At 57.3% G+C, this 230,686-nt stretch carries 223 protein-coding genes and 10 pseudogenes (2 of these 233 only partly in view); 139 read left to right on the top strand and 94 right to left on the bottom strand.

Annotation, left to right across the window (positions count from 1 at the left end; all coding sequences use genetic code 11):
- The 5 genes and pseudogenes from NVV72_09875 to NVV72_09895 form a co-directional block, all read left to right on the top strand.
- Nucleotides 1–1,957, top strand: partial view of a TonB-dependent receptor gene (locus tag NVV72_09875; protein MCR6659627.1) — the 3' portion only. 413 nt of this gene lie to the left of the window's left edge; 1,957 of the gene's 2,370 nt are visible here — the last part of the coding sequence; its start codon lies beyond the left edge, outside the window; its stop codon occupies nt 1,955–1,957.
- A 289-nt stretch (nt 1,958–2,246) separates the two neighbouring features.
- Nucleotides 2,247–3,279: pseudogene (locus NVV72_09880) on the top strand (agmatine deiminase family protein).
- A 133-nt stretch (nt 3,280–3,412) separates the two neighbouring features.
- Nucleotides 3,413–4,294 carry an N-carbamoylputrescine amidase gene (aguB, locus tag NVV72_09885; GenBank protein MCR6659628.1) on the top strand — a complete coding sequence of 294 codons (882 nt, stop codon included), beginning with the start codon at nt 3,413–3,415 and terminating at the stop codon, nt 4,292–4,294.
- A gap of 24 nt (nt 4,295–4,318) precedes the next feature.
- Nucleotides 4,319–4,771, top strand: coding sequence for a hypothetical protein (locus NVV72_09890; GenBank protein MCR6659629.1), 453 nt, complete (start codon nt 4,319–4,321; stop codon nt 4,769–4,771).
- Nucleotides 4,772–4,868: 97 nt separating this feature from the next.
- A complete protein-coding gene (locus NVV72_09895; protein MCR6659630.1) occupies nt 4,869–5,480 on the top strand; it encodes a TetR/AcrR family transcriptional regulator in 612 nt (203 codons plus the stop codon).
- Between the two features lie 44 nt (nt 5,481–5,524).
- Here NVV72_09895 and moaB read toward each other — a convergent pair whose 3' ends face one another.
- A complete protein-coding gene (gene moaB / locus NVV72_09900) occupies nt 5,525–6,061 on the bottom strand; it encodes a molybdenum cofactor biosynthesis protein B (GenBank protein MCR6659631.1) in 537 nt (178 codons plus the stop codon).
- A gap of 9 nt (nt 6,062–6,070) precedes the next feature.
- Nucleotides 6,071–6,742, bottom strand: coding sequence for a DUF542 domain-containing protein (locus NVV72_09905; GenBank protein MCR6659632.1), 672 nt, complete (start codon nt 6,740–6,742; stop codon nt 6,071–6,073).
- A gap of 200 nt (nt 6,743–6,942) precedes the next feature.
- Here NVV72_09905 and NVV72_09910 point away from each other — a divergent pair, with 200 nt between their 5' ends.
- The 8 genes and pseudogenes from NVV72_09910 (at nt 6,943) to moaA (ending at nt 11,805) form a co-directional block, all read left to right on the top strand.
- The gene (locus NVV72_09910; GenBank protein MCR6659633.1) at nt 6,943–7,476 is read left to right on the top strand and encodes an SCP2 sterol-binding domain-containing protein; all 534 of its coding nucleotides are present in this window, start codon (nt 6,943–6,945) and stop codon (nt 7,474–7,476) included.
- A complete protein-coding gene (locus tag NVV72_09915; protein ID MCR6659634.1) occupies nt 7,463–8,467 on the top strand; it encodes a U32 family peptidase in 1,005 nt (334 codons plus the stop codon). The genes NVV72_09910 and NVV72_09915 overlap by 14 nt, the downstream gene beginning before the upstream one ends.
- Before the next feature lie 380 nt (nt 8,468–8,847).
- Nucleotides 8,848–8,979: pseudogene (locus NVV72_09920) on the top strand (U32 family peptidase).
- 52 nt (nt 8,980–9,031) lie between these two features.
- A complete protein-coding gene (locus NVV72_09925; protein MCR6659635.1) occupies nt 9,032–9,355 on the top strand; it encodes a hypothetical protein in 324 nt (107 codons plus the stop codon).
- A 166-nt stretch (nt 9,356–9,521) separates the two neighbouring features.
- A pseudogene (locus NVV72_09930) lies at nt 9,522–10,079 on the top strand (NnrS family protein).
- Between the two features lie 53 nt (nt 10,080–10,132).
- Complete coding sequence (locus tag NVV72_09935) at nt 10,133–10,618, top strand: NnrS family protein (GenBank protein MCR6659636.1); 486 nt, start codon at nt 10,133–10,135, stop codon at nt 10,616–10,618.
- Nucleotides 10,619–10,813: 195 nt separating this feature from the next.
- Entirely contained in the window at nt 10,814–11,110 is a 297-nt protein-coding gene (locus tag NVV72_09940) for a hypothetical protein (GenBank protein ID MCR6659637.1), read from the top strand.
- Nucleotides 11,083–11,805, top strand: a complete 723-nt coding sequence (gene moaA / locus NVV72_09945) for a GTP 3',8-cyclase MoaA (protein ID MCR6659638.1) — start codon at nt 11,083–11,085, stop codon at nt 11,803–11,805. The genes NVV72_09940 and moaA overlap by 28 nt, the downstream gene beginning before the upstream one ends.
- Here moaA and NVV72_09950 read toward each other — a convergent pair.
- Nucleotides 11,702–12,577, bottom strand: a complete 876-nt coding sequence (locus tag NVV72_09950; GenBank protein MCR6659639.1) for a cyclic nucleotide-binding domain-containing protein — start codon at nt 12,575–12,577, stop codon at nt 11,702–11,704. The genes moaA and NVV72_09950 overlap by 104 nt on opposite strands.
- A gap of 334 nt (nt 12,578–12,911) precedes the next feature.
- On the opposite strand from NVV72_09950, the gene NVV72_09955 reads away from it, so the two are divergent.
- The 10 genes and pseudogenes from NVV72_09955 (at nt 12,912) to NVV72_10000 (ending at nt 24,765) form a co-directional block, all read left to right on the top strand.
- Nucleotides 12,912–14,237 carry a NarK/NasA family nitrate transporter gene (locus NVV72_09955; protein MCR6659640.1) on the top strand — a complete coding sequence of 442 codons (1,326 nt, stop codon included), beginning with the start codon at nt 12,912–12,914 and terminating at the stop codon, nt 14,235–14,237.
- 12 nt (nt 14,238–14,249) lie between these two features.
- A complete protein-coding gene (locus NVV72_09960) occupies nt 14,250–15,659 on the top strand; it encodes a nitrate/nitrite transporter (GenBank protein MCR6659641.1) in 1,410 nt (469 codons plus the stop codon).
- Nucleotides 15,660–15,662: 3 nt separating this feature from the next.
- Nucleotides 15,663–19,394: pseudogene (locus NVV72_09965) on the top strand (nitrate reductase subunit alpha).
- Complete coding sequence (gene narH, locus NVV72_09970; GenBank protein MCR6659642.1) at nt 19,391–20,914, top strand: nitrate reductase subunit beta; 1,524 nt, start codon at nt 19,391–19,393, stop codon at nt 20,912–20,914. The pseudogene NVV72_09965 and the gene narH overlap by 4 nt, the downstream one beginning before the upstream one ends.
- 3 nt (nt 20,915–20,917) lie before the next feature.
- Nucleotides 20,918–21,361, top strand: coding sequence for a nitrate reductase molybdenum cofactor assembly chaperone (gene narJ / locus NVV72_09975; GenBank protein ID MCR6659643.1), 444 nt, complete (start codon nt 20,918–20,920; stop codon nt 21,359–21,361).
- Nucleotides 21,328–21,519: a hypothetical protein gene (locus tag NVV72_09980; GenBank protein ID MCR6659644.1), complete on the top strand. Its 192-nt coding sequence runs from the start codon at nt 21,328–21,330 to the stop codon at nt 21,517–21,519. The genes narJ and NVV72_09980 overlap by 34 nt, the downstream gene beginning before the upstream one ends.
- Before the next feature lie 97 nt (nt 21,520–21,616).
- Nucleotides 21,617–22,324, top strand: coding sequence for a respiratory nitrate reductase subunit gamma (gene narI / locus NVV72_09985; protein MCR6659645.1), 708 nt, complete (start codon nt 21,617–21,619; stop codon nt 22,322–22,324).
- Between the two features lie 4 nt (nt 22,325–22,328).
- Nucleotides 22,329–23,408, top strand: a complete 1,080-nt coding sequence (locus tag NVV72_09990) for a peptidylprolyl isomerase (GenBank protein MCR6659646.1) — start codon at nt 22,329–22,331, stop codon at nt 23,406–23,408.
- A 164-nt stretch (nt 23,409–23,572) separates the two neighbouring features.
- Nucleotides 23,573–24,124, top strand: coding sequence for a hemerythrin domain-containing protein (locus NVV72_09995; GenBank protein MCR6659647.1), 552 nt, complete (start codon nt 23,573–23,575; stop codon nt 24,122–24,124).
- The gene (locus NVV72_10000; GenBank protein MCR6659648.1) at nt 24,121–24,765 is read left to right on the top strand and encodes a hypothetical protein; all 645 of its coding nucleotides are present in this window, start codon (nt 24,121–24,123) and stop codon (nt 24,763–24,765) included. The genes NVV72_09995 and NVV72_10000 overlap by 4 nt, the downstream gene beginning before the upstream one ends.
- Nucleotides 24,766–24,773: 8 nt before the next feature.
- On the opposite strand, the gene NVV72_10005 is transcribed toward NVV72_10000, so the two are convergent.
- Entirely contained in the window at nt 24,774–25,022 is a 249-nt protein-coding gene (locus NVV72_10005; GenBank protein MCR6659649.1) for a MoaD/ThiS family protein, read from the bottom strand.
- A 159-nt stretch (nt 25,023–25,181) separates the two neighbouring features.
- The gene (locus NVV72_10010; GenBank protein MCR6659650.1) at nt 25,182–25,337 is read right to left on the bottom strand and encodes a hypothetical protein; all 156 of its coding nucleotides are present in this window, start codon (nt 25,335–25,337) and stop codon (nt 25,182–25,184) included.
- Nucleotides 25,338–25,444: 107 nt separating this feature from the next.
- Between NVV72_10010 and NVV72_10015 the strand changes: the two genes are divergently transcribed.
- The 3 genes from NVV72_10015 (at nt 25,445) to NVV72_10025 (ending at nt 29,050) form a co-directional block, all read left to right on the top strand.
- On the top strand, nt 25,445–26,149 hold the full coding sequence (locus NVV72_10015; protein ID MCR6659651.1) for an alternative oxidase: 705 nt from the start codon (nt 25,445–25,447) through the stop codon (nt 26,147–26,149).
- 218 nt (nt 26,150–26,367) lie between these two features.
- The gene (locus NVV72_10020) at nt 26,368–28,359 is read left to right on the top strand and encodes a ribonucleoside triphosphate reductase (protein ID MCR6659652.1); all 1,992 of its coding nucleotides are present in this window, start codon (nt 26,368–26,370) and stop codon (nt 28,357–28,359) included.
- Between the two features lie 4 nt (nt 28,360–28,363).
- Nucleotides 28,364–29,050 carry an anaerobic ribonucleoside-triphosphate reductase activating protein gene (locus NVV72_10025; GenBank protein ID MCR6659653.1) on the top strand — a complete coding sequence of 229 codons (687 nt, stop codon included), beginning with the start codon at nt 28,364–28,366 and terminating at the stop codon, nt 29,048–29,050.
- 68 nt (nt 29,051–29,118) lie between these two features.
- On the opposite strand, the gene NVV72_10030 is transcribed toward NVV72_10025, so the two are convergent.
- From NVV72_10030 to NVV72_10055, 6 genes are read right to left on the bottom strand one after another with little or no spacing between them, the layout of a single operon-like run.
- On the bottom strand, nt 29,119–31,911 hold the full coding sequence (locus tag NVV72_10030; protein ID MCR6659654.1) for a DEAD/DEAH box helicase family protein: 2,793 nt from the start codon (nt 31,909–31,911) through the stop codon (nt 29,119–29,121).
- Complete coding sequence (locus NVV72_10035) at nt 31,817–32,449, bottom strand: DUF4145 domain-containing protein (GenBank protein MCR6659655.1); 633 nt, start codon at nt 32,447–32,449, stop codon at nt 31,817–31,819. Before NVV72_10035 ends, NVV72_10030 begins: the two co-directional genes overlap by 95 nt.
- The gene (locus NVV72_10040; GenBank protein ID MCR6659656.1) at nt 32,450–33,070 is read right to left on the bottom strand and encodes a hypothetical protein; all 621 of its coding nucleotides are present in this window, start codon (nt 33,068–33,070) and stop codon (nt 32,450–32,452) included.
- 59 nt (nt 33,071–33,129) lie between these two features.
- Nucleotides 33,130–34,143: a restriction endonuclease subunit S gene (locus NVV72_10045; protein ID MCR6659657.1), complete on the bottom strand. Its 1,014-nt coding sequence runs from the start codon at nt 34,141–34,143 to the stop codon at nt 33,130–33,132.
- Nucleotides 34,140–35,672 (bottom strand): type I restriction-modification system subunit M, encoded by a 1,533-nt coding sequence (locus tag NVV72_10050; GenBank protein MCR6659658.1) that lies wholly within the window; start codon nt 35,670–35,672, stop codon nt 34,140–34,142. Before NVV72_10050 ends, NVV72_10045 begins: the two co-directional genes overlap by 4 nt.
- Before the next feature lie 31 nt (nt 35,673–35,703).
- On the bottom strand, nt 35,704–36,534 hold the full coding sequence (locus NVV72_10055) for a WYL domain-containing protein (protein MCR6659659.1): 831 nt from the start codon (nt 36,532–36,534) through the stop codon (nt 35,704–35,706).
- 203 nt (nt 36,535–36,737) lie between these two features.
- On the opposite strand from NVV72_10055, the pseudogene NVV72_10060 reads away from it, so the two are divergent.
- From NVV72_10060 to NVV72_10070, 3 genes and pseudogenes are all read left to right on the top strand, one after another.
- A pseudogene (locus NVV72_10060) lies at nt 36,738–38,636 on the top strand (STY4851/ECs_5259 family protein).
- Between the two features lie 142 nt (nt 38,637–38,778).
- Nucleotides 38,779–40,116 carry an STY4851/ECs_5259 family protein gene (locus tag NVV72_10065; GenBank protein ID MCR6659660.1) on the top strand — a complete coding sequence of 446 codons (1,338 nt, stop codon included), beginning with the start codon at nt 38,779–38,781 and terminating at the stop codon, nt 40,114–40,116.
- A 5-nt stretch (nt 40,117–40,121) separates the two neighbouring features.
- Nucleotides 40,122–46,214 (top strand): DEAD/DEAH box helicase, encoded by a 6,093-nt coding sequence (locus NVV72_10070; protein MCR6659661.1) that lies wholly within the window; start codon nt 40,122–40,124, stop codon nt 46,212–46,214.
- A 611-nt stretch (nt 46,215–46,825) separates the two neighbouring features.
- Here the strand turns inward: NVV72_10070 and NVV72_10075 are convergent.
- From NVV72_10075 to NVV72_10090, 4 genes are read right to left on the bottom strand one after another with little or no spacing between them, the layout of a single operon-like run.
- On the bottom strand, nt 46,826–47,635 hold the full coding sequence (locus NVV72_10075) for an oxidoreductase (GenBank protein MCR6659662.1): 810 nt from the start codon (nt 47,633–47,635) through the stop codon (nt 46,826–46,828).
- Nucleotides 47,636–47,668: 33 nt separating this feature from the next.
- A complete protein-coding gene (locus NVV72_10080) occupies nt 47,669–49,042 on the bottom strand; it encodes a TolC family protein (GenBank protein MCR6659663.1) in 1,374 nt (457 codons plus the stop codon).
- The gene (locus NVV72_10085) at nt 49,035–52,103 is read right to left on the bottom strand and encodes an efflux RND transporter permease subunit (GenBank protein MCR6659664.1); all 3,069 of its coding nucleotides are present in this window, start codon (nt 52,101–52,103) and stop codon (nt 49,035–49,037) included. Before NVV72_10085 ends, NVV72_10080 begins: the two co-directional genes overlap by 8 nt.
- The gene (locus tag NVV72_10090) at nt 52,100–53,134 is read right to left on the bottom strand and encodes an efflux RND transporter periplasmic adaptor subunit (GenBank protein ID MCR6659665.1); all 1,035 of its coding nucleotides are present in this window, start codon (nt 53,132–53,134) and stop codon (nt 52,100–52,102) included. Before NVV72_10090 ends, NVV72_10085 begins: the two co-directional genes overlap by 4 nt.
- A 146-nt stretch (nt 53,135–53,280) precedes the next feature.
- On the opposite strand from NVV72_10090, the gene NVV72_10095 reads away from it, so the two are divergent.
- Nucleotides 53,281–53,910 (top strand): TetR/AcrR family transcriptional regulator, encoded by a 630-nt coding sequence (locus NVV72_10095; protein ID MCR6659666.1) that lies wholly within the window; start codon nt 53,281–53,283, stop codon nt 53,908–53,910.
- A 108-nt stretch (nt 53,911–54,018) separates the two neighbouring features.
- On the opposite strand, the gene NVV72_10100 is transcribed toward NVV72_10095, so the two are convergent.
- From NVV72_10100 to NVV72_10110, 3 genes are all read right to left on the bottom strand, one after another.
- Nucleotides 54,019–54,885: a nucleotidyl transferase AbiEii/AbiGii toxin family protein gene (locus NVV72_10100; protein ID MCR6659667.1), complete on the bottom strand. Its 867-nt coding sequence runs from the start codon at nt 54,883–54,885 to the stop codon at nt 54,019–54,021.
- Nucleotides 54,878–55,498: a type IV toxin-antitoxin system AbiEi family antitoxin domain-containing protein gene (locus NVV72_10105; GenBank protein MCR6659668.1), complete on the bottom strand. Its 621-nt coding sequence runs from the start codon at nt 55,496–55,498 to the stop codon at nt 54,878–54,880. Before NVV72_10105 ends, NVV72_10100 begins: the two co-directional genes overlap by 8 nt.
- Nucleotides 55,499–56,283: 785 nt before the next feature.
- The gene (locus tag NVV72_10110; protein MCR6659669.1) at nt 56,284–56,832 is read right to left on the bottom strand and encodes a YqcI/YcgG family protein; all 549 of its coding nucleotides are present in this window, start codon (nt 56,830–56,832) and stop codon (nt 56,284–56,286) included.
- Here NVV72_10110 and NVV72_10115 point away from each other — a divergent pair.
- From NVV72_10115 to NVV72_10130, 4 genes are all read left to right on the top strand, one after another.
- Complete coding sequence (locus NVV72_10115) at nt 56,816–57,136, top strand: hypothetical protein (protein ID MCR6659670.1); 321 nt, start codon at nt 56,816–56,818, stop codon at nt 57,134–57,136. The genes NVV72_10110 and NVV72_10115 overlap by 17 nt on opposite strands.
- A gap of 132 nt (nt 57,137–57,268) precedes the next feature.
- Nucleotides 57,269–57,583 (top strand): hypothetical protein, encoded by a 315-nt coding sequence (locus tag NVV72_10120; GenBank protein ID MCR6659671.1) that lies wholly within the window; start codon nt 57,269–57,271, stop codon nt 57,581–57,583.
- 2 nt (nt 57,584–57,585) lie between these two features.
- Complete coding sequence (locus NVV72_10125; protein ID MCR6659672.1) at nt 57,586–58,071, top strand: hypothetical protein; 486 nt, start codon at nt 57,586–57,588, stop codon at nt 58,069–58,071.
- A gap of 47 nt (nt 58,072–58,118) precedes the next feature.
- Entirely contained in the window at nt 58,119–58,589 is a 471-nt protein-coding gene (locus NVV72_10130) for a hypothetical protein (protein MCR6659673.1), read from the top strand.
- 31 nt (nt 58,590–58,620) lie between these two features.
- Here the strand turns inward: NVV72_10130 and NVV72_10135 are convergent, their stop codons facing one another.
- Nucleotides 58,621–59,874, bottom strand: a complete 1,254-nt coding sequence (locus NVV72_10135; protein ID MCR6659674.1) for an alpha/beta hydrolase — start codon at nt 59,872–59,874, stop codon at nt 58,621–58,623.
- 232 nt (nt 59,875–60,106) lie between these two features.
- Between NVV72_10135 and NVV72_10140 the strand changes: the two genes are divergently transcribed.
- Nucleotides 60,107–60,589, top strand: coding sequence for a hemerythrin domain-containing protein (locus NVV72_10140; protein ID MCR6659675.1), 483 nt, complete (start codon nt 60,107–60,109; stop codon nt 60,587–60,589).
- 70 nt (nt 60,590–60,659) lie between these two features.
- Here the strand turns inward: NVV72_10140 and NVV72_10145 are convergent, their stop codons facing one another.
- Genes NVV72_10145 through NVV72_10160 form a run of 4 tightly spaced genes read right to left on the bottom strand, consistent with a single transcriptional unit; the run spans nt 60,660 to nt 62,757 of the window.
- Entirely contained in the window at nt 60,660–61,520 is an 861-nt protein-coding gene (locus NVV72_10145) for a DMT family transporter (protein MCR6659676.1), read from the bottom strand.
- On the bottom strand, nt 61,520–61,957 hold the full coding sequence (locus tag NVV72_10150) for a hypothetical protein (GenBank protein MCR6659677.1): 438 nt from the start codon (nt 61,955–61,957) through the stop codon (nt 61,520–61,522). The genes NVV72_10145 and NVV72_10150 overlap by 1 nt, the downstream gene beginning before the upstream one ends.
- Complete coding sequence (locus NVV72_10155) at nt 61,951–62,493, bottom strand: SDR family NAD(P)-dependent oxidoreductase (protein MCR6659678.1); 543 nt, start codon at nt 62,491–62,493, stop codon at nt 61,951–61,953. Before NVV72_10155 ends, NVV72_10150 begins: the two co-directional genes overlap by 7 nt.
- Before the next feature lie 9 nt (nt 62,494–62,502).
- Nucleotides 62,503–62,757, bottom strand: coding sequence for a hypothetical protein (locus NVV72_10160; GenBank protein ID MCR6659679.1), 255 nt, complete (start codon nt 62,755–62,757; stop codon nt 62,503–62,505).
- 192 nt (nt 62,758–62,949) lie between these two features.
- On the opposite strand from NVV72_10160, the gene NVV72_10165 reads away from it, so the two are divergent.
- Together NVV72_10165 and NVV72_10170 are read left to right on the top strand one after the other, a co-directional pair.
- On the top strand, nt 62,950–63,246 hold the full coding sequence (locus NVV72_10165; protein MCR6659680.1) for a hypothetical protein: 297 nt from the start codon (nt 62,950–62,952) through the stop codon (nt 63,244–63,246).
- A gap of 810 nt (nt 63,247–64,056) precedes the next feature.
- Complete coding sequence (locus NVV72_10170) at nt 64,057–66,108, top strand: hypothetical protein (protein ID MCR6659681.1); 2,052 nt, start codon at nt 64,057–64,059, stop codon at nt 66,106–66,108.
- A 145-nt stretch (nt 66,109–66,253) separates the two neighbouring features.
- Here NVV72_10170 and NVV72_10175 read toward each other — a convergent pair whose 3' ends face one another.
- Nucleotides 66,254–66,562: a hypothetical protein gene (locus NVV72_10175; GenBank protein ID MCR6659682.1), complete on the bottom strand. Its 309-nt coding sequence runs from the start codon at nt 66,560–66,562 to the stop codon at nt 66,254–66,256.
- A 23-nt stretch (nt 66,563–66,585) separates the two neighbouring features.
- Here NVV72_10175 and NVV72_10180 point away from each other — a divergent pair, with 23 nt between their 5' ends.
- From NVV72_10180 to NVV72_10190, 3 genes are all read left to right on the top strand, one after another.
- Nucleotides 66,586–66,897, top strand: coding sequence for a VTT domain-containing protein (locus tag NVV72_10180; protein MCR6659683.1), 312 nt, complete (start codon nt 66,586–66,588; stop codon nt 66,895–66,897).
- Nucleotides 66,898–66,948: 51 nt separating this feature from the next.
- Nucleotides 66,949–67,182 (top strand): hypothetical protein, encoded by a 234-nt coding sequence (locus NVV72_10185; GenBank protein MCR6659684.1) that lies wholly within the window; start codon nt 66,949–66,951, stop codon nt 67,180–67,182.
- Between the two features lie 283 nt (nt 67,183–67,465).
- Nucleotides 67,466–68,977, top strand: coding sequence for an ATP-grasp domain-containing protein (locus NVV72_10190; GenBank protein ID MCR6659685.1), 1,512 nt, complete (start codon nt 67,466–67,468; stop codon nt 68,975–68,977).
- Between the two features lie 101 nt (nt 68,978–69,078).
- Here NVV72_10190 and NVV72_10195 read toward each other — a convergent pair whose 3' ends face one another.
- The 9 genes from NVV72_10195 to NVV72_10235 all read right to left on the bottom strand — a co-directional run bounded on the left by NVV72_10195 (nt 69,079) and on the right by NVV72_10235 (nt 73,373).
- Nucleotides 69,079–69,276, bottom strand: a complete 198-nt coding sequence (locus NVV72_10195; protein ID MCR6659686.1) for a hypothetical protein — start codon at nt 69,274–69,276, stop codon at nt 69,079–69,081.
- 95 nt (nt 69,277–69,371) lie between these two features.
- Complete coding sequence (locus NVV72_10200; protein ID MCR6659687.1) at nt 69,372–69,578, bottom strand: hypothetical protein; 207 nt, start codon at nt 69,576–69,578, stop codon at nt 69,372–69,374.
- Complete coding sequence (locus tag NVV72_10205; protein ID MCR6659688.1) at nt 69,539–70,003, bottom strand: MarC family protein; 465 nt, start codon at nt 70,001–70,003, stop codon at nt 69,539–69,541. Before NVV72_10205 ends, NVV72_10200 begins: the two co-directional genes overlap by 40 nt.
- A gap of 118 nt (nt 70,004–70,121) precedes the next feature.
- Nucleotides 70,122–70,490 carry an Hsp20/alpha crystallin family protein gene (locus tag NVV72_10210; protein ID MCR6659689.1) on the bottom strand — a complete coding sequence of 123 codons (369 nt, stop codon included), beginning with the start codon at nt 70,488–70,490 and terminating at the stop codon, nt 70,122–70,124.
- 138 nt (nt 70,491–70,628) lie between these two features.
- Entirely contained in the window at nt 70,629–71,111 is a 483-nt protein-coding gene (locus NVV72_10215; protein ID MCR6659690.1) for an Hsp20 family protein, read from the bottom strand.
- 158 nt (nt 71,112–71,269) lie between these two features.
- Entirely contained in the window at nt 71,270–71,734 is a 465-nt protein-coding gene (locus NVV72_10220; GenBank protein MCR6659691.1) for a BLUF domain-containing protein, read from the bottom strand.
- 99 nt (nt 71,735–71,833) lie between these two features.
- A complete protein-coding gene (locus NVV72_10225) occupies nt 71,834–72,892 on the bottom strand; it encodes a lactonase family protein (GenBank protein ID MCR6659692.1) in 1,059 nt (352 codons plus the stop codon).
- A 35-nt stretch (nt 72,893–72,927) separates the two neighbouring features.
- Nucleotides 72,928–73,152: a hypothetical protein gene (locus NVV72_10230; GenBank protein MCR6659693.1), complete on the bottom strand. Its 225-nt coding sequence runs from the start codon at nt 73,150–73,152 to the stop codon at nt 72,928–72,930.
- A gap of 41 nt (nt 73,153–73,193) precedes the next feature.
- Complete coding sequence (locus tag NVV72_10235; protein MCR6659694.1) at nt 73,194–73,373, bottom strand: hypothetical protein; 180 nt, start codon at nt 73,371–73,373, stop codon at nt 73,194–73,196.
- Nucleotides 73,374–73,500: 127 nt separating this feature from the next.
- Between NVV72_10235 and mutM the strand changes: the two genes are divergently transcribed.
- From mutM to NVV72_10255, 4 genes are all read left to right on the top strand, one after another.
- Nucleotides 73,501–74,343 (top strand): bifunctional DNA-formamidopyrimidine glycosylase/DNA-(apurinic or apyrimidinic site) lyase, encoded by an 843-nt coding sequence (gene mutM, locus NVV72_10240; protein ID MCR6659695.1) that lies wholly within the window; start codon nt 73,501–73,503, stop codon nt 74,341–74,343.
- A gap of 128 nt (nt 74,344–74,471) precedes the next feature.
- A complete protein-coding gene (locus tag NVV72_10245; protein MCR6659696.1) occupies nt 74,472–75,215 on the top strand; it encodes an SDR family oxidoreductase in 744 nt (247 codons plus the stop codon).
- Nucleotides 75,216–75,226: 11 nt separating this feature from the next.
- The gene (locus NVV72_10250; protein ID MCR6659697.1) at nt 75,227–75,517 is read left to right on the top strand and encodes a hypothetical protein; all 291 of its coding nucleotides are present in this window, start codon (nt 75,227–75,229) and stop codon (nt 75,515–75,517) included.
- A gap of 157 nt (nt 75,518–75,674) precedes the next feature.
- Nucleotides 75,675–77,579: a PAS domain S-box protein gene (locus tag NVV72_10255; protein MCR6659698.1), complete on the top strand. Its 1,905-nt coding sequence runs from the start codon at nt 75,675–75,677 to the stop codon at nt 77,577–77,579.
- Here NVV72_10255 and NVV72_10260 read toward each other — a convergent pair.
- From NVV72_10260 to NVV72_10270, 3 genes are read right to left on the bottom strand one after another with little or no spacing between them, the layout of a single operon-like run.
- Nucleotides 77,576–77,869, bottom strand: coding sequence for a hypothetical protein (locus NVV72_10260; GenBank protein MCR6659699.1), 294 nt, complete (start codon nt 77,867–77,869; stop codon nt 77,576–77,578). The genes NVV72_10255 and NVV72_10260 overlap by 4 nt on opposite strands.
- Nucleotides 77,866–78,057, bottom strand: a complete 192-nt coding sequence (locus tag NVV72_10265) for a hypothetical protein (GenBank protein MCR6659700.1) — start codon at nt 78,055–78,057, stop codon at nt 77,866–77,868. The genes NVV72_10260 and NVV72_10265 overlap by 4 nt, the downstream gene beginning before the upstream one ends.
- Nucleotides 78,058–78,105: 48 nt before the next feature.
- Nucleotides 78,106–78,516: a hypothetical protein gene (locus NVV72_10270; protein ID MCR6659701.1), complete on the bottom strand. Its 411-nt coding sequence runs from the start codon at nt 78,514–78,516 to the stop codon at nt 78,106–78,108.
- Nucleotides 78,517–79,025: 509 nt separating this feature from the next.
- Between NVV72_10270 and NVV72_10275 the strand changes: the two genes are divergently transcribed.
- The 4 genes from NVV72_10275 (at nt 79,026) to NVV72_10290 (ending at nt 82,376) form a co-directional block, all read left to right on the top strand.
- Nucleotides 79,026–79,658, top strand: a complete 633-nt coding sequence (locus NVV72_10275; protein MCR6659702.1) for a hypothetical protein — start codon at nt 79,026–79,028, stop codon at nt 79,656–79,658.
- 45 nt (nt 79,659–79,703) lie between these two features.
- On the top strand, nt 79,704–81,479 hold the full coding sequence (locus NVV72_10280) for a catalase (protein ID MCR6659703.1): 1,776 nt from the start codon (nt 79,704–79,706) through the stop codon (nt 81,477–81,479).
- A complete protein-coding gene (locus NVV72_10285) occupies nt 81,460–81,837 on the top strand; it encodes a hypothetical protein (protein ID MCR6659704.1) in 378 nt (125 codons plus the stop codon). Before NVV72_10280 ends, NVV72_10285 begins: the two co-directional genes overlap by 20 nt.
- 125 nt (nt 81,838–81,962) lie before the next feature.
- Entirely contained in the window at nt 81,963–82,376 is a 414-nt protein-coding gene (locus tag NVV72_10290; protein ID MCR6659705.1) for a hypothetical protein, read from the top strand.
- A gap of 393 nt (nt 82,377–82,769) precedes the next feature.
- Here NVV72_10290 and NVV72_10295 read toward each other — a convergent pair whose 3' ends face one another.
- Nucleotides 82,770–82,907, bottom strand: a complete 138-nt coding sequence (locus NVV72_10295) for a metal-dependent hydrolase (protein ID MCR6659706.1) — start codon at nt 82,905–82,907, stop codon at nt 82,770–82,772.
- 172 nt (nt 82,908–83,079) lie between these two features.
- Here NVV72_10295 and NVV72_10300 point away from each other — a divergent pair, with 172 nt between their 5' ends.
- Complete coding sequence (locus NVV72_10300) at nt 83,080–83,748, top strand: hypothetical protein (GenBank protein MCR6659707.1); 669 nt, start codon at nt 83,080–83,082, stop codon at nt 83,746–83,748.
- 259 nt (nt 83,749–84,007) lie between these two features.
- Here the strand turns inward: NVV72_10300 and NVV72_10305 are convergent, their stop codons facing one another.
- The gene (locus NVV72_10305) at nt 84,008–84,439 is read right to left on the bottom strand and encodes a response regulator (GenBank protein MCR6659708.1); all 432 of its coding nucleotides are present in this window, start codon (nt 84,437–84,439) and stop codon (nt 84,008–84,010) included.
- A 197-nt stretch (nt 84,440–84,636) separates the two neighbouring features.
- Between NVV72_10305 and NVV72_10310 the strand changes: the two genes are divergently transcribed.
- The 4 genes from NVV72_10310 to NVV72_10325 all read left to right on the top strand — a co-directional run bounded on the left by NVV72_10310 (nt 84,637) and on the right by NVV72_10325 (nt 87,779).
- The gene (locus NVV72_10310; GenBank protein ID MCR6659709.1) at nt 84,637–84,930 is read left to right on the top strand and encodes a hypothetical protein; all 294 of its coding nucleotides are present in this window, start codon (nt 84,637–84,639) and stop codon (nt 84,928–84,930) included.
- Between the two features lie 177 nt (nt 84,931–85,107).
- Nucleotides 85,108–85,665: a DUF4142 domain-containing protein gene (locus NVV72_10315; protein MCR6659710.1), complete on the top strand. Its 558-nt coding sequence runs from the start codon at nt 85,108–85,110 to the stop codon at nt 85,663–85,665.
- A 462-nt stretch (nt 85,666–86,127) separates the two neighbouring features.
- A complete protein-coding gene (locus NVV72_10320; GenBank protein MCR6659711.1) occupies nt 86,128–86,595 on the top strand; it encodes a CopG family transcriptional regulator in 468 nt (155 codons plus the stop codon).
- Between the two features lie 32 nt (nt 86,596–86,627).
- The gene (locus NVV72_10325) at nt 86,628–87,779 is read left to right on the top strand and encodes a PHB depolymerase family esterase (GenBank protein ID MCR6659712.1); all 1,152 of its coding nucleotides are present in this window, start codon (nt 86,628–86,630) and stop codon (nt 87,777–87,779) included.
- A gap of 60 nt (nt 87,780–87,839) precedes the next feature.
- Here the strand turns inward: NVV72_10325 and NVV72_10330 are convergent, their stop codons facing one another.
- A complete protein-coding gene (locus NVV72_10330; protein ID MCR6659713.1) occupies nt 87,840–88,700 on the bottom strand; it encodes a hypothetical protein in 861 nt (286 codons plus the stop codon).
- 333 nt (nt 88,701–89,033) lie between these two features.
- Between NVV72_10330 and NVV72_10335 the strand changes: the two genes are divergently transcribed.
- From NVV72_10335 to NVV72_10345, 3 genes are all read left to right on the top strand, one after another.
- Complete coding sequence (locus tag NVV72_10335) at nt 89,034–89,297, top strand: hypothetical protein (protein MCR6659714.1); 264 nt, start codon at nt 89,034–89,036, stop codon at nt 89,295–89,297.
- 176 nt (nt 89,298–89,473) lie between these two features.
- Nucleotides 89,474–90,382, top strand: a complete 909-nt coding sequence (locus NVV72_10340) for an NAD(P)/FAD-dependent oxidoreductase (GenBank protein MCR6659715.1) — start codon at nt 89,474–89,476, stop codon at nt 90,380–90,382.
- A gap of 417 nt (nt 90,383–90,799) precedes the next feature.
- Entirely contained in the window at nt 90,800–91,075 is a 276-nt protein-coding gene (locus NVV72_10345) for a hypothetical protein (GenBank protein ID MCR6659716.1), read from the top strand.
- A gap of 24 nt (nt 91,076–91,099) precedes the next feature.
- Here NVV72_10345 and NVV72_10350 read toward each other — a convergent pair whose 3' ends face one another.
- From NVV72_10350 to NVV72_10360, 3 genes are all read right to left on the bottom strand, one after another.
- Nucleotides 91,100–91,750, bottom strand: coding sequence for a hemolysin III family protein (locus NVV72_10350; GenBank protein ID MCR6659717.1), 651 nt, complete (start codon nt 91,748–91,750; stop codon nt 91,100–91,102).
- Nucleotides 91,751–92,311: 561 nt separating this feature from the next.
- A complete protein-coding gene (locus tag NVV72_10355; GenBank protein ID MCR6659718.1) occupies nt 92,312–93,313 on the bottom strand; it encodes a YihY/virulence factor BrkB family protein in 1,002 nt (333 codons plus the stop codon).
- Between the two features lie 109 nt (nt 93,314–93,422).
- Complete coding sequence (locus NVV72_10360) at nt 93,423–93,863, bottom strand: GNAT family N-acetyltransferase (protein MCR6659719.1); 441 nt, start codon at nt 93,861–93,863, stop codon at nt 93,423–93,425.
- A gap of 244 nt (nt 93,864–94,107) precedes the next feature.
- Here NVV72_10360 and NVV72_10365 point away from each other — a divergent pair, with 244 nt between their 5' ends.
- Together NVV72_10365 and NVV72_10370 are read left to right on the top strand one after the other, a co-directional pair.
- Complete coding sequence (locus tag NVV72_10365; GenBank protein MCR6659720.1) at nt 94,108–94,452, top strand: hypothetical protein; 345 nt, start codon at nt 94,108–94,110, stop codon at nt 94,450–94,452.
- Between the two features lie 78 nt (nt 94,453–94,530).
- A complete protein-coding gene (locus NVV72_10370) occupies nt 94,531–95,478 on the top strand; it encodes a CorA family divalent cation transporter (protein MCR6659721.1) in 948 nt (315 codons plus the stop codon).
- Between the two features lie 11 nt (nt 95,479–95,489).
- Here NVV72_10370 and NVV72_10375 read toward each other — a convergent pair whose 3' ends face one another.
- Nucleotides 95,490–96,215, bottom strand: coding sequence for an SOS response-associated peptidase family protein (locus NVV72_10375; protein MCR6659722.1), 726 nt, complete (start codon nt 96,213–96,215; stop codon nt 95,490–95,492).
- A gap of 175 nt (nt 96,216–96,390) precedes the next feature.
- Here NVV72_10375 and NVV72_10380 point away from each other — a divergent pair, with 175 nt between their 5' ends.
- From NVV72_10380 to NVV72_10435, 12 genes are all read left to right on the top strand, one after another.
- Entirely contained in the window at nt 96,391–96,951 is a 561-nt protein-coding gene (locus NVV72_10380; protein MCR6659723.1) for an SOS response-associated peptidase, read from the top strand.
- Nucleotides 96,952–97,181: 230 nt separating this feature from the next.
- A complete protein-coding gene (locus tag NVV72_10385; protein ID MCR6659724.1) occupies nt 97,182–97,511 on the top strand; it encodes a hypothetical protein in 330 nt (109 codons plus the stop codon).
- Between the two features lie 86 nt (nt 97,512–97,597).
- Nucleotides 97,598–97,801, top strand: coding sequence for a hypothetical protein (locus NVV72_10390; GenBank protein MCR6659725.1), 204 nt, complete (start codon nt 97,598–97,600; stop codon nt 97,799–97,801).
- 309 nt (nt 97,802–98,110) lie between these two features.
- The gene (locus tag NVV72_10395) at nt 98,111–98,620 is read left to right on the top strand and encodes a DUF4142 domain-containing protein (GenBank protein ID MCR6659726.1); all 510 of its coding nucleotides are present in this window, start codon (nt 98,111–98,113) and stop codon (nt 98,618–98,620) included.
- Nucleotides 98,621–99,320: 700 nt separating this feature from the next.
- A complete protein-coding gene (locus tag NVV72_10400) occupies nt 99,321–100,121 on the top strand; it encodes a hypothetical protein (GenBank protein MCR6659727.1) in 801 nt (266 codons plus the stop codon).
- 370 nt (nt 100,122–100,491) lie between these two features.
- Nucleotides 100,492–100,935: a DNA cytosine methyltransferase gene (locus tag NVV72_10405; GenBank protein ID MCR6659728.1), complete on the top strand. Its 444-nt coding sequence runs from the start codon at nt 100,492–100,494 to the stop codon at nt 100,933–100,935.
- Entirely contained in the window at nt 100,898–101,650 is a 753-nt protein-coding gene (locus NVV72_10410; GenBank protein ID MCR6659729.1) for a DNA cytosine methyltransferase, read from the top strand. The genes NVV72_10405 and NVV72_10410 overlap by 38 nt, the downstream gene beginning before the upstream one ends.
- Nucleotides 101,650–103,230 carry an ATP-binding protein gene (locus NVV72_10415; protein MCR6659730.1) on the top strand — a complete coding sequence of 527 codons (1,581 nt, stop codon included), beginning with the start codon at nt 101,650–101,652 and terminating at the stop codon, nt 103,228–103,230. Before NVV72_10410 ends, NVV72_10415 begins: the two co-directional genes overlap by 1 nt.
- Before the next feature lie 17 nt (nt 103,231–103,247).
- A complete protein-coding gene (locus NVV72_10420) occupies nt 103,248–104,552 on the top strand; it encodes an ATP-binding protein (GenBank protein ID MCR6659731.1) in 1,305 nt (434 codons plus the stop codon).
- Nucleotides 104,552–106,474: a response regulator receiver domain gene (locus NVV72_10425; GenBank protein ID MCR6659732.1), complete on the top strand. Its 1,923-nt coding sequence runs from the start codon at nt 104,552–104,554 to the stop codon at nt 106,472–106,474. The genes NVV72_10420 and NVV72_10425 overlap by 1 nt, the downstream gene beginning before the upstream one ends.
- 444 nt (nt 106,475–106,918) lie before the next feature.
- Nucleotides 106,919–107,782, top strand: a complete 864-nt coding sequence (locus tag NVV72_10430) for a hypothetical protein (GenBank protein ID MCR6659733.1) — start codon at nt 106,919–106,921, stop codon at nt 107,780–107,782.
- Between the two features lie 66 nt (nt 107,783–107,848).
- A complete protein-coding gene (locus tag NVV72_10435) occupies nt 107,849–111,451 on the top strand; it encodes a hypothetical protein (GenBank protein MCR6659734.1) in 3,603 nt (1,200 codons plus the stop codon).
- A gap of 161 nt (nt 111,452–111,612) precedes the next feature.
- Here the strand turns inward: NVV72_10435 and NVV72_10440 are convergent, their stop codons facing one another.
- From NVV72_10440 to NVV72_10455, 4 genes and pseudogenes are all read right to left on the bottom strand, one after another.
- Entirely contained in the window at nt 111,613–112,935 is a 1,323-nt protein-coding gene (locus NVV72_10440; protein ID MCR6659735.1) for an MvaI/BcnI restriction endonuclease family protein, read from the bottom strand.
- Complete coding sequence (locus NVV72_10445; GenBank protein MCR6659736.1) at nt 112,928–113,389, bottom strand: very short patch repair endonuclease; 462 nt, start codon at nt 113,387–113,389, stop codon at nt 112,928–112,930. Before NVV72_10445 ends, NVV72_10440 begins: the two co-directional genes overlap by 8 nt.
- Nucleotides 113,390–113,391: 2 nt before the next feature.
- A pseudogene (dcm, locus tag NVV72_10450) lies at nt 113,392–114,432 on the bottom strand (DNA (cytosine-5-)-methyltransferase).
- Between the two features lie 66 nt (nt 114,433–114,498).
- A pseudogene (locus tag NVV72_10455) lies at nt 114,499–114,627 on the bottom strand (helix-turn-helix domain-containing protein).
- A 244-nt stretch (nt 114,628–114,871) separates the two neighbouring features.
- Here NVV72_10455 and NVV72_10460 point away from each other — a divergent pair.
- Complete coding sequence (locus NVV72_10460; GenBank protein ID MCR6659737.1) at nt 114,872–115,243, top strand: hypothetical protein; 372 nt, start codon at nt 114,872–114,874, stop codon at nt 115,241–115,243.
- A gap of 249 nt (nt 115,244–115,492) precedes the next feature.
- Here the strand turns inward: NVV72_10460 and NVV72_10465 are convergent, their stop codons facing one another.
- On the bottom strand, nt 115,493–115,873 hold the full coding sequence (locus NVV72_10465) for a hypothetical protein (protein ID MCR6659738.1): 381 nt from the start codon (nt 115,871–115,873) through the stop codon (nt 115,493–115,495).
- A gap of 134 nt (nt 115,874–116,007) precedes the next feature.
- Between NVV72_10465 and NVV72_10470 the strand changes: the two genes are divergently transcribed.
- From NVV72_10470 to NVV72_10510, 9 genes are all read left to right on the top strand, one after another.
- Entirely contained in the window at nt 116,008–117,513 is a 1,506-nt protein-coding gene (locus NVV72_10470; GenBank protein MCR6659739.1) for a recombinase family protein, read from the top strand.
- On the top strand, nt 117,510–118,427 hold the full coding sequence (locus NVV72_10475) for a ParB N-terminal domain-containing protein (protein ID MCR6659740.1): 918 nt from the start codon (nt 117,510–117,512) through the stop codon (nt 118,425–118,427). Before NVV72_10470 ends, NVV72_10475 begins: the two co-directional genes overlap by 4 nt.
- Nucleotides 118,428–118,630: 203 nt before the next feature.
- Nucleotides 118,631–119,353, top strand: coding sequence for a chromosome partitioning protein ParB (locus NVV72_10480; GenBank protein ID MCR6659741.1), 723 nt, complete (start codon nt 118,631–118,633; stop codon nt 119,351–119,353).
- 187 nt (nt 119,354–119,540) lie between these two features.
- On the top strand, nt 119,541–120,287 hold the full coding sequence (locus NVV72_10485) for a LuxR family transcriptional regulator (protein MCR6659742.1): 747 nt from the start codon (nt 119,541–119,543) through the stop codon (nt 120,285–120,287).
- Between the two features lie 74 nt (nt 120,288–120,361).
- Complete coding sequence (locus NVV72_10490) at nt 120,362–120,994, top strand: GNAT family N-acetyltransferase (protein MCR6659743.1); 633 nt, start codon at nt 120,362–120,364, stop codon at nt 120,992–120,994.
- Nucleotides 120,984–121,229, top strand: coding sequence for a hypothetical protein (locus NVV72_10495; GenBank protein ID MCR6659744.1), 246 nt, complete (start codon nt 120,984–120,986; stop codon nt 121,227–121,229). Before NVV72_10490 ends, NVV72_10495 begins: the two co-directional genes overlap by 11 nt.
- A gap of 367 nt (nt 121,230–121,596) precedes the next feature.
- Nucleotides 121,597–122,166 carry a DUF2285 domain-containing protein gene (locus NVV72_10500; protein ID MCR6659745.1) on the top strand — a complete coding sequence of 190 codons (570 nt, stop codon included), beginning with the start codon at nt 121,597–121,599 and terminating at the stop codon, nt 122,164–122,166.
- 40 nt (nt 122,167–122,206) lie between these two features.
- Nucleotides 122,207–123,907: an ABC transporter ATP-binding protein/permease gene (locus NVV72_10505; GenBank protein MCR6659746.1), complete on the top strand. Its 1,701-nt coding sequence runs from the start codon at nt 122,207–122,209 to the stop codon at nt 123,905–123,907.
- Nucleotides 123,908–123,978: 71 nt separating this feature from the next.
- Nucleotides 123,979–124,650 carry a hypothetical protein gene (locus tag NVV72_10510; protein ID MCR6659747.1) on the top strand — a complete coding sequence of 224 codons (672 nt, stop codon included), beginning with the start codon at nt 123,979–123,981 and terminating at the stop codon, nt 124,648–124,650.
- Nucleotides 124,651–124,659: 9 nt separating this feature from the next.
- Here the strand turns inward: NVV72_10510 and NVV72_10515 are convergent, their stop codons facing one another.
- Entirely contained in the window at nt 124,660–124,941 is a 282-nt protein-coding gene (locus NVV72_10515; GenBank protein MCR6659748.1) for a helix-turn-helix domain-containing protein, read from the bottom strand.
- A gap of 126 nt (nt 124,942–125,067) precedes the next feature.
- Entirely contained in the window at nt 125,068–125,349 is a 282-nt protein-coding gene (locus NVV72_10520) for a helix-turn-helix transcriptional regulator (protein ID MCR6659749.1), read from the bottom strand.
- A 147-nt stretch (nt 125,350–125,496) separates the two neighbouring features.
- Between NVV72_10520 and NVV72_10525 the strand changes: the two genes are divergently transcribed.
- Both NVV72_10525 and NVV72_10530 read left to right on the top strand, forming a co-directional pair.
- Nucleotides 125,497–126,342: a sigma-70 family RNA polymerase sigma factor gene (locus NVV72_10525; GenBank protein MCR6659750.1), complete on the top strand. Its 846-nt coding sequence runs from the start codon at nt 125,497–125,499 to the stop codon at nt 126,340–126,342.
- A gap of 76 nt (nt 126,343–126,418) precedes the next feature.
- Nucleotides 126,419–127,390, top strand: coding sequence for a DUF4880 domain-containing protein (locus NVV72_10530; protein MCR6659751.1), 972 nt, complete (start codon nt 126,419–126,421; stop codon nt 127,388–127,390).
- A 40-nt stretch (nt 127,391–127,430) separates the two neighbouring features.
- Here the strand turns inward: NVV72_10530 and NVV72_10535 are convergent, their stop codons facing one another.
- Nucleotides 127,431–127,892 (bottom strand): hypothetical protein, encoded by a 462-nt coding sequence (locus NVV72_10535; protein ID MCR6659752.1) that lies wholly within the window; start codon nt 127,890–127,892, stop codon nt 127,431–127,433.
- A gap of 265 nt (nt 127,893–128,157) precedes the next feature.
- On the opposite strand from NVV72_10535, the gene NVV72_10540 reads away from it, so the two are divergent.
- From NVV72_10540 to NVV72_10565, 6 genes are all read left to right on the top strand, one after another.
- On the top strand, nt 128,158–130,227 hold the full coding sequence (locus tag NVV72_10540; GenBank protein ID MCR6659753.1) for a TonB-dependent receptor: 2,070 nt from the start codon (nt 128,158–128,160) through the stop codon (nt 130,225–130,227).
- Complete coding sequence (locus NVV72_10545) at nt 130,187–130,708, top strand: TonB-dependent receptor (protein ID MCR6659754.1); 522 nt, start codon at nt 130,187–130,189, stop codon at nt 130,706–130,708. Before NVV72_10540 ends, NVV72_10545 begins: the two co-directional genes overlap by 41 nt.
- A gap of 3 nt (nt 130,709–130,711) precedes the next feature.
- Entirely contained in the window at nt 130,712–131,356 is a 645-nt protein-coding gene (locus NVV72_10550) for a hypothetical protein (GenBank protein MCR6659755.1), read from the top strand.
- Between the two features lie 34 nt (nt 131,357–131,390).
- Nucleotides 131,391–131,915: a hypothetical protein gene (locus tag NVV72_10555; protein MCR6659756.1), complete on the top strand. Its 525-nt coding sequence runs from the start codon at nt 131,391–131,393 to the stop codon at nt 131,913–131,915.
- A 22-nt stretch (nt 131,916–131,937) separates the two neighbouring features.
- On the top strand, nt 131,938–132,834 hold the full coding sequence (locus NVV72_10560) for an Atxe2 family lasso peptide isopeptidase (protein MCR6659757.1): 897 nt from the start codon (nt 131,938–131,940) through the stop codon (nt 132,832–132,834).
- Between the two features lie 311 nt (nt 132,835–133,145).
- Nucleotides 133,146–134,663 carry a hypothetical protein gene (locus tag NVV72_10565; GenBank protein ID MCR6659758.1) on the top strand — a complete coding sequence of 506 codons (1,518 nt, stop codon included), beginning with the start codon at nt 133,146–133,148 and terminating at the stop codon, nt 134,661–134,663.
- Between the two features lie 190 nt (nt 134,664–134,853).
- On the opposite strand, the gene NVV72_10570 is transcribed toward NVV72_10565, so the two are convergent.
- From NVV72_10570 to NVV72_10580, 3 genes are all read right to left on the bottom strand, one after another.
- On the bottom strand, nt 134,854–136,632 hold the full coding sequence (locus NVV72_10570; protein ID MCR6659759.1) for an asparagine synthase-related protein: 1,779 nt from the start codon (nt 136,630–136,632) through the stop codon (nt 134,854–134,856).
- A gap of 2 nt (nt 136,633–136,634) precedes the next feature.
- Nucleotides 136,635–137,309, bottom strand: coding sequence for a lasso peptide biosynthesis B2 protein (locus NVV72_10575; GenBank protein ID MCR6659760.1), 675 nt, complete (start codon nt 137,307–137,309; stop codon nt 136,635–136,637).
- A gap of 62 nt (nt 137,310–137,371) precedes the next feature.
- Nucleotides 137,372–137,518 (bottom strand): benenodin family lasso peptide, encoded by a 147-nt coding sequence (locus NVV72_10580; protein ID MCR6659761.1) that lies wholly within the window; start codon nt 137,516–137,518, stop codon nt 137,372–137,374.
- A 471-nt stretch (nt 137,519–137,989) separates the two neighbouring features.
- On the opposite strand from NVV72_10580, the gene NVV72_10585 reads away from it, so the two are divergent.
- From NVV72_10585 to NVV72_10605, 5 genes are read left to right on the top strand one after another with little or no spacing between them, the layout of a single operon-like run.
- Nucleotides 137,990–139,405, top strand: coding sequence for a hypothetical protein (locus NVV72_10585; GenBank protein ID MCR6659762.1), 1,416 nt, complete (start codon nt 137,990–137,992; stop codon nt 139,403–139,405).
- Complete coding sequence (locus tag NVV72_10590) at nt 139,398–140,216, top strand: hypothetical protein (protein MCR6659763.1); 819 nt, start codon at nt 139,398–139,400, stop codon at nt 140,214–140,216. Before NVV72_10585 ends, NVV72_10590 begins: the two co-directional genes overlap by 8 nt.
- On the top strand, nt 140,216–141,460 hold the full coding sequence (locus NVV72_10595) for a hypothetical protein (protein ID MCR6659764.1): 1,245 nt from the start codon (nt 140,216–140,218) through the stop codon (nt 141,458–141,460). Before NVV72_10590 ends, NVV72_10595 begins: the two co-directional genes overlap by 1 nt.
- Nucleotides 141,460–142,374 carry a hypothetical protein gene (locus tag NVV72_10600; GenBank protein ID MCR6659765.1) on the top strand — a complete coding sequence of 305 codons (915 nt, stop codon included), beginning with the start codon at nt 141,460–141,462 and terminating at the stop codon, nt 142,372–142,374. Before NVV72_10595 ends, NVV72_10600 begins: the two co-directional genes overlap by 1 nt.
- Nucleotides 142,374–142,727, top strand: coding sequence for a hypothetical protein (locus NVV72_10605; protein ID MCR6659766.1), 354 nt, complete (start codon nt 142,374–142,376; stop codon nt 142,725–142,727). Before NVV72_10600 ends, NVV72_10605 begins: the two co-directional genes overlap by 1 nt.
- Nucleotides 142,728–143,759: 1,032 nt before the next feature.
- Here the strand turns inward: NVV72_10605 and NVV72_10610 are convergent.
- The 6 genes from NVV72_10610 to NVV72_10635 all read right to left on the bottom strand — a co-directional run bounded on the left by NVV72_10610 (nt 143,760) and on the right by NVV72_10635 (nt 150,847).
- Nucleotides 143,760–145,898 (bottom strand): peptidase domain-containing ABC transporter, encoded by a 2,139-nt coding sequence (locus NVV72_10610; protein ID MCR6659767.1) that lies wholly within the window; start codon nt 145,896–145,898, stop codon nt 143,760–143,762.
- On the bottom strand, nt 145,898–147,139 hold the full coding sequence (locus tag NVV72_10615; GenBank protein MCR6659768.1) for an HlyD family secretion protein: 1,242 nt from the start codon (nt 147,137–147,139) through the stop codon (nt 145,898–145,900). Before NVV72_10615 ends, NVV72_10610 begins: the two co-directional genes overlap by 1 nt.
- Nucleotides 147,140–147,146: 7 nt before the next feature.
- Nucleotides 147,147–147,521 (bottom strand): hypothetical protein, encoded by a 375-nt coding sequence (locus tag NVV72_10620; GenBank protein MCR6659769.1) that lies wholly within the window; start codon nt 147,519–147,521, stop codon nt 147,147–147,149.
- 618 nt (nt 147,522–148,139) lie between these two features.
- A complete protein-coding gene (locus NVV72_10625) occupies nt 148,140–148,898 on the bottom strand; it encodes a hypothetical protein (GenBank protein ID MCR6659770.1) in 759 nt (252 codons plus the stop codon).
- A 567-nt stretch (nt 148,899–149,465) separates the two neighbouring features.
- Nucleotides 149,466–149,864, bottom strand: a complete 399-nt coding sequence (locus NVV72_10630; protein ID MCR6659771.1) for a hypothetical protein — start codon at nt 149,862–149,864, stop codon at nt 149,466–149,468.
- Between the two features lie 500 nt (nt 149,865–150,364).
- Nucleotides 150,365–150,847, bottom strand: coding sequence for a hypothetical protein (locus NVV72_10635; GenBank protein MCR6659772.1), 483 nt, complete (start codon nt 150,845–150,847; stop codon nt 150,365–150,367).
- Nucleotides 150,848–151,177: 330 nt separating this feature from the next.
- On the opposite strand from NVV72_10635, the gene NVV72_10640 reads away from it, so the two are divergent.
- From NVV72_10640 to NVV72_10680, 9 genes are all read left to right on the top strand, one after another.
- A complete protein-coding gene (locus tag NVV72_10640; protein MCR6659773.1) occupies nt 151,178–152,155 on the top strand; it encodes a zincin-like metallopeptidase domain-containing protein in 978 nt (325 codons plus the stop codon).
- On the top strand, nt 152,152–152,559 hold the full coding sequence (locus NVV72_10645; protein MCR6659774.1) for a DUF2958 domain-containing protein: 408 nt from the start codon (nt 152,152–152,154) through the stop codon (nt 152,557–152,559). The genes NVV72_10640 and NVV72_10645 overlap by 4 nt, the downstream gene beginning before the upstream one ends.
- A 105-nt stretch (nt 152,560–152,664) precedes the next feature.
- Entirely contained in the window at nt 152,665–154,476 is a 1,812-nt protein-coding gene (locus NVV72_10650) for a ParB/RepB/Spo0J family partition protein (GenBank protein ID MCR6659775.1), read from the top strand.
- Between the two features lie 631 nt (nt 154,477–155,107).
- Nucleotides 155,108–155,434 carry a DUF736 domain-containing protein gene (locus NVV72_10655; GenBank protein MCR6659776.1) on the top strand — a complete coding sequence of 109 codons (327 nt, stop codon included), beginning with the start codon at nt 155,108–155,110 and terminating at the stop codon, nt 155,432–155,434.
- A 175-nt stretch (nt 155,435–155,609) separates the two neighbouring features.
- Nucleotides 155,610–155,858, top strand: a complete 249-nt coding sequence (locus NVV72_10660; protein ID MCR6659777.1) for a helix-turn-helix domain-containing protein — start codon at nt 155,610–155,612, stop codon at nt 155,856–155,858.
- Entirely contained in the window at nt 155,855–156,397 is a 543-nt protein-coding gene (locus NVV72_10665) for a S26 family signal peptidase (protein ID MCR6659778.1), read from the top strand. Before NVV72_10660 ends, NVV72_10665 begins: the two co-directional genes overlap by 4 nt.
- 20 nt (nt 156,398–156,417) lie before the next feature.
- Nucleotides 156,418–157,026 (top strand): lytic transglycosylase domain-containing protein, encoded by a 609-nt coding sequence (locus NVV72_10670; GenBank protein MCR6659779.1) that lies wholly within the window; start codon nt 156,418–156,420, stop codon nt 157,024–157,026.
- Between the two features lie 310 nt (nt 157,027–157,336).
- A complete protein-coding gene (locus tag NVV72_10675; protein MCR6659780.1) occupies nt 157,337–159,355 on the top strand; it encodes a DUF3363 domain-containing protein in 2,019 nt (672 codons plus the stop codon).
- Between the two features lie 350 nt (nt 159,356–159,705).
- A complete protein-coding gene (locus tag NVV72_10680) occupies nt 159,706–162,627 on the top strand; it encodes a hypothetical protein (protein MCR6659781.1) in 2,922 nt (973 codons plus the stop codon).
- A 32-nt stretch (nt 162,628–162,659) separates the two neighbouring features.
- Here NVV72_10680 and NVV72_10685 read toward each other — a convergent pair.
- The 3 genes and pseudogenes from NVV72_10685 to NVV72_10695 all read right to left on the bottom strand — a co-directional run bounded on the left by NVV72_10685 (nt 162,660) and on the right by NVV72_10695 (nt 168,126).
- Nucleotides 162,660–165,933 (bottom strand): annotated as a pseudogene (locus NVV72_10685) (error-prone DNA polymerase).
- On the bottom strand, nt 165,930–167,453 hold the full coding sequence (locus NVV72_10690; GenBank protein MCR6659782.1) for a DNA polymerase Y family protein: 1,524 nt from the start codon (nt 167,451–167,453) through the stop codon (nt 165,930–165,932). Before NVV72_10690 ends, NVV72_10685 begins: the two are co-directional and overlap by 4 nt.
- A complete protein-coding gene (locus NVV72_10695; GenBank protein ID MCR6659783.1) occupies nt 167,368–168,126 on the bottom strand; it encodes an ImuA family protein in 759 nt (252 codons plus the stop codon). Before NVV72_10695 ends, NVV72_10690 begins: the two co-directional genes overlap by 86 nt.
- Before the next feature lie 401 nt (nt 168,127–168,527).
- Here NVV72_10695 and NVV72_10700 point away from each other — a divergent pair, with 401 nt between their 5' ends.
- The 18 genes and pseudogenes from NVV72_10700 (at nt 168,528) to NVV72_10785 (ending at nt 189,061) form a co-directional block, all read left to right on the top strand.
- Nucleotides 168,528–170,552: a conjugal transfer protein TraG gene (locus NVV72_10700; protein ID MCR6659784.1), complete on the top strand. Its 2,025-nt coding sequence runs from the start codon at nt 168,528–168,530 to the stop codon at nt 170,550–170,552.
- A gap of 23 nt (nt 170,553–170,575) precedes the next feature.
- Nucleotides 170,576–171,013: a ribbon-helix-helix domain-containing protein gene (locus NVV72_10705; GenBank protein ID MCR6659785.1), complete on the top strand. Its 438-nt coding sequence runs from the start codon at nt 170,576–170,578 to the stop codon at nt 171,011–171,013.
- A complete protein-coding gene (gene trbB / locus NVV72_10710; GenBank protein ID MCR6659786.1) occupies nt 171,010–171,987 on the top strand; it encodes a P-type conjugative transfer ATPase TrbB in 978 nt (325 codons plus the stop codon). The genes NVV72_10705 and trbB overlap by 4 nt, the downstream gene beginning before the upstream one ends.
- Nucleotides 171,988–172,033: 46 nt before the next feature.
- Nucleotides 172,034–172,405: a TrbC/VirB2 family protein gene (locus NVV72_10715; protein MCR6659787.1), complete on the top strand. Its 372-nt coding sequence runs from the start codon at nt 172,034–172,036 to the stop codon at nt 172,403–172,405.
- Nucleotides 172,405–172,668 (top strand): VirB3 family type IV secretion system protein, encoded by a 264-nt coding sequence (locus NVV72_10720; protein ID MCR6659788.1) that lies wholly within the window; start codon nt 172,405–172,407, stop codon nt 172,666–172,668. The genes NVV72_10715 and NVV72_10720 overlap by 1 nt, the downstream gene beginning before the upstream one ends.
- Nucleotides 172,662–175,123 (top strand): annotated as a pseudogene (gene trbE / locus NVV72_10725) (conjugal transfer protein TrbE). Before NVV72_10720 ends, trbE begins: the two are co-directional and overlap by 7 nt.
- A 94-nt stretch (nt 175,124–175,217) precedes the next feature.
- Nucleotides 175,218–175,943, top strand: coding sequence for a P-type conjugative transfer protein TrbJ (trbJ, locus tag NVV72_10730; GenBank protein ID MCR6659789.1), 726 nt, complete (start codon nt 175,218–175,220; stop codon nt 175,941–175,943).
- 46 nt (nt 175,944–175,989) lie between these two features.
- Entirely contained in the window at nt 175,990–177,243 is a 1,254-nt protein-coding gene (gene trbL, locus NVV72_10735) for a P-type conjugative transfer protein TrbL (GenBank protein MCR6659790.1), read from the top strand.
- A 5-nt stretch (nt 177,244–177,248) separates the two neighbouring features.
- Nucleotides 177,249–178,016, top strand: a complete 768-nt coding sequence (trbF, locus tag NVV72_10740) for a conjugal transfer protein TrbF (protein MCR6659791.1) — start codon at nt 177,249–177,251, stop codon at nt 178,014–178,016.
- A 12-nt stretch (nt 178,017–178,028) separates the two neighbouring features.
- A complete protein-coding gene (gene trbG / locus NVV72_10745) occupies nt 178,029–179,039 on the top strand; it encodes a P-type conjugative transfer protein TrbG (protein MCR6659792.1) in 1,011 nt (336 codons plus the stop codon).
- Entirely contained in the window at nt 179,032–180,231 is a 1,200-nt protein-coding gene (locus NVV72_10750; GenBank protein ID MCR6659793.1) for a TrbI/VirB10 family protein, read from the top strand. The genes trbG and NVV72_10750 overlap by 8 nt, the downstream gene beginning before the upstream one ends.
- Nucleotides 180,232–180,238: 7 nt before the next feature.
- Entirely contained in the window at nt 180,239–180,451 is a 213-nt protein-coding gene (locus NVV72_10755; GenBank protein ID MCR6659794.1) for a DUF2274 domain-containing protein, read from the top strand.
- Nucleotides 180,452–181,403: 952 nt separating this feature from the next.
- Nucleotides 181,404–184,013 carry a hypothetical protein gene (locus NVV72_10760; protein MCR6659795.1) on the top strand — a complete coding sequence of 870 codons (2,610 nt, stop codon included), beginning with the start codon at nt 181,404–181,406 and terminating at the stop codon, nt 184,011–184,013.
- A complete protein-coding gene (locus tag NVV72_10765) occupies nt 184,006–185,004 on the top strand; it encodes a PD-(D/E)XK motif protein (GenBank protein ID MCR6659796.1) in 999 nt (332 codons plus the stop codon). Before NVV72_10760 ends, NVV72_10765 begins: the two co-directional genes overlap by 8 nt.
- A 375-nt stretch (nt 185,005–185,379) precedes the next feature.
- Nucleotides 185,380–186,837 carry a hypothetical protein gene (locus NVV72_10770; GenBank protein MCR6659797.1) on the top strand — a complete coding sequence of 486 codons (1,458 nt, stop codon included), beginning with the start codon at nt 185,380–185,382 and terminating at the stop codon, nt 186,835–186,837.
- On the top strand, nt 186,834–187,745 hold the full coding sequence (locus tag NVV72_10775; protein MCR6659798.1) for a hypothetical protein: 912 nt from the start codon (nt 186,834–186,836) through the stop codon (nt 187,743–187,745). The genes NVV72_10770 and NVV72_10775 overlap by 4 nt, the downstream gene beginning before the upstream one ends.
- Complete coding sequence (locus tag NVV72_10780; GenBank protein MCR6659799.1) at nt 187,742–188,497, top strand: DUF6339 family protein; 756 nt, start codon at nt 187,742–187,744, stop codon at nt 188,495–188,497. The genes NVV72_10775 and NVV72_10780 overlap by 4 nt, the downstream gene beginning before the upstream one ends.
- A gap of 117 nt (nt 188,498–188,614) precedes the next feature.
- The gene (locus NVV72_10785; protein ID MCR6659800.1) at nt 188,615–189,061 is read left to right on the top strand and encodes a hypothetical protein; all 447 of its coding nucleotides are present in this window, start codon (nt 188,615–188,617) and stop codon (nt 189,059–189,061) included.
- Between the two features lie 14 nt (nt 189,062–189,075).
- On the opposite strand, the gene NVV72_10790 is transcribed toward NVV72_10785, so the two are convergent.
- The 6 genes from NVV72_10790 to NVV72_10815 all read right to left on the bottom strand — a co-directional run bounded on the left by NVV72_10790 (nt 189,076) and on the right by NVV72_10815 (nt 191,956).
- Nucleotides 189,076–189,420 (bottom strand): hypothetical protein, encoded by a 345-nt coding sequence (locus NVV72_10790; GenBank protein ID MCR6659801.1) that lies wholly within the window; start codon nt 189,418–189,420, stop codon nt 189,076–189,078.
- A gap of 266 nt (nt 189,421–189,686) precedes the next feature.
- Nucleotides 189,687–190,130, bottom strand: coding sequence for a hypothetical protein (locus NVV72_10795; protein MCR6659802.1), 444 nt, complete (start codon nt 190,128–190,130; stop codon nt 189,687–189,689).
- A gap of 13 nt (nt 190,131–190,143) precedes the next feature.
- Nucleotides 190,144–190,494, bottom strand: a complete 351-nt coding sequence (locus NVV72_10800; GenBank protein MCR6659803.1) for a hypothetical protein — start codon at nt 190,492–190,494, stop codon at nt 190,144–190,146.
- Nucleotides 190,495–190,502: 8 nt separating this feature from the next.
- Entirely contained in the window at nt 190,503–191,174 is a 672-nt protein-coding gene (locus NVV72_10805) for a helix-turn-helix transcriptional regulator (protein ID MCR6659804.1), read from the bottom strand.
- Between the two features lie 83 nt (nt 191,175–191,257).
- Complete coding sequence (locus NVV72_10810) at nt 191,258–191,665, bottom strand: helix-turn-helix domain-containing protein (protein ID MCR6659805.1); 408 nt, start codon at nt 191,663–191,665, stop codon at nt 191,258–191,260.
- 60 nt (nt 191,666–191,725) lie between these two features.
- Nucleotides 191,726–191,956, bottom strand: a complete 231-nt coding sequence (locus tag NVV72_10815; GenBank protein MCR6659806.1) for a hypothetical protein — start codon at nt 191,954–191,956, stop codon at nt 191,726–191,728.
- 216 nt (nt 191,957–192,172) lie between these two features.
- On the opposite strand from NVV72_10815, the gene NVV72_10820 reads away from it, so the two are divergent.
- The 6 genes from NVV72_10820 to NVV72_10845 all read left to right on the top strand — a co-directional run bounded on the left by NVV72_10820 (nt 192,173) and on the right by NVV72_10845 (nt 197,708).
- Complete coding sequence (locus NVV72_10820) at nt 192,173–192,715, top strand: SLATT domain-containing protein (protein ID MCR6659807.1); 543 nt, start codon at nt 192,173–192,175, stop codon at nt 192,713–192,715.
- A gap of 265 nt (nt 192,716–192,980) precedes the next feature.
- The gene (locus tag NVV72_10825; protein MCR6659808.1) at nt 192,981–193,868 is read left to right on the top strand and encodes a hypothetical protein; all 888 of its coding nucleotides are present in this window, start codon (nt 192,981–192,983) and stop codon (nt 193,866–193,868) included.
- The gene (locus NVV72_10830; GenBank protein ID MCR6659809.1) at nt 193,865–194,785 is read left to right on the top strand and encodes a hypothetical protein; all 921 of its coding nucleotides are present in this window, start codon (nt 193,865–193,867) and stop codon (nt 194,783–194,785) included. The genes NVV72_10825 and NVV72_10830 overlap by 4 nt, the downstream gene beginning before the upstream one ends.
- Nucleotides 194,786–195,053: 268 nt before the next feature.
- On the top strand, nt 195,054–197,069 hold the full coding sequence (locus tag NVV72_10835) for a hypothetical protein (protein ID MCR6659810.1): 2,016 nt from the start codon (nt 195,054–195,056) through the stop codon (nt 197,067–197,069).
- Nucleotides 197,056–197,199 (top strand): hypothetical protein, encoded by a 144-nt coding sequence (locus tag NVV72_10840; protein MCR6659811.1) that lies wholly within the window; start codon nt 197,056–197,058, stop codon nt 197,197–197,199. Before NVV72_10835 ends, NVV72_10840 begins: the two co-directional genes overlap by 14 nt.
- Nucleotides 197,196–197,708 (top strand): asparaginase domain-containing protein, encoded by a 513-nt coding sequence (locus tag NVV72_10845; GenBank protein MCR6659812.1) that lies wholly within the window; start codon nt 197,196–197,198, stop codon nt 197,706–197,708. Before NVV72_10840 ends, NVV72_10845 begins: the two co-directional genes overlap by 4 nt.
- Nucleotides 197,709–198,213: 505 nt before the next feature.
- On the opposite strand, the gene NVV72_10850 is transcribed toward NVV72_10845, so the two are convergent.
- Together NVV72_10850 and NVV72_10855 are read right to left on the bottom strand one after the other, a co-directional pair.
- Nucleotides 198,214–198,795 (bottom strand): hypothetical protein, encoded by a 582-nt coding sequence (locus NVV72_10850; GenBank protein ID MCR6659813.1) that lies wholly within the window; start codon nt 198,793–198,795, stop codon nt 198,214–198,216.
- A 195-nt stretch (nt 198,796–198,990) separates the two neighbouring features.
- Nucleotides 198,991–200,064, bottom strand: coding sequence for a site-specific integrase (locus tag NVV72_10855; protein ID MCR6659814.1), 1,074 nt, complete (start codon nt 200,062–200,064; stop codon nt 198,991–198,993).
- A gap of 224 nt (nt 200,065–200,288) precedes the next feature.
- Here NVV72_10855 and dusA point away from each other — a divergent pair.
- Nucleotides 200,289–201,282: pseudogene (dusA, locus tag NVV72_10860) on the top strand (tRNA dihydrouridine(20/20a) synthase DusA).
- Here dusA and NVV72_10865 read toward each other — a convergent pair.
- The gene (locus NVV72_10865; GenBank protein MCR6659815.1) at nt 201,266–201,784 is read right to left on the bottom strand and encodes a TIGR02281 family clan AA aspartic protease; all 519 of its coding nucleotides are present in this window, start codon (nt 201,782–201,784) and stop codon (nt 201,266–201,268) included. The pseudogene dusA and the gene NVV72_10865 sit on opposite strands and share 17 nt — an antisense overlap.
- Nucleotides 201,785–202,129: 345 nt before the next feature.
- Here NVV72_10865 and NVV72_10870 point away from each other — a divergent pair, with 345 nt between their 5' ends.
- A complete protein-coding gene (locus NVV72_10870; GenBank protein MCR6659816.1) occupies nt 202,130–202,264 on the top strand; it encodes a hypothetical protein in 135 nt (44 codons plus the stop codon).
- Nucleotides 202,265–202,372: 108 nt separating this feature from the next.
- Here the strand turns inward: NVV72_10870 and NVV72_10875 are convergent, their stop codons facing one another.
- The 5 genes from NVV72_10875 to NVV72_10895 all read right to left on the bottom strand — a co-directional run bounded on the left by NVV72_10875 (nt 202,373) and on the right by NVV72_10895 (nt 206,683).
- Nucleotides 202,373–202,606, bottom strand: a complete 234-nt coding sequence (locus NVV72_10875) for a hypothetical protein (GenBank protein ID MCR6659817.1) — start codon at nt 202,604–202,606, stop codon at nt 202,373–202,375.
- Nucleotides 202,521–202,748 (bottom strand): hypothetical protein, encoded by a 228-nt coding sequence (locus NVV72_10880; protein ID MCR6659818.1) that lies wholly within the window; start codon nt 202,746–202,748, stop codon nt 202,521–202,523. Before NVV72_10880 ends, NVV72_10875 begins: the two co-directional genes overlap by 86 nt.
- A 248-nt stretch (nt 202,749–202,996) precedes the next feature.
- Nucleotides 202,997–203,380, bottom strand: coding sequence for a hypothetical protein (locus tag NVV72_10885; protein MCR6659819.1), 384 nt, complete (start codon nt 203,378–203,380; stop codon nt 202,997–202,999).
- Between the two features lie 224 nt (nt 203,381–203,604).
- Nucleotides 203,605–205,329 (bottom strand): methyl-accepting chemotaxis protein, encoded by a 1,725-nt coding sequence (locus NVV72_10890; GenBank protein MCR6659820.1) that lies wholly within the window; start codon nt 205,327–205,329, stop codon nt 203,605–203,607.
- A gap of 244 nt (nt 205,330–205,573) precedes the next feature.
- On the bottom strand, nt 205,574–206,683 hold the full coding sequence (locus NVV72_10895) for a cell wall hydrolase (protein MCR6659821.1): 1,110 nt from the start codon (nt 206,681–206,683) through the stop codon (nt 205,574–205,576).
- Nucleotides 206,684–207,329: 646 nt separating this feature from the next.
- Between NVV72_10895 and uvrB the strand changes: the two genes are divergently transcribed.
- From uvrB to NVV72_10910, 3 genes are all read left to right on the top strand, one after another.
- Entirely contained in the window at nt 207,330–209,480 is a 2,151-nt protein-coding gene (gene uvrB, locus NVV72_10900; GenBank protein MCR6659822.1) for an excinuclease ABC subunit UvrB, read from the top strand.
- Nucleotides 209,481–209,771: 291 nt separating this feature from the next.
- Nucleotides 209,772–210,176 (top strand): hypothetical protein, encoded by a 405-nt coding sequence (locus NVV72_10905; GenBank protein ID MCR6659823.1) that lies wholly within the window; start codon nt 209,772–209,774, stop codon nt 210,174–210,176.
- A gap of 143 nt (nt 210,177–210,319) precedes the next feature.
- Nucleotides 210,320–210,985, top strand: a complete 666-nt coding sequence (locus NVV72_10910; GenBank protein ID MCR6659824.1) for a hypothetical protein — start codon at nt 210,320–210,322, stop codon at nt 210,983–210,985.
- A 4-nt stretch (nt 210,986–210,989) separates the two neighbouring features.
- Here NVV72_10910 and NVV72_10915 read toward each other — a convergent pair whose 3' ends face one another.
- From NVV72_10915 to NVV72_10925, 3 genes are all read right to left on the bottom strand, one after another.
- Nucleotides 210,990–211,409 (bottom strand): hypothetical protein, encoded by a 420-nt coding sequence (locus NVV72_10915; protein MCR6659825.1) that lies wholly within the window; start codon nt 211,407–211,409, stop codon nt 210,990–210,992.
- A gap of 65 nt (nt 211,410–211,474) precedes the next feature.
- Entirely contained in the window at nt 211,475–212,011 is a 537-nt protein-coding gene (locus tag NVV72_10920; GenBank protein ID MCR6659826.1) for a DinB family protein, read from the bottom strand.
- Nucleotides 212,012–212,051: 40 nt separating this feature from the next.
- Nucleotides 212,052–212,603, bottom strand: a complete 552-nt coding sequence (locus NVV72_10925; GenBank protein MCR6659827.1) for a hypothetical protein — start codon at nt 212,601–212,603, stop codon at nt 212,052–212,054.
- A gap of 135 nt (nt 212,604–212,738) precedes the next feature.
- Here NVV72_10925 and NVV72_10930 point away from each other — a divergent pair, with 135 nt between their 5' ends.
- Nucleotides 212,739–213,083, top strand: coding sequence for a hypothetical protein (locus NVV72_10930; protein ID MCR6659828.1), 345 nt, complete (start codon nt 212,739–212,741; stop codon nt 213,081–213,083).
- Here NVV72_10930 and folB read toward each other — a convergent pair.
- The 5 genes from folB to NVV72_10955 form a co-directional block, all read right to left on the bottom strand.
- Nucleotides 213,080–213,433 (bottom strand): dihydroneopterin aldolase, encoded by a 354-nt coding sequence (gene folB, locus NVV72_10935; GenBank protein MCR6659829.1) that lies wholly within the window; start codon nt 213,431–213,433, stop codon nt 213,080–213,082. The two genes, NVV72_10930 and folB, sit on opposite strands and share 4 nt — an antisense overlap.
- Complete coding sequence (locus NVV72_10940; protein ID MCR6659830.1) at nt 213,430–213,978, bottom strand: 6-carboxytetrahydropterin synthase; 549 nt, start codon at nt 213,976–213,978, stop codon at nt 213,430–213,432. The genes folB and NVV72_10940 overlap by 4 nt, the downstream gene beginning before the upstream one ends.
- A 65-nt stretch (nt 213,979–214,043) precedes the next feature.
- A complete protein-coding gene (locus NVV72_10945) occupies nt 214,044–214,370 on the bottom strand; it encodes a hypothetical protein (GenBank protein ID MCR6659831.1) in 327 nt (108 codons plus the stop codon).
- Nucleotides 214,371–214,434: 64 nt separating this feature from the next.
- Nucleotides 214,435–215,106 (bottom strand): class I SAM-dependent methyltransferase, encoded by a 672-nt coding sequence (locus NVV72_10950; protein ID MCR6659832.1) that lies wholly within the window; start codon nt 215,104–215,106, stop codon nt 214,435–214,437.
- Nucleotides 215,107–215,224: 118 nt separating this feature from the next.
- A complete protein-coding gene (locus NVV72_10955) occupies nt 215,225–215,776 on the bottom strand; it encodes a hypothetical protein (GenBank protein ID MCR6659833.1) in 552 nt (183 codons plus the stop codon).
- Nucleotides 215,777–216,284: 508 nt separating this feature from the next.
- On the opposite strand from NVV72_10955, the gene NVV72_10960 reads away from it, so the two are divergent.
- From NVV72_10960 to NVV72_10970, 3 genes are read left to right on the top strand one after another with little or no spacing between them, the layout of a single operon-like run.
- Nucleotides 216,285–216,854: a TIGR04255 family protein gene (locus tag NVV72_10960; GenBank protein MCR6659834.1), complete on the top strand. Its 570-nt coding sequence runs from the start codon at nt 216,285–216,287 to the stop codon at nt 216,852–216,854.
- A gap of 10 nt (nt 216,855–216,864) precedes the next feature.
- A complete protein-coding gene (locus tag NVV72_10965; protein MCR6659835.1) occupies nt 216,865–217,377 on the top strand; it encodes a hypothetical protein in 513 nt (170 codons plus the stop codon).
- Nucleotides 217,378–217,385: 8 nt separating this feature from the next.
- Entirely contained in the window at nt 217,386–218,030 is a 645-nt protein-coding gene (locus NVV72_10970; GenBank protein MCR6659836.1) for a hypothetical protein, read from the top strand.
- Between the two features lie 250 nt (nt 218,031–218,280).
- Here NVV72_10970 and fba read toward each other — a convergent pair whose 3' ends face one another.
- From fba to NVV72_10995, 5 genes are all read right to left on the bottom strand, one after another.
- Nucleotides 218,281–219,318, bottom strand: a complete 1,038-nt coding sequence (gene fba, locus NVV72_10975) for a fructose-bisphosphate aldolase class II (protein ID MCR6659837.1) — start codon at nt 219,316–219,318, stop codon at nt 218,281–218,283.
- Nucleotides 219,319–219,455: 137 nt separating this feature from the next.
- A complete protein-coding gene (locus NVV72_10980) occupies nt 219,456–220,655 on the bottom strand; it encodes a phosphoglycerate kinase (GenBank protein ID MCR6659838.1) in 1,200 nt (399 codons plus the stop codon).
- Nucleotides 220,656–220,905: 250 nt separating this feature from the next.
- Nucleotides 220,906–221,928, bottom strand: a complete 1,023-nt coding sequence (gene gap, locus NVV72_10985) for a type I glyceraldehyde-3-phosphate dehydrogenase (protein ID MCR6659839.1) — start codon at nt 221,926–221,928, stop codon at nt 220,906–220,908.
- 189 nt (nt 221,929–222,117) lie between these two features.
- Nucleotides 222,118–223,728 carry an ATP-binding protein gene (locus tag NVV72_10990; GenBank protein MCR6659840.1) on the bottom strand — a complete coding sequence of 537 codons (1,611 nt, stop codon included), beginning with the start codon at nt 223,726–223,728 and terminating at the stop codon, nt 222,118–222,120.
- Nucleotides 223,729–223,805: 77 nt separating this feature from the next.
- Complete coding sequence (locus tag NVV72_10995) at nt 223,806–224,522, bottom strand: response regulator (GenBank protein MCR6659841.1); 717 nt, start codon at nt 224,520–224,522, stop codon at nt 223,806–223,808.
- A 247-nt stretch (nt 224,523–224,769) separates the two neighbouring features.
- Between NVV72_10995 and NVV72_11000 the strand changes: the two genes are divergently transcribed.
- Together NVV72_11000 and NVV72_11005 are read left to right on the top strand one after the other, a co-directional pair.
- Complete coding sequence (locus NVV72_11000) at nt 224,770–225,228, top strand: EF-hand domain-containing protein (GenBank protein ID MCR6659842.1); 459 nt, start codon at nt 224,770–224,772, stop codon at nt 225,226–225,228.
- 249 nt (nt 225,229–225,477) lie between these two features.
- Nucleotides 225,478–225,966, top strand: a complete 489-nt coding sequence (locus NVV72_11005; protein MCR6659843.1) for an EF-hand domain-containing protein — start codon at nt 225,478–225,480, stop codon at nt 225,964–225,966.
- 255 nt (nt 225,967–226,221) lie between these two features.
- Here NVV72_11005 and tkt read toward each other — a convergent pair whose 3' ends face one another.
- A complete protein-coding gene (tkt, locus tag NVV72_11010) occupies nt 226,222–228,162 on the bottom strand; it encodes a transketolase (protein MCR6659844.1) in 1,941 nt (646 codons plus the stop codon).
- 221 nt (nt 228,163–228,383) lie between these two features.
- Here tkt and NVV72_11015 point away from each other — a divergent pair, with 221 nt between their 5' ends.
- Both NVV72_11015 and NVV72_11020 read left to right on the top strand, forming a co-directional pair.
- Complete coding sequence (locus tag NVV72_11015; protein MCR6659845.1) at nt 228,384–228,686, top strand: hypothetical protein; 303 nt, start codon at nt 228,384–228,386, stop codon at nt 228,684–228,686.
- The gene (locus tag NVV72_11020; GenBank protein MCR6659846.1) at nt 228,686–229,012 is read left to right on the top strand and encodes a cell division protein ZapA; all 327 of its coding nucleotides are present in this window, start codon (nt 228,686–228,688) and stop codon (nt 229,010–229,012) included. Before NVV72_11015 ends, NVV72_11020 begins: the two co-directional genes overlap by 1 nt.
- A 47-nt stretch (nt 229,013–229,059) precedes the next feature.
- On the opposite strand, the gene NVV72_11025 is transcribed toward NVV72_11020, so the two are convergent.
- The 3 genes in view from NVV72_11025 to NVV72_11035 are tightly spaced (each overlapping or abutting the next) and all read right to left on the bottom strand, a layout consistent with a single transcriptional unit that may run on beyond the window.
- A complete protein-coding gene (locus tag NVV72_11025) occupies nt 229,060–230,112 on the bottom strand; it encodes an aminotransferase class V-fold PLP-dependent enzyme (protein ID MCR6659847.1) in 1,053 nt (350 codons plus the stop codon).
- Nucleotides 230,109–230,459: a hypothetical protein gene (locus tag NVV72_11030; GenBank protein MCR6659848.1), complete on the bottom strand. Its 351-nt coding sequence runs from the start codon at nt 230,457–230,459 to the stop codon at nt 230,109–230,111. The genes NVV72_11025 and NVV72_11030 overlap by 4 nt, the downstream gene beginning before the upstream one ends.
- Nucleotides 230,431–230,686 carry the 3' portion of a tryptophan 2,3-dioxygenase family protein gene (locus NVV72_11035; GenBank protein ID MCR6659849.1) on the bottom strand. 161 nt of this gene lie beyond the right edge of the window, so 256 of the gene's 417 nt are visible here — the last part of the coding sequence; its start codon lies beyond the right edge, outside the window; the stop codon is at nt 230,431–230,433. The genes NVV72_11030 and NVV72_11035 overlap by 29 nt, the downstream gene beginning before the upstream one ends.

Consider the following 230,686-nt stretch of genomic DNA (forward strand, 5'->3'; position numbering starts at 1 on the left):
GTCGGCCACCGTCATCACCGGCGCGACCGATGTGGACTCCATGACCGCCTCGGCTTCCGGTGGTACGGTCAGCTACACCACCCGCAAGCCATCGGATGACTTTGGCGTTGAGGCCACGATCTCGACCGGCAGCTTCAACTATAACCGTCAATTCGTGATGGTGAACACCGGTGCTTTCGGTCCCTTCGGCACTAGAGCCCTTTTTGCGGCGTCTAACCAGAACTACGACACCTTCACGATCGAAAGTCCGGACAACGGCAAGCTGAAGAAGCAGCAATACAACTTCAACATCTACCAGCCTCTGGCCAATGGCAGCTATTTTGGGGTGCGCGGTAACTATAACGAAAACCGCAACCGCTTCATCTTTGGGCAATCGCTGTCGAACTTCGCCAAGAATGGCAAGTATTACAACAGCGCTGGTGCCAATAACGTCAACCCTTCGAATACCGGCAATATCCGCGGCTATTCGAAATGGGTGATCAACGACCACTTCTTCTTCACGGTTGACCCGACCTATCAATACGTCATGGCCAATGGCGGTGGCACGGGCGGTATCAGCGAAGTCGATGGCAAGATGTCGGTTTCCGGGCACACCTACTATTATTCGGAACTGGCCGGCGTCGATATCAACGGCGATGGCGATGCCACTGACACCAGCGTGAGCATCTATAACCCGAATACGACCGTCACCAACCGTTATTCGCTGACCTCGACTGGCGTCTATACTTTCGATCGCGGCGATGTGCTCCGCTTTGGTGCCTCGTTCGACCGCGGCCGTACCCGCCAGTCCGGCGAAAGCACTCTGCTGAATGCAGACGGCCGTTATATCGATCCGTTCGGTGGCCGCGAAGACGAAAGCCTGCGCATCATAGGTAAGGACGGCTCGGTCCATGAGCGTCGCTATCGCTTTTCGCTGGCCAATGTCGATACCTTCTTCATCGAATATCGTGGCAGCTTCCTCGAAGACAAGCTCTTCGTCTCGCTCGGCATCAAGCAGCAGAAGATGGAACGTGACCTGAACCAGTACTGCTACTCGCCGGAGGATGGTGCGGGCTCCTATGCGCCGTTCTGTACCACGACGGCCCCGGCGGTCGACAATGGCGACGGCACGGCTACCTTCAACGGCGTCGACTATATCAAGCCTTACCACACCACGGTCGATTTCTCGAAGACCCTGCCCAGCCTCGGCCTGACCTACAAGATCACCGACGCCAACCAGGTCTATGTCAATTACTCGGAAGCCCTTTCGGCGCCCCGCACCGACAACTATTACGCCGTCGTATTCCTGAACGGCGAGGTCAAGCCGGCCAATCCGCTGCCGGAAACCAACAAGACGATCGAACTCGGCTACCGCTTCACCTCCCCGACCTTCACCGCTACGGCGGATGTCTGGGCGCAGAAGTACGAAAACCGCATCGTCTCTTCCTACGATCCGGATTCGGACAGTTATTTCGACCGTAACGTGGGTAATGTTGATCTGAAAGGCTTCGAAGCCTCGGCGGCCTGGGCCCCGACCTCCAGCCTGTCGCTTTTCGGCGGCCTGACCTATACCGACACCGAAATCCTCAGCGATTACGCGTCGGGCGCTACGGCGACGGTCAACACCAAGGGCAAGGCCCTGCCGGAAGTGCCGGATTGGATGGCGACCCTGGGCATGACCTACAAGCTCAGCGACTTCACCTTCAACCTGAGCGGAAAATATGTCGGCAAGCGCTTTGCCACTGACCTGAACGATTTGGAAACCCCGGATTACACCGTGGTGAACGGTTCGGTGCGCTGGGATCTGCCGGGCCTGGCCTTCCTCAAGCAAGGCACATATGCGCAGCTCAACGTGATCAACCTGACAGACGAGTATTATTTCGGCTCGATCAGCAGCACGGTCGCGGCCTCCAACAAGCCGTCGTTCAATGTCGGCGCGCCGCGCACGGTCATGCTGTCGTTGCACACCGCTTTCTGATTTTAGCTCAAGCGCTGCATGGCTTGCCTCGCATCAGCTCGGGCGGCCACTTGGCCTTGCCTAGATAAATCTTGGAAGCATTAAAGGCAGAGAAACGGCCCTCCTTGCGGGGGCCGTTTTTTTGTGCGGGCGGTGGCCAAATCGGGAAGGGCTGTGCTAATAGGCCAGACCATAGGTCGGCGCCGCAGCGGAATGGTTACCGTAGAGGCCAGTCGGGTTTTTGCTTTGTCGCGCAATTTATCCGAAAAGTGGTGCCCACCTTATCGGATTGCAGTTTGGGATATCCAGAATGACACGATGTGTTCCGGCGGAATGGGAAGCGCACAAGGCGACGTGGGTGGGCTTTCCCAGCCATGAAAACCTGTGGCAGGAAGACCTGATCCCGGCGCAGGCCGAGGTGGCGGCGCTGGTGCGCGCCCTGTGCGAACTGGGCGACGAGCATGTCAAGCTGATGGTCATGGGGCCGGAGGCCCGCGCCGCAGCCGAGGAACTGCTCGGTGACCTGAGCAAGCTTGAAATCATAGATGGCCGCTTCGGCGATATCTGGTTCCGCGATACCGGCCCGATCTATGTCAGCGATGATGCCGATGATGACGACCTGCATCAGGCCCTGCCGGTCAGCTTCCAGAACAACGGCTGGGGCGGCAAATACCACCTGAAGCATGACGATGAGGTGGCGCTCCAGATCAGCACCGCCGATGGATTTCCGCAGGAATTGCAGGATTTCATCCTTGAAGGCGGCGCGCTCGATCATGACGGCCACGGCACGGCCCTCACCACGCGTCAGTGCCTGCTTAATCCGAACCGCAACCCCGGCTGGACGCAGTCCCTGGCCGAAAAAGGCCCTGTTTCAGGCGCTTGGCATCCGCAAGGTTATCTGGCTCGACGACGGCCTGCTGAACGACCATACCGACGGCCATGTCGATAACCTGGCGCGTTTCGTGGCGCCGGGCGTGGTGGCCTGCCCGGTGGCATTCGGCCGCGAAGACCCCAATGCCGATGTCTATGACGCCACGGCAAAACTGCTTTCCTCCCAGCATGACTCGCGTGGCCAGCCGATCCAGGTGGTGCGCATACCGTCACCCGGCGAAGTGCTGGATGAGGATGGCGAAATCGTGCCGGCCTCCCATATGAACTTCCTGATCGCCAATGATTGTGTGGTGGTGCCGATCTACAAGGAACGCCCCGGCGAACTGGCGGTAGAGGCGCTGCAAAGCCTCTTCCCCGAACGCCAGGTGCTGGGCCTGTCGTCGCGCGCCATACTGACCGGCGGTGGCAGCTTTCACTGCATCAGTCAGCAAGTTCCGCTTATCAAAGCTTAATTCTTGTACCTCCCCGACTTGTCGGGGTTTAGCGCTAGCGAAAGTATAGCTTTCGCCAGCTATGGGACTGTCCGGCGAAGCTTCAGCGAAGCCGGATGGTGGTGGGGTATCTTCCTTCCCCTTGGAGTTCCGTATGACCCGAACCGTTTCCGTCGCCGCCATCCAGACCGCATACGGTCCCGACATGGCCGCCAATATCGCCAAAACCGAAGCCTTCGTGCGCGAAGCCGCCGCAAAAGGCGCGCAGGTGATCCTGCCCTCCGAGCTGTTCCAGGGTGAATATTTCTGCGTCTCCCAGGAAGAACGCTGGTTCGCCACAGCCTTTCCCTGGCGCGAACACCCCTGCGTTCTGGCCATGCAAAAGCTGGCGGCCGAACTGAATGTCGTTATCCCGACCTCGATCTACGAGAAGGAAGGCCCGCACTATTTCAACTCGCTGGTCATGATCGATGCCGGTGGTGAGCTGATGGGCGTCTATCGCAAGAGCCATATCCCTGATGGCCCCGGCTATCAGGAGAAATACTATTTTCGCCCCGGCGATACCGGCTTCAAGGTATGGAATACCAAATATGCGAAGGTCGGCGTCGGCATTTGCTGGGACCAGTGGTATCCCGAAGCGGCACGCGCCATGGCCCTGCTGGGCGCGGAAATCCTGATGTACCCGACTGCCATAGGCTCCGAACCCCATGACGCCGAACTGGATACCGCCGCCCCGTGGCAGCGTATCATGCAGGGCCATGCGGTGGCCAATGTCATGCCGGTGATCGCCTCCAACCGCATCGGCACCGAAAGCCTGATCTCGCCGCAGAATGGCGCCGGGCAGACCTTCTATGGCCACAGTTTCATAGCTAATCACCGCGGCGACAAGGTGGCCGAATTCGGCGCCAAAGAAGAGGGCGTGCTGGTCGCCACATTCGATCTCGACTACCTCAATACCCACCGCGCCGCCTGGGGTTTCTTCCGCGACCGCCGCCCGGAGCTCTATACGGCGCTCGCCAGTCCGCGCCCGGCGTGATACGTCTTCGGCAGGGAGACTTTCATGCACAAATGGCTTATCCTTGCCGCCTTGTTGTCTAGCAATACTGCGCCCGCAGAAATTCCAGGCGATATTGAAACCGTTACAGTGGCAACTCAGCAAGAGTGCGATATCGTTCTGGCGATAATCTCGTCACGCCCGAATTCAGGAAACTCAAATGTCTGGCCTGTACTGGGTGTCTATGATGCTGATCCACGTCCCCCTTTGGACTGTGGTTCGGCATTTGTAAGGGCACATCTGGCTGCCTATACCCCACCTCCACAGACGGAAGAAGCGGCAAGCTCCGGATATAGTTCTATGAGTTTTACCCGTCCAATATTTAAGTCTGATGGACAGGCGGAGATTGAAGAAGAAAACTTCGTGGCTCCTTTTTTCAGGTCGCGGATGCGCTACACTCTCGAACGGAAAGGCGACAAATGGGTGATTGCCAGTGATGAGACCTTGTTTATCACCTGAGTTTGCAATGGCGGATTTTCAAAATCGGAAGCCTAATTGCTAGGCCAATTGGATTTTGCGTGGCAAACTTATGGAAATAATCTGAAAATCTTGTCCTATGCGTGCCATTCCTCCCGAATCCCGTCCTTATGTCAGCGCCAAGCGCGAGGCCGCCGCCGCGAAAAAGCGCGAGGCGGTGATTGCAGCCGCCAGTCAGTTGTTGAACGACGGTCCGGCGATGGTCTCCATGGAGGCGGTCGCCAAGGCGGCGGGGGTCACGCGCCTGACGGTCTACAAGCAGTTCGGTTCACGGCGCGGCCTGCTGGAAGCCGTGTTTGACGCCAATGCCGAAAAGGGCGGGCTCATGCGGCTGCGCGAACTGATGCAGTTACCCGATCCCAGGGCGGCGCTTTTTGCCTGTATCGACCTTATGTGCGAATTCTGGGGCAGCCATCCGGGGTTCACCAAGCTGCACAGCGCCGCCGGGCTTGATCCTGAGTTTGCCGAGGCGATCAATGCCCGCAATGAACGTCGCCGCCTGCTTTTTGCCAGCCTGCTGGCGCGTATGAAGGGCGACGAAAAGGCCAGGACCGACGCCACTGACCTGTTGTTCGGCGCCACCAGTATGCCGATGTTCCGTATTCTGATCGAGAGCCGGACACCTTCGGAGGTCGCCGCCCTGCTGAAATCAACCTGCGCGGCCATCCTGGATACGCACGGATTGGCGTGAGCCGTATGGATGTATGCTAAGAAGAGCAAATCCCTTGCGGGCGCTTACGGACAAACCCCGCGATAGCGCGGTATCTGGCCGACGAGGGAGCACGGGCGGAAACGGCTGTCGAGCTCCATGGCCAGCACAAGGTCCCAGCCGTCCCGGCAGGCGCCGGTCGAGCCGGGCAGGCAGAAGATGAATGTATCTTCCGCCTGGCCGGCGAAGGCGCGTGACTGCAGCGTCGCAACGCCGACGGTCGTCAGGCTGGCATGGTGAAACACCACGCCGAAGCCTTCCATTTCACGCCGGAAAAGGGGGCGGATGGCCTCAGGGGTCACGTCGCGCGGGGCGAAACCCGTGCCGCCGGTCGTCAGGACGACGTCGACACTGTCATCGGCCACCCATTTGCCGATCTGGCCGCGGATGGCGTCGACATCATCCGCCACGATGACACGGTCTGACAGGGTGTGGCCGGCCGCGACCAGACGTTCCGCCAGCAGGGCGCCGGAGGTGTCTGTTGTCATGTCGCGGGTGTCCGAAATCGTCAGGACGGCCACATTGAGGGGATAAAAGGGGAGGTCTGGATTGATACCGGCCATGGCGCTGCCTCAGGCTGTCACGGGGGGCAGGTCCGCGAAGCGGGGGAACAGGATGTTGTTTTCGAGATGCATGTGGATGCGCAGGTCCGTATCCAGCTTCTGGCAGGCGGCATAGAGGGCGCGCCAGGTCGTGCAGGCGCCGTAGGGTGGAACAAAGTCCGTGGTCAGCCGCGCCAGGGTTTCGAGTTGCTCACCAAGGTCTTCGTGGTCGCTCATCATGCGCGCCACCGGATGGGTCAGGTCGTACTGGCCGCCCAGCATGGCGGGGAACAGCATCTGCTCCTCGATGACCTGGTGCTCGTCCAGTTCATGGGCCATGATGGCCAGAAGATCGCCGAGCCCGTGCGGACAGTCAGGGCTGTCGCGGTGGACGGCCTCGACGCGGCGTGCCATGCGGATCGCTTCGGGGAACTCGGCGCGGTGAACCTCGTGGTATCGCTCTATGATGTACGGGATGAGCGCTTCGGTCGCATCCGGCGCTTCGGTTTCATCCCCCTTAAGGGCCGCAAGATCGTCAAGCACAAGCGCCAGATCGACGCCACGGGTGGCCGCGGCCTCGCTGAGGGGCACACCACCCTTGCAGCAGAAATCTATCTTGTAACGCCGGAAAACGGCCGTGGCGCCCGGCACGGCCACGGCGATGTCTTTGACTAATGTATCCGGCACTAAGGTATCTGGCATGGTCATCTCGAAACTCCTTCACTTGGATGTCCATAGCGGCTCCGCGTCGTGGCGGCATTAAAGGCTGTCAATCCGCCGCCTAAGGCTTTTCGGCTATCCGATTGATATATTTCGGGGGCGCGGCATGTCGGCGAAGCTTGCCTTTGCCGCGGCTATATTGCGAAGCCTGCGGCATTCACCTGCGGAAAGTTGCCAGTCTTATGCGTCCCAAATTCCTCGGCTCGTTCCGGGCCTTGCCTGTGCCCTTGCCAGTCCCCCCGCTCTGGCTTTTTAAAACGGCAGCCCTGCCGCTCAATGCCCTTCTGACGACATCACTCAGGCGGGTGGTCAGGGAACGGCCTGATGTCTTTCAAAAACTTGGTCGCTTCCAGCACGCCGTATTCCTGATCGCGCCGAGGGATATGCCCTTTGCTTTCCGGTTGAAGCCATTGGCGAGGCAGGGCGCTGTCGAAATCGTCATGGGGCATGAAGACAAGGCGTATTCGGTCAGGATCAGCGGAACTCTCAAGACACTTCTTGGCCTGTTCGACGGGACTATAGACGCGGATTCGAGCTTCTTCGGCGGCGATATAAGTCTGGAGGGCGCAACCGATGCGGCGCTGGCTCTGCACAATGCCCTGGAGGCCGCTGAACTGGGGCCGGGGGATATTCTGGGACTACCGGCCAGACTGAAACCTGCCTTCAACCGGTTGGTCGCCGGATTGCCTTTCGGGGCGCGCCATGGCGCCGCCTAAACCGAAGCTGGAGTTGGTATGCCCCGCCGGATCGGCGCCCATGCTGCGCGCGGCCATCGAAGGCGGCGCCGACAGTGTTTATTGCGGCCTGCGCGACGAGACCAACGCCCGGAACTTTCCCGGCCTGAACCTGGATGCCGCCGAACTGGCGGCGGCCGTCAACTGGACACACGAAAAGGGCGGCAAGCTCCTGCTGGCCATCAATACCTTTGCCAGGGCCGGCGATACGGGGGCATGGCAAAAGGCCGTCGACTGCGCGGTGTGGTCCGGGGTGGATGCGGTCATCGCCGCCGACCTGGGCGTCCTGGCCTATGCGCATTCGGTCTGGCCGGATTTGCGGCTTCATCTCTCTGTCCAGGCCGCGGCGGGCACACCCCAGGCAATCGCCTTCTATGCCGAGACCTTTGGTGTCAAGCGTGTCGTCCTGCCCCGCGTGCTCAGCGTTGAGGAGGTCACGCGCCTGACCCGAGCGGTCGATGTGGAAATCGAGGCGTTCGTTTATGGCGGCCTGTGCGTCATGGCCGAGGGCCGCTGCGCGCTGTCGTCATATGCCGCGCCGGGATCGCCCAATCTGACAGGTGTATGTTCGCCGCCTGATTCCGTCCGCTTTGTCGAATCCCAGGGCGTGACGACGGCCCGGCTGGGCGATTTCGCCATTGATCGCCACGCGCCGGGCGAACCGGCCGGATATCCAACCCTGTGCAAGGGCCGTTTTGTCATCGATGATACGCCCGCCTATCTGTTTGAAGACCCGGTCAGCCTCAATGCCATGGATATGCTGGCGGGCCTGAAGCGCGCCGGCGTCACCGCCGTCAAGGTCGAAGGGCGGCAACGAGGGAAGGCATATGTATCGCGCGTGGCGCAGGCGTTCCGGCAGGCGATAGACGCCCTCGAAGCCGGCCGGCCGACCACGCCCTATGCCGATATGCTGGCCGATCTCGCCGAGGGGCGAAAGGAAACGTCTGGAGCGTACAGAAAATCATGGCGGTAGCAAAACTGAGCCTGGGCCCCTTGCTCTTCAACTGGTCTGCTGAAGTCACGGAAGCTTTTTACGCGCGCATAGCCGATGAAAGCCCGTTTGACCGCGTCTATCTGGGGGAAGTCGTTTGCTCCAAGAGGATACCATTTCTCGGGCCCGTCCTGGCGCGTGCCGCCGAGCGCCTGATCGGCGCCGGCAAGACCGTGGTCTTTTCCAGCCTGGCCTTGCCGGCAACCGAGCGGGAGCAGTCCATGTCGGGTGCCCTGGCCACCATCGAAGACGAGATCGAGGTCAATGATATGTCGGTCCTCCTGAGGCGTGGCCGGCGGCCCTTCGTCGCGGGGCCGTTTCTCAATGTCTATAACGAACTGGCGGCGAGGCAGCTTGTGGCGATGGGGTGTATCCGGCTGTGCGCCAATATAGAACTGTCGCTCGATGCCATCGGCGCCATTCATAAAAGCGTCCCGGACCTGCCCATTGAAATCCACGCCTTCGGCCGGCTGCCACTGGCGCTTTCCGGGCGGTGCTATCACGCACGTGCCCACAATCTCCATAAGGACGCCTGTCAGTTCGTCTGTGACCGCGACCCGGACGGACGATCCGTCCGGACCGTCGAAGGCCGATTTCCTCGCCATCAACGGCATCCAGACCCTGTCGAATGGCGTCCATGTGCCGGGCGTTTCCATCGACCGGCTGACGGCGGCCGGCGTGACGACCCTGAGGCTCAGCCCGCATTCCATGGATATGATCGCGGTCGCCCGACTGTTCGATGCCTTTGCCTCGAACGCCATGGAGGCCGGCGAACTGAATGCCCGCCTGAAGGCGCTGGCGCTGCCGGGGCTCCTCGTTTCCGGTTACCTGCTCGGGAAGCCGGGCAGTCAGGCCGCGCGAAGTGCGTGACACTCTGTCACCTGTTAATTGCGAGTGATAGGCATTATTATAAATAAAACCCGGAGTTTGCATAATGGCGACGACTGCGCAGCAAATGAGAGCCTTCAGGGGGTTGTCCCTGTTCAGTGCGGGCTTCAGGCCCTTCTATCTGTTCGCTGCCGCATGGTCGGCGCTCATGGTGCCGCTGTGGATAGGGATATATTCCGGTGGCCAGATGAGTGGGCAAATGAGTGGTCTGCGGATCGATGTGGCCTGGCACGCCCACGAGATGCTGTTCGGCTATATCGGCGGCATCATTGCCGGGTTCCTGCTGACCGCTGTGCCGAACTGGACGGGCAGACTGCCGGTCACGGGCGTCCCGCTGGCCCTGCTTTTCGGGCTGTGGGCCATCGGCCGGATGGCCATGTTGTCCCCGGCCCATGACGGCCTGACGGCAGCGCTTGCCGATTGCGCCTTCCTGTGCGTGTTTGCCGTGGTGATCTGGCGCGAGATACTGACTGGTAAGAACTGGCGTAACCTGCCGGTCGCGGTCATGGTGTCGCTGCTGGCCCTGGCCAATATAGCCTTCCACAGCGGTGAGACGCAGGTGACGATCCGCCTGGCGCTTGGGGTTATTCTGACCCTGGTTGCGCTGATCGGCGGCCGCATCATTCCGAGTTTCACCACCAACTGGCTGAAAAAGGCCGGCATGGCCCTCATGCCACCGGCTTTCAACCGCCGGGATTTGCTCGTCATCGTCATGACGGCAGTGGCTTTGCTGGGCTGGGCCGTCGCACCTGCCTCGATATGGAGCGGGGGCGCGCGCTCTCGGCGGCCGGCGGGCTCAATGGCTGGCGCCTCAGCCGGTGGCGGGGATTGGCCACACGCAAGGAACCGCTGTTGTGGATCCTGCATGTCGGTTACGCCTGGCTGGTCATTGGCCTGGTCTTGCTGGGCCTGGCTGCGCTGGGGCAGGCGGTCAATCCGCCGGGCGCGGTGCCGATGCAGGCGGGGCTTCACGCACTGACCGCCGGCGCCATCGGCGTGATGACCCTGGCCGTCATGACGCGGTCCAGCCTCGGACACACCGGCCGGCCCCTGACGGCTGGCCGGGGAACGCTCATCATCTACCTTCTGGTCAATGCGGCGGCCCTGGTGCGGGTGGGCGCCGCCCCGGTACCTCAGGCCTATATGCCCGGCCTGATCCTCTCGGCCATGCTGTGGATGGCGGCGTTCGGCGGCTTCATCCTGGTCTATGGACCCAGGCTGGTTACCGCCCGCCTGCGGGCTTGAATTGATGAATGTCAAGCCGGCCGGCCGGACCTGTCAATGACGCGGCCGGGCGCCGGCCTTAAGGTCTGTGACGCCGCACCGGTGGCGCGTTCCCCTTCGCCAACTGCGTCGCGGCAGATCACGGACATTCGTCTGAATGTGCCGGTCAGAGCGGTGGGGCGACCTGCCGCTCTTTGTTTTTGCGAGGGAGTTTTCATGGCCTTCGAGGCTCGCAATCTGTCTGACGGGTTTGGCCGCCGCTTCTCCTATGTGCGGCTTTCTGTCACCGAGGTCTGCAATTTTCGCTGCACCTATTGCCTGCCGGACGGATGGAAGAAAACCGGGCCGCTCAGCTTCCTGACCCCCGCTGAAACGGCGAACCTGACCGCCGCATTCGCCGAGGTCGGCGTGTCGAAAATTCGCCTGACCGGGGAGAGCCCAGCGTTCGGCCGGATCTGGCCGAGATCATCGCGCATCTGGCGGCGGTGGAGGGCATTACAAAGATCGCCATGACCACCAATGGCTGGAACATGGATCGTCGGGTTGCGCAGTGGCGCAATGCCGGGCTCAGCCATCTGAATGTCAGCGTCGATTCGCTCGACAGCGAGCGGTTTCAACAGATTACGGGGCATGACAGACTGCCGGCCGTCCTGACGGGGATTGACAGGGCGCTCGGCCTGGATTTCGCCTCGGTAAAACTCAATGCGGTCCTGCTTAAGAGTACGGCCGAAGCCGGCTTTGACGTCTGGGCGGATTTCGTTCGTCACAGGCCGGTTGCAGTACGGTTCATCGAACTGATGCGTACAGGCGATAATGCCGAGTATTTTGCCGCCAATCACATCAAGGGCAGCGTCGTTACGGACTGGCTTGAGGCGTCAGGCTGGCAATTGCAGCCGAAACTGAAGGACGGTGGGCCGGCGAATGAATATGCCCATCCCGACTATGCGGGCCGCATCGGCCTGATCGCGCCCTATGCCGCCGGCTTCTGTGATGGCTGCAACCGGCTGCGGGTAACGGCCCGCGGCAAGCTGCGCCTGTGCCTCTTCGGGGAAGGGGGCTGCGATCTGCGTGACCTGCTGCAACGGGCGGATGACCGGCCTGCGCTCATTGAGCGGATATCCGGCGCCCTGACCGGCAAACCGGCCGGCCACAGGCTGAAGGACAACCTGCCCGGCGACCTCCGGCATCTGGCGGAACTAGGGGGTTAGCTTCTTTCGGCGCTGCATGACCGCTCAGAAGGCGGCCACATCTCCTTGGCGGCCTTGCCGGTCGTGCCCGGCCGGGCGGCATGTGATTGTCGAGCAGCGGGCTGGGCGCCGCCAGACGCCTGAGCGGCACCGGCCGGGCCAGTTTGACTTCGGCGCCCTGCACTTCGACGCCGTAATCAGAGAGGGTGGCGAAGGCGCGCGAGAGGTTTTCGGCCGTCATGCCCAGCAGCGAGGCGAGGGTGCGCTTTTCATAAGGCAGGGTGACTGTTTCCACGCCGCCCTGACGCACCTGAAGCGTCAGCAGATAATTGGCCAGCCGCTCGGCGCCGCTGCGCAGCTTCTGATTCTTGATGGAACGGACCAGGCCGCGATAGCAGCCGGAGACTTCCTGGGCGACAGCCACGGCGAAAGCCGGATCTTCATTCATCGCGCGCCGCAGCGACTCGGCCGACAGCATCAGGATCTGAGACTTTTCCAGCGTGCGGGCCGACATCAGGGCATTGGCGTCCAGCACCACGGCCGCCAGGATGAAGGTCGAAACGGGCCTGAGAATCGCCAGCGTGCTTTCCTTGTCCTTCCAGGTGCCCTGCAGTTCAACCGTACCCTCCAGCAGAATATAGAGGAAGTCGACCGGATCGCCCTCATAGAGCAGCGTGGCATTGGCCGGAAAGTTCTGCAGGAAGGCGCCGCCGGTCGCGTCCGTGAACCGGGCGTCACTCATGCCGGCGAATAATTGCAGGCCGCGAATGCGGTTAAGATCGACATCTCTCATTGGCGGGACTGACTCGTTTTAGCTGGGGAGTTCAACTCAGCATTGCTGCCGCAATTGATAAATGTCAAGCCGAAATCGCAAGTTTCACTGTGCGGTTTACTGCCCTTTGAATAGTCGCCTGGTGATGGCATTGGGTTGATAATTGTCAATCAGCCGAAACAAAAATAGCAATTAAACTGTTTAAATAAGGCAAATGAGTATTGATCTGTGGGTGATTATAGTTTCCGCCTGACAGACATGGTTTTAAAACTTGATAATCATCAAGTGAATTCTGCTTTCCCTCCCGTATTCCTGCCGTGACAACACTATTTGGTCTGTCTTCAGGGGTAGATGTATGGTTTCCGATTCCGACAAACCCGCACCGGGCGCCTTTGCCGCACTCTGGGTGAGTACCCTCTCATTCACGGCCTGTTTTGCGGTCTGGACGATCTTTGCCATCATCGGCATCCAGATCAAGGCTGACCTGCATCTGAACGATGCTGAATTCGGTTTGCTGGCCGGCACGCCGATCCTGACCGGCTCGCTGGTCAGGCTGTTCCTCGGCGTCTGGACCGACCAGTTTGGCGGCCGGGTCGTCAACCTGCTGGTCATGCTGGCCGCTGCGGCCGCCACCTATCTTCTGTCCTTTGCGCACACCTATCCGCAATTTCTCCTGGCCGCTCTGGGTGTGGGTATTTCCGGCGGATCGTTCGCCGTCGGTGTGGCCTATGTTTCGCGTTTCTATCCGAAAAGCCGGCAGGGCACGGTTCTCGGCATCTTCGGCGCCGGCAATATCGGCTCGGCCTTCACCAAGATCGTCGCGCCGATGGTGATGGTGGCCCTGGGCTGGACCGCCGTCGCCCAATACTGGGCCCTGGGCCTCTTCGTCATGGCGCTCATCTTCTTCTTTACCACCAGGGATGATCCGGATCTGGTGTCGCGGCGGAAAAGTGGCGTGAAGGCCGTGCCCATGCTGACCCAGCTTGCGCCGCTGCGGAACCTGCAGGTATGGCGCTTTGCCCTCTACTATTTCTTTGTGTTCGGCGGCTTCGTTTCGCTCGCCCTGTGGCTGCCGCATTACCTGGTCGGTGTCTACAGCCTGGATGTCCGGACGGCGGGCCTGTTCGCGGCGGCCTATTCCATTCCGGCGTCATTGTTCCGGGCCGTCGGCGGCTGGCTGGCTGACCGGATCGGCGCGCGCAAGGTCATGTACCTGACCTTCGGGGTCAGCCTCATCTGCTGCTTCGTGCTCGCCTATCCGTCGGCCAGCTACGTGGTGGATGGCGTAAAGGGCCCCATCGCCTTCCGGATAGCCACCGGGCTGGTCCCGTTCACGTTCATCATTTTCGTGCTCGGCTTCTTCATGAGCCTGGGCAAGGCCGCGGTCTACAAACACATTCCCGTCTATTACCCCGATCGCGTCGGCGCCGTCGGCGGCGTGGTCGGCATGGTGGGTGGCCTTGGCGGTTTCATCCTGCCGATCACCTTCGGCTTTCTCAACGACATCACCGGTATCTGGACCAGTTGCTTCATGCTGCTCTTTGTCCTGGTCGGCTCGGCGCTTCTGTGGATGCACTTCGCCATCCGCCGCATGGAGCAGGCGCGTTTTCCCGGCATGTCCACACTCCCCGAACTGCCTGAACTGGTCGGCATGGGCCAGGCGCCCGCCGCCAAGTCTTAAGGAGACGCACCAATGGCAAATCATCTGCTCACCGACTGGAAGCCCGAAGATCCGGACTACTGGCAAGGCAAGGGCCGCAGCATCGCGGCGCGCAACCTGTGGATCTCCGTGCCCAACCTGACCCTGGCTTTTGCCGTCTGGATGGTCTGGTCGATGGTCGTGGCCAAGCTGAAGCTCGTCGGCTTCCGCTTCACGACCGACCAGTTGTTCTGGCTGACGGCCCTGCCGGCGCTTTCCGGCGCCACGCTGCGCATCTTCTACAGCTTTATCGTGCCGATCCTGGGCGGGCGGCTGTGGACGGTGCTGACCACCCTGTCGCTGGCCGTGCCGGCGGTGGGGATCGGCCTTGCCGTCCAGCACCCGGAAACGCCGTATGCGATGTTTGTCCTCCTCGCCCTGCTGTGTGGTTTCGGCGGCGGCAATTTCGCCTCCTCGATGAGCAATATCGGTTTCTTCTTCCCGAAGGCGCAGAAAGGGAACGCGCTGGCGATCAATGCCGGGTTCGGCAATCTCGGCGTCAGCCTCATGCAGTTCGTCGTGCCGGTAATCATAACCAGCGGCCTTTTCGCCCCGGTCTTCGGCGCTGGTCTCACCATCCATGACAAGGGCGTCGCCAGCCAGCTTTACCTGCAAAATGCCGCCTTCATCTGGGTGCCGTTCATCCTCGCCGCCGCGGCCGCCGCCTGGTTCGGCATGAACGATATCTCCACCGCGAAGGCATCGTTCAAGGCCCAGTCGGTCGTTTTTCGCCGTCGCCACAACTGGATCATGTGCTGGCTCTACCTCGGCACGTTCGGTTCCTTCATCGGCTTTTCGGCGGCCTTTCCACTCCTGGCCAAGACCCTGTTTCCGGATGTGCTGGTGCTGAAGATCGCCTTCCTGGGCCCCCTGGTCGGCGCCTTGTCGCGCGCCCTGACCGGCTGGATATCCGACCGGTGGGGTGGCCAGAATGTGACCCAGGCGACCTTTGGCGCGCTGATCCTGGGCGTTGTCTGCACGCTCAGGGGCGTGGGCGCCTTTGGCGGGCCGGCGAACTTCCAGATATTTTTCGCCAGCTTCATGTGGCTCTTCTTCTGGACCGGCGTCGGCAACGCCTCGACCTTCCAGATGATCCCGGCGATTGTGCGCGCCAGCATGGCCCGCCTGATGCCGGCTGCGACACCGGCCGAACGTCTCCAGTCGGCTGAAATGGAAAGCGCGGCCATAGTCGGCTTCACCTCGGCCTTCGGCGCCTTTGGCGGCGTATTCATCCCGATGGCGTTCGGCCAGTCGCTGAAAGATACCGGCAACGCCAACACGGCCCTGGTCGTTTTCCTGACCTTCTACATCACCTGCGCGGTCCTGAACTGGGCCACCTATGTGCGCAAGGGCTCCATCCTCAGCGGCGCCCAGTCTCCCACCACCTTCAAAGCGGCGGAATAAATCATGTCCCATACTCTTGACCGTCTCGCCTTTTTCAAACGCAAGACCGAACTGTTCTCCAGCGGGCACGGCGTCCTGAATGACGACGACCGCACCTGGGAGGAAGCCTACCGCGACCGCTGGCGCCACGACAAGATCGTGCGTTCCACCCACGGCGTGAACTGCACCGGTTCGTGCTCGTGGAAAATCTACGTCAAGGGCGGCATCGTTACCTGGGAGACTCAGCAGACCGATTATCCGCGCACCCGTCCGGACCTGCCGAACCACGAACCGCGTGGCTGTGCGCGCGGCGCCAGCTATAGCTGGTATCTCTACTCGGCCAACCGGGTGAAATACCCGCTCGTCCGTTCACGGCTGCTGAAGCTGTGGCGCGAGGCGAGGGCGAAACTGGCCCCTGTTGCCGCCCGGGAATCGATCCAGCGCGACCCGAAGAAGCGCGACAGCTATACAAAGATGCGCGGTGCTGGCGGCTTCGTGCGGGCCAACTGGGATGAGGTCAACGAAATTATCGCCGCCGCCAATGCCTATACCGTCAGGCGCTATGGTCCCGACCGCGTGTTCGGCTTCTCGCCGATCCCGGCCATGTCAATGGTCTCCTATGCCGCCGGCGCCCGTTATCTGCAACTGCTCGGCGGGGTTTGCGGCTCCTTCTATGACTGGTACTGCGACCTGCCGCCATCCTCGCCGCAGACCTGGGGCGAACAGACCGACGTGCCGGAATCAGCCGACTGGTACAATTCCGGCTTCCTGCTGTTGTGGGGCTCGAATGTGCCGCAGACCCGCACGCCCGACGCCCATTTCTACACCGAGGCCCGCTACAAGGGCGTGAAGTCGGCGGTCATCTGCCCCGACTATTCGGAGGCGTCGAAGTTCGGCGACATCTGGCTGGCGGTCAAGCAGGGCACGGACGCGGCGCTCGGCATGGCCTTCGGCCACGTCATCCTGAAAGAGTTCCATCAGGATCGGCAGGTGCCGTATTTCCGTGATTACCTGCGCAAATATTCCGACATGCCGATGCTGGTCCGCCTGGTAAAGAAGGATGGCTACCTGATCCCGGAACGCCTGCTGCGTGCTTCCGATTTCATCGGCGACATGGCCGAGACCAATAACCCCGACTGGAAGACGGTCGCCATCGATGAAACGACCGGGCAGGTCGTGGTGCCGCTGGGCTCGATCGGCTTCCGCTGGGGCGAGGATGGCAAGTGGAACCTCGAAGAAAAGGCCGCCAACGGCGCCGAAACCCGCCTGCGCCTGGGCCTGAAGGGCGCGCACGATGAGGTCGCCGGTGTCGGCTTCCCGTATTTCGCCAATTCAGCCAGCAACGGTTTCGCCTCGACCGATCACCCGGATGTGCTGGTGCGCAACGTGCCGGTCAAGCGGATGCAACTGAAGGAAGGCGAAGCGGTCGTCGCCAGTGTCTACGACCTGTTCCTTGCCAATTACGGCGTCGACCAGGGTTTCGGCGGCGACTACATGCCGAAGGATTTCGATGACCCGCAGCCCTATTCGCCGGCCTGGGCCGAAAAAGATCACCACGGTGTCGCGTGACAGGATCATCGCCGTGGCGCGCGGTTTCGCCACCAATGCCGAAAAGACCAACGGCAAGTCCATGGTCATTATCGGCGCGGCGATGAACCACTGGTTCCACATGGACATGAACTACCGCGCCGTCATCAACATGCTGGTCATGTGCGGCTGCGTCGGGCAATCCGGTGGCGGCTGGGCGCACTATGTCGGCCAGGAAAAGCTGCGGCCGCAGACCGGCTGGGCGCCGATCGCCTTCGCCACCGACTGGGCAGAGCCGCCGCGCCAGCAGAACGGCACTTCGTACTTCTATGCCCACACAGACCAGTGGCGTTACGAAACCGTCTCGACCAGCGAACTCCTGTCGCCGACCGCGCCGGAAGGTGACTGGAACGTCTCGCTGATCGATTACAATGTCCGCGCCGAGCGCATGGGCTGGCTGCCTTCGGCGCCGGCCCGGAAACCAATTCGCTGGAGATCGCCAGACAGGCCGCCGAGGCCGGCATCGATGCGAAGGATTATGTCGCCAGCTCGCTGAAGGACCGCTCGCTGAAACTGAGCTGCATGGACCCGGACAATCCGGTCAACTGGCCGCGCAACATGTTTGTCTGGCGCTCGAATCTGCTCGGATCATCCGGCAAGGGACATGAATACTTCCTCAAGCACCTGCTGGGCGCCAGCCACGGCGTACAGGGCAAGGATCTGGGCCAGACCGGCAAGCAGAAGCCGAAGGATGTCGTCTGGCACGATCATGCGCCGGAGGGAAAGCTCGACCTGCTTGTGACCCTCGATTTCCGCATGTCGACCACGGCGGTCTATTCCGATGTCGTCCTGCCGACGGCGACCTGGTATGAAAAGTACGACCTCAATACCTCGGACATGCACCCCTTCATCCACCCGCTGACGGCGGCGGTCGATCCGGCATGGGAAGCGCGCTCCGACTGGGCGATCTTCAAGGGGCTGGCGAAGACCTTTTCGGCCGTGGCCCCCGAAGTGCTGGGCGTGGAAAAGGACGTCGTCCTGACGCCGATCCAGCATGATACGGCCGGCGAAATGGCCCAGCCGTTCGACGTCAGGGACTGGTACAAGGGCGAATGTGAGCCCATCCCCGGCAAGACCATGTCGCAGGTCACGGTCGTCGAGCGTGACTATCCCAATCTCTACAAGCGCTTCACCTCGCTCGGCCCCCTGCTGGAAAAGACCGGCAATGGCGGCAAGGGCATCGGCTGGAACACCGAGCATGAGGTCCATGCGCTGAAAGATCTCAACGGCCGGGTAACGGAAGCGGGCATCAGCGAAGGGCTGGCGCGCATCGAGACCGATATCGACGCCGCCGAGGCGATCATGATGCTGGCGCCGGAAACCAATGGCGAGGTCGCGGTCAAGTCGTGGCGGGCGCTCGAAAAGCAGACCGGCCGCAAGCACGATCACCTGGCCCTGCCGAAGGCGGACGAAAAGATCCGCTTCCGCGATATCGTGGCCCAGCCGCGCAAGATCATTTCGTCGCCCACCTGGTCGGGCATCGAAAGCGAGCACGTCTGCTACAATGCCGGCTATACCAATGTCCACGAACTGATCCCGTGGCGCACCCTGACCGGTCGCCAGCAGCTCTACCAGGACCATCTGTGGATGCGGGCCTTCGGCGAGGGCCTGTGTGTCTACAAGCCGCCGGTCGACCTGAAAACGACCTGGGTCAAGGGCGAGAAAAGCAATGGCGAGGCGGAAATCGTCCTCAACTTCATTACGCCGCACCAGAAATGGGGCATTCACTCGACCTATTCCGACAACCTGATGATGCTGACCCTCAACCGGGGCGGCCCGGTCGTCTGGCTGTCGGAAACCGACGCCCGCAAGGTCGGGATCGAGGATAACGACTGGGTGGAGGTGTTCAATGCCAACGGGGCGTTGACCGCGCGGGCGGTCGTCTCCCAGCGGATGCTTGAAGGCACGATCTTCATGTATCACGCCCAGGAGAAGATTGTGAACACACCGGGATCGGAGATCACCGGCCAGCGCGGCGGCATCCACAATTCGGTCACGCGCGTAGTGCCCAAGCCGACCCACATGATCGGCGGTTATGCCCAGCTCGCTTACGGCTTCAACTATTACGGCACGGTCGGTTCCAACCGCGACGAATGCGTCGTCGTGCGGAAGATGAAGAAGATCGACTGGCTCGAAAAGAAACTCAGCAAGAAGGAGGCCGGTCAATGAAGATACGCGCCCAGATCGGCATGGTGCTCAATCTCGACAAGTGCATCGGCTGCCATACCTGTTCCGTGACGTGCAAGAACGTCTGGACCAACCGCGAAGGCGTCGAATACGCCTGGTTCAACAATGTCGAGACCAAGCCCGGCGTCGGCTATCCCAGGGAGTGGGAGAACCAGAAGAAGTGGAACGGCGGCTGGGTACGCAAGGCCAATGGCAGGATCGAGCCGCGCATGGGCGCCAAATGGCGCATCCTGTCCAAGATCTTCGCCAACCCCGACCTGCCGGAAATCGACGATTATTACGAGCCGTTCGATTTCGACTACGGCCACTTACAAACGGCGCCCGAACTGAAGGCGTTCCCGACGGCGCGTCCGCGTTCGAAGATCACCGGCGAACGCATGGAGAAGATCGAGCGCGGCCCAAACTGGGAGGAAATCCTCGGCGGCGAATTTTCCAAGCGCTCGAAGGACTACAATTTCGAAGGCATCGAAAAGGCCATGTACGGCGAATTCGAGAACACCTTCATGATGTACCTGCCGCGCCTGTGCGAGCACTGCCTCAATCCCGCCTGCGTCGCGGCGTGCCCGTCAGGCGCCATCTACAAGCGTGAGGAAGACGGCATCGTCCTGATCGACCAGGACAAGTGCCGCGGCTGGCGCATGTGCGTTTCGGCCTGTCCGTACAAGAAGATCTATTACAACTGGAGCTCCGGCAAATCGGAGAAATGCACCTTCTGCTTCCCGCGCATCGAGGTCGGCCTGCCGACCGTCTGCTCGGAAACCTGCGTCGGCCGCATCCGCTATCTCGGCGTCCTGCTCTATGACGCCGACCGTATCGAAGCGGCGGCCTCGGTGCCGGATGAAGACCTTTACCAGGCCCAGCTCGATGTCTTCCTCGATCCGCATGACCCGAAGGTGATCGCCCAGGCGCGCCTCGACGGCATCCCCGAAGCCTGGCTTGAGGCGGCGCGCCACAGTCCGGTCTACAAGATGGCGATGGACTGGAAGATTGCCTTTCCGCTGCACCCCGAATACCGCACCCTGCCGATGGTCTGGTATGTGCCGCCCCTGTCGCCGATCCAGTCGGCGGCCTCGGCGGGTGCGCTGGAAATGGACGGCGAAATGCCGGATGTCCATTCGCTGCGCATCCCGGCGAAATACCTGGCCAACCTGCTGACGGCCGGTGTCGAGGCACCGGTAATCACCGGCCTGCAACGCATGATGACTATGCGCTGCTACATGCGCACCAAGACGATCGAAGGCCGTATCGACGCGCCCCTGGTCGAAAAGGTCGGGCTCTCGGTCGCCCAGGTCGAGGATATGTACAGGATCATGGCGATCGCCAATTACGAGGATCGTTTCGTCATCCCGACCACGCACCGCGAGGCGGCGGAAGATGCTTATGACCTGCGCGGGTCGTGCGGCTTCACTTTCGGCAATGGCTGTTCCGGTGGCCAGACCGAGTTCGGCCTGTTCGGCAAGATCAGGAAACCGGCCGCTGTGCCCACTGCGAAGGAGGCGTAAGCCATGGCTCTTACCTACAGAGGACTGGCCTGCCTGCTGTCCTACCCGACACCGGCGGTCAAGGAGACCGTCGATGCCGTTTCGCAGGCATTGCGCGAGGAAAACCTCCTGCCGGCGGCAAACCGAAAGGCGGTTGACGCCCTGATCGCCGAAATCGCGGCGGGCGACCTTTACGACCTGCAGGAGCGCTATATCGACATCTTCGACCGCACGCGCTCCCTGTCGCTCAACCTCTATGAGCATGTCCATGGCGAAAGCCGCGAGCGGGGGCAGGCGATGGTGGCCCTGCTTGAGCTGTACCGCAGCCGGGGGCTTGAGCTTGACGCCAATGAACTGCCTGACTTCCTGCCGGTCTTCCTGGAGTTCCTGTCGATCCTGCCTCAGGCCGAGGCGGCGTCCTTCCGGGGGAGGCCGTGCATGTGCTCGAAGCCATGGCGGCCCGGCTGAAGAAGCGCGACAGCCGTTATCAGGCGGTTTTCGACAGTCTCGTGGCCCTGGCCGGCGTCCGCGCCGAGGCCGGTGTTTTAGCCGCCCTGCTGGCGGAACCGGAACAGGATCCCGACGATCTCGAAGCGCTCGACAAGACCTGGAAGAAAGCGCGGTGACCTTCGGGCCGGGCGAGGCCGGCTGTCCCAAGGCCGAAGCGCTGGTTGAGGCCATGCGCGTCCCCCCTAAACCCGCTATCGCCAGAGGAGCGTGATCATGGAAACCGTCAATAACCTCCTGTTCGGGGTCTATCCCTATATCGCTCTGTCGGTGCTGGCTCTGGGCTCGATCCTGCGCTTCGACCGCGAGCAATATACCTGGCGGTCGGGCTCGTCTCAGCTTCTGCGTCGCAAGCAACTCGTTGCCGGATCGGTGCTCTTCCATCTCGGCATACTGGTCATTTTCTTCGGTCATCTGGTTGGCCTGCTGACGCCGATCGCCGTCTTTGAATATTTCGGCGTGCCGCACATGGCCAAGCAATTGCTGGCCATGATCGTCGGCGGCATTGCCGGCGTATTCGGACTGATGGGCGCGCTACTGCTGCTGCATCGGCGCCTGTTTGACGCCCGTATCCGCAAGACATCGAGTTTTGCCGACATCGCTATACTGGCGCTTCTGACCTTGCAGCTTTGCCTTGGCCTGGCAACGATACCTTTGTCCGCCCAGCATCTCGATGGCAGCGAAATGGTGAAGTTCATGACCTGGGCGCAGGGCATATTCAGCTTTCAGAACGGCGCCGCGGCCTATGTCCGCGATGTGTCCGTGATCTTCAAGGCGCATCTGCTGCTCGGCATGACCATCCTGCTGGTCTTCCCGTTCACCCGCCTGGTCCACATGCTGTCGGCCCCGGTCTGGTATCTCAACCGTCGCGGCTGGCAGCTTGTGCGGACCCGCCGCGACATGACGCAACCCAAGCGGAGATAGGGTCATGGACATCTGTGTTATCCACGGGGTGGAAATCCCCGAAAAGCTGATCCGCGACGAGATGCCGAACCATCCCGCGCCGACTTCGGCCGAGGCGCGCAGCCAGGCGGCCCATGCCCTGGCCGTCAAGGCACTGCTGCTGAACCGGGCTTCGGCACTGGGACTTGAACCGGCGCCGGAAAGCGATGACAGCGGCCGGATGGAAACCGCCGAGGAGGCGCTGATCCGTCAGCTCTTTGCCCGCGAGTTGACCCCGGCCGCGCCGACGGAGGCGGAATGCCGGCGCTTCTTCGACGCCCGGCCCCAGCACTTTTTCACGTCCGAACTCTACGAAGCCTCGCACATCCTTATCCAGGAATCGGCGCGCGATGTGGCGTTCGACCTGGTGAAGCAGCTTCTGGGCGAACCCACTGCGTTTGAAGGCCTGGCCAGGGCGTTGTCGCAGTGTCCCTCGGCCGAGGTCGGGGGTTCGCTGGGCCAGTTGCAGATCGGCGATCTGGTGGCTGAGGTCGAGGAAACCCTGCTGTCCATGCCCGCCGGCGCCATCTATCCCGAACCGGTCGCCTCGCGTTTCGGTTGGCATATCCTGCGGCTGGACCGTCGGGTGGCGCGCCAGCGGCTGCCCTATGAAGCCGTGCGGGACCGTATACGAATGCATCTGGAAAGCCGCGCGTGGATCGCCGCATCGGCCCGATACGTCGAAACGCTTGTCGAGGCGGCCCGCAGCCAGGGCATCGCCCTGCGCATGGGCGATGCCGGTCAGGTCGAACGGCCGAGCCTTTCCCTGGGCGCCATGATCGATGACGACACCCTGGCCGGGCGGATCGCGCCGTGGCTGGCCGCTGTTGACCCGGAACTGGCCGACAAGGTGGCGGCGGCCGCCGATCTCAAGGGCGCCTCCTTTGCCGACTTTGTCCGGCATGAGGTGCGCGATTTCCTGGATAATGCCGATGACGAGTCCTTTACCCAGCTCGTATCGGCCGCCCAGGGCGCGGAAGATCCCCTGCTGGCCAGCGTGACCTGCGTTCTGAAAAAGCGCCTGACGCCAGCTAGGAAGACCTTTTCTCTCATCAGGAAAGCCTGATGATTTATGGCTCTGGCTGCTAGAGCACTTTCCGAAAAGTGTGACGCACTTTTGGCTTCGCCGAACTACGTTTCGGATTAAAAAGTGCGAAAAAACAAAAAATTAGAGCATCCGAGCTGATGCAATCAGATCGGAAAACGCTCTAATTATCTGGAGACACAGTTATGGACCCTCAGGAAACGGAAATCGAAAAGCTGCCGGACTCCTTGATTCACGAGCCGCTGAACTGGCTGTTCGCCGAACATTACCGTCACCGGCAATTGTGCCGGCTTATCGACAGCCTGGCGACAGCGGCGGCTTATAACGAAGAGGGCATGAACGAGGTCATCGCCTTTCTGGAACATGACATGCCGCTGCATGTGCTGGATGAGGAGGAGGACCTGTTTCCGCTGCTCCGCCGGCGCGCGGTGCCTGATGATGACCTCGAACATGTGCTCGGTGTCCTGAGCGGCGAACACCAGTCGGATGGCGACCGGGTTTCTACCCTGCTGACGGCCTTGGTCAGGGCGCGGGCGGAGCGAAAATCTCCAGCCCTGAATGCGGGCCTGCGAACGCTTCTGACCGAATTTGCGGTGCAAGAGCGTAAGCATATCGCACTGGAAAATGCCGTCATCCTGCCGATTGCGCGGCTGCGCCTGCAAGCTTGCGACCTTCAGGCCCTGAGCGCGCGCCTGGCCGCGCGTCGCGGGCGTCTTCTCGACGGGGAAAAGGAATGAGCAGCCCGATCTTCAGAAAAAATCTGGCCTGGGTTGCCGAGCAGACCCAGGCGGACTCGCACGTTTTCACCGGCATCGGCAAGACACCTGATCCCCGCATCTTATGGATCGGCTGCAGCGACAACCCGCATTCGTCGCTGGAAATCGCCCCCTTCGGCAGGGAGGGCTGCCTGGTCCACCGAAATCTCGGCAATCAGGTTTCGGCGCAGGATGCAAACCTGCTGGCAACGCTCGCCTACGCGATTGACAGTTTTCAGATAGACCGCATTGTCGTCTGTGGCCACTATGGCTGCCATTGCCTCAGGCATGTCCTGCGCGGCAAGGCGCTGGGCGCGGCCGACTACTGGACCAGCCCCATCCGCAGCCTGTTCCGGCAGCACCGGCGCCAGCTTGACGAAATCGTCAGCGAGGAGGCGCAGATCCAGACCCTGTGCGAGTTGAATGTCCGGATGCAGGTCCGCAACCTGGCTGAACATCCGCTGGTCGAGGCACGGCTGGCAGTGGGAAGCCTCAAGATTGACGGGGCTATGTGGTCGGCGCGGGATGGCCTGCTGAGGGATCCGGGCATTGCCGGCCCCAGAACGCCGCGCCCATCGAGAAGAGCCAGTACGGCGTCAGCGGACATGGTGACGTCGCCTTAAAGCGCGCCTCAGCCGCCTGAAAATACCGAAAAGAAGGCAACCTCGTCGCCATCGTACAGGGGCTGATCACTATGCGTCACCACCTGGTTGACGCTCATGCGGATCAGGCCGGGTGTAATCCGGCCATTGTCCACCAAATCCTGGAAAATCTCTTCCCGAAGCCGGAACAGGGTTCCGCGGGCATCGGTCAGGTCGAGGCGTGCGCGTCGTTCCCGCATAAGGTCCGCCATGCGGCCAAAAAACAGAATATCGATCATGGCGTTCCAAAAAAGTGTGATGTGCAGGCAGCCCGTGTGCCGCAAGGCAAAGATGCGCGCAATATGACCAGTTTCGATAGGCCGGCATTAAAGAGGATCAAGCCGGCCGCACAGGCATTTGGGGTGGGTGATTGACATATGTCGGGCGCCGTTTTGTGATCAGTGCCAGATTTGACGAATATCAAGCCTGCGCAGCCCGGCAAATGACCCGACCAAGCCCGGTGCGGCACAGGGTTTTATGCTGATTGCCAGCAAAAGCAGGCGCTGTAGAGTTTTGGCGGTCAAATAATTGATAAATATCAATTCCGGCGTCAAGAAATGCGATCCGCGGATTGACGATCTTCCCGGCCGCGTATCTGTAATGTCAATGCGCGGCGGTTCGGCAGCCTCTATACAAACGTCATGTTATTCAGGAGTTTGACATGACGAACGAACCTTTCATCGACCTTTCCGTCCACCATCAGCCCCGTGGCTTTTCTGATCACTTCGCCCTGGGCTTCACCAAGCTGCTGCGTTTTTGCGCCGACACCTTTTTCGCAAAGCGCTATGGCCATCGCGCCGTGGTGCTCGAAACGGTGGCGGCGGTGCCCGGCATGGTGGGCGCCACGATCAATCACCTGAAGTGCCTGCGCCGCATGACCGATGACAATGGCTGGATCCGGACCCTGATGGAGGAGGCCGAAAACGAACGGATGCACCTGATGACCTTCGTGGAGATCGCCCGGCCGACCCTGTTCGAGCGTTTTGTCATCATCGCCGTTCAATGGGTCTTCTACGTCGCCTTCTTCCTTCTGTACCTCGTCTCTGCGAAAACCGCGCACCGCGTCGTCGGCTATTTCGAGGAGGAAGCGGTCATCAGCTATACCCATTATCTGGCAGAGATCGATGAAGGGCGCAGCGCCAATGTGCCGGCGCCGGCGATCGCCCTGCGCTACTGGAAGATGCCGGCCAATGCCACCCTGCGGGACGTTGTGCTGCTGGTGCGTGCCGACGAGGCCCACCATCGTGACGTCAATCATGGCTTCTCCAACGAGCTGAAAGGCGTAGCTCCCGCCGGCCAGGTGATCGCCCCTTATCCGGAGCACGATCTCGAAATCGTAGGGCTCTCCCGCAAAGAAGCCGCCTGAAACCGACCCGATCCGCTATGTCGTGACAGTGCCCGCTTTCAGGCGGGCACTTTTTTTGCCGGATGAAACGGGACAATTGCCCGCCTGGCCTGCGCGCTTTGGCGCTCGTGTCCGAGAATGTCGTTTCCCTGTTTGACAGGGATCAATGCCGGGCTTCTGCATCAATATATGGTGGTTTTTGCAAATATTGCGTCCATATTTTGATTCTGGAGGTTTCCATGGCTGACGGCGAAAGCGCGCTGCGCCCCCTTGATTTCCTGTTTTCCCCCCGCTCGGGGTCGGGCATCCCCGAAGGTCTCGTCGACTGCAAACAGACGGTCGAGGAATATATCCTGCGGCAGGACTGGCGGGTGAACGCCAATGCCAATACCGCCTACAGCAATGCCGGCCTGATCAATAATGCGGCGGGGAAGATCATCGCCAATTACTGGCTGGACCATGTCTATGGCCCCGAAGAAGCCCAGGCCCACCGTCGCGCCGACCTGCATATTCACGACCTGGACTGCCTGACCGGTTATTGCGCCGGCTGGAGCCTGCGCGCCCTGCTTGATGAAGGCTTCAATGGCGTGCCGGGCAAGGTGGCCAGCCGGGCGCCTCGGCATTTCCGCGAAGCGCTGGGCCAGATGGCCAACTTCCTCGGCATCCTGCAATCCGAATGGGCCGGCGCCCAGGCTTTCAGCTCGTTCGATACCTATCTGGCGCCCTATGTCTTCAAGGATCGGCTGTCGTTCAATGACATCAAGAAGGCCATCCGGAGCTTTGTCTACAATCTGAATGTGCCGGCGCGCTGGGGTCAAAGTCCCTTCACCAATATCACCCTGGATATCACTGTGCCGCCGGACCTGCGCGACAACTTCCCGACAGCCGACACGCTCCACCTGTTCAAGGGCATCGAAGATCCGGACCTTTTGGCCGAGGCCAGGCGCCGGGGCGCGGCGGTGCTCGAAGACATGACCTATATCCATTTCCAGCCTGAAATGGAGCAGATCGTCATCGCCTATTATGAGGTGATGACCGAAGGCGATGCGCAGGGCCAGCCCTTCACCTTTCCGATCCCGACCGTAAATGTCATGGAGGATTTCAACTGGGACAGCCCGGTGGCCGCGGCCCTGTTTGAAAATACCGCCAAGATAGGCAGTTCCTATTTCCAGAATTTCATCGGCAGCCAGTACCGTCTGAATGCCGATGGCAAGCGCGAACCCAATCCGGACGCCTATGCGCCCCATGCCGTGCGCAGCATGTGCTGCCGGCTGCAACTGGACCTGCGCGAACTGCAAAAGCGCGGCAACGGCCTGTTCGGTTCAGCCGAGATGACCGGCTCCATCGGGGTGGTGACCCTGAACATGGCGCGTCTCGGATACCGGTTCAAAGGCGATATGCCCGGCCTGCTGGCCGAAATCGACAGGCTGATGGACCTGGCGCGGGCCTCGCTGGAGAAGAAGCGGGTCTTCGTGCAGGAGATGTATAACCGCGGCCTTTATCCCTATACGCGTCGTTACCTGCCGCATTTCCGTAATCATTTCAGCACGATCGGCGTCAATGGCATGACCGAGATGGTGCGGAATTTCACGGGCGACACCTACGACGTCACTGATCCGCGCGGCATCGTCCTGTGCCAGGACATTCTCGACGTCATGCGGGGCCGTCTGAAGGTCTATCAGGAAGAAACCGGCCATCTCTACAATCTGGAGGCCACGCCGGCGGAAGGCACGACCTACCGTTTCGCCAAGGAGGATGCAAAATATTACCCCGGCATCCTCCAGGCCGGTTTCGATGACAACATCTATTACACCAATTCCAGCCAGTTGCCGGTCGGATTTACCGAAGACCCGTATGAAGCCCTCGATCTGCAGGACGACCTGCAATGCAGATATACCGGCGGGACGGTGCTGCACCTCTATATGAGCGAGCGCATTTCGTCGGGCGAGGCGTGCAAGCGCCTGGTGCGCAAGGTGATCGAGAATTACCGGCTGCCCTATATCACCATTACGCCGGTCTTTTCGGTCTGTGAAACCCATGGCTACCTCGCCGGCGAACAGCCGCATTGCCCGACCTGCCATAAGGAAACGCTCGTCTGGACGCGGGTGATGGGCTATCACCGGCCGGTCGCCAGTTTCAATCTCGGCAAGAAGGGCGAGCACAAGGAACGGCTGCATTTCCGGGAAGGGGCGTCAAACCTGCCGTTGTTCCGCGGCGAGGCGGCCGGCTAAGGCCATGTGGCGCAAACTGCCCATCACCGGCCTGACGCCTTTCACCTTCCAGGACTATCCGGGGCATACGGCCTGCATCCTGTGGTTTTCCGGCTGCAATATGGCGTGCGGCTATTGCCATAATCCGGAACTTGTAAAGGGCACGCTGGCCAGGTTGCCGGCCGAGAAAATCCAGCGGTTCCTGGCCTCGCGCCGGGACCGGCTGGAAGGCGTCGTCCTGTCAGGCGGGGAATGTACGCTGTCCCCGGCCTTGCCGCAGTTGGCGCGGTATCTGAAAGACATGGGGTATAAGGTCAAAATCGACACCAACGGCACCAGCCCCGCCATGTTGCAGCGGCTTCTGGGTGAGGGTCTGGTTGATTTTATCGCCCTGGATTTCAAGGCGCCGCAAACGAAGTTCGGGGCCATAACCGGCATGACCAAATGGGCCGATTTTCTACAGTCGCTCAGGCTTGTGGCGGCGGCGCCGTTGGATAAGGAAGTGCGGACCACGATCCACACCGACCTGCTCGATCGCGCCGATATCGAGGCGATGATCCGCCTTCTGGAGGACATCGGTTTTCGCGGGACATTCGCCCTGCAGAATTTCCGGATGGGGCCGACGCTCGGCAATCTGTCCGCACCATCCCGGCGTCCCGACCTGGCGGGACTTACCGGCCAGGGGCTTGATATTCAGTTGCGCAATTTCTGACCTTATCCGCGTCATCGCCTAAGCGGCGGCCTTGGCCTTGACCTCTTCCAGCAGGTGGATGAGCGCTATCACATCGGCGCTCTGGAAAAGCCCGCTGACCCCTGGTCGTCCATATCGGTGAACGGGCTTTCATAGAGGCGGCGGGCCTCCATCACGCCCTCCGCGGTGAGGTGATTGATGATCAGGTCGAGAAATTCGATCTGGTCGGCATTCAGCGCCCGGCTGGCGATGAAGGTGGCGAACGCCTGCTTCGCCGCCTCCCGGTCCAGCCCCACCAGCGAGCGGATGAACAGGCCGAGGCCGCCCTCGGCCTTCACCTGTTGCAGATCGGCGCTGGATACGGCCGCCTGCTCCAGCAGGATCCGTTCCAGTTCCGTCACATCCTGCGCGGTCAGTTGCTCGTTGCGGCGCAGTTTCTGGATGGTGATATGGTCGGCATGGTCCTTCAGGAAGTGGCGCACCTTGCGCTGGAAACGCTCCTTGTCCGTCCCGACCTCGACCGGCAGGGCGATCTCCTCGCCTTCGCCGATCTCGTCCTCGAAATCGGTGTAGATGATGGCCCGCGCCTTGCCCTCGATCAGCTTGATCAGCAGGCGCAGCCGGCGCCGGACCTGTTCGAGCATGGCCGGCGTGACATCGCGCCAGTAGTCATCGGTCTGCACCTCCATGATCAGGCGCAGTTCCGCCTGCACCATGGGGATGTTGCTCAGGCTTTCCAGTTGGCCCGCCAGAGACCGGATCGCTCCTCGGCAGCGGGCGAATGCCGCCTCCTGGCGCAGCAGGGCCAGTTGCGCCGACAGCACCAGATAATCGAACTGTTTCGCGCCCAGGTCGTCATCCTCAAAGGCCGAGGGCAGGCCGGCGATCTCATCGCTCAGAATGTGCCGCGCATCCTCGTCGATTGTCTCCCAGGCGTCGACCGCCTGGAAGCGCTCGACATGCCGCCATTTCGGCCGGACGAGGAAGTTGTCGCGGTTCATGCCGGCCACTTCGGCGTGAAGGCGCGCCTGCGTATCGGCGCGCAGTTGCCTCAGGCTGTCATCGCCATCCGGCAGGCGGTCCAAAAGCCCGATCATGTCCACCCGCGCCGTGAAAAGCCGCTGTCCCAGCGAGGCGGTGACGCCGCCCTCGGTATATTCCGGGTTCTGGTTGAAGAACTCGAAATTCTGGCAGAAATCGAAGATCAGGAACTGCGCCTTGTCCTGACCGGGACCGAAGAGGTCCGGGCGCAGGCGCGTGCCCCGGCCGATCATCTGCCAGAACTTGGTCTTCGAGCGCACGATCTTGAAGAAGACGAGATTGACCACCTCCGGCACATCGATCCCGGTATCCAGCATATCGACCGACACGGCGATATGCGGCGCCCTGGCCGGATTGGAAAAGTCGTCGATCAGGCTCTGCGCGTAGGAGACCGAATAGTCGATCAGCCGGGCGAATTCGCCCTTCAGGTGCGGATAGTTGGCATCGAAGCGCTCGACGATAAAGGCGGCGTGGGCGCTGTTCTTGGCGAAGATGATGGTCTTGCCCAGCCGGTCGCCGCCCTCGACCTTCAGGCCGTGGCTCATCAGGTGCGCCAGCACCTTGTCGACCGTATCGGTATTGAACAGCCACTTATTGATATCGGACGCGTTGACATCGGTGGGAATAGTGCCGTCCTCGTCCCATTCCAGCAGATCCCACTGTTCTTTTTCGGCCTCGGAAAGGTCGTCATAGCGGATGCCGTGACGCTGGAAGCGCAGCGGCACCGAAATGGCCTTCGGCGGCACCAGGAACCCGTCGCTGACCGCCTGGTCCAGGTCGTAGGCATCGGTTGGCACGCCGCTTTGAAGCTGGAAAAGCGAATAGGTGTCGCGGTCGATCTCATCGCGCGGCGTCGCCGTCAGCCCCACCAGCAGCCCGTCGAAATAGTCGAAAATGGCGCGGTATTTCTGATAGACCGAGCGGTGCGCCTCATCGATGACGATCAGGTCGAAATGCCCCGGCCCAAAGCGCCGGATGCCGTTCTGCATCTCGTCGATCAGGCCCATCATGGTGGGATAGGTCGAAAAATAGATCCGCCCCTCGGCCTGCTTGTCGGTGATCAGGTTGACCGGCGAGGTATGCGGCAGGTGCGTCTTGAAGGCGCCCACCGCCTGATTGACCAGCGCCACGCGATCGGCGAGGAAAAGCGCCCGCTTGACCCGGTTGGCGCGCATCAACTGATCGACCAGGGCAATGACCGTGCGCGTCTTGCCCGTGCCCGTGGCCATGACCAGCAGGGCCTTGCGCTGGTGGTCGCGCTCGAACGCCTCGCCCACGCGCTGGATGGCGCGCGTCTGGTAATAGCGTCCGGCGATGGCGCCATCTATCGCCACCGTGGCCAGGGGCTTGCGGCTGGTGCGGCGCTGGTGCATCAGCGCCAGCTCGTCCTTTTTCAGGAAGCCTTGCACACGGCGCGGCGGATGGTTGAGGTCGTCCCACAGCCAGGTGTCGTAGCCATTGGTGTAGAAGATCACCGGCCGCACGCCGAATTCGGCTTCCAGCGCGTCGGCATAGAGCTTTGCCTGCTGCTGGCCGGCGCGCGGGTCTTTGCGGGTGCACTTGGCCTCTATCACCGCCAGCGGTTTGTGATCATCGCCCCACAAAACATAATCGGCAAAGCCATTGCCGGAGGCGCTGGGCATCCCTTTGACCGGATATTCCCGGTCGCGCCCCTCGGCCAGCGGCCACCCGGCCTCGCTCAGCAACAGGTCGATATAGGCGTCGCGCGTCTGGGCTTCGTTATAGTCATGCGCATCGGGCCGGGCACTGGTTGGCGGCCTTGGTGGCGGCCACCTCGGCCTGCAGTCGCCTGATCTCGGCTTCCAGTTCGGCGCGCGCATCCTCTGATTTCAGGGCCTCCGCCTCGGCCTTTTGCCGCGCCTCGACCTGCTCCATATAGCGCCGCGCCGCTTCCTGGAGCTGGCCCAGTTTCAGCGGATCAACCTGCGCGGTGCGCGGCAGGGCATCGGCGGAAAAGGTCAGGGCGGCCGCGGGCTTTTCGCCTTTGGCATAGGTATGGACCAGCCAGTAGCTGACATGGAATAGCTCGCGCATGACGGTGACGGCGCTCTGGCCGCTCACCGGCCGCGTATCATGCACGGCGCGATTGCCCAGGTCCTTGATCAGCTTGGCCTTGGTGACCAGCCCGTCGCCGGCCAGGGCGCGGAAGCTCGGTTCGTGGATCAGCGCCGCCAGCGTTTCTTCATAGGGTTTTTTCAGCGTCCGGTCGTGGGCATAGAGCCACTTGATGGCGGTTTCCAGCGCCAGCCGCCCGTAGAAGCAGGCGGCGCGCGGATCGCTCAGCGCCGCCGCCTCGGCCTTGCGCGCATGGTCATGGACCGCGGCGAATTCAGGCGCAAGGAAGGCGAATTGCGACATCTATTTTTGCCCTGCAAGTTTGGGGAAATGCGCAGTGAAAGCACTGCGTACCATTGCCCAGACATCTGGGTCATATCCATGTTTCCATGAAACGGTATTCATGACATCGTAGCCTGCATCTCTAAGCCCATCCGCCAATGCTTTTTCCATAGCGCCAACAAGATTTCGAACGGGCGTATGACGCGCCATCAGAACCGCAGGAATATCGCCTTCGTTTCTTTCAATTTCTGGGTAGATTGGACCGTGGGATATCAGCTCGAAGTTCAGGCAGTGTTCGGCAACGATCCCTCTGTTGGCAAGTTGCCGACGAAGCGCGTTCTGGTTTTCCATAAAATTCAGATGCTGCCCCATGCGCGTATATGGTGCGGTAGCATGTGGACTTGAATTGTCGCCGGTACGCCCGACATATAGCAGTTCTTCGCCATTGGCTGTCTGGACACGCCAGACATACAGCCAAAAGCCGCGCTCAAGAATACTACCTGGAAAGGAAACGGAATAGGTTGTCACTATAATTCCCCCGGAACGCACGATGTTGAAGTGAGGCAAACAAAGCTGAATGTTGAGCCAAGTTCTTCTCAGCCAAGAAAATATGCTTTTCAATAACTGAAACTCTTTGCTCATATTGTTCCTGAAGCGTTAACGGCGGCAAGTAAAATTCTGCATCAGATAAGGAGCCAACATTAAAATGTTGTTGAATTTGGCCGCGACTTTCGGCCAACACTAACTTTTTTTCCTCCTTCGGAATTTATTAAATCCCTAAAAAAGCGAGGAAAAATATAATTTCTATCGGGACTCAAGATTAGAACATCTACAGTATTGGTGCCGTCCAGATGTGGAGGGACGACTGCCGCTAATCCGGGGCGACCGGTACGCACAATCACCAAATCTCCAGCCCAAACGCGCGTTTTAGCCAAACGAGTTGCATTATCTTGTTCTGAAAAGTAGACCACATCAGATAAATCGATGCCGCTCGACTTGATGTTCGTGCCGCGAATTACCGGAACGCCGGTGTCGACGTAGTATGATGCAGGTCTGACTACAATTCCGACTGTGATACGCTTAGCCATTTCTGAGGCTTTGCGAGTAGGGAAGCTAAGCGGATTTGTCGCCGGATCGCCGAACATTTCATAGAAAATGGCCTGGCTGAGGGTGTTGAGGCGGTCGAGGCTGCGCTGGCGTAGACGGCGCAGGGCGTCGGCCTGATCGAGGATCGCCGCAATCCGCTTCTGCTCATCCAGCGGCGGCAAGGGAATTAAAAGATCATCAATATGTTCGTTCTTGAGATTGTTAATATTCGCGCCCGCAGCCAATGTTGACATTTTCTGACGGTACTCGGACGTTTTGAAAAAATGACCAAGATAACGGGCATTCACTTTTTCAGACGGACGGACTACTTTACAAAAAGCTCCAAACCCTGCATCGAGATCAAATTCAGCTTGAGCAGCTTTGCCGACAACCGAGATACTGCCGCTTGAGGCTGCAATAACGATGTCACCTGATTTGATTTTTTGTTTACTGGCGACTTTGTTGGATCGGACATACACCAAATCATCTAACGCAAGCCCGACATCAGTTATATTGTTCGCTCGCAATACCGGAATATAGCCGTCTGCGGGATGATCAGTTACATCTGATTTTCCATAGGAAACGCCACGAAGCTGCTCTGCGATTTCAGAAAGGAGCGCCACACTCATCCCAGCATCGCCTCAAGCTTGGCCAGTCCCTCGCTGATCTCGGCTTCCAGGGTTTTCAGTTCGGCGATAATGGCCTGGGGCGTTTCATGCACCTGCTCTTCATGCTCGACCTGCTTGTAGCGGTTGAGCGACAGGTCATAACCGGCGGCGGCGATCTCTTCCCTGGATACGCAGAAGCTTTGCGCCGTGCGCGGACGGTCGCGCTCCGTCCCGTCCTTTTCAAGCCAGCGCGCCACCACATCGGGCAGGTTGTTTTTGGCGTGCTCGTCAGCGGTCAGGGCCGCTTTCGGCCCCTGCTTCTCTTCCGGCAGAAGCGGGCTGCGCTTGTCATCGAGCGACAGGCCATCCGCCTGCACATCGTAGAACCACACCTGATCCGTGCCACCGACCCCGGTTTTGGTGAACAGCAGGATGGCGGTCGAGACCCCGGCATAGGGCCGGAAGACGCCCGAAGGCAGCTTGACCACGGCGTCGAGCTTGTGGTCTTCGACCAGCATCCGGCGGATCGACTGGTGTGCCTTGGAGGAACCGAACAGCACGCCATCGGGCACGATCACCGCCGCGCGGCCGCCTTTGCGCAGCAGGCGCAGGAACAGGGCGAGAAACAGCAGTTCGGTCTTTTTCGTCTTGACGATGGCCTGCAGATCCTTGGCCGTCACCTCGTAATCGAGCGAGCCGGCAAAGGGCGGATTGGCCAGGATCAGCGAATAGGTTCCGGCGTCGCCGTCATGTTCCTGGGCCAGGCTGTCGCGGTAGCTGACATCGGGGTTTTCGACGCCGTGCAGGGTCAGGTTCATGGCGCCGATACGCAGCATGGTCGGGTCGAAATCGAAGCCGTGGAACATCTTCGTATGGAAATGTTCGCGCATCTTTTCGTTGCGGAACAGGTCTTGATGGTGATCGCGCAGATATTCGCCCGCCGCCACCAGGAAGCCGCAGGTGCCCGCCGCCGGATCGCAGATGACATCGGAAGGCGTCGGCTTCGTCAGTTCGACCATCATGTCGATGATATGGCGCGGTGTGCGGAACTGGCCGTTGGTGCCGGCGCTGGCGATCTTGCCCAGCATGTATTCGTAGAGGTCGCCCTTGGTGTCGCGGCTGCCCATCTCGATCTTGTCGATCATCTGGACGGCCTTATCGAGCAGGGCGGCATTGGAAAAGCCCAGGCGGGCATCCTTCATATGCTGGCCGTAGCTGGAGCCTTCGGCGCCCAGGTCGCGCAGGAAGGGGAAGACGCGGTCGGCCACCACGTCCATCATGTCGCGCGGCTCGAAATTGCGGAACTCCGACCAGCGCAAATCCTTATAGGGCCGGCCCTGATCGTCATTGCCTTCGGGAAAGATGCGGCGCTCGACCGGAATGCCCAGCATCTGCGCCTTGGTTTCCTCGACGTTTTGCAGTTCGTCCAGCCGCTTGATAAACAGCAGGTAGGTGATCTGCTCGATGACCGACAGGGGATTGGATACCCCGCCCGACCAGAAGGCATTCCATATCTGGTCGACCTGGGTCTTGATCTCGCCGGTAATCATCGCTGTTCTTTCCCGATCCTTGACATGAGGCTTACCCGGCCTTGGGGAGGGCGTTTGCGAAGTCGGCCGCATTGGCGACGACGACGGGCCGTTCCCGCAGGCTGTCCTGCCCCGGCGCCACGTCCAGCCTCAGCCGTTTCTCGAAATAGTAGAGCAGGGCGCGGCGAACCGGGACGCATACCTTGCCGTTCGTCATGCCGTAGTCAAGCGCAATGGTCGCCTGCTGGCCGGGCGTCAGGTCGGGGTTGGGGATAAGTTCGACGGTAAAAACCGTGTGCCACAGGGTGTCGTCCCGCGGCGTCCCCATACCGTCGCCCTCGGCGCGCAGGTCGCGGCAGCGCGACAGGATGAAATCCTTGTAGCGGCCATCGCGGTGGCACAGCGCCCGGACGTGCCAGCGCAGGCCGTCATGGCCGAAGGCGTGGGGCGTGATCCGCCGCCACACCGGCTCCGCTTCGGCCGGGTTCATGGAGTGATAAAAGATTTCGATCGACTGACCGGCGCGCATCGCCGCCAGCAAACGCCGCAGCGCGAACGGATCGATCCGGCGATGCGGCAGCGGCAGGGCGGCGGCCTCGGGCAGGGTGCGGAACCAGGTGTCGCCGGCCTCCAGTATGCCGTCGGCGAGGCCTTTCATCTGCGCCAGGTAACGGTCAGCATTGGGCCTGTAGAGTTTCGGCGCGAAGGTTTCCGTGGCGACATAGCGCTTGCGGCTGGCGTCATAGGCCAGGTTATCGCCCGCCATCTCGCGGTAGGCGCTGAGGTCGCCCGACGCCTGCGGCACCGAAACGCCGAAGAAATCGATCAGGTCGCTGCGGTTTATGCCGCCTTCCCAGAACAGCCGGAATTCGATGAACTCCATTCTTTGTTCCGCGCCCCAGCGCCGTAATGACTGACCCGGTTCCATCCGGCGCTCCTCGAAAAATACGTATATTAACTTGACGGGTATAAATTTTATACGTATTTCAGAAAATGTCAATCAGGGGTCGCGTTATCTGGGTATTTTAAGCATATTGTAACCTGGGGTATAGAGGGTTCGGGATTATCCGGGGTGGGGAGGATAGAATGTTCGATGAATTAAGGACGCTGACCGATGCCCAGCTAAGGGTAAAATATGACCAATTCGGCGATGACCTGGCGCGGCTGAAGGCGCTCAACCAGGTATTAACGCACCGGCGCAGCGAGGCCGCGCTCGATCTGCAGATAGAGGTGGTCGGCGCCATCCGGCGGCTGACGCGGGGCGTCACGACGCCGGCGGAGACCTGGCTGCGGCAGTTCCTGCTGACGCGGACGCTGAGCCGGCCCGATGGCCGCGCCCTGCACCGTTATCGCCTCACAGATGAGGAATATGCCGCCGCCGCGAAGGTGCTGGCCAGTTTCGACGGCCGCAAGCGCCTGCAGGCGCAGGAAGACCACGCGGCGCGCCTGTTCGTGCTGTTCGCCGCCGAGTGGTTCCGCCGGGAGGCCGTCTCGCTCTTCCGGCGCTGGGATGATGTCGCGCCCGGCGTTCTGGGCGTGATTGACGACAATGCCAAGCGCAGACTTACGGAAAAGGGGCTGCAATACTGGAAGCGCGACCTGCTGATCGCTTCGGACGGCAGCCGGGAATTTATTATTACCCTGTCGCTGGAAGGCGGCATTCCGGCCAATGTCGTGCTGGAAGACAGCAGCGCCTCCCTCGGCGGTTATCTGCGGCTGGTCATGCGCAGCGGCCTGCAGGATGCCACGCCGGAGCACCTGGCGGCCGTGGCTTGGGAAAACCGCGAGGGCCTGCCGCCGAGCTACCGCCATGAGGATTTCATCCGGCAATGCGCCGAACTGTGCGAACGGCTTCTCTATTGGCGGCGCCAGGTCGAAGAAGCGCGGCGGGGGATCGATCCGGTGGTCTATCTGGACGGCCTGCATCCGGAATGGCGGCGGGATCTGCCGATCCATGTGCCGGCCGGGCAGGACAGCGGCCTGACCCGCCTGCTCAGCGGCCTGATGCGTGAAAAACTGACGGCGCCCTATACGGCGGGCGTATCTGCGCGCCGGCTGCTGGTGCTTAAGGAGGGGACCTGGCGTCAGGCCCTGCACCTGGCGGCGGACGGGGAGATTTCCAGACACAGGTTCCCGCCGTTATCCGCTGTGGCGCGTGTGGAGATCGTGCCTTCGGGGCGGTTGGCGGACCTGCTGCCGGGCGATTTCGCCGTGGCCTACCCGCCGGACGGCGAGCAGGCCACCTGGCGCATCAGGCCGCGCCTGAAGTTGCTGCATCCGCTGCCGGGGTTTGAATTCAGCCAGGCCGTGGCGGTCAATCTGGTGGAGACCGGTGCAAGCACTGCCTGGACGTGGCCCGGCGGCGAAGCGCTGAATTCGGATCTGTGCGTCTTCGAAGCCGGGGAAGGGAGCGGCGAGGCGCCGGACACACTGGTTCTCAAGGCGCGCGGCTCCTACAGTTCAGCGGCGAAGACGCTATATGTCTGGGCACCGGACGAATGGCAGGTGGAAGGCGCCGGGGTGACACCCATCGCGGCGTTCCCGCTTCGCCGGCCAGGAAAATTGTACAGGCTGGACGCCGTCGCCTATGTTACGCCGGAAGATGATGACACGCGGTTCCGGATAGAGCCGGACAGTGCGGCGCGCGAAGAGCGCCTGATCATTCCGGCGATCAGCCCGTATATCGAAGCAGCGGACAGCCGGATCGCCTTTGCCCATTCGCCTCTGAAAGTGAGGATTGAAACGCACGGGCGCGAACGGGCGGCGAAATCAGGTGAAATCTTCTGGCGCCGGCCGGGTGAGCGATGGCAGCCGCTGGCCCACGATCTGAGGTGCGAAGGTCTGGTTGAGATATCCTGGCGCGATCCGCAGGCGGGTATCCAGATAGAAAAGCAGTGCGTCTGCCTCCTGCTGCCGGATGCGAAGATGGGGGCGGCCCTGCAGACTCAAACTGACGCCCTGGTGGTATTCGACGGGTTGCCGGGCTGGTCGTTGATCGTCGATGAGCCGGGCCTTGACCTGGAGCCTTTGACACCGGCGCAGTCACGCCTGCGTTTTCATGAGCGGCCGTTTTTTTCGCGTACGGATGAAGCTTCGGCCCACGCAGGGGCCGGCCATTCCGATCATAATGCCGGTCAAGGCCCGCGAGGCGATGATCATCGGAGGGGATGGGCGCGCTGTGCCGCCTGGTGCGATGCTGGACCTGGCAAAGCTGCGCGGCGCCCGGCTCGTGTCGCAGGGAAAGGCGCGCCTTCAGATAACGACGACCAACATGGGAAGGGGCGAGGCATTCAATCTCAACTTCAGTGACGAATACCCGCTTGGCAGTCTCAGGGGCGTCATTGAAGAAATGCTGGTGGCCGCGGCCGATCAGGACGCGCAGGTCAGGCTTATATTCGTCGGGGACACGCGACCGCCGGTGGTGGTGCAGCGCTATCGATACCCGCGGCCAGAGGCGGTAAAGCCCCTCGTTTTGCCGGCCGCGGGCATACCCGTCGCCCGTATGGTTTGCCAGCCCAGGCATGAATATGCCCTGACGGCGGTTGAAGGCGGTTTTATCCTGCCAGACGCCTGCGTCGGGCCAACGCTCGTCTATCTGCGCGACGGGCCGGATATTCTGTCACGTCCGTTGGCCGTAAGCGCAGCGGGAGACCTGCCGCCTGCCGCTGGCCATTTGCGTACTGCGCTGACTGAAAGCCAGTTTGACCGGCGGCAAGAGGCTCTGCGTGCGGTGATGCGGGGCTTTGCGTCCCCGGCGGCTGATTTTGCCGATCTGGAGTATTTTAATGTTCATATCGCCGCGCTGAAAGGCGTGCCGGCTACGGCTTTTGATGCCCTGAAACTGCTGGGGCAGGTGCCGGAAGCGCTCACGAGAGTGCTTGTTCATTCACGGGATTCAGTCGGCGCCGAGGCGGTATGGAGGCTGCAGAACGAATTGCCGTTTCTGTGGCTGGCCTTGCCGGTGGAAGCCTGGCGATCCGCCTTTCATGCCGAGGCCGGCCGGTGGCTGGATGATCTTTCTGCAGTCGAACCGGCGATGCGGCTGACCCTTGTCAAAGACCAGATGCGGGGCGCGGCGGATCGGGTTGTTGCATGTGATCCGGCCCTGTCCGCTATACTGAGCCGTATCAGCATACCCTTCACTCCAGTGCCGGCGCCGCTGGATATCAGGACATTGGCCAGCGGCTATATCGCACGATTCAGTGAGCATCCCGACCCGGCTGAACTGCGTCTGACGGCCTTGCCAAAAGCATTGGCGGAGGCGGGGCTCGGCATACCGAAAAATCTTGAGCGTTTCAGCCTGGAAGACTGGGGCGGGCTCTGTGCCCCCGGTGTCCTGGCCGCCAGTGCTCTGGGGAAATTGCGCATAACCCCAGCTCAGGCGCTTTTGCTGCGGCGCGTTCTACGCGATGCGCCGGACTATGTTTCGCAGGCCTATGCGGCCTTTTTCAATCTTTACAGGTAATTCAGATGACGCCTTTTTCGACACTTGAAGACATCAATCAACGTGGGGCTGAAGCGATTATCGCGCAATCAGGCCTTAGCCACGCCGGTCTGAAGGCCGAGTTGCGCGCCTTGTTCTCAGGGGCTCGCGGCGCCCATGGCCGCCTGATGTCGGAGCCGGTCCTGGAGGCGGCGCATCCCTACATACCGGCGAAAAATACACTGGCCGAAGTGCCGGCGGATGTGCTCCACCCGCGTTTCGTAGAGATCGTATCGGGTCTTGATGAAAAGGATGAATATCGCTTTCCGGGGCAACGCCGACCCTTCCGGCATCAATATGAAGCCTGGCGCACATTAAGCGATCACAAAAAGCCGCAGTCCGTACTGGTGACGTCCGGCACCGGCTCGGGCAAGACCGAGTGCTTCCTGTTTCCCATTCTCAGCGACCTGACGCGACAGGCGCAGGCGCAGAATGCGCCTTTGGAGGGGGTGCAGGCGCTGATGCTGTATCCACTCAATGCCCTGATCGAGAGTCAGAGGCTGCGTCTGTCCGCATGGACCCGACCCCTGAATGGCAAGGTGCGGTATGCCCTGTACAATGGCGATATGGACAATGACCTGAAGGCCGATGTGCGTCGGTCAAACCTGCAGGCGGAGCCTGAGCGGGTTCCCGACCGCAAAATCCTGCGCGAAACCCCACCGCCGGTACTGGTGACCAACATCACTATGCTGGAATATATGCTGGCCCGCATCGAAGATCAGCCGATCATCGAAAAATCCAGGGGCAAGCTGAAATGGATTGTGCTCGATGAGGCGCACTCGTTCGTCGGGGCGGCGGCGGCTGAAATCGCGCTCCTGTTGCGTCGGGTGCTGCTGGCGTTTGACGTCAGGCCGGAGGAGGTGCATTTCGTGGCGACCTCGGCCACCATCGGGGAAGGCGCGGATACGCTTCAGCGGCTGAAGGCGTTTCTGGCGGAGATCGGCGGCATAGGTGACGATCAGGTTCATGTCATCGAGGGTGGCCGTCAACTGCCTGGTCGTCCGTTGGGGGCCGGAGGACTGACCGACCTGGCATCCCGGACGCCGCAGGCACTTTATGACGGCTTGGGGAGTGACCCCGATATCTGGTCTTTGGTCGAAGGGTTGCTCAAGGCTGCGCGGCCTTTGTCGGCATTTGAGCCCCTGGCCCGGCGTTATGGCACTGAGACGGAGGATTTTATTGCGCAGCTTTCACGCGCCGCGCGCAGCCATCCCGTAACGGGTGAAAGCGAGCGATTATTGCCGCTGCGCATCCATGCCTTTGAACGCTCGGTGCCGGGGATATGGGCCTGTCTGAACCCGGATTGCGGGCCGTCCATTCCTGATTGGCCGTTTGGTCGCCTGTTCAGCGAACGCGCTGATCAATGCCCCGACTGTCGGTCGCCAGCTCTGGAGATATTGAGCTGTATCGATTGCGGTACGCCCATGCTGACGGCGGTGGAAGGTCGCCAGGGGCGGCTTGTGTCGCCCGGCCGCCCGGCGAGCCGTGACGAGTTCGCGGCGGAGGCGGCCCGTGATGTTGATGAGGCGGACGATGATGAAGCGTCCCCGGATGAGGCACCTGAGAATGAACCGGTCACCTTGCGTCAGTACTATCTTATGTCCGCCAAGCCCAGCGCGGCAGCACGTATGGAGCACATTGATCTGGCAACCGGATGTATTGTCGGTCAGGCGGGTGAGGGTATCCGGACTTTCAGGGTGGAACTGCGTAACGACGGTGATGTCCATTGTCCATGCTGCGGGGCGAATCCCCGCAACGGCGCCGTTATCCGGCCTCTGCGTTTCGGCGCGCCCTTCATGATCGGCAATGCCGCGCCGCTGCTGCTCGACGGTGTGACCCCGAAAGTGACGGACAACTCGGCGCCATACGGCGGGCGCGGCTTGTTGTCCTTTACCGACAGCCGCCAGGGCACCGCACGCATGTCGGCCCGGATACAGGCCGAAGCCGAGCGAAACTTTGTGCGTTCCTTCATCTATCACAGTGTCCAGCATTCCCTCACGGCAACCCAGTCGAGTAAACCGGAGGCTGAAAACATACGCAGCCAGTTGGCGGCTTTGGCAACGGTGCCTGCGCCACCTCCACCGGTGCTGGCGATGATCGAAGACTTGCAGCGCAAGCTGGCTGGTCTGACGCAAGCGAACACTCAGGGGATAGCCTGGAACGATTTGATAGACAGGCTGTCGGAGCGCATTGAGACGCACCAATGGATCGCAGAAGTATGGGGCGGGCGTGAGGCGGATTATAACCAGCCGCGTCGTTTGGCCGAATTTCTCATCTTGCGAGAACTGGCCCGCCGGCCCCGTCACGCCAACTCCGTGGAAACCCTGGGGCTGGCGCGCCTGCGTTTCCCGATCATCGATGAGTGCGGCCATGTGCCGGATGTCTTCCTAAGACATGGAAAGTCGCTACAGGATTGGAAAGATTATCTCTCCGCGATTGTGACTCATTTCGTGCGAAACAACCGCTGTGTCGATTTCGCAGATGTGCATCGTAACTGGCTTTTGCCGCGGCAGGGGCAACCGCCAAGGCCCGGATATCTGAAAGGGCTTTTGCCGCCGGGACAGAGTTTTGACGGCACCTCGCGCATAAATTGGCCGGTCGCTCACGGCCAGAAAGGCAACCGATCTGGTCCCGTGGCGATGCTGGTGCGCGGACTGGGGCTTGATCTGACCAATACGGGCGACCGTGATGATCTGGATGATTGTCTGCGTGCGGCGTGGGATCGCATCTCCATGCTGCTTAGCAGCAATCCGGATCGCCGGGGACTCGATTTCACAAAGGCTTTTGTTGCGCCGGTCACAAAAGCCTATATCTGCCCGGAAACCCGACGCCTGCTCGATGTCGCGCCATTCGGCCTGACGCCCTATGGCCAGGGGCATGTGAAAGTGGAAAAGCTCAAGGTGCAGGCCGTTGATATGCCTTCACACCCTATGCCGAAACTGGGACAGTTCAACGAAATCGAGGCTTCGGACGCCATCCGCGACTGGTTGTCTGCCAATGCCGTTATGCAGAAACTGCGTGAGGGCGGACAGTGGAACAATATTTCCGACCGTGTGGCGTACTTTGCGCAATATGCCCGCTCGGCCGAGCATTCGGCGCAACAGCCGTCAAAGGTTTTGCGCCGTTACGAAGAAGACTTCAAGGATGGCCAGATCAATATACTCAACTGTTCGACGACCATGGAAATGGGGGTCGACATCGGGTCGGTATCCACCGTGATGATGACCAATGTCCCGCCTTCGATCGCCAACTACCGTCAGCGCGTTGGCCGCGCCGGTCGTCGCGGGCAGGCCATGTCTCTGGCTTTCACCTATTGCAAGGATCGACCGCTCGATCGTGAAGCGTTTTCAGCGCCCCTGAAGTATCTGGATCGCGGTATGGCCCCGCCGAAAGTGGCCTTGTCCAGCCGCCCAATCGTGCAAAGACATGTCAACGCTTACCTGCTGCGCGCATTCCTGATTGAACGGGCAGGGGATGCGTTGCGCATGAAGATCGGGGCCTTCATGGGCTGCACGCCGCAGATCGATGAGGCGCGGGTGAAGCGGGAGGAGCGTCCCGTAGGCCGCTTCAGCGAGTGGCTGGGGCTGCCGGATACGCGCAACCTTCATAGGGAGGCGCTCCAGGGGCTGGTGGCGCGGTCCGTACTCGAAGGCGAGACCGGGCTTCTGGACGATGCGAAAGCCGCTATCGATGAGGTAGAGACGCGCTTTGTTTTTGAGTGGCAAGGATTTCAGGATCTGGCCAGGGAAGAAGGCGGGGCGGCCAGACAGTCACGCATGGGCGTGGAGTTGAACCGGCTTTGCGACGACTTCCTGCTGAGCGCGCTGGCGGATCGCGGCTTTCTTCCCGGACATGGTTTTCCGAATCACGTCGTGACCTTCATCCCGAAAAGGCCGCCGCATTCGCCGGAGACAGCCGATGGCAGACGGTCGTTTCGCGCCGCGGGCCCGCAACGCTCACTCGACCTGGCCATTCGTGATTACGCACCGGGTTCCGAAGTCGTTTTGGATGGATTGGTACATCGCAGCGCCGGCGTTACGCTCAACTGGAAGCGTCCGGCATCCGAGGAAAAGGTGAGCGAGGTGCAATCGCTCAGCATCCACTGGCACTGCAATGATTGTGGCGCCAGTGATTCAACCAAACGCTTTCCAGAGGGCTGCACGGCCTGTGGTTCGGCAAATTTCGATCAGACGGAGTATTTGCAACCAGCCGGATTTACGGTCGATCCACGCGAAAACTACCATGCCGACACGGATACGATCAGTTATGTTCCGGCGCAGCCTCCGGAAGTGTCCACGCGTGATGCGCCGTGGCGGGCCCTGCCGTGGCCGGATACCGGGCGGATGCGTCAGTCGCGCATCGGTCGCGTCTTCTATGCCAACCATGGTCCGGAAGGGAATAAATACGCCCTTTGCCTGCATTGCGGACGGGCGGAAACCGAGCCGCTGCAAGGCAGCGATCATCAGCCCTTGCTGGAGCACAGGCCGCTGCGCTGGGGACGCACCGAAAGCCACGATCGCTGCCAGGGCAATGATAATGCCTGGAAGATAAAACGTCACATTGCGCTGGGACATGAGATCACCACGGATGTCCTCGAGTTGCAGCTTGCCAGGACAATGAGCGAAGGCGCGGCCAATGCACTGGCTATCGCCTTGCGTGAAAGCCTGGCGCGACAATTAGGTATCGAGGCCGACGAGATGGGGTTTGCCACGCGCATGATGCCTGGGCCCTATGCCGCTGTTTCTCCCTCGCTGCTGTTGTTCGATAAGGCGGCGGGTGGCGCCGGCTTTGCCGTATCAATCGAGGACTATCTCGAATCCGTTCTGAAGGGGTGCGAAGATATCCTCGACTGCCGGACGCCTGGGTGTGTAAAGGCGTGTGCCGCCTGTGTGCTGACCTCGGATGCACCGGATCGTGAAGATGCGCTTGATCGCGTCGAAGCTCTGGATTACCTTCGGGCTTATCTGCTGCGTAAGGCGGAATTGGCACCGGAAGACCGTCTGGTGCCGAATGCCCGGTTGTCGATATCCGTTCTTAATGAAATCCACCACGCATTAAGGGCAGAGACGCAGACGCGGCGTCTTTATGTTTACCTGCCACCTGACGCGGATCTGGCCGGACTGAATGCGTGGGTGGCGGCATCCGATCTGGCAATCTGGAGTCGCAGGGGCTATCCCGTCACCCTGGTCGCGCCGCCCGATTGGTTGAAGTCCCTTGATGTCGCCAGTCGCATGACACTGAGGGATTTCGTACTCAGATCGAACATCTCACTGGCGAGAGGCCCTTCGCCACTGGAGGGCATCGCGGTACTGGCTGTGGTGGAGGGGCCTTCCAGCCGCCAGGTCTGGGCCTGCCGCGAGGCCCAGGCGGTCGAAATCAGCGCCTATTGGGGGCAGGCGACCAATGCGCCCGTCATTTGCGGCACCCTGGCCGTACAGGCAGAGGTCATACCTGTTGTACTCGATACACTGCTGCCCAAGCCAGGTGCCCGGTTCAAAACGATAACCACTGAACTGGATCAGATGATCGACCGTTGGGGAAAGGTCATGGCGCGACATATGCTGGATCAGTTTAAAGCCTGCGGAGTGAACGTGGTGGGCAATATCACACAACTAACCTACTACGATCCCTACGTCCGCAGTCCCATGGTCGGGCGGCTGTTCCTGGATACGGTTGCGGCCTTGCAGGATATCAATGGGGCAAAGATCCCGGTGATACTTAAGACCGACGTACCCGTGAGTGACCGCGGCTCCCCCTGGCTGATTACCCATGCATGGAGCAACGGCGAGGCTGCCGCGGAAGGGCTCATGGCTTATGCCCGGCGACTGGGTATCGATCTGACGGTTGAACTGCAAAAAGTCCCGCATGGCCGTTACATGCTTTTCCGAACCGCGCAGGGGCGCGAGATGCAGATCGTCATGGATCAGGGATTTGGCGCGTGGTCCTTGCCGCGCGGCAGCGATCAGCGCTTCCGTTTTACGGCAGATCCAGACACGCAGGCGGTGGAGCTAAGCGCTGTCAATGGACTTGTGCAGAGGCAGAGCCACAGCCTTTCCTACATCGTGGCTGTGGCGGAATAGTGAACCGTGGCGTCTGTCCGTTGTCGCACCTTCCAGGCCATGACAGCCACAACTGGACGCGTAAATCCCTGCCGCGCGCCTGATTGAACAGAGGTGTCATGCCTCGCTTTTCTGCTCGGTGAAGGACATCAATACGGTACTTCACTGAGCGGCAAGCTGGCTTTCGCATATCTGGTGGAAAATCATCGCGTCCCGTAAAGCCACAACACATTGAAATATTGCATGATATTTAAATTCGGATATTGCGCATTTTATGTTATCAGTTTGCCAAATTTGACCATCACTTAAATTGTGCTATTAAATCAATTGGATAATCCAGATAAATTTTCTGTCGCCCCCATGATGGACTGGACAGCATCCTGAATAAATTCAAATATTTATCATGTTTCGGGTGCAATTTGAGTGCAGTGAAGAAAAGTAAGTCGCTGATATCAGAGCGTATTTAAGCGTGCACACGACGCCACCGCTGCGAATAATTTAATATTGAAATGCCGACTTGTGCGATGGGTTGTGTGGCAATGCCAATTCGTCCAATTGTTTGTTGGCTTGAGCTGGCATTGCCGGAACCGTTCCTGCGCATTTCGACGCTTGGGACACGCTCATAACTGCCGTTAACTTTTGAACCCGAAGCTCTTGCGCAGGCTGCTGTCAACGGCACCCGCCGGCATGAACCTGCGCAGCCGGCTTAAGAGCTTAGCCTTGCCGTCGGCGGGTTGGCGCATTTGATACGGACCATTGATCACCGTCAGGATTTTCTCAGCGACTGAAACAGGCGCCGGTGCGGCCTTGATCTGCGCGATCACAGCCTTCATTGTTGCACTGGTCTGGCTTGCATAGTCACCAAACCCCTCACTTACCTGAGCAGAATTCGTGTCCAGATTGGTGTTGGTAAAGGAAGGTTCGACCAGAACGACCCTCACATTGAACTCACGCACCTCATGATCCAGAGATTCCGACATGCCTTCCAAGGCGTGCTTGCTACTGGCATAAAGCCCCATAAAAGGTGCCGGCAGGAAGCCCAAAACGGAACTGAGATTGATGATCAACCCTTGTCTGGCGTGACGCATGGACGGGAGGACGGCACGCATCATCCGCAACGGGCCAAAAACATTCGTATCGAATAGTGCCTGAGCTTCCTTGATCGATGTCTGTTCAACAGGTCCAACCAGAGACACCCCGGCATTGTTGATCAGAACGTCTATCCTGCCCGCCTCGGCTAAGACCCAATCGATAAAATCTGCCACCGATGCGTCATCGGTGACGTCGAGCACACCAAACTCAAGGTTTGGAACCAAGGGGGCGAGCGGCGCACGGCGCGCGCCCGCAAATACCCGAAACCCTTTTTGGGCCAGGAGACGCGCCGTCGCTTCACCGATTCCTGACGATGCGCCTGTAATGACGATAACCTTGTCCTTGGACATGTAGATACTCCTCAATTTAACAATTTTTTGGTGTCAGAGACCCTGTGCCCGGTAAAGCGCCGCCGCTTTCATTGAACGGTCCGCCTCGGCATCGATAAGGGCGCGGCGGGCAGTCTCAAGCTGGATGGCGGAGGCTTGCCACGCGGTTCTGGGTGTCAGGCCTGCCCTGTACTGACGATCCGCCTCATCGTGGCGGCGCGCCGCGGCCTCCAGATCCGCCGCCGCCAGAGCGGTACGATGTTCGGCCTGTTCGGCGGCGACCCATTTGGTTCGCACATCCGCAAGCGAGGCGATGGCTGTCAGGCGATAGCCCTCATAGGCCTGAACCTCTCTGGCCGATGCGGCGTTAATCTGGCCCTTGATGCGACCAAAATTGAGCAGGGGCCAGTAAACGGTGGCGGCTGTGTTCCACACATCAACCGAAGGGCCAACGCTGGTATCCTGACTTCCGAAGAAGGCCCCAATCGACAGATTGGGAAACAGGGCGGCCTGGGCTGAGCGGGTCGATGCGCGGGCCGCTGTAAGGTTGGATTCGGCCATGCGCATATCCGGGCGGTCGCGCAAGATGGCCAGTGGCGTGTTGACCGCCTCGGCATGACGCAATGTCGGCACTTTCCCTATACTCGACAAGGATGCCCGCAGGCTCATGTCATCATCGCCCGTCAGGACGCTGAGCACATTGATATATTGCTCGCAGGCGTCGGTGAACCGACTGATGCCGGTGTCCGCTGCCCGCGTCTCATTATCCGCCGCGTGCCATTGACCCTCGGTAATCAGCCCTTTCTGCCACTGGTCGCGCACGCTGGCGGAAATCTCATGTGCCGCCGCCGAGGTCACCTGAAGGCTGGCGAGATTTTGCTGGCACTGACGCAAGCCGATATAGGTGGCAATGACTTCAAGACGAACGGCGCCTTTGACGTCTTCCAGTGAGGCCTCTACGCTGGCGGCATTGGCTTTGGCGGCCTTGGATCGGGCTTTAAGGCCGCCGAAGAGATCAAGGTCATAACTGGCATTAAGTTCGCCCTGGGCAATATCAATCGTCCGATTGCCATAGGTCAGGCCAACATCCCCGCGCTGAACCACACCGGCGGCGGCGATGTCCGGAAACAGCAGTGATCTCACTGTGGTATGGGTGGCGCGTGCCTCCTGAAGGCGAGCGGTAGCCATCCTGATGTCATGGCTTTGCTGATCAGCCGTTGCCAGCAAATTCAGGAGGACATCATCACTGCCTTGGGTCCACCACACTTTGTTTACATAGGTGGGGTTTACGTAGGCGGGGTTCCCATAGGCGGGCGCCCGAGTTACCGGCCATGTGGCCGGTAACGGAGCCGAAGGCAGATGAGCGGTGGGTGTCGAGCAGGCGCTCAGCAGGCCCAACACGGGCACAAGCATAAGGTAATTACGCATTTTTCAGATCACCTTGCGGCTTGCGGACATTAAACCAGAACGAATAGAGGGCGGGCAGGAAGACCAGTGTGAGGATGGTGCCCACACCGACGCCGCCGATCAGGACGAAGGCCAGAGCCCCCCAGAACACGGACTGAGTCAGGGGAATGAAGGCCAGCATCGCCGCCGCTGCCGTCAGTATGACCGGCCTAGCCCGTCTGACCGTGGCCTCGACAATCGCGTCATAGTCGGTCGCACCGTCCCTTATGTTGTCGCTTATCTGCTGCACAAGGATGAGCGTGTTGCGCATCAGTATGCCCGACAGACCGACCAGCGCGAGGATGGCATTGAAGCCAAAGGGCTGGTTGAACAGCAACATGGCCGGGACCGCGCCGACGAGGCCAAGGGGAGCCGTCGCAAAGACCATCCACATGGTGGAGAAGGTACGCACCTGTATCATCAGCACAACCAGCGTCAGAAGGATCATGACGGGTACAACCGCGACAAGGGCGACATTGGCCTTGGCGCTTTCTTCGACGGCACCGCCGGTCTCAATACGGTAGCCTGCGGGCAGGGCGGCCTTGATGGCTTCCAGCCTTGGCAGCAGTTCGGCCGTGACATCAGGCGGCTGAAGGCCATCGCGGACATCACCTTGCACACTGACGTAGAGGTCACGGTCATAGCGCTTGATCTGCTGGCTTTCCGTATCAGGCACCTGATGCACGACAGCGCTCAGGGGAATCGCCTGCCCCAGTGTATTGGTGACGGTCATCCCGGCAATATCAGAGGGTGAGCGTCGTTCCACGGCAGGCGTTTTCAGGATAACATCCACTGTGCGGGTGCCGTCGCGCATTTGCGTGGCGGGCGCACCGGACACCAGACCCTGTAACTGGGCATCGACAGCCTGACGGGTCAGATTGAGTTGCGCCAGACGGGCATCATCGATGACATAGCGCATGATCGGTGTTTTTTCACCCCAGTCGAGATGCGGATCGAGGACATTGGGGTCCTGCTGAAGGACGTTCCGAACGTCTTCGGCCACCTTCATGATACCCGCCTGATCAGGGCCGATAACGCGGAACAGCACAGGATAGGGCACGGGCGGGCCGAACAGGAACTGGGTCACCCGCACGCGCGCCTGAGGGTAGCGCCCCTCTTTGGCCCAGTTCTGGATACGGCCCTTAAGTTCGTTACGCGCTTTGACATCCTTTGTCTGAATGACGACCTGTGCGTAGGCCGGGTTAGGCAGTTCGGGATTAAGGGAGAAGAAGAAGCGCGGCGCCCCCTGTCCGAGATAAGCGGAAACATCGGTCACTTCGGGTTGTTTCATGACATCGGCTTCGATATGCGCCGTCACGGCCTTGGTGGCCTCAAAGGCCGAGCCGACCGGCATTTTGACCTCAACGGTCAGCTCAGTGCGGTCGGAATTGGGGAAGAACTGCTTCTTCACCACAATCATGCCGGCACCTGAGAGCAGGAAAAGGCCGACCGTGATGGCTATCGTCAGCACGCGATGATCAACGGTTCGTCTGACCAGCTTGCGGAACGCCGCATAGTTTTTACTTTCGTACATCGAATGATGGCCGGGCCTGGGCTTGATATCCGGCAGCATCACAACCCCCAGATAAGGGGTGAAGGTGACGGCGACGACCCATGAGGCAATCAGGGCAAAGCCCACGACCCAAAAGATATTGCCCGCATATTCACCAGCCGATGACTGGGCAAAGCCGACCGGAATGAAGCCGAGTATGGTGACCAGCGTCCCCGACAGCATAGGGGCGGCGGTCGTGGTCCAGGCGTAGGTTGCCGCCTTGACGCGGTCGTAGCCTTCTTCGAGCTTTACGACCATCATCTCGATGGCAATGATGGCGTCATCGACCAGCAGGCCCAGAGAGATAATCAGCGCGCCGAGCGTGATCCGGTCGAAATCCCTGCCCGTGAGCAGCATGATGACGAACACTATAGCAAGCGTCAGCGGCACCGCCGCGGCCACCACAAGGCCGACCCGGAAGCCGAGTGCCACCAACGACACCAGCATCACGACCCCCAGAGCCACCATGAACTTCATCATGAACTCATCGACCGAGTGGTGGATCACCTTCGCCTGATCCGATATTTTGGTGAAGCTCAGGCCCAAAGGAAGCTGGGCGCGCATGCCCGCTTCTTCCTTTTCGAGCGCCTTGCCCAGGGTCAGGCCATTGTAGCGCGGGGCCATAACCAGCCCGAGGACGACCGCCGGCTGACCGGCATGATTGATTTCATAGGTCGCCGGATCTTGATAGCCTCTGCGGACTTCAGCGAAATCTCCCAGACGCAGCAATTGCCCGCGCACGCTGAGGGTGACGTTTCTTACGTCCTCAAGCGATGTCAGGCCGGAGTCGAGCCGTATCTGTATCCTTGGTCCCGTTATCCCCACCGAACCGGCGGGCGTGACATCATTGCGGCCACGTAGCGCCGACATGATGTCCTGCGCATTGACGCCAAGGGTGGCCAGTTTGGCCTGAGGTATTTCTACAAATATGGCCTGGGGGCGTTCCCCCAAAATCCTGACCTTTTGCACGCCCGGAACCTGAAGCAGATGCTGGCGCAGGGTTTCCGCCTGTTTCACCAGCTCGCGGTTCGTCAGGCCTTTTGCCTGCACGGCATACAGAGAAAAATAGACATCGCTGAACTCGTCGTCAAAGAAGGGGCCGTATACGCCTCCGGGCAGGTTTCGCGCTTCGTCGGATAGTTTTTTGCGCACCTGATAGAATTGTTCAGGTACGGCGGACGGCGGCGTCGAATCCTTAAGGATGACCTTGGCCTGCAAGACACCGGGTTGCGCAGTCGTCTCGACCCGGTCGTAATATTGCAGTTCCTGGAGGCGTTTCTCCAGAATATCGCCGACATTTTCGTCCATCTCTTTGGCTGTGGCACCGGGCCATACGGCGGTCACCGTCATGACCTTAACTGTAAAGCGCGGGTCTTCGGCCCGCCCCAGTTTTATGAACGCGAACGTACCCGCCGCCAGCACCGCAAGAATAAGAAACAGCGTGACGGCGCGTTCACGCACCGCAAGTGCGGAAAGGTTGGGAAAGTTCACAGCTTGCCTCCCGGAATGGCCTGCACGGCCTGACCTTCGTTGAGTAACTGCGCCCCGGCGGCAACCACGACATCCCCCTGATTGAGACCAGAGGCAATAGAGGCGGTTTCCTCATTTAACCGCGCCACGGTCACGGGGCGTGCGTGGACCTTACCCTTGGCGTCAATGACCCAGACCTTTGTGCCCTGACCTTTGTCCACCAGCGCCGACAACGGTACATCAAGGGCAGGAGCGGCCGCCTTTACGCCTGTTGGGGTGACGCGAACCGTTGACCCCAGTGGGGCCTCCGTAAAGGAGGCATCAAGGACATATCGGGCTTCAAACAGGCGTGTAGAGGGATCGGCCGCCATGGATACCTGACGCAGGCGGCCGGTATAGTTCGCGCCAGATGCGCCGAAAACCGTGATTTGTGCCGTTTCGCCTATGGCATGACCGGCTTCGGGTAACCCGACCACCGCTTCGGGCGCACCGGCCTGTGCAATTTTTATTACTGGTTGTCCGGCGGCGGTGACTTGTCCGGCTTCTCCGGGAATTTCGACGATCACACCGGCGACATCGGCGCGCAATTCCGTGTAGGCCCGTTGATTTTTGACCGTGGCCAACTGCGCTTCTGCCGCCTTCAGATTGGCATCCGCCGAATCCTTTGCGGCGCGCGCCTGCTCGATCATATCGACGGAGGCCGAGCCACTGGCGGCCAGACTGTTCAGGCGTTCATAGTTGGCATTGGCCCTGACGGCGACGCTTCGGGCGGCGGCGACGGAGGCTGAGGCTGCCGATACGCCATCGCTGTAATCGGTCGGATCAAGCCGCATAAGGAGCTGTCCGGGTGATACCCGCTCACCCAGATTGACCTTGCGCTCAATGATCTTGCCGCCTACTCGGAACGCCAGATTTTGCTCAACGCGGGCCCTGATCGTAGCGGCATAGGCGGTGCCAGCGTCATGTGAAGCGCCAACGCTGTAGGTCAGAACACGGGCTGCCGTATTCGTTTCAGGTGGCGGCGTCGCGTTGCAAGCCCCAAGTGCGGCCATTGCTGTCACCATTGAAGCGACCGCCGGGCCTTTGTTTATGATTGATTGAAAGGACATATTGACTTTGATCCAGAGGGTGGCGTATTTGATACTCATGAGTATCGTAAAGCGCCAAAATATGGATACTGTCAAGTATCATTATTATCATGACTGAAAAAAGCCCCGTGCGTCGTGGCCGACCGGTCGATCCTGATTTGTCCGCTAAAATTGTCGAAGCCGCCTGCACCCTGTTTAGTGAGCTGGGTTTTCAGGCAACGACCATGGATAAGGTGGCGCGCGAAGCGAAAATATCAAAGCTTAGCATTTACAAACACTTCGAGAACAAGGATGCCTTATTTAGCGCCATTATCGCGGGACGGTGCCAGGACTTTGCACCTAAATCCCTGTTCGACGGCGTTGAAGGCACGGCCGAGGATCAGCTTTTAGCGGTTGGCACCAGCCTGTTGCGCCTGCTGCTCAGCGCGGACGTAAGAAGCGTCGAAACGATGATAGTGTCCGACCATACCAATCGGGCGCAACTGAGCCGGCTCTATTTTGAAGCCGGACCCCAGAGGTTCATCAATCAGATAGAGGCACTTCTGCGTCATCTGCATGACAGGCAGGCCTTATCTGTTCCTGATCCGAAACAGTCGGCCCGCCTCTTTGCCGCGCTGTTCCAGGGCTCGGACCTGCTTGCGGCGGCTAATTTCGACATGGAAATATCGGAGCGCGAAGACGAGATAGCTTCATATTGTCAGTCCGCGGTTGCCATTTTTCTTGCCGCTCATCGGAGGTAACAAAGCCGTCGTTGTTGATTTCCACTGAGAATTGACCCATGTGAAACTTCCCCCGTTGTCAGACAGCGAGGGCCCTCGGAGCGATAGACATGGCACTATTGAGCGTGATCAGGCGCTGGTATTGATGCGTGCGCACGCCGGGCCCACCAGTTCCCAAATTGCTTGTACGATTTCCTGGAATGGCGGACCATCAAACTCAATTGAGCGAGCGTAGGCCTCCCATTGACGAAGTTTATCGTGAGATGTGTACATCGCGTCTGAAAGGCCAGGAGGCGTCTCAGTTGGTACGGCTGTGCCGCGACGGCTGAACGTAGCTTCAATTGCTGCGTCCAGTGCATCCTGATTGACGCTCAGGCTCTGAGGAATGGCCCAGATATCATAATAGTCCTTCATTCGGCCGTTAATGAGGCCGAGGTTGACCATGGCCTGGAATTTTTCGGCGATCACCGTCGTGGGAGGATATGCTCTGATGCTGGATGCTTCCCTATCCAGCAGGTTGGGGAAGTCGATATCCATGGGCGCCGGCGCAACCGCATCTCCAAAACCAATGTCGATAGTGATCGAAATGCGAGTCTTCTCAAGAAGTGCTACGGTCTTAAGGCGCGTGCCACCATATTCAACTTCCTCGCGGATCGCCTCGGCGATTAATCTCGCTGGGTCAAATGTCAGGCCGTCGTCAACTTCAATCGAGAATATCTCAGCGAATGTTTCCTTCAAGCGATCAGGATTATCGTCGCCTTGACCAAGCAGATCGACGTCTCTGGTGACGCGCATAGCGTCATCGACCCAAAGGGTTACAAGCAGGCCGCCCTTCAGGATAAATCGGTCCCGATATTTTGAGATCGAAAGCCGATAAAGAAATCGCTCCAGGCCGTATCTGACCAGCATCACGTCGAATGGTTGCCCCTGGGCTTTTGCGAGCCTCAGGAGCTTGTCTTTTACTGAGGCAGCCTTGTTTGTTTTGATCTTATCCATTGGATGTAAGGGCTTCGAGATAAGGCGCTATCGTCTTGCTCGTGCCGCCATGCCTGGCAGCCTCGTAAATCTCTGACGGGGTTGCCTTACGTTGGCTCAGCGCGGATTTCAGGCTTTCTATAGCAATAGATCTATCAACCAGACGGGGATTGCGAAATGCGTCAGCCAGTGTTCTGGCTACGGAGTAGATCGGAACGTCAACACCTGAAATAAGGTGGTATTCCACGCCTTCCCTAAATGAAGCGGCTTTGAAGCGGATCAGACGTATTGGGGGATAACTTACGCTCGGTGCCCATGTGTCCTTGGCAATGGCGACCCATATTCTGCGGGGCATCTGGTCTGTTAGGCCATGAAAGGCCAGTGCAGACGTCATGCAGATAATGCCATTGGGTATTTGCTTGGCAATTTCGGCGAGCGACTGATCAGTATCTGCCTCGCCATCAAGGCTTTGGTACAGGCCGCGCGAGACCCGGCTTATAAGACCACTGGCTTCCGCGCGTGAGATAGTTGCAGCCGTGATACCCTGGGCCCTTAGCTCGTGAGCGCGCACAAGCGGATGGGCCTTGACGATAGCATTCAGGCGTTGCTGCTGCGTAAGGGTAAGGGGCTCCATGATACAAAACCTACTACTAAGCCTCATTTAGGTGGAGGTTTTGTATCATGAGGTAAGTTAAGCGTCCACTAAAACTAAGGTGATCTGCCAGCATGGGCTTAGTCGTAAGCTCTGGTGGTTCATGCTCTGCCGCGAAAATGGCCATCAGGCCTATTTGAGAGGCCTTTTCCTGGGGCGGTTACCGCCTGCGGGCGCATCCATCCAGTGCGATATTGGAAAGGCTGTACCCATTATTTAGCGGCTAAGGCGAACCCAGGATTAAATCCACTGAACTTTGAGGGATGAGGTACGATAGATCTGTGATCGACACTAAGAAGATTCAGGTCAATGAGCTGACAAACGGGCCCGCCGTGTAGGAGGCGAAGAATTTCCGAGATGGCTAACGTTGCAGCAACCGCGCCGACAAAAGGTGCGCCGACCGCCTTTCCAGCTAGTAATGTCATACCACAGCGGTCAATGCTTCCGTCCGATAGAAGCCTTTTGTAGGCTGGTCGGTCTTCTACTGACTCTTGTGCTGTCGTCGATTTCCACATTTCAGCACTTGGTCGCGCACCCGGCAGGCAATGCAAACGCATTGTGCGGAAATCGCGATAGCCCCGGCCCAAGCCCGCCTCGACGATAAAATCAAAACCCACTTGGTCAAGCGGGCGACGGCCTTCTGCATTATCGAGACCGCATAGAGCAATTGCCGGCTCCTGATCTTGACGTACAAAATTTCCATCAAATAAGCGCTCGTGGATTGCCTCTCATTTATCAAGCTACGATCTGGTTCGGCAACTATCGCGTTACGGCGTCATCACGCATTTGATGCAGCCATCCTTCTTGTCGCGGAAGGTTTTGTAGAGGTCCGGCGCGTCGTCCAGCGAGCCGCGATGTGTAATGACGAAGCTTGGATCGATTTCGCCCTTTTCGATCTTCTCCAGCAAAATCGGAAGATAACGATGCACGTGGGTCTGGCCGGATTTCAGTGTGAGCCCCTTGTTGACGAAGGCGCCGAAGGGTAACGCTTCAAACTGGTCGTGGGCGTTGAAGACCATGACGGGCACGTCAAACTGGCGGGCCGGTCGGCTGGCAGACGGATGCAGCCCTACAACAAAGAAGGCCTCGCCGGCAAAGCTAAGCGAGAAATTCTTGTCGGCTACGTCCGGACTGACGCGGGGATCGTAGCTGTGACCAGCCTTCGCGTCCAGGGTTTCAAGGGCTTGAATACGGCGCCACATGGCGGCTTCAAATTGATCCTCGGTTAGGCGCTCAATCGCCAACACGCGGCAGATATCGATCGTGTCTGTTGAGGACTGTGCGGCGGTGGCAGCGGCCATGGGCGTGGCGCGCATTTATCCTTCATGGCTCGGCGCCAATCTCGCGACGAAAAATATTGCCAACCTCAGTGCGCTTCCGCCGTCGACCCGAATTTTGTTTCCGTCCGGCGCGACCCTGTTCATCACCGAAGAAAACGTGCCGTGCAAATACCCCGGCAAGGTCATTGCACAGGAATTTGGTCATCCGGAACTTGCCGGTGGGTTCGTCAAGGCGGCAATGCATCGGCGTGGCGTTCTGGCGCTTGTCGAGCGGGAAGGCCTGATCAACACGGACGATCGGCTGAAACTGATAATGCCCAGACCTCGTGCCGCCCTTTAGGTAGGGAGAGGCGGTGGTCACGGCAGGCGCATTATGCCGAGATATAAATGCCTTCATTACAATTTCGGGCCCTGAAGCGCGCTGCATTTGAATCCGAGCCGCACTAATGTCGCCGGGAAAAGGGGAGCCCATATGCCATTAGCTGTTAAACACATCTCACACGACGAGCCAGACGCGCATGACGAGGCGGCTTTGACGACGGAGGAGCGCCTTACCCAGTTTGTGCGCAATGAAATCGATCGCGCTCTCCGCGACGTTGATCGCCGGAAACGCCTGGCCGAAGCCGAGCTTGAGCAGCGTGCGCGTCGTGCTTCCAAGCGAATTGTCACGTCGGGCCACCGTCTTGAGCGGTCACTGCGCCATAAAACGGCGCCAGGCTTACCCGTAGCCATGGGGCTCGCCATCATCGGCGCCGCTTGGTTCCTCACACGTGATTCCAGGAGTTGATTATGGACGACCGTCAGACTGTAGAGCATTCTCCCGAGGCCGCCGCCTTCCAAGGGGGCGACCGCGTGCCGTCTATTACGCCGCAAGGGCAGGCCATGAACCAGTCCATCAGCGAACCTGACCAGGTGAAGGCCGTGCCCAAGGCGCCCGGTAGTACGGGGCAGGAGTGGCTTTCTGATGCCCCTGACGCAGGGCCTAGCCAAGAGGGCGGTTACGGCGTGACGCCGCCAGCATCGACGCCGGACAACCGCGTCCATCAAGGTGGCGACCCGGCATTGGATGGCGATGCGCAATATGGCGCTTCGCCACTGCGCACCGCGCGTTATGATGAGAACCATGAGGCCAATGCGGATATCGCAAATGGAAAAACAAAGTCGGGGCATCACGGCGCCCAGGCCCGATATCCGAAGCCGGGTGATGTGGTGAACGGGCCGACAGGTCACGATGAACAACAGCAGTCTCGTGACCTTGCCAAGAACGGCCGTTAATCCCGCGGGCAGCGAAGCCACTCCCTACCCTGACCAAAAACGACACCATGCACATAGTTACCTTCACGGCGCTTGCCGATTTTCCGGCGCTCCTGAACGCGCATCTGCGCGCGTTCCCGGAAAACAAAAACACGTTCGAGGGCCCCATCGCCGGCTGTGACGCGGCCGCGGGCGACATTTTTGTCCGGGACATTCTCGCCTTTGAAACCCATGTGTTTCACACGAAACTCCGCGCAATGCTCGAGAACGACGACCCCACACTGAACATGACGCCCGAAGTGGAGCTCGAAGCGGGCGAGACTGCGGACGCCACCGAAGACGTCGTCCCGTCGTTCGAGGCGGCGCGAAAGCGGACACTCAGCATCCTGGCGGATCTGACGGATGACCAGTGGGGACGGCGCGCTACGATCGACGGGACGAGTATCACGGTCATCGGTCTCGTTCATCTGCTAAGCGCCCATGACTGGACGCAGCTGGCAGACCTTCAGCGGCGCCTGGCCGCGTGTAACGCGCCCTGAAACTCCCAGTCCGCGGCAGTGCACCGAGGCGTTATTCTGCGAATAAAGCTGTGGCGAACAGGTGGATTTCCGCATTGTAGATCTGGTGCTGCTCGAGAAAACCCATGTGGTTCGCGCCCTCTATTTCATGCACGACGGCGCTCGGTGTCTGGGCGGCGAGCTCGTAGCTCTTTTTCGCACGCGTGATGATGTCAATACTTCCGGCGAGAATAAGGACGGGAGCCTCGTGTGCGCCGAGGGCGCCGGTGGCATCCCAGCGGAACATGGACAGGTTACCTTGCGCCTGGTGTCCTGGCGCGTTGCGCGTGCTCAGCAAGGTCGTGTGCGCCAGTTGGCTGCGGGTCACGAATTTACCGAATGCGATCCGGTTGGCGAGGTGCGCAGACCCGCTGAAATAGCTCTGCCACGCGCTCAGCCAGGCCAGAGGACTGAGGAGTTTGGTCATGAGCATCATCGGCTCGATGAGTGGAAACCGCAAAGCGACAGCGAGGGGGTCGAGGATCATGGCATGGAGCGGATTGTTGTTGGTCGTGTTGACCAGGACAACGCCGGCAACGTGCTTGTCATACACGGCTGGATAATCGCGGGCGAAGGTCTGTGTCGTCATCCCGCCGATGCTGTGACCGACCAGAACCACCCTGTCGCGGTTGGACCAGGCGATGACCGCCGCCAGATTGTCGGCAAATTCCGACAGATGGACGCCCTTTTGACCAGGATGAGACTTGCCCGTACCTGGCAGGTCCCAGACGATGACCTGGAACGACTTCGACAGATCGCGTTTGCTGTAGCCCCATATGGTACTGTCCATGCCCCAGCCATGGGTGAGGATGAGGCAAGGCGCATCCGGCCTGCCCATGCGCTCGACGTACAATTTAGCACCATTGGCGCCCGGGATAATTTCGCCGTCGCCGCGCGTGGTATCAAGCGGGTCGTTGTCCGGTTTGGCGAGTAGCGGCTTCAGGACCACGCCGCCAAGCGCCGACCAGGCCAGGAGTCCGATCGCGGTCCATAGCCGCCAGTTTTCGCGGATATGGATGAGCCCGTCCGCTGTGCGCTGCCACTCGCCGTCATGCCATGTCCAGACGAGATAGCCCGCTGCCGCCAGGATGAAGAGGGATAGGGCGGATGTGAAAAACCGAACGATAAGAATAAGGGGAATGCGAAGACCTTCTTGATGGGTAGGGGTCCTGGCGCTCCAGGCTTCGGTCCTTTGACCTGAGACCGGCTTAAGCATGCTCGCGTAAGTATTCAGTGGGTGATCATCTTCGATACGTAATGAGGCCATCCGAATTGGTTACATATCGCCCTGCGACACGTGGGACCGCCTGACGATCGCAAATGCGAAAGCTTTATCCCGATTGCGAAAACATCGTTCTGCGAATAAAACGCAACAACAACAACAACAACAACAACTTATCGACTCATTATTGTTTGTACCGGGTGCGCGCCATATCAACCTTACGCGGGCTCCGTCACACTTAGGGCAACATTCACCGCTTAATGCACGAGGGACGATCATGGATATCTACAAATACCTGAAAAAGGACCACGACAAGGTTGCCGACCTGATGGAACAGGTCGTTGCGACCAAGGATCTGACGGAACGCCAGTCCTTGTTCGAGACCATCAAGCTGGAGCTGACCCTTCATGCCGACACGGAAGAGCAAACCTTCTACAAGGCGATCGAAGATGCAACCCGCAGCAAAGCAGTCGAGGAAAAGGTGGAGCATGCCAACGAAGAACACGATGAGATCCGCGAATATCTTGCCAAGCTGACCGATACGCCGCTGACCGAAGAGCTGTGGATCGAGACGTTCGGCGAATTCAAACACTCAGTCGCGCACCACGTCGAGGAAGAAGAAGGCGACATCTTCGAGAAGGCCAAGAAGTACCTTAGCCAGGATGAGGCCGTTCAGTTGGCTAAGGATATGGATGCCCTGAAAAAGCAGGCGAAAAAGGACATGGCCGCGGTCGATCCGACGCTTGCTCCCGTCGCCTGAGCTATAAACTCATCCATAAAAAAGCCGCCACAGGTCCGTGGCGGCTTTTTTATGTCCTGTCAGCTTGATCTCAACTACCGCCTGAAAGGTGCACGAGGGCAATACCGATGGCGACACCGGCTACGCCCAACCATCCCCCCATTCCCGGCTTGGCCTTGAGAAATAGGAAGGCGAGCACGACCGTAATCGCCGTCGATGCTGCACTCAGCGCTGTGACAACGGCAATCGAGCCGGTGGTTTGGCCAGCGACAAGCGCCGCGTAACCGCCGCCGGCTAATATGGCCGTGCCGAGGATCAGGCTAATATTCTTCAGATTCCCAGGTCTGACGTTTTCCCGTCTCAGGAGGCAGATCACGGCGACAATGGCCGTTGCCGAGAGATAATAGACCCAGAGTGCCGCCAGGGGACCAAAGACCGGAATACTGTATTTCCCCTGCAGCCAGAACCCGACGCCGTAAAGCAAGGCGGCGCCCGATGCCGGAAGCCAGCCTGACGTCTTTGCGGCCTTGGTCGCGCGTTCACCCGATCTGGCGGCCAGTATGGCGCCGATCACCGCCAGCAGCAGTCCCGCCCCGACACCGATCGTCATGGGCTCGCCGGTTGCGATCGCTAGCAGCGCGCTGACGGCGCCGTAACACGCCATTACGGGAGAGACGACCGTTATGCGGCCAATGGCCAGGCCATAGTAGAGACACCCTGTACCGGCGACGACCGCCAGATTGGAGGCCATCAACAATAGCCAGTCCAAAGTTGCGCCGTCGGGGAATTTGTGGGTGGCCACAACAGCGATCGTCAAGACCGCGGACAGAAAGCCCTGTCCCCACAGCATCGTGGCCAGAACCCCGCTGGATTTGTTAGCAAAGCGTGCGACGAAATCGGTCACACCATAGAGCAGCGCGGATGCAACGCCGAAAAGGATGGCTTTATCCACTAATGCCCGGTCCTCAGAGATTTTCGCGCCTCATTCTCACGCTTCATCCGATCCCTCACGCCGTCATCGATGCCTTGGCCTGACAGCATCGGCTCATAAATGGAACCGGTGGTGTGCGGCGACGCGGGGGCCTCATTGATTTGATATTTTTGCGCCAGGTTGGCGGAAAAGCTTTCGGTCGCGTCGGGCATCAGGTGATGGGACAGGTCGGACGCCTTGGCCTTCCAGCCGACGGGCTTCTCTTCATCCGGATGCAGGGTGGCGTGGATGATGGCATCGACGACCGGATCGGGATCGTCCATCATGCCCATCCGGGGCGTGCCACCGCTATAGTTGGCGGCGTGTCCCCACCACGGCGTATCGACTGCCCACGGCATGATCGTCGAGACCTTGATCGTCTCCCACAGATCCGCGAGCCGCAGCTCTTCGTTTAGCACGCGTCCAGGCTCAGCACTCCGGCTTTCGACGCCGAGTATGAGCCCTGGTAGGCAAGGGGGACTTCGCTATCGATTGAACCCAGATTGACGAGGGTGCCGTACCCTTGCGAGCGGAAGAGCTTAAGCGCGGCATGGCTGCCGAAAATGATCCCTTTGAGATTAACGTCGATCAGCCGGGCGTGGTCTTCGATGGGAATGTCCCAGAACGGACCGATCGCGCCGACGCCAACAAAGTTAATCCAGACATCGACCGTGCCGAATTGGCGGACGGCTTCTTCCGACAGATATTGCACATCCTTGGGCTGGCTGATGTCGGTTGTGACCACGGACACCTGGCTGCCAGCTTCCGTCGCCTGTCGCGCCACGTCGTTCAGCGCTTCGGTGCGCCGTGCGGCAATGACGAGGTTTACCCCAGCCGTGGCCAGCTTCAAGGTAACGCCTCTGCCGAGACCGCTCGACGCGCCCAACAATACGTAAGTCTTGCCGGCTACGGCTTCACGGTGCGCCCGGCTTAAGGGCTTCGGCATCTGGCTCATTGTCGGTCCTTATTTGGCATGGTCATGAAGGAAACGGGCAAGGCTGACTCTAAGATCGTCCGCATTGTGGGGTGTTGCGGAGGCCGCGTTGAACAGGCTTTCCTGCACATCGCGCGGCAACTCGAACCAGCGAGTGAGGAGCGCGGCGCCGAGGGCCTGAAGCAGTTCCGTTTCGTGCTTTTCAAGGCTGTCCGGACTGAGGCTCCACGACAGGTAGGTCTGTCCCCCGTCAGCCGCCGCCGGGTCGCTTTTGATCGTTGTCATATAAGGATCTCCGTTTCGGAAAATCTTAGCGAGGCCGTTGTAAGTTTGTCATGCCGGTTGCATGGCGGACAGTAAGCGGCAGCTAAGTCCCGCGGCGTGCCGCATCGCCTCTTTACGACTGCCGCACACGACACGAGCGCGAACTTATATCCGGCCGCGTACCTTGAAACCTCATCTCAAATGGAGCTTATCATGTCATCGGAAACAGAGACGTTCGACGATACCACAGGTAACGGACCGTCAACCGCGTTTGCCGCTCCGTCGGATGGCGCCTTTCCATTGGATGGCGACACCGGAACGGTCGGCATCGTCGGGACGAATCCTGGCGACATCGACTCTGATGAAGACGGAACGGACGGCACGCTTCCGGCTGAGCTCGAGGAAGATAACCTCGATGTCGATACAATAAGCGAAACGGCGGGAACGCAAGACGGGCCTGCGGTTGCCAATGGCACTACGCCTGTTGATCCGGGCGGAGACGTCCTCTGAACAAGGCTCTTGGGCGCGCTGAGCCAGCAGGCTTTTGACAGTCCGGGCTTGTAAGGGGCTGATGCCTTCTGTTCTAACGGCATCGCTTCCTTATGCCCTCCATGACCTTGTCGTTGCAGCCTAAGCCCTACCGGCTTCCGGCAACACAGCTCAAGGCGAGCCAACGACATGACGAAAGACGACGCTGACAGGGCGATCTCTGCCGGCGTACCCGGTGTCTATACTTTCGTCGTTGAACAGTATGGTACCGTATCCGAATTCCTCCGCGAGTTCCGCCGTTACGAAGCTATATGCCGCTCGAAGGGCTATAACTTCGCGCCGTCCTTGAACGGTGCCGACGACCCGCCTTGCAACGCGTTCGACATTACGATCGATCCGACTGGCGTTGCCATGCCCTTTGTTGCCCATAGCCGCAAGGACGTGTCGAGGAAAAGTGACGCGCTTGTGATGCCAGAGACGCGCCCTGGTCTGTTTATCAGGATTTTACAGGCCGTACGAAGACACTCATTCCGAATTTATTGGCGTTTCGTCAGTTGTGGAACGAGACCAGCTGGCCGTCCTTACAAACCCACGTCTTAGCGGTCAGTTTAATCAATACGCTGCGACCACCCCAAGGCCCTTAGCTGCCTAACTTGCAAAGGACATACCTATGGCGAGCGATTTGAATGCCAGGCCAGATCATCCCGGTTTCACCTCGGAGACAATGGCCGTTAAAAAGGATTTTTCCGAGACGCTTCCCGTCCTGGAGACCTTTCAACTTGGTGATTTGACCGTCGAGGCCTCCCCGGCCGGGACACATTATGGATTGTTGTGCGCAGACCCGGCGAGGGTGCGATTGCGCTGCGCACCAATCCATGGCCGGGGCCGTATGATCTAAAGCTTATCGAAAAAACAAATATCAACGCGCTCTGGGAAAACGAAGCCAGTGTCGGCAAATGGACGATTGAGCTAAGCTTTCACGACGACCGCGTGCTGCAGATAAAGGTGACCCTGGTGCCGGCCGTCGATCTTCTGCTCAATTTTTGGCCGCGTGATGTGTTCGTGCTCGATAAGGAGGATAACCCCTTACTGGCGCGCGGCCGCGTCGAAGCGGCGCAACGCGGCGTAAACGGCGGCGTCTGTTATTTCTGTCTGGAGGAGCCTCTATTCGGTAACGTTCTATACGCGCAGAATCTTACCGCGCTCAATCCGTATTACCTGCAGACCAAAACCAAACCCGATGGCGTCGTAGGCGGTGAATGGCCTGAATTAGGCTATCAGCCGCCGACGGGCCCCATGGCCAACAATCCGCCGGTTCATCCTCTGAAAAAGGGTCAGGAAGTCGTCGTGTCCGACGCCCTGCTGACCTTCAGCACCGGTTGCGCCGACTCAGAGATCGACAGTGCGCGCAAGTTCATTGAGATGCTGGCGACCGTATATCCGTACCTGAGCCGGCCTGAGCCCAAATTTCACGATTGGCGGGAACGGGCAAAGCAGACGGTCAAAGACCTCGAGACTTCACCGGACGCGACCGTCAAGCATTACGGCCATACCTATCTCCATCCCTATGTGGCCGCCGAATATCCGGACAGCATGGTGCAGATGACGGTGCTCTCGACTTTGCGGGAATACGAATTGAACTGGGGGCCGCAAGGCTCGCTCGGTGACAATCTGCAAGAGGGGATTGGCCGATTCTACGACGACAAGCTTCAAACGATTCGCCGATACCTGCCGAATGTCGGCGACGACAAGAATGCCAATGCCGTCGATTCCTGGTACCTCTACCATCCGCTAATGAATCTCGCCCGCCTGGCTAAGGGCGGTGACAAAAAGGCTGAGACTATTTTCAGAGATTCCCTCGACTTTGCGGTCAAGGCGGCAAGGCATTTCAAATACAAATGGCCGATCCAGTACGACATCACTGATTTATCGGTGATCACCGACGCGCGAAAGCCCGACGGGCTGGGTCAGACCGACGTCGGCGGCATCTACGCTTATGTCATGCTGCAGGCTTGGGACCTTACAGGTGAAGACCAGTATCTCGACGAGGCCAAGGCGGCGCTGCACACCCTCAAGAACGAGCGCTTCGAGCTCGCCTATCAGACCAACTTGACGGCTTGGGGCGCGGTTGCCTGTCTGAAGCTGTGGGTGCTGGATAAGTCGTCGGACTACATGGACCAGAGCCTGGCATTTATCGCCAGCTTTCTGCACAATTGCGAACTCTGGGATTCAGAAATTGGCTTCGCCAGCAAGTACACCAACTTCTTCGGGGTCACCTGCCTTCACGACGCGCCATACATGGCCGCCTATGAATGCTTCGAAGCGTTTGCCGCTTTCGACGAATACCTAAGGGTGGGCGGCGAAGAGATTTTGCCCGCAGTCAAACTCTTGCTTAGTGAGTTTCGAAGATATGCGCTCGACTTCACCTGGTATTTCTATCCGGATGCTTTGCCTGACGAGGTCGTCGCCAAGGACAATATACGCAACGGACATATCGATCGGAAGCTGTCGTTTCCGCTGGAGGATCTTTACGGTGACGGCCAGCCCGCCGGGCAAGTGGGGCAGGAGATATACGGGTGCGGCGGAGCATTTATCTTCGCGTCGCGCGCATTCTACAAATGCGGCGACGCACCGTTCACGATCTTCGCCGACTATCCGATCGACGTGACGCCCGTCGACGCCGGTTCTGCCGAGATACGCGTGCTTGGGCCCGCCCCGATGAAGGGACGCGTCCGGCTCTTGCAACAGGGCCGCGCCGGGTTGCCGCGTATCCATATTGTGGATAAGGACACGGGGGGAACGGTTACGGCGAGAGAGCGGGGCGAAGATTTCCGGGACTATGAGGTTCCCGCTGATGGCAGGTTAGTCTTGACCTGGTCGTAGCGCGTTGACGGTTTGGAAGAGCGCCGCTTGACCGCTCCAACGGCTGCCCGATACACCTATAGTTCGCACAATGAAAGGGTGGTGCTTGGGACGCTTGCTGCCAAAAATGCAATTTGCCCGGCTCTTGGTGGCTTTCGCCTTGGCCCTAGCGGTGATCTGCGCCATGGCCCGGCTTCACCCCGATATTGCGCTCGTTCAGGCGATCGCAGCGCCGATGCTGGTGTATAGGGACCACCATCCCTTCCTCTGCGCCGTCGTTTACTTTATCACCTTCGCCGGAATTGCTGCGCTTTGCCTGCCTGCTGAAATCCCGATGGCAATGGCCGGGGGCGCGCTGTTTGGGTTTTTCCCAGGTCTTGCGCTCGCCTCGTTCGCGGCCAATATCGGGGCCCTGGCCGCCTTTCTTATGGCGCGGTTCTTCTTCAGGGGCACTGTTGAGCAGGTCTTCGCTCACCACCCTGAAACCGTGGATAGGGGGTGCGCCGGGAAGGGGCGTTCTATGTGGTTGCATTGCGACTCTTGCCTGTGTTTCCCTTTTCGCTGACCAATATCACCCTCGGTATGACGGCTATGCGTACGACGACCTTTTATGTGGTGAGCCAACTCAGCACCTTGCCGGCTATTGCCATCTACGCGAATGCCGGCACGCGCCTCGCCGAAGTCAAATCCATGTCCGATGTTGTGACGCCCGAATTGATCTCGGCTCTGTGCCTTCTGGGGCTCCTGCCGTGGATCGCGAAGGCGGCCTTCAAACTCATCAGGCCGGCCGGAAATAAGGATAGTGAATGAACGCAAACGATGTGGCAAATGGTTTCACAATCCGTCAGGAGAGACCGTAAGATGACGTCTGATGCCTTGCCCGGCCGGGTCATTTTGACTTATGGCAGAAGTCTGATGGCGCTCGTCATCGCCCGTTCCCTGGCACGTCAGGGAGTCGAGGTTATTGGGTGCGACGACGTATCCATGACCGTTTTGTCGTTTTCAAAACATGTTCGGGAAACCTTTACGGTCGCGCCATGGGATACTCGCCCGTCTGAGTTTCTTGATGATCTGGAGGCGGCGGTCAGGACCTAAGCGCCCCGTGATGGCCGTCCCTATGTTCTTATGCCGGTCTTCCGCGAGATTGAGCTCATCGCCAGGCATCGGGAGCGGTTCGAGCCGCTTATCAAGATCGCAGCGCCATCGGTTGCCAGTTTCGAGCTGGTCAACCCAAAGGATCGGCTGGCAGACCTTATTCGTAATACCGGCATTCCCGCGCCCGGCAGCTTCACGCCGCACTCTCTGGCCGATATGGACGATCTGCCTCTGGCCTTCCCGGTGATCGTAAAGCCGGTGTCAGGCGTGGGTGGTCGCGGGGGTGACCCTGGCACGCACACCCGCCGAGGCCAAGGCGCAAGCGGACGCATTAGGCTTTTCGCCGCCGCCGCTCATTCAGGATTTCATCGCGGGCGACGACTATTGCGTCGCGGCGTTAGCTGACGAAGGCCGGCTGCAGGCCATTATGGCTTATAAAAACCTCTCAACCTTTCCGCGCAAGGCCGGTGCCGGGGCAATTCGGGAATCCGTGGATGAGACGCCCTTCAGAGAAGCGGTTTCACAGCTTCTGGCCGCGACAGGCTGGAACGGTGTCTGTGAGATTGATTTTCGATGGACCGGGAACGGCACTGACGTTCCACAGGTTATCGAAATTAATGCCCGGTTCTGGGCGGGTATATTTCATTCGATCGAAACAGGCGTAGACTTTCCGTGGCTCCTGTTCCTCCAAACGATTGGCGTACCGTTCGCGCCACCTCAACCACACATCGGTGTGGTAACGAAGACGCCAGCCGTATGGCTGTTAGCAACCGTTGAAGAGGTTGCGGCCTCCGATCCGCATCTTGCGTCTGCAGCTGACGCGTGGGCGAGGGCGCGTAATAGTCTATCGACTGGCAAGTTCGTGGAAGCCATGGAGTCGGCGGCGGCTGCCCTGGGCACCACCGCATCGGCCCGTGAAGTGGTCGATGCCCTGTCCGCAGCTGTCGACAAGGTGCGCGGCGCGCAAAGTGAATTAAGTAGCGACAAAGACCCGTTGGTCGGCCTGGGTGCCCTTTTCATATTGAGCCATCTGGTTCGGCACAGGCGGCTGCCTCCGGAAGTGACGTACCAGGCAGAGGTTCTACCCGCACCTATTGAAGCCACGGCGCGCCGCCGTCCCACAATAGGTATTACCAAACCTGACCATGGAGACCTGCCCAGTTGGTGGGCGATGAAATTCGCCGTCTGGCTTGCTGGTGGACGAGCCGTAAAACTCACATCGAAAGCGCCAGGTGATCCGCGCACGATAGACGCACTGATTTTCGGGGGAGGATCCGACATCTATCCGTTGACCTATGCCGGCAAGCCGAAGGCCGGATACCGGTATGACCTGGCGCGTGGCGATCTCGAGGCGTCCTGGGCCGCGTCAGCGCGAGAGCATGACCTGCCCGTGCTGGGTGTGTGCCGGGGGGCTCAAATGTTGAACGTCTTTGCCGGTGGAACCTTGCATGCGGATCATTCTGGTTTCGAGCAACCTGTGTTCGCACGCGGGCTCATCCAGCCGTTGACCTTGCGCAAACCGATCCGGATTAAACCTGATAGTCTTCTGCATCGCGTTATGACGGTGACGAAGGCGCGGGTGAATGCTATCCACTGTCAATCCATCGATCGGTTGGGTGCGGGCCTGACGGTCACGGCGCGCGAACCCAATGGAACCGTTCAGGGCGTTGAAGACCGGACGCGTCGTTTCTGGGTCGGGGTTCAGTTCCATCCCGAACTGATGATTTATCGCAAGCGATTTCGAAACCTCTTCTCGGAACTCGTCCGTTGCGCTGCCGAGCGCGCACGGGAATGACTTGCCGAACGCGCTGAACGACCCAATGTCCAGGCGAAGGATCAGCCGGGCTGCCGTGGCTCGCCTAGTTGACGGTCATTGACGTGTCCTCGACATTATCCTTAGTCACAGCCTCCAGGCCGGATTGTGAGCCGCTGACGGCGGATTCTGTGCGCAGAGCGGTCGACGCCCTGAACGGGTTTCGGATCGTGACTGAGAATGCGGCCTACACCGACGATGGCAACGAGCAGTACGATGACGGCCAGCACGATCACAATGCCATATTTCCGCATCGGGGATTGGGGGGTGGTCTGGACCATGTAAAATCTCCTTTTCGCACCTTTTAAAGACTCACACGCAAGGGCGTGGCGGTTTTTGCGCGCGCTCGATAAAATACCCGCAAAATTCAAAACCTTTAAGCCAGGCCCGGCAGGGCCGTCCGTAGGCCGGTCACGATGAAATGGACGCCGATGGCTGCCACGAATAAAGCCATGACGCGGGTGGCGACGTTAATACCAGCCTTTCCGATCAACCTGGTGATCGGCAGTGCAAGTGCCAGGCTGACGGCGATGAGGAGGGCCGTCAGGACGGCGGCGCGATGAGGCCACCCTTGTGCATCCATGTCGGTGCGTCAGACGACAGGGTGATCATAATGCTCATTTCCGCCGGCCCGACCAAGAGGGGAAAGGCGAGTGGGGTAATGGCTATGCCGTGGATGTCTGTCTCGGTCCGGCTTGTTTCTTCACGCGTTTGCATGAACCCACCATATTTTGCCTGAAACATTTCGAAGGCCACGAAGAGCGCAAGCAACCCGCCGGCGATTCGAAAATCGTCTAGCCCGACGTTAAAGAAGCCAAGCAGCTGCCGGCCCGTTAAAACGGAGAGGATAAGCAGACCGGCGACGGCGCTAGCTGCGGCGGCAATGACCATCGTTTTCTGACCGGTCGTCAGATCCCGGGTCAGTGACAGGACTATGGGTATCACGCCAATCGGGTTGGATAGGGAGAAGAGGAGGGCGGCAATGCCGATAAAACTGTTTGTGTCCATCTGGGCTGCACCAATTGGGCCGGCCCATGAGGTGGGCCGGCCGGATTTCAGGTCACCTTTTTGATTTCGATCCTCCGGCTGGCGCCGTCGGGCGTGGTGGCGCGCGGGCAGGTAATGCTCAGCACGCCATTCCGGAAATACGCCTCCATCCCATCCGGCTCGGCGTCATTGGGCAAAGACAAGACACGACAAATCCGCCGAACTGCCTTTCGATCCGGTGGACGTTTCGGCTCTTGTCCTCAGAGGACTGATGCTTCTCACCGCTGACCACCAGTGCCCCATCAGCGGACAATTCGATCTTCAGATCTGCATCCTCAACGCCCGGCACCTCGAGCCGAATAATATACTCGGACTCGGAAGATAGGATATCGACATTCGGCAGAGTGTTCGCGCCAGTGGTATAGGTCGAGTAAAGACCTGAATTGAGAAACCCCAGATTGCGCATCACGTTATTGAAGGTGTTTTCAAGGTCATTGTGCAATTGCATGAACGGGTACGCTCCCCTGCGCTTGCTCCCGGCTAAACCAGTTCCAGGGGGCAAGTTTCTTGATGTCCATTTTTAAACCTCCTTTTGTCTAGGCATCAAGTGAACGAAGGTCGCAGCCCTCGGTGGCGCGACGACTGATCAGGCGGCGCCGGGCTGTGTGCTCGTCTGATGCGACAGGGTCTTGGGCTCCGGGTTTGCCTTAATCGGAATGGTTCGCGGCTTTTGTGCCTCAGGGAGCTTCCGAACAAGGTCGATCTTCAGGAGACCGTCCGTCAGTTCGGCGTCCGTTACGGTCACATAGTCCGCAAGCTGGAAAGTCTGTGAGAAATCGCGCACCGCTATCCCCTTATAAAGGAACGCGCTGTCCGGTTTTTTGACGGATTGCTTCTTGCCCGTGACGATCAGCTGGGTGTCCTGAACTGTCAGGGTGAGATCGGCGTCCGAAAACCCAGGCACCGCAAGGCTGATACGGTACCGGTCGGTATCGAGTTTCTCGACATCATAGGTGGGGAAGGTGGTGCCGAGCTCCGGCGTGCGTCCCAGGGTCTCGAACAGGTCGGTGAAGCGGTCGAAGCCTACCGATGAACCATACAAAGGACTAAGAGAAAAGGCGCTTGTCATTTGCAAAACCTCAAGGGTTGAAAGGTTGAACAGATAACTGTGATCGCGGTCACGGCCGGAAATTTAGGTGCGTGAAAATCGGGTTAAAGAGACCCGTCAAAATTTTTTTGAATAATTTTGACGGACAATACCCTTGATTGACGGCTATGCCAGCGGGCCTAAATGGGCTCGTGCGTGCTGATGCCAACGACGCGCTGTTTCTGCCGTTCCGTTTCGAATACGAGCAGGTCGGTTGCCAGGGCAACGACGGCGTCGCCCGACAGGGTGTCGATCTGCAGGTCGCCCGCGATCCCATGTCGTGTGTGGATGGACTGTGCCTCAGGGGATCGGATAAATCCGCCCATCGCCCAGTCGGTGAAAGCACGGCCCGGGACAGGTCTGTCGGCGATGACGGTGAGGTCCCGATGCCGTGGATCGGCCCTGATGCGTTGCAGGGTCTGCTGAATGTCCTCCGGTGCGCCCTCGAGAATCTGCAGGAAGTGGAACTTATCGAAGATCAGGAACCCGGTAATGCCATCACGTCCATTATTGATCTCGGAGACCTGGATGATATTCCGGACCGTGCTGAGCGCGCCATAATCGCCCGGCACGAAATGGCTATGATAAATCAGTTGCGTGAGCATGCGGGCATTCCCTGGATTCGGACAGCGTGCAGAATATACAGAACTCATTACCAAAGCCCTCGCTCCGCCCTTCTGCGTCCTTGCTTGTTACGATTGGGTTCATGCACCGCGCCCATTCGGTGGGCGATGGTCGACCCTGGATGGCGGAACACGCCCCACGAAGGCGGGGTTTTGCACCGAGCAGCTGTCCAGGTGCGCTCCCGGTACACCGTCGGTGTCCATAGCAATGACGTCGACTGTGTTACCGTTCTGATGGGCGACAAGGATCGCCTGTCTGTCCTCGGCAAGCACGAAGTGACGGGGCGATTTTCCGAAAGTTGGATATATGCCGTATCGGGATAATCCGCCGTCGGTGCCGACATCGAATACGGCGAGACTGTCGTGTCCGCGATTGGAGGCATAAACCTTGGTCCCGGCAGCATTCAGTTCCAGATGTCCGCCGAGCGACTGGCCGTCAAAGTCGTCGGGAAGGGTCGACAGAGTCTCTCGCAGCCTAAGTTCGCCCGAAGGTTCGACATTGAGCACCAAGAGTTTGCTAGCAAGTTCCGTAAGCAGGTATGCAACACGCGCACTGGGATGAAACAGGATATGACGCGGGCCCTCTCCGGCTGGGGCCTTGAAGGCCACGATCGGTTTCGCCAATGACGAGGCCGCGCCAGCTTGCGGCCACGAGAGGACCTGGTCGGTGCCTAAATCGGTGCTATAGAGAAAACCGTGGGCAAAGCGAACACAATGGGCGTGAGGTCCATCTTGCCGTTCGATGTCCGGTCCGCGGCCGGCGTTCTCAAAAACACTTGGCTCGTCACGCATCCAGCCAGTCCTGTGATCGAGTTGAAACGTCGCAACTGTGCCTGACTTGTAGTTTGCGACGGCAAGCGTGTCGAAATCCGCGCTTAAGCTCAGGTAGCAGGGCGCCGCGCCCAACGAGGATACAGTCTGGATCCGGCGCCACGCGCCCATTGGCGACCGCCACCAGGCGCCTATGCGTCCTTCATCCTGCTCATTCACCATGTAGAACAAGCCGGAACGCGGGCTAAAGGCTGCATATGAAGCGTTTTCTATCATCGCCTCGGGAGGACCTAGGCGCCAATGTTCAGTGACCGCGTCCATGCCTAAAGGGAAGATGCCGCGCGCAGAACTGGTGGTATAGGTGCCCACCCAAAAATCCGGGACTGGCAAAACACGCTTCGCCGTCACTTCGTCTTTCCCGCTCCGCGCAGATCGGGGTTCAATAGGCCCGTTTTGGCTGCGGGGTATTGTCCGGGCCGTTCCTTCCATGCGGGATCTGCGTCTAAATGTTGTGAGGCGTTAGGATTTTCACCCTCGGGTCGCTTGTCTTTCAACTCGTCGGGTGCCGGCGCCTGTCCGCGCAACGGATTGGACGCATTGTCCGTGTCATTGTCATTCGGGTCGCTCATGATCATCTCCTTGTTTTTTCGGGAAAACGCTCAGGCGAGCGCTAATCGTGGGTTCTTAATCCGCCGATGCCGCTTGGGTCCGAGGCGGGGCCCTCGGACGCAAACAGAGCTACGAGTTCAGCTTCCGCCTGTTCGAGCGCCAACCGGTCCGCCTTAAATCTTGATAGGATGTCCCGGATGCCGGTCGAGATCTTATCCTCGAATTTGGGTTCAGGTTCCATGGTCTCCTCCATGATCGAATCTATGGCTGATGGCGATAAGTTCTCAATGCGTCAGGGAGTCGACGCCACATTGTATTTTTTCGTCGTCCCGTCTTAGCCTTGGCATGACCACAGAGGAGTCTTGCCGATGCCCGAACTTCCGGAAGTCGAGACTATGAGAACAGACCTGGCCTCAAAGCTGGTTGGCGCGAAACTGAGCGAAGTCCAGCTTCACCGTGCCGATCTGCGCCGTCCGTTTCCGGAGGATTTCGGCGAGCGGCTTGACGGCGCGGTCGTTCGCGATGTCGGCCGGCGGGCGAAGTACTTGTTCATTCATCTCGATAGCGGCGAGGTCTGGGTCACCCACCTCGGCATGACAGGCCTGTTCGCGGTTCATAGACGGGAAGACAGGCCACCCGGCGAACGGCCGAAGCATCTGCACTTCCAATGCCGCGCACGCACGGGGAGTGTGGATCTCTCGCTAGACTTCCATGATAAACGCCGGTTCGGGTTCATGCTGCTCCTTCCTGACGTCGAACTCGAGGTTCAGGCGTGGTACAAGGAATTGGGAGTAGAGCCGCTGTCACAGGCGTTCGACACCGAATGCCTTCTTGATCTGGCCGGTGATCGTAAGGCGCCCCTGAAGGCGCTTCTCATGGACCAGGCGGCCGTCGCCGGCCTCGGCAATATTTACAGTTGTGAAGCGCTTTGGGCGGCGCGCCTGCGTCCGGACCGGCCGGCGAATACGCTCTCGAGACATGAAGCCGTCAGACTCGTGGCGGGGGTCAAGGCAGTCATCCACGACGCGGTCCGGGCTGGCGTCGCGTCCCTCGAAACAGATGGTCCACGCGGACGGGATGGCTATTTCGAGTATCATTACAGTGCGTATAATCGCGCGGGTTCGTCATGTCGCCGGGACGACGGCGGGATCATTGTAAAGGCGAGCGAAAGGGGACGGTCGAGTTTTTACTGTCCTGTCTGTCAGAAGTGAGGCCTCTTCCAGACCGGTGAGGGACAAGGACATGATAAAAAGCCAATGCCTGCGGGCGGCAGAGGCATTTCATTCTTACAATAGGCCTTTTACCTTTTGAGATGACACTCTCAAACAAGGAGACCGAAATGACCGTCGAACTGACCTCCCTGCATGGCAAGCGTATCCTGGTTACAGGCGGGACGACCGGGATCGGGCGGGCGACCGTCGCCCAGTTGGCGGAGGCCGGCGCCCGCGTGCTGACGTTTGGCCGCCATGAGCCGGAACTCCAGGATCTGCTCGAAAACGCACGGCAATACTCGGACACTGTCTACGGCCTGGTCGCGGATGTGTCGTCGACAGATGGCATTGCCAAGGAATTCACTGAGGTGGATGCGCAGCTGGGCGGTCTCGATATCCTGATCGCTAATGCGGGGCTGAGCGTGGAGGGCGCGCAGGATACGCCTGACTCAGAATGGCGCAATGCCGTTGAAACGAATTTCCTCGGCTACATCGCCAGCGCCCGTGAAGCGATCCAGCGGTTCCGGACGTCAGGCGGTGGTCATATAGTCTTTGTGGGATCCATCAGTGCGGAGGCCCAATCGCCGGGAACCAGCGTCTACGCCGCGACTAAGGCCGGGGTCGAGACTTACGCGAAGACGTTGCGCAAAGAGGTTATGGAGGAGAATATCAAGGTGACCCTCGTTGAGCCAGGTTCGGTGGGCGCCGACATGCAGGAGAAAAGTCCCGAAGAACAACGTGCGGCGATTGAGAAGCACGAGATGCTGTATGCCGAAGAGCTCGCCGATACGATTCTGTTCGCCTTGACGCGTTCCCCGCGCACAAATGTTTCGGTCGTGCGTGTCGAACCAAGAGTTCAAAAAAAGGGCTGACGGTGTATGTCGTGGAGATATTTCTGCCAATTGCCGACAACGCGGGGCGGGCGTTTCCTCGCCATCTCTATGATGAGCAGAAGGCAAAGCTCGCGGAGGCCTATGGCGGCTTAACCGCATTCACGCGGGCGCCGGCGGAAGGTATCTGGGGACAGGATAAGACGCGGGACGATATCGTTATCTTCGAGGTTATGACGGCCTCGCTGGACAAAGCCTGGTGGCAGTCCTATCGGCAAACACTGCAGGGTCTTTTTCGGCAGGACCAGATTCTGATCCGCGCCACGCAGTCGGATCGCCTATAATGGTTGTCGGCGGCTCGCGCCGCTGTCGCTGAAAGCGTGCCGTTTTTGATCGACGCGGCGCGTAGCGATATAAATATTGGAAACTTATGCCGTGGAGGTCATTTGAGACAGACCGAGCCAAAACGGATACGGGACATAACCAATAACGGATCACAGGATGTCAGCAAAAAAAGGGTTTGAAAACGCCGAGGGTTATCTCGCGGCGATCATAGACTCTTCGGATGATGCGATTATCGCCAAGACGCTCGAGGGGATTATCACCGCGTGGAACCCGTCTGCAGAACGTGTATTCGGCTTTTCCGCAGATGAGGCTGTCGGTCACCACATTTCCCTAATCATTCCCGAAGACCGCCTGGACGAGGAATATATCATCCTGGGCAAGGTCAAGGCCGGCCATCGCGTCGATCACTTCGAAACCATCCGCCGCGCGAAGGACGGCACCCTGATCGATATCTCATTGACCGTCTCGCCCATACTCGCGGATGATGGCAGGATCATAGGTGCGTCCAAGGTTGCCCGCGATATCCGTACGGCAAAAAGCGCTGAACGCCTCAGCGCTTACCTGGTGGCGATCATTGAGTCTTCGGACGATGCGATCGTGAGCAAGAATTTGGATGGAATGATCACATCGTGGAATCCGTCCGCCGAGCGCATTTTCGGCTACTCGGCGGAGGAGGCTATTGGCAAGCATATCTCTTTGATCATACCCCAGGACATGATCGACGAGGAATATGCCATCTTGGGACGCGTCAAGGCGGGCGAGCGGGTCGATCATTTTGAAACGATCCGGCGGGCCCAAAACGGTGATTTGCTCAACATCTCGCTGACCGTGTCACCGATCCGCGACGGCGCCGGGCGTATAGTGGGCGCATCCAAGGTGGCGCGCAATATCACCGAGCAGAAGCGCACCATCGAAGCTCTGGCCGAGGTGAGCAAGCGTAAGGACGAATTTTTGGCTAACATGAGCCATGAACTGCGTACGCCGCTTAATGCTATCATCGGCCTTACGCATTTGCTCAGCCATACGGAGGCCCTGACGCCAAAGGGGCAGCAGTTCCTTACTATGATCGGTCAAAGCAGCGATAGTCTGCTGGCGCTGATCAACGATCTGCTCGACTTCTCAAAAGCGGAAGCCGGGTCTTTCCAGTTCGAGCGTGTCGATTTCCACCTTATGGAACTGGTAGAGCGGGTCGTACTGATGCAGGAGCCGGCCGTTAACGAGAAAGGGCTGAAACTGAGCGTCGAATATACCGGCTATCTTCACGACCGTTATGTTGGCGACCCGTTGCGAATTCAGCAAATCCTGACCAACCTGCTGGCGAATGCGGTAAAGTTCACCGAAAAGGGCGGCATTGATCTTTCCGTAGGGATTATTCACGCCGACCTTGACCGGACGCGATTGGTCCTGAAAGTCTCCGATACCGGTATTGGGATCGCGTCTGAGAAACTGCCATTTGTGTTTGACAAGTTCATGCAGGCCGATGCGTCTACGGCGCGGACACATGGCGGCTCGGGGCTGGGCTTGAGTATCTGTCAGGGACTGGCTCAGGCCATGGACGGCACGATTTCCGTGGTCAGCACGCCCGGTCTCGGTTCCACATTCACGGTGGAAATTGAGGTCGGCAATAGCCCGGACGCGCAGCCTATCGCGAACCGGTCCGCTCTGCCCGACAAGAAGAATGTCCTGATCGTCGAGGACTTCGAACCCAACACGGTTGTACTGGCCGGCCTCCTGGATAGCTGGGGATACAGCTACGACATCGCTCGCAATGGCATGGAGGGTGTCAGGTGCGCCGAGCGCGTCGCTTACGACGTTATTCTCATGGATGTTCAGATGCCTGGGATGGACGGATTTGAATGCACCCGGCAGATTCGGGAGATCGAGGGCAAAACAGGCAAGGACCGGACGCCGATCGTCGCGGTGACGGCGCATGTCTTTGAAAAGGACCGCGCCCTGTGTCTTGCGGCGGGCATGGACGCCTTCCTGCCCAAGCCCTTAAAACCCGCCGCGGTCCAAAAGATACTGGCTGAGGCAATCAAGCGGCCAGCGGCCGTGGGTTAGACTTCGGACGCAGGCGAGAGGGTGGCCCGAACTACAATATCGTTCAGGACCGCGTTCGGGGACAGGTCGCCGCCGCGGAGCCGGTCCAGTAGCCGGTCGAGGTAATCCACCAGATCGCGATGCGCACAATCATCTACTGGAGGCGCGAAGACCAGCAGTATGAGTCTGCGGGCTTCGACGATATCAATTTCATGATCCATATATCGGTGGATGGCGATAACCAGGCCGATCAGTGCGTCGGGCCGGCGCCCTTCGATGGGGTGCCGGTTACGGTTCTGTTCAAGCGTCACGCCAGCGGCTCCGGGTTGCCGATGGTGACCTCGGGTTTGGCGGCCGTCGGGTCGGCGATTGAGGGGGTTGCGGTGAAAACCATCCATCCGACAACAATCGTCATCATCGCGATGATGACCAGTGCCATCCAAGGCAGCCGCGTCTGCGCAGCGTGGCGGTCGTCGTCGAAGGGGTTCATCGTGGCCATGTGAGCGTCCTTTCAAGCTCAAGAGAAATAGAACTGTGCCGGAATGAGCTATTCGGTAGCGTGCCTGAGGGGCTCACGTCGCTGCGCGGCGACCGTGTCAGCGAGCGCTTCCGCGCTCAGGATCACGTCGCGCGTGTCTGGTGGGTTCGCGCCCGACGGCGTGTCACGACCGTCGGGCGGACTTGCGGCGCCACGGTCAGTACCACCTGCGGCCGAGGTCAGCCCGGTCGCAATGACATAACGGGCCGCTCGCAGCCCTTCGTCATCGCTCAAGGCCTTATCGCCGGTCTGTTCGCGTTGCACGAGTTTGTCGTCTGTCCCCTCAGGTGGAAACGGATCAGCATTGCCGTCCTCCGACATGGCCTGCGCGTGGATTGCGAGCTCGATCGAGGGGGGCGGTGTATCGCCGTGATGCACCGAAGCGGGCACGTCACCGGTATAATGGTTTCCACTGGACATTTGAGCACTCCTTCAGAGTTAGACTTGCGCCAACGTGTCTAGGATTGCCGTTCGAATTTCTTGCGGACATGTAAAGGCGCGATACGGGGGCGGTCGGCGCCGTATTTATTCGATTCTTTTGGTATGCCGGACGAGCTTTCCGTCATCGGCACGCAAGCGCGCATGGCGTGGCCGACGCGTTTAACTGGGGAGGTTTATCTGACGAAGGCGCGACGTCGGTCGCGCCTTTTTCACGTCCGGACGTGGATCGCCTGTCAAATAGACGTTATCCGAAGCTGCCGACCATATGGGCTAGGTTCCTTACGCCATCCTTATCGTGCCGGGCTGGAACGGCATATCGTACTAACGCGGCGAGCCACATCTATAGCGAACGTAATCGCACGTGTAGTCATCCTTAAAATCGAAGAGAAATCGAGATGTCAATTGCTGACACCCCGCGCGCCGTGACTGACGGGTCAAGGCGAGACTGTGTCGTGCTCCTGCACGGACTAGGAGAGTCGCCCTTTACAATGGGGGCGCTGGAGCTCGCGCTAAGACGCGCAAACTATGACGTCGCCAATATCGGCTATCCTTCCACATCGGCGCCGATCGAAACCCTTGTAGCCAGACATATCCGGCCATTGTTCGATCGCTATCGCGACGCGGGAAGGCTGCACTTCGTGACCCATTCGCTTGGCGGTGTCCTCCTTCATGCGGCAATGAGCGACTTTATGCCGGCTAACCTTGGTCGGGTCGTCATGACTGCCCCGGGGCTAAAAGGCAGCGATGCCCTCGAACTCTATCGGCGTAATTGGCTTTTTCGGATGATGTTCGGACCGGCAGCGTACCAATCGGGCACAGGTGATGATACATTTGCTCACGTCCTCGAGCAAGACGCCAGATATCCTCTTGGTGTTATCGCCGGCTGCGTTTCACTCGATCCCATCGCCAATGTGGTCATTCCCTGGCCGCACGATGGGAAGATCAGTGTTGCACGGACCCGCATTCGCGGAATGGCGGATCACATCGTCCTCATGACGCCGCATGACCTCACGGCCAGCGACCCGCTCGCTATTGCGCAGACTTTGCATTTTCTCGCCCACGGGCACTTCCTGCATCTGCTCCGGCCAGGGACGGCATCGGTCGACGTCAAGGCCGCCTGATTTCACTATTCGATTCCTGATTTTATAAATTCACACGAGGCTACAATGTCTAAAAATACCAAACCTGCCACCGAGGCAGACACGTTTACTTCCGCGACCTTTGTTGACGTCGCCGTACCCCAGGGCAATGGCGGCGAGACCCATCAGCAGGCGGAGGAGGGCGTTCCCGTACTGACGACGGCGCAGGGTGCTCCCTTCTCCGATGATCAGAATTCCCTGAAGGTCGGGGCGCGCGGACCGGTCGCGCTTGAAGACCACCACATGCGCGAAAAAATCTTCCACTTCGATCATGAGCGCATTCCAGAGCGGGTTGTGCACGCGCGCGGCTACGGCGCCCATGGGTTTTTTGAAACCTATGACTCGCTGGCCGACGTGACCTCTGCCGATCTCTTCCAGCGAGCCGGCGAGCAGACCCCGGTCTTCGTTCGGTTTTCGACTGTCGCCGGTAACAAGGGTTCATTCGACCTCGCCCGTGACGTGCGCGGCTTTGCTGTAAAATTCTATACCCAGCAAGGCAATTGGGATCTGGTCGGCAATAACATACCGGTCTTCTTCATCCAAGATGCCATCAAATTCCCCGACCTGATCCACGCCGCGAAGGATGAGCCCGACCGTGCCTTCCCGCAAGCCCAGACGGCGCACGACAACTTCTGGGACTTCATCTCGCTAATGCCCGAGTCGATGCACATGATCATGTGGACCATGTCCGATCGCGCCATTCCGCGCGGGTTCCGTTTTATGGAAGGCTTTGGCGTCCATACTTTCCGCATGGTTGACGCGAATGGCAAATCGACGTTCGTCAAGTTCCACTGGAAGCCCAAGCTGGGCATGCAATCGGTGGTATGGAACGAAGCCGTCAAGATCAACGGCGCCGATCCGGACTTCCACCGTCGCGACCTCTGGAATGCCATTCAGTCAGGCGACTTCCCTGAATGGGAACTGGGACTCCAGCTCTTCGACGAAGACTTTGCCAATAAGTTCGATTTCGATGTGCTCGACGCCACGAAGCTGATCCCGGAAGAGATTCTGCCAGTGCGTATCGTCGGCCGCCTGGTTCTTAACCGCATGCCGGACAATTTCTTTGCGGAGACGGAACAGGTCGCCTTCTGCACCTCCAATATCGTTCCCGGCCTTGATTTCACCAACGATCCGCTGCTGCAAGGCCGCAACTTCTCATATCTCGACACCCAGTTGAAGCGGCTGGGTGGGCCGAACTTCACTCATATTCCGATTAATGCCCCGAAGTGTCCGTTCCATAACTTCCAGCAGGACGGTCATATGGCGATGACCAATCCGAATGGAAGGGTCAATTTCGAGCCCAATTCCTACGGCCTCGACGAAGGTGGTCCGCGCGAAAGCGGAGTCGGTTTCAAAACTTTCCCCGAGCCTGTAGAGGACGGCGCGGCCAAGATGCGTACCCGTCCTGAAAGCTTCGCCGATCATTATAGCCAGGCGCGCCAGTTCTTCATCAGCCAGACCGAGATTGAGCAGAAGCATATTAAGGATGCCCTGGTGTTCGAACTCAGCCGCGTAGAGCGTCCGGCGATCCGCGTGCGTGTCGTCTCGCATCTGCTGAACATCGATCAGAGCCTGGCGTCCGGCGTTGCTACCGGTCTTGGGCTGAAAGAGATGCCGGCCCCTGCCGACGCCGCCAAGCCGACACGAGAGGATCTGCCGGCTTCCGATGCGCTGAGCATCCTGAAGAATCCGCCCCCGTCTTTGGCCGGCCGCAAGATCGGCGTCCTTTTTGTCGGATGGCGCCAGCGCCGAAGTGTTCAATGCCATTACTGCTTCTGCCGACATGAACGGGGTCGTCGTTGAGGTTATTGCCCCGATGATCGACGGCGTCGAACTGGATGACGGGACACGGGTCAAGGCGCACTACAAGATCGACGGCGGACCGTCGGTTCTTTTCGATGCGGTTGCCGTTCTGTTGTCGGCCGAAGGCGCCAGCCTCCTCGACAAGAAGGCAGCGGCGCGGGACTTCATTGCCGATGCCTTCGCCCATATGAAGTATATCGGCTATTCGGCTGAAGCCTTGCCACAGCTTGAAAAGGCAGCGGGTGGTCTCGACGAGGCTTGCATTGAGCTCGCCTCAGCCCCGGCGGTGAATGTCTATTTTCAGGCGTTGACGGCGCTGCGCTATTGGGCGCGTGAACCCCTCGTCAATGCCATCTAGGCTTCTCCGTCTTAAGTCCGGTCGCTTGCCGTTTCCCGATACTATCGGCTCGTCAAGCGACCGACAAACTTACATGTCTTGGCCTAGGCTCACGGCTCAATTCAAATCAACGCACAGGCACTCCGATGAAAAAGATCATTTTGACCACGACGGCGGTTGCGTTCGCGGCAGCGCTGGCCAGTTCTGCCGCGTTCTCCCAGTCCAAGCCGACCGATGCCCAGAACGCAGACGCTGCGTCTATAACCAGTTCCGCTGACACCTCGACGACCACGAAAAAAGACAAGAAGGCGCATGTGAAGGCCGCGAATTCAACGACGGCCGATCTTAACAAGCAGCAGGCCGATACATCTGTAAGCGCCACAGCGACGGACGGCATGGCGTCAAGCGCGGCATCGGTACCGCCGGTAACGGAAAGCTTGCCAGGCGATCAAAGCAGTAGTTCGGCCAGCACGTCGGCGGCCAGCACAGTTTCTGACGAGCCATCGGCCGCTCCGTCGGAATCCGCCTCGACCAGCGCTGAACCTAAACCGGTCAAATAAGCCGTTAGTGGGTCGCGAATGCTTGCCCATCTGCGGGCATTCTGCGTCTCATCCAATTTGTTTTTCGACCGGTTTGCGCACGCTTTAAGAGTCTATTGTGCGTTGGCACTCAGCTTTGCCGCCCGGAAGTCTCGAAGCCCAGAATTGCCTCCGCTCTATCGATGAACGCGCGATCGTCCAATTGCGAGGGGTGGAATAACGGTCGGTAAAGGAAAGGTATTCACACGCTAGGCGGCGATACAGTCCCGGATCGACCCATAACCAACTATATCCCGACGCGCTGATACCGCTGTTGAAGTCAACGTGCTCGAAGGTATGTGCCCCTTTCTGCAGGGCGAAGGCTTTGACATCCCGTTCCACGTGAAGGGGCAAGTCCGCCGCATACCGCTTGACCTACTGAATGAAAAAGCGTTCGCCCTCGGGAAAAGTAATCGACAGCGCATTTATCACCGCCGTGCCGACTGGATCATTACCCATCCACCAGCGAGCCATGTGGGCGGAAAATTCGGCGTCGAGCGATCGCGGGGATATTCAGGTCGGTGGGGAGAGAGAGACATGGCAGGCACTCACTATTACTGACCTTCAATTACTCGAAATTGCGCCCAAGGCTTGTCAAACACCGCCTTTAGACCACCGCGGTGCATTACACATGTTGAACTTACCTTAGCTCTGCCATGGTGGCGTAAAGTGAAAGGAGCATGACATGACGCCGGCCGCCAGAAAGTATCCGTTTCTCTATCGGAACGGTCTCTCGATCTTCGCTCTGGCTTTTTTCCTGATTTTTTGGGCGGCTCAGGCCTTCACCGGCTGGTTGGAGCATAACCAGGATCTGCAAGAGAAGGGCGGGACGGCCCTGGCATTTGGGGCGTATCTGCTAAGCGGCAGTTTCGCTGAAGTCACCTTCGAGAACTGGGAAAGTGAATTTCTGCAGATGTTCCTTTATGTGCTGGCGACTGTGAAGCTACGCCAGATGGGCTCATCGGAATCGAAGGCGCTAGACAAGCCTGAAGATGTCGATGCGGAACCAAAGGCGGCGCCGGATGCACCTTGGCCCGTCAGAAAGGGCGGATGGGTGCTAAGCCTGTATAAGCGTTCTCTCAGTATAGCATTTCTGCTGCTGTTTCTGGCAAGCTTCGGTCTTCATGCGGCCGGCAGCTACGGCGATTATGTCAACGACGCGCATTTGAAACATGAAGTGCCGAAAGCATTCATCGGCTTTCTGGGCGAACCGCGGTTCTGGTTTGAATCGTTTCAGAACTGGCAAAGTGAATTCCTCGCGATCGCATCGATCGTACTGTTATCCATCTGGCTAAGGCAGTTCGGCTCTCCGGAATCAAAGCCCGTGGATATGCCTCACTCGGCAACGCCCTGACGCATTTCGTGAAGTCGATCGCACCCTTAGGCCGTCAAAATATGGGTTTATGGTCCCTGCGGTGCACGCTGCCAGCCACCCAGACTATGGCGCAGGTCGACAGCAGGATAGTTGACACAAGGCCAGCGATGCCAAGCAGACCCGTCGGCGTGACGCGCACGGACGCGCGAACCATGAGCGGGTTATTTTGTATGACGAATTCGGCAGCCTGCTCGTCGGATCGGGCAATGTTAGTCATGACATCCATTCGGTAAATCGGTTAGCGGTGGTGGCCCGTTCTTAGAAGATCCAGCATGTCTTCCAGCAGGTCCGGATCAACGGCTTTAACGAGGTGAAGGTCGAAGCCATGCTCGTCCGTCTGACGGCGCGTCTCTTTGTCGCCCCTCCCGGTCTGGGCGATGATCTTCACGTGACTGAACTTGGGATCGGCGCGCAGCCGGGCGCACACCTCAAGGCCGTTCATACCGGGCATGGCGATATCCAGGAGGACGACATCAGGCTGAAACTCAATGGCGACCGTTAAGGCGCAGGGCCCGTTCAGGCATGTCCGGACCTCGTCGCCCAGGGCTTCGATCGCCCAGGATACGCTTAAGGCAGATGGTTCGTTGTCGTCCACGACGAGGACGCGCAGCCTCGTATTGTCCGAACCGGTCACGGTGATCGCAGGGTCTTTTCGAAAAGGAATTGGCACGGCGCTTTCCCATGATCATACGACAGGTGTACTGCCACAGGCCCAGCCTAGCGTGGCGGGCATAAGAACGAAGGGTGGTGACATCCGAGCATCTGCAAAATTTGAGTAGGGAGGCGCCGCGCATCCCGGGGTCATATCCGTATGGAAAATTGATTTCGCAAAATCAGTTGTCGAAATACGCATCCAGGAGAGACTTTATGATCGAACATTCCGCTTCAAGCGCCAGCGCGTCTATTTCCTCCGGCACTGCCCTCTGTATCCAGAGTGGCAGTTTGCGGCGCGGCGATGGCTTGCGTGTCGACCTTGCCGGCGACGGGCGGGCCAAGGCTCGCATCGAACGCTTCGACATGACCGGACTTTACCTGTCCGTGGAAGGGCAATCGGTTAAATGCCGGCCATGGCGCAAGGGCGATATGGATCTGACGCGCTGCCGCGGTACCAGTTCGCGATTTACTGTTGAGACGGTAACAGCTTCAGACGTGTTCGCCTGATACGGGCCATGCCGACCGCCCGCGTATGCAATCCAAACCTTGTAATCTTATACTCTTCTTACGGTAGGGTCGCAGTCCCCATACGTCGGTCTTACGTTGAATATGTCAAGCCTGTGCAGGGCTGTTTGCCAGCGGCATAGGGCTGACCGGCATGATCAGGCTTGTGAGGAACTTCCTATGTTTCATAAGTTCGCGATTGCGACTTCGTTTGCGTTCGCTCTGGCCATCGCCGGTTGCGGAGGGCCCGTCAAGGACGACAAGGTGGCCGACTTTGTGCAGAAGGCGTCCATCGCCAATCTGTTTGAAATCAAAACAAGCGAACTGGCGCTGCAGCGCGCCGTCAGTGCAGACGTTAAGGGCTTCGCCCAGGAGATGATCACGGACCATACCAAAGCCGGGGCCGATCTGAAAGCTGCGCTCGAGACGGATCACAATTCAACGCAGCCCGCCACATCCCTCGATGAACCTCACCAAAAGATGCTGGACGAATTGACCGCGGCCGCGCCGGATGCGTTTGACGACAAGTATATTGATATTCAAACCAAGGCCCACGACGAGGCCCTGGGTATATTCAAGGATTATGCGGATGGTGGCAAGGACGGTCCTGTCCGCCAGTTTGCTGCAACGACACTACCTGTCTTGCAGACCCATAAAGACCACGTGAAAATGGTCGACGATGCCACCCATGCCGGGAAGACGGATCCGTCAGCTTCGGCAGACGGTTCGTCGACGTAAAGATCGCTTTGCGTGCTGCGGACGCCGCAGCACGCAACGTCGTCATGCCTCGCGGCAGTGCCGTGTGAGCGCATTACCAACATCATACATCAGGTAGGGCGCGCTAAGTCCTGAACAGCCGGTGCGGGGCGGCCGCGCAGCGCTGCGGGAGGACCCTCCCCAGTTAGCTGAGGCGGCGGCAAGAAACAGCTCCAGATCTTCGCTTAGGCGCCTCAACGTCTCTTCGTGCGCAACCTTTTCGTCTGCAGAAGGTCTATTGGTTTTTTCGGCCCAGAGTCTGGCTGTCAAATCGTCCATGTCGTCCTCCCGAATTTACATCCTGTTTTTCGTGCTTGAGTGCTGCTCTTCATCCTAGTCTCAAGGAGATAAGTCGGCGCGGTGAGTAGTGAGCCGAATCGCAAGAAGTCCGTAAAGGTCGAACGCTGCGTGCTGATGGACAGTGAGTGCAGGGGGCCTGCACCCTTGACACTCAGGCTTCGCCATCCACATAACATCCATATGGATGGTAAATGGATGGAAAAATTGTCAGTTGAGAAATCGAAACAGCCTGAGACCGAGAAAATTACCATCAACCTGGGTTATGTAGACCTGGGTCAGATCGATCTGTTGATATCGGAAGGGTTTTATTCGAACCGCAGCGATTTCATCCGCACGGCCATCCGCAATCAACTGGATCGTCAAGGCGAGGCCGTTCGGCAGTCGATCGTTCGGCGTCAACTCGACCTGGGCCTGCGGGTTATCACTCGTACCGATCTCGAGGCATATCAGTCTCGCAATGAACGACTGTCGATCAAGGTGGTTGGCCTGGCTACGATTGCCGCAGATGTCACACCGAACCTGGCGCTCGCCACTATTACCTCGCTCGAGGTTTTAGGCGCGCTTCAAGCGTCTCCTGAAGTCCGCGCTGCGTTAAGCGATCGTATGCGCTGATGGGCGTCCCACATCACCAGTAAGAGTTAGACATGAAGCTGAACATCGATATGGCCGAGGCCACGCGCTTGACCCGAGAGGGCCGCCTGGCCGAAGCCATGGCCATTCTCCAGGGCGGGGGACCGCCGGAACCAGAAGTGCGTGCGCCGGACAAGAGGCCGCATATTGAAATGACGCAGTCCAGCGACGGGCAATGGCGAACGGCGTCGGAAACGGGCGCGTCCCCGACCGACGAGGCGCCCCGGTCCGACACCAAACCCCGGATCGACCTCAGCGCATTGGTCGGCAGGTTTCGAGGATCTATGAAAACAGCGCACGGGCACGCCGTCCCGGACGTCCCATTGGGCGCCACGTTTGCTCGGCACACAGTGGCCGACGCCGCACGCGGGGGACGTTACAAGCTTTACGTGCCCAGCACATATTCGGCAGACCCGGCGGCCTTAATGGTCATGCTGCACGGATGCACGCAGAGCCCCGATGATTTTGCCATCGGTACCCGCATGAATAATCTGGCGGAGGCGCATGGCTTCCTCGTCCTCTATCCGGAGCAATCGGCGAAGGCCAATATGAACCGGTGCTGGAACTGGTTCAATACCGCTGACCAGGGGCGGGATTCCGGTGAGCCCGATTTGATCATGCGAATGATCAGGCAAGTCATGAGCATACACCGCATCGACCCGGGAAAGGTTTTTGTGGCAGGGCTATCGGCGGGCGGCGCAATGGCGGCAATTTTAGGGGCGCGCTATCCCGACCTGATTGCCGGGGTGGCGGTTCATTCGGGTCTCGCCGTCGGTGCGGCCCATGACATGCCCTCCGCATTCGGCGCAATGAGTCATGGAGCCGGCAAAATATCGTCGGCGCGTCTGGCCGTTCGGACGATTGTCTTCCATGGCGACGCCGACGGAACAGTGCACATTCGGAACGGCCAGCAGGTTGTCGATCAGGCGATGAGTGGGCGGGCACTAACACGGGCGGCGACCGACGGCCAGGCAGGCAACGGTCGCTATTCCCGAACGGTCTATACTGACGGTGACGGCGTAGCGGCGATTGAATACTGGATGCTTCATGGCGCGGGCCATGCCTGGTCAGGTGGTGACGCGGGGGGATCCTATACTGATCCTAAAGGACCGGATGCAAGTCGCGAGATGGTTCGGTTTTTCCTCGGCGAAAATAAGATCGGCTAGGCCAAACGCAAAATACCCCCGAGGGGCTCCGGGGTATTCGGCGGCGTGGTAAGAGGGCAATTATACCGCGTCGCGTTGGCGGCCGCCGATGGCGCCGGCGACTGAGGCAATGAAGGCGCCGACCACGAGGGAGATCACGAGAGCCCATGAGGCGTAGGTGGCAGCTTTCCGCGCGGTTTCGGCGGCTTGGGTTGCTTTCACCTTTGCGGCATTCAACTGAGACATGGCCTGATCGACCCGGGCTTCGGCGGCCGGCTGCGTGAGACCTGTCCTCGCCGAAATCTGACTGGCGAGGTAGGCGCGGTCGTCGGCTGGCAGACTGCCGTCGGCCACTGCCTTGACAAGAATCTCGCCACTCTCTTCGGTTGGGGTGGGTGAGCCGGCGACGGCGGCACCGCGATAGAGGCCGTTGATGTAATAGTCGAGGTTAGCCGGCGATGCGTCCGCATTCTGTGCCGCCCCGGTCGCCGCTCCGGCCGCGATTTTGGCTGCAGCATCGCCGCCGGCGCTGACTGTGCCGGTTGCGATAACGGCCGTGAGGCCCGCAACAAAGAGGGTCGCAACGGCCCAGCTCAGGAAACCATGTACGGTATCCCGGAAAAAGACTTCATCGCTATGCGTATCAGCCCATTTCACGCGGCTCCTGCCGGCGAGATAACCGCCAAGTCCTGCGGAAATCCACTGGGTGACGACAAACCATATGGCGAGCCCGGCGCCGAGGGTCGTCCCGGTCGCTGGCGTCAGATGCCAAACGGAAAACGATCCGAACCCTAAAGCCGTGCCCAAAGGTATGAGCACAAGGGTCGCCGCGGAGGCTGCCACGCCACCGCCGAGAATGGCGGCCCAGTGGATGCCGGACTTGGTGGATTCCGAATTGGGGGCCGTCAGGTCCCGCGTGTCGACGGCTGTATGAATGTCCATCTGTGTGATCAGCGATGGAACAGCAAAGCGAGAATGATGATGACCGGAATGGGAACGCCCAACAGCCAAAGCAGAATACCCTTACCCATGATCAACTCCTGTTTTGAGATAAAGCACAGGCATACGACGCAAGACACGCGTTTAAGATGCCGAATAGCCGTTTGGAATACAAAGAGTTAGTAAGGTGCGTAGGTCGGCCGGCCAGATCTGCGCCGAAACCTGCCCGATGCGTGGTGGCATTATTGCCGGCGCGCTACATCGTGATCGTTGTGGCGACAAAACGACTTGTGTCTTTTTGCGTGTGCCTTCACGATGCACGAAGTGGAGTAGACTATGGACGTGCCTGAAATCGATCTGAACCAGTGGCTGAGCGCCGTGATCTGGCGCTGGACGCAGCAGGACATTGATATGGAAGGCGTGCGGTCCGAACTGTTCGATCTGGTGAGACTGCTGGTCGATGTGGAGGATCTCGAAGCGCTGAATGTCTATTTCGACGTGCTGTTTCTCAGGTTTGAAGCCGGACAGGCGAATGTCGAGCAAACGGTCACCGCGTTTATTCAGCTCATCGAGTCGCTGAAGCAGCCCCGCGTCAGGTAGGGGCAACGGCGGACCGACACTCGCCTTATCCTCCGCTTACACGTACTGTGTGCGATGCCCACTGAAACCGAAGTCGGCCTCGCCTAGTTTGCCGCGTGTCTGCGCATAGCAAGTGCCCGGCAGTCGGGGTGAATCGAACCATCTTTAGCAACATGAAGACACGATCGGGCTGATTTATGGAAGACATCTACGACTGCGTAGTGATCGGTGGCGGACCGGGTGGGCTCACTGCCGCCTTGTATCTCGCGCGGTTTCGGCGGAAAATCTTAGTCATCGATGCCCGGGAGAGCCGGGCGGCGCTAATCCCCGTATCGCATAATTTCCCTGCATTTCCTGACGGGGTGACGGGACGCAGCCTGCTTTCGCGGTTACGCGAACAGTTGGAGCCCTATGCGATCGATACGCTGGCAGAGAGCGTTGTCGCGCTTGAGCGGCGAGCAGAGGTTTTTCGTGTCGTAACGGCGACGCGAACCGTCTTAGCGCGACGGATTGTCATCGCGACTGGCATTGCGGATCGCGGCATGTCGGGTGAAAACTGGCGGCTCGGTATCGAGGCGGGGGGATTGCGTCTTTGCCCAATCTGCGACGCCTACGAAATCATCGACAAATCGGTTGCGCTTCTGGCGAGAACCGAGCACGCCGCGTCGCACGCCTTGTTCTTGAGGGATTATACGGACAAACTCACGGTATTTCACGTCGGCGCAGAAGCGGCGTTCGCCGCAGACGAGGCAGTCGCTCTCGCCAACGCCGGCATTACGATCGTCCATGATGTGGGCGCGGGCGTCGCCGTCGACGCTGCGGGGCGGGCAAGCGTTCGGGCCGGCAATGCAGTCCGGTCATTCGATACGGTGTATCCGATGTTCGGATGCCACCCGCGCAACGAACTGGCCAAGACGCTCGGCGCCCAATGCGACGCGGAGGGCAAACTCCTGGCGGATCCCTATCAGGAAACAACGGTCCCGGGCGTCTTTGCCGTCGGAGATGTTGTCAGTGGACTGAACCAGATCAGTGTGGCGGTCGGGCAAGCGGCGATTGCGGCAACCCACATCCACCACGGCCTGCGCGACCAGACCGTAAGCTATTAAAGGGCCTGGTCGCCTTCACCATGAGTCAGGATGTCTTGAGCGAATCCGGTGGCGGCCTTCAGCCATTATGGTAACCATGGCGAGACCGGAGGACGCAATGGATATCGACGAAAAAAAGGCGTAGGCATTTTCGGATTCGAACGTTCGAAGGATCGTCGGAAGAAGCCGGCGATGGCCTTGTTGGCCGTCTCTATTCTCGTGATCATATTTGCCGTCTGGTTTGTCGTGATACGTCACTAAGGTGTCGTGGCTTTCCTTATCCCGCCAGACTGTTTGCAGACAAGGTGTCGCATCGCATCCTGATGCCCAGCGTCTTACCCTTTGAGGGTCGGATCGACCGCCAGGGAGATGCGTCCGCGCCGCGCGTTGCGCCCGCGGCCGTTCGGTCGGTTCGATCCATTCAAATTGGAGAGTCTCGTGAACCGTAAATTGACCCGCCGCGCCTCGCATGTTTTGAACCTGTTGCCGGTCGCGCATGGGCTTATGCGCACAACGCCGTCGGCGCACCTGCTTACGGCGGCCGCCGTCGTCAGGCATCCGATTGTCCGCCGGTTGGCGACCGGCCTGAGCGCAGCCGCCACGGTCGGACTCGCGGCATTTGCCGTCGCCGCGTTCGTCAAAGGCCTGAAAACTAGATCGACAAATCGTACAAGCGGTAAGACCGCAGGGCTCGAAAGATCATCCGTCACCTGAATTGCGTATAAACGCGGCCTTGGGTTATCCCGAAGCCATCACCACGCCGATCATGATCGCGGCATAATGCGCCGCCGCGCCGGCCAGCACGTGTCCATGCCAGATGGCGCGCCGAAATTTGAGGCGCTTCAGCATAAACAGGACGGCGCCGAGGGTGTAAACCAGACCGCCACCGCCGAGCAGGGCGAGTGCGGGAGCCGGTGTTCCCTGGACAAGCGGTTTGATGGCGATCACGATTATCCAGCCTAATACCAGATAGAAACTGGTGACCACGATATCGCCCATGCGTGGCACGAACATGCGGATCAGCACCCCGACGAGCGCCAGGCTCCAGACAGCCGCGGTCATTGCCCAACCCCAGGTGCCGTGCAGGATTTGCGTGGTGAACGGCGTGTAGCTGGCGGCAATCATCAGAAATATGCCGGCATGGTCAACCCGGTACAGATAGGGCTGCCACCGCGCGTGAGAAAAATTATATGCGGTGGAAAAGACCAGCATTGCGACCAGTCCGGTTGCATAAACGGCAACGGCGGCGACCCGCCCGAGGAGGCCATGGCTAACCGCAAGGCCTATCGCAGCGCCGCCACCAAATAATGCCAGGGCGAGTGCGAGAATGTGGACGATAAGGTCGGCGGTGCGTTCTGACGCGGTCGGGTAGTGCGGTTCTGCCCCCACGGCCCAGTCCGGCGCTGGCTGCGACGGCGTCAAAGAATCGGGGACGCCAGACGGTGACGAATTTATATGCATGACCAGATCCACTCTCAGGCGCCAAGATCGCGGAGCCGGTAGGTCCTCCCACACCTAATCTGGTGGGACGGTCAGCAAGGGCAGCGCAGTTCAATATTTATAAGATACGGCGCCACCGCGTAAAAAATCGATTGTCATTGATGATTCAGCATCCCGTATCTCTATCGTTAACGCCGTTCCGACAAGTGTTAACTCACTGATCGCTTTGATATTTTGGGAATGGGTTAATGTACCAACAGATGTGCGAACGTTTAGTGAGCATGCGGATTGCCGGTAAGTCGGCTCAGGTCTAGCTTCGAAGCCAGGTCGATAAGTTGGCCTGTACTCATATTTCCGCGGCCGTCGACGTGCCACAGCGGCGACGAAGCAAGGGGATTAATATTAAAGCCCGCGTTCCGAAGCCTTTGAACGATCTTTGCCACGCTGTTCGTCATCTTCCGTCTCCACTGCACCGATCGTCGTTTAGGCCGAGTCGCGCGGCTTGTGGAGTCACGGGTGGTGCCGCGCGTCGCTGCGTTTCGTAAGAACCGCGACGGTGACGGCGAGCCCTAGACCGAGAGCGAGTTCAAGAAGCGGCCGTTTAAGGGCTGTGCCGTCGCCGCGGATGTGCCGGCTTACGCCGGGACGTTCTGGGCCCTCGGGTTGAAAGGTTTCACCCATGGCGCGTCCATAGGCTTGCGTGACCTCCGCGCCGAAAAAGATAATTTGGGTCGAATAATAGATCCAGACCAGAAGGACGATGAGCGAGCCGGCGGCGCCATAGGTCGAGCTTAGGGCGCTGTGGCCAAGATAGATGCCGATCAGGGATTTTCCGCCGGTAAAGAGCAAGGCGGTGATCAGGGCACCGATCCAGACATTGTTCCAGCGAAACCGGACGTCCGGCAAGACCTTGAACGTGACGGCAAAGAGGATAGTCGACACCAGAATGGAGATGACGACATTTCCTGCCGACAGGACAAGGGCGGGCGCCGTGCCCTGAAAGGCGCCGGTGATGGCCGCCAGAAACGAGGAGATGGCGAGCGAAAGCAGAAGCAAGAGACAGATGCAGACGATCATGCTGAAAGACAGGAGACGTTTCAGGAGGAACTGAAAGGGCGGTGTATGCGTTTTGGGGACGTTGAAGATTTCGTTCAGGGCGCCTTGAAGCTGGGCGAAAAAGCCGGAGACGGAAACGAGCAGCGCTCCGAACCCGATCACTGTGGCGCTCAGACTTGAGTGTTGATTGCGCGAATGGGCGATTACATCCTGAATAGTCTGCGCGCCGGAGCGACCGACCATGCCCCCGATCTGGTTCACGACTATGCCCGAGGCGGCCTCCTGGCCCAGGATGAGGCCTGCGACGGAAATTACGATGAGGAGCAGTGGTCCGAGGGAGAGGACGCTGTAAAAGGCGAGGGCGGCGCCGTGCCTTGGCGCGTCGTCCGCTTGCCAATCCTTGACGGCGTCTTTTAGGATTTGGGTCAATAAGCCGATGGTGAGTTTCTGTTGCATCTGAGCAGCCCGCAGTGATGTCTTGCGGTCGAGAGTAAACCCTGCATGGGTAAATATGCGCTGCGGATTGCTTGCTGAAAGGATGAGGCGGTCGTGAAGCCTTCCAGCATTAATCCAGCTGGGTCGACATATAAATTGCCCTGTCGCCATCCGAGCCATCGGCTACAGGTATGTGGCGAACCGGTTCGGGCACATCACATTCCGGCCTGACCCGCCATCCGAGATGCTCGAAGAAGCTCTCGGCATGTTCTGTCACGAGCCATAACTCCTTCGTGCCCAGGTGCCGCAACCTTCCCTCGGCCAAGCTGATCAGACCGGCGCCATAGCCCTGGTCCTTGTACTCAGGGGTGACCAGAACCGACCGCAAAACCGCGATAGCGCCATGGTGCTCGACGCCAACGAAACCGGCCGGGCAACTGGCCGGGCCCAGACGCCAGAAACTCTGGCGTTCGGTCCTCGCTTTGTAAGGTTTCAAATGTTCGGAATGCAAGGCTGACTTCAGCCCGGCGTCCGATGCATCAATTTCGAAGAATTCGTTAAAAGCAATCATACCAACCGCTGGGCTAAGTGCACGCTCACCTGATCAGGTCCAGCAGGCGCCAAAAGGGCGCCATCCGTGAAGTGTGAGGTGGCCGCCATAAGAAAGCGATGCAAGCAGATATCCTCACCTGTTGGAGAGTGATGGTGTGTGTCGACCCCAGACGGAAGATATATGCGTTCTCTAATATTTCCGTCGCCTATCCATATCGCTTGCTGACAGGGGTTCTGAAACTAATGGCGCGAGAGGAACCGTCATGATTATCGAAAGCAGCGCAAACATTGTTCGGGCGGATATCGCTAGAATGCTCGTCAGCTACAAGGTGCAGCTGGACGACCGGATCGGTGCCACCTATGACCTGATCGAATATCTTGCCCTGCGCATGTCCGAGCGATCCGACGTAGATGTCTTCAATCTTACGATCTTTGTTCAGCATGAACTCGACAAGTTTATGTTCGCGGACGGAAGTTACCCCGATACCATTGAAAACCTTGCCAGGGTTGCCTTCGCTATAAAACTCGGCGGCGCCGAATTTTACCGCGCCATATCGTCCGCATCTGTGTGCTTCGGACAGCGCGTGCGCAGTCAACGTAGCCTTTGACGGATGACAAGAGATGGACGGACGCGGGACGGGTAGGCGCGACATTAGCGCGTGGCGTGGCGAACTTAGGGCCGGCATATGAAAACCGAGGTCAAGGCGCTGCTTTACAACGCGGCTGGGCATGACGAGGCCATGGCAACGGCAGACATAGATTTTGCGGGGCTGAACAAAAATAAACTTCTTTGGATCGATGGCCCTGCCGATAAACTGGCAACCTTAAAAACCCTGCCCGAAGATGTTGCGCGCGCCATTCATGCGGATGCGCAAACGGCAACGCTCGAGATTTTTGATTCCTGCTATCGTTTTTTCGTGCCGGTGCTGGACAGCAACAATGCGATCCGCCAGTTGACTTTTTTGGTGGGAAAAGGCTGCCTGATTACGATCTGTGATCAGCGACCCGGGTTCATGGACCGGTTCGTCGAGACCGACCGGGGCGAAACCCTGAACGGCAAGCTCACGCCGTCGGCCCTGGCCGCGTCCCTGCTCTCGGAATTGCTGGATGACTATCGCAAGGGCATTGCCGATATCGACAAGAAAATTGATAAGCTGGACGAAGACATCCTGCGTGTACGGGAGAAGAAAGCGCCGCTCGCCACACTCGCGACCCTCCGTCGGCGGGTGTCAAGACTAAGGTCGTCATTGGGGGATATGGGAGGAACGATCCATGCGCTGACGCGACCGGATTTCCTGGCCCATATTGACGCCTGCGATCACACGCATTTCGAGAATACGGCCCGGATCCTGGACCGCCTGGACGATGCGGTCGCGCGGGCGCGTGAGACCATCATCGGCAGTTTTGATCTCTATACGACGCGGGTGGCCCAGGACACAAACCAATTGGTGAAGGCGCTGACGATTGCGACGGTAATCACCGGGGTGATAGGCTGCGCCGCAGGCATATTTGGCATGAATTTCGACACGCCCTTCTTTCATTCGGGCGCTGTGGGTTTTCTCGAGGTCACGGCCGCGATGGTCATGACTTCGCTCGCCATCGTCGGCATTGCCATCTGGCGCCGCTGGTTTTGAGGGCCTGATCCCTAGAACAACGAACCTTGCATGGGCGTCATGGGTTCCGTGCGACCCAATGCCTGGTGATCCTCGAATGTCATCCCCTCCGGATGGTCGAGCTTCGTGCCGCGATTGACGATCGTGAGGAGACCATCCGGCATGCCCTGCTCCTGGAATTCGATAACCTCGGCGGTGGTGGCTCTCAGCCAGAAGTCCACCTCTTCGGCCGTGCGCAAGATAAGGGGCATGGCTTTGGGATGGACTGGCTTAACCTCCGCGTTCGCCCGGGTCGTCACGAAGGCATAGAGATCATGCGTCGTCTCGCCTTCCTTGACCTTGCGGACAGACGTCCACTGCGGCGTCCAGATCCCGGCGAAGAAGAACAGGGGGCGGTCTTCACTCAGCGCGAACCAGTGGTTCTGCTTGGTCTCATGGTGCGGTTCGCAAAAGGACGTCGCCGGCACAAGGGCGCGGTTCGCAATGCCCATCCATTGCTGCCAGTGTTTCTTGTCGAGTTCACGGCAGTTGGTGACGCCGGAATCGTAGTTTTTGCCCCGTAAATTAAAAGGGTGCGAGGGCATGCCCCAACGGCATTGCGCCAATTCCGGGCCGTCAGACGTGGCGCGCACAATAGGTCCGAAACCGTTGGCGAAGATGGCTGGCGATGGTTGCAGATTTCCGACAGCGCTGCGGAAATACTGGGTCAGTTGCCATATGGCATCCTGATTGCTGGTCATGGAGTAGAGGTTGCACATTGCCGGGCTCGGATAGATTTCGCGACAGGGGTGCCACCCAACGCCGAAATGACAGGTCTGGCAACCATTTTTCAATATGCGCATCCTCTGCCCAAGGCAGACGCGGTTGACTCCAAAAGTTAATGTTCTATATTTGTTCCGGGCGTGGCAGAGGGCGAAGAAAGCGGAACGTGTGATGCGGGCTGAGAAAAGGATCGCGGTGTACGCTAAAAACAACGAAGGCCAGGTGGTGGTCAAAGAGATGCACCATGGCTTGATCCCTGCGCATTTCACTGGCTACTTGTCCGACTGGGGGGCGAGCACGAGCCATGTGCGGGTTGAAACAGTGGCAACGACGGACGCTTTTGTTAATGCCTGGGCGCGCAAGCGGCGGGTCGTTTTCCCGCTCGAATGCTATTACGGCAAGGCCAGTCCCGGATCGGACCTGACGGGTCGTAAAGGCAAGGCGGAAAGAGTGGCAATCAAACGCGCCGACGACAAACCGTTGGGCATTGCGGGGATTTACGACTACGCGCACCTGGCAGATGGGCCGTTGCTATCCGCCGCCATGCTGACCCGTGCACCAGGTAAGCGGATGTTCGACATACATGATCGCGAGCCAGTCATTCTTGAGCCGGAAGACTGGCAGGCGTGGCTGGACGGCGTTGATACGCTCGACCTGGCAAAGCCTTGGGCCGACGACGCGTTCATCGTTGTTCCGGCACCTCTCACCAGAACAGGCCGTCGGGCCGGGTAGGAATTCATGCAACGATTTTTGCCACATCGCTTCGAGCTGACATCGGTCTCCGGCACGCTACCCGTGACGGAAATCTACCGCGATTGTTACCCCGCAGTGGGGGATCAACTGGTTATCTTCAATTACTCCAACGTCGAGCCTACGCCATTGAGCGGTTTGACCCCAGGCCAGGGCGTTGGGAGCATGATCATTTCGAGCCGGTTGCGATCGCGCTTCGGCTGATCGAGGTCGTGCAAACGGCATCGCCCGCTAGCAATGTCGTGGCGCTCGATGGCGGTGGCGACTTGCCGCACCGTCTGGCCAACGTCGCCCGGGTCGCCCGGCAAAGCATCACGGATGGGCTTGCGCTAGACATCTGTCACGGTGACTTCCTTTCGCTGTGCGAGGCCGGAAACCTCACATCAGATGTGGCCGGCTATGACGCATTTGCCTATCAACGAATTCCCGCCACGGTTGGCGAAACGGACGCCAGGTGGAATGTCTCGACCTGTTTCACCGGCTATTCCGATGATCGGCACGTGCTTTATGTGACATTGCCAGGGGCGCGCCCTTCGTCATGAACCTCCATTTTCTCGCTTTAGCCAGGGCATATTGTGAAGGACGCCTGCCCGCCTCTCAACTTTTGACACGCGCTGTCGAGATCACCATGAATACCGGCACGGTGGTCGATGAGGCGATCAGTCATGCCCTGGTCAATGGAACGGATCCCCTGATAGAGGGGTTGATGCCGCCTTACGATGCCGCGCAGGAATTGACGCGCATACTCATGCCGTCGGAGTCGGCGCGTATCCGGTCGATATGGGAGGCACATGTACGGCGTATCTCCGTACCACCGCCCACCCGGCAGTGAATGCTCGATCCGTCACCGCAAGCCGTCTTTTCCGCTTCCCCAAAAGCGCCGGCCAATCAGACCTAGCGTTTTGGGGATAAAGTCTCGTCGCATAATAGATGGCAAATATGGTAGCGTGTAAGTTTCGGTCGCGCCGATCGGGAGTATTGCCCAGTAAGTTCCCGATCTATCAGACATAACGGCTTACGCAGCGCTTACCAATTCACCCGTACTCACCCTTTCTTACTTATGTCGCCTGCCTGTAATTTTGCCCTCTACAACTGGACGAAATGGGGAAAAGATGAGGCCCGAGCTTAGCGGAGGTCAAGGATGACAATGGTGTCGCGTTCTGATCGTAGCGGCAAACACATCTTCTGTCTTTCTGAATTTGCTCTACTCTTATTAGCGAAGATCGCTGGCAAATCGATTTCTTACCCCGGGCGTGGGATATCTTTTCGTCTGGCAAATGTGCCAGTTTTCCCGGAGGTTTCCATGTCATCAAAGTTTGGTATTGCTGCATCACTCGCTTTTACTTGCGCACTTGCGGCCGGGTCAGCCTTCGCGACTGATAAGCCGGTGGATTTCGTAACGAAGGCTGGGCAGGGCGACATGTTCGAAGTGCAGCTGGCCAAGATTGCGTTGCAGAAGTCAAAGAATCCAGAGGTGCGCGGGTTTGCGACCCAAATGATTGACGACCATTCTAAATCGGGGAAAGAACTCAAGGCTGTGGCTGCCAAATCGCACATTCGGGTGCCGACCAAGTTGGACTCTGATTACCGTAAGAAGCTGGCCGACTTCTCGAAGAAGACCGACAGCTTCGACTGTCCGGCATCAGCGTGAATGGGCCTAAATTGCGTTCTTGAGATCAGGAGGGTTTGACCTCATCGTAGCCCCCAAGGAGCGAAGATGAGAGGCAAACCCATGGCACCGAAAGTGACCAAGCCATCGGCTGAGAAAGTCGTCAAAGATAACCGTTTAAGGGAGCGGTGCTCCAATTTGAGCGACGGCATCAAGACTGTCCCGATAACTGCAACAACGACTTTTTCAACGAAATCGGCTGGAAGCAGAACGGGACATTGGCCATTCCGCTACGATTGCCAGCACGATCGAAAGAACGGCTGCATGGGCCAGGCGGGCCATATGATAGTCCGTCGTGTTGCACAGGCCGGCATGAGGGTATGAACGCCGGACGCGATGGCGGTGATGGGGGTAAGCTTATTCATACGGTTCTCCATTGAGCTACGGTTTCAGCGGGCACAAAGTCGCGCTGAAACCCTGCTCGCTGGCGAAGCCCGGGGTAGCAAGGGCGAGGACGTGGCGCGGGAGGGTATCCCCGGCTTGCAAGCCGGCCCAATCGCTTGCCGGCTGAAGGTGGGGGAGACCGGCGCCGCGGTCCCGTCTTCGGGACTTCATCCTTGCCCGCGCGAGGGCGGGAGCCCGTAGCATTCCCTGTTCGATCTGTCGCACTGACGGATTTCCAATCGCGATGTCTGGATGTACTGTCGCCTGTGCGGGCGTCTGACGCCTTGGGGGAAGTCGCATGGAAAATCGGATCACAGAGGCTTATGCGCGTGCCAAGACAGCGTTGCAGGCCGATCGAAGCTACAAATGGCTGACCGGTGTCATCGCGGCCGTCATGATGGCAGCCGGGCTGTCAGATCTGGGGGCATTCAGCCATGGGGTATTGACTTGGCTGAATACGCATTTCGATCGCCTCGGTGTAGCCATCGCGTACCGCCTTGGCTGCGACATTCAAGTCACTCAATTGTTTTTAATCTATGCGACCGTTCTGCCCTTCTGGATTAGCGGGGTCGTTCAGCGGTTCTGGTTCAAGGAAAAGAAGGCGGATGGCACGCTCGACTATCTGGTCGCGATCTTCTGTACCTGGTTTCTCTGGGCCATCTGGTTCATCAAGATGTTTGCCGTGTTGCTATCGTCGAGTGGTATGACCCGGGAAGACGAGCAGATGATACTCCTCATCAGTTCAATTCTCTCCGGTTTCACCTGCGTCGTATCCTGCATCGTGTTCGGCGTGGTTCGCGGACTGTTCAAATTGCCGGGCTATTCCGCTTACCTGACCTCGACGCTTCTGCCGCCGACCCTGCTTTTCGGTTACATGACTTTTTCAAGCGCTTCCGTGATGCACGCGCAGCATTACCCATTCTACCGAACCTCGTCTGAAACGGTGACGAGCGGAACTATGACGTTTATCGAGTTTTTCCTGCCTGTCCTCATCGCCCTCAATGCGTCCCGTGTCCGCCTCGTCGGCCTGCTGCTGATGGTTATCTGCGTTCTGGCGTTTGGATACGACTATCTGGTTGCGATCCTAACCAGCTTTTGATGCCCCGATACGCTTACCCTTTTCGTCTTTAAGGCGGACGGAGCTAACGGCGGAGAAATCGCGTGATAGGATGCACCCGACACTGGTGGCAGGCCACAGCGCTTCTCGTAATACGCGCATATACGCTTGCGTGGCGGGTAAATGTCGTTATCATGATTTCATGATTAAGCGAACAGCAGTCGACAACATCGAGGACGTCAGCGATGGATGAAGCACCTCTTCAGATTACCGTTCCGGCGAACACGAAAAGAAGTTTGAAAATTAGATCGGCGGAGACCGGTGACACGATGCGGGTTATCGTGCTGAAGGCGTTGGCAGAAGCGGGCATAGAAGTTCCAGTAGCGGAGTTGTTTGACCGAAGGAGGGGGAAGTGACCACAAAGATCGTTGAGGACAAGCAGAGCCTAGGCCAAGTCGAAGGCCAAACGATGGGCTTTAACGATGTAAGGGCATGCGATTTGTTCGCTGGCGCTGGCGGATTTTCATTGGGTGCCTTCGAAGCCGGTGTCCGTGTGGCCGCCGCGGTCGAACTTAATAAGCACGCTTGTGCGACCTACCGGTCCAACTTGATAGACACCGGTCTCACGAAAACACGGCTGTTCGAGGAAGACATAACCAAGCTTGAGCCTGCTACCGTCAAATCCGAGGCTGGATTTGATACCAGTCCTTGCGACATTCTTCTCGGTGGACCGCCCTGCCAAGGGTTCTCTGCTCACAGAATAAATGGCGCCGGTATCAACGACCCTCGCAACGGTCTCTTGTTGCGCTATTTCGAGTATGTGCGGGTACTGCGACCAGCTTTTTTTTCTTGTTGAGAACGTTCCCGGCCTTCTGTGGGCTCGGCATGCAACGTTCGTTGAAGCATTCTATGCCCTCGCTCGCGCAGCAGATTACGAAGTTCTAGAGCCGCAGGTGATCAATGCGCGGGACTTCGGCGTCCCGCAAAACCGGAAACGGGTATTTTTACTGGGATACGATCGTAAACGTGTTAGCGATGTCGCATCTTGGCCGCCACTTCCGACGCACTTCGGTCATGGCGCCGAAAATGCTTTGGCTTCGTGGATTCCCGCGTCTGCGGTCTTCGATCGCGCGACGATGCCAGGTGACCCCAATGACGTTCACATGAAGCACGGCCCGGAATTGGTAGAAGCATTCGCCAATACGCCGATTAATGGCGGTTCGCGCCGTGAGTCGGGTCGAGTTCTGCCTTGTCACGAAGGGCACGTGGGCCACCATGACGTGTACGGTAGAATCGACCCATCGGCACCCGCTCCGACCATGACGACCGCTTGCATAAACCCATCCAAGGGCCGCTTCGTTCACCCGACCCAGAACCATGGCATCACGTTGAGGCAGGCAGCGAGGATTCAGTCGTTCCCCGACTGGTTCAACTTTGAAGGCGGCCTCATGGCTGGCGGCGTGCAGGTCGGGAACGCGGTGCCGGTGAGACTTGCTGCGGCCCTCCTAACGCCCATTAAAGACGCAGTATTGTCCTTGCGAGCCGCGGAGAAAGCCGCGAAGGCGGCCTGATGGAAGGCCTTGCGTTCCAGACCCGCGCGCGGACGATCGATCACCTCGGTCGTGGCCAAATAGCGGACGCGCCCACCGCGATCAGCGAACTTTGGAAGAATGCGTACGATGCCTATGCTAAAGACGTGTCTCTGCATATCTTCGACGGGGAGCCCGATGTCGCGGCTATTTTCGACGATGGCATCGGCATGAACAGAACTGATGTCGTCGACCGCTGGCTCGTGATCGGGACCGAAAGCAAAATCGAGACTTTCGAGGTCCAAGCCACCGAGACCTTTGGGCTGCCGATCCGGGTTCGACAGGGCGAAAAAGGTATCGGACGACTATCGGTCGCGTTCCTGGCGCCGATTACCGTACTTGTATCCAAGAAGCAGAATGAGGATTTCATCGCCGTAGTCGTCGATTGGCGTCTGTTCGAAAACCCGTTCATATCTTTGGACGACATCCGCTTGCCGGTTGAGACCTTCGAATCACCAGACGAGCTGGCCGATGGCCTCCCGAAAATGGTCGACGTATTGCGGGCAAATTTGGGCGACGAGAAAACAGAGCGTGGCGTACGCCTGTCTGAGGGCTGGGCTAGATATTCCAACTATGAAAAGCGACAAAACGCCCCAGTAACCGAGCAGGCTATACGGCAATCTTGGGCCGCGATGCCGGTCACGCGCCGCCACTTAGAAGAGTGGCAGGTGTACTTGGGCTTGGCGGAGCATGGGACCGCCATGTTCATGTCTGAGCTGAACCACGAACTCGGCGTCTGGGTTCGCCCTTCAGAAACGGGCGAGGAGGTCGACGAGGTCAAGGAAAAGCTGCGCCAGACGCTTACCGGATTCACCGACCCTTATTCGGCGAACCGCCCCGAGTTCACATACGAAGTGTTCGTCCATAAGCGCGAAGACAACAATCGCCTTATCGGCACAGCCGACGTCTTCGGCCGTGATCGCCTTGTGGATTTGGAACATTATATCGACGGCGAATTCGACGAGCGAGGAACCTTCACCGGCAGGATAGTGGCCTTTGGGCAGGATCTCGGACTCCGCAGCTATACTCCGATCCGACCTGTGCAGGCAAAGGGCAAAGACAGACTGGGGCGTTTCGCCTTCACGATCGGGACATACGAAGTGGACGAACGCAGGTCGACCCATTCCGAACTGGAGCACGCGAATCTGATGCAGCAAGCCGATCGTTTTGGGGGCGTTTTCATTTACCGAGATTCGTTGCGGGTCATGCCGTATGGCCGTCCGGACGCCGATTTCCTCGGTCTGGAGGAACGCCGCGGCAAGCACGCTGGCCGTGAATTTTGGGCGCATCGGCGTAGCTTCGGCCGGATCGCGGTGACGCGGCAGGCGAACCCCACGCTCAAAGACAAGGCCGGCCGCGAAGGGCTGGTAGACAATCGAGCCTTCCGGGAAATGCGGATACTTGTCGTGGAATTTTTGCGCGACGCCGCGCGTAAGTATTTCGGCACCGATGCGCCGCTCCGGCAAGAGCTTATGCCCGGCATCATGGAGCGGAAGGCGCTTCAAAAGGCCGCTGCCGATAAGGCAAGAACTCGCCGAAAAAAAATCTACGTGAGTTCTTGAGGGACCAAGCTCCGCCGTTGGTCGATGCGTTGGCCCGCGTGGATTCGTTGATAGCGTTGGCCAAGGACACGCTCCAGAAAAAAGATCGGGTACAGGCCACCGTGCTCGCCTCGCGGGCGCACCAAATCCGAGCCGTTAGCGAAGAATTGCGCCCGCCGGTCCCTTCTTCAAGGTTGGGAGACCTTGAAGAGCGCTGGAGAGAATATCGCGACGACTATCAAATGCTATTGGACAAGCTTCAAGAGCTGACGAACGTGTCGTCGCAAGTCGACGCCGCGCTTAAGGGCGAAGAGCCGAAGACGGTGTTCGCCGAGCGGTTCGCCGAACAAGAAGGCGAACTTCAACGTCAACTCAGCCGGTATACGACCTTGATCGATGCCAAGCTCGCCGAAGTACGCGCCCTTTGGCACAAGAATGCCTTGGACGACGCCTCGCTGCTTAAATCGCGCGCCGGATATTTGCTTGATGGTGAAATCAACACGGCGAATCTGTTGGCATATTTGAACATTGTCGAGGCAAACCGGGCGGAGCTTGCCGAAGGTTTCACCGATCGATATCGTTCATTCCTAAATACTCTGGAACAGTTGCTAGAGGGCATCGACCTCGAAGGTGCCTATGCTATCACCGAAGACGACCGGGCGGAACTGGAAGAGCAACTGAAGGACATTAGGTCGATCGCACAGGTCGGTATTACCGTCGAAATCATCGGACATGAGTTCGAGACTCTGGAAACCGAAGTTCGGCGCAATCTCAACAAACTAACCGCAGACGTGCAGGCCAGCGAACCCTTCAAAAGGGCGATGCGCGCGCACCTAGCACTGGCGGATCGGATTCGGTTCCTAGCGCCAATGAAGATTGGTGGTTATCGCGCGCGCGAACAAATCACCGGACGGCAATTGGCGGACTACGTCGAAGACTTCTTCGGACAGACTTTCGCCGATCAGCGCATCGAATTCGTCGCTACTGCAGAATTCCGCAAAATCATTATCCGCGACATTCCGTCTCGTATCTATCCCGTCTTCATAAACCTCGTGAACAACGCGATCTATTGGTGTTCACAGGTTGCGGACCGCAAAATCACGATTGATTTCAGGGATGGCCTGGTCGTCATTGCCGATAGCGGTCCTGGCGTCGATCCGGAAGACGTGCCGCGATTATTCGAGATTTTCTTTTCAAGAAGGCGGTCCGGCCGAGGCGTCGGCCTTTACTTGTCCAAAACGAATCTGTCCGTAGCCGGACATAAAATACGCTACGCGATGACGGGCGACCCGCATGTGTTGAGCGGCGCCAACTTCATCATCGAATTCAAAGGGGTGGAATAATGGCCGACGGTGCGTACGAACAGGCGGTAAGGGACACGTTCGAGCTGAAGCCGTTGAGAACGGTCCTGATGATCGACGACCAATTCCCAACCTATTCCGATCTGATGGCGGGCGACGACGGCTCTGACAAGTTCAAGCAAAAGGACACAGCACTTGCCCTCTACAAGGATTTTCGTCGTCTCCATATGATTTGCGATGTCGAAAACGATGTCTCTGACGTCGAAGCTGATCACTTACGCAAAAGCGATCTGGTGATCCTGGACTACAACTTAGGGCCGGACCAGAGCAACGAGCGCTCCATCAGCTTGCTGCGGTCGTTGTCGGCGTCCAAACATTTCAACACTGTCGTCGTGTACACGGCGGAACCGGATCAGGACAAAGTCTGGCTGGAGATCATTGCGAGCTTGACCGGGCATTGGAACACATACCCGGACACACTACAGGGCGAGGCCTTGGAGCATTGGACACGCTTGTCCGACGAAGGAAGTTTGCCGGCTGCGACGCGCCAAGCGACCATGGCGTTTGCGATGCGGCGCGAAATGGACGACGTCGTTGCGGCGGAAAAGAAAAGCGCTCGCAAGGAACTGAACGACCTCGGTGTTCCCGTTGCGGTCCAAGAAGAAATTCTAAGGGCGATGATCCATGTAGCGATATCTGAGAGTGCGGGCGGCCATGCCGGCCAGGCCAAGAGGAAGGCCGTCGGCGGGTATAGAAGCGGCGTTCGGTGGATTCAGGCGCATAATTCCTTCATCGCGATATTGCAAAAGCAGGCTCTCAGCGAGGATGTGCCGGCAGAAGATCCTGCAGGTATCATGGCCGCGTTGGCCCAAGCGTTGCTATCGTGGCGGCCGAGCCTGTTTCAAATCTTGATTTCAGAAATCCAGAATGTCCTTGAGTCTGATGCTTTGGCGACCGAAGAACTGCATCTGGGAGACCCGGAGATTCAAACGGCGCTTTGGTATTACCTTCTCCAATCGCTGGGACCGCTGGACCTTAGCGCCGATCCAGACGTCACAGTGCCGTTGATGAGCGTCATCGACAAGATCGTGGACGGCATTAAGAAACGCCTCTCCTCCGACAGAGAACTGCTCCGACTTGCGAGCGACGCCCTAGTCGGCGAATTGCGCGATTCCCAGTGGACGCCCGCGACCTGGCCCGCACCTGGAACCGCCGCAATGCTCAAAGCGGCTACCGAGTTTGCCCGTACCCCCATAAAGGTAAAGAAGCCAGATGTACTTTTCAGGCTGAACAATTTCTTCTCGACGGAAAAATTCCGGCGATCGCACATAACGACCGGGACGGTGTTTACGGATTCCCACGCCAACACTTTCTGGGTTGCCGCGTCGCCCGCGTGCGACTTGGTTGCGCGTGCGCCGAGCGCCCAACAATTGTGGAGCCATGCCCTTCATCCCATAACCGCGGTAGTTGCGATTCGGCTGATAGGCGAACCGAACCTCGACGACGCTTTGAAGGTGGCGGCACACGGTCGACATGTGTTTCTCGACATCGATGGCAAGAAAATGGCGTTCGCACTGTTCAACGACGATAAGCAGCCCATTTACGAATTCATATTTGCCTCGAATGCAGGGAACGTCCGCGAAGCGGACGGCGCGACTGTGTTTCGGGCGGCGCGTCTACTGTCGCGGGCGGAAAGAGCAAAAGCTGCGGAGGCCGCTGCCGCGCGCGGTACTGCCGGTGGTGCATTCGATCAGAGCGAACCGGCAGCTGAAGCAGCGATCGATGCGCTACCACAGGCCGAGGCCGTCGTTCGGGCCAATCCAGAAGATGATCGCGAATTAATTTATGAGAACTTCACTGTAGTCGACCAACTCAGAGGTCTCAACGCGACCCATATTCTTCAGATCGCCGGGCAGCACTTGTCCCGCGTTGGCCTCGACTTTATGAAGATGCCTTCGAACTGATCCGCCCAGTCGATGACTTTCATTGATACTTCCTGAACTAAGATGCCAGCGGCCTGCGGGATTGAGCTGGCCCTTATGAACTCTTGGTACTCCTAATTCAGCGTTCCTGGCTGGACACTTTTCCAAAGCTCAAGCGCCAAGTAATTAACAGGATATGCAGGTAACAGATGCGCCCTATGGAACAGGCTAACTTATTTTCGTCGATCATAGGAAGGGCAAAGGCGGGTGAATTGGGCGATGACGATATTGCGGACATCGCCGTTGCTCTTGCAAAAGTCCGGTGAATTGATGCCGTCTTGGGGGAAGCCTACGGCCGACTTGGCATCGACCGGGGGGCCCAGTTCTTTATCGACTCTGATCTGTCCCTTATTTCTTCGCGCAATGGGATATATCGTTCCCAAATTGGGGGTTCCCGGTAGGCCGGCGGGAGGACTGGATGTTTTAGTGCAAATTCCGGGCTATCGGACATCGCTTTCTGGAAAGCAAGTTGCCGCGGTCATCGAGGCCTGCGGATACGCGCATTTTGAGGCTAAAACCATTGCGCCGATGGATAACGAATTTTTTCATTACAGGCAACAAAACGATGCACAGGCAATCCCGGCACTTGTAATAGCCAGCTTACTTTCAAAAAAAATATCGGTCTCTGTCGAAAGAGCTGGCCTAGACGTTCGCGTTTCAGATTGTGGAAATTTTGGGAAAAATTTTGACGATGCGGCCGCTAATGCGAAGAGATTCGTTCGAGTTGCTGAAATTTTAGGCTTAACAGCGACATGCGTTTTGACTGACGGCGGCTATGCATATCAGCCATATTTGGGGCGAAAGGAATCGTTGCTTGCGCTCAACCGCGTAATTACCGGCAGCGCCTGTAAATGGCTAACTCGACACGCCGACCAATGCAAAGACCTCGCGGCGGCGGTTGCGGGTGAAAGGAGCGTTGGTCCCGGCGAAATTGCCAAAGTCTTTGATGAAAATATTGTGGCGCAGGGGGGATCTAAAGAAGCGCTGCAGGATCTGCTGGAGAAATTGGTAGTCGACCACCGGATCATGGTAAATGCCCGGCAAAATGGCTATGTGCGCTACGATTTGGGCCGATTAAGGGCTGCGATGGTAAAATATCAAAACAGGCCCCACCTCACTTCAAAATACTCCGATCCAGTTGGAATCATACTAAAGTCGGAAGATGGAGAGTATGTCGAATTGGGGCAACCAATATTGTCCATTCGCAATGACTTCGATGACGCCGAGCTAGTATTGGATGTCGAGGCCTGTATTACTTTTTTCGCAGTTTCCCGCCGGAAAGCGGCATGAGGATATATATGTCTAGGTATTGCTGTTTTTTGTGCCCAAAGCCTGATTTTTCCGAAAAAGATATTCATGATTTATGTCCTGATTGTGGAAATAAATATGGCTTTCCACTGGAAAGACTTCCTACGTCTATTGGCCAATATAAAATTTTGGCGTCGCTCCAGCGTGGCTTTTACGGAGCTACATACGTTGCCGAAAAAAATAGGGCCTTTGAAAAATAAATTCGTGCTGAAGCTCATCCCTGTAAAAATGTATGAGATATTTGGCAAAAGTTTTGAGAGCGAATGTACATCGCATAGCGAAGTGGCTGAGAATGCTGAACACGTCGTTAGAATTATCGATATGTTCGATGCTTCGGTCGATTTCGAAGGTTTATTAGTTCTGTGTCATGTGGCAGTGCTTGAGTATATTGAGGGCAAAATGCTCGGGGATTACATCCGGGGATCAGTACCACTCTCAGCGGCGGCTGCGGCGCAAATATCGGCGGATTTGTTTCGCATTAAGGGGGAGCTTGAGCAACATCTAAGTAATCATAATGACCTGCACGCCGATAACATTATGATCGAGCAATTGTCCCGTGGCAGATATAGGCAGGGGGCAATGGATCCGACTATTCGCGCCGTTGCGATTGATTTGGGATCATTGGGTGGAGACCGGCGTTCCGATGATACCCATTTTGGTGATTTGCACTGGATTGGAGTGCACATCCAAAAAATGGTGGAACGCCTGCTATCAAATTTGGATTCTATTACCGATCTCGATGCACGAATTTCGCATGCACTCCAGTTAATTGCCAGCGCGATCTCTCCCAAGGCTGAACATCAGCGTACGCCGGCCGCTGCGGATTTCATAAAGCTTATCGAAGCGGAATACTTTAAGACTTCTGAGCCTTGGCGACCATGGCGAGAGCAATTAAAGCTACGTACATTCGGCGCCTCATATAACGCTCAGACTCTCGACGCGTGGCATGTTCCGCAGCTTCTCGTCGATCCGGATGGGGCCTGGCTTGCCAGGATCAGTGCCCCTGGCCCGCTGATCGTTACCGGGATGCGCGGGTGCGGCAAGACGCTTCTGCTTAGGGCTATGCAATTCCACGCACGTGCGGCACGGCAATCGGACGAACAGGATGCGGCGGTTTTAACCCGCGTGAAACGGGACAATTATGTGGGATTGTTCGTCTCGGCACAACGTCTTTTAAGTATTGAGACTGCCGGAGATCCAGAGCATAAGAATTCTTTTGCCAGATTATTCGTTGCTTACGGCCTGGAAGCTGCACGTGCGCTTGCTCATTTGTCTGATCTTGATTCCTCTTATGTTCCGGACGGCGGATATATCGCCATTGCTGACGCGATAGTGGAAAATTTAAGTCCTAGGCCGGAGGTTCCGGAAATATTAACTATTGAACAACTTGAAAGATATCTAATAAAGTTAGTAATACTTGTTGGGCGGTCGGATGACACGACGGAATTGGCTTCGCATCCGGGTAATGCCTTTCCGCAGTTGGCTGACGCGATTAGAAAGTCATCAGCTTTATGGTCTGATGCTCAGATACTTTTTCTACTTGATGATGTTTCCACCAGATATATTGCTGCCGACCGAATCGAAGTGCTGCTATCGGCGCTTATATTCCAAAATCCACTATGTGCTTTTAAGATAACGTCCGAGGCGCAGACAATATTTTTGAGCTTAAAATCACCGGGGCAGGTAAACCCTGCCGCTGCCGCTCGTGATTTCGAGACGTTTGATCTGGGAGCGGATGTCCATGGGCGTCTGCGAGATCATCATGTCGGTAAGCGTTTTGTCGAAGATATTTTGAATATGAGGGCGAAATTTTACGCGAGCCATCCAAAGGCAAAGCCCTCGCAAATATTGGGAGACCTTTCGTACGAGGACATAGCGAGAACTATTGCGCTGACATCCAAGGCATCGGGAGATCGGAAAACTGTTTATCATGGCATCACTGCATTAACGGGGATGTGCGTAGGCGATATTGGCAGTGTTATCAGTTTATATGAGGACATGCTCAATCGGGCGGAAGGCAAGTTTCCGATTTCGGCAAAGGTTCAATCGGACGCCTTTCAGGATTTTTGTTCTCGACATCTATACCTCTTGGACCGTCGCGGAAGTCATTTGAAGGATTTTGCGAAAGCGTTCGCTGAGGCGGCTCACGAACTTCTAGTTCAATCGGCGCGAAAGAAAACGGCTTCTAAGCCTCGTCTCCGCCAATATGCTTCCATTTACGTCAGAGTGACGACTGGCGATTTTTCAGAGCAGATGAAAATTCTTCGTGAACTGGTCGATGCCGGCGTATTTGTATTTACTGGCGGAGCACCAAGAACTAAGACCCGCGACTCCAATCCGACTCAACAGTTCAAGCTGACCTATCGCAAGATATACGGGCTCGTGAATTTTATCGGTCTGGCAGAGCGCGATAGATTTGAGCTGTCTGGCGCGGATTTGGAGGAGTGGTTGCGGGCGCCTACAACGGGCAAAGCAATTCTTATGAGAAACCTCAATAATGATCCAGATGACGACATGGGAGAAGAGCCGGGAGATATCGGAACGGATTTGACTGCGAAATCGGGCAAACGACAGGCGAGTGAGCAGCCATTTCTGGAATTTTTCGAAATTTCAAATGAGAAAATCATGGACGCGACACCGGCGGATCGGGTCTCGTTAAGTGGTGCTCATCTGCCTTTGCCCACCATTTCTTCGCAATCGCTTGATGATACAGCAGGCCAAAAAATCGAAACCTTAGTCATAGGCCTTGGTTTTGAAGATAGAGCATTTGCTTCTGTTGATAGGATTCTCGCAACGAGCAAGCCAAATCGGATTTTGGCCATATCATACAAAGTCGAGGGGAAGACGAAGGAAATTGTTGATTTAATAAAAAAACGTAAAGTCCCACTTGATATAATCACGTACGAAAATGCAATAAAGCATGAATTCCCTCGGTTGGGTGAGAATGTTTATGTAGATATAACCGCACTAGCGAAGCCAGCATTATTCGGGTTTGTCAGATCTTCACTCAGGGAATCTCGAAAAATTTGTATCATATATACCGAAGCGGACCGTTATTACCCCTTGGACGACGAGTTGGTTCCCATTTTGGAGGCCGAGGAGAAGGCAAATCATCACGAGCTTCTTCAGTCATTGAAAAATGTTTTGATGGGGGAGGTCGGCCCCTACAAGCTAATGCCGCTTTTGAAAACTGAGTCCGACGGTACGCGCATGAGAAGTTTGTGTGCGTTCGCCTCCTCTAAGCATGAGCGGCTGCTCCACCTCGCCGAGGTAGGAGATTATGACCAAATGGATATATTAGTAGATAACGGAGTTTCACCGCGCACTAGAATCGCTCAACTGGTGGCAGAGGTAGCGGCTCGTGAAAATCCAAACGCGACAGTTTCGAAATACCCATTTAATGACTTGTCGGGGCACCTTGAAGCACTTACCCGTCGCTATGAAAATTGGTTTCTGCGAGATGGTCTCAATTTTGAAGTCGGACTGACGGGTAACAAAATACAGGCCGTTGCGGCGGCAACGTTGAGTGCGGCTTTCCATCTTAATCAAGTTTGGTATGTCGCCCCGGAACAATTCGACTCTCAACGGTTCACGACTGGCGCAGGCGTTACACATTGCTTTACCATCGAATTGGCGCAAAGCGGTCAATAAGATTTAAGAGTGGTTTTGCGAGAGCAGATTTTTAAAAACTAAGCGCTGTTTTTCATATTCCGTCTAAGCGCGGGTCTGCTAAGGGCTGCGGTAAGTTGTATGGACGCGGGCTTTGGCTGCACATGTAAGGTATTTTCTGCATCTGACCCTACTTGGTTGTCCTAAATGAGCGGCATTTCTTCGTTATGATGATACACCTCGACAATTTGAGAGTGCTTGATCCGAAACTGGCTACGTCTTTTCATTGTCGGGTGCTCTGACGATGCGTTCTCTATTTTGACGGCGGGGTCGTAATAGATTTTTCCTTCGGCAAGAGCCCTCATAAACAAGATGAAATCGGTTTGCTCGCATAGAAGCGCCTTGGCACCAAAGGCATATTCCGGTGGAGGTTCGCGGAAAAGGCAGGGCAGATACGCGGCTTGGGCGTGCTTTCGGTTCCAATGCTGCATAATACCCTTGAAGCTCCAGGATGCTGCTGTCTCGTCATTGCGTGAAATGAGATTGATGCTCCCGTCCATGTCTGTAATCTTGCCGGTCTGTACGTCGTAGCCGTCGAGGGTCATTTTCAGGCCCGTGTCAGCGTGGAAGTCTTTGTCGCACGTGTAGATACCGCCGAAATTAAACCGATCAGCCTTGCCGCTCTTGTCGGCATATCCAAACCGGCGCAGAAATTCTGCCACACCTTCGTCTTTGTAGGTGCCCCCATTTGGCTCGGGCGTCATAAGTGTCACGGGGGTCTTGGCGCGATAAGTCTGAAAATCGGTGACACTGTATTGTTTGATTTCCCATCCCATGAAATCAGGTTCCGAGTAACCGTTGGGCGATATGCCAAGTTCAGCTTCCAGAGTATAGCCACCGGCATTCCTGGCCGCGTAGGGCAGCTTTTTGCCGTCTCTGCTTAATTTCTGCGATGCAATCCATTTGAGCGCGTGTATCCGTCGAAGCTCGGCCAGCAATATCGATTTTGGATTTTGTGTGACGTCCGCGCTTGCTGGCAGTTCCAGAAAGACGCCAAGGCTTTCCCACTGGCGGCTGTTGAGTTCCACGGCTACTGGGCTGTCGGCCTTGATGGCAAAGCCAAGAACTTCCCGCCGGGCTGTCACGCCAATGAATAGAATACGGCCGGGGTCGCGGATGCGCATGATTTCATTTGGCGCCTGCTTGCAGCGCTTTAAAAAGCCCGACATCCGGACTTCAGGATACTTAGGATACAGGATGAGCTGGGCCTCGGGGGCAGGGTGCTTTCCATCCTGATCCACCCAGAAGAAATTCAGGCTCGCTTTGCCGCGGTCGCGAACACTTCCTGCGGCTTCTTCGCTATCTGTGTAGATGTCGTTGTGTGGTATAATGTTGAGGGCTGAAAAGTCGCCACCGAGGTAGACCTGGTTCTTAGAATTGTCGTTTGGCGACAGTTTCTTCGCATATATTCTCGTCGCTCCATGGTGGAGCATGAGGCCCAAAAGCTGGGAAAGTGAATCAACCAAGATCTGAGCCCCGGATATTTATTGAATCGTTTCCGAACCTTAGCCATTCAGCCAGAAGCTGTACAGCTTTCTGATCTGCAAGTCGGGTGCGGCCTTTCAACGCGCATTCCCATACCGTCGCGACGCGCCAGCCCATGTCCGACAGCGAGCGCAGGTTTCGCACGTCGTTTTCTGCGTTGCGGCCAATCTTTGCACGCCAGAATTCCTGACGCGTGCCTGGCCATTTGAACATATGGCAATCGTGCAAATGCCAGAAGCAGCCATTAACGAAGACGACAGCGCGATACCTGGGAAACACCAGATCGGGCTTGCCTGGCAAGCTTCTGTCATGAAGTTTGTATCTGAACCCGAGGCTGTGGAGGGCCTTGCGAATTTGCAGTTCCGGTTTGGTGTCATGACCTTTGATCGCGGCCATGTTACGGCTGCGCGTTCCGATGTCATGAACGTCAGTCAATTTCAGACAGCCTCTTTGTACTGCTGCTGTTGGGCGCTCAGCAGAGCCTGGATGTGAGGCTGCATAATACGCGCGACCTCGCAAAAGACCGGCACGGCTACTGAGTTCCCGAATTGCTTGTACGCCTGGGTGTCGGACACGGGGATGCGGAAGTCATCGCTATAACCCATCAGTCGGGCGCATTCACGAGGCGTCAGGCGCCTTGGATTTTTGCCGGCTCCCCGATCAATCAGTATTTCCGACCCGTCCTTGTAGTAGCGAGCGGAGAGTGTGCGGGCGACATCATCGCGGCCGACCAGCCCGAAACCAAATCCATTGCCGGCGGCCTTGTGCTTCGCGGCATACCCCTGCAGGTATGCCCAAAGCTTGTCAGTGAGCGTGTACTTATCGTTCACCCCGGCCGCAGGGCCAGTCGTGTAGGGTTCTTCCGTATCTTCCGTCGCATCTTCCGGGTGAAGAATACCGCCCAACCGCTGCGTGCTTTTGGAAGGCAGGTTCAGATCGTCCCAGTCAAAGGGCACATTCTCTCTGAAACCCACGATGACAATCCGTTCGCGATGTTGGGGGACAAAGTGATTGGCATCGATGACCTTGTGCCAGACATGATACCCCAACTCTTCACGGAGGGTCTTCATGATGACCTCGAAAGTACGCCCTTTGTCATGGCTCTTCAGGTTTTTGACATTCTCAAGCATAAAGGCGGCGGGGCGCTTGTCGTTCAGGATACGTGCAACGTCGAAGAACAGGGTGCCCTGCGCTTCGTCAAGAAAGCCGTGGCTGCGACCTAATGAGTTCTTCTTGGAGACGCCGGCTATTGAAAAAGGCTGGCATGGGAAGCCGGCGATCAGAACATCATGATCCGGAATCTCCGCCGTCTGAATTTGCGTGATGTCCCCATTTATTGGGTGATTGTCCCGAAAATTGGTTGCGTAAGTATGTTGAGCATATTTGTTCCACTCTGACGTAAATACACAATGGCCGCCAATTGAGTCGAAGCCTCTGCGAAGTCCGCCGATTCCGGCAAACAAATCGATGAACGTGAAGCGGCTATTAAGTGCTGTAACGTTCGAAGGACTCTGGATCATGCTCTTCAGAAGGGTCAGTACGCCCTCGCGTGGTGGCTGTTCGCCTTTCTCCCAGCGATAGACTTGTCTGGGGCTATATCCCAGCTTTTCAGCGAGTGCTTCGATCGTTATGCCCGCCTGAATCCGGAGAGAAGAGAAGTCCTGATTTTGCATTGAGCACCTTGTCGCTGGGAATAATTTTGACACGGTGTCGTTATTTGCCCCAGATATCAAGCGTGATTTCACCTTGCGAACGAAAAATATTCCTGTTCTGTTCCGCATCACCGGCAAACAGAAGACGTGTCTGCCCAGCCATCGATAGGCGAGGTTTGGATGCGAGAAACTGACAGAATGAATCGGGTGCGCCATTTGCACACGTCCGGGGACGAGGTACAAAAAGTAAGAAGAAAGGGGATTTGTGGCCTGGTCTCCTTATCGTGGCTATGGTATTGTTCAGACGGTAATCTTGCCAATTGAACTGCCGGGTTTGCGCGGTATTCAGGCTAATGAAATCTACTTCAAAGGTGTTGATATGAGTGTTTCAGTAGACATCGCGGATCGTCTTTACGACTACACCGATGAAGAAAAGGCTGCGGAAGCCGTGTCGGCGTTTCAGGTCGAGAATGGTCTAAGCGACGAAGAGATTGTTGCCCTTTGGGATGCGGAAGCGGACCCAAGGAGAGGCGAGCTTGAGCGACGCATTTTCGATGCCGTGGACGCAAATGGCAGTGCCCGACGGGCGCAGGAATCGGTGCCCGGCGGCGTCGCCCTATTTGTCGAAGCCGCGTAACGGCGGTGCCCTTGTTCGGCTGAAGTTAGTTGTCACCGGATGGACGCTCCCGCAGGATATAGTGGCCGTTTCGCTTAGCGCCGCGGTAACTCACCAGTTTGCGGTTTTGTAACCCGGCGATGTCGCGCCGGGCTGTCCGAATATTGATATCCCATTTATCCGCAATGCTCACGGCATCGGTGCGAGGCGCCTGTCTCAGTTCTGATAGAAACCAGGTCTGTCGAGCGTTGAGTGAGTTTATTGTGACATTTATTGTGCCATCCGCGACGACGGGTTTATGTGCATTCGGTTCGTCCTGAAAAGCCGCCTTTTCGGGAGTCCTTTTGGGGGAAAGAGTTGAAACGCATCCCAAAGATCCTCGCCGCCGATCTGCATCAGAACGAGCCGTAAAATGCCCGGAGATGATCTGGCCAGCACAAGTAAGTGTCTGGAAGAAGGGACATTTTTAGCCTGATACCAGTTGGTGACGGTGTTGAGGTTTGCGGTGGTGATATGACCGATCTGCTTGATGGCCGATGCCATATCCCCGAAGTCTTCGCGGAGGGCTTTTGCGACGATTCTGGCAAGCTCACGATCAGAGGAAACGTTTGATTTTGCTCCCAAAACTCGCCCTGTTTTTGCAAGCGACAAGCCGTCCCCTCCCGCGTTAGAAATCCCCGCAGCCTCAGAAGGGGCGGTAACTGCTAACGCCTTCGGGAACGGGATTGATGAGCGTGGGAATGACAATCGGAAGTGACGAAACCTCCAGTCGGAAGCGCGGCGCCATGTACGTCCGCATGTCTACCGATCACCAGAAATACTCGACAGAAAACCAGGCCGATGCGATCCGTGAGTACGCTACCCGGTTTGCGATCGATATCGTCCGGACATATACCGACTCCGGCAAGAGCGGTCTTAGCATTGACGGGCGGGAGGCCTTACAGAGCCTGATTGCTGATGTTCAAAACGGTAGTGCGGATTTTTCCACAATCCTGGTTCTGGACGTCACGCGCTGGGGCAGGTTTCAGGACGCCGACGAGAGCGCCTATTACGAATATATCTGCCGGCGGGCGGGCATCGATGTTCACTATGTTGCAGAGCAGTTCGAGAATGACGGAAGCCCGGTTTCAACGATCGTCAAGGGCGTTAAGCGCGCCATGGCGGGCGAGTATAGCCGCGAGCTGTCCGGAAAAGTTTTTGCCGGTCAGTGCCGCCTCATCGAACTTGGGTTCCGTCAGGGCGGCCCGGCGGGCTTCGGATTGCGACGGGTATTGCTTGACGAGCAACGCAACCCTAAAGGCGAACTGAAACGTGGTGAGCACAAATCGCTGCAAACCGATCGTGTTGTGCTCGTGGCCGGCCCGGAAGATGAGGTTTCAACCGTACAGTGGATATATAAGGCCTTTACCGAGGAGGGGCTTAGGGAATCCGAAATAGCCGCACGCCTCAACCTTCGTACCGTAAAAACCGACCTTGGCCGCAACTGGACGCGGGGCGTCGTCCATGGAATTCTCACCAACGAAAAATATATCGGCAACAATGTTTTCAATCGACGGTCATTCAAGCTGAAGAAACGCCGGGTGGAGAATAGCCCGGAAATGTGGGTTCGCGCCGACGGCGTCTTTGAAGCGATCGTCGAACCGCGCCATTTCTACACAGCACAGGGCATCATTCGCGAGAGAAACCGGAAATTCTCGGACGCAGATATGCTTACAAAGCTCAAGGCTCTCCACGAACGGCAGGGATGGCTGTCCGGAATTCTTATCGATGAAACTGACGATATGCCATCCAGCGCCGTTTATGCGTATCGCTTCGGCGGGCTCACACAAGCTTATAAGCTTATTGGTTACGATCCGGGGCGCGATCTGACCTTCATTGAAGACAACCGCCATATCCGCCAGATGCACCCCGAAATTGTTGCCAATGTCCTAAGTCAGATCGGACAGTTGGGCGGCAAGGTGCGAGTCGATGAAGAAACGGACTTTCTTGTCGTCAACGAAGAGATCAAAGCGTCACTGGTCATCAGCCGTTGTGGGCAGGCGCCGAATGGCAAAAATCGCTGGCAAATCAGGTTCGACGCCGGCCTAATGCCCGACATCACAATTGTTGTTCGGATGGCGGCCAACAACCGGGACGTATTCGACTATTACCTCATCCCGGCGATCGACGTTGAAGACCCAAAAATCCGACTGTCCGATAACAATCACCTCGCGCTCGATGCCTATCGTTTCGATGACCTCGAAGCGTTCTTCCTGATGGCTGAGAGGGCAGACCTGCCGGTGCCGGCATGAGTGGTGCCAAAGGACTGCGCGTGGGCGAGATCGCACGTATCCCCATCGACCGGATCAACATCCTTAATCCGCGGGCGCGCAATCAGAAGATCTTCTTTGATATGGCGACCAATATGACTCAGGTGGGCATGAAGCGTCCCATCATGGTCACAGCATGTCGTTCCGGTGCCACTGACAAGGGCTATGACCTGATCTGTGGTCAGGGGCGTCTCGAAGCCTTCCTCGCCTGTGGTCAAACAGAAATTCCGGCCATGATAATCGATGCGACTGAAGAGCAGGCTCTCATTATGAGCCTGGTCGAAAATCTGGCGCGCCGTCAGCACCGCTCTGCGGACATCCTTCAGGGCGTCGAGATTTTGTCCAGGCAGGGTTATGACGCCGCAGCGATCGGCAGGAAAACGGGCATGTCCACTGACTATGTGGATGGTATTCTCAATCTGATGGCCAAAGGCGAGCAACGACTGCTGACAGCGGTCGAAAGCGGCCAGATACCCATGTACCTAGCCATACGTATCGCGGAAGGACCTGAGGAAGAGCAGCAGGCATTACAGGAAGCCTACGAATCCAATCAGCTACGGGGTAATCGACTGCTTCTTGCGAAGAAGCTCATGGATACCCGCCGAAGACGGGGGAAGGCCTACACCGGCGAGAAACGCACGGGGCGGGAAAAAAGCGAAAAGGCACTATCGGTTCAGGATGTCATGAAGGTGTTCCAGCGCGAACTGGACCGAAAAAGGCTACTGACGAAAAAGGCCGATGTGGCAGCAACCCGGCTTACATTCGTCACCGAGGCATTGCGGGAGCTGACGCAGGATGAGCATTTCTGCACGCTGCTCCGGGCGGAGGGCCTTAGCACCCTGCCAAAGCCATTGGCGGCACTCATGTCGGAGCGAGGTGGCCTGCATGGCTTCTAAGCGGGGAGGCGGACCTAAATTGCCGCAGGTGTCCATCGAAGCCAGTTTCGATGATCGCACGGTGGATATCGATATCGATCAGATCATCATGACAAAGGTTCTGGACCCGAAAGTTTTCAAAAGCCATAAATATAAGCAGATAGTCGCTTCCACCCGCGCGGTCGGTATTATCGAGCCGCCGGCGGTTTTCGTCCGCTGCCGGCATGGCCGGGCGCTATTTTTTGAGGGACGGACATCTTCGCCTTCATGCTCTGAAAGAACTCGGCGAGCAAACCGTGACCTGCCTTGTTGCGTCAGACGACGAAAGCTTCACCTATAACAAACACATCAATCGCATTGCGCCGATCCAGGAACATAAGATGATCCGACGGGCCATCGAGCGCGGAGTATCGGAAGAAAAGTTAGCTGAAGCCCTGAATCTCGATGTTCGGCGCATTATTGAAAAGCGGGACATGCTTGAAGGCATTTGCCCGGAAGCCGTTGAGCTGCTGAAAGACCAGTTCATTGCCCCTAAGACCTTCCCTGTTCTGAGGAAAATGAAACCTGTCAGGCAGATTGAGGCAGTGACCCTGATGAACGACGCAGGCGTCTATACAAAGTCCTATGCAATGGCACTTCTGGCTGCCACGCCCAAGGCTCAGCTTGTCCATCCGGAGCGGCCAAAGAAAATTAAGGGCCTGGACGAGGACCAGATGGGCCGCATGGAAACGGAGATGGACAGCCTTCAACGGGAATACCGGCTGATTGAGGACAGCTACGGAAAGGATGTTCTTCATCTCACCCTTGCGAAGGGCTATCTCGGAACCCTGCTTAACAACGCACGCATCGTCCGGTATCTTTCGCAACACCAGCCGGAAATCCTGCGGCAGTTTCAGCAGGTGGCGGACATGACAAGCCTGAAGCCATCCGCAGACGACCAGGCCTGACCCGTATTCGGTCCGTAATCAGACGATTCTTTAGAAGGTGATTTTCCGAAAATCCCTGCTCGGCAACGCGAATCGACCGACAACTAATTCGATAGACAACCTGTTTCTTCGGCCTTAAGTTGGCTTTGCGTTTCTTTCGCAATTCCGGGGCGGTTAGTAACAAGTCAAGGCAATAAGGAGTGTTGCCATGCCAATACCCCAGTCAGGGCACTATTTCGAAGACTTTGTCGAGTTGACCGGTAGCGTGCATTCGCGTGAGCATTTGTTCGAGATCTTCACCCGAGTCATGATGTTCCATGGTTTCGACCGTCTCAACTTCTCAATAAGGCACGATGACGATATAGCTGAACGTGACCAAGGCTTTGGCATCATAAGCACTTACCCGACAGAATGGCAGGCGCACTATAACGACCGGGATCTGGCAAGAATCGATCCCGTTCTGCGGTGCGCTTCGAGCAGCTTCAGGCCGTTCAGATGGCGCGATCTCGAAAGGCGGATGCCGCTATCAGACAGGCAAGTCAGATTTCTCGGTCAGGCGGAAGCGGCGGGCCTTCGTAACGGCGTTGGCATCCCATTTAGTGGCCCAAGGATGCAAATCGCAGGCGTCGCCCTGGCAACGTCATCGTCGGGGACTGGCCACCTGAAAAATCTCGATCTTCTGGCGGCGTTCTGCAACCAGTTCTACGTGGCATTCAAGCGCCTGGCCGGCCGGCAGCACATACTGCAACCGGCCCTGAGCACACTGTCCCTGCGTGAGGCTGAAATTCTGGTCTGGATCGCCAGAGGTCGCACGGACGATCAGATCGCCTTGCTGCTGGATATCAGCGTCAATACAGTCGATTTTCATGTTCGCAATATATTTCGGAAACTTGACGTCAATTCACGGGTAGCGGCGGTCGCTATAGCGATGAGTTTTGGTATGATTGAACTCTGACACTACGCTTTCGCGTAGTGGTATATGGTTAATTTTTCTGATGATCTTGTATCTCCAGTGCAGGGGACCATCAGATGCTTAAAGCCATATCCTACAAAGATATAACGAAACACGGCAGCTTATTCATCAGTCAGTTTCAGCTCCGGCACCGGGAATTTATCGAACGTCAGCAATACGACGTCAAAACGCTCGACGGCATGGAGTTCGACGAATACGACACGCTCGCATCGGTCTACCTCGTCTACTCCGAGGATGGAAAGGCCGTTCTCGGGAGCAGCCGCCTGACGCCAATCAGCTACGGATGTATGCTTGCTGATCATTTTGCCGAGCTGGTCGATGACAGGACCATTTTCGACGCTGAAAACGTGTGGGAAGGAACCCGGTTCTGTATTGACCGGCGCCTGCCCGCCGAGAAAAGGCTGAACATCTGTCATCATATCTGTGCTGGCTATCTGGAATACGGCCTGGCTCATGGCATCGACAGGATCATCGGCCTGATGCCGACTCTTATTCTTCGGTCAGTCTTCGAGCGATCGGGTATTCATCTTGACCGGCTGGGCGCCGCCAGGCAAATCGGTGCGCACTCGAAGATACAGGCAGCGTCCATCCCGGTAAGGACGGAACAACTGGACGGAATTTTCAGAGCCACGGGTATGTCCCGGAGCCTCCAGCCTTTGGTTACGGTGGAGAGTAGGGATGTCGCATAGACCCAATGGCGCGGGACCGGAGACGGCAAATATTTCGGCTGACCGTGACCTGGCGACGGAGCAGGCAATCGATGCGCTGGACTATCTACGCATCCAGATGCGCCGCGCCGGGCTGCCGGATTGTGCGGATGTCCTGGATGAGGCCTTTGTCATGTGCCTGCGGGCCTATGTGGCCCACAAGCGTGCCGCTCTCGCCCGTTCGCCGGAGGGAGCGTTGGCTGAGACCATCAATTAGGTGTCCGGTATTGGCCGGGCGCGCAGGTGATTGCGCACGAGCAGCCAATACAGGCAACCGGGAATGAGTGGCGTTGGTACGAAGCGGGCAGAATGCCTGCGGGAGATTGCGGGATGGGCCGAGAGCGATACAGGTCAGAAAGACCTGAAGAGTGTTGGCGGGACAACGCCCATTACGAGAACCTGATCATGTCTGACCGGAGGCACTGGGCCTGGCTATGGCTAAAGCGGAACCACAATTTTCAGATCGAGGCTTCCGCGATTGCCGCGGCGGCCAGGTGGCAACCCGTCGGGCAAGACGGCAGCCTCCTGATCGGTCAGGGTTTGAACGACCTTTTTCTCACGGGGTATTTGTACATGCTGACGGCTTGGGCGAAGAGCGTCAGGATGAGAGGATTTTCTGGCAATCGGACGTGGACCCGTCTGTTGTGATTGTCGATGCCGAACCGATACCCTCACAGCACGAGGATGCTTTTGACATCGCCCATTTCTACGGACAGGCGGACGTTCTGACCGACTCCACGGGCCGGGAATTCTTGCTACTCACCGACGGCGCGCGCCACATCCAGCTTGAGATCAGGTCGGGAAGTGTCGTCGCCGGCCCGGTTCAGCTTCATTACGACATTGCGGGCTTCGTGAAAATGGAGGCGAAGGTCGGCACGCTTTTGAGACTGAATGCTCTCCGCCGCCTGGGGCGCATTCCGAATGCGCTGTGTCCGCAGGAAACGGGCGCGCGAAAATGGGCGAAAGCGCTTCAGGCCTATGATGGCATGGTGGCGGGCGCGAGCCATAGGGAGATCGCCGCGGTGATTTTCTCTCCGAAGCTTGTCGCCGATGAATGGAACGGACGATCCGATTTTCTCCGGCTTCGCGTTCAACGTTTGTTGCGTTACGGCCGCGATATGGTGGCCGGCGGGTATCGAAAGCTGCTGAATTAAGATGTCAGCACGGACCGTTATAGCCGAGCTGTTACGACGGATGGCAAGTGCCACGGCAGGCGTCAGGCGCGATGTCTTTGCAGGCATATGTCTCGAAGCGATGGAGATCGTGCTTTCAACAGGCAGCCCGTGGCTACTAAAGGTACTGGTGGACACGCTGGCTGAAGGTGGCGTCAGCGGTTTTCGTCTTGCGGCCCTCGTGCTGCTGTTCGTCCTGACATGGGCCGGCGCGAGCATTATGACAATGTGGCGAATGGTATATTCTTCGCGGGTCATCGACGCCCTGACGCAGCAACTGGCCGTCGGCGCGATTCAGTCCCGGCTGCCTGAGGCAGCGAGTGCCCGTGATGGAGACAGCGGAAGGCTGCTTGGTCTGATCGAACGGCTGCCGTACAGCCTTCAGGTCGTCGTGGATGGCCTTATCTGGCGCACCCTGCCATTGCTGATCCAGCTTGTTGCCAGTCTTGCCGTGATTGCAGCGCTGATCCCCTTCCACTATGCGGCCATTCTGGCGGCGGTCCTTGCTGGATTCATTGCTGTGACCTGGCTGGGCGCGATCCGGCATGAGCGGAACGCCGGATCGGCGAATGCGGCCGCGGGTGCCGTTTCTCATCTCGTCGGAGACGTTGTGCGTAACGCACGCCGCGTTGTTCTGAACGGCGCGCTACCTATTGAAATCGCTGCCATCACCGCACAATTCGGGGCGAAGCGTCAGGCCACCGAGCGGATGATGCGTTCGCTGGTTATGACTTCGGCGTTCCAGTACGGCGTTGTCGGCCTCGGTCTGCTTCTGCTGCTGACATTGGGCGGTGTCGATGTACTGAACCATCGGATGACGATCGGTGATTTTGTATTGTTGCAGGCATATGCCTTTCGGCTCGCCCTTCCCCTCAGCGGTCTGGGTTTCACTCTCAGCCAGGCAGCGGTTTCGGTAGCCAACACCGCCGACGTTCTTGATCTCGCCCAGTCAGCGGACGAACCGGCAACGGCGCCACTTCCGGTCAAGGCGCCGGCTGGCATAACGTTGCGAAACGTCAGCTTTACCTACGGCCCAGGTCTGCCCGGCATCGAGGGTATCAGCGTCGATATCATACCCGGTTCGTTTATCGTGATTGTCGGCGCCAATGGATCAGGCAAATCAACTCTGGCTCAGCTTATGGCCGGCATTCTGGAGCCCGGCGCAGGCGAAGTCCTTATCAATGGCCAGGATATGAGCACAATACGACGGGCTGACCGCCATCGGCACATCCTGTATGTCCCGCAGTTTATAGGCCTGTTCAACCGAACTTTAGGCGAAAACGCCCAGTATCCGCCTTCGGTCCAGAGCCAAGCCGATCTGGCCTCCCTGCTGACCGAATGGCGCTTTCATGAGGCCGGGCGGCAGGTCGACTTTAGCGCTTCGGTGGGGGAGCAAGGGGAGCGGCTTTCCGGTGGACAGGTACAGAAGCTGGAACTGGCCCGGTTGGTGGGCGTCAAGGTGCCGGCAATTATACTGGACGAAAGCACGTCGGCACTTGATACGGGCAGTGAAGCCGCTGCCATTAGCTCGTTGAGGGCGGCCCACGGGTGTAGTTCGACGTTGCTTATTATCACCCATGAGCTGAACTTGGCGGAGTCGGCTGACGAAGTCCTCTTCATGTCAGCGGGGAGGCTTTTGGGCCATGGGGGGCATTCGGAACTGCTGTCGATATTACCCGAATATGCTGACCTTTGGAGCGACCAACAATTTGGAGCCGAATAACTAACCGGGGCAGCCGGCGCACTCTAAAAATTAATCTTCGGGCGATTGGTGAATCGACGTAAGATTGACCTATGATGCAAACAATTCTGACTATCGGGTCGCTTATCGGCACCCTTGCCACCGCAGTGGCCACGTTCTTTCTCTGGCGAGTAACCGGAATACTGGCCGTTGAGACTAAACGGATGGCGGATGCAGCGGCGCAGCCATTGGTCGTAGCGAACCTGATCCCAAACCAATGGGCACTGAATCACATTGATCTTATCGTGGAGAATACGGGGAACGCTACTGCGTTCGACATCGAGCTAAAATTCGACCCTCCACTTGAGAACGGAGAGGTTCGTTCATCCGACAGACCGATACCGCTACAAAACATCAGTATTTTGAAGCCGGGACAATCTCTTAGTAGCTACTTGGCCGAATTTGAAATCTATAAAGGTAAGAGCTTTAAGGTCGACGTAACTTGGAAAGTTAAACCGGTGGGTGAAGAACGCCAATTGCTGTCCTACACCTTTAATATGGCAGATTATGAGGGAATAACCAGATTAGGTTCAGCAAGCCCAACTATTCAGATTGCCGAAGAGATCAAACATATCAGGGAAGATTGGAAAAAAGTCGCGAATGGGCAGGGGAAGCTTAAAGCGGACGTTTATTCATCCTATGATCGGCAACGGGAGCGTGAGCAGAACGAAGAACGTTACCGTGAAATCCGAGAGCGCAATCAGACAAACAGCAGTTCCGACTAAGCCAGTTAATTATATCAAATCTTTTTTTGACCTGGTGCTCTTAATTTTTACCGGACCCGCAGTAATTTTCGATGGAACGTTGGCAACGGAAAACAGTTCGCCAACTTCAGTTCCTAAAGCTGCTGCCAGCAAATAAAGAAGGACGGCAGTGGGGTTTCGACGACCACCTTCAACCCCACTTATATAAGATTGGTCTACGATCTCTACGCGCAATGCCAACTCCTCTTGTGATAGGCCAACTGCTTTACGCAGGCGCTTCACATTCCAGCCAATTAGCGATTGCACATCCATAAGACTAGCAAGTGGATTTGCACTTGCTTCGCCACGTACTTGAGTGCATATTTGGTGCTATTAGGCAATTTAACCAAGCCTGTCGCGCCAATAGTTTTTCGGCAACATCGGTCTTGGCAAAAATGGTTAGACCTCACGTACTCCAGAACGGGTACTGTTTATTCTGACGGGACCCTCTACAATTTTGGGAGGCGCATCGGTAATCGAAAATAGCTCGCCCACCTGTACATCAAGTGCGCGCGCCAGCAGGACTAAAGTTACGGCTGTTGGGTTTCTTCTACCTCGTTCGAGGCCGCTTACGTAACCTTGACCAATTATTTCGGTGCGCAGTGCCAATTCTTCTTGGGATAGCCTTCGGGCCAACCTAAGCCGACTTAAATTCCATCCAATGAGCTTCTGCACATCCATAGATGTAGCAACGCCAATTGGCTGAAAGTAACCATGCACTCAAGTGCATATTTGTGTTCTAAACCCCCTTATCTCCTTCTAAATGAGCATCGTTTTATTCAATGCTGGCAATGCAACCAATTACCATTCCGGGACTTCGAACTCCTTATGAGTGATCGCAAAACATTTGATGCCGCACCGTTGCAGACCGACGAGGAAATTAATGTCTTTATTGGCCAGCGAATGAAATGTCGTCGCGAGTATCTTCAAATGTCACGCGAGGCTGTAGGCCTTTGTATGGGGCTAAATGCGGAGGAGATCGAAGCGTTTGAAAAAGGAACTGCGCCTATTGAAGCAGTTCAGATTAGAAATATCGCGAAAGCGCTGGGCGTCAAAATCCACGAACTATTTGGCCATCATACTCTTGCCCCTTTGCCCGAAAGCAGAGCATGGATACGCGATGTTGAGCGTTGGTTCGGTGTCAACCTGTCGCCATACGAACGGGACTTCCTCGGTCTGGCCCGTCGTCTGACCGGCGACATCGATAGTGCCCGTGATCTGGTCCACGACGCTTATGCCCGCATTCTATCCGGTAACACCTGGACGACGCTTACCCATCCACGCGCCTACGTTATGCGCGCCGTCTATAATCTGGGTTTGAATAAGCTCCGCAATGCCCGCGTTGTCCCGATGCAGCAATATGCCAAGACCGAGACGGTAAGTTATGCTGATCTCTCTCCGGATCAGTTTCATGTACTGTCAGGGCGTCAGGAAATTGATCTGCTGATGAGCGCCATTTCGCAGTTGCCGCCGCAGTGCCGGAAGGTCGTCATCATGCGCAGGATCGACGAACTGCGGCCGCGAGATATCGCTCAGAAGCTGGGTATCAGTCTGTCGACCGTCGAAAAACATCTGGCGCGGGGAATGGTACTGCTGGCCGACTATCTCGATGCAAGCCGGCCGAAACAGACAGACCTGTCGTCAAATACAGCCGAAGCCACAAAGCCGGAATAGACGGTATTTGCAATTTGTCCTATGCTCTCCCTTTAGTTGAGAGTCCCTTGGGCTGCTTTTCAGGACCGGTTACGGCGTGAACTCAGAAGAAAAACCTACGCGAAAAGATATCATGGACACAGCCTCGCTCTGGTTCGCGCGACTGGATTCCGAAACGGCCGATATTGATGCTTTTGAAGCCTGGCGCGACGCTGACCCGAGCCATGCGGCTGCGTTTGCCCGCATTGCCGGGGTGGGGTTTCAGTTGGATCGCCTAAAAAGGCTTCAGCCAGCGCCGGCTACCGGGGCGGCAGAAAAGCCTGTTAATCGTCGCAACCTTCTTATGATCGCAGGCGGCGGGCTTGTTTTGGCAGCGGCCGGCGCAACAGCCGTTTCTGTGGCGACGGCACGGGCGAGTGCATCCACTGCGATTGGCGCAAGCCAGACCATAACTTTGCCGGATGGTGGTCAGATCAGCCTGAATACGGACTCGAAGGCCTCATGGAAGTTCGATACCGATCGGCGCCGCATCTGGCTGGAGCGCGGCGAAATAGCCCTGCTAGTGCCGCACGATCCCCGGCCTTGTTTTTTGTACGGTGGTGATAGCGAAGTCAGAGTAGGGGAGGGGGACTTGAACGTGCGCCTGCGTGGTCAGGCACTTGACCTCACAGTAGTCAAAGGCGCCTGCAATGTTTCTGCGTCAGCTCGCAATAATGCTTCCGGAGATGCGAGTGCGAAGGCGCCGTTGACGGTGAAAGCCGGGGAGGCCGTTCTCGCACAGACCTCGGACCTTCACGTTCGGTCACTGGATGCTCAGGATCTGCAATTCATCTCCGGCTGGCGAAGCGGAGAGCTTGTATTTAGCGGGCAGACCCTTGGCGTCGCCGTCGCTGAATATAACCGCTACCTGCCCCGGAAAATGGTGATCCTCGATGCAGGGCTGGAAAATATCCGGCTCGGTGGGCGGTTCACGACGCATGATCCGGCGGACTTTTTGGCGTCGCTGCAATCCGGCTTCGGCATTCATGTAACGAGGGATGCGTCTGGCGCTGTTTTGCTATCCCGGTAGAGGCAGATTATAAACGTGACTGAACTTGACAGCGATCATGTCACCCACGCGATTTAATCTTTTCTATTACCAATCGGTGCCGCTTTATCGGGTCGAACTCTTTGACCTGAACCTCGAAAAGTTTGTACATCAGTTCTTCGGGCTCATCGTCTTTCGCCTCTTTTTGCATATCGTTCATAAGTTCTACCAGTAACTCTAGTGCTTCATCATTGCATTTGAAGCACTCGGTGAGACCAGAAAAAGGTTTCTTCGGGATGTGGCGATTCGATGTCACGGTGGTTAGGAGTTCCTGCTCGCGAGAGAGAGCCTCGCCATCGAACTTAAATTCCACCGTATGTATTTTTTCAAACTGGTATGGATGATCGGAAATGTGAGTGTCCCCTTTCAACAACTTTTTGACCTTGACCTCAAGCGAGAGGTCACTGTCGATGACTTTTTGGGCGCCAAATTTGAATCGTTTGTCCGGATCCTTTGAAACCCCTAGTTTATAGAAGGTTTCCAACGTATTCGAATCCCACATCCTAAAAAGATAAAGGTGCATTAGCCCCTCGTGTCGCATTTGGCCGAACTCAATTGCAAGGCCGCTATCAGCGTTTACTTAATGTCCGCAAGAGCTTTTGGTAAACGGGACGGTGCTAACTTTATAGCACTTAACGACTTTCAGAGAATTAAAGCCAAAATGAAAATTGCCGGACTGGCGGTTTTTGAGACAGCTCGTGTCTTCCCCTTGAACGTCACACAAGTGACATACAACAAAGGGGACTGGTATGGGATTTACATTTTCTCGCAAACAATGGCTGCGCAATAGTTCGCTGGTAGCTATCGCTGCTACGGTTGGCTTGCTGGCCGCACCAATGGCTCAGGCAGAGGCTGGTCGCTTCCAGTTCAATATTCCCGCCGAAAATACCGCGAAGGCGCTAAACGATTTTGCGCAACAAGCCGGCGTTCAGTTGCTATTTCCCTATGATGCTGCCGCCGCGTTTTCGGCGCCGGCGCTGAAAGGATCGCTCTCACGCGAAGAGGCTCTGGCCCGCCTGCTGGAAAATACAAATCTCGAAATCGCGAGCACCACAGAGACGACCATTACCTTGCGGGTGGCTGTCAAAAAAGCGCAGGGCGCCGCTGCGGACGAGGTAACAGAAGTCATCGTCACTGGCACGCATATCCGCGGGGGCAATCCGACATCTCCCGTCCATACCATCACCAGGACCGACATAGATCAATCCGGATACTCGCAGATAGGCGATGTGATGCGATCGCTGCCAGAGAACTTCTCCGGTGGCCAGAATCCCGGCGTGGCCGCCGGCGCGCCGTCTATTTCCAATGTCGGTAACTCCAACGTCTCCAACGCATCGACGGTAAATCTGCGTGGTCTGGGTTCGGATGCGACGCTCGTCCTCCTGAACGGACACCGCCTCTCCGCCGACAGTTTTTTTCAGGGGTCGGATATTTCAGGCATCCCGTTGGGCGCTGTCCAGCGCATCGAAGTCCTGACTGACGGGGCCTCCGCTCTGTATGGCTCCGACGCTGTTGCCGGCGTCGTAAACTTTATTCTGCGTCGGAATTTCAATGGAGGAGAACTGAGCGCTCGCATTGGCGACACAAGCGAGGGCGGCGGACAGGAACAGACCTACAGCCTTCTTCAGGGCGTCTCGGGAGGCGGCTGGTATGCGCTTCTGAACGCAGAATATTCGAAGCAGGACGCGATAACGTGGGGTGATCGGGAGTTTACGCAAAGCGCCACGCCAGACAATACGCTCTTGCAGCCACAGGACCGCTCATCGGTCTTTCTGAGTGCGGGCCGGGATTTCTCGGACCGGGTAAGCTTATCTTTCGATGGCCTGTATAGCGAGCGGGACACCACGCGCTCAAACCAGAGCAGCCCTTCACAACCACGATATTTTACCAATACGATCACGCCAGCCTACAGCGCAGCGTCCACCCTGACTATTGCTATGCCGGCAGGCTGGAAGATGCGTGTCACGGGTGTCGCCTCCGGGAGCCGCAACGATACCCGCTTCGACGCGCCCTCCCTGTCATATTCCAGCCAAAGCCGGACCGAAAATCACGTAGAGTATCTTGAGGCCTCTGCTGACGGCACACTTGCACACTTGCCCGCCGGCGACATCAGAATGGCGATCGGCGCAGGCACCCGAAAGGAAGGATACAGAACGAGCAGCACGGACGTGTCCCGGACCGTGAACTATCTGTTCGGTGAGATACTGGCGCCACTCGTGGCACCTTCATCTGATCGTACCGGACTGCACGAACTGGAACTGAGCCTGTCGGCCCGGGCAGAACAGTACAGCGATTTCGGCAACAGCACCAATCCCCGCATTGGATTGAGGTATGTCCCGTTCAGTGATCTGACCATGCGTGCGACATGGGGAAAATCACTGAAAGCGCCGTCTTTCGACCAGATGTATTCGCAGTCCGTCCTGTACCTATTCGACGCGGCTGATCTGGGATATGCGGGCTCGGGGCAGGCCTTGCTGACCTATGGCGGAAATCCCAGACTACGGCCTGAAACATCCACCTCCTGGACGATTGGCGGTGAATACAACCCTCTGAAAATGCGGTCGTTGCGCCTTTCCGCCACGTGGTTTGATATCGACTATCGAAACCGTATCGTTCAGCCGATCAGCTCGCTTGTCACAGGCCTGAGCGATCCGATTTATGTCCCCTTTGTAGATCCCAACCCTTCCGCATCCTTGCAGGCCCAGTTGCTGGCCGACGCTAACGATTTCGCTAATTTTTTCGACCGGTGCCTACGACCCGGCAAGTGTCGTAGCCGTCCTGCGGGATCAGTATGCCAATGCGACCGCGCAGACCGTTAAAGGCCTGGACATTGGCTACAGGCAGTCATTCGGGATGTCTTCCGGGGACCTCAGTACCTTTGCCAATGCGACGTGGCTGACACTTAAACAGCAGACGATATCGACAGTACCCAGTGTAAGGCTGTCTGGGACGATCTATAACGTTCCGAAATTCAAGGCACGCGCCGGACTGAGCTGGCAGCATCAGGGCTTCACAGCGACGGGCATTGCAAATTTCATATCGGCCGAGACAGACACGGGCGTTGTTCCTAACGCCGACGTCGCCTCCTGGACAACCGTCGATGCCACGGTGTCGTATCGTTTTCTCGGTCAGACCGATTTCCGGCGAGGTACTCGCATCACCCTGTCGGCCTCAAATCTGTTCGACAAGGACCCGCCGCGCACGACCTCCGGGACGCCCGGTCTCGATCCGCATTTCGACAGCACCAACGCTTCTGTCATCGGCCGTTTTGTCAGCCTGACACTCGCAAAGGCATGGTGACGGATGAAGCGCAAATGGCTTTTATCGGGCGGCCTCGCATTCTGGGCTTTGCCGGGTGCAGGCTTTGCCGGAGCGTGCGTCGATATGGTTCCGCCGCCCACTCTGACATCGCAAATGCGCGAACTTACGGCTGCCGATCTGGTGCGCCTTCGTGATATAGGTCCCGTCAGCAATGCGGACGTTCGCGCCCCTTTTCTCGAATTGTCACCTGACGGCTCGCAGGTGGCTTTCCAGATGCGCCGGGCTGACCCGGTTACAAACAGCTACTGCCTCGGCATGTTTGTCATGCGTCTGGAGAGCAATCAGGCGCCGATACCGGTGGATATGGGAGGCGAATTCATCGTCGCTACATTCCCGTCATGGGGCTTCGCAATCGGCACGCCGCCGGGGACGCCGGCCACCATCACTCCGAAATGGTCTCCCGACGGGCGTTCTATTGCCTTTCTCCGGCGCGATAAGGGCGTCACTCAGGCGTGGACGGCCCGCGCTGACGGCACCGGCTCCGCTCAGGCGACCCATTTTGATTTCAACGTCGAGAATGTTGGCTGGGCATCTGACGGTCACACACTCGTTGTATCCGGGAGGCCAAGCCTGAACAGCGCCTACGACGCAATCGAAGACGAGGGGAAAGGGGGGCTTCCTGTATGATGACCGGTATATTCCCGTCACCGGCAGTCGCCCCGTGCCACGCGAACCCGTGCCGACCGATTACTACGCGGTCGAACTGGCAACCGGCAAACTAACCTCCGCGTCCGAGGTCCAGCGCGCCTTGCTCACGCCGAAAATCAATGACCGACCCCGTGAAGCGATCCTGTTTGCTCGTGCGTCGAATGGCGGAACGGCCTGGACATCGTCCTCCGATGCCTCAAATGTCAACGCAAAGACCCGTTTGCAGGTTTCAAAGCCTGGCGGGCCTGTCTTCACCTGCACCTTTGAAGCATGCATGGATGCGATCGACTTATGGTGGACAGGCGATGATCGCTCTGTTGTCTTCATGCGGCATGAAGGGTGGGGTGGAAGCCAGACGGCTTTATACCGATGGCAGCCCGGCCGCACGGCGCCGGTTCGTATCCTCCTGACAGAGAACGTTCTTCTCGGCTGCCGGATGGGACAAAAGGAACTGATCTGCGGGGAGGAGAAATCTCTCCAGCCCCGGCGGCTGGTATCGGTCGATCCGGAGACCGGCGCCGTAGCCCCCCCTCTTTGATCCCAATCCGGAATTTGCCGCCCTGCACTTCGGAGAGGTAAGACGTCTCAACTGGAAAAACAGCTTCGGTATCGAAACATTTGGCGATCTTGTTTTGCCGGCAGATTATAAACCCGGCAAGAGATATCCGCTCATAGTGGTCCAGTACGAGTCACGAGGGTTCCTGCGCGGAGGCACCGGCGACGAGTTTCCGGTCCAGTATTTTGCAGCAAACGGGTTCTCAATCCTGACTGTGCAACGACCGGACGACATTGGCTCTCGTCAGAAGGCAAAATCCTGGCTCGAAGTCGAGCGTCTTAACCGGAAAGACTGGGGCGATTTTCGCAGCGTACAGTCTTCGCTGGAAACCGGTGTCGAGCTGGCGGTGAAAGCTGGCATTGCGGAACCGGGACGCATCGGCCTCACCGGGCTGAGCAATGGCGCATCAAATGCGCAATTTGCCCTGATCAATAGCCGCGTGTTTGCAGCCGTAGCGATGAGCAACTGCTGTGAGGAACCAGCGATAGTGACGTCTCTGGTGGGGCCTGCGTTTGCCTCAGCATTGCAAACCGCCGGCTATCCCCGACTGACAAAGGAAGCTCGGCAGTTCTGGGCACCTATGTCGATTATCGATAATGCAGCACACATCGAGGTGCCGCTTCTGATTCAGATTCCTGACCGTGAATACCTTGGCGCCGTAGAGAGTGTTACAGCACTCAAAGAGCAGGGCCGACCTGTCGAGATGTATGTTTATCCGGACGAGTACCATATCAAGTGGCAACCTGCTCATCGTCTGGCGAGTTATGAACGCAGTCTGGACTGGTTCAGCTTCTGGCTCCGGAACGTGGAATATCCTGGCAGCGGAAAGGCGGATCAGTATCGACGTTGGAGCAAACTGCGTGACCAGAATAAGAGTTTGAGCGCTACTCCGGGGCCGTAAGGCTGTGCGCTCATACAGGCCCTGTCCTGCGTAAACTGGACAGGGGCAATCCATTGCGACATGGGCATTGGGGGCTCAGATTGAAGTCATTGGGCTGGCGTTCTAGCGACGGCAGAACCAATGGACAGTTCGGCCTCGCAAACTAGACGCTTTCGGCACCCGAAATGGACACTGACGAGGTCATTTGACCGCCGTGATTGCTAATTAAAAGAGCCGTTCTGGCCCGAAGGAGACATTTGCACCGCTGAAGAGGATGCGAAGAGCGGAAGTGGAAATTTGCTCTCTGGGGTATCCGATGGTGGCGCCGAATTATGCCGCCGATCGCTCGCAATTGGCCAAGTCTTCGGGCCTTGAGAATCATGGCGGGCACTACGGCGCGATTGGGGTTGAAATTCGCAAGCTTCCAACTGTATGGAGAGGACTGGCAGAAGGATGTCGAAATGAGCCGAGTTACACGCCTGCCGATAGTTCTGGCAAAGGATGCGCACGCGAAAGCGTCGTTTGTGCACGTTCGGTCCCAAATGCCGGTAGGGCAGGGCGGCTTTCACGTTGGAGCTTTGAGTTCCCTGAAATCATTCCGGGACCTATTGAGAGGCTGTGGGCAGTTTAAGGCGGCGGACTTTCTGTACGCGTATGATTGCGGATCAATTCCGAAACGCCATGTCCTGCGAGAAATCCGCCGGCTAGAGCAGGAGGTGACCCGTCCACATCTCGATCTTTTCGGACTATCGCACTTCGACTTAGACCACATCTGTGGAACGCCCCACCTATTAGGCCCAAACGGTTCGTTCAGCGTCGATACGATTATACTGCCCTACGTCGATTATGCCGAAAGGCTGATTGCATTTGGGGCGGCGACTAGCGCCGCGGAGGAAGGGGGAAGGCGGATCGACACCTTTTTTGCGCGCATGGCCGTTGACCCTGTGGCCACCTTGGCAGAGCTCGGCGCCCGACGCATATTCCTTATAAGGGGAGAAGGTGAAGATGGGCCTTTAGAAGGGGGCGGTGAATTTCCTGACCCACGCCCGGACCGGGATCGTGAGAGGGAACCGCGCGATTCCCGGTTTAGTGTTTCTTTGAAGTCTCGACCGGGGAAAATGATGGAAGAGACCCGGCTCGGTACCGTCGGCGCAGCCGAAGTGTCGGCAATACGAGATGCTGACATCGTGTTTAACGATCCGACATATTCGATTGTCTGGAAGTTGAGACCTTACGTAAAGCGCGCCGATGCGTCCGCGATCGCATTGTTTAAGTCGTTGATTGAGGTTGCTCTTGGCTGGCCAAGAGGAAGCTTCGGTAGGAAGACCGCGACGACGGCAGATCGGACCTTGATGGTAACACAAAAGCGTAAGGCGGTGGGCGATGCCTATAAGACGGCTTTTGAGGATAAGAACCTTACCTCAATGTCGTTGTACTCCGGCCCATTCGAGCCAGAGACTTTGGACGCAATTGGTCTCAATCCCAGCCTTGGTTTCCATCAACTGACAAAAGTCGGCTGGTTGGGAACAGGTGATGCGCATTTGAAAGAAGGTGAAGATATTGATGCCTTCGAGGAATTTTACAGCGCGGACATCGATCACACGACAACGTTCGTCTTCCCGCACCATGGATCAATAAATAATACCGACGATATGAGATTAATCAGCCATGCGGAAAACTGGGTAGCGGCTGCCGATCCGGTTCACGACTGGGAACATCCACACTATCTTTTGCGAGTGGCCGTGGCTGATCGTGAGGCCCGATTCCGACATGTGCGATCCCCCGTCGGTACGGCGTTTCGTGAGACTTTTATCCTGACCCATCGTAGCGAAATCGAGTTATTGCCGTAAGAAGAGTGACGTTACCCCATTTCTTTGATTGACTAGTGGGTGGGGCCAAGCTTCACCAATTGCCGCTTTTAGGTTTCATTCAAAAGTGACCTTGGAATGACCCTTCGGGCGCCCAGGCGATCTGCCGCGTCATAGTGTCCATTTCGGGTGCCGAAAGCGTCCAGTTCGCGCCGTCAGGACTGTCCATTGGTTATGCCAACGCCAGCTTCAGCGGGTAGCCCAGTCCGGCCCAATGCCTGACCCATGCCTCCGCTTCGGCGAGGGCGGACAGGCGCACATAGTCATCGCGCTGTATCCAGCGCCGTGCGTCGAGACAATTTTCCAGCGCTTTCAGATCAAGCAGGCCACGTTGCGCAAGTACCCCTTCAAGCAATTGTTCTCGGAGCAGCGCCCGGTTGGCCTCTATGACATCGAAAGCAAAGCTGTCGGGACCTCCTTTTGAACGGCGGTTAACGATCCGGGCCGGCAGGTCTTCACGGAAGGCCAGCCGGGCCACTGATCGGTTTTGACCACCTTCGCACCATTGCCACGTGGGAATGTGCAGGCATGCCTCGACGATGGGCTGAGATAGGAGGGGATTTATTTGTGGCGGTGCTTCCAGTCGGGAGAAACCATCGATCGTGCCCTGAATCCGGGTGAGCATTGCGACATGGGCCGCCTTGCCCGGTAAGGCGTCAACAGGCGCATCAAGCCAGGGATGAGTGAACACTTCGGTGAAGTCTGACACCGCGGCACGGTTGATAAACCTGGTATTGGCTTCCCACCGGTATGACGAGCGCTTTGCCATCAACCGGGGAATTCCGGCTATTGCGAGTTCCCAGAAACTGCAACCGGTCAATCGGCATATGTCATCGATCGTTGTGAAAACGCCACTTCCCAGGCCTTCCGCTCGCAACCTGTCGATAATCGGTGAGGGTGAGACCATATGGCAGAAGACATTATCGCCGCCAATGCCGCTGAAGAAAGCATCTATGCCGTGCGCGCGGGCGATAGCGAATTTGGCCTCATGTTCGCTTTGCCCGAATGCGTAAAGTAAGGGGCGGGGCAGGTGAGCGGCCGTCGAGCGCGTGATATCAATTTTACCCAGGTCGTGGTGTCGTTCGAGCAGTGTCAGGTCAAGTGCGGCCGAGAGTATTCTTGCGTACCTCCGCTCGTCGCCATCGGCTTCGTCAGTCGCCATGGTAAGACAGGTGAGATGAGCGGGCTGGCCCGTAAGGCAAGCCGCAAGTATCGACGAGTCGAGACCGCCGGATACACCCAGGAGGATATGGCTGAAACTGCCAGCCCATGCCCGGACGGCCGTCGTTACGATCTCGTGGAGATCTGTTGCAGCCTTCTGACTGGTCGCTGTCCGGTCGTTACACACATGATCCCAGGGCGACCAGCGCTGCGTGACAACCTTTGCCGAGCCTCTGAGCGTGAGCCTGAACCCGGCCAGCAGTTCCTTTACCCCAGTCAGACCTGTTCCCGGCGATCTGAGATCGTAAGCGAGCAGGTGACGAAGCATATACGACCAGTCGATCTCCGGGACCTGAAAGCCAGCCGCAAGCATCGTTTCAACGTCCGAGAAGATCACAGTCGCAGAGGACGTCTCCAGGTAATAGCATGGCATAGCTCCTGACGGGTCACGAAGGATGTGGGTTTCGCCTTCGTCGTCCCTGACGATAGCGACATAGCCGCCCCAACACGCATCGATCAGGTGCTGCGCGCGGCTACGAACAATTTGCTGAAAGAGCTCCGGGGTGGATTCGCGTATCCTTTCGGGCGAGGCCACACCAGAGAACAGGTCACCAATTACGGCACCACGACTGTCCGGCAGGCAAAAGCGGTGCGCAGCAAAATCCGTAAATAACGCCATATCTGGCGTGTCGATGACGCGAAGCAGTCCGCTTTCAGCTTCAATTTCAGCGGCGGCTTTTTCTACAGCCTTCGTGCCGCTCGAAATGATGGCAAGGAACCGGGTGGCCATGCCTAAACGACCAGAATAGGTGTGTAGGGGAGGATCGCGTCCACCTCGTCGTTCAGGACGATATCACCCTGTTGGACCCACGCATGGGCGCTGAAAGGTTTCATGCGGACGCCGATTACGAGATCAGGGTAGCACCGAGCGGAAGCCAGGTGATCGATAAGAGCGATAGAGGAAGACAGACACTGATCCCGCGTTGATAAGAATTTTGCGGTATTCAAAAACGAGATAATTTTCCGTTCGGTAGTGTTTGCGCTTTCAATGGGTTTCATTGCGGCTATGGCGGCGAGCTTACGTAGTCTGATGCGGCGAACGATCGCATCCAGCGGCCCCCGCTTCAGCTCAGCAGATGCCTGAAGTCGCCGTGTGATCGACGCAGCGGCCTCCGACCATTTAAGTCCTGCTGAACGCGCATCGACCAGGCTGACAGCCGGGTAAGTTATCTCATGGGGAGGCGGAACAGACTTTCCCGACTTGTCCTCGACAAGCAGGCCACGCGAGAAGAGAGCGGCCAAGGAAGGCGGAGAGAGCTCGTCGGAGGCCTTGTTTTGAATGAGCGCGCGAAAGGCGGCCTCAGCCTGAGACGGCAGGCAATAGTATCGGTCCGCCAGCAAATCCAGGAGAGCAACCTGGCGGTTTGCGACACAGTAGTAGACGTCATCACGAAGGCGATAGGTCATGTCAATTCCTGCCGGATTATGAAAAGGAGCGTGCGGGAAGAGCCGCGCACGCTCCTGTCAGCTCAGTCGGCAAGCGGTGCCGGAATCCGGCCCTGGCTTTGCACGCCATCCAGTTCCTTCTGGAATGGCCCTTTGGTTTCGACGGTAGCGGCGCCGAGATCGATCAGGTCTTCAGTCTGAACGGCTTCGTTCTCGATGATCTTTTTCATGGTAGTCTCCTGTGTTGCTGGGGTTACGTCATGGCATTCCACGACGACTAAAGGCTATCACTGTCGCCAGGGGATCGTTCCTGAATACTTTTCTGATTTTACGAAGGTTTTCTGTGCTGTTGAGGACCCATGCTGGCCTGTCGCCTTATGCTCTGCCGGCATGGAACGGAGCACGTCGGGTGGTCTCGATCTTGCATGTGTGCCGGTGGCGCCATGCCGGCACGACAGAATGTGCGTTAGACTTTGTCTGAGGACGGACGGCATGACGCAGCAATGCTGTGGATGTAAAAAGCCTGACCTAAGCGCTAAGGTTGCGCAACTAGGTGCGTGCGTCTATGGTAAGCGGATGATGTTGGGGGCTGGGTGTGAATAAACAAAAACGACTGACTTTATTCGCGGGCGATGGGGTGAAGGCGGCCTTCTGTCCGGTGAGGCTTGTGAATACTTCAACTGCGAAAGGCGTCGATTGATATGGATGCCTTTGACGCACTAAAACGCTTTTTTAAAGCCGGCACCGACGTGACGATCGCGTTGCCGAGTGATCCGTTCATTGTTCTGGATCGGGATCGGGCAGCGGTGAAGCTGAAGATCGCCGAGCGGGCACAAGCCAACGGGGTCGCGAATTTTCCGCCGGCGGATTCGGAAAATCTTGACGACGTTGAGACCGAAATAGTTGCCGAGATCGGCGAACATTCGGCACGGGCTCAAATTGACGCGGCAGCGATGCACCGTGTTTACGGGCAGAGACTGTCCGAACTGGCGTTGCTGCGCGAACTGTCGACGATCACGGGCGCAGGTGAACAGGCCCTTGGCGACTTTCGTGCCACGATAATAAACCGGCAGGGGCGCCTCGGACTGGCGAAGGATGCCATCCGGGAATCCTATAACGAACTGGCCCATTTTAAGCGTGAGCACGGCCTTGACCGGCCGGCGCACAGATCAATGAATAAACTTTATGCCTGGTCGATCGTAGGCATTTCCTGGATCATAGAAAGCGCCGGCAATACTGCCTTTCTCATGGTGAACGACGATTACGGCCTCTTAGGCGGTTTCGTTACGGCCGTGGTTGTCGCCGCGATAAACATCATTCTGTCCGCACTCGTCGGCCAGTACTGGTGGCCGTACCTGTTCTACAGGAAGCCGGCACAAAGGCTACTGGCTGCGTCCGGAAGCATTCTCTGGTTTCTCGCCGTGATAGTATGGAACCTGCTCGTCGGCCATTTCCGGGACGCAAAAATACTGGGGCTTGCAAACCCGGAGCAGGCGGCCCTCGGTCTGTTTCTGAACCGGCCATTCCAGTTAGACAGCATCTATTCGTATGGCCTTCTCGTTCTCGGTATCGTTTTTGCGGTACTTGCCGCCACGGCTGCATTCAGGAAAGACGATCCCTATCCCGGATATGGCGCCATTTACAGGCGCCATGAAGATCGCTGTGACGAATACGCAGACCAGATCGAAGAGGCGCTGGACGAGTTGCGTGGAACGCGTGACGACGCAATTGAAACTGCAAACGCCATACGCAGTGAGCTTGGGGCTCAGTTCCGTGAAAGAGGACAAATCATATCATCACGGGATACCCATCGAAACAGGTATCGTGAGCACCAGGATTACCTTGAGACGATAGGCAATGCCTTATTGGGTCAATATCGCGCGGCAAATGTCCGCTCGCGAACCGACAAGCTTTCTCCTTCACATTTCAACAAACCCTGGGTTTTGAAAAGAACCGATCTTCCGCTTGATACGGCCGAACCGTCGATCGACAATGAAGTCCTGCGCGCTCAGGAGGTGCTGGAGCACTCGATCAAAACGATTTCCCAGGCGTACCAGGAGGCCATTGAAAGCTTCGAGCATCTGGAAAAGATCAAAGGATCGCTCACAAATGGCTAGAAAATCCACAGCGTCGCAAAAACGCAAACAGGCGGACACTGCAGCCGCCGTGAGGAATATCGCTATTGTGGTCGGTCTGCTCACTGTTATCGGGATCTTCTGGTTCCGGTCCGTGCTGTCTCACAGGCCTCTCGATTCGGAGACCATGTGCCCGACACAACTCACCAGCGTGACAGTCCTGCTGGTAGACGTTACCGATCCGATGAATCTGGCTCAGAGACAGGACTTCGCCAATCAACTGGACCGGCTCGTCGATGAAATTCCCCGGTATGGAAAGCTCGTAATAGCGAAGGTGGACCCCGTATCGGACCGGTTGCTGGCTCCAGTCATCACGCGATGCAATCCAGGCTCGGCCAGCGATACGTCCGACATCAATGGAAATCCTCAACGCCTGGAAAAATTGCATCAGGAAAAATTCGTGGCGCCGCTGAATGCGGCTTATGACAAGTTGCTGGCCGCTTCAGGCGCAAACCGGTCTCCCATTCTTGAATCTGTTCAGTCCATAACACTGACTGAACTGAACAAGCCTTCCCTTGGCAGCATTCCGAAAAAGCTCGTCGTCGCATCCGATCTTCTGCAAAACACGGATTCAGTCAGCTTCTACAGAGGGCTGCCGGAGCCGAAGCAGTTTGTGGGCGGTCAGCCGTTCAGTCGGGTGCGAACGGACCTTCGACATGTCGATGTCGAATTATGGATGCTTCAGCGCAATGACTCGGTCAGCACTCAGCCCAGAGCATTACCCGATCTCTGGGAAAAAATCATAGACGCAGACGGCGGTCGGCTGACCCGCGTGTACACAGTGAGCGGATAATGGCTAATAAAATACCCTTAATTGACAGGCTTCAGGATCGTGGGTTTATCGATCAATGGGGCTTCATGGCCTTCGCTGCTATGGGTTTTGTGGCGATCATCTCGACCAAAGCGATAGGTATCAATACGACCTGGGTGGCTGCCGGCGCGGTGCTCTCCATGATCCTTTATGCGCTTATAATTGGCCGAAGCGGTACGGGACGGCTGCGCGCTGATCAGGCGGGTGACAACTGCTATTACCTGGGGCTGATTTATACCCTCGCCAGCCTTTCTTACGCAATTGCGACATTCGACCCCAGTAATACTGCATCGACGATCGTTCAGGGATTTGGCATCGCTCTGGCGACGACGATTGTTGGATTGATACTTCGGGTATATTTCAGTCAGGGACGACCCGACCTGGAAAACGTTGAAGAGCAGGCCCGGCTTGAATTGACGGAAGCGTCAACCCGACTGAAAGCGGAGCTGAATGGCGTCGTTCGTCAGATGAATGACTTCAGCCGCGAGCTTCAGCAGTCGATGCAGGAAATGCACGAGGCAGCGACGAAAAATATTGAAGATTTCACTAAAAGTTCGGTACTGGGTTTGCAGAGCGTAGTGGAGACCGCCAACGCGGCAATGTCGAGTGAATCGAGCGACTTTGCCGCGCGTTCTAAAAAATACTCCACCAGTTTCAACGCTCTCCTTGGTAAACTGGAGCAACACAGCGCGACCCTTGAGCACCTGAACACAACCCACAGCGCCATAGCGTCAACAGCCGATGTGGCAAAAGATGCTGCGACAAGCGCCTTGTCGATTGTTGAGGCCCTGCATAAAACGGCCGGTGGCGCTACTGCGGCGGCAACCGCTGCGGAAACCGCAAGTACCGCTGCGAGTCATTCGGCCCGACAACTGGCTGACACTGTCAGCGACTTCGAGGAAAGTCTGGCTCGTATCCGGCAGGAAACGGATAAGCAGATCGCTGAGCTCGCCGCCGGTCCCGGAACCGTAGCCGCAAACACAATAGCGACCGTCAATTCAGCCTGCGAGGCACTGGTCTTGCAGATTGAGCAAATCGCCGCGCTCCATGACGATATACGTACTGGCCTTGCCGATCAGACATCTGTCGCCGTGGAGACCTCCAGACGCCACAATGATGAACTGGAGGCGGAGCTTGCCAGATCCAGAGGACTGGTGACAAAGGTGCATTCTGCACTGGTCGATATGACCGATAGCATAGCGAAAACCGTTGAGGGTGCCGCGTAATGGCTGGCTATGATATTCGCCAGGATAAGCCCTACCGTCGTGGTCTGATATTGGGACTGACCGTAGCCGAAATTATGATTTTGCTGATTTTCGTGCTGCTTATGGCGCTTGCGACCGCGTTGTCCAATCGGGACAAGAGGTTGAAGGCAGCCGAGGACGGGACGGGCAGCCGCCTTGTTGAAGTGATGCAGTCCGAGTACCCGCAGGCGCAAACCCCGGATGATTATTACAAGGAGCTGGTGCGTGCGATTGCAGACAGAAAGGCTGTAGAAAAATACGGTGCCAAAGCCACCGGCACCAAGATGGTAGCCGATGCCGCCCTTGGACGGCAGGTGCGGGAAGCTGCCGATAAGGCCGGGAGCGATAATCCTTATAAATTTGCGGAACAGGCTGTCACGCGCGCAAGCCTGGGGAAAAAAGGGGAATGGCCACCCTTTTTCAGCCTCAGCGAAGCCGGCGGCTATTATTTCGAAAGTGGCAAAGCCACGCTTCGGCCCGACTTCGAAGCAAAACTTAAGACGACTATCATCCCGTTACTGAAGCAATATATCGACGACTATGGGGTAGATGTTGTGGAGGTCATAGGCCACACGGATGAAGTGCCAATGGTTGGAGATAGCAATCTGGACCGTTTGCTTATTCCGGCATCGGAAAATCGGGTGAACACCGAAGCGCTTCATTCCACTGATAATTCCGGACTGGCGATGGCTCGCGCAGTCGCGGTTATACGTATACTGCGGGCCGATCCCCGACTGTCGGGCACGACTATTTTGCCGTTATCCGGAGCGCAGATGATCGTGCCGGTAGATAAGGTTGCAGACGGGAAATCGGCCGCCAGCGACCAGACCCGGCGGCGAATCGAAATTCGCTTAAGGAGGTCGACCAGTCAGGTGGCGACCCCGGAGAAACGCTGATGGATGCCATCGACCGAAATCTCGAACGGATCGATGTCGCCTTGCGTCGTAAGCGATTTTTCCTGGCAGTTCCGGTTGTACAGCCTGAAAACGCCAGATCGGTCTCGAATAACATGCCAAGGCCTGCATTCGTGCCACAGGCGGAGGACGTTGAATCCCCGGACGTGAATATCCAGGATATTGCCCCCCCTTCTTCAGAAGGGCGTGGGCATTATTCGGATATGAGCGCCCACTATTCGGGAGAGCGCAGTCCCGCAGATATATCAACTTTTCCCGCCAGCGAGATATCCCGTGAGACACGCCCCGGTTTCGGGGCGTTCCTCTGTAAATTATTTGGTATTCGACGGGACTAACGAAGGTGGCCAATTTTGCGCTCTGTTAAGCACAGAAAGAGGGGACGTTTCGCAAAGCCCGAAGGACCGTCGTTACGGCTTCGCGAGATAGGCCTAATAGGTGTCGGTCTGGTCTTCGCGGGGGCCGTGTTTCTTCTTCATGCGCCTCAGCGAAGCACCCCCTTATCTTTTGCCGGGAGCACGCTGTCGGAAGATGTAGGTGAGCGCGCCGGGTCTGAACCATATCAGTTAAAAGACCCCGTCGAAGACCCGTCGGGCAGAGATCCGGCGACCATGAGTAACGGGACATTCGCTAAGTGCGCTACAGTGCGTGTAACCTGTGTTGTGGATGGAGATACCTTCTGGCTTTCCGGAAAAAAATCAGGATAGCCGACATCGATACGCCTGAAATCAGTCAGCCAAAATGTGACTACGAATATCAGTTGGGCATGAAAGCAACGCGCAGGTTGATAGAATTACTGAATCAGGGGGCATTTGAGCTGCGTGAGGGCGGAGACCGGCCTGTCGACATGTACGGCCGGGAGCTATTGATAGTGGTGCGAGATGGTAAATCCGTCGGTCAGCAACTTGTCAACGAAGGGCTCGCCCGGAGCTGGACGGGACACAGGGAACCCTGGTGCTAATGCAATCCCCGATATTCGTTTTCGTTCGGTTCACGGTAGGCCAGTGAAACGATTTTCGGAATAATATCCAGCCGTCGCCTGTGATTACGCCCTGCATGAGGCACTGTGTCCTCTGATCTTTTCTGACAAATGATTCGTCCGCTCCACAATTATCCGATTGGCCTTCCTGCTATTCTGGAGGCGGTTGCTGATTAACAGAATACGTGGCCCATCTCTGCTCAGGACATTGACTTCCGGCAATTCGCGCCTTCAGGTTCATCGCACAGCCGCAACGTGTGCAGAATGTGACGTCGCCAACCGGATACGCAGAAGGACACGCCTTGCACGTCGCCATTCGAAGATCAAAATTTTCACCGTCAACCAGGAAAGAGAAGGTCGGGAGATTCATCGGGATAACGCTCCTGAACGATTATGCTTCGAGCGCTTCGATCTTATTTTGAATGGTCTTTTCCGGGTCCGGTGTCTTTGTTACGAAGATGACTCTGGACGCCTTTTTCAACATTGCGGGGCGATGTGCCACGACGACACGTGTGATGGGCATACTCGCGATCAGGTCCACAATATTAGTTTCGGTTGCTTCATCCAGATTGGCCGTTCCTTCGTCAAGGAAAAGAACAGAAGGTTGACGATAGAGCGCTCTCGCCAGAAATAGTCGTTGCCTTTGACCACCAGATAATGATGCGCCCATGTCTCCGATCAGAGACTGATATTGCATGGGCATTTTCATAATATCATTGTGAATTTGTGCCGCCGTCGCCGACAACATCACAAGGTTCATATCCAACTGCGGGTCGAAGAAAGCGATGTTGTCCGCAATACTCCCCGAAAGCAGGCGATCATCCTGGGAGACAACTCCCACTTTCCTGCGCCATTCCCTCCACAGGTCCGCAGACGCCGTATAGCCATCCAGCCGGATCTGGCCCTCAGTTGGCGAGAGAATGCCCAGCAACAATTTGAACAGGGTTGTTTTGCCGCCCCCGGAAGGACCGGTAATCGCCAAAAATTCGCCGGCCTCTATATCGAGGTCAAAATTGTGCAAAACCCACGGATCTGCATCGCCGTATCGGAACGAAAGCCCTTTTACAGAAATGTCGCCTTCCCAATCCGGCTTAACCGGTCTGCTGGCAGTCTGGCCGAACTCCGGCGCGGTCGTAACGATATCTCCCAGCCGTTCCAGGTGTAGCCCCAGGAGGCGAAATTTCAGACCCTGATTTACCAGAGACATCATGCGGTCGGTAAATATCTGCCGAAACGCGAGGAAGGCGAAGAGCATCCCTATCGAAAATCCATGGGCCTCGATAACGCTTACTGCGCCCAGATATATAACCAGCACAATTTGCAGGCCGGTCACGATAGTCTGAAAAAACACCAGGCCTAAGTCATATTTGGCAGTTGAAATATTGGCCGAAATTACCCGCGAATAAAGATTGCGCCAGACGCTTTCACGTTCGCCTTCCTGCCCCATTACCTTTATGGTCGTTGCCGCCCTGACACTCTCCATGAGATGGGTTCGTTCTTTTGCAGACGCGATCATGCTCTCCTCTGCCCGCGATCGCTGAATCGGAAAAAACGCCAGGCCCAGGAGAAGATTGATGGCAACTGATGCCAGCACGATGCTTGCAAGTAACGGGGAATAAAAAAGCAGGATAATCCCCACCACGACCGCAATCGACCCGTCCAGCACGGCCGAGATCAGACCCTGCGAAAACGCGTCCTGGATGGCATTTGTTGAACCCATTCTCGAAAGAATGTCTCCGATATGTCGCTTTTCGAAGAAGTCCGCTGGTAATCTGAGCAGATGCCGAAACAGATTTCCAACCATCTGAAACGTCAGCAGACTACCGAATAATTGCAATGTCCATGTGCGAAGAGCCTCTATGGATGCCTGAATAATGACCAGTAATCCGAACCCAAGGCCGAGGGCTGACAGCAAAGCATTGTCGGATCGGCCGATCGCCTGGTCGACAATCAACTGCAACTGAAATGGCGCGGCAAAGGCGACAACCTGCAACGCAAGTGAAAGGCCGAGAATCTGAAACATAGCAGGCCAAAAGCCTACCATGCGTGACCAGAGACTTTGGAGATGTATCGGGCGACGGGCTTCAATCTTATGAAATTCACCGGCCGGATTTAATTCCAGAACAACGCCTGTGAAGTGTTTTGAAACGTCGCCCAGGCTTAACTTCCGTGCGCCAATTGCCGGATCATGGATAATGACTGATCTGGCATTGACTGAAGTCAGAACCACAAAATGGTTCAGATCCCAATGCAGGATCGCCGGTAATTTCACCAGCTTAAGATCCTGAAGTTCGACCTTGAGGGCACGCGCGGAAAGGCTCATCTCAGTTGCCAGTGAAATAAGATTTCGCAATGAGGCACCGGACATCGAAAGCGCATATCTCTGTCTGAGCCCATTAAGATCAAGATCATGACCGTGATAGACGCCAATCATGGCCATGCAGGCCAGGCCACATTCGGCTGCCTCAGCGGCCGTAAACACTGGTGTCCGATTGCGGCGCAGAATATTCAGTTCATCAAGAATATTCATTATCGACGCCCTACCGCATAAATAGGATCAAGAAGCCACTGAACAAGATTTCGTCGGTCGAGTACCACATCCGCTGACAATAGCATCCCTGGTTGCAGAGGCAGTGTTTTTCCGTAAGCAAAAACCGATTGCCTGCTTAATGCGACACGGACCCGAAATGCGGGTTCATTGATAGCGATGCCCGGAACGGCCACTTCGCTTGGAGACAGTACGGTTCGGGAAATAGAAATTACCCTTCCTTTTCCTGATCCGAAAGTCTGGTAAGGAAAGGCCTGGTACATCAGGTTCACCGCCTGACCTGTTTTTATAAAACCTGCGGCTCGCGAGGGTAAATATAATTCCGCGATCAGATCTGAACCTGTAGGCGTCACCACAGCCAGGGTCGTTCCACTGGTTACGCTCTGCCCCAGATCAACGGGCAGGGCGACCACCCTTCCTGATATCGGCGCAGTGGCGATAAATTTATTCTGCGTTTTGATGGTAATCTGACGCTGTTTCAGCGCGGATCGGTTGCCGGCCGCAGCGGCATCCAGAGAGGCCAGATCCGCTGGTATGCTTGCGATCTGATGGTCCAGATCCGCGATTTGTCCTGTCGCGTCAATAACCGAGCTGCGCGCTTCTGAAGACTGTTGAGCTGCCTGCAATGCTGCGGTCTTCAGGCCTTCGACGCCGGCTGCCGACATAAACCCTTTTTCCTGCAGGGTACGCCCCCTGGCCAATTGCTGTTCCGCTACTTCCTGAAGGTGCGCCATTGTAGCGACGCGCGAATTAAGTTCTCCCAGCTCGGTGCTGAGTGCTGAGCGCCGCGAGATTAAGGATCGGCCTTGCTCTTCCAGCTTCTGCTTGTCCGCCCGATTTTGAGCAGCTAAAGCAAGGGCTTCGGTCAGCAGCATATGATCAAGAGACTGACCGGAATCGCCATCGGTCAGATCTGTTGAAAGCTTAATCACAGCGATCGGGTCGCCAGCGTGGACTTCAGCGCCCTCGGTCACATTGATTGTCTCAACTGTTCCGTCCTGCCGGGCCGCAAGCCTGATTAAGCCTCCCTGAGGGACGATCAGGCCCTGGGCAGTTTCCATTCTCGTGTAGCTGTTTGTGAACAAAAACGTAATTATGACAAATACTATTGTCACAAAGAATATGGAAAGCAGTCGAACTGAGGGCAGATCAGATATTATCACTTCGCCCGCGAGACGATTTGAAGCATGAACGAGGGATTCAGAGCGAAAGAGCTTCGACATTGTCGCTTTAAACCGAAGCCTTAGCGTTGATATCCAACAGCCCTAACTCGGTAATCTTTGCATTTAACGTTTCATGAACGAGTTCGGTCTCTGAATAGACACCCGACCAGCCACAGAGTCTGACCCCTTCGCTATAAATCAGTATCGCCGGGAATTCAGTAATTCTATTTTGGACAATAAACGAGATATGTTCCTGATTCTCAAGATCGGCAACAAGCTCTAATTTTCTATGCAGGTACGGGTTCCACAATTCATCAATTGCCATTTTTGCTAAATGGCAGGCATCACATTGCGGAAGCCCGAGTAGAACAAGAGTGTTTCCGGTTGATATTTCACGTATCAGATCATTTAAATCGCTGATGGCCAGAACTGTGGAACTCATACTTTAATCTCCGATCAGTAAAATACATCGACAGAAGGCGGGCCTCGCCGTGGAAGCGGCAAGGCCCGGAACCGGGCTGAGCCCGGCTCAGCGTATTATTGCTCAGCTTTCAGCGTGACATTCCGCGGTACAGACACGCGATGTCGTCGTGCCGCCCGTGCCGTTCGGCGCCGTAGTGGTTGTGCATGTAAATGAGCAGCTTATACGCGGGAGAGCGCCGGCGACTTCGTTGACTTCGATTGCTGATAATTCACGCATAGATAGATTCCTTCAGAAAAAGGAACGCAACGCTCACGCAGGTACGATCTGAGCCCGCATGATATTGCGTACCGTATGGATTGATAGCGATTTGGGTTAAGGTGTGTCGCCTGTTCCGGCTGGCGACTATTGGCCGTTATTCAATATGGCACTCAAGAGTACAGGTATGCTTCGTAGTCGTGCCGTGGGTACCGTTAGGCGTTGTATCGGTCGTGCAGGTCATGGAGCAAACTACTCTTTCTCCACCAGACACTTCATCAACTTCTATGCTCGTTAACTCACGCATATGGTTCTCCTGTTTATAGGCAGCAACACATTGTTGCGAGTCAATCTAAGCGCGTTTTTTAGTATTTTACAACCCTAATAATTTTTATATAGAATAATCGACTTCTCGAAGAGTGAGCTTACGAGCTTATAATCTCTTCTGCTTGATATCCACCATGAAGAGTGAGCGACTTTGACTTTTAAGTTCTTGCAAAAAAAGGACTTTGAAACAGCAACTATTGGTAATTTGTCGCTTGTATCGTTCGATTCGTAATCTTTATATTTTTTTAATTCAAACCAATCGCTTCCAACATTATATTCCTGTTGAAATTTTTCCTGATCATCGAGAAGCATATTTAATTTCGACAATTCGGCCTTGACTATCGAATCGGTTTCTTCTGCTGACGGGGGCGGTTCCGACGCGCTCAGGGATGCCCGAAGCTGCCCTTCAGCGGTTTTGAGGAAGGTTCTGTCCATTCCACCATGCAGCGCAATGATCGAGAATGGCATGATTTCTATTTCGGATGCCACCGGGACCAGATAATTCGCGCAACTTGACGCGCATACACCAAGCACTTTCAGCTTCACTTTAAGACCGGCTAGTCGCCTTGCAACAGGTAAAGCCTTGGCCACGTCCCCGCCACCAGAGGTGATAAGAATTGTTGTTACCGGTGTTGATTCAATTGAATTCAGGCAACTATCCAGATTATCAGTGTCGCCGATAAATCTCAGTTCCCCGGTGTTGGTGATCTGGCACACATTGCTTTTTGCCCTGAGCGTCACCATTGCGGCCTGGGCTTCAGGATAACCTGCCGGTAATGACATTGGCACATCAGCCAAAACTGCTAAGATCATTACCGCTTCCCCCTCCGTTGGCGTGTGTATGACTACACCTCTGGTTGCGTGTGTCAATACCGAATAAACTTAAAAAGTGAGAATCGGGTTGCTATATAGACTCATGAGGCAAAGCTTTGAGCAACTCATTGAGTTTTATATGTTAATGGGTCGGAGCAAATATCGGGAACATGTCTCGTGTGGATATTTGCGTTGAAAGCGACTGGCTCATTCGGTATTATCATACATACCAACCTAAGCAGAAATTACCCGGACGCCAGATTGTCGGCGGCATTGCTGCGCGTCAGACCTGACATAACGCGCTCGCTAACCGGGGATCGTTGATGAACGCGCTTTGCCGCCCGGAGCGAAATCAGCGAAGACCGAATTGTGAGGGACAGAAGGTACATACCGGCTGATTGAACCCCTGCACCAGGCAGCGTTCGAACTGCGTCAGAGCGGAGACTGGCTGATGGACATGTACGGCCCGGAGCTGCTCATAGTGGTTCGGGATGGCAGGTCCGTCGGTCAGCAGGTTGTGAACGAGGGACTTGCCCGTAATCGGACGGAACGCATGGAACCGTGGTGTTAATAGATTTCCCGATCTCCGACTGCCGTTGGCTCACGATAAGCCAGGGAAACGATTTTCGGAATAATGTCCAGGCGCCGCCTGTGGTATGCACGCACGAGGCCCCGCAGCGGTGCGACATGGCCTCTGTTCCATGCATCTGTCAGATCCCTGAACTCAGCCTGTAATTCCGGGATGTTGAAATTCGGCAGCATTCGGATGGGGCGCAGGCGGTCGTTCGTACTGTGAATCGCGCGCCGGTATTCGGCGTTTCCGCACAGACCGGCAATCGCTCCGAATAACTGCTCTGTTCCGGCGACGACGTCTTCATGGTCGAACGCCGCCGGGGGAAGGGGGGCGTCATAGCCTCCTCCGGAAAAGCCATCTGAAGTGACAAAAGCAAAATCTGCTCGGTCCATCCGTGCAGATCGCGCAGTCGCTGCTCAGTCACGCGGGGCATATAAAAGCCTTCGTGAGGCGTGGTCTGAAGGATGTCTTCGCCCACAAGCCGGTTAAGCACCATGCGAACAGGTGTCTTGCTGACATTGTAGCGGAAGGCCATGTCCGCGACATCCGCGCGCTGACCAGGAAGCATGAGGCCTGCCAGTATCTCCTGCTTTATTCCTGAATAAACCTGTTCGATCCGTGAGGCCTTTGGCGGCATATCGCTTCTCGTCGTCTGTCCGCAACTGACCGGATTTCGATGAGGTACGCCTCCGGCCACACGCCTGCCGAAAATCCTCACTTTCAGCTTGAGCGGGAAAATGGGGGCGGGATAGGGAAAATACCCGCCTATGTGTAGTGCAGGGGCAGCCGTTAATCAAGTTTGACGGGTACAGGCCGCAACGAAGATTTTACGAAAATCTCCGGTGCCAGGCCCGATGAAATAGTTAGCGTTCTGAACGGGAGCCTCAGAGGTCTAGGACCTCGGGCGGTTGATCTGACCGATGATTTCAGGCGCGAGATCCTGCCGACGCTTCATATAAGCTCCTATCAGAATTTGTAGTCCGGGTATGTCGCGGGCTGCCCAGCAAGCCGACAACCTGTCGAATTCAGCCTGCCGATCCGGGATCAGATCTTCCTCGTAGGCACGCAGGGCCTTCAGCTCCCGGTTCATCAGTTCCATGTTCCGGCGTACAATCTCGCTTCCCGAAGCACTGGCTATTTCCATGAACAGCGCTTCCGTCGCTTCCACAATCCCGAGGGCCGGTTCCAGCCCCGGATTGTTACCTGTTCCAGGCGCTTTTTGTTCTGTCATGTGACTTCCGATCATCGCGGGAAGGGGAGAACGTGCTACCGACACGGCATGAAGCCGTTTGAACAGGAGGACCGCCGGCATTGAAGCCAGGAGGAAGGGCCGCTGATCGCGGGCGAGGTTAATGACTTCGTTCCATAATTTCAAGCATCGGAGCCTTTCGTCATCGGGATGCCCCGTCTCCACGGCACTTGAAACGAAAAGGACGCTGCCGGGGCCAAGCGGCCCCGAATAAGGCCATCGCGCTTGCGCGCGATGTCTTGTTTCTGGCCTCTCCCGGTGAAGCGGGGTCTGGCCGGCGCGCCCGTATAGTCCCGGCGCCGGAGGTGGCAAGCCGGAGAAAGGCTCCGGCTGCTCTACTTCGTTCCGCCCCGATGGGTGCCACCGCCCGCTATGCCGGGCCTCCCGGTCGCCAGTCGCCGCCCACCCCCCGCTTTCCGGGGAGAGTGTGGGTTTTAGGAGACCGGAGGACAGGATATGCGTGTTAACTCCAATCAGGGTGCCCGTGGGAAGCGTGGTGAAGCCTCTGCTTCCGCCGCGGGTGGTGCCGTGCGGATCAGCTTTTATGATGAGGTGACACAAAGAATTATTTCCGAACTTGAGGCGGGGCGCTTCCCCTGGGTGCAGCCCTGGGGGACAGGCAACAGGAATGGCCCCGCACTGCCATGCAATGCCACAACCGGCGCGAAATATTCCGGGATCAACGTCCTGCTATTATGGGGCGCCGCTATCTCTGGCGGCTATGCGTCGCAATCCTGGCTGACCTTTAAACAGGCTCTCGCGGCAGGCGGAAACGTGCGCAAGGGCGAGCACGGGACTACTATTGTTTATGCCGACCGTTTCACGCCCGAAGCAGAGAAGGAGAAGGCGCTTGAAACAGGAGAGGACGCAAGGGCTGTTCCATTCCTGAAACGCTACACCGTCTTTAATATAGCGCAGTGCGAAGGTCTGAGCGAAGGGCTGGTATCTCAGCCGATCCCACTTCCGGAACGCGAAATCATGCCCCACGCGGAACAACTCATAACCGCGACAGGTGCAGATTTCCGAATTGGCGGGGACCAGGCGTTTTATGTTCCGTCTGCCGATTATATCCAGGTGCCTCCGCAACCCGCATTCCGCGATCAGATCAACTATTATCGCACCTGTTTCCATGAACTGAGCCATTGGACAGGCCATCCATCACGCCTTAACCGCGACTTTTCCGGCCGGTTCGGCACCCACGCCTACGCCCGTGAAGAACTGTGTGCGGAAATGGGGAGCGCCTTTGTCTGCGCTTCGCTCGGAATATCGCCAACCGTTCGTCATGCTGACTATCTGGCGGGATGGCTGGACGTATTGCGCGAAGACAACCGGGCGATTTTTCGCGCGGCCAGCCAGGCCAGTAAGGCAGCAGACTATATATTGGGTTTAGAGTCCCATGCCTTGGCCGCCTCAGAACAGGAGGTCGCCGCATGACTTTACTTACTCCAGGAATCCGCACCCGCCTGTTAGCCAATGGCCGGTCAGAAGCGGAAACCGATCATTTGCCGGTCATCAAACTCTTCAACCCGTGTGGCGCGGCCACATGGCTGGCAACCGAGCTGGACGGCGACAACGATACGCTGTTCGGTCTGGCCGATCCGGGCTTCGGCTTTCCCGAACTTGGCTATTTCAGCCTCTCTGAAATCTCGTCCATCAGTTTGCCTTTTGGACTGACCATAGAGCGGGATTTGTATTTCTGCCCGCGCTTTTCACTGGCTGTTTATGCGCAAGCCGCGCATAGCGCCGGAGGCATTGTTGAGGCGGACGCCCTGTTGCGCGCCGCCGCCTTAAGCCTTGGCCTGAACCCCGATCCCGAAATTCCGCCCATCGGCGGGTGAGCCACGCCGCTCTATCGGCGTTAATTCCGGCTCTCTCCGATGAGCCCCGCGTTCGGCGGGGAGGGCCGGTTTGCCTTTGAAAACTTCATGAAAGGATGAACTGTTATGCAACTCGCAAATATTGCTTTTGATAAACTCGACATTTCTGAACTGAACATGCGACACGGCAAAAAGGTGCCTGATGTCACCGACATTCTGCCGTCCGTTCGGGCGCGTGGTGTTCTCGTGCCTCTGCTGGTGCGGCCCCGTCTGGCCGATCCGGAACGGTTTGAGATCGTTGCCGGTCGCAGGCGCTGGTACAGCGTAAAGGTGCTGATCGAAGAAGGTGGCGATGCCGGACCTTTACCCTGCGCGATCATGGAGGCGGGGGATGATGCCGCCGCACTTGAGGCGTCGCTGATTGAAAATATCGCTCGTCTGGACCCCGATGAAGTCACGCAGTGGGATACCTTTACCCGCCTTATCCAGAAGGAGGGACGCACCGTTGACGAGATCGCCCGCACTTTCGGCGTCACCGACCTCCATGTTCGGCGGGTGCTGGCTTTGGGAAATCTTTTGCCCCGTATCAGGGAACTATATCGCAGTGAAGAGATCAATGCGGGTACAGTGCGCCACCTGACCCTGGCAACCAGATCGCAGCAAAAGGACTGGCTGGCTCTGCACGCTGATCCCGATGAACATGCCCCGACCGGCCAGCAGTTAAAGGCCTGGCTGTTCGGCGGTGCGTCCATTCCGGCAAAGTCGGCCCTGTTCGACCTTGCCGGATACAAGGGGCGCATTGTCACCGATCTGTTCGGCGAGGATGGCTATTTTGCCGATACCACTGCTTTTTGGGCCGCGCAGAACGAAGCGATTGCCGCCCGATGCGAAAGCCTTCTTGAAGCTGGCTGGGCAGACGTGGAAGTGCTTGAAGCGGGTACACATTTCCCGTCCTGGGAATACGAAAAAACGCCTAAAGCGAAGGGTGGAAAAGTTTTTATCTCCGTCAGTCACCGCGGGGAGGTGGAAATTCACGAAGGGTATTTGTCGGCGAAAGAGGCGCGACGCAAACGTTCGACTGAGGCGGGGACGACTGAAAGTGAAACGGAAAAGGCTTCGCGCCCCGAAGTAACCAGCACGCTGCAAACCTATATCGACCTGCATCGTCACGCCGCCGCCCGCGCCGTACTTGTCGATCATCCGGCTGTGGCGCTCCGTCTTATGGTCGCCCACGCTATCAATGGATCACCCCTCTGGACGGTCAGGGTTGAGGCGCAAAGCACCCGGAATGAAGCTGTCAGGGATAGCGTGGCAGTCAGCGCAGCCGAGGCACGCTTTGGTGAAAAATGGCAGATGGCGATGGCCCTGCTGGACTTCCCGCCGGATGGTGTAAGCGTGGCGGGCGGTAATAGTGATGAGCACAGGACCGCCGTTATTTTCGCCCGGTTGCTTGGACTGCCGGATGCCGATGTGCTCAGTATTCTGGCCGTTGTCATGGGCGAAACCCTGATGGCGGGCACCGCCCTGGTCGAGGCTGTCGGCAATTATCTCAAGGTGGGTATGAGCGACTTCTGGAAGCCGGACGATGTGTTTTTTGAGCTGATCCGTGACCGTCAGGTGGTCAATGCGATGCTGCGTGAGGTGGGCGGCAGACGGGTGGCAGACGGTAATGTTTCGGAGAAGGTGACGACGCAAAAAGCCATCATCAGTGATTTCCTTTCCGGCACCAATAACCGCAGGAAGGTTGAAGGCTGGACGCCGAAATGGCTGACCTTCCCGGCAGGCAGTTATACTGACCGGCCATTCAGTACGCTCGCCAAATGGAAGATGGCAGAGGTCCGTTTTCGGGGGATAAAGCCATCAGAACCGGTCGCCCTACACACGACGGCGGGCGGTGAAACCGGGCCGGCAATGCCTGCCGCTATCGCCGCAGAGTAACCGGCTGCGAACTACTGTAGCAAGGTTTAAAGCCCCCGCGTCGGCTACGGAGCGGGGGCTTTCGCGTGCGTTCTGTGGTTCCTGGTGTGGCCGATTTCCCGGTCCGTTCGGTGGCGCATCTCGGATTGACATAGACGCGGCGCGGGCCAAATCTCCGGATGTGAATGCGGACTCTTTCTACAGCACAGGCGCAGTCTGTTCGCGCCCGATCCGTTTGCAACAGGTTTTGCCGGTCCGGCGACGACCCTGAAATCGGGCTGTCCGAACGGGGCTGGCCTGCTGAGGATACACCTGCGAAGCGCTCATGAATTGCGGAATTTGCCCGTCCACGCCGTATCTGTTGCGGTAAATCACCGGCGTTCCGGCATGGGTGTTCCTTTGCGTTGTTCTCTGAAGTCCCGTGTCGATAAGCGAAACCTATGGGCGTTCCCCTTGCGGCAAAAACCATCGCGTTCGGACTATTTTCCCCGCCGCATAGTGCGGCTCCTCGCGCTCGCTTCGCTCCAAAATAGCCCTTCGCTCAGGTCCTTCGCGGTGCTTCGGCCCTTCGGGTTATGCCGCACCGGGACGCCCGTCCGGTTCGCACATCGCCGGGGATCGGCTTCGGCGAACAAAGCAAAGGAACACCCCAATGTCTGCAATTGGTTATGTCACCCGCAACACTGAAACCGGCATCTATAAGGGCCAGATCAGAACGCTTTCAATCCGCACCGACATAGAGATTATCCCAAACCGGGCAAAGCAAGCACCCGGACAACCCGATTTCAGGGTCGTCGCCGGACCCGTCGAACTCGGTGCCGGATGGGTCAGGACCGGCGAACGGTCAGGCAAGGATTATGTCTCGCTCGGCATCGCTGCCCCTGAGTTTGGCCCGCGCCGCATCTATGTAAACCTCGGACGGGCCGCCGATCATGACGACGATGATGTGTTTGCGCTGATCTGGAACCCCGCCGACTGATATCGACGTCGCCCCCGCTCCGTAACCGGCGCGGGGGCTTTCCTGCTCAACACGTGGAGAACGAAAAGCGGCCAGGGGGCTTTTCGAGCGTCCCGAACTGCGCCCATCACCGCCATCCTTTTCGCACGAGCGTCGATTTTCGCGCTCGCTGCCGCATATCGCAGGAGAGGATTATATGGATGATGATGTCGAAAGAGCCGCAAGTGCGCGCACCGGCAGTCCGTTTCTGAATACAGCGCAGGCTTCGCATTATATCGGCTTGTCACGCCGTACCCTGGAGAAGATGCGTACCCAGGGCACCGGACCACGCTTTCGTAAGCATGGCCGCTATGTGCGATACCATATCTCTGACCTCGACGAATGGTCACGAGGGGGAGGGCGGGATTCCACGTCGGGGAATGGCCAGAAGGATCAGCGTCTATGATCCGATGGCAGCGAAATCGTGTCCGGCTGATGACCAGGAAATCGGTTGGAAGACTGGCAATTCTGGGCCTGGCCAAGGTTGGAATCGTCGGCATTGCACTGGCGCATACCGGGAACTTCAGGCCTGTGCTGGTTTATAATGCAAGCGTAAGCGTTCCTCTTGGGTACTACAGAGTATTGCGGACCAACGATCTGAATGTCTCCGATATCGTGCTCTTGCACACCCCGGCGAGTGTGCGTGAAATGGCGGACCAACGGCGGTATCTGCCTAAGTCCGTTCCGATGATCAAGTACGTCGCGGCCCTTTCCGGCGATGAAGTTTGTGCGGCCGGAGACGAGATACGGATCAACGGAAAAATCATAGCCAGACGGAAGGGTTTTGACCGGCTGAACCGACCGTTGCCAACCTGGAGTGGCTGCCGGATTCTGGCCTCTGATGAAATGTTTCTACTGAATTCCTTAGCGCCGGAATCATTCGATGGCCGCTATTTCGGGGTCGTAAAAACAACACTCATTATCGGCAGATTGGCTCCGTTATGATCAGAATCGGACCCGTGCTTATGGCCTTCGCCATAACGGGTGGCATCTGGCCAGCATGTGCGATGTCATCGGAAAGCTCCGCACCAACTGACCTATCTGAGACCGGCCCCCTTGCTGCCTGGCAGGCTGACATCGCTGAGGCCTCCACACGATTTGGTATCCCCGCAGCATGGATTGAAGCGGTAATTATGGCCGAAAGTGGAGGGCAGACCATGAGAAATGGCAGGCCTGTAAGCTCACCTGCCGGGGCAATGGGGCTGATGCAGCTCATGCCAAAAACCTGGCAGGATATGCGGAATGAACACGACTTGGGTAATGATCCTTACGATCCCCGTGACAATATTTTTGCGGGAACGGCGTATCTGCGCGCCATGTATGACCGCTACGGATATCCGGGAATGTTCGCAGCATACAATGCCGGACCGGCGATCTATGAGCGTAGTTTGACGGGAGCTAAGCTGCCGAAAGAAACGCTGGATTACCTGGCCAAAGTTACCCGAAATCCGACAGGTATTCGCTCCGGCTTCGATATTTTTGTTCGGTTGAACGGTAGTCAGCCGACGACAAACGCATCCGGATCAGGCGCCCTTTTTGTACCGCTAAGTGATGGACGACAGGTCGAAAACTGAGAGTGGTGCGCTTGCTGTGAAATGTCCGCCTGATACCTGGTTTCCAAAAAGTTCGGAGTAGCCGGAACGGGCGGGAGCATGGGTTTTTTGGGGGAAGGCAAGATGAAACAGTAGCGCCATCATGCTTCGCAGTGACGCTAAGTCTTTGTCTGCACATCGTTTTGTTTCGCAAAGTGTGGTGCCACAGGCACTGCCAATGGCGCTAAACTGGCGCCTGAGGCTCGTATGGCGCTGATTATTTTCACTTTTGGCAGGCGCAAGTCTCAACCCGATTGAAGCTGGCATCGGTGGGCAGGGCAAGGAAAAAGCCATGACTTATGATGATGAATTTGAGCCGAGACTGGGCAGAATTCGGTCTGGTGGGAAGGGCCGGTCAGCCAAGTTTCTGAACCGCGTACTGGCCGCTGCCAATCTCGCGCGAGGAGGTTCTGGCCGGACGGCAGTAAATCGCAAATCCCGATTTGACGGCAGCCGGATCGGGCGAGGCTCCGGTGTCGGACGTGTCCTGGCGGCGCGGGACGCATATTCCTCTCTGCGGCAGCGGCGCGTGATCATCAAATCGCGCATTGTCAAACTGAGCGGAAAAGCCCTTACCGGGGCCAGGGCCCATATGCGCTATATCCAGCGTGACGGCGTGACCCGTGAAGGCAGGCCGGGAGAGCTGTATGGAGCGGTGCCGGACAAGGCTGACGGCAGGGCATTTATGGATCGGGCCGAAGCTGGCAGCGACCGGCATCAGTTGCGCTTTATTGTTTCTCCGGAAGACGGTGGCCAGTACGAGGATCTGAAGCCGTTTGTACGCCGCCTGATGGCTCGGATGGAAGAGGACCTCGACACAAAGCTGGATTGGGTTGCGGTCGATCACTACAACACCGGCCACCCCCATAGCCATATCGTAGTCCGCGGCCGCGACGACCTCGGCAAAGATCTGATCATCGCACGCGAATATATCACGACGGGTATGCGCGAGCGGGCGGCGGAAATTGTGCGTCTCGATTTTGGGCCGCGTTCGGATTTCGAGATTGAGAGCGCCTTAAGACAGGAGGTGGATCAGGAGCGTTTCACCAGTCTTGACCGTGATCTGATCCGTGGCAAGGACGAGTCCGGAATTATTGCGTCCGCTGAGGGAGACAGCTTTCGTCAATCTCTTAAAGTCGGAAGGCTGCAAAAGCTTCAGCGGCTTGGGCTGGTGGATGATCTCGGACAGGGCCGATGGCAGCTTGCCGAAGACCTGGAACCGGTCTTACGGCAGATGGGGGAGCGCGGCGACATCATCAAAACTCTGCATAACGAAATGAGACTTCACGGCTCCGCCCATATACCTGATCTGGTCATTCACAATCATGGCGCATTGATCGGTCAACAGCCGGTAGTTGGTCAGTTGGTACGGCGGGGGCTGGCGGATGAACTCAGGGATCGTCACTACATGGTTGTCGACGGAGTGGACGGTCTTACCCATTATATCGAGATTGGTCAGGGTGACAGGAACGGACCTGTGGCGCATAGTTCGGTAGTCAAAATCATCCCGAAGTCACCTGAGATCAGACCGGCTGATCGTGTCATCGCTGAAGTTGCCGCACATAATGGCGGCTACTATGACGTGGACGCTCACCTCAGACATGACGCTTCTGCGCGGGAGACTTTTGCAGAAACACACGTCCGGCGGCTTGAGGCGATACGTAGGGTTACAGGCAGTGTCGAGCGGGAAGCCGACGGGCGCTTCAGGATTGGAGCTGATTACCTTGATCAGGCGCTGCGGTACGAGCAGAAGCAGTCTGAGTTGGCCCCGGTCAGGGTCGAGATTTTGTCACCGCTCTCACCCGACAAACTGACCGACATACACGCGCCCACCTGGCTTGACCGCAAACTGGCTGAGAATTTCCCGACCACAGTTACTGACAGGGGATTTGGCAAGATAGTGAACGACGCTCTGAGGCAGCGGCAGCAATGGCTTACTGCAGAGGGGTTGGCAACAGAAGGCGTGGGTGGTCAGACAGTTTTCAAGGACAATATGATCGACATACTGAGGCGCCGCGAGCTTAGTCTTGTCGCAGCTCGGTTATCCGAAGATATGGGGATGATCTTCATAGAGGCACGACCCGGTGAAAGGGTCGAAGGGGTGCTAAGTCGAGCTATTGATCTTCAGGGCGGCAAGGTCGCTGTTGTCGAGCTGGCAAACGGCGTGAACCCAAAGGCACGGGATTTCACACTTGTACCCTGGCGGCCAGTGCTTATTGATCACATTGGAAAACAAGTCTCAGCCATCGTCCGGCAGGGCGACATCAGTTGGACGATTGGTAAGCAAAGAGGAATCGGGGTCGGCTTATGAAATACACTATACGGTAGTCGCTGCTTAACTTTTTGACGTTGAGCAATGGGGGCAGTGATGCTGAAACGTTATGATTCCTTCGAGGCCGCGTTATTGCCTAAGTAAAATATTGATTGAAAACAAGTCGCGCTGGTTAACAATCATTTGCTTTTCATATCGAAAAACATGCGGTTTGCCGATCAGATATCTCCATCAAGCACGCCTGAATCCAGCATCATGTTTTCGGCCATGCAACGTGCGAAAATGACACAATCGGCGGTTACATGTCGCCCGTACTAAGTGAAGAGTGGAAAATTTAGAGAAAATTTATTAACCTTTTAGTTATGACGGGCGGGCAAAAACGAAATGCCGTGGAAATCGGCCGAAAAATCCTTCAAGACGCACCAGACAGGGTTGCGCCGGTAGCCGGGATTTTTTTATTGATCCTGGTCGCAGCGACTATTGGTGTCGGACTATACGCTTTGGCGCATCTTGCGCATTATGCGGGTAACATTGGTTTCCGCGCGCTCTGGGAAATGTTCACTGATTATATCTGGACTGCTATCATTGCACTGGGATCATGCCTGCTGGCGCTCTCGGTCCTGATTGCTTTGACTAAGCGAGCCATTATTCCCGTTTTGGGCGTCATATTGATATTTCTTGTCGTCTATGTGTTTTGGATAGGGGTCGCGGTAGTAGCAGACCATTTGTTTACCCCCGCACCTCCGAGGTCAGTCCTCGTTTTATTGATCGGATATCCCTTAGTCGGCTTGGTCGTCGTCGTTCTGATAGTAGTAGCATTTGGGGCATTGGGCAGTGCTTATGGCAATGTCATCAGATACGGCCCAAGTCTATCGAGCGCCAGCATCGTTTATTCGCTTTTCGCGCTCACTTCGATTCTGCTTTTCGAACTTACTAGCCAATGGATCGGATTTGTACTTGGTCTGTCGGAAAGCGTTGGACTTTACGGTGTACTCGCCGCTTTCTTTTTCATGATGTTTGTTATCGCAAGTACATATTGGCGACGCCAGGCGCGTCAGCGTCGCAAGGCCCCCGGACCGATAGCAATGGGTGTTCAAGTCGGCGCTTACCTCTTGCGAAGTGTTTTCTCCCTCACCGACATTATTCTCGTGACACAAATTAGCTACGCCGTGGCAGGCTGGCGGTACCGTTTGATCAGAATCGTCGTGCTCTTCCTAATATTTTCGTTAGCCTGCACGTTACCCCTTTTGTACCCTTCAGGTATGATACTGCCTTTTGGTGTGTCGTTGACTTCCGAAACGGTTCTTTCGATTGCATTATTTTTTCCGATCTTGACCTTGATCGCTTTATGGCGCCGCACAGTCTGGTTAAACGAAGATAGAGAAAGGAGTCGCATAGGAACCGGTGCGGTAGTTTATCAGTGGCGACTGCCACCACAAAGTGATCTGCATATCGAGCTACTTGTCGGAGTCTTCCTATTGTTCTTTGGGGTTGTGCCAGTTGCCCTATTTATTCTGAACAGCGTCCATAGCATTTTTGTTTTCTCCGACGGCTCAATGCCCAAGTGGATTGATTGGCTGGGTTACGCTGGCAGCGAACTCATAAAGGACTTACCGCCTGTACAGTGGTTAGGGGAGGCTGCTCGCCATCAGGCAAGCTATCCCTTTCAACCCGATCCGCATGCTCCGCCGATTGCCTTCTATATTCGGGTAATTGCGGAAATAACGGTCATTGGCATTGTTTTCCAAACATTTAGCCGCAGCGCTCAAGATGCGCGCCAATGGGAACAGTTACGGGATCGAGACGACCCCATGGATAGGCTAGACGTTACAGTTGAGCTGGAATTGTTCCGGGGAGCCGCGCGAGATTGGGAGACGGTTTTTGAGCTTAAAAGGTATGACCCGCGGCGATTGGAGGCGGCCATAGCGGCCGTTCGGCAATTTGGTCATGACCAACAAGCGGCATTGGGTGCTGCTCGTATTTCGGGTTACCAGATGACGGTATCAGCGATTGCTAAGCTGATGCAATTGGCCGTCACGCGATCGGAAGATGCTACTTCGGCACAGATCGACCAGCTTTATAGAACAATGGATTGGTCGGATCCTGCCACCGTTGCCTGGGAAAAAGGTGTTAACGCTCGTGCTGAAAGGTTCCGCGACATCGGCCGTGGCGAGGATAGGGTAGCTATTGCCGAGGCGATGCTTGCCGGCCTTAACAGCAAGACTAACTTATTAGGCGATTTAGCTCCTAAAATACCGCGCATCCGGAGCTTTCTTGAAAATTATGTAAAGGAAAATCAAGTCTTTACGACCGTAGAGTACCAGGAGGAGTTCGCTGAGCTTGAGGCGGCATGTGAGATTGATATGGCCCTTATCGACGTTGAAATGGGCCGAATTTCAGCCGCTAGGCAGCGTTTGACGGAAAGGCTAAGCGGAAAGGAACTACAAAAAGTTTGTCAGACGCTAGCTCAAGACTTGGATTGGAGGCGGGCCTATGTAGGAATACTACTCCTTGGTGCATTGGACCCGTCCATTGAGAATGAGACCCTGATCTTGTCGCGGCTAGAAGAGTTCCGTGACAGCGATTTTGTGTATCGAACGTTAGGGAAAATTGGCGGGAAGGCAACTATAGATGCAATTAATCGGTTGTCCCCCTTCGCGCCGCAACAACCTACAGGCTATTTCTTTCTGATCAAAACCAAAATCAAAACTCTGGTCGAGATAGCATTGCGTGACTTAAATCTGGCAGACCAAGTCAGGCAGACTTTTTGCAATTCTCTTTTATCGCGTAATCCAGCGGAAATACGGCGTGCCTGTTTGATTGGGCTTTATTTAATCTATGATCACAGTTGTGACGATGCTTTATTGTCCTGCGCATGGCACGGCTTTGTTGGTCGGGACCATCGTTCCGAGAGACGTTCGCGACTGGAGCGTGCGCGCGTTGCGAATGTTCGCGAGATCGCAATCCGAATGCTTGCAATTTCGTCGGATGTGGAGAGGGTTGGGAAAGAATTGAGTGAGATGCTCAGCCAAATCGAACTCAGCGAATCCGATATTGGGTGGTACGAGCGATGGTCAGGTTGGGGCGAATGGCTGATGCAACGTTTTACCGGCGCGGAGGCTGACCGTGCGAGGCTAAAGGTAGCCCTGAGAGCCTCCTTGCAGGTATTGGGCATTGTACCTCCTCGCACCAGGAGAACTAAGGAGAGTGATGAGGGAGAGGGCATTATGAAGTATTTGTTTGCGTCTCAGAAAACATTGCCGTTACCATTGGACATGCTGATTGAGTTGCGGAGTGTATCGCAATCATAACTTGCCATGGTTATTAGGGGGCAATGCGCAGTCTATCGAAAGTCTCTGGCTTTCGGGTTAATGACTGACTTGGTTGGTGGATAGGGCTTGATATAGATGTCTCGCGCCGTCGGCGTCTTTGGCCGGCCTCGTGAATCCTGTTCCGGCCCGCCGTGGTGGAATTCATCGCCTCGACCATGTGGCAGGGGAAAGGCCTCATCACGCTCACCGATGCTGGCAAGGTCGGCGGATAGATCCGCCAGACTTCGGGCGATCAGGTGAACCACTGCACCCTCACGCTGGATTTGTCCTGACACCAGCAACATGCTTGAAGACAAAACGACATTGCGCAGTTGCTCGAAGGTTTTCTGCCAGACAATGACGTTGACGATTCCGGTTTCATCCTCAAGCGTAATGAAGGTCACACCATTGGCAGAGCCGGGACGCTGGCGGACCAGTACCATCCCGGCGACCTGAACATACTTGCCGTCGCTGGCAGCCATCGCGTCCTTACAGGTCGTGAAACCACTTCTGGCATATCCATAGCGAAGGAATGAAACGGGATGGCTGCGCAGGGTCAGTCCCACACTGTCATAGTCTTCGACCACTTCGCCACCCGCCGTCATTGGCCGAAGCTGAACTGCCGGCTCATTGACCTCGGGCACGAAGGCATTTTCGCGGGCAGATGCCGCAGCGAACAGAGGCAGAGGCTCGTCACGCAGGGCCTTGATGGCAAACAACGCTTTTCGTCGTTCAATACCCAGAGACGGCAGATAGGCATCTGCTTCTGCCAGTTTGGTCAAAGCTGAGACCGGGATGTCTGATCGTGACCAGACATCATCGACAGACGTGAAAGCAGTGTCCTGACGACCGGCTATAAGCGCTGCGGCATGACCATTGGCCAGCCCCTTGATCATATTGAAACCGAGACGAACGGCTAAGCGGTCGGCTCTGGCCGTTGTCTCCAGTGTGCAGTCCCAGCGTGAGCTATTGACGCAAACCGGCCGGACCTCGACACCATGGTCACGCGCGTCACGAACAATCTGAGCCGGCGAATAAAAGCCCATAGGCTGTGCGTTGAGCAGCGCTGCGCAAAACACATCCGGATGCCAGCGTTTGATCCAGCTACTGGCATAGGCAATCAGGGCAAACGAGGCGGCATGTGATTCCGGAAAGCCATATGAACCGAAGCCTTCAAGTTGACTGAAAGTCTTTTCGGCAAACTCCTGATCATAGCCGTTGGCGACCATGCCATTGATCATCTTGTCATGGAATTTGGAGACACCACCGGTCATTTTGAAAGTGGCCATGGAACGACGAAGCTGATCGGCCTCACCGGGTGTGAAGCCTGCTGCCTCAATCGCCACCCGCATCGCCTGTTCCTGAAAAAGAGGCACGCCGAGCGTCTTGCCCAGAACTTTTTCCAGTGCCGGCGTTGGGTAAGTGACCTTTTCCCTGCCCTCGCGCCGACGCAGATAAGGATGCACCATGTCACCCTGTATGGGCCCCGGACGTACAATCGCCACCTGTATGACCAGATCATAAAATGTGCGGGGTTTGAGACGGGGCAGCATCGACATCTGAGCGCGGGATTCGATCTGGAACGTCCCGAGTGTATCGGCTTTACTGATCATGCGGTAAGTCTGGGGGCATTCCGCCGGAATGGTCGCCAGATCAAGGTCCAGGCCTTTCCTGTCCTTCAGGAAGTCGAAAGCCCGCTTCATGCAGCCGAGCATCCCCAGACCCAGTACATCCACCTTCATGAATTTCAGGAGGTCGATATCGTCTTTATCCCATTCGATGATTTGCCTGTTTTCCATCGCCGCCGGCTCGACCGGTACCAGTTCATCCAGCCTGTCCTGTGTTAACACAAAGCCACCAGGATGCTGCGACATATGGCGCGGCGCGTTGAGCAATTGGGTCGCCAGTTCAAGCGCAAGCCTCAGCCGTCTGTCGGTGTCGTTGAGGTGCAGGTCTTTGAATTGCTCAGACTTCAGACCCTCGCGGGACCAGCCCCATATCTGCTTCGACATTGACCGTAGCAGGTCTTCCGGCAGACCCAGTACCTTGCCTACATCGCCTAATGCGCTTTTGGGCCTGTAGCGTCTGACCACTGCAGTGAGCGCAGCGTGATTGCGGCCATAGGTATCGTAGATCCACTGGATGACAATCTCACGCCGTTCGTGCTCGAAATCCACGTCAATATCGGGCGGCTCACGACGTTCCTCTGAGATGAACCGCTCAAACAGAAGGTCGTTACGTTCCGGGTCGATTGACGTGATGCCGAGCACATAGCAGACAGCAGAATTGGCCGCAGATCCGCGGCCCTGGCACAGGATACCCTGCGATCTGGCGAAGCGGACGATGGAATTTACCGTTAGAAAGTAGGGGGCATATTCCAGATTACGGATCAGCCTTAGCTCGTGTTTGAGGATGTCGATTATCCTCTGCGGAACGCCCTCAGGAAAGCGAATTTTTGCTCCCCTCCCAGGTCAGCTTTTCCAGGGCTTGCTGCGCCGTTAGGCCGGGCATCGTCTTTTCCTCGGGGTATTGATAGACCAGTTCCGACATCGAAAAAGTACAGCGGGCCATGATCTCTGTGGAGCGACCCACCGCCTCAGGGTACTTCCGGTATAGACGATACATTTCCTTTGCCGGCTTCAGATAGCGATCCGCGTGGCGTTCCCTGCGAAAACCGGCGTCGTCGATGGTGCAGCCATGACGGATGCACGTCACAACATCCTGAAGCAGCCGGCGATCAGGTACGTGAAACAGCACGTCATTGGTCACGACTGTTTGCACCCTGGCCTGTGTGGCCATATTGCTCAGCTCAAGAAGTCTTATATGATCATTCGGTCGCCTCCGCAGGGTAAGAGCCATGAAGCTGTTCTCCCCGAACACTTCCCTCAGGCGACGCAGATTGAGTTTACTGACTTCATCAGCCTCATCCGGAAGAAAAATCCCAATAAGGCCTTCACAGAAGGCTTCAACGTCCGACCAGTGCAGCCGACACGCACCCTTGCCGGCACGACCTTTGCCGAGGGATAACAATCGACACAACCGGCCATAGGCCGCCCGATCCGTCGGGTAGACCAGCAGGGATGAGCCGCAAACCAGATCGAGACGGCAGCCGACGACCAGTCGCACGCCTGTATCTATAGAAGCCTGATAAGCGCGTACAATGCCGGCAAGCGAATTGCGGTCTGCTATGCCCAGCGCTTCGATACCCAGTTCTTTCGCCTGAGCAAAAAGTTCTTCGCATGAGCTGGCACCGCGAAGGAACGAGAAGTGGGACGTGCATTGTAGTTCTGCATAGGCGCCGGTCATCCGAATATCCCGTGCAGAAACCAGCGTTGCGATCCTGTGCCCATATCCTGGCCATCACCGGCCCGATAAATCCAGTAGCGTTCGCCGCTCTCGTCTTCGATGCTGAAATAATCCCTGACCGTGCTGATTTCAGCGTCGCGTTTCCACCATTCCCCGAAAATGCGTTCCGGTCCGTCTGCCGCCTGAACGCGCCGTCTCCTTCCACGCCAGGTAAAGCTCACCGGAGGGTAGTCGGGCATAAGCGCCATGGTCTCAATGACCTCCGGCGGACTCAAAAGTCGTGTCGGGCGCGGCCAGCGCTTCGGCCAGCCCTGTCCGACATCGGGGGCCGTGGCGGCTATTCGTTTAACAGAGCGCTCAGGGACATCGCTGGCGACGGGTGCAAAACGATAGAGTCGATCGGCGCCTATGCGATTGGCAAGGACATCGATCAGGCTTGTGACGTCTGCTTCTGTCTCTTCAATGAGAGACGACATCATTTGTCTGGGGACGAGCGGTTCGGCTTCAGTTGCGCTAAGACGCATGACCTCAATCCCCCAGCCGGGATCGACGGTCTCTATCTTGTCGCACAGCAACCGCGTCAGCCGCTTCGCATCGCGGATGGGCTTAGCGACCCCGATCCGAACGGCCTCGATCCGGTTGTCCGTGCGGTGAAATAGCAGGTCCAGTCGCTTTACGCCGAGGCCTTTATTTTCGAGATGTTCGCAGAGCTGAACCGTCAGCTTGCCGATATATCTGGCGATGGTTTCCGGGGCGCCTATTGGTTCGGCAAAGACACGGCGTATCTCTATCAGTTCATCCGGCCGGACCGGATCGACGGGTTCGTGGATACGCCCGAGAGCCTGATCCAGACGTTTGCCGAGATCATGTCCAAAGCGCAGGGTCATAGGTGCGCGTGGCTGTGCCGCCAGTTCGCCGATACGGTCAAAGCCCAGAGTGCGCAGATCATTGACCAGTATGGATGGGAGACGTAATGCCCCGACGGGTAAGTTCAGTATGGCTCTGGCACTTTCGCCGGGTGCGCTGACAGTGACAGGGCGGGCAACATAACGGGCTAAGGCATGGGCCGCGCCCCAGGTGTCGGCGATAGCCACCCTTGCCGTAACACCAAATCCGGCCAGGGCGTCTATCATGCCTTCAACCATTTTGATTTCGCCGCCGTGCAGGTGTGCAGTTCCCGTAGTCTCGATAATCAGACCATCGGGCAGATCGGCGCAGACCATGGGCGAATATCGTTTCAAAGCCCATAGAGCCAGCTTTTCCAATGCTTCGGCATCTGCTACCGGATCAGCGTTCATCACCGTCAGTTCCTGCACCAGCGCTTGTGCCTTGCTTACGGCCATGCCGACACGCAGGCCCGTTTGAAGCGCAAAATCATCAGCGGCAACGATGACACGCCTGCGGCCATCCATGCCTTTGAGCACTAAAGGCACGTCAGACGACGGCGCGGTGTCCCCAAGGGTTTTGCGTAGTCTGTCCGTAGGCCAGGTCGGAAGATAGAGCGATACGACCCTCGCCATTACATGCCTCCACTTCAAAATCTGCGCACTCTCCCGCGCGGTTGCGAATAAGTTCCAGAAACCATCGTCCGCGTCCCAACCCCTGCTCCGTCAGGGGCGCGGAGCTTATTGCCGTGACCCGCCATCTTGTGACCGAGGCAGTCGGTTGTCCGAAATCAGCCGCTTCGGTTTCCCGCCTCCATCTGCGGATAGCCAGTCCCACGGCACCCGAAGTCTCGGCAGCCAGTTGGAGGCGGCGTGACGCTGTCATCGACAGTTTGGCGACTTCGCCGACCACGGCTCCGAGACCACCATGGCGCAGCCCTTCCTCGAAGCAGGCCAGCACCGAAGCCTCGTCTCCCGCTTCTACAAAAATTACCCGGTCCGGGCTTAAGCCCACGTGGTCGAGAGATGGAGCAAACAGGTCCTGACGGGTTACGCACCAAAGGATTTTTCCTGTGGTTCTTGCGGCGATGCCGGCGGTGAACAGGGCAGCAGCAGCTCCGTGAATAGCCCCGTTGCTGCCGCCGGCAACTTCATGCAATGCTCCCATGGCCAGACCGCCGCCGGGCATATGCTTATCAATATCCGCTACGCCGAAGGGCAGGGTTTGTCTGCCGCGCACGCCGCCGCCTTCGATGCGCTGGATACGCTCGCGCAGCGCGTTAAGGGTGGATGGGTCCGGGGCTGGCATAAGGCAAAACGTATCTTTCTGATGGCTCTGCAAGGGTCAAAACGTTAATATCGTTCTCTATTTGTTCTTAAATGAATATCGAGTCAATCCGCCTGAATATTCATAACGAACGCTGTGGTGTCCGAAGACCGCTCCATTTCAGGTGCGGCCATCCGAATCTTTAAATCTAAACAAGGTGGTATCAGCGGATGCCGATGACTTTTACAGTCGGTAACTTTTTTGTTGCTCATCGGCCTGGCCAGTGAGCGGACGCGATCGATAAACGCTCCACCCGCTTATTTTAGTGGCGCAGGGACAGGAAGGGCGGGTGAGCGTACATAACGGTCATATGAGATTCCGGAGCTTTCTCTGATCATGGTCCCGTTCGCGGCCTCAGTGGCGCGCCAGACGGAACCCGATCCATGACCCCCACTAAATTACTTATCGGCCAGATTCTGATCGTCTTTATGATCGTAATCCTCGGGGTCTGGGCCTCAACCCAATGGGCGGCCGCGCAACTTGGCTATCAGGCCAGGCTAGGTACGCCATGGTTCCTGATCTTCAGTCTTCCGGTCTATTATCCGTGGTCGCTGTTTTTGTGGTGGTTCCACTTCGATGCCTATGCGCCGGAAGTGTTTATTAAGGCCGGCGCCATGGCTGCAACCAGCGGCTTTCTGGGATGTGCCGCTGCCATATTCGGGTCGCTGTGGCGAGCCAGACAAACGCGCTTTGTTACGACCTATGGGTCTGCCCGCTGGGCCAGTTCGCCGGAGATCGAAGCGGCGGGCCTGTTCAAAGCTTCGGGCGTATTTTTAGGTCGCCTTGGCTCGGACTATCTCCGTCACGATGGCCCGGAGCACGTAATGGCCTTCGCGCCGACCCGTAGCGGCAAAGGCGTCGGTCTGGTTATTCCAACACTTTTGTCGTGGACCGGCTCGGTGGTGGTTCACGACATAAAGGGGGAGAACTGGGAACTTACGGCCGGCTGGCGTGCCCGGTTCTCGCACTGCCTGCTGTTCAATCCAACGGACTTGAGATCAGCACGCTACAACCCGCTTCTTGAGGTGCGCAAAGGTCACGACGAAGTGCGCGATGTACAGAATATCGCCGACATTCTGGTTGACCCCGAAGGTGCGCTCGAACATCGCAGCCACTGGGAAAAGACGAGCCATTCGCTTCTGGTCGGTGCCATTCTGCATGTTCTTTATGCCGAGGAAGATAAGACCCTGGCGCGGGTAGCGACCTTCCTGTCCGATCCCCAGCGCACCTTCGTCTATACTCTGCACCGAATGATGACGACCAACCATCTTGGCACCAAAAATGATCCTAAAGTGCATCCGGTGGTGGCGTCGGCGGCGCGGGAAATTCTGAATAAGTCAGAAAACGAACGCTCTGGTGTCCTCTCGACGGCGATGTCATTCCTGGGGCTGTACCGCGACCCGGTAGTGTCGGCAACGACCGCAGCCTGTGACTGGCGTATTGCCGATCTGGTGAATGCCCAAAGGCCTGTTTCGCTCTATCTGGTAATACCGCCTTCGGACATTTCCCGCACAAAGCCTCTGGTGCGCCTGATCCTCAACCAGATTGGTCGCCGCCTGACAGAGCGCCTGGAAGGCGACCCGAACAAGCGCAATCGTCATCAGTTGCTTATGATGCTTGATGAATTTCCGGCTCTTGGCAGACTGGATTTCTTTGAGACGGCCCTGGCGTTCATGGCGGGTTATGGCATCCGGGCCTATCTCATCGCCCAGAGCCTCAACCAGATATCAAAAGCCTATGGTGAAAATAACGCCATCCTCGACAATTGCCATGTGCGTATAGCGTTTTCGTCGAATGACGAACGCACGGCGCGCCGCATTTCGGATGCTCTGGGGACAGCGACAGAACTGCGCGCCCAGAAAAACTATGCCGGCCACCGGTTATCGCCGTGGTTGTCGCATGTCATGGTATCGCGCCAGGAAACGGCTCGCCCCCTGCTGACGCCCGGTGAAGTCATGCAGTTGCCCCCCGCAGATGAACTGGTGCTTGTTTCCGGTCTGGCCCCGATCAGGGCGAAAAAGCTCAAATTCTACGAGGACCGCAACTTCATATCACGCCGCTTGGCACCGCCCACCCTCTCTGAAGCATCCTTTGCCGACAGACCTGAAGCGCGGTCTGATGTGTGGGCAGGTCAGGTTCGAGCCACGGATCGTCGCCTTATCAGGGCCCTTGAAGGTGAGGGAGAGGCATCCGAAGACGAAGGCGGTTTGCAGCAGCAACGCCATCCCGGCCTCGGCGAGGATGCTCCCGTCAAATCCCTTTCCTCGCCAGGCGATGACCTTTTTGGAACCATCGAAAATGACAACGATGTGGCTGCCGACAAGCGCGTCATCGACCGCCTCTCCAACATCGCCCGTGCTCACGCCCTGAACGAGGGCGAGCGCGATCAACCCCTTCCCAGTTTTTAGAACATTGTCTGAGGACAGCAGTCATGAAACCCCGCCATCACCTGTATCTCGACAATGCTCTTACGGCACAACTGGAAGCCTTGTCGGCAAAGCCCGGCACTTCCAAATCGGCAATCGTCTCTGACGCCTTACGGCAATATCTGAACCGGCGCGGGGCTCAGGGGCTCGATGAAGCTCTGAAAATACGTCTTGATCGACAGTCACATCAGTTAGAACGTGTTGAACGTGATGTTCAGGTTGTTCTGGAAACTCTGGCCATTTTTGTGCGCTATCAGCTCACCGTTACAGCGCAATTACCTGAACCTGACAAAGTCATGCGTGCTGTAGGTCAGGACCGCTTCAGTAAGTTTATCGATCAGGTCGGCCGTCAGATGGCCGGAGGCCGGCGCACACTGCCTGTAGCCACGGACGAAAATGATGCGCCGATGTCGTCCACGCCAGGCGGGGAGGGCGTGCGATGACCGATACATCCGTATCTGCCATGCGTCTCCGGGCAATGCTGCGGACCGCGTTGGGAGATGGACTGGCCCAGGCGCTGTCCGACCCGCGGGTTCGCGAGGTTATGGTCAATCCTGACGGTTCGGTCCGACTTGACCTCGCCGGCGAAGGGCGGATTGACACAGGCATCAGGATGCCGGCTGTCGATATCGAACGTGTTATCCGTCTGGTTGCCAGCCATGTCCGGGCGGAAGTCCATTCTGATAGCCCGATTGTCAGTGCTGAATTGCCCGGTTCTGCTGAAGGTGTGAGTGGCGAGCGCTTTGAAGGTCTTCTCCCGCCTGTGGTGACAGGACCATGCTTCTCCGTCCGTAAGTCAGCGTATCGGCTCTATGGGCTGGGCGACTATGTGGCTGATCAGATCATGACCTCGCAACAGGCAAGACTGTTGCGTCAGGCCATATCTGATCGTCGCAACATTCTTGTGGCTGGTGGCACGAGTTCCGGCAAGACAACCCTGACAAATGCCCTTCTGGCTGAGATCGCCCAGAGGGACGAACGGATTATCCTGATCGAGGATACCCGCGAACTAAAATGTGCGGCGAAGGATGTCGTGGCCCTGCGCACCCGTCCGGGTTTCATCACTATGGCTGATCTCGTGCGCTCGACTTTAAGGCTTCGACCGGATCGCATCATTGTCGGTGAGGTCAGGGGCGCGGAAGCACTGGATATGCTCAAGGCGTGGAATACCGGGCATCCAGGAGGGATCGCCACACTCCATGCCAATTCTGCGAGAGGTGCGCTCTACCGTCTGGAGCAGCTTGTCCAGGAAGCGGTGGTTCATGTGCCACGCCCGATGATTGCCGAAGCCATCGATGTGATCGTCTTCATCAGCGGTGAGAACGCCGTCAACCGAACTCCGCGCCGTATCGAGGATATTGCCGAGACTGACGGTCTCGATTCCTCCGGCGATTACCAGCTTCGACCACTCATGTGAGTGGCGAGGGTACGTCAACAATCACCCCTATGGAAGGAGACTCTATATGCGTAAATCCGAAAATCCGGCTCTGGCCGCAGCAGGTGCAGTACCCGGAAAAATGCGGGCAATGATCGGCGTGGCTGTGCCTGCTCTTATGTGTGGTCTGATGATTACCTGGGCCAGCCAGGTTCAGGCCGCCGGTTCCGGTATGCCCTGGGAAGCGCCGCTGCAACAGATACTCGACAGCGTACAGGGCCCGGTGGCCAAAATCATTGCTGTGATGGTGATCATCGTCACAGGCCTGACCCTGGCTTTTGGAGAAACATCGGGTGGGTTTCGCAAGCTGATACAGATCGTCTTTGGCCTCAGCATCGCCTTTGCCGCCTCTTCGTTTTTCCTGACCTTCTTTTCATTCGGCGGCGGGGCGCTCATCTGATGCCCCGCCTTGTGGAAGGGTATGACGTGCCCCTGCACCAGTCCCTGACGCAAGCCCTGCTTCTGGGCGGCGCGCCGCGGTCTCTGGCAATTGTCAACGGCACCGTGGCGGCCGCTTTTGGCCTGGGATTACAGATGTGGGCGGCTGGTCTGGGCTTCTGGCTCGTCGGGCACTCTCTCGCTGTTTTTGCAGCCAAACATGATCCTGATTTCCTGACTGTGCTGATGAGACATCTCCGGCAGAAAGCGTATCTCACATGCTGAACATCCGACAATATCGCAAAGCTTCCGATAGCCTTTCCGACCATCTGCCCTGGGCAGCGCTCATTGCTCCGGGCGTGGTCCTTAACAAGGACGGTAGCCTACAGCGCACTTTTAGGTATCACGGTCCTGATCTGGAAAGCGCGACCCCCGCCGACCTGGTCAGTATATGTGCCCGCGCCAATAACATATTGCGCCGATTTGGCAGCGGCTGGGCAATGTTTTTCGAGGCGCATCGAACGGAAGCGCCAGGGTATCCGGCCGCCGGTGTTGAAGCAGGGGTGGCCCGCCTGGTCGATGAAGAACGCCGCGCCGCATTCGAGGGCCAAAGCAGTCAGCACTTCGAGACGCACTACTATTTTACAACCGTTTTCATGCCGCCGGCCGACATATCTGCGGGCGCAGGGCAGGCTTTGCTTGAATCGTCCGACGCAGATTCGGTCAGCGATGAAAAAGGCGGGCAAAGGCGAAACTGGAGGCATGAACTTCAGGGTTTTCTGGCGCGGACAGACAGCGCCCTTGATATGTTCGCCAGCTTTATGCCGCACATTCAGGCACTGGACGATGCGCATACCCTGTCCTATCTCCACGGCACGATTTCGACGAAAAGCCATATCGTGAAAGTGCCCGATACGCCGATGTATCTTGACGGCGTGCTGGTGGATACGCCGCTCTCCGGTGGCCTGGAGCCCATGCTGGGAGATCAGCATATCCGAACACTGACAGTCCTGGGGTTCCCGAACCATACGCATCCCGGCTTGCTCGACACGTTGAATCATCAGGACCTGGGGTATCGCTGGGTTACCCGTTTTATCGCGCTGGATAAGGCAGAAGCCACTAAGACCCTGACCAGGGTTCGCCGGCAGTGGTTTTCCAAGCGTAAGTCGATCACCGCTCTGTTGCGCGAGGTCATCTATAATGAAGCGACGCAACTGACAGACAGTGATGCGGACAATAAGGTCGCAGACAGCGATCAGGCACTCCAGGCGTTGGGCGGCGATCATGTCAGCTTTGGTTATCTGACAACGACTGTCACCATCATGGATGGAGACAAACGTAAGGCTGACGAAAAGCTTCGCCGGATCGAGCAGATCATCAATAGTCTGGGTTTCGCAACCATCAGAGAGTCGCTCAATGCAGTAGAGGCGTGGCTCAGCTCGCTGCCGGGTCATACCTACGCGAATGTCCGCCAGCCGCTTGTGCATTCACTTAATCTGGTTCACCTCATGCCGCTGTCTGCCATATGGGCGGGCCCGGAGTTCAATACACACCTGGACGCCCCGCCCGTACTGTATGCACTCAGTTCAGGGGCGACACCATTTCGCTTATCAACCCACGTCGGTGATGTTGGTCATATGCTGATCCTCGGTCCGACCGGTGCCGGCAAGTCGGTGCTCCTGTCATTTCTGGCATTGCAGTTCCAGCGATACAGGGATGCGCAGGTCTTCATTTTCGACAAGGGCAACTCAGCCAGGGTGGCGACACTGGCTATGGGCGGTCAGCACCATGTCTTAGGCCGCAAGGCCCGACTGGCTTTTCAGCCGTTGCGTCGGATCGATGATCTTAGCGAACGGACATGGGCGCTCGAATGGCTCGTCCTGATCCTGAGTCACGAGCACGTCGTGATCACTCCCGATGTCAAGGAAGCCATGTGGTCGGCGCTTAATAGTCTCAGCCATGCGCCGGAATCCCAGCGCACTCTCACTGGACTGAGTGTGCTTCTGTCATTGAATGATCTGAAATCCGCGCTTCGCCCTTATACTCTTGAAGGCGCGTATGGCCATTGTCTTGATGCCGAGGAAAGCGGGCTTGAGCTGTCGTCTCTGGTCTGCTTTGAGACGGAAGACCTAATGGGAGAGGCAGGGTTAGTCCTGCCGGTTCTGACCTATCTTTTTCACCGGCTTGAGGACCGCTTCGATGGCAAGCCAACCCTGCTTATTCTCGATGAAGCCTGGGTATTTCTGGACAGTCCGCTGTTCGCCGCCCGCATCCGTGAATGGCTGAAGGTGTTGCGTAAAAAAATGTCAGCGTCATCTTCGCAACGCAGTCCCTGGCCGATATTTCAGACAGCACCATTGCGCCCAGTATCATCGAGTCCTGTCCGCAACGTCTGTTTCTACCTAACGAACGCGCCATTGAGCCACAATCACGTGCCGCCTATGAGCGCCTTGGCCTCAACGAACGTCAGGTCGAGCTGATCGCTCAGTCGATCCCCAAACGGCAATATTACCTGCAATCCCGCCGCGGTAATCGTCTGTTTGAACTCAACCTCGGCCCTGTAGCTATGGCGCTTTGCGCTGCATCTTCCCCGGAAGATCAGATGAAAATTGACAGTCTTATGGAAGATGCCAGTCCCTCTGGCTTTGCCGAAGCCTGGCTCAGGTTCAGGGGGCTAAGCTGGGCGGCCGAGCTTCTCACTGCCGAGCCACCTGAACGCAGAGATCGTCTGCGACGATGAGGCGCAAAGCGATCTGAATAACCCGCATTCTTTAATCCCGGCATCCTGCAAGACAGGCAATGCCACCCCTTTGCCTAAAATCAGGAGACTTAAAATGACTGGCAAACCCATTCGAACGGCCATTGTCGCGATGACGATTGCCGCTGTTTTGAGCACAGGTCTCACGCCGGCCAATGCCCAGGTCGTCGTATATGATCCGACCAACTATATCCAGAATGTGCTTTCGGCGACGCGGGCACTGCAACAGATCAACAATCAGATCAAGGCGCTTCAGAACGAGGCCCAGATGTTGCAAAACATGGCCAGGAACCTTCAGAAGCTTGATGTCAGCTCTCTGGCGAAGATCAATTCCGATCTGGCAGCGATCAATGATCTTATGAAGGCGGCCAAAGGCATTGCCTTCACAATCGAGGACACGGAGCGGGCTTTCAAGGCACAGTTCCCTGCAAGTTACGGCGCCGGTATCACTACAGGCGGGCTGGTCGCGGAAGCGCAAACGCGCTGGCAAAGCGCGATGGATGCCTACCAGAACACTCTGACAGTTCAGGCACAGGTCGATCAAAATCTTCAGTCCGACGCCGATACGCTTGCGACATTGTTGCGTGCGTCAGAAAGCAGCGAGGGCGACCTTCAGGCCCAGCAGGCTTCCAACCAGTTGCTCGCACTTTCGACCAAACAACAGATGCAGATCGAGACCCTTCTGGCCGCACAGTACCGGGCCGATGCGCTTGATCAGGCACGGAAGGTACAGGCCGAAGCTGCGGCGAAAGCCATGACGGCAAAATTCCTGGGAACCGGCAAGGCCTACACACCCCAATAGCAGGGGCAGCGCATTCAGCCCTGACTTCACCATCACGAGATAAGACATGAACGATCTCAATATCATCGACAGCTTTCTGACGACGTTTATCGCATATATCGATAGCGGGTTCGGTCTGCTTAAGGGTGATGTCAGCCATCTGTCCAGCATCCTGATTGCAATAGATGTGACGCTGGCAGCGCTGTTCTGGGCTTTGGACGGTGAGGCCAATGTCCTGTCGCGCCTTATAAAAAAGGTGCTGTATATCGGCGCTTTCGCATTTATCCTCAACAACTTCAATACTCTGGCCGGCCTGATTTTTCGCTCCTTTTCTGACATGGGGCTTCAGGCGAGCGCCAATACCCTTAGTGCCGACGATCTCCTGAAGCCGGGTAAGCTTGCCGGCATCGGTTTCGAGGCGGCACACCCTCTGCTGGTCCAGGCTTCCGATCTTGTGACCCTGTCAGGCTTCATCGGCAATTTCCTCACTATCGTCATCCTTCTGATGGCCTGGCTGCTTGTTCTGTTGTCGTTTTTCATCCTGGCTATTCAGCTTTTCATCACGGTTCTGGAATTCAAACTTACGACACTGGCCGGCTTCGTCCTCGTGCCGTTCGCATTCTGGAACAAGACAGCCTTTCTGGCAGAGCGTGTCCTGGGAAACGTCATCACCTCCGGGATTAAGGTGATGGTGCTTGCTGTCATTGTCGGTATCGGCTCCAGCTTTTTTGGTCAGTTCATATCCGCCCTGAATGGTCAGGAGCCCGATATCAACCAGGCGATGTCACTGGTGCTGGCCTCTCTGACCCTCCTGGGTCTCGGTATATTTGGTCCTGGCATAGCATCGGGGCTCGTATCAGGCGCGCCGCAACTGGGGGCGGGAGCGGTGGCCGGGACTGTAGGGGCTGCGGTCGGAGCCGGTATGCTGGCCGGAGGCGCTGTCGCGGGCGTAGCCAGACTGGGTGGCTCAGCTTTCGGCGCCATAAAGGCCGCAAGTGCGCCAGGGGGCGGGTCCGGGGGCGGAGGATCATCCCCGACTACCTCCCCGCCGCCGTCCCCGTCTGGCGGGCCATCCGGTGGCGGCACGTCTGCGGCTTCCGGTCCCACAGCTTCATCTCAGTCCCGGTCATCGGGTGGCGGGAGCGGCGGTCCGTCGTCCGGCGGGTCGCGGTCAGCAGCCGAGCAGAGCGCGCCGGTTTGGGCCCAGAAAATGCGCGAGGAGCAGAACCGTCGGGCACACCTCCATATGGCGCATTCGGTCATCGCAGCCGGTGATCGTCCGATGGCCTCAGCCAATCCCGATCTCTCACAGAAGGAATAATCAAAATGCTGTTTAAACGTAATCTTCAGCGGTACGGGCAAATGCCAGAACCCGTTACCCCTTACCAGAAGGCCGCACAGGTCTGGGATGAACGTGTTGGTGCTGCGGCAGTTCAGGCCGGCAACTGGCGCCTTATGGCCTTTGGAAGCTTGTGGCTCAGTACCATCCTCGCCGGCGGAATGGTCTGGCTGGCCTCACAAAGCCGTGTGACGCCGTATGTCGTTGAAGTGGATAAATCGGGGGATGTCAGGGCGCTCGGCCCGGCGCTACAGGCTTATAATCCCTCTGATGCGCAAATCGCCTGGTATCTGGCGCGTTTCATCACCAACCTGCGCTCTCTTTCAATCGACCCTGTCCTTGTGCGCGAGAACTGGATTGAAGCCTACGACTTCACCACGCAGGGCGCGGCTCAGTTCCTGAATGACCAGGCTCGCCAGCACGATCCATTCGCTGGCGTCGGAGAGCGCAGCGTTACTGTCAACGTCACCAGTGTGGTGCGTGCATCTAAGACGTCATTTCAGGTTAAGTGGATCGAACTCACCTACATCCGCGGTGCCCAGACACGTACCGAACATTGGACTGCGATCCTGGGTATCGTTCAAAAGACGCCTGAACGCGAGGAGACTTTGCGCAAAAACCCGCTCGGTCTTTACGTCAGTCAGATGGCCTGGTCGCAGGATTACGCGACAGGCTTAGCCGAAAACAGTGACAGCGGAAAACCCGTTCTCCCTGTGCCTGCGGCCGCCACCAATTATCAATCCATATCCCAATAAAGGAGTCCTTTTATGCATATCATCGCAGTTCTTCTGACGTCTGTATCGGCTTTAGGGCTAACTGGCTGCGTCACCTCTCAGGCTATGCCTGCCCCGCTCTTTGAGCGAGCGGCTTTTACAGCCGCCGTTAAAGTGCCCGATCCGCCTGCGCCGGTCAGGATCATTCAACAGCCCGTGCCGATCGCTATGCCGGGGCAATTGCTCCCGGCACCTGCGCCTGCGAAGACTGATCTGACGCCACCCACCACACGGGTGACGTCAGCCAACAAAGCAGCGTTGCAGGAGCCGCAGACTCAGGCCTGGCTTAATGCCATCCAGGTTTATCCGTTTATGGAGGGGGCTCTTTATCGCCTCTATACCACGCCGGAGAAAGTCAGTGATATTTCATTGCAATCTGGAGAGCACCTGATCGCCATCTCTGCCGGCGACACCGCGCGCTGGGTAATCGGCGATACAAAGAGCGGTGCCGGCGAGGGGGAACAGCCTCATGTTCTGGTCAAACCGTATGTCTCAGGCCTGAAGACCAACCTGGTTATCACGACGGACAGACGCACCTATCATCTCGCACTTGAGAGCACGCCTTCTACGGCCATGGCTGCTGTGTCGTGGAGTTATCCGCAGGACACCGTGATCGCTCTGAAAGCCCAGGCAGTTCAGGCTGAACAAATCCAGCCGGTCGCATCAGGTATCGCGATTGAAAGTCTTAGATTTCGCTATGACATCAAGGGTGACAGCCCGGTGTGGCGCCCGCTCCATGTTTTCGACGATGGCGAAAAAGTCTATATCGAGTTCCCGAAAGATATAGCCCAGGACGAAGCGCCGCCTCTGTTTGTGGTCGGTGAGGAGGGCAAGGCACAGCTCGTCAACTACCGCATGAACCGCAATTACTACATCGTGGATCGCCTGTTCTCTGCCGCCGAGTTGCGTCTTGGCGGCAAAATGCAAAGTGTCGTCCGGATCGAACGAAATGACCTGAAACCGGCTTCCGGAGGCAGGGGCACGGCGGGAGGCGGCCATGACTGAGGTCCGGAGCCCCCCGAAGATCGATCCTGAAACACTGGTACTGCGGGCGAGGCCGCGTCGAGTGGTTCGCTTCAGGCGGAATCTGCTTATAGGCGCGGCCGCGATTCTTTGCGTTGGCATCGTGGCAGTTACCTGGTTCGGGCTGAAAAGGCCTGAGGCCAGACTGGTTACGGATCAGTCTGCGCAGTACGACCCTGACAAGGTGTCGGATTCGCAGAGACCCAAACCCGATCAGTTGCAGAACCTGCCGAAAACCTACGCCGAGATGCCGGCAGACGTGCCGCAGCTCGGACCACCTCTTCCGGGTGATCTGGGCAAACCCATTCTGGAAAATCGACAAGCGCAAATACAGGCTGCAACACGGTCAAACACAGGCGAGCATGGGATACAGGCTAAATATGAGAGCGGACTGTTTTTCGGCGTGACTGATAGAAGTCAGGCCGGGATGGCCATTGACGCCAATCGCGACGACTTGCTTTCAGAGACGGGGCTGTCTGTTCCGGCACAGGCCTCGCCGGCTTTAAACTTAGATCCGGATAAGGATCAGAATGCGCAGACTCGTAAACTCGACTTTGTCGGGCAGGCGTCAAAGGACGGGATATACAACAGCCGGAGCTTGCAGGCTCCTGTGTCACCCTATGAAGTTATGACCGGAACGGTGATCAGCGCGAGTCTGATTACGGGGCTGAATTCCGACTTGCCAGGTCTGATCCTCGCGCAGGTCACGTCCAATATCTATGACACCGTAACAGGTCAAATTCTCCTTATACCGCAGGGCTCCCGCCTCATCGGGCACTATGACAGCGTGGTCGCCTTTGGCCAGTCGCGTGCTCTGATTGTGTGGCAGCGCCTGATCATGCCGGACGGCTCCTCTATCGAAATCGACAATCTTCCGGCCACCGACGAAGCGGGTTATGCCGGTCTCAGTGACAAGGTGGATTATCACACCTGGTCGCTTCTCAAAGGTATCGGCCTGTCCAGCATTCTGGGCATAACGGCTCAGACCGGTTCCAGCTCGGACAGTGACCTTGTGAAAGCTATTCGTGAATCGACGCAGCAAAGTGTCAATCAGGCCGGTCAAAAGATTGTCGAAAAGCAACTAAACGTCCAGCCCGGCCTTACCGTCCGGCCTGGGTGGCCGTTGCGTGTGATAGTCCATAAAGACCTGATCCTCAAACCTTACAAAGCATAGGTGGAAAATGGCAGACCTCAAGCTGGCCAGGCTTCCTGACCGCACACCCGTAAAGCTTACAATCACAATAGGGGCCGAGTTGCACCAGTCTCTGCGTGAATATGCCGATCTCTATCAATCAACGTATGGCGTGGCTGAACAGATTGTCGATCTGGTTCCCTTTATGCTCGAAGCGTTCCTGCAAAGTGACAAGGGATTTGTACGCGGTGGGCGAAGGTGAATGATCGACGATAAAGCATGCTGCCTAAAGGAAGCGTTCCCGGCAGCCCGGTGGACTGTCAACCGGGGGCGGCGCTCAGCCACCGCTATCTGTTCGTAGCAAATCCGCCATCCTTACAGACTGTTTCAAAAGTCTCCAATTAGCTAAAATTTAGATCAGTTTTAGCGTGGTGCATGTTAAAAAAGAGGGGTAGCTGTTCGCGCTGCTAGCCCTCAAACGGAGAGAGGGGAATGCCCCTCTCCATACTCAGCCTAAACGTTGACATTCATGACAGCGTGGACGACTACCCGTCCCGGAAACACGATCTTTTTGCAGGATAGCTGATCCGTATTTGCAATCGTTTTGATCGTGATAAACGTTTCGATGGGTTGGAGGGTATTCAAGAGAGGTAGTGTGATACGCAGCTACTTTGGCCATGATAAAGGCTCCTCAGTTTGTCGAAGTCTTCAATATGTACCCGATTCGTTCTAAAGTCGAGTCCTCATGGTTGTGGTAAATTTCAAAACTCAACTTTAGGATTCAGGGTGGACGGTTTGCTATTGCCGCTTATAGATTGCTGATCTGACAACGCGAACCTGGCGTTAAACCGACACTTTTGAAACAGTCTCTTAGTCTCGTTTATCTTTATCGTCATCCCTGCGGCGACAAGGCATCCTTGTGGCCTCTCGCCCCCGGTGTCTTCATATTGGTCGGGCGAAAAATCCGATCAGCCAGATCCGGAAGGCCTTCAGCACTTCCGTTGCCTGTCAGGCTACACCGCCGGGCTCATAATTCTGAATTCGCTGAAAAGTTTAGTTGAAGGTAAGTGATTAATTAAGCAATATCAGTGTGTAAATTGATAGCCGTTAGGGTCTGTTGAAGCTAATTATCTTTACTTGCAATGACTTGGTTATGGTCAGGCCTCGGGTCCATTGCCGGGGTTGCGTTGTGACGCGGATAAAATGAGGGGAAAATGAACGCACAGGTCGAGCAATTCATTCGCAACATTCAGGAGAAGCTCCCCACTCATGCTTCGGCCGAATCTGCGGCAGAGAAAATCAAAGCCGAATTCGAGAATATGGTTGGCTTCCCGCCGGGGGCGGAAATGCTCGCAAATCTCGCCACGGCACTCGACGCTGTAAATGCCAGTCTTCAGAAGGTCGAAATTCTGCGGCGGCTGTCCATCACCAAGGTCCACGAAACCTGGTACACCGGGGGTAATGCGCATGACAGGCACTGGCCGGCGCTGCGCGGCTATCTCGAAAATGAAAAGGGATGGGACAAGGAAACACTGACCTCAATCGATACCAGCTCGACTGAGGTTGTGTCGCTGCTTGCGAACCCCATGAAGGACCAGTTCCGGTGTCGCGGCCTTGTCGTTGGGTATGTACAGTCCGGAAAAACGGCAAATATGACGGCAGTCATCGCTAAGGCGGTCGATGCGGGCTACAACCTGATCGTACTTCTTGCCGGCGTTACCAACAAACTGCGGGCCCAGACTCAGCGACGCCTGGAACAGGATATTGTCAGCCGTCACAGTGAACTATGGCAACTCTACACGACGGATGAAGACAGGGGCGACTTTACCGCACCAAACAATCGCTCCTTTACGATGCCTGTGGACGGACGGGCTCAACTGATTGTCATGAAGAAAGTAACGTCACGACTGGCGGCTTTCCTGAAAACCATCAAAAAATCACCGAAAATTCTGAGATCTCTGAAGATTCTCATCATCGATGACGAATGCGATCAGGCATCTGTCAATTCCTCGTCCGACGAATACAATATGACCAAAATAAACGAGAAGATTCGTCAGATTCTTGAAGAGCTGCCGGCTGTCTCGTATGTCGGGTACACAGCCACTCCGTTCGCAAACGTATTTATCAACCCGTTCCCTCACAATAAAGATACGCTCGATGACCTCTATCCCGAGGACTTCATAACCGCGCTGCCGCGGCCCAAAAATTATTTCGGAGCGAAAGAGGTCTTTGGATCGCCGCCGGACGATGCTGAAAGTGAAACCGATAACGAAGCGGGACTGGATATGGTCCGGACGATACCCGCAGGATCCGTTGGCAAGCTTCAGCCGCCGACACTTAAAAGCAAAGACGGGTTCTTTCCGCAACTGACACCCGATCTTGAGGACGCAATCTCCTGGTATTTGCTGACGTGCGCGATCCGCCGCCGGCGCAATCAGTCCGGATCACATATGACCATGCTGATCCATACCTCGCCCTTCGTCATACAGCATAAGCGGATGGCGGAAATTGTTCAGAACTGGGTCGATGTCAACAAAAAGGATATCATGGCCGGAAAGGGCGACGTTTTCACCCGCATGAAGTCGTTGTGGGATGAAGAAGTCGAGCGGATGCCACTCGATACGCGATGGCCTGTACTTAACGGGCCTGGCGATCTGCTCCCGGAACTGAATGAGGTGCTTAATCATCTCGAACTCGCGATCGAAAACGGAGAAAGCTTCACCCGTCTCGACTACACTGGCGGGGCGAAAACATACATTGTCGTCGGTGGCTCCGTACTGGCGCGCGGGTTAACGCTTGAAGGTCTGTCGGTTTCCTATTTCCTCAGAACTGCTAAGCAGTACGACACTCTGTTACAAATGGGGCGCTGGTTCGGTTATCGTCACGGATACGGTGACCTGCCGCGGTTATGGACGACCACCGGGCTGGAATCCGATTTCAGGGCGCTGGCCCAGATCGAAGAGGAAATCCGTGAGGATATAGCGACATATCGGTCAACAAACGCCACACCTCTTGAATTCGCCGTAAAGGTCCGGTCGATACCCGGTATGGCTATTACGTCAGCGTCGAAAATGAAGCACGCCCACCGAACGAATATCAGTTTCGAAGGACGTCATGTACAGACGATACGGTTCGACCATCGTAAGTCGGAAATCGTAGCTGCGAACTGGAAGGCGGCAGCACGTCTTACGGACGCTATGCGTCCGAACCTTGATCCGGGTGTATCCAGTGGGCGCTTACTGGCCAGAGATGTGAGTTTCCAGCATGTCCGGCGCTTTCTGACGGAATACAGCATCTGCGAACATCATATGGATCTGAAAAAGCAGATGTTGCTCGGGTATCTCGATAAGGCGGCCGATGCTCTGAAATACTGGAATGTAGGCATTGTATCCCCGGGGAAAGGAATACTTTCCGCTGATGATCTGGGCTTCCTTGGCCGGGTACATACAAACAACCGTGCCCGCCTTCAGTCCGCGGGACGGCCCTACGCTGACATCAAGGCGCTGATGTCAAAACGTGATATTCTTATCGACGCGCCGGCCGGAATAAAGGGACCTGACGAGAGCTGGGACATCCTCAAGGAAGTTCGGCCGAATGTACCGCTGTTGCTTTTATATCCGATCAACAGCCTGTCGCCATCTTCCCGGAAAACCCGCGAACCTCTGAATGCAGTCGGGGACCTGATTGGATTCGGCATCGTATTCCCGGGTTCAAAGGATCATGCCGGAGACTATTATGCTGTCGAACTGGAAATCCCGGCCATGGAACAGATAGACGAGGAAGATCCGGAGCTCGATGAGGAGCTGGAGCTGCTGGATGACTGACGATGCACTGGAGCGCTGGAAGCGACTACGCAACGATGGTTCCGGAGACGGCTTTACAGAAGTGCCAAGCCTGCCTTCGGTGATCGAAACAGGTTACGGCCCGATCCGGTATGCGTTGGGACCACAGGGACAACCCCGACTATTAATTCCATGTGCTCCTGCTACGACACATCCCGAAATAAAGCCTGCGGCTCGCCTGTCGGTAACTCTGACTCAGTTCTCGGTGTCCGGACGACCCGTCCGGTTCATAGATGTGACGTGCCTTGATCGCACTCTTGACCGTGTATTTGCAGAACTCGCCGGTGACATATTGAACAGGGTGAGGGATGGTGGAGTTCCGGGTGCAGCGGTGACAGGTGCTATCCGTGATTTTCGGGACCTGCTTGAAAATATTGCCCCCGAAGAGATTGCCGAGTCCGTTATAATGGGGCTTCTGGGCGAGCTTATGATGATGGAAAGGCTCGCCGGCTTCAGCCGCCGTGCGGCAAACTGCTGGACCGGCCCATATGAACAACGGCATGATTTCAGGCAGGATCTGTCAGCGATTGAGGTGAAGACGTCGGGCCGGTCAGATAAGACGACGGTGTCCATCAACGGAGCAGACCAGCTCGCTGCACCCGCCGGGGGGCGCCTCGTTCTCGTGCATTACCGTGTGGAGCGGACCTCTGAAGGTCCGCTTTCGATTTCGTCGGTCTGTGCAAGGCTGAGGCAATCTGGTGTCGATACGGAAGTTCTCACGGCCGGTCTTGAGCAACTGGGGTGTTCGGAGCCGGATGGCGAGGCCTGGAACCGGGTCACATTTAGCCCGGAAGGCTTCGCAGCCTACAATGTGGGTGCGGGCTTCCCCAGAATAGTTTCTTCGGCATTCGAACAGGGCAGGATACCTGATGGAATAAAGTCGCTGAAATATGACGTCGATTTGCAGCACGCTGAGACGTGGCGGCTGTCTTCGGAGGAATTCGAAAGATTCCTCAGCGGGATGACCTCATGACTTGTCTTCACCTGTATAGCGAGCCGTTTTCCCCGACAGGGAATATTGCTGCCGAAGGGTTCCGTAAGCTTCTCGGCCGCCCGGCCCTGGGACTTCTCCAGACAGTACTCCGGGAAGCGCTTCAGAACAGTATCGATGCAAGTGTAAGCGATGCCGGACCCGTTGTCATGCTCAGGGTCAGGAATCTCCGTGAAGATGAAGCGGCGGTGATGCGTCAGTCGGTGTTAGGCACTTTGCCGCCCCCTGGAAGGGGCGGACGCAACCGTCAGAACTGCGCTTGAAAAGCCGACCATACGTGTCCTGGAAATCTGCGACTTCGGAACGAGGGGGCTTGCCGGACCGACGCGCGCTGATGCCCCGGTAGATGAGCACGAGATGCACGATTTCGTCAATTTTCTGCGGAACGTCGGCTCCGGCCGGGACACACATCAGGGAGGAGGTACATACGGTTATGGAAAGACCTCGCTTTACGCACTCAGCAGTTGTTCAACCATAATTGTAGACAGCCTCACCACGTTCAGAGGCGAGCCGGTAAGGCGATTCATCGCATGTCATCTTGGCTCGGCGTTCGACGCCATAACAGATGGCGGGACGGGGCGTCGCTTCACTGGCAGGCACTGGTGGGGATATGATGACAATGGAACCCTCGAACCGCTCACCGGTGAAGATGCGGTAACGATCTCGGAAGCACTTGGCCTTCCGCTACGCGCTCACGGTGATTCCGGAACCTCCGTAATGATACTTGATCCGTACTTCGACGTGAAGACGGCCGGTGAACTCGGTGACGAAATCTCCGAGGCCGTCTTATGGAATTTCTGGCCGCGCATGGTCGGAAGCACTCCGCCGAACCGCAGACTGACCGTGATGCTTGTAATCGATGGCGTGGAAATCGAGATCCCGGCGCCGGAAATGTTTCCGCCACTTGACCTGTTCGCCTCGGCAATGGCCATGCACCGAAATGGCGACAGCGAGCTGAAAGCTATAAAAAGTCAGCGCCCCGCCAAAGATCTGGGGAAGCTCGCCATTTGCAGAGGAGTGCGTAGTGACCGCCGCGGCTCCGCATTAAGGGAGGGCACCATTGTCCCACGCCAGTCCTGTCAGATTGCCCTTATGCGCCCCGTCGAACTCGTGGTGAAATATCTCGATGGTGACGCCTTCCCCGATGGTCGTTATGAATGGGCCGGCGTTTTCATATGTTCGGACGAGCCGGAAGTCGAAGCGGCATTTGCATCGGCCGAGCCGCCCGCCCACGACGACTGGATGCCGCGGATGCTCCCGAAGGGACCAGCAAAGACCTGGGTTGGTGTAGCGTTAAGCAGGCTCCAGGAAATAGCACGTACCGAAATCAACCCGGCAGCAACGCTCACGGCATCTTCGGGTCATGACTTTTCGGTTGCTGCAATTGCCGCCAGAATGGGGCGACTGCTCACCCGATCTGTAGACACTGCGACCCGACGCCGGCAAACGACAGGCGGGCCAAAACGAGGAAAAGGGACTGGCATTTCTGCGCCACGATTTGTTCGCCTTAAGCTTGACGAGGACGGTAAGCCGGTTGCTGTCTTTGAAGCCCACGTACAAAACGATGGCGGAAATGAAAATCTCGCTGTGAACGCGGAGGGTTGCGTTGTACTTGACGGCAGCTCGGCAAGCGGTACCGATCTGCCAGATGGTTACGACATTGCGGTTGTTAAAATGGAAATGGCGGGCCTGCCGGCGGTTTCGTCCGGCCAACTGATAATATCTGAACAGGCCGGTCGGCTGGAAGTATTGGTTCCTACTGTTCCGCTTGCGGCTGTCAGTGTTCGCCTCTGGTTTTCCGGTGCCGCAATATGAACCGGAACCTGGCCTTTCCATTTTTGGTTATTCCGGACGACGCCGTAACAATTTCAGGGTGGCTTGTGGGAAACCCGGGTTCTCCGCTTTCGCCTGCCCCTGACTATTTGCAGGATTGGGACTACGCCCGGGATCTGGAATTGTCTGCCGGCATTTCGGTGGATATGGAGGCCGCTGCCGCCGCACTGGAACTGCCTGTAAGCAAGCTGAAGCTGGGCCTGGTCTTTTCAACCGGGACCGGTGCCGGCGGGCTGCCGAAAAGGGTAGAGCGGCAGCAGACGATCATCCTTTCAAAAGAGTTTCCGGTCGCATCGCTGTCGGCTCATCTCTCCGGCAACGCTCTGTCGGGCCGCTTGTTCCTTGACGTGCAGATTGTTCTTGAGGCCCCGGAACATGGCGGAACCGCACTTTCGCCCACCTTACGCGGTGCGCGTCTCTGGCGATCGGAGAAGGAAATTCTGATCGAAAATGCGAACGATGCGCGCTTTCCGGTTGAGATTGTCAGCTTCCGGGAAAATTTTCACGGTCAGCCGCAGCAACACGCACCCTGGTACGTATGGTGGCGACCACACGACTTTCATGCAGATTTCGGAGGCAACGTTCGGCTTTATCTCAATGCCGACGTGCCGGATGTTCCGGCTCGCTTTGCCGACGGGGACGATATCCTCGTTCAGACTGTAATGGCCGATGTCATGTCGCAGATGATTTCGGGTGCGACGGAACTGGATGAATGTGATGACGTTCTGATCTCATGCGAAAGCGGGTCTGTAGGACAACAGGTCAGGGCGTGGATAGATATCGCGTTCCCCGGCCAGTCGGCATCGGTGTTACGATCAATGAAGCAGCATTTTCCCGGTCGTTTCCACGCCGCCATTCTCGCTGCCGCCGAAACGGGAGATGATGAATGACTGCTCTTCGTCTGCTCCCAAGACTCAATTCGCTCGGTATGTCCCGGATTAATGAGCTGACGGCGGGAAAGCCCGCGGGGCTGTCCAATATTACCTCGGCGTTCCAGGACTATGCATCGTTAATTTCCTTCGCTGCGAGTGGCGGCACCAAAACGGTTGAAACCTCAAGCCAGCTCGCGCGGGCAATTAAGGATGTCGCGACAGAACTGGGGTTCCCGCAGACAGCAACACCTTTAGCGAAAGCTGATTTTGACTACCGCGTGACTATATTACTGGCTGGGAACGCTGATTTGCGGAGCGGCGAGGCTTTAAGAGATGACGTCTGGGCGTTCGTCACAACGATATTGTTGCCTGATATCGTAATCTGGAGGTTTCCCGACGCGGCCAGAGACAGATTTGTAGGTGGAATTCGCAACACCTTTCAGCGTCTTTGGATAAGGGGACTAGTTCTCGACAGGGGAGCCGAAGCGTCAGATCGCTGGGCGCTGGTGCGGGAGCTCACAGAAGATGCCATGGCGCAAATTTTCGAGCGGCCCTCTATTTCTGGCAATCGGCGCCTGGCGGCGGCGCTCGCCGAGGGTTGGTTAAGATGTTCAGGTGCTATAGGGCGTCAAAATATGGAGGATATCATGCGGAAGGTGACTAAGCTGATCCGTCTCCAGAATGAAATTCGCGATTTGTCGTATCTGCCCGGGGAAGAGCTTACCGCTTTGATTGATGCCGTGTTCCTGCAGGTCAGAGCTTCCGTTTGAGTTATCCCGTCGCTATGGGTGGACGCAATGCTTCAGTATCACTTTGGGTGAATACAATTCTCTTGACCTGAAGCTCTGCCCCATGCCCTTTTCACGTGGTATTATACGGGGGATAAGGTGCGGATCTTTTTTGCTGCTTTTTCATTGGCTGCGCTCGCGGCGTGTAGTGCTCAAACACCTCCGGCGGATAACGGCAAGCCGCTCATTGTCGCAGACGCCTCGTCTGCGCCGGATTTGACAATGAAGGAGGCTATTCGAAGGGGTAAGACAGGGGCCTTGGAAGCGCCTTTTTCTGTCTATGCCGGTGACCTTACGCATCCGCTTTTTACAGTTGGCTGGGATCAGGCCGACCTGCACAAACTGAAATGGCGACCTGAATCGGCAGATCAGATTCTCGATCGGATGAAGTTGTCAATCAACAGCACGGATGGGCTTTCGCTCTTCTATAATTACTGCTTCGCTTATGATGGAGACCACGCGCAGCAGGCGACGCACTTTTGCACTGTTACACTTATAGCGGCGATGAAGGCGAGAGGTGAGGAGTCAAAAAATAAGGCCCCGTGAGGAGCCTTATTTGATTAAGCGACTGGACAGTTTTTCGCCACCTGCAAATCCCGCAATTGTTTTTTGCGTTCTGCGGCGCTTTTGAGGGCTTCATTCTTTTCCATAGCATTGCCGATGCCATAATCGCCCAGGAAGCCAGCGACGGACTTCCAGTTGATTTCAGAGCCTTGTTGAACTTGAAGTTCAAAGCCTTCGACCTTGGCGATCTCAATGCCAATTTGCTTACAATCATATTGCTCGGCCTCCGCCGAAACAATTGGTGTCATGCGGCCATAACGCTTGGTTGCGCAGCCCGATAACGCGACAGACAGGCCCAGCGCCGCTACCACAGCGACGCGGGTGAATTTTGAGATTTTCAAGATAGCCCCCTGATATTGGTATTGGAAGACCAGCAGCCTTGCACAACTTTCAGGACTTCGCAACCGTCTGCGTTAACCAGGGTTGTAACATTAGGATTCCTGAGTGAGAACCGACAGACGTGAATATCCGGGACAGACGAATGGCGAGGCAGCGCCTTTTATTTCCTGAAGCGCTTTTTGCCCTTTCTGGCGTGCCAGGGCATTAGCAGACCTGCGATGATAATGATAAGCAGGGGAATGCCGAAAAGGAGCAGATTGAGCATGGGTCAGGTTACCCCGATTGCGGCTTTGCGCCTTAGTCGTAATTCCCGCTGGTGACTGGAGGTGCCAATGGCGAGACAGGCCAGCAAGCCATATCCGCTCCAGAAGCTAATGATTGTGATGTAAGTGACATAGTTGAAGTGTGGGGCCAGGAGAGGCACAAAATGCGAAAACACCGCATTCATTTGGCACGCGGCTATCAGGATGGTCCATATTTTTCGGCTCCAAAGTGCCAAACCGATAAAGGCTAAGAGTGCAGCCACATCAATGGCGACTATGCCCCATTCGATGCCGGAATATTTTGTCCCGAGCTGGGCCAATGTCGTGGCCAGCCATGCCAATAGAAAAATGGTGGCCCCGACTCTTTCTGAGGGGCCACCACGCAGCAGCGCATATATGGGGACAAGGAAACCAAGTGCCATTCCTATATATGCCCAGGTATAATACATGTAGTTTGTCTTTTCAGGCCGCGCGACGGGGTTGGATCAGGATGGTATCATCCGTCTTCGGGGGCTTGGTAGGTGATGGGGTCACCGCAACTGCGCCGCACCCGATATGTGTTTTAACCAAATCCAGGGCGGTATGGCTCCGCGCGATAGCGCCGCGCGCTGAAGTCAGGGCCGTCAGGGAAGCCATAATTTCCTCAAAGGCTTCCTGCCCGATCATGATTGAAATGTCGTGTTGACTCATCAGACTTAGACTGCTCATCAAAGCCGCGGTGTCACCCATAGCCACCTGTATAGAGCGCTCGGCTTTAAAGAGCTGTTCAGCCCCAAGCTTTACCATTTCTTGTCTTTGCACGTCTTCCTTCAATTCTCCGGCTATGATTTCCAGCCGGCATAGATTGTGAGCTTGTGGACGGCTTCGGCCATTCCTAATAATGTACCTGCCAACATGCCGGCAATCAGGGCCAGCGCGAAAGCGGCTAAGGCGATAAGGCCCAAAAGCTGTATCGCCGGAAGATCCTTCAGCCCTCCTCTGAACTCGTCCCATCGTCCGTAAGATACGCCCCGATAGCGACCATATTGAAGATCGCCTTTTCCGGACCGTGAGTCCGGTTGAGCGTCTTCAGGGTTTCGATCGCGTCCTCGATATGCTGGTGCTTGTCCGGCGAGGCCAGCATCCGCCAGGCTGTTTCCAGATCCCGGAAACTGATCGTCATGGTTTCGTTGTGGGGTGGTCGTGGGATATAGGGCTTGTTCATGGAGCCATACTGGCATCGCCTCCCCCGCACTGGGTATCACCTCTTTTCGGTATCCTCCCTCAAGGATGAGACCTGCACCCTCTTCCTGCGCCAGTAACAGGCGGACGGCCTGCTTAGTCGTGACGCCCCCCAAGCGGCGGCGCGTTTCGATCAGGTGGGTTTTTACGGTGTTTTCGCTGATCTTCAGAAGATGGGCGATTTCTTTGACCTGGTGATGACGTGCGGTCAGTCGCAGAACTTCCTTCTGGCGCTCCGATAGGGCGTCGATGCCTGGTACGGTTGTCGGCATAAATTGAATCTCCCCCGGATACGCAAATCAGGGGAAAGGTTAACAATAAAAACGCAGACAATCCATAGATGGAAATTAAGCGCTTACGAGTCGTCAGACAGAATTGACCTGACCAGGCTCATGACGCCCTTCCGCTTAGGCGACGACAGCCGGCTAAAGGCGGCTGCAAGCTCCTGGCCCTCTGTGGTTCGCAGAAAATCTGAGGCACTGGTCTCGGCGGGTAAGATGGTTTCCCCACCCACATCGGGTAAGCCTTCAAAGAAATAGGCGATCGGTACCTTTAAATAGTGGCCGATCTCATGAAGCTTTGATGCCGAAATGCGATTTGAACCGCGCTCGTATTTTTGAATTTGCTGGAAGGTGAGGCCGACTGCGTCTGCCAATTCAGATTGGCTCATGCTTAAGGCTTTTCGCCGTTTACGAACTTGGGCGCCGACATGCAGATCGGTGATGTGTGGTCCTGGGGCGGATTTTATCGTTTCACTGGTCATTAAACGTCACTCGCACAAACACAATTTACTGGCAACTGAAAACAATTTTTAGTTGATTATTCAGATGTGGGAAGCGGTGGCGCTTTCCGCCAGACCTTCGCTGGCGGTATCGATAGAAATAATACCGCCTTCCAGATCAGCTATGATTTCATCGATATATTGGCGGGTCATAGCCTGCCTCTTCTCTGATGACGACGCCTGAAAATGGCTTAGCAAGGCATGGTTGGTGGCCCTGGCGGTCGTCTCTCCGGCCATGAAGGTTTGCAGGATTTCGCGTATGGATTTTGACATTGGCCCCTTCAGATAGAGGTCCAGTGTACGGCCAATAACCACACTGTCAATAAGGCTATGGCGGTTACACTGATAAGGGGCTAACCTGCGGGAAAGCCAGAGGCGACGCGAAAGGCCGTGAATCACGCCGTATACCGGCGTGACCGGGCATCGCCAATCGGTTGACGAGGCCGGCATTGTAGCACAAGCTTCGGCAGTCAGACACCGGGGGACATTATGGAACGTACGTTACAACAACAGGAAGCCGAATTTCTAACGATCCTGCTGGCGACGGAACACCGTGTGAAAAAGGCCCAGTACGCGCAGTGGTACGCCAAGAATGTCTTCGACCGGTATGCACTGGCCACAACAATTATCAACGTTGCTGGCGGCACTTTGATTTCAGTATTCAGCGCCTTCCTGCTGTCGCCCAATGCCGGCAGATCCGACAATCTTGACCTCTGTGTCAAGGTGGCCCTGCTGGTCGCTGGCGGGCTGGTGTCGGGTATCTCATTTCTACAGTCGGTGCAAAAATGGTCAGAACGCGCGCAAGGCCATTTCACGGCTGCTAATGCATACTCATCCCTGCGTAGGGAGCTGGAGGTCCTGCGGCTGGGACTGCCCGCGACAGAAAGCGGGCTGCGGGACATCATCACAAAGCTGCGGCACCTGTCGGAACTGGCACCGCCGGTGCCGGATGTCATCTGGCGGCGGGCCCAGCGCGCCCTGGAACAGGATGAGATCCGAGAGGCGCGGACTTTGGGAGATTCCGGACAATAGAACCGTCAGCCGTTTTGCGCGCAGGTCGGAACCGTACAGCAAATTCATAGGTAAAGGCTGCGAGGGGGAGGGCGATCCGGTGTTCTGGTGCCTTGACCGGTGCCTGTTCAGTTCGGCGTGGCGGAGTTGTCGCACCTGCCGGAATCGTTGAGACCCGCGTTATTTCAAAGATTGACAAATCCTTACAGAGAGAGAAGTCTCATCTTAAGGTTGTCAGTGGGCGGAGGATGGCGCGGCTCAAATGCGATGCGTCCGGGAGGGGGAAATGGACATAGAAATCTGGAAAGAGGCCGCCCTGGAGGACAACCGCGGGCAGGTGTTCCTCGATAATCTGCGTCTCGATATAAATGCAGCGAACCTTGATCACGGTTCGCTCGTCGCCTTTTGCGAAGAGGTCAAAAGGCTTCCCGCAAAGATCGAACCCGGAAAGAAAAGCTATGTTGAGGTGGGGGAACAGGCGGTGCAAAACCGTGGCCTGTTCCTGCGCGGGCAGCGCGTACAGGATGTCGGCGACCCGAATGGAGTGCTGGGCACTGACATGTTGCTGACATTGATTCAGATAGACGAGTTTTCCGTAGACATACTGTTTGAAAAATCACTATGCCGGAGGTTTACAAAGCGCTCCCCTCAACCCGTCGACTACATCGAGGCACATTTGGCGGCGGGGCAGCCGCGGTCAGACAGGCGGGCCGGGCCGCATCTCCGGGGCGGTCGGCCCATGAAATGGCTGGCAGCGCCCTCCTGTCTGGTGACTGACAGCGGAAATGTATGCACTGTTGAGGACATCCGTGAGATTTTGGGCCTGATGGGATACGGAAGCGACGAATGGCTTTGCGTTCTGTCGGTACCGCTGACGGCCGTGGCGCACGACGTCAGAAAGCCAAATGCGTTCGATGGCGGGCTGAACATGATCTTCCGGTCGAATCCGGTCGCGGCAGAACCGTATGGCCGGGCGATAAATCTTAAAAATTATGAGAATGAGTACATTGAAGTGGTGAGTGGACCGATAGATTTCACACAGGTCGGCGAAGTCTTGCTGCATGGTCAGCTCAGCTCACGGTCGAGTGTTGCGTTTGCCGAGCTGACGAAAACGGTAGATTTACCGAAGACGCGTACATTTATCGAAACCGTTATCGGGAGCCTGGCGCCATGACGTTGATTGCCGATCACTGCTGGTACGATAGCGGACAACTGGCCGCAACCATTCATGACCTGTTACTGCATGGCCCGCCCGACGATGAGCGACGCCACACCCTGCCGATCTCCGTGGTCGGACGGGAGCTGGTGCATCCCGATCGTGTCCGGTTTCGGCGCAATATTGAAGGCGCCCTGTCGGACCTTCTGAGGGATGCCCTGCTAGGTGTATTCGATCCGTCCATTCGCGTGCCGATCTTCAGCCTGTCACGTCGGTTCACAAGTCAACGCATGGCACTGCTCATCCTGCTCTATCTGGAGGGCGAGTGGCAAAAGAACGGAAATGACGGCCTTGATCTGCTCATGGACATCCTGATCTCCGAGTTCCCGCGTGATGAAGTGCGGGCGCGGACGATCAACCTGGACTTCAATAGCCCGCTTAAGTCGTGGCTTCCTGAGATTTTTGTCGCAACTGCCAAATGTGCGCCCTCCAGCATTTCGATTGTCATGCGGCGTATGCAGGAGGCCGGCATCAGCGAGTTGTCGTCAGAGGTTGTGAGGTTCTTTGACGGCGAATTGTCTGTGCTGGATGTGGCCAATCTTCTTTGCGTCCTGGATCAGCCCACTGATATCAATGCCTTTGTGCGCGATTACGTTGGCGAGAGTGCATCATTCTTCATCGACCTGATGACTAACGCAAAGGGACCATTTGAGGCCGACGCGGTTATCGAGCATGGGGGCGGTGCCGGCGTTGAGGATGAGCGTGAAAAATACCTGACGATTGAGGTTCGTGACACGCGCGTTGGGGACCGGGTGCCGCTTCGGCTGTCGAGTGATCGGTATAAAATCATTTTCGATAGTTACGTGCATACTGAAATACACGAGAACTCGCCACTTACCGAGCTGGGAATCCGCTCGGTCGATGTTCCCAAATAGGAATGGCAATGGCACTGGAATCCGCAGTCGTCGACAAACAGATCATGTATTACTCTGACCTCGCGTCGAGAGTGCGGGAGGACATCGTCAAAATTCAGGAGGATCACGCCTTCCTGCTGAAAGGGGGCTTATCCAGAACGCGATCGATTTCACGGAAATCTACTCGTATTGCAACCAGACCTCCGCCCATTTTCTGTCGAAACATGCTGATGCGATATTCGAAGACGATGGCGGTCCGTCGATCCTTTATGAACTCCACGAGTTCATCATGGACGACTTTCTGTTTGACTCCCGCCAGAAGCGGGATCTGATCCTGCTTGACCCTTTCAAGGTCGAACTTCGAAATTTCTTGGAGACGATAACAAACCAACAAATCGTCAATGTCACGAACCGCATCTCGCGGCCCCATGAGCTCGACGCAATGCGTGCTTCGCCCCTCTTCGCCCGCATAGAGAGCCTGTCAGACCGTGTTCGCAACGAGTCATATAATCTGACGCCTGAGGAACTGGAATTCGTCAAAGCTTTTGTGCGTGAAAACGTTCCGAACTTTCTGCAGTCGGGCCCGCCGGATGTGCGCAGGCGACTGCATGATGTGTTCGAGCGTGGAAATGTCAGGCTGGGCGCCAATATTCGGGAACTGGTCGGTGACGGAGACACAGCGACCTATAAACGATGGTTCGATGCTCTCAATGAGGTTCGCAGTGACAAGACAGCGAACAACGCAGTCGATGCGAGTGCAATCTCGCTGATTTATGCGCTGAACGATTATTACCGTCGAAACCGCAGGGGTGAGGTTCGCTTCGTCCTCACCACTCGAAGCGAGCTGATGAACACGATTGCCTCGCATCCGGAAGAGCTTGTCCACTGGGCAGAGATTGGCGGCAATCCGATCCGCCACCCCAGGGCAGCGCTGGTCATGCTGGGCGACGACGCCGAGGTGGTTCATGCCGGTGACATCCGGCTCGGCCGCGTTCTTGAGAAATGGGGGCCCAGATGGCAGTTGGGCGAGGAATTGCGGGACCTTGACACTTCTCAGGCGCGTGGCTCACTGACACAGACGGAACTGGCGCGGCGGCGGCAGGCGCTGAAGGCGCATCATCTGGACACATTGCGCCGGGGATGGCAGGACTATATCGGGCTGAAGGTGTCGCGCTACGCTCTCGATAAGCGGCGGGCAGAGCCGAATATTCTGCGTATTCTGTCGGCCATCACCGATCAGGCCGAGTATCGCCGGTATGTCGTGCAGAGCCTGGACGACATGTTTGAGGCCATGACCATGTCTAAGGTCATGCTGCAACTGTATGATCAGCGGGAAATCGTGGATGCATTTAGCCGCGACCCCGGCGGCGAGCCCTCACAAAAGCGGGCGGCCGAGGACAGCCGCACAAAGATGATCGGCGAGCTTAAGCCCCTGACCCTGCGCATTGCCCATGGTCCCAGACTGCCGTTTTCAGTTTATATTTCCTACTCCCGTGTGTTGCATATGGCTGCCGAGGTTGGCGGGGATCCGCTGAAATTGCTTCCTGAACTCGGGGAGGAGGCGCTTCTGCCGTGGAAGCTGCCTATGGATGACGAGAACGATCAGCGGCAAATTTCTTACGAATGGTATTTGGTGGTTGCCTATACCGGAGCGGCGATAGGCGCATGGAAGTTCGCTATGCGCATTTGCGAATGGCTCACACACGAACTCGACGTTAACGTACTCAAAATTTCGAGGAAAAAGGCCGATGGAGCATTCGCAGAAATATATCACGAGGCCGCGTTATTCCGGGTTCGCTGTCTGAGGTACACGAGCTCGGAGGGGGCGAATCTGCGGGACGCGCATGAACTGGTGTCCGGTATCATCGAAAAAGCGCCAAAGGCTCGTCCGATGCGCGAGCGATACTTTGCCGAGCGCCTGAAGCTGCGGTACCTGATATTGACGTCGGACCTTGAGGCGGGGCGACAGGCTAAGGCCCGGCTGCAATTTGAGCCTAGGGATATCTTCGAACAAACAAACGACCACATCGAACGCAGCCGGAAGGCAGACGCCACTGAGGCGCTGTGCCAGAACTATAATAACAAAATCTATCACTGCCTTGAGCTTTACGAACATTTCAGAGCTTTTTATTCGCCCTCCGAGATCATAGCGGACATCGAGAAACTGGAGGCGCTGCTCGTCAGCCAGTTTTCCGACGATACAAGAGAATGGCCCGATAATTTTGTGGATACGGTCGCTTATTCGCGTCTTCGCCTGTGTATCCTTCTCGCCGGGGGGGGCGACGGGTTTCATGGAGGCGACTGAGTTTGCCTCGAAGATCCTGCATCCCTTGCAGGAGCTCGCTTCCCGTCCGCATCTCAGTGCGACGGATCAGACCGATTTTCGTTCACATGCCGCTGAAGCGGAGCAGTACTACGAAGGGATTGCAGAATGAGATTTATTTCTGTCATTACAACAGGCGGCACATTCGATAAGGGGTACAATATTCAACGCGAGCGACTGGATTTCAGCCTCGGATCCAGCATGAGCGATATTATGACCGCCTGTCATATAACTCACGCAGATCTGAATCCGATTAAGGAAATGGATTCTCTCGACATGCAGGATGCTGACCGGTCAGATATTGCACTCGCTGTCGAAAATGCGCCGGCTAAAGGAATCGTCATTGTGCATGGGACAGGCACGATGTTACTGACTGCCAATCACCTTTCCCAGCTAGGCATACCGGAAAAGGTCGTGGTTCTGACGGGGGCAATGACTCCATATCGCTATAGTGCGACGGAAGCGATGTGTAACTTTGGAATGGCAGTCGCAGCGGCCAGGTTACTGGAGCGACCGGGGGTCTATATCGCCATGCATGGCATGGTCGAGCCTTGGCAGACGGTCAGGAAGGTCAACGGAGTCTTTAGTGCTGAAAAGCCGCTGTCTGCGGAAGCTGGTTAATCCGGGCCCGGCGCGTTTGCCATTACTCCGCCGGCGGTCTGAGTTCAGTCGGGCGAGCCGATATTTTACAGGTTGGTGTAGATATGACGTCACCCCTTATTATTTGACTGCTCACGTATGGATGGGCCCCCGAGACGTAATTTGACCTTAGGCGGCGCACCTGGTCCCTGGGGCACCTGGCGTTGAATTGAACTAAGTTGGCGATAAATATAGCTCGCGGCGGCTTCTAACTTTCTGGCAAGGTGAGTCCCCCGATTAAGCTTAAGTCTTTTTGCCTTGCGATGTGTGCTTATAGCCAAAAGGCGGATTTGATACACGGCCCTAAGTGCCTCACGCACTAGGATTATATCAGGATTTGACCGCCACTCTGATAACCTGCCCTTAAATTTATCGAGATCGATTTCTGCTCCTATAAGGTCTCCCATTATGGCGTCGTATTTGTCTTTCCCGATGTCAACGCCTCCCCCGCCCCAAGTATAGCCACCTTTATGCGCACCCCGACGAGTCATTTCGCAGAATCCCGTTGATCGAAGACATAGTTGAGGATGGCGGCGCAGATCCTAATCTGTTCCAGCGCCCGATATGGTTCGAATAGAGTGAACGACCCATGCGCCAGAATATTTCTGGCATCGGGCAGTGTTTTCGCCAGGGTTTCTGAATATCGATTTTCGGCCGTCATTTTGAACCCTGGGATGCCAATAAATGCCGCATCACTCAACCAGCCCCGGTCAATAGCAAGTCGCATCAACTTGCCCAGCATGTACCGATCAAATTCGTGGCTTTCGAGCCTGGCCTTTTCACGCAAGCCATACTCAAGGGCCTGGAGTGCCTGAACATTGGAAACGACACCAAAGCGGTAAATGCAATAGGAGTACAAATAAAGATTTTTCGCTACTTCGAAGGTGACGCGCACTTCTTGCGGCACATGGTCGTAAAGAATGACGCCTTCAACGGAGGCATGATGATCGGTAAGGGACGGATCATTGTATTGGCCCGTCTCATCATCGAATTTCGTCAGGGTCATAATAGATCGCGGGTCTGGATCTGCGAGGCAGTCAACGGATCTGAGGCGATCAAGATCGTTCATTGTTAATCCACGTCCTCTGCGAGAGTATTTCCAAAGTCCGACATCAAAAGTGGCTCATCACTATTTCGGTAGTGGTCACGAATGCGGTCTTTGATTGCGTCAGTATACAATGGATTGTCCTCAGATTGATGTGTAGGTAACGCGACCCGGTATGTTGTAGCACTCTATAATTTGAGTTGAGAGCAGCGAGCTAATTTACATAACTTGGCTACTAACTTGACCAGCCCCGGCCTCGCCAAAATGTCCATCCCAGTCGTAGTCGACTGACGTCTGCGCCGGGAGGGATTTGGCGATGATGTGCAGGTGCTGTGGTCGCAGATGGGTATATCGCTTAAGCATTTTCCAGTCCTTATGTCCGGTAACAAGCGCAACCTGCGGAATTTCAAAGCCCGCCTCAAATAGGCGGCTCGTGCCTTCATGGCGGAAATCATGAAAATGAAGGTCTTCAATACCCAACGCTTTACAGGCGCGTCGGAACGCTGTTCCCACCGACTTGCCGTTGTATGGAAAAATACGCGCATGGTTGCCGTCCGCTGACCGCCGTTGTTCTTCAATAAGCTTCCAGGCGTCATAACCGCTCACAGAGAGGAGAGGGATAGTTTGATGATTACCCCTTTTTTCCTTTGGGTCTTTACGATCCCTGATCGTGAGCGTTCTCATTCTTGGTGTCAGGTCCGCCCAGGTCACTCGGCAGATTTCCTCCTGTCGCATCGCTGTTGCGATAGCGAAGCAAATGATCCGGTCCATCGGAAAGCATGTGCTACCAACTGTCTGAAAATATTTGAGCAGAGAGACGATTTCACCATCGGTCGGTCGCCGATCTCTCTCCTTACCTTTGCCGACAAGGCCTAGCCTGCTTAATGCGATGCGAGCCATGTCCACGTGCTCCACGGTGGTGGGAATTCCATGGATCGCCGCAGCGTGAGACAGAATGGTTCTTATGTACCCGATATCAATGCTGAGCGTCGCAGGCCCGGCGTCTTCATCTGCGCGCGCCCTTCCAAATTGGATTATGCGCTCCCTGTCGAGACTTTCGAACGGGATGCTACCCAAGGCCTTTTTCAATTGCACCATGCTGAAAGCCTTCGAGCGCCCAATTTCTTTGCCCACAGACTTCATATCTGCCAGGTGAAGGTCTATAAGGCCGCCGAATGTTTTGATGCCCGCAACATTCTTTTGCGTGGGCGTCTTCCCATTGTCGATCTCACATTCCACCCGCCTTGCCCATGCTTCGGCATCATGACGCAAAAGGAAGGTTTCGCTGAGCACATGTCCGCGTCGTCGGACCTGCGCCCGCCACCGTCCAGATTTTCGTCTCGTAAAAGTGGCCATGTGCCGCGCCGATGGGTGCAAAACGGGTGCAGTGAGAGAGGGTAGGTGGTAGTATTGGGCCGTTTTTTAGAGCGAATACGGGTGCAATCGTTCTCCTTTTAGTCTCTGATTGTATTGAAAAAATGATTAAAAATCAAGCCTCTATATTCAGCGTTGCGCCCATGATGGACTGGACGGACCGGCATTGCCGCGCCTTCCATCGCACCCTGACGCGTCAGGCATTGCTCTATACGGAAATGGTCACCACCAAGGCGGTGATCCATGGGGACCGCGAGCGCTTGCTGGGCTACAGCGAAGTTGAGCATCCCGTGGCTTTACAGCTTGGTGGTTCCGAGCCGGGTGAACTGGCGAGTTGCGCGAAAATTGCCCAGGACTGGGGCTATGATGAGGTCAATCTCAATTGCGGCTGCCCGTCTGACCGGGTGCAGTCCGGGGCTTTCGGCGCCTGTTTGATGCGCGAACCGCAACTGGTGGCCGATTGCATGCAGGCCATGATCGAGGCGACCAAGCTGCCCGCGACCGTCAAATGCCGCATTGGCGTCGATGATCAGGCACCGCGCGACAGCCTGTTCGCGCTGGTGGAGGCTTGCGAAAAAGGCCGGTGTGACGTCCTTCGCCGTCCATGCCCGCAAGGCCTGGCTGAAGGGCCTGTCGCCCAAGGAGAACCGCGATGTCCCGCCGCTCGATTATGAGCTGGTCTATGAACTGAAGCGCGCCAAGCCGCACCTGACCATCGCCATCAATGGCGGTATCGGTAACCTGGAAGAAGCGCAGGCGCATCTGGCCCAAGGCGTTGACGGTGTCATGCTCGGCCGCGCGGCCTATCATGAGCCGGCCTTACTGGGGCAGGTGGATCGTCTGTTCTTCGGCGCCGAAGCCGATATTGGCCCCTTCGAGGCCCTGGAAGCTTACCGTCCTTACATGGCCGGGCAACTGGCGATCGGCGTGCCGCTGTCGCACATGACGCGCCATATGCTGGGCGTCATGCACGGCCTGCCGGGGGCAAGGGCTTTCCGCCGCATCATGACGGTCGATTCCATCTATCCGGGCGCCGGCCTGGAGGTTGTCGACCGGGCGATACTGGCGGTACGCGAAGCGCTGGCGGCGGTCGAAGCGCGCCGCGAAAGCTACGAACAGCTTAAGGATGCAGGATAAGGCTTGACGGCGTCGCCTCGAAGCGTGACAGCCGGCCGAGATAGCTCATGCCGAGCAATGATGTTGTCAGTCCGTCCTTGACAACCATGGCGTCGACATTGCGCACCGTGCTCTGGCCGATCCCGACCACGCTGAGATTGACCGTCGCGGCATAGGTCTTGCCATTGGCGGTGGTGACTTCACGATCATAGGTCAGGCTTTTGGCGTCAAAACCGAGACGTTGGGCGTCGGCCGGAGTGAGCGCAACGACCGTGGCGCCGGTATCGACCAGGAAGCGCACGGCGCGGGTATTGACGGTCGCATTGGCCCAGAAATGGCCGTCCTTTGCCTTTGGAATGGCAGTAACGTGTGTATCTGTGGTTGTGCCTGCATCGATGGGGCTGGCAGATTCGGTCGTGGCGAGATCGGCCTGGGGCGTGTGCAGGCCGAGCGACAGAACGCCCGTGCCGGCCAGGACGGCGCAGAAGACGGCGCTGCCCAAAACGATCGCTGACTTGAACATGAACTGACACTCCGCGCCATTCCGGCCAGAACCAGCCGGAGAGTCGTTTTGACCCTGTACGCATCCTATTCGAAGAGGGTTGCTTTATGATGAATCAAATGAAAAGACCGCATTCGTGAAAATTAATAAATCAAAGGCGCGTCATCAAAAATTAAAACCATTAAAAACATATAGATACATGTAAATTATAAAATAATTTATTCCGTGTTCGGATTAGTTCTTGCAATGGGGGAATTTTCTGGCATAGTTAACTCACGACGCGACGACGACTGAGAGGGTGGAAACCCCTGCGAGCTGCGCCGCGTCTTCTGGTCCATTCATGCATTTGGAAAAGGAGACGCAACCATGCAAGACCAAGACAAGAAGCAACACGCCATGACTTCCTTCGCCCTGTTCGGCGGGCTTTTCGGGAGTCCGCGCAGCAAGGAATCCCGCGCGGTCAGTCGTCCGCAGGACTTCAAGCCGATCAATCGTAAGTAGGTGAAAGGCGATATGCCTTTTACCTGACCTGAAATGCAAACCCCCTCGTGAGCGATCACGAGGGGGTTTGTCTTAAGTCGGAAAGCCTTCAGGCCATTTGCTAAGGTTTTAGTTGGCGGCTAGCTTGACGCCGGCCTTGGCTTCGGCGGCGGCCATGTTCGGACTGGACTTGTTGACCTTCGTGGTGGCGCCCGAACCGTCGGCGCCAAACTTGGCCGACAGTTCGACCCAGTAGAGGCCATCGGCGGCCAGGAAATTATACTTGTAATCGACCTGGTAGCTGCCGGCGCGGAATTCGCAGGATCTCGATGTTGACCATCTGTTTGCCGGTAACGGCGACAACCTTGGATACGGCGGTTTTGGCGACGCCGGCGGCGAGCATACCGGCGGTGGCTTCCTGGTCATCCGAGCAGGGGGAGGCGTGGGCGGCGGCGGCCGAAAGGGTCAGGATGGCAGCGGCAGCGAAAAGGGTCTTCTTTATCATTTTGTTTCTCTCCTTGAGGTTCTTCAGGGTAAGACCAATGTTATACGAGAGAGGAAAACATTCAGTTAAATCAGACGGAAAGGCTTTCTTAAGGAAGTTTAACGGCAATGGCCGCGACGCCTTGAAGTCAAACAGGCGAAGGGTTAATGGCCGGGCGCCGACTGAAGAGGCACAAAAAAAGATGCGGAATCAAATCCGCATCTTTTTCATTTTCCGCAAATATGAAGGCTTGAGCCTTCCTGTCAGCCTTAGTTGGCGGCGAGCTTGACGCCGGCCTTGGTCGAAGCAGCGGCCAGGTTCGGGCTCAGGCCGCTGAACTTCATGTCGGCGACCTGGCCGCCGGAAACCTTGGCGGTGCCGGTGACCCAGTACAGACCGTCCGAACCGATGACGTTGAACTTGAATTCCGAAACCAGGGCGCCGCCGGCGGCGTCGCAGGTTTCGAGGTTGATCATCTTCTTGGTCTGGGTCGGCACGACCGGGGCGATCTTGGCGCTGGCGGCGGTGGCGATGGCCTTGCCGACCATGGTTTCCTGGCCTTCATCGCAGTCCGCGAAGGCTTGGGTGGTGACGAGGGCGAAGGAGAGAGCGAGGGCGCCGGCCAGGAGGGCCTTGGAGGTCGAGGTTTGCATTTTGCAACTTTCACGCAGGTTTTTACAACAGGGTTCTGAGGGGCCAGGAGGAGGTTCTGTCAGGCCCGTACAAACTGTATACGACCGAAGGTTTAATATCGCGTGAATCATCCCGCAGTGCAATATGGTTAAAATTCCATTAAAAAACGGAGACACTTTTCGGTGTCTCCGTTTTATTTTTTCGGCTTCATGCCTGCGGGCCATGCAGGCTCTTCGGCGGTGTTTTAGGCGGCGGTCAGTTCCGCAAGGAAGCGGCGGATATTTTCGCTCATCGCTTCGGTGCGCTGGGTCAACTGGTTGGCGGCGCCCAGCATTTCCGTCGACGCCTTTTCGGTATCGGCGGCGGAGGCGGACAGTTGCGAGACCGAGGACGAGGCCATCGAGGTGCCGTCCGAGGCTTCGTTGACGTTGCGGGCGATTTCGTTGGTGGCGTCGCCCTGCTGGTGGACCGAGTCGGCGATGGACGAGGCGATTTCGTTCATGTGCTTGATCGTCTCGCCGATGCCCTTGATGGCGTTGACGCCGTTCTGCGCTGCGGCCTGGATATCCTTGATGCGCTCGCGGATCTCGTCGGTAGCCTTGGCGGTTTGCTGGGCCAGCGACTTCACTTCCGAGGCGACGACCGCGAAACCCTTGCCGGCTTCACCCGCACGGGCGGATTCGATGGTGGCGTTCAGGGCCAGCAGGTTGGTCTGCTGGGCGATGGCGTTGATGAGGTCGACCACTTCGCCGATCTGATCGGCGGCGCGGCTGAGTTCGGCCATGGAATCGTTGGTGCGGTCGGCTTCTGAAACGGCTTCGGCGGCGATTTCAACCGAACGAACCGCCTGGTCGCCGATGACGCCGATCGAGGCCGACAGTTCGGTGGTGGCCGAGGCGACGTTCTGGACGTTGTCGGCAGAATTGCGGATGGAGCCGACGGCGTCCTGCGAGCGGCGCTCGTTTTCCGGGCGATGGTCAGCAGGGTGCGACCGTTGGCGTCGAGATCGGAGGCGGCATTGCTGAGCGCGTCGAGCATGTCCTCGGGCTTCGTGGCGGAAGCGTTCGGCCAGTTCGGCCATCTGGCGGGCGCGTTCCTCGCGGGTCTTGGAGGTGGCGGCCTCGATCGCCATCAGGCGTTCCTTTTCCTCGGCGTTCGACTTGAAGACGTTGAGGCTGTCGACGACCGACTTCAGTTCATCGCGGCGGGCGAGGGCGGAGATATCGACATTCAGGTTGCCGTTGGCCAGTTCTTCTGTGGTCTTGGCAATGCGGTTGATGCCGGTGACGGTAACGCGCGAGAAGACGAAGGCGATGGCGCCGGAGACGCAGGCCATGATGACGGCGAAGATGGTCAGGAAGCTGATGCCGGCGGTCTGGGCGGCCTTGGCGTCCGTGGCAGCCTTGGTAGCGGCGGCCACATTTGCCTTGATCAACTGATCGCTGATATCCGACATCTTGGCGTAGCCGTCATCGAACTGAGCCATCATCGGACCGACCGAGGCGAAGTCGACATCCATAACTGAGCCGGCGAATTCGACGGCTTCCTTGTAGGTCTTCACTTCCTTGGCGAGGTCGGCCAACAGCTTCTTCTGCGCCGGATCGGTGGCCTTGCCGCCATCAGCCTTGACGCGGGTTTCGATCTTGCCGAGATCCTCGGTGACCTTGGTGACGGTGGCCGAGGCATTGGCCGACGGGTCGGTGGCCTTCTTGGTCAGGGCGTTATAGAGCTGGCCATTGGCTTCCTTGATCGAGGACTTGATGTCGCCCAGTTCGACAACCTGCGGCAGGGCGCGGTTATTGATGTCGTCGATGGTCTTGCCCTGGCCGTTCATGACATAGATGGCGCCGAAGGCCAGCACGGCCATCAGTGCGGTGGCGACCGCGGCAGGCGCCATGAATTTTACGGTAAACGACAGGTTCGAGAGCTTGAATCCGCCGGTCGGATTAGCGGTACTGGGTTTCGTCATTTTTGGCCCCTGACAAACTTTGAATAGGATTAAGGCGTTGAATTTCTTTCAGACTGTCTCATCCATTCATCGCATACAGGCGCGCAAACGCCGGCGGCGACTCATGGTTAAGATGAGCCTTTGCGCCAACCTGTCAGATTAAGGTTGTTGAAATCCTAACGGCCTGTCCGGGAACACAGAAAAGACAAAAAAAGCGCGCCAACCGCTCTGGTTGGCGCGCTTTTCGGATAGGTTGGGGAATTTTTTACTGGCCAGTTTCCTTTGCGGGGGCCTTGGCAGGCCCGACCGGCGCGGGCGCCTTGGTGGTGGCGACCTCGGCGATGATCTCCTGGGCCGACTTGCCGTGGATTTGCGCCGAAACCTGGACAGGCTTTTGTGTGGCGTCGGCCTCGGATTTAGCCGTGGATTTCAGCGACTGGGCGTTCAACATGGCCACGGTCTGGCTGTCGAGCGCCTGTGTCTTGGCGTTGGCCTGCGGCGTTTCGGCGGCTGTTGCCGGCGCATCCGAAGGCCGGACGGCGTCGAGCGTGTTGGCGATGCGCGAACCACGGCCGCGGAACTGATAGAAGATATGCGAGCCGATTTGGGCCACGCGCTCCATGGTGGCGCCCCAGCCGGGCTTGACGCCGGTGGTGTGGAAGCTGGTCGAGGTGCCGACCGAGGTCATGACATAACCATTGAGCGCGGCGTCAGCCACCGTCTTGGCGCGGCGCCGGGCCCAGCTTTCAACCGGCGCGCCCATGGCGCCATTGCAGACGAAGCTGAACTGGCAGGAGGTGCGCTGGTAGGCCCCCTGATAGACGACGCCGCAGATGGTTTTGGGGTAGGCGGGGTGGCGGACGCGGTTCAGGATGACCTGGGCAACGGCACGCATTCCGTCGACGCCTTCGCCGCGCGCTTCATAATAGACGGCCTGGGTCAGGCAGTCGGAATCGCTGCGATTGGCGTTCTTGAATTTCATGGCCGCTGCGGCACGGATGGCGGGTGCGCTTACCGTCTGGGCATCCAGGGGCGCGGCGGGGGCGATATTGCTGGCCAGGACGATTTTGGCGTCAGGGAGATCGCGCTGGTTGCGGGCATCGTCGGAGATGCGCATGGCGGTCAGGTTCTGGGCGAGCAGGCTGTTATCGGTGCCCGTGCCGGCATATTGCGAAAAACGCATGGCGATATTGAGCGCGCTTTGATCAACCTTTCCGGCCGCATCGAGCGTCTGCATGTCGAGCTTGCCATCGCGTGCCACCATCATCAGGCGGGCAGCGTCCTTCGGCGCGCTGCCGTCGTGAGCCAGGTGGCTGCCCAGGCAGGCAGCGCCGACCGACGCGCCAACCAGGAGGCCCACTGCACTCGCTGCCATGAGGGCGCGCATACGATAGCGCGCAATCGAAATGGGTATCAAGACTATCTGGTCCTCTGTGACAAGGGCGTTACGTGCCCTCCGGGAAAGCCCTGTGGTGTTAGGAATGCACGCTTACTCAATGCAATTAACAGACCAAAGACTCACGCCAGCAGGACAGATAGGACCCGCTGGGCAGGCCGCTATCTAGGAGGCAATTGTGGCGGAAATGTGTTCGTTTTGTGCGGATGCTTGGCGAGCGACAGTTATGCTCTGGAGCTTATAAGAAAATCATGCGAATTGATTGCAGCTTAAAATCTTTTTATTGACAGGAAAAGCCAAGTAATTTTCCGATAGATTATCGGTAATATGAAATCTTTATTATTTGGAATTGCTTTATAGTCAAATTCATATTCTGAAAAGCTTAATTTAACGAAACATTAAAACCCCGTCTTAACAGATTTTCGGGCGCCTTTCCGTCCGCGTAAAGATCGATTGCCAAAATAACCGGCTGGAATCCCAAAAAAAATGCCGCCTGTATGATGACTCCGCTGACAAGTTCTGGCGCCGTAATGCGGCAAAACGGCGTTATCGGCCGGCCGTTTGACGCGCCGCAAAACTTTTATGCGCCCCTTTCATTTTTTTTGTCTCCCCTTATGTTACGTTCATGAGCCGTTCTCCCCAAACTCCCGGTTTTTCCGATAATTCCGGCGCCTTTGTTGCCGACTTCGCCCATACGCCTGTCACCTGGGTGCCACACAAGCCGGAACGGCCGGAAAAATCGGAAGGTGGCCGGAAATTCCGTCTCGCCGCGCCCTATGAGCCGGCCGGCGACCAGCCGACCGCCATCGCCGACCTGATGGCGGGGATCAATGCCCACGAGCATGATCAGGTGCTGCTCGGCGTCACCGGTTCCGGCAAGACCTTCACCATGGCCAAGATCATCGAACAGACCCAGCGCCCGGCCCTGATCATGGCCCATAACAAGACCCTGGCCGCCCAGCTCTACAGCGAGTTCAAGGCGTTCTTCCCGGATAATGCGGTGGAGTATTTCGTCTCCTATTACGATTATTACCAGCCGGAAGCCTATGTGCCGCGCACCGATACCTTCATCGAGAAGGACTCCTCGATCAACGAGCAGATCGACCGGATGCGCCATTCGGCCACCCGTGCCATTCTGGAACGCGACGATGTGATCGTGGTCGCTTCGGTCTCCTGCATCTACGGCATCGGTTCGGTCGAGACCTATACGGCCATGACCTTCGACCTGACCGTCGGCCAGACGATCGACGAGGGGCAGTTGCGCGCCGACCTGGTGGCCCTGCAATACAAGCGCAACGACCAGGCGTTCGAGCGCGGCACCTTCCGCCGGCGCGGCGATGTCATCGAAATCTTCCCGGCCCACTATGAAGACCGCGCCTGGCGCATCAATATGTTCGGCGACGAGATCGAGAGCATCCAGGAATTCGATCCGCTGACCGGCAAGAAGATGCAGGACCTGAAAGAGATTCGCGTTTACGCCGCCAGCCACTATGTCACGCCGCGCCCGACACTCAACCAGGCGGTCAGCCGCATCAAGGCCGAACTGAAACAGCGGCTGGAGCAGCTTCATGCCGAGGGCAAGCTGCTGGAGGCCCAGCGCCTGGAGCAGCGCACCACCTTCGATCTTGAAATGATCGAGGCGACGGGCGCCTGCGCCGGCATCGAAAACTATTCACGTTACCTGACCGGACGCGGTCCCGGCGAACCGCCGCCGAACTTCTTCGAATATATGCCGGAAAACGCCCTGTTGTTTGTCGATGAAAGTCACGTTTCAGTGTCGCAGATCGGCGGCATGTATCGCGGCGACTTCGCGCGCAAGTCGATCCTGGCCGAATACGGTTTCCGTCTGCCGTCCTGCATGGATAACCGCCCGCTCAAGTTCGAAGAATGGGACGCCATGCGGCCGCAATCCATCTATGTGTCGGCCACGCCCGGCAAATGGGAGATGGAGCGCACCCGGGGTGTTTTTGCCGAGCAGGTCATTCGCCCCACCGGCCTGATCGATCCGCCCGTCGAGATCCGTCCGGTCCACAAGGACAATTTCAGCCAGGTCGATGACGTGATCGCCGAGGTGCGCGAGGTGGCGAAGCAGGGCTATCGTTCGCTGGTGACTGTGCTCACCAAGAAGATGGCCGAAAACCTGACCGACTATATGCACGAGCAGGGCATCCGCGTCCGCTACATGCACTCCGACATCGACACGCTGGAGCGTATCGAGATCATCCGCGACCTGCGCCTGGGCGCCTTCGATGTGCTGGTCGGCATCAACCTGCTGCGCGAAGGGCTCGATATTCCCGAATGCGGCTTTGTCGCCATTCTCGATGCCGACAAGGAAGGCTTCCTGCGTTCGGAAACCTCATTGATCCAGACCATCGGCCGGGCGGCGCGCAATGTCGATGGCCGGGTCATCCTCTATGCCGACAAGATGACCGGTTCGATGGAGCGCGCGCTGGCGGAAACCAATCGCCGCCGCGAAAAGCAACTCGCCTATAATGCCGAGCATGGTATCACGCCGGAATCGGTCAAGCGCGGTATCGCCGATATTCTCGACAGCCCGTATGAAAAGTCCGATCGTGTCCAGGTGCCCATGGGCGTGGCTGAGAAGGATGCCAAGCCGTTTCTCGGCTCCAACTTCCAGGCGACGCTGCGCGATCTCGAAGCAAAGATGCGCGAGGCGGCCGGCAATCTCGAATTTGAGACCGCCGCGCGCCTGCGTGACGAGATCAAGCGGCTCAAGACGCTCGATCTGGAATTTGCCAGGGGACATGCTGGATAACGCGTAATTCGTTCATACCGGAAGTGTGGAAACGTCCAGTCTGAATAGCGTTATATATGAGCAACGCCTGTGGACAAATCATGCGCTTTTGACGCATTCACGCCACATTCCCACTGGATTTTTATTTGATTTCGAGAGACCCTTCAGTGTGGGCTGCCAGAGTGTGCCGGGATGACTGGCGCAAAAATGGACGGTTCGGGCTGGCATTCTTCTTGCACAGCTTGACGCTTGAGACATATGGTTGTCTTTGAACACTGACTCGTGTTGCGTTTGTCAAATGGGGTTAATGAGATGCGTAGGACTAGATTAAATGTGGTGCCGCCGGTCTCCAAGGAGGTCGCTTTAGGGGCAAATCCGGCGCCGAAGGAAATCGCCCTCGGTCAGATGATTGATGGCGACAAGGTGATGAGCCTGCCTACGCCGGTCACCCACAAGGCCAGTTTCCCCGAAGACGTGGCGCAGGTCCGTGAAACCCGCACCCAGCGTGTCCGGCGTTTGCAGGAAGAAGCCCGCGCGCTGGCCCGCGAGCAGATCGCCGAGTTTGAAGTCCTGCTCGATGCCACTGCCAAGGCGGCGCTCGAAATCGCCGATGGGGGCGAGGTCTATTCGATCGGCGCCCGCGAAATCTGCCGGCGTCTGGCCGATGAACTGCCGCGCACCCTGCAAACCCTCCAGGTCATTTCCCGGAAGCGCTAGGTGAGGCGCCAGGCACTGATCTAAAAATTCCCCAGAAACCGTTTATTAGACTGGTGCATGGGAGGATTTTCCCATAGTCTTTCTCCTTCCGCGGCCGGAAACCTGATGTTCCGTGCCCACGGAAACGATTGCGATGCGCGATCATGCGAGACGGACGGGAAAGCGAAGAGATGCTCCAGGTCAATACAGGCGTTATGAGCCGTCTCGTCCTGCTGGCAGGTGTGGCCGTGCTGTCAGGTTGTCACAAGAAACCGGAAACACCGCCGCCGCCCGTAATTGCACCGGTGCCGGTGGCTGCCCCCAAACCGCCGCCGCCTCCCCCGGCGCGCAAGCCCGGCCTGTGGCAGACGACCGTTTCGGAAGAAGGCAGCCCGGAAAAACCGCAGGTGCTCAAAATCTGTATCGATGCTGTCACCGACCAGCACCTGGGCATCCTTGGCACTGACCTGTCCGGCGATACCTGCACTGCCAAGACCTTCAGTCCGCAAGGCGAGGGCAATTGGGGCGTGCTGGCCGAATGCGCCATGGGCGCCGGTGTCGTGACCGAATATTCCGGTTCGGTCACCGGTGATTTCAACAGCCATTATGACATGACTGTCCGTTCGCAAACCACGGGCGGCAGCCAGATGAACCGGGTCACTAATTATGTGGTCAACTCGAAGCGTTTGGGCGCCTGTGCCGCCGATCAGAAACCGGGTGACGTCATCAATGATGGCGTCAAGATGAACCTGTTCGGCATGGCCGGCGTCGATCGCGGTGGTGCGAAAGCTCCGGCGTCGGAAGCGCCTCCGCCGGATGTGGTGGATTAAGGTTTTACGCCAGCCAGGCTTTCGGGTTCGGTATCGGACGCTGATGCAGCAGGTGGTTGAACCCCATCACCGCGCGGCCGACCGTATAGCCCAGGCAAAACAGCAGCAGGAGCAGCATTATAGTCGTGATCGCCGGTGCGGTGATATGGTTCTTCTGTACGAAGGTATAGGCCACCGCGTTCAGCAGGACCGGGCCTATGCCGTACCAGAAGGTGCGCTTCTGGAATTCGTAATGGCTCCTGATCCAGTCCGGCGCCTTGTCCTCGGCGAAATTGGCCACCAGCATGGCCAGGAGCGCGGTCAGGCCAAAGGTCATGATCGTGAACAGGATCAGCAGATAGTTGAGATAGGCGGTCAGGCGCGGATCAGCCAGAAAGGCTTTCAGGCCGCTCAGGGTCGTTTCGGCAGGGGGCTTGGCGGTCATTTCGATCTATCCGGCTGGCTTTCCCCGGAGCCTAGTACGGCGGGGCGTATACCGCAATGCAATATTCAAATCTCGATGTTCGGCACCAGCGGTGCCAGGTCGGTGACGCCAATATCCAGGCCGATCTGGCTGAGCAGGGTGGTGATCTGGCCGCGGTGGTGGGTCTGGTGGTTGAAGACGTGGCTGAGAAGCAGGCCGGTCGTTTTCGTGAAGGGCTGGCCGCTGCTGTTACGATAGCTGAGCGGCGCGGCGATATCGGCATCGCTCAATTGATCGATGAAGCGGATATAGAGGGCATCCAGGGTCTCGCGCACCGGCTTCAATTCGGCGAGGGTGGGGTAGAGCAGGTCGGCCAACCTTGTCGGCTTTGGCAGGGCATCGAGCGGCGCCAGAACTTCGCCATAGGGCTGCGGCCGGAAACGATTGAGCCACATCAGGTCGGCGACAATCAGATGGTTCAGTGTGCCGAGCACCGAGCCGAAAAAGGCCCCGCGCGGCGCCAGCAGTTCGGCATCCGGCAATGGCGCAATGACCGCGATCAGGCGCTGGTTCATGACGCTGTTATAGGTCGCCATCAGGCGCAGGTGGTCTTTGTAGTGCATGGCTCCAGCCTATCTCAGGCCGGAGCCATGCCGCAACAGCTTAGTTGAGGGCAGCCATCTGGCTGTTGGTCTTGCTTTCGGCGATCAGATCGGTGACGAGTTGCTCGATATTGGCCTTGATTGCGCCTTCGTTAGCCAGTTGCAGGCGCTTCACACCCATAAAGGCGTCGCTCATCTTGGCGGTGTAGGGGGTGGCGACATCCTTGGTCCAGACCACGTTTCCGGCAGTATCGGTCAGGGTATATTTCACGGTTGCCGTGACGGTCATATCCAGGCCCATCATCGGCTGCTTGAGTTGGACAAGCTGTGCCGAAAGATTGAAGCGGGCGTTTTCGGTGGCCAGCATGGTATTAGCCGCCAGGCTTTGGCGCAGGGCCTCGGCGAAATCCTCGTTCGAAACGTTGGATACCCACATCGGATTGGTTGTCTTGCCGCCGGTCACGGTCGGGGCGGCAATGGCGTGATTGAGTGAGGACGTGCTGTCGATCAGGCTTTGCTGCGTGACGGCCACGGCCATGGCGCCTGGATTGGATGCCGACGCGCAGCCAGAAAGGATAAGGCACGCCGCAGCCGCGCCGAGAAACTTTTTCATGATGTCCCCCCGAAGGTTTATAGGTAACAAAATACTACATTCCACTACCTCCGGTTATTGTCAACCGGGTTCTTTGCGTTTAGAAGCGAGGGAGCCGACATATTATATCCGGCGTGACTTTGAGGGGGGAATGTTATGAAGCGACTAACTGTCGTTATGGGCTTATTGCTGCTGACGGGCTGTGGCGGGCGCGTCGCTCAGCCCGTCCAACTGGTAAGGGATATCGATTCCAGTCTGACCTGTGATCATCTGAAGGCGGAATACGACAACAATCTGAAGCGTAGGGTGGAGTTGACGGGCGAGTCAGCCGACAAGGTCGGCAACAATATTGGCATATTACTGGTTTCCCCTCTGTTCCTGGATCTGTCGGACACGCAAAAGGTCGAAGTCAAGGCATTGTTGGCGCGAAACGAGCGCTTGCAGCAGTTGGCGACGACGAAATCATGCTCCGCCCTTATGCCGGCGGCCACGGGCCGTTAAGGCTCAAACACCACACAGACGCCCGCCTGGTCGGCATCGGCCAGGGCTTCCGGCTTGATCACCGAGACCTCGACACGACGGACATGCGGCAGGGCCACCAGCGTGCGCGCCATGTCCTCGGCCAGGGTTTCGACCAGCTTGATATGACCGCGATCGATGAACTCACGGGCAATCTGGCCGACCAGTTCGTAGTTGAGCGTATCCTTCAAGCCATGGATGGCGTGCAGGTCGAGATCGAAAACGGCGTCGATAATCAACGGCTGAGTGCGGCCATGTTCATGGTCATAGATGCCGATGGCGGCCTCAACCCTCAGGCCCTTGACGAAGACGCGACGCGAAATCAAGTTCATGATAAGGCATCCCACGCATCGGGGGCCAGCAGATCATTCAGGCTCATATCGGCGCGGTGGCACCATTCGCCCAGCCGGATCGGGCAGGCGGCGATATCGTCGGGCCCAAGCACCACGCTGTTGGTCGGGGTTTCCTCGATCTCGAAGCGCACACACTCGAATTCCGGCAGGTGCGCGGCCAGGATGGCGTTCAGCTTCATGTAGAGTGCGCTAGCGACGGCCTCGGTGGTGGGATCGCCCTCGATCACCAGCAGGCGCGGCAGCAGGTCCGGTTCATGCTGGCGGAAATAGCCAATCATCGGATCGTCATGGCCAAGCTGGAAGGCATGATCGAGACTGTCATCGACAAAGCGGTGCCAGTGGCGTTTCAGGTCGGCGAAGCTGGCGGCATAGTTGGCATTGCCCCAGCGCATGGCGCCGGCGTCCTTCGCCTGGAGGCTGACCACGACGAATTCATTATGGCCATGCGGTGTCAGGCACTTCGAATTGGCATCGAAGCGCAGGCGGTGGGCCATGGAAAAGCGGCGTTTGAACTGAAGCTGCACGGGAGGGGCCTATGGAAAACTCCTGCCTGCTAAATCCCATAGAGCCCCCGGAGTCAATCGGTACGTCAGGCGCGCACGTCGAAAACCATGTTGAACGGCGTTTCGGTGGCACGTCGGAAGTGTGAGAAGCCGGCATCCATTGCCACCTTGCGCAGCCGGATTTCGCCGGCCTGCGCCCCCAGGCCGAGGCCGACTTCCTGCGACAGCGAGGCCGGCGTGCAGACCATGGTGGAGGCGCCGTAGAAGATGCGGCCGACCGGATTGAGGTTTTCCTTCAACGTATCATGCGCGAAAGGCTCGACGATCATCCAGGTGCCGTCGGGCGCCAGGGTTTCCCTGACGTGTCGGCCAGCCCCGACTGGATCACCCATGTCGTGCAGGCAGTCGAACATGGCGACGAGGTCGTACTCGCGCGCCGGGAAATCCTTGGCCGAAGCCTGCTCGAAGGTAACGCGATCATCGACCCCGGCTTCCTTCGCGGCGGCCCATGGCGCGTTCGATGGAGGGGCCGTGATAATCGAAGCCGGTCAGTTTCGCGGTCGGGAACGCCTTGGCCATCAGTATGGTGGAGGCGCCGTGGCCGCAGCCGACATCGGCCACCCTCGCGCCGTGTTCGAGCTTGTCTTTCAGGCCGTCGATCGCCGGAATCCATTCCTCGATCAGGTGCGCATTATAGCCGGGCCGGAAGAAGCGCTCGGTGCCGCGGAAGAGGCACTGGCTGTGGTCGTGCCAGCCGACCCCGGCCCCGGTGCGGAAGGCTTCGGCGATCTTCGGTTCATCGAGCCAGATGGACTGCATGATCTCAAAAGCGCCGCCGAAAAAGGCCGGGCTGTCCTCCTCGGCAAAGGCCATGGCCTGTTCCGGCGACAGGCTGAAAGTGCCGTCTTCGTCATTATAATCGATATATTCGGCCGCGGCCTGGGCGGAGAGCCATTCGCGCAGGTAGCGCTCCTTGTAGCCGGTCTTGCGCGCCAGGCTTTCGGGCGTGACGGGCACGCCGTCGGCCATGGCCTTGTAGAGGCCGAGCTGGTCGCCCAGCAGGACAGTGGCGCCGGTGACGGAGGCGCCCAGCTCGCCGACCATCCGGCCGACCAGTGCATCGAGTTTTTGGGGATCGGGTTGACGCATGACTGTGCTCCTTGTGAATGGACCACTTCGTCTCTGCGCCGGAAAGGATGTGCGGAACTTTTGCCGGAGTGTACGCCTGTCCGAAACGCGCGGCAAGCGGGCTCAGTTCAGCCCGCCATCAGGCGGGCGGCGGAGGTTTTTGCACGGGTTTGACCTGTGCCTGGGCGGCTCTTTTCAGGGCCAGTTCGGCCCGTGCCGTTTCGAAAGCCTCGGTGTAATCGACATAGGTGACCTTGGGGCCACCGGCGGGCGCGGCCTTATGGGGCAGCGGCGCGGCGGAGGCTGGTGCAGTCTGTGCGATATTTTGGACAATGTCTTCAGCAGCGTCCCACCATGATCCCAGAGCCTGACGGCGCTCTTCGCCCCATTTCAGCGTACTGGCCAGCGAGACGCGCGCCTTGATGGCCGCGACCTCATGGGTGGCGCGTTCGGCTTCGAGCTGGTGCGGATTGGGCGACTTGTCGCGCGTCTGGCGCTCGGCGCGGTCGCAGCGGCTGTAGACGCGCTCGATCATGGCAGCCACGCGTACGGCGCGCTCGACGCCCGGCATATCTTCGGGATCGTCCATGGCGGTGATCTTCAACAGCATTCGGTCGGCAAAGGCGCGCAACATCTCGCGCCGCTCTTCCGGCGTCAGTTGTGCCTGTGCTGTCTGGTCATCCAAAGCCATGGGTACAGAATGCACCGGGAAATTTGAGAGGGGATAATTGTTGGGAGTTGGCCCTTAGGCGGCGTTGACGATCTCGTTAAAAGTGCAAAAGCGGACGTGGCTAGTGAACAGCATCGTTCGTAAGTATGAGACCGCCGGGTACTCTCTGTAAAATTTCCCCGTAGTTAGTTGGTCGCTTCATAATGTTGGCCAGCTCGGAATCTTGCCGTCTGAATGCTGCATTAGGAGCGGCAATATGTACGGTAGACAAGAGTCATAGTTCAAACTACAGTCGAATCAAAAGGAAAGAGGGCTATGCGTTTTCCGGAGACCGGTCGGATCATTTATGAACGAAATCCCATCCGGGAGGTGATCTGTCAAATCAGTTTTCCGCGCGCCTTAATCATTGAGGGAACTCTTCCTTTTGAATTTCAAGAGGCCATTAAGCCTCTCTTCCCTAACGTATCGATCCGCGATATAGTCCCGCTCTCCATTACGTCATTTTCGCCAAGCGAAAATGACGCTGCACTTGATCGACGCAGACAGCTGTACGATTTTTTCCACCGAAGACGGGAAATTCACTTGTACGTTATCTAGTGAATTTCTGGCTTTAACGGCGACCTCGTACGAATGCTGGGAAAATTTTCTTCAACACCTTCAACCTACACTCGAAGCGCTGGCTGACATATATTCGCCACCGTATTTTACAAGACTCGGGCTTAGGTATCGAAATGTCTTCGATAGGGAGACGTTAAATCTTTCTGCGACACGGTGGGGAGATCTGGTTCGACCGGCTGCCTTGGGCATTGTATCTGAGGAAGATGTTAAGATAGATGATGTAATCGAAGCACAGTCTGCGGTTGCGATCGAGCTAGAAACGGGAAAGTTGTTTTGTCGATATGGCCTTTTGAAAGAAGGCGATGGACCTAACAAGTTCCTGTTGGATAATGATTTTTTTCTTGATCAAAATATACGAGGAGTAAAAGATGCAGTTGGCACCCTCGCAAAACTTAATAACCAGTCAGGCTCAGTCTTTAGATGGTTCATCAAAGACGCGCTCCATAATGCTATGGAACCAAAAAACGCTGAGAAAAAATGAGCAATCCCATATGGTAATTTATAACTGTGCTATAAACGCCGGCTCAATTTTTACGCAAGCTATGCCAAAGGCGTGGGTTTTGGCGAATTATCGACCAATGGGGAAGAGCATTGGATGCGTTTTTAAAGTTGATAGAGTTGTACAAGATTTTTATTGGTTTGAGGAAAGGCAAAACACGAAATCGTTCGTGACCGATGAACCAAGTGTGCCCAAATCTGATCTCTCTTGGTATTTTGAAGCAACTGCAAAAAGTGCTGGTAAGGCAGAATCAAGCGAAATCGTTGCAGTAATAAATGGATTTCATCAGCTTGTTGCTAAAGGCGAATTCTCGACTATCGATTCACTGATTACTCTTTGTGACGTGAAAAAAGTTAGAGACGAAATATTGGTGGCGTTTGTTGAAAGCTTGTATGCTTTTCGAAAAAATATTGCTCGTTACGAGAAGCTATTTCTCAAGGTTGGACGAGAGTTATCTGCTCGGGGATATGATCGTAATGAAGTTTTGCAAGGTTTGAGCGAATAATATGATTTTTGGAGGGGGGAGATCAGGCATTTGATAATCTTGAAGATGTCGGGTTGGCTATCAAGTCGACATCATTAGGATATCACTGCGGCTTTTTTTATGTAGTAGATGGGGGGGAACCCCGGTTCTTGCATTTAGCATTTCATCATGATTTAAGAGATGAAATGGCGAGGCCGGATTATTTTTGGATTAATTTGAAGTATCCGAGTATTCGTAAGAGATCTTTGGCTGCATATTTATCGATAATCAAAGCGGCCAATGAAAACCAAATCGCATATGGATTTGATACTGGCGACGGCGCTTTCGATCCTGACAATGGATATTATTCCACTACGCTTCCCGGAAAAGGACTGACGTGCGCAACTTTCGTTTATAAACTGCTAGAAGCGAGAGGCTATCATCTGATTGATTTTTCTACGTGGGAGGAGCGTGCCGAAGATTCTGATTGGTTCACGAAAATAATCGAGGCGATGCGATTACATGGTGCGTCAGCCGAGCATATCGAAGCCATGCAAAACAATCTGCCAGCCAGGCGGCTCAGGCCTACCGAAATTGTGGGCGCTGCCCTTGCGGACGATCGTCCGGTAAGTTTCGTGGATGCTAAGGCAATGGCGGAGCAAATCGTGGTGCGGATGGCAAGTCTTGCCGCATAACTTCACGCGCGTTCCGGTAATTTGTTCGGATCAGAAAACGAAAATCGTCAAGTCGCCCAGCAGCGGATATGTCCTATTTTGGGCACACCATGCCACTTCAATCAATTTCGGTACTGGGGCGCAAACGGGCGCAGAGCGTCTTTTTGTTAATCTCGGTTTGCGACCGAAAAGCTATTGCGCTTCACCACTATTTCCAAACAAAAAAGCCACCGCGAGCGGTGGCTTTTCGTGCGTCTAAAACAAGCAATCCTTACAGATAGAACTGCACCATATTCTGCAGCGAGACCGGCTTGATCTTCGGGGCATTGCCGGCGGTGCCGAACTGCTCGAAACGGTCTTCGCAGACCTTTTGCATCAGGGCATAGGCCGGCTTGAAATAGCTGCGCGGATCGAAGCCGGCGGGGTTTTCGGCCATGGTCTTGCGGATGCCGGCGGTGATGGCCAGGCGCAGGTCGGTATCGATATTGATCTTGCGCACGCCCATCTTGATGGCCTTTTGCAGTTCCTCGACCGGTACGCCCCAGGTCTGCGGAATGGCGCCGCCATAGGCGTTGATCTCGTCCTGCAATTCCTGCGGCACCGAAGACGAGCCGTGCATGACGAGATGGGTATTGGGCAGGCGCTTGTGGATGGCCTCAATGACGTGCATGGCCAGCACTTCACCATCCGGCTTGCGGGTGAACTTGTAGGCGCCGTGGCTGGTGCCCATCGCAATCGCCAGGGCATCGACGCCGGTTTTGGCGACGAAATCGACGGCCTGGTCCGGATCGGTCAGGAGCTGATCATGCGACAGGACGCCCTCGGCGCCGTGGCCGTCTTCCGCCTCGCCCATGCCGGTTTCCAGCGAGCCCAGAACGCCCAGTTCGCCTTCGACCGAGACGCCGCAGGCATGGGCCATCTCGACCACCTTGCGCGTGATATCGACATTGTATTCGTAATCGGCGGGGGTTTTGGCGTCGGCCTTCAGGGAGCCATCCATCATCACCGAGGTAAAGCCGTGCTGGATGGCCGAGGCGCAGGTGCCTAAGCTATTGCCGTGGTCCTGGTGCATACACAGCGGCACTTCGGGGTAGATTTCGGCCAGCGCATTGATGATGCGCTTCAGCATCAGGTCGTTGGCATAGGCGCGGGCGCCGCGCGAAGCCTGGAGGATCACCGGGGACGCGGTCTTGCGCGCCGCCTCCATGATGGCGATGCCCTGTTCCATGTTGTTGATGTTGAAGCCCGGCACGCCGTAGTTATTTTCGGCGGCGTGATCGAGCAACTGACGCAGACTTATACGAGCCATTATTTTCCCTTTTTGGCTAATGTAATTGCCCTGTGGCGGGGCGGTAAACTGTCCGGACGGAGTGGTCTTTGACCTGTTTTGAACCATCCGGACATAAATTTTAAATAGGCCAGTAACCCTGCAATTACTGTTCCAAATTACGCTTCGAGGGCAGCGACTCCTGGCAGAACCTTGCCCTCCATCCATTCCAGGAAGGCGCCACCGGCGGTCGAGACAAACGTCATGTCGTCGGTCACGCCGGCGTGGTTCAGCGCGGCAACGGTATCGCCGCCACCGGCCACGGCGACCAGCTTACCTGATTTGGTTTGCTCCGCAGCAAATTTCGCGGCGGCGACCGTCGCGGCATCGAAAGGTGGTAATTCAAACACACCGAGCGGGCCGTTCCAGATCAGGGTCTTGGCGCCGGCCATGATCTTGCACAGTTCATCGACCGTCTTCGAGCCGGCGTCGAAAATCTTGTCGGCATCGGAGAGGGGCGCGCCGATGTCTTCGGTGCGGTTGGCGGCATTGGCCTTGAATTCCTGGGCCACCACGATATCGAGCGGCAGCAGCAGGCGGCAATCGGCTTGGGCCGCGGCGGCCATGATCTCAAGCGCGGTGTCTTTCAGGTCTTTTTCGCACAAGGAACCACCGACATCATAGCCTTGTGCGAACAGGAAGGTATTGGCCATGCCGCCGCCGATGGCGAGGTAATCGAGCTTGGTGACCAGGTTCTTCAGCAGGTCGAGCTTGGTCGAGACCTTGGAGCCGCCGACAATGCCGAGCGTCGGACGCTGCGGGTTGCCAAGGGCCGCATCAAGCGCGGTCAGTTCGCGGCGCATCGATTCGCCGGCATAGGCGGGCAGAAGGTGGGCCACACCTTCGGTCGAGGCATGGGCGCGGTGGGCGGCGGAGAAGGCGTCGTTGACGTAGATGTCGCCGAGGTGCGCAAAATGCTCAGCCAACTTGGGATCGTTGGTTTCTTCGCCTGCATGGAAACGTGTATTTTCGACCAGCAAGACGGCACCTCCACTAAGGTTGTCGGCATCCAGATAGGCGGGGTGTTCTTGCGTGTCTTCTGCGAAACCGGCGGGTTGTCCCAAAAGGGCTGAAAGCGGCTCGACTATGGGTTTCAAGCTCATCTCCGCGACGCGCTTACCCTTCGGGCGATCAAAGTGCGCCAGCAGGACAATACCTTCAGCACCTAGCGACTGAAGTTTACGGATAGTGGGCAACGCCACGCGCAACCGGGTGTCATCGGTGACGCGGCCATTTTCCATAGGCACGTTGAAATCTACGCGCACAACAGCCGTTAACCCGATAGGGGCGGTGAGGTCATCGAGGGTTTTAAAGGGCATGGGAGGCTCCGGCGAATGGAAAAGTAAAGTAAGAAACCCCACCACCATTCGCTATGCTCATGGTCCCCCTCCCCAAACGCTTTGCGTTCAGGGAGGTATATAGAGTGCTTTCTTATACCTCCCTGAATTTGTCTTCAAATTCGGGGAGGGGGACCGCACGAAGCCGTAGGCTGAGATGCGGTGGTGGGGTTTCTTGCTTAGATAAAAACATGAAAAGTCCCGCTAGATTGCTCCAGCGGGGTTCAGCTTATCAGAGGAACTTGCCGAAGGCGACGGCGGTATCGGCCATGCGCGAGGAGAAGCCCCACTCGTTGTCGTACCACGAGAGGATACGCACCAGCTTGCCGCCGATAACCTGGGTCTGGGCCAGGGCGAAGGTCGAGGAGGCCGGCTCGTGGTTGAAGTCGTGCGACACCAGCGGCTCATCGGTATAGGCCAGCACGCCCTTCATGGCGCCATCGGCGGCAGCGATGATGGCGGCATTGATATCGTCCTTGGTGACGTCGCGCGAGGCATTGAACACCAGGTCGACGGCCGAGACGTTGGGGGTCGGCACGCGGATCGAGGAGCCGTCGAACTTGCCCTTCAGTTCCGGGATGACCAGACCGATCGCCTTGGCGGCGCCGGTCGAGGTCGGGATCATGCTGAGGGCGGCGGCGCGGGCGCGATAGAGGTCCTTGTGCATCTGGTCGAGCGACGGCTGGTCGTTGGTATAGGAGTGGATCGTCGTCATATAACCCGACTCGATGCCGCACAGGTCGTTCAGCACCTTGGCGACGGGGGCCAGGCAGTTGGTGGTGCAGGAGGCGTTCGAGATGACCATGTCGGCGGCGGCCAGGCTGTCGTGGTTGACGCCGTAGACGATGGTCTTGTCGGCGCCGTCGGCCGGGGCCGAGACGATAACGCGCTTGGCGCCGGCTTCGAGGTGGGCAGCGGCCTTGTCGCGCGCGGTGAAGATGCCGGTGCATTCAAAGGCGATATCGACGCCGAGATCCTTGTGCGGCAGTTCGGCCGGATTGCGGATGGCGGTCACCTTTATGGGCGCATAGGTGCGGCCATTGGCGGTGATGACCAGGCTGTCGCCTTCGACGGCGACCTTGGCGGGGAATCTGCCATGGATCGAATCGTAGCGCAGCAGATGCGCATTGGTTTCCACCGGGCCCAGGTCGTTGATCGCAACCACTTCGATGTCCGTGCGGTTATGCTCGATGATCGAGCGCAGAACCAGACGGCCGATGCGGCCAAAACCGTTGATGGCGACACGTAAAGCCATGGGGGAATCCTTTTATGAGATAGCAGCACCAATCGCTGTAATTGCGCGGTGGTTTTTTAACCTCAAGGCTTTGAAGTCAAGCCTTATTTCGCGCTGATCAATATATGGTAACGCTATCACCGCAATTCCAGATCAGGGGCTTATAATCAGGGCTTTCGGAGGAAGTTTTATAGTCAAATCTGTAACGATTTATCGCGCCAGTATCGGCAGAACCATCAACAGTTCAAGACCTGCAACTTCGGTGCCTTCGTAGCGGTTTGCAGCGGTCAGGGTCCCGCCTTGCGCTTCGGTCAGGGCGCGCGCCACGCTGAGGCCAAGACCCGTGCCGCCGGTATCGCGGTTGCGTGAGGATTCAAGGCGGTAGAAGGGCTCGAACACCGTCTCCAGAGCTTCGGGCGGCAGGCCTGGACCATTATCGATCACGCGCAATTCTGCCTTGCCGCCACGCGCTGACAGTTGGATGCGGCAGCCGCCGGCATAGCGACCGGCGTTTTCGACGAGGTTGATCAGGATGCGTTTCAGGGCCACGGCGTCACCCTTGACCATGATATTGTCCTCGATCCGTGACGGCTCCATGGTGCAGACGGCGCACAGGTCGTCGCTCAGGGAATCGACAAGGGCCGAGAAATCGAGCAGGCGCAGGGTCTCGTTCATCTTGTGGGCGCTGGTGAAGCTCATGGCGCTGCGGATCAGGCCGTCCATATGGGCGATGTCACCGTTCAGCTTTTCACGCAGCGGGCCGGGGACATCTTCGATACGCAGGCGCATCCGGGCCAGGGGCGTCTTGAGGTCATGGGCGATGGCGGCCATCAGCATGGTGCGGCTTTCGACCTGCTTGCGGATACGCGCCTGCATCTCATTCAGCACATCAGCGGCGGCGCGCACCTCGCGTGGTCCGGCGGAAAGCACGGGTGGCGCATTGTCTTCCACGCTCAGCTTGGAGGCGGCTTCCGAAAAGGCGATGATCGGCCGGGACAGGCGCTGGGACAGCCACCAGGCCAGCGGCAGGATCAGGAGGGCGGTCAGCACGAAGCCGAGCAGAAGGCGCTCTTGCCAGGGCGCGATCAGTTCCTTCGGCGGCGTCAGCACGCGCCAGGTGCCATCCTTGAGCTGCCAGGCGGCGCTGAAAGCCGGGTAGAAAATTTCCGCCCGCGTTTCGCCATTGACGACGCGATTGCCACCAAAATTACCCGGACCATTGCCGGGAGGGAAGTTGCCCCCCTGGCAGGGCCGAAGCCTGGATTCTGGCGGTCCACCTTGCGGCTCACTTTGGTGATCGTTCGGGGAGGCTTGCATGGCGGGCTGCCGGCTATCTGCGGACTGATCCTGAGAGGCGCTGAACCGGGGATTATCCGGCCCCGAATCCGGCCCGGCGCTGGAGCCATTGTTCGGTCCCATCGGGCCACCCCCAAAGTTGGGACCGCCGCCAAAATTATTGCGTTGAAACGCGAACTGCCTGGGGCCGTTATCGAAGCGCCCGCGCGGCTTTATATGGACGAAGATCGTATCCGCCGGCACGTGCAGTTCCGCCGCCAGCCTCTGGGCGATACTGGACTGGAAGTTGAAGGTGCGCTGGGCGCGATCATCATCTGTGGCGGGCGCCTGATCGATAAAGGCCGGGCGTGCGGAGACGGTCGTGGCCTTGAGCCTGTGACCATTCTGCAGACGGACCTCGCCCGTCTTGAGCGCGGTGACGGCCTCGGCCAGGCTGTAACCGGAAGGCGGGGGTTCGGGCGCCATGAGCACCACAAGCACGGGTATGACCAGCGCCAGAACGAGCACGGCGAGGCTCAAGCCCATCACCTGCCAGAAGATCGGCAGGGAGATCAGCAGTTTACGCGGGGGGAGGCGGGCAAGGGACTCAAAGACGGTTCCGGTTACTTCAGAGGCTTGAACATATAGCCGATGCCGCGGATGGTACGGATGATGTCTTCATTGGCGTCATCGCTCAGCTTTTTGCGGAGGCGGGAAATCTGCACGTCGATGGCGCGGTCGAAGCTGTCGGTGTTCGGCCCGTGCAGGTAATCGAGGATCTGGTCGCGGGAAAGGGCGCGGCCCGGACGATCGAGGAAGACGCGCAACAGTTCGAATTCGGCATTGGAAAGCGCCACCTGTATGCCGTCGGGGCGGACCAGGGTGCGCTTGATATTGTCGAGCTGCCAGTTGAAGAAATGCGTGATCGGCGACTTCTCACCATTCCCGTTGCGGGCTTCGCGGCGGCGCATGACAGCGCGGATGCGGGCCAGCAGTTCGCGCGGATGGAACGGCTTGGCCATGTAGTCATCGGCGCCGAGTTCGAGGCCGACAATGCGGTCGATTTCCTCGCCGCGCGCCGACAGCATGATGACCGGCGGGCCGCCCTGTTCATTGATCCGCTTGCAGATCGAGAGACCGTCCTCGCCCGGCATCATGTAATCGAGCACGATCAGGTGAATGTCACCGCGCGCCAGGATCTTTTCCATGTCTCGCCCTTGAGCCGCCGTCTGGACCTCGAAGCCGTTCTGGCTCAGGAAGCCGCTGATCAGTTCGCGTAGATCGGCGTCATCATCGACGACAAGGATGCGCGTGGGGGTGGCGGTGAGGGTTTGGGACATGACGGACTGTACGGCTGATGACATGGCGACGATACTCGTGATTGAGGGCGCTGATAAGGAAAAAGACCTGTGACCGCAATGACGCAGGCTTACGGCTTTCCGATGTCGCCGCTGTCATAATAAATCTTATTTTGGCCCGATTCCGAGGTCGGCCTGACATCGGCGGGCAATATGACGGGCGCATCATGATGATCAACAGAGAGCGACTGATGTGTCGCTCTTTTATGAAATGACGAGGATACACAGCATGTTAAAGCCTGTTCACTGGCTGGGTCTGTCCCTGGCACTCGCCGGCATATGCGCCCTGCCGGCCCTGGCGGACGGAACGAACGCTGAAACAACCGATGGCCTGGCAAGGCCGGCCTTCAGCGATATCGATACCAATAAGGATGGCATGATCAGCCAGGCCGAATTCGACGCTTTCCATCCGAAAAGACCGGATGTGGATCATGGACGCGGCCGTGAGCATGACGGCCCCCGTGGCAGGGGCGGTCCCATGCCTTTCCATGGACCTGATATCAAACAACTCGATACCGACAAGGATGGCAGGATCAGCCTTGAGGAATTCAGCGCGCCGATGAAGGCCCATTTTGCTCGGATGGATGCCAACAAGGACGGTTATCTCGATGAGACCGAATTGAAGGCGCCGTCCCCGCCACCGGAAGGGGGACCGGATGGAGATGGTCCGCCGCCACCTGAAAAGTGAGGATTTCCGGGAGGCATTGTGCCTTCCGGCAAGGGCGACCGCCCGCCGGCGCTGATGCGCCGAGCCATGCGGCTTGAGCTGAAAAAAAAGTTGCCGTGGATGGCACACCTGGCCGGAGCGAAAGCTCCGGTCTTTTTTTATGAAAAAATTCCGCAAAAATTTTTGCGACGGAAAATATCACCGCTTCCGTTTGACTGGATAACGGCACGAATGGGGACTGTTCGTTCTATCCACTCAGGAACTCAACTCATGTCACGTACACTGACGTTTGTTTCTATCATGGCGCTTGGCGCGGCCCTTGTGGGCGGTGCGCTGGCGCAAACCACCATGAATATGCCTGGCAAGCATCACGGCCCAAAAGCCGGTATGCGCTTTGACGCCATGGATACCAACAAGGACGGCGCGCTCGACAAGAGCGAAGTCGAGGCCAAGTCTGGGGGCCGCCTCGCCAAGGCTTTTGACGAGATCGACGCCAATAAAGACGGCCAGGTAACGAAGGACGAACTCAAGGCCGGCTGGCAGGCGCATCGCGCCGAACGCCAGGCCAAAATGCTCGCCCGCATCGATACCGACAAGGACGGCAAGGTGTCGTGGGCCGAAAGCGAGGCCATGGCGAAAGCCCGCTTCGACAAGGCCGACGCCAACCATGACGGCTTCCTTGACGCCACGGAATTGTCGCAGGGCCATAAGGGCTGGCGCCATCACCGTCAGGATATGGCGCCCCAGCAGGGACGCTAAACAGCTTCTGTAATGTCCGTATCTCCCCGGAGCGGACAGGACAGATCGGAGCCGTGACAGCCGCCGCTGTCACGGCTCTTTTTTGCAAAAAAGAGCGAAGAGGCGCGCAAACGTGCGCGGCGCGCAGTCGCGCTTGCCAAAATGCGATTGGTCATCGCATTTTGGAGGCATAAAACGGCTCCGTATGGAAGTAGAAAATAAAAAAGCCCCGTCCGGAACTCGGATGGGGCTTTTGTTTTTGGAGTGTGCGGCTTTTTACAGCGCGGCCTTGACCTTGGCGACCACGTTTTCAGCCGTGATGCCGAACTCCTTGTAGAGGCGGTCGGCTGGGGCCGACGCGCCGAAGCTCGACATGCCGACAAACAGGCCGTCTTCGCCGATGAAGCGTTCCCAGCCGAAGCGAGCGGCGGCTTCGACGGCGATGCGCACCGGCGCGGTGCCGATGACCGAGGCCTTGTAAGCCGCCGGCTGGGCGTCAAAGACATCCCACGAAGGGGTCGAGACGACGCGGGTTGGGATGCCATCGGCTTCCAGTTGCTTTTGTGCTGCGACGGCGATGGAGACTTCCGTGCCGGAAGCGAAAATGGTGGCCTTGGCGTCACCGGAGGCGGTGACCAGCTCGTAGGCGCCCTTCAGTGAAAGGTCACCACCTTGCGAACGGACAGCCGGCACCTTCTGGCGCGACAGGACAAGCATGGATGGGCCCTTGGCCTTTACGGCGGCTTTCCAGCATTCGGCGGCCTCGACCATGTCGGCCGGGCGGAAGACGTGCAGGCCGGGCATGGCGCGGTAAGAGGCCAGGTGCTCGACCGGCTGGTGGGTCGGACCGTCTTCGCCGACGCCGATCGAATCGTGCGTCATGACGTGGACGACCTTGGCGCCCATCAGCGCACCGAGGCGGATCGCCGGGCGGCTGTAGTCCGAAAACACGAAGAAGGTGCCGGCATAGGGCAGGATGCCGCCATGCAGGGCCATGCCGTTCATCGCCGCAGCCATGCCGAATTCACGCACGCCGTAATGGACGTAGCGGCCGGCATAGTCGGGCTCGTCAAAGGCGGTCATGCCTTTCACCAGGGTATTGACCGAGCCGGTGAGGTCGGCCGAGCCGCCGATCATGGATTCGATCACCGGCGTCAGGGTTGCCAGTGCCTTGCCGGAGCAGGAGCGGGTGGCGTCGGCCGGCTTGGTGGCGATAGCGTCGGCGATGTGGGCATCCAGCGCTTCAAACGCATTGGCGGGCAGCTTGCCGGTCATGGCGGCGGCCAGTTCGGCGCCTTTCGGATGCGCCTTGGCACGGGCATCCCAGTCCTTGCGGACCCCGGTGCCCTTGCGGCCGGCGGCCAGCCAGGCCTTGCTGATGTTTTCCGGCAGGGTGAAGGGGGCGGCCAGCCAGTCCATATGTTCGCGGGCGGCCTTGATTTCATCGTCCATCAGGTTGTAGCCGTGGCCGTGCTTGTCGCCTTCCTTAGCGCCGGCGCGACGCGACACGGCGGTCTTGCAGGCGATCATGACCGGCTTCTGCTGCTGGGTGGCCCAGCGCATGGCGGCGGCGATCTTGGAATGATCGTGGCCGTCAACGGCCTTTACCGCCCAGCCGGCGGCCTTGAAGCGGGCGAGCTGGTCGCCGGTTTCGGCCACGGTGGCGTAACCATCGATGGTGACATTATTGTCGTCGAACAGGACGATCAGGTTCTTCAGCTTGAGGCGGCCGGCCAGCGAGATGGCTTCGTGCGATACGCCTTCCATCAGGCAGCCGTCACCGGCGATGACCCAGGTGCGGTGGTTGACGAGCTCGTCACCGAAGCGGGCATTGAGGTGGCGTTCGGCCATGGCCATGCCGACGGCGGTGGCCAGGCCCTGGCCGAGCGGGCCGGTGGTGCATTCGACGCCGGGGGTGTGGCCGTATTCCGGGTGGCCGGCGGTGGTGGAGCCCCACTGGCGGAAATTCTCGATGTCCTTCATCGAGACCGATTTGAAGCCGGTCAGGTGCAGCAGCGAATAGAGCAGCATCGAGCCGTGGCCGGCAGAGAGCACGAAACGGTCGCGGTCGGCCCAGTCGGGTTGTTTCGGATCGTACTTCAGGAACTTGGTCCACAGCACAGTGGCGACATCGGCCATGCCCATCGGCATACCCTGGTGGCCGGACTTCGCATTATGCACCGCCTCCATGGACAGGACGCGGATGGCATCCGCCATAAGAACACCGGAGGGCTTTGTTGTGGGAGCGGCTGCAACAGCGCTTGTGGACATGGGTGAGTCTCTATTAAAGTGTTAACGAGTACGGAGATTTGCCGTGCCTTTAGCCGAACTTGCCGGCTAAGTGTAGAATTTAATGCGTTTTGCGCACGATTCTTACCGGTTTTGGTCCGGAAGCGGACGAATCGGGGAAGCGCGGCGCATATCGGAGGAGAGCGGTTATGGAGCATTCCCAGACTCATTTGGCACCGAATCATCCGGCTGGCGGTAGCCTGAATGTCGCCGTCGATCGACTGGACCGGGCGCTGGAGGCCCTTGAAGCCCGTGTTCGGGCGCTGCAATCCGGAGAACCCCTGCCGGAATTCACCGGCTCCGGCACCAATGACGAGTATGAGCGGGTGCTGGCCGAACTGGAAGAGGCGCGCACCTCCAATGCCGAACTGGCCGCCGCGGCTTCCGCCGCCCATGCCGCCCTGGGCGCCGCCGCCGCCAATATCCGCCAGCTTGTCAGTGGGGTAATGTAATGGGAGAGGTCACGGTCCGCGTCAATAACAAGCCCTATACGGTCGGTTGCGCCGATGGCCAGGAAGGTCGCGTGCAGGAACTGGCGCGCAAGTTCGACGAGCATGTCGAGATGGTGGTGTCCGATGTCGGTTCGATCGGCGAGGTGCGGCTGTTCCTCATGGCGGCCCTGCTGATGATCGACGAGATGCAGGATCTGCGCCTGCAACTGGATGAGGCCAGTTCGGCCAATGCCCGCATGAACGCCGGCGCGCATGAAATGGAGCGCAAGGCGGCCTTCGCCATAACCGACGCCGCCGCGCGTCTGGAGCGGCTGTTGGGGGCTTAGATATTTATATCTCCCCAAAACGCTGAAGCGTTTTAGGGAGATATAGGTTATGCTAAGCACCCGGCCACGATATCGGCGTCTTCTTCTGTATTGTAGATATGGAATGACAGGCGCAGCACATCGCCACGCCGATCAAAGCGGCAGCCGGCGGCGGTCAGGGCGGCCATCGTCTTCTCCATATGCGACGGTTTATGGCACAGGGTGCCGCCCTTGTCGGAACGATCCGACGGATCGATCCGGGCGATCAGGGCGCGGTTGTGCTTGATTATCGCCTCCACACCGATATCGCGGATGGTGCGAATGCCGGTGGTGGCCAGCACATAGGGTGCGACCGAGGGCGTGCCGCCCCAGAACCGGCGGGCATCCGAGGCATAATGGAAATCGCGGATATCGAAATCAAACGGGTTCTCATGCGAAAACCAGCCGACATTCAGCGGCCTGAGGTCATGCGGACACCATAAAAAACCGGCGCCCGGTCCGCCGCACAGCCATTTCAGGCACGAACCGATCAGGGCATCGGCCTGCCAGGCCGTGACATCGATCGGTAATATGCCTGCCGATTGCGCCACGTCGATAATGCTGAAAATGCCGCGCGTGCGGGCCAGGCCCGCGATCTCCGCCACCGGAGACACGATGCTGGTATTGGAATGGACGTGCATGGCCACGACGACCGCGACATCGGATGTCATCGCCGCTTCCCAGGTGGCGATATCGGCGGGATCGCCTTCCAGAATCCCAAAACGAAAGCCCAGCCGTTGGGCCTGTTGCGCCACGAAACCCAGCGACGGGAAAGCCTGCGCCGACATGATGATCCGGTCGCGGCCCTTTTCCAGAGTCAGCCCTGAGAGAAGGGCGAACAAGGCCGCCGAAACATTGGGCTGCGGGCAGTAGTCCGCCATCCGCCCGCCCAGCAGATCGGCCAAAGCCGTGCGAAAATCATCAATCGCATCAAGCCATAAGGGCCAGCTTTCGCCGGGGGTCGCGGTCCAGGGGGTAAAGAAATGTGCCTCGAAATCACCGCGCGCCGCCTTTGGCAACAGGCCCGCCGAATGACTGAGCAAATAGGGACCACCGGGCGGCTTTTCAAACAGCTCGATCATTCGGCTACGCTCAGTGAGGGCCGGACCTTGCCATAGGCACCACCCCAGGCATCTGTCATCTCATGGCGCACGGCCCATAGTTCGGGGAAGAAGCGGTGACGTGCGCCAGCATAGAGCAGTTCGACCGGCCGGCCTTTCAGCGAGGCCGCGCCCATGCCGATGGTCCGCTGGATCAGGAAGATATGGTTGGATCGGAACTTGCCCATGCGCTCATCGAATTCGATCAGGCATTCGGCAATGACATAGGCGTCGTCATGGGCATATTTGGTGTCGTAGATATCGCGCACCGTCAGGCCGCGACCGGTGAGATAACGGGCCTCATAGGTCTCCCAAAGTTCCGGCGGCATCTTCATCAGGGTGCGGAAGCCGGGCGATTCGGCCGGAGCCATTGCCCAGTTGCAGGCGGATCTGCTGGTAATCGTGCGGCGACATGGTTTCCAGCAGGTCAAGCTGTTCGCTCATCAGCCGGATAATCATATTGCAGCGGGAAAACAGGGTCACGACCTTGTGGACATGACTCGCCTGCATGTGGTCGTTAATATCGAGCAGGGTGTGGACCATCAGTTTCATCCAC

Origin of the sequence: Asticcacaulis sp., assembly GCA_024707255.1 — a bacterium.
Lineage (GTDB): Bacteria > Pseudomonadota > Alphaproteobacteria > Caulobacterales > Caulobacteraceae > Asticcacaulis.

Coding starts and splice junctions, on each gene's coding strand:
- NVV72_10425 (MCR6659732.1), top strand. CDS start 104,552: ATGGCCGACGGTGCGTACGAACAGGCGGTAAGGGACACGTTCGAGCTG.
- NVV72_10520 (MCR6659749.1), bottom strand. CDS start 125,349: ATGGATGTGCAGAAGCTCATTGGATGGAATTTAAGTCGGCTTAGGTTG.
- NVV72_10580 (MCR6659761.1), bottom strand. CDS start 137,518: ATGAAAAAGATCATCGAGAACGAAGCCGTTCAGACTGAAGACCTGATC.
- NVV72_10215 (MCR6659690.1), bottom strand. CDS start 71,111: ATGACAAGCGCCTTTTCTCTTAGTCCTTTGTATGGTTCATCGGTAGGC.
- NVV72_10630 (MCR6659771.1), bottom strand. CDS start 149,864: ATGGACCGAGCAGATTTTGCTTTTGTCACTTCAGATGGCTTTTCCGGA.
- NVV72_10695 (MCR6659783.1), bottom strand. CDS start 168,126: ATGCCAGCCCCGGACCCATCCACCCTTAACGCGCTGCGCGAGCGTATC.
- NVV72_11030 (MCR6659848.1), bottom strand. CDS start 230,459: ATGCCGCCGGAACTTTGGGAGACCTATGAGGCCCGTTATCTCACCGGT.
- NVV72_10125 (MCR6659672.1), top strand. CDS start 57,586: ATGGACGACCGTCAGACTGTAGAGCATTCTCCCGAGGCCGCCGCCTTC.
- NVV72_10920 (MCR6659826.1), bottom strand. CDS start 212,011: ATGCACTACAAAGACCACCTGCGCCTGATGGCGACCTATAACAGCGTC.
- NVV72_10595 (MCR6659764.1), top strand. CDS start 140,216: ATGGCTAATAAAATACCCTTAATTGACAGGCTTCAGGATCGTGGGTTT.
- NVV72_10380 (MCR6659723.1), top strand. CDS start 96,391: ATGCGGGCTGAGAAAAGGATCGCGGTGTACGCTAAAAACAACGAAGGC.
- NVV72_10205 (MCR6659688.1), bottom strand. CDS start 70,003: ATGGACACAAACAGTTTTATCGGCATTGCCGCCCTCCTCTTCTCCCTA.
- NVV72_10525 (MCR6659750.1), top strand. CDS start 125,497: ATGAGTGATCGCAAAACATTTGATGCCGCACCGTTGCAGACCGACGAG.
- NVV72_10925 (MCR6659827.1), bottom strand. CDS start 212,603: ATGAAAAAGTTTCTCGGCGCGGCTGCGGCGTGCCTTATCCTTTCTGGC.
- NVV72_10565 (MCR6659758.1), top strand. CDS start 133,146: ATGCCGCCGATCGCTCGCAATTGGCCAAGTCTTCGGGCCTTGAGAATC.
- NVV72_10615 (MCR6659768.1), bottom strand. CDS start 147,139: ATGTCGAAGCTCTTTCGCTCTGAATCCCTCGTTCATGCTTCAAATCGT.
- NVV72_10290 (MCR6659705.1), top strand. CDS start 81,963: ATGAAAAAGATCATTTTGACCACGACGGCGGTTGCGTTCGCGGCAGCG.
- NVV72_09940 (MCR6659637.1), top strand. CDS start 10,814: ATGGCCTTCGAGGCTCGCAATCTGTCTGACGGGTTTGGCCGCCGCTTC.
- NVV72_10025 (MCR6659653.1), top strand. CDS start 28,364: ATGTGGCGCAAACTGCCCATCACCGGCCTGACGCCTTTCACCTTCCAG.
- NVV72_10090 (MCR6659665.1), bottom strand. CDS start 53,134: ATGGCCGCACTTGGGGCTTGCAACGCGACGCCGCCACCTGAAACGAAT.
- NVV72_09990 (MCR6659646.1), top strand. CDS start 22,329: ATGGACATCTGTGTTATCCACGGGGTGGAAATCCCCGAAAAGCTGATC.
- NVV72_10030 (MCR6659654.1), bottom strand. CDS start 31,911: ATGCGCGCGCCGAACTGGAAGCCGAGATCAGGCGACTGCAGGCCGAGG.
- NVV72_10020 (MCR6659652.1), top strand. CDS start 26,368: ATGGCTGACGGCGAAAGCGCGCTGCGCCCCCTTGATTTCCTGTTTTCC.
- NVV72_10480 (MCR6659741.1), top strand. CDS start 118,631: ATGGCCGGGCGCTATTTTTTGAGGGACGGACATCTTCGCCTTCATGCT.
- NVV72_10650 (MCR6659775.1), top strand. CDS start 152,665: ATGCAACTCGCAAATATTGCTTTTGATAAACTCGACATTTCTGAACTG.
- NVV72_10070 (MCR6659661.1), top strand. CDS start 40,122: ATGACGCCTTTTTCGACACTTGAAGACATCAATCAACGTGGGGCTGAA.
- NVV72_10400 (MCR6659727.1), top strand. CDS start 99,321: ATGGAAAATCGGATCACAGAGGCTTATGCGCGTGCCAAGACAGCGTTG.
- NVV72_10600 (MCR6659765.1), top strand. CDS start 141,460: ATGGCTGGCTATGATATTCGCCAGGATAAGCCCTACCGTCGTGGTCTG.
- moaB (MCR6659631.1), bottom strand. CDS start 6,061: ATGGCCGGTATCAATCCAGACCTCCCCTTTTATCCCCTCAATGTGGCC.
- NVV72_10640 (MCR6659773.1), top strand. CDS start 151,178: ATGCGTGTTAACTCCAATCAGGGTGCCCGTGGGAAGCGTGGTGAAGCC.
- NVV72_10890 (MCR6659820.1), bottom strand. CDS start 205,329: ATGACGAAACCCAGTACCGCTAATCCGACCGGCGGATTCAAGCTCTCG.
- NVV72_10340 (MCR6659715.1), top strand. CDS start 89,474: ATGGAAGACATCTACGACTGCGTAGTGATCGGTGGCGGACCGGGTGGG.
- NVV72_10055 (MCR6659659.1), bottom strand. CDS start 36,534: ATGGAGTTCATCGAATTCCGGCTGTTCTGGGAAGGCGGCATAAACCGC.
- NVV72_10670 (MCR6659779.1), top strand. CDS start 156,418: ATGGCCTTCGCCATAACGGGTGGCATCTGGCCAGCATGTGCGATGTCA.
- NVV72_10360 (MCR6659719.1), bottom strand. CDS start 93,863: ATGATTGCTTTTAACGAATTCTTCGAAATTGATGCATCGGACGCCGGG.
- NVV72_10510 (MCR6659747.1), top strand. CDS start 123,979: ATGATGCAAACAATTCTGACTATCGGGTCGCTTATCGGCACCCTTGCC.
- NVV72_10815 (MCR6659806.1), bottom strand. CDS start 191,956: ATGTCAAAATCCATACGCGAAATCCTGCAAACCTTCATGGCCGGAGAG.
- NVV72_10005 (MCR6659649.1), bottom strand. CDS start 25,022: ATGATCGATATTCTGTTTTTTGGCCGCATGGCGGACCTTATGCGGGAA.
- NVV72_10990 (MCR6659840.1), bottom strand. CDS start 223,728: ATGGGCTTGAGCCTCGCCGTGCTCGTTCTGGCGCTGGTCATACCCGTG.
- NVV72_10355 (MCR6659718.1), bottom strand. CDS start 93,313: ATGCAACAGAAACTCACCATCGGCTTATTGACCCAAATCCTAAAAGAC.
- NVV72_10230 (MCR6659693.1), bottom strand. CDS start 73,152: ATGAGCGACCCGAATGACAATGACACGGACAATGCGTCCAATCCGTTG.
- NVV72_10770 (MCR6659797.1), top strand. CDS start 185,380: ATGCACGATTTCGTCAATTTTCTGCGGAACGTCGGCTCCGGCCGGGAC.
- NVV72_10705 (MCR6659785.1), top strand. CDS start 170,576: ATGAAACCCCGCCATCACCTGTATCTCGACAATGCTCTTACGGCACAA.
- narI (MCR6659645.1), top strand. CDS start 21,617: ATGGAAACCGTCAATAACCTCCTGTTCGGGGTCTATCCCTATATCGCT.
- NVV72_10700 (MCR6659784.1), top strand. CDS start 168,528: ATGACCCCCACTAAATTACTTATCGGCCAGATTCTGATCGTCTTTATG.
- NVV72_10620 (MCR6659769.1), bottom strand. CDS start 147,521: ATGAGTTCCACAGTTCTGGCCATCAGCGATTTAAATGATCTGATACGT.
- NVV72_10220 (MCR6659691.1), bottom strand. CDS start 71,734: ATGCTCACGCAACTGATTTATCATAGCCATTTCGTGCCGGGCGATTAT.
- NVV72_10660 (MCR6659777.1), top strand. CDS start 155,610: ATGGATGATGATGTCGAAAGAGCCGCAAGTGCGCGCACCGGCAGTCCG.
- NVV72_10760 (MCR6659795.1), top strand. CDS start 181,404: ATGAACGCACAGGTCGAGCAATTCATTCGCAACATTCAGGAGAAGCTC.
- NVV72_11020 (MCR6659846.1), top strand. CDS start 228,686: ATGGGAGAGGTCACGGTCCGCGTCAATAACAAGCCCTATACGGTCGGT.
- NVV72_10590 (MCR6659763.1), top strand. CDS start 139,398: ATGGCTAGAAAATCCACAGCGTCGCAAAAACGCAAACAGGCGGACACT.
- uvrB (MCR6659822.1), top strand. CDS start 207,330: ATGAGCCGTTCTCCCCAAACTCCCGGTTTTTCCGATAATTCCGGCGCC.
- NVV72_10315 (MCR6659710.1), top strand. CDS start 85,108: ATGTTTCATAAGTTCGCGATTGCGACTTCGTTTGCGTTCGCTCTGGCC.
- NVV72_09995 (MCR6659647.1), top strand. CDS start 23,573: ATGGACCCTCAGGAAACGGAAATCGAAAAGCTGCCGGACTCCTTGATT.
- NVV72_10585 (MCR6659762.1), top strand. CDS start 137,990: ATGGATGCCTTTGACGCACTAAAACGCTTTTTTAAAGCCGGCACCGAC.
- NVV72_10575 (MCR6659760.1), bottom strand. CDS start 137,309: ATGACCTATCGCCTTCGTGATGACGTCTACTACTGTGTCGCAAACCGC.
- tkt (MCR6659844.1), bottom strand. CDS start 228,162: ATGGCGGATGCCATCCGCGTCCTGTCCATGGAGGCGGTGCATAATGCG.
- NVV72_10185 (MCR6659684.1), top strand. CDS start 66,949: ATGACGTCTGATGCCTTGCCCGGCCGGGTCATTTTGACTTATGGCAGA.
- NVV72_10490 (MCR6659743.1), top strand. CDS start 120,362: ATGCTTAAAGCCATATCCTACAAAGATATAACGAAACACGGCAGCTTA.
- NVV72_10805 (MCR6659804.1), bottom strand. CDS start 191,174: ATGCCGACAACCGTACCAGGCATCGACGCCCTATCGGAGCGCCAGAAG.
- NVV72_10200 (MCR6659687.1), bottom strand. CDS start 69,578: ATGGATGCACAAGGGTGGCCTCATCGCGCCGCCGTCCTGACGGCCCTC.
- NVV72_10015 (MCR6659651.1), top strand. CDS start 25,445: ATGACGAACGAACCTTTCATCGACCTTTCCGTCCACCATCAGCCCCGT.
- NVV72_10625 (MCR6659770.1), bottom strand. CDS start 148,898: ATGATCTTAGCAGTTTTGGCTGATGTGCCAATGTCATTACCGGCAGGT.
- NVV72_10435 (MCR6659734.1), top strand. CDS start 107,849: ATGATTTATGTCCTGATTGTGGAAATAAATATGGCTTTCCACTGGAAA.
- NVV72_10820 (MCR6659807.1), top strand. CDS start 192,173: ATGGAACGTACGTTACAACAACAGGAAGCCGAATTTCTAACGATCCTG.
- NVV72_10310 (MCR6659709.1), top strand. CDS start 84,637: ATGATCGAACATTCCGCTTCAAGCGCCAGCGCGTCTATTTCCTCCGGC.
- NVV72_10980 (MCR6659838.1), bottom strand. CDS start 220,655: ATGCCCTTTAAAACCCTCGATGACCTCACCGCCCCTATCGGGTTAACG.
- NVV72_10130 (MCR6659673.1), top strand. CDS start 58,119: ATGCACATAGTTACCTTCACGGCGCTTGCCGATTTTCCGGCGCTCCTG.
- NVV72_09950 (MCR6659639.1), bottom strand. CDS start 12,577: ATGAGAGATGTCGATCTTAACCGCATTCGCGGCCTGCAATTATTCGCC.
- NVV72_10075 (MCR6659662.1), bottom strand. CDS start 47,635: ATGTCCAAGGACAAGGTTATCGTCATTACAGGCGCATCGTCAGGAATC.
- NVV72_10110 (MCR6659669.1), bottom strand. CDS start 56,832: ATGCGCGCCACGCCCATGGCCGCTGCCACCGCCGCACAGTCCTCAACA.
- NVV72_10370 (MCR6659721.1), top strand. CDS start 94,531: ATGAAAACCGAGGTCAAGGCGCTGCTTTACAACGCGGCTGGGCATGAC.
- NVV72_10840 (MCR6659811.1), top strand. CDS start 197,056: ATGGAGGCGACTGAGTTTGCCTCGAAGATCCTGCATCCCTTGCAGGAG.
- NVV72_10885 (MCR6659819.1), bottom strand. CDS start 203,380: ATGCAAACCTCGACCTCCAAGGCCCTCCTGGCCGGCGCCCTCGCTCTC.
- NVV72_10765 (MCR6659796.1), top strand. CDS start 184,006: ATGACTGACGATGCACTGGAGCGCTGGAAGCGACTACGCAACGATGGT.
- NVV72_10280 (MCR6659703.1), top strand. CDS start 79,704: ATGTCTAAAAATACCAAACCTGCCACCGAGGCAGACACGTTTACTTCC.
- fba (MCR6659837.1), bottom strand. CDS start 219,318: ATGGCTCGTATAAGTCTGCGTCAGTTGCTCGATCACGCCGCCGAAAAT.
- NVV72_10335 (MCR6659714.1), top strand. CDS start 89,034: ATGGACGTGCCTGAAATCGATCTGAACCAGTGGCTGAGCGCCGTGATC.
- NVV72_10135 (MCR6659674.1), bottom strand. CDS start 59,874: ATGGCCTCATTACGTATCGAAGATGATCACCCACTGAATACTTACGCG.
- NVV72_10835 (MCR6659810.1), top strand. CDS start 195,054: ATGGACGACTTTCTGTTTGACTCCCGCCAGAAGCGGGATCTGATCCTG.
- NVV72_11005 (MCR6659843.1), top strand. CDS start 225,478: ATGTCACGTACACTGACGTTTGTTTCTATCATGGCGCTTGGCGCGGCC.
- trbJ (MCR6659789.1), top strand. CDS start 175,218: ATGACTGGCAAACCCATTCGAACGGCCATTGTCGCGATGACGATTGCC.
- NVV72_10410 (MCR6659729.1), top strand. CDS start 100,898: ATGTGCGGGTACTGCGACCAGCTTTTTTTTCTTGTTGAGAACGTTCCC.
- gap (MCR6659839.1), bottom strand. CDS start 221,928: ATGGCTTTACGTGTCGCCATCAACGGTTTTGGCCGCATCGGCCGTCTG.
- NVV72_10365 (MCR6659720.1), top strand. CDS start 94,108: ATGATTATCGAAAGCAGCGCAAACATTGTTCGGGCGGATATCGCTAGA.
- NVV72_11000 (MCR6659842.1), top strand. CDS start 224,770: ATGTTAAAGCCTGTTCACTGGCTGGGTCTGTCCCTGGCACTCGCCGGC.
- NVV72_10285 (MCR6659704.1), top strand. CDS start 81,460: ATGAACGGGGTCGTCGTTGAGGTTATTGCCCCGATGATCGACGGCGTC.
- NVV72_10065 (MCR6659660.1), top strand. CDS start 38,779: ATGCCGGTCAAGGCCCGCGAGGCGATGATCATCGGAGGGGATGGGCGC.
- NVV72_10155 (MCR6659678.1), bottom strand. CDS start 62,493: ATGAGCCAGATGCCGAAGCCCTTAAGCCGGGCGCACCGTGAAGCCGTA.
- NVV72_10795 (MCR6659802.1), bottom strand. CDS start 190,130: ATGTATTATACCTGGGCATATATAGGAATGGCACTTGGTTTCCTTGTC.
- NVV72_10915 (MCR6659825.1), bottom strand. CDS start 211,409: ATGACCGCCAAGCCCCCTGCCGAAACGACCCTGAGCGGCCTGAAAGCC.
- NVV72_10655 (MCR6659776.1), top strand. CDS start 155,108: ATGTCTGCAATTGGTTATGTCACCCGCAACACTGAAACCGGCATCTAT.
- NVV72_10850 (MCR6659813.1), bottom strand. CDS start 198,795: ATGAACGATCTTGATCGCCTCAGATCCGTTGACTGCCTCGCAGATCCA.
- NVV72_10140 (MCR6659675.1), top strand. CDS start 60,107: ATGGATATCTACAAATACCTGAAAAAGGACCACGACAAGGTTGCCGAC.
- NVV72_10300 (MCR6659707.1), top strand. CDS start 83,080: ATGACGCCGGCCGCCAGAAAGTATCCGTTTCTCTATCGGAACGGTCTC.
- NVV72_09905 (MCR6659632.1), bottom strand. CDS start 6,742: ATGCCAGATACCTTAGTGCCGGATACATTAGTCAAAGACATCGCCGTG.
- NVV72_09915 (MCR6659634.1), top strand. CDS start 7,463: ATGGCGCCGCCTAAACCGAAGCTGGAGTTGGTATGCCCCGCCGGATCG.
- NVV72_10910 (MCR6659824.1), top strand. CDS start 210,320: ATGCGAGACGGACGGGAAAGCGAAGAGATGCTCCAGGTCAATACAGGC.
- NVV72_10780 (MCR6659799.1), top strand. CDS start 187,742: ATGACTGCTCTTCGTCTGCTCCCAAGACTCAATTCGCTCGGTATGTCC.
- narH (MCR6659642.1), top strand. CDS start 19,391: ATGAAGATACGCGCCCAGATCGGCATGGTGCTCAATCTCGACAAGTGC.
- NVV72_10390 (MCR6659725.1), top strand. CDS start 97,598: ATGAATACCGGCACGGTGGTCGATGAGGCGATCAGTCATGCCCTGGTC.
- NVV72_10665 (MCR6659778.1), top strand. CDS start 155,855: ATGATCCGATGGCAGCGAAATCGTGTCCGGCTGATGACCAGGAAATCG.
- NVV72_10720 (MCR6659788.1), top strand. CDS start 172,405: ATGCCCCGCCTTGTGGAAGGGTATGACGTGCCCCTGCACCAGTCCCTG.
- NVV72_10825 (MCR6659808.1), top strand. CDS start 192,981: ATGGACATAGAAATCTGGAAAGAGGCCGCCCTGGAGGACAACCGCGGG.
- NVV72_10830 (MCR6659809.1), top strand. CDS start 193,865: ATGACGTTGATTGCCGATCACTGCTGGTACGATAGCGGACAACTGGCC.
- NVV72_10160 (MCR6659679.1), bottom strand. CDS start 62,757: ATGACAACGATCAAAAGCGACCCGGCGGCGGCTGACGGGGGACAGACC.
- NVV72_10485 (MCR6659742.1), top strand. CDS start 119,541: ATGCCAATACCCCAGTCAGGGCACTATTTCGAAGACTTTGTCGAGTTG.
- NVV72_10255 (MCR6659698.1), top strand. CDS start 75,675: ATGTCAGCAAAAAAAGGGTTTGAAAACGCCGAGGGTTATCTCGCGGCG.
- NVV72_10265 (MCR6659700.1), bottom strand. CDS start 78,057: ATGGCCACGATGAACCCCTTCGACGACGACCGCCACGCTGCGCAGACG.
- NVV72_10965 (MCR6659835.1), top strand. CDS start 216,865: ATGGTAATTTATAACTGTGCTATAAACGCCGGCTCAATTTTTACGCAA.
- trbB (MCR6659786.1), top strand. CDS start 171,010: ATGACCGATACATCCGTATCTGCCATGCGTCTCCGGGCAATGCTGCGG.
- NVV72_10095 (MCR6659666.1), top strand. CDS start 53,281: ATGACTGAAAAAAGCCCCGTGCGTCGTGGCCGACCGGTCGATCCTGAT.
- NVV72_10210 (MCR6659689.1), bottom strand. CDS start 70,490: ATGCAATTGCACAATGACCTTGAAAACACCTTCAATAACGTGATGCGC.
- NVV72_10325 (MCR6659712.1), top strand. CDS start 86,628: ATGAAGCTGAACATCGATATGGCCGAGGCCACGCGCTTGACCCGAGAG.
- NVV72_10715 (MCR6659787.1), top strand. CDS start 172,034: ATGCGTAAATCCGAAAATCCGGCTCTGGCCGCAGCAGGTGCAGTACCC.
- folB (MCR6659829.1), bottom strand. CDS start 213,433: ATGAACTTGATTTCGCGTCGCGTCTTCGTCAAGGGCCTGAGGGTTGAG.
- NVV72_09955 (MCR6659640.1), top strand. CDS start 12,912: ATGGTTTCCGATTCCGACAAACCCGCACCGGGCGCCTTTGCCGCACTC.
- NVV72_10475 (MCR6659740.1), top strand. CDS start 117,510: ATGAGTGGTGCCAAAGGACTGCGCGTGGGCGAGATCGCACGTATCCCC.
- NVV72_10165 (MCR6659680.1), top strand. CDS start 62,950: ATGTCATCGGAAACAGAGACGTTCGACGATACCACAGGTAACGGACCG.
- aguB (MCR6659628.1), top strand. CDS start 3,413: ATGACCCGAACCGTTTCCGTCGCCGCCATCCAGACCGCATACGGTCCC.
- NVV72_10035 (MCR6659655.1), bottom strand. CDS start 32,449: ATGTCGCAATTCGCCTTCCTTGCGCCTGAATTCGCCGCGGTCCATGAC.
- NVV72_10930 (MCR6659828.1), top strand. CDS start 212,739: ATGAAGCGACTAACTGTCGTTATGGGCTTATTGCTGCTGACGGGCTGT.
- narJ (MCR6659643.1), top strand. CDS start 20,918: ATGGCTCTTACCTACAGAGGACTGGCCTGCCTGCTGTCCTACCCGACA.
- NVV72_10880 (MCR6659818.1), bottom strand. CDS start 202,748: ATGATAAAGAAGACCCTTTTCGCTGCCGCTGCCATCCTGACCCTTTCG.
- NVV72_10755 (MCR6659794.1), top strand. CDS start 180,239: ATGGCAGACCTCAAGCTGGCCAGGCTTCCTGACCGCACACCCGTAAAG.
- NVV72_10045 (MCR6659657.1), bottom strand. CDS start 34,143: ATGAGTGTGGCGCTCCTTTCTGAAATCGCAGAGCAGCTTCGTGGCGTT.
- NVV72_10870 (MCR6659816.1), top strand. CDS start 202,130: ATGCAAGACCAAGACAAGAAGCAACACGCCATGACTTCCTTCGCCCTG.
- NVV72_10105 (MCR6659668.1), bottom strand. CDS start 55,498: ATGGAGCCCCTTACCCTTACGCAGCAGCAACGCCTGAATGCTATCGTC.
- trbG (MCR6659792.1), top strand. CDS start 178,029: ATGCATATCATCGCAGTTCTTCTGACGTCTGTATCGGCTTTAGGGCTA.
- NVV72_10195 (MCR6659686.1), bottom strand. CDS start 69,276: ATGGTCCAGACCACCCCCCAATCCCCGATGCGGAAATATGGCATTGTG.
- NVV72_10395 (MCR6659726.1), top strand. CDS start 98,111: ATGACAATGGTGTCGCGTTCTGATCGTAGCGGCAAACACATCTTCTGT.
- NVV72_10505 (MCR6659746.1), top strand. CDS start 122,207: ATGGCAAGTGCCACGGCAGGCGTCAGGCGCGATGTCTTTGCAGGCATA.
- NVV72_10115 (MCR6659670.1), top strand. CDS start 56,816: ATGGGCGTGGCGCGCATTTATCCTTCATGGCTCGGCGCCAATCTCGCG.
- NVV72_10080 (MCR6659663.1), bottom strand. CDS start 49,042: ATGCGTAATTACCTTATGCTTGTGCCCGTGTTGGGCCTGCTGAGCGCC.
- NVV72_10515 (MCR6659748.1), bottom strand. CDS start 124,941: ATGGATGTGCAATCGCTAATTGGCTGGAATGTGAAGCGCCTGCGTAAA.
- NVV72_10375 (MCR6659722.1), bottom strand. CDS start 96,215: ATGTGCAACCTCTACTCCATGACCAGCAATCAGGATGCCATATGGCAA.
- NVV72_10100 (MCR6659667.1), bottom strand. CDS start 54,885: ATGGATAAGATCAAAACAAACAAGGCTGCCTCAGTAAAAGACAAGCTC.
- NVV72_10040 (MCR6659656.1), bottom strand. CDS start 33,070: ATGAGCAAAGAGTTTCAGTTATTGAAAAGCATATTTTCTTGGCTGAGA.
- NVV72_10955 (MCR6659833.1), bottom strand. CDS start 215,776: ATGGCTTTGGATGACCAGACAGCACAGGCACAACTGACGCCGGAAGAG.
- NVV72_10570 (MCR6659759.1), bottom strand. CDS start 136,632: ATGGCCACCCGGTTCCTTGCCATCATTTCGAGCGGCACGAAGGCTGTA.
- NVV72_09895 (MCR6659630.1), top strand. CDS start 4,869: ATGCGTGCCATTCCTCCCGAATCCCGTCCTTATGTCAGCGCCAAGCGC.
- NVV72_09960 (MCR6659641.1), top strand. CDS start 14,250: ATGGCAAATCATCTGCTCACCGACTGGAAGCCCGAAGATCCGGACTAC.
- NVV72_11015 (MCR6659845.1), top strand. CDS start 228,384: ATGGAGCATTCCCAGACTCATTTGGCACCGAATCATCCGGCTGGCGGT.
- NVV72_10995 (MCR6659841.1), bottom strand. CDS start 224,522: ATGTCCCAAACCCTCACCGCCACCCCCACGCGCATCCTTGTCGTCGAT.
- NVV72_10645 (MCR6659774.1), top strand. CDS start 152,152: ATGACTTTACTTACTCCAGGAATCCGCACCCGCCTGTTAGCCAATGGC.
- NVV72_10050 (MCR6659658.1), bottom strand. CDS start 35,672: ATGATTACCGGCGAGATCAAGACCCAGGTCGACCAGATATGGAATGCC.
- NVV72_10540 (MCR6659753.1), top strand. CDS start 128,158: ATGGGATTTACATTTTCTCGCAAACAATGGCTGCGCAATAGTTCGCTG.
- NVV72_10690 (MCR6659782.1), bottom strand. CDS start 167,453: ATGGCGAGGGTCGTATCGCTCTATCTTCCGACCTGGCCTACGGACAGA.
- NVV72_10610 (MCR6659767.1), bottom strand. CDS start 145,898: ATGAATATTCTTGATGAACTGAATATTCTGCGCCGCAATCGGACACCA.
- NVV72_10275 (MCR6659702.1), top strand. CDS start 79,026: ATGGGGGCGCTGGAGCTCGCGCTAAGACGCGCAAACTATGACGTCGCC.
- NVV72_09935 (MCR6659636.1), top strand. CDS start 10,133: ATGGAGCGGGGGCGCGCGCTCTCGGCGGCCGGCGGGCTCAATGGCTGG.
- mutM (MCR6659695.1), top strand. CDS start 73,501: ATGCCCGAACTTCCGGAAGTCGAGACTATGAGAACAGACCTGGCCTCA.
- NVV72_10945 (MCR6659831.1), bottom strand. CDS start 214,370: ATGTTCGACTGCCTGCACGACATGGGTGATCCAGTCGGGGCTGGCCGA.
- trbL (MCR6659790.1), top strand. CDS start 175,990: ATGAACGATCTCAATATCATCGACAGCTTTCTGACGACGTTTATCGCA.
- NVV72_10865 (MCR6659815.1), bottom strand. CDS start 201,784: ATGTTCAAGTCAGCGATCGTTTTGGGCAGCGCCGTCTTCTGCGCCGTC.
- NVV72_10950 (MCR6659832.1), bottom strand. CDS start 215,106: ATGCGTCAACCCGATCCCCAAAAACTCGATGCACTGGTCGGCCGGATG.
- NVV72_10895 (MCR6659821.1), bottom strand. CDS start 206,683: ATGGCAGCGAGTGCAGTGGGCCTCCTGGTTGGCGCGTCGGTCGGCGCT.
- NVV72_09910 (MCR6659633.1), top strand. CDS start 6,943: ATGCGTCCCAAATTCCTCGGCTCGTTCCGGGCCTTGCCTGTGCCCTTG.
- NVV72_10330 (MCR6659713.1), bottom strand. CDS start 88,700: ATGGACATTCATACAGCCGTCGACACGCGGGACCTGACGGCCCCCAAT.
- NVV72_10415 (MCR6659730.1), top strand. CDS start 101,650: ATGGAAGGCCTTGCGTTCCAGACCCGCGCGCGGACGATCGATCACCTC.
- NVV72_10470 (MCR6659739.1), top strand. CDS start 116,008: ATGTACGTCCGCATGTCTACCGATCACCAGAAATACTCGACAGAAAAC.
- NVV72_10245 (MCR6659696.1), top strand. CDS start 74,472: ATGACCGTCGAACTGACCTCCCTGCATGGCAAGCGTATCCTGGTTACA.
- NVV72_10845 (MCR6659812.1), top strand. CDS start 197,196: ATGAGATTTATTTCTGTCATTACAACAGGCGGCACATTCGATAAGGGG.
- NVV72_10550 (MCR6659755.1), top strand. CDS start 130,712: ATGAAGCGCAAATGGCTTTTATCGGGCGGCCTCGCATTCTGGGCTTTG.
- NVV72_10120 (MCR6659671.1), top strand. CDS start 57,269: ATGCCATTAGCTGTTAAACACATCTCACACGACGAGCCAGACGCGCAT.
- NVV72_10750 (MCR6659793.1), top strand. CDS start 179,032: ATGACTGAGGTCCGGAGCCCCCCGAAGATCGATCCTGAAACACTGGTA.
- trbF (MCR6659791.1), top strand. CDS start 177,249: ATGCTGTTTAAACGTAATCTTCAGCGGTACGGGCAAATGCCAGAACCC.
- NVV72_10810 (MCR6659805.1), bottom strand. CDS start 191,665: ATGACCAGTGAAACGATAAAATCCGCCCCAGGACCACACATCACCGAT.
- NVV72_11025 (MCR6659847.1), bottom strand. CDS start 230,112: ATGATCGAGCTGTTTGAAAAGCCGCCCGGTGGTCCCTATTTGCTCAGT.
- NVV72_10495 (MCR6659744.1), top strand. CDS start 120,984: ATGTCGCATAGACCCAATGGCGCGGGACCGGAGACGGCAAATATTTCG.
- NVV72_10235 (MCR6659694.1), bottom strand. CDS start 73,373: ATGGAACCTGAACCCAAATTCGAGGATAAGATCTCGACCGGCATCCGG.
- NVV72_10905 (MCR6659823.1), top strand. CDS start 209,772: ATGCGTAGGACTAGATTAAATGTGGTGCCGCCGGTCTCCAAGGAGGTC.
- NVV72_10000 (MCR6659648.1), top strand. CDS start 24,121: ATGAGCAGCCCGATCTTCAGAAAAAATCTGGCCTGGGTTGCCGAGCAG.
- NVV72_10270 (MCR6659701.1), bottom strand. CDS start 78,516: ATGTCCAGTGGAAACCATTATACCGGTGACGTGCCCGCTTCGGTGCAT.
- NVV72_10675 (MCR6659780.1), top strand. CDS start 157,337: ATGACTTATGATGATGAATTTGAGCCGAGACTGGGCAGAATTCGGTCT.
- NVV72_10605 (MCR6659766.1), top strand. CDS start 142,374: ATGGATGCCATCGACCGAAATCTCGAACGGATCGATGTCGCCTTGCGT.
- NVV72_09890 (MCR6659629.1), top strand. CDS start 4,319: ATGCACAAATGGCTTATCCTTGCCGCCTTGTTGTCTAGCAATACTGCG.
- NVV72_10775 (MCR6659798.1), top strand. CDS start 186,834: ATGAACCGGAACCTGGCCTTTCCATTTTTGGTTATTCCGGACGACGCC.